Source organism: Chromobacterium sp. W521 (assembly GCF_052805975.1).
This window is the reverse complement of record NZ_JBRBAF010000004.1, coordinates 1-226,081: the sequence shown is the minus strand read 5'-3', so window position 1 is coordinate 226,081 and position 226,081 is coordinate 1. Positions and strand designations below refer to the sequence as shown.

Here is a 226,081-nt window from a genome sequence, read left to right as displayed (position 1 = left end):
GTGGCGATAGGCGAACTGGCGGTGGGGCGCTTCCGCATCAAGCAGATCAGCAGCAATGTGCGCATCAACCCGCGCGAACTGGAGCTGGACCAGATGTCGGCCGACATTTACGAAGGCCGCTTGCAGGGCGACGCCAGCCTCAGCCGCCGCGACGTGCCTCAGCTGAAAGTGAACCAGACCCTGCAAGGCATGAAGATCCGCCCGCTGCTGGTTGACTTGTTCAACTTCAGCCGCCTGGACGGCAAGGGCAACGGCAAAATAGATATCAACGCCGACGGCAAATCCTTCGCCCAGCTGCGCAACACTCTGAGCGGCAATGTGCAAATGAGCCTGAACAACGGCGCGCTGACAGGGATCGACTTGGTGGCCGCGCTGAAAAACCTGCCGGCCGAGCTGAAGGAATGGAACAGCGCCGCGCAGAACGACCAGAAAACCACCTTCTCCACACTGTCCAGCAGCTTCCGCCTGGACAAGGGCGTGGCGCGCAGCCAGGACCTGAAACTGGCTTCTCAGCTGATGAATGTGGGCGGCGGCGGCAAGATAGACCTGAAGCAGAGCATTGTCGACTACACCATGGACGTGCAGGCCAATCCGCTAGCCTTCGCCCGCCTCAAGGGCGTCAACGTGCCGTTGAAGATCACCGGCCCGCTGAACGCCCCGGTGTACGCGCTGGACTTCAACGCCATGGTCAAGGGCAAGAAAACCGAGGTGGAAAAACAGCAGGCACTGAAGCAGCAGTTGCAAAAGCAGATCACCACCATCCTGCCTTAGAGCTTGTTCTAAAGTCTGCTGCGCTTAGGCGGGATGGATAGATAAAGGGCGTTGTAACCCGCTTCGAAATGCTCATGTACCGTGTGTACACTCCGCTTTTTCAACCGTTTTCGCCTTGTCTCGCCCTAGCTCGCAAGATCGTAAACACGTTCTGAGAACCCGCATTAACACGAACGGCCCCCGCGACTCACGCCGCGGGGGCCGTTTCGGCTTTCTCTCGTCGGACCTTAGTCCCCCTGCAGAATCCGGTACTCTGCCAGCGCCAGTTGTTCCGGCGTGCCCAGCAACACCAGCGCGTCCCCCTGCTCCACCTCGAAGCTGTCGTCGAAATCGGTGCGCCGCACCCGCTGACGGCGAATCGCCTTCAATTCCACGCCTAAATCCTGCAGATGCAGATTGGCCAGCGGCTGGCCCACCGCCGCCGCCCCGGTGCAGACCTGAACACTCTGCAAGCGCGGCACCAGCGCCTCGTCCATGGCCTCGCCCTCGTCGCTGGCGCCGCGGAAAAAGCCTCGGAACAGACCGTAGCGCTCCTCGCGCACCGCGCGGATGCGACGCACCACCCGGCTCGGCGGCACGCCCACCACCAGCAAGGCCTGCGAGGCCAGCATCAAGCTGCCCTCCATCATCTCGGCCACCACCTCGTCGGCGCCGGCGTGGCGTAATTGATCCATATCGCTGTCGTCCACGGTGCGCACGATCACCGGCAGCCCCGGCCGCGCATGTTCGACCGAACTCAAAATACGCAAGGCCGCGTGAGTATCCGCAAAAGTCACCACCACCGCCTTGGCGCGCATCAGGCCGGCCGCCACCAAAACCTCGTGCTTGCCGGCGTCGCCGAACACCACCGGATCGCCGGCCTCACTGGCTTCGCGCACTCGCTCCGGATCCATGTCCAACGCGAAGAACGGAATGTCCTCCGCTTCCAACAGCCTCGCCAGCGCCTGACCGCTGCGGCCGTAGCCGCAGATCACCACATGGTCGTTCTTGGACATGCTCTCCACCAGCATATGGTGCAAGTCCAGCGCCTGGAACATCCAGTCCTGCTTGATCAGACGGCGGGTGATCTTGTCGCCGTACAGGATCAGGAAAGGCGCAATCAGCATTGAAATCAGAATCGCGGCGATAGCCGCCTGGGCGGTGCCGGCAGGCACCAAATGCAGGTTCAAGGCCAGCGCCAACAGTACAAAGCCGAATTCGCCGCCTTGCGCCAGGGCCAGGGCCGCCCGCATGGACTCATTGGACTTGTGGCGGAAACCGCGCGCCACGCCAAACACCACCGCCACCTTGATCGGCAGCAGCAGGGCCAACATCAGCAGCACTTCGCCGAAACGCTCGAACAACACCGTCAGTTCCAGCTTCATGCCGACGGTGACAAAGAAGAAACCCAACAGGATGTCTCGGAACGGCCGGATGTCCTCCTCCACCTGATAGCGGTATTCGGTTTCCGAAATCAACATGCCTGCCACGAAGGCGCCCAAGGCCAGCGACAGGCCGGACAGCTCGGTGAGCCAAGCCACGCCCAAGGTCACCAGCAACACGTTGATCATGAACAGCTCGCCCGAGCGCTGCCGCGCCACCAGGTGGAACCACGGCCGCAGCAGGCGCTGGCCGAAGAACAACAACAGGGCCAGCACCACCACTACCTTCAACGCCGCCAGACCCAGGTCCATCCACAAGGTGTCGCTGCCGCCGGCAAAGGCCGGGAACAGGATCAGCAAGGGCACCACCGCGATATCCTGGAACAGCAGCACGCCGATGGCCAACTGGCCGTGAGCCTGGTTCAACTCCAGCCGCTCGTTGAGCAGCTTGCTGACGATGGCGGTGGAAGACATCGCCAGCGCGCCGCCTACGGCGAAGCCGGTCAGCGGACTGCCGCTGATCCAGCCCACCGCCAAGCCCACCAGCAGCATGGTGGCCGCCACCTGGCCAAAGCCGACGCCGAACACCAGCTGCCGCATTGCGCGCAGCTTGGGCAGGGAAAACTCCAGGCCGATGGAAAACATCATGAAGACAATGCCGATCTCGCCGAGAAAGGCGGTTTCATCGCCTTGCGGGATCAAATTCATCACGCCGGGGCCCGCCAGGAAACCCACCACCAGATAACCGAGCATGGCCGGCACTTTCAGGCTGCGGCACAAAGTCACCGACAACACCGCGGCCAGCAAAACCAAGACGATAGGGGCAAGAGACGAATGCATCGCGCGGCGGAACTCCTGAGGCTGATGGGATGGAAGGCTGCAATTTTTAACACATGCCAAGCAAAAGATGCACCAGCCTGCGTTCAGCGATTATAACCTTTGATATACTTTCGAATTATGGAAAAAGTACAAGCTCCGTCCCGGCTCCAGTTGGCCCGGGAAGTCCTGCAGATAGAGTCGGAAGCCATCAGTGCGCTCTCGCGCAGCCTGAACGGCGACTTTCTCGCCGCCGTGGACCTGATCCTGTCCAGCACCGGCCGTCTGGCGGTCACCGGCATGGGCAAGTCCGGCCACGTGGCGCGCAAGATCGCCGCCACCTTGGCCAGCACCGGCACGCCGGCCTTTTTCGTCCACCCGGGCGAGGCCGCCCATGGCGACCTGGGCATGATCACCGCTCAAGACATTGTGCTGGCCTTGTCCAACTCCGGCGAAAGCGACGAGATCATCGCGCTGCTGCCTGCCTTGAAGCGCAAGGGCGTGCGCTTGATCTGCATGACCGGACGCGAAAGCTCCACCATGGCGCAGGAGGCCGACATCCATCTGGATGCCCGCGTGGAAAAGGAAGCCTGTCCGCTGGGGCTGGCGCCCACCACCAGCACCACGGTGCAGATGGCGCTGGGCGACGCGCTGGCGGTCACGCTGATGGACGCGCGCGGCTTTGGTCAAGGCGACTTCGCGCTATCGCATCCGGGCGGCAGCCTGGGCCGCAAGCTGCTGGTTCACGTTTCCGACATCATGCACAGCGGCGACGAATTGCCGCGGGTGGCGCCGGGCACCCCGCTGAAAGACGCCTTGCTGGAATTGTCGCGCAAGCGGCTTGGCATGCTGGCCGTCTGTTCCGCAGACAACGCCCTGCTGGGCGTCTACACCGACGGCGACCTGCGCCGCACGCTGGAACGTTCCGCCAATCTATACGATCTGACCATAGATCAGGTGATGAGCCCCTCGCCGCGCACCATAGGGCCGAAAAAACTGGCCACCGAGGCGGTGTTCCTGATGGAACAGAACAAGATCACCAGCCTGCTGGTCGTAGATGAAGACAACAAGCTGATAGGCGCGCTGCATCTGCACGACCTATTCAAAGCCGGCGTGATCTGAACGTCGGCATTAGCAAGGACAAGCATGCAAAGCATTTTCGAGCAGGCCCGCAAGGTCAAGCTGCTGATTATGGATGTGGACGGCGTGATGACCGACGGCCGCATCTACTACAACGCCCACGGCGAAGAAAGCAAATCGTTCAACGTACAAGACGGCCTGGGCCTGCGCCTGCTGCAATCCACCGGCGTCAAGCTGGCCATCATCTCCGGCCGCGCCGACCGCTGCGTAGAGCATCGCGCCCAGGCGCTGCAGATCGACCACTACTATGGCGGCGTGCACGATAAGAAGCTGGCCCTGGCCGAACTGCTGGCCTGCACAGGCCTGAGCGCCGAAGAATGCGCCTTCATCGGCGACGATCTGATCGACCTGCCCATCATCACCCGCGTCGGCCTGGCCGTCGCGGTGCCGGAAGCGCCGGCCCTGGTGCGTCAGCGCGCGCACTACGTCACCGGCTGCTCCGGCGGCAAAGGCGCGGTGCGCGAGCTGGCGGAACTGATCATGCAGGCCCAAGGCTCCTTCGATCAGATCCTGGCAAGGTATCTGGCATGATCCGCCTGCTGCGCTCCCACCGCCTGTTCCCGCTGCTGCTGGTGGGCCTGACCGGCCTCTTGACCGTGTGGCTGGACCAAGTCTCCCGCTGGGACAGCAACCGACGCGAACTGGACCCGGACAAGCCCGAATACGTGGCGGAACACCTGACCGCCACCCGCTTCGACGCCCAAGGCAAGCTCAATGAACGGCTGATCGCCACCCGCATGTGGCAGTACCCGGGCAAGGACGACGCATTCTTCGAGAACCCCGAGCTTTACCAGTACCAGCAAGGCGCGCTGCAATACCAGTTGATCGGCGACGTCGGCCGTTACAACAACAAGACTCAGCAGGCCTACTTTGACAAGAAGGCGACCATGATCCAGCCCGCCGCCTCGGACAAGCCGGAAACCAAGGTCGTCACCAGCGCCATGCACGTCGACACCGCCAAGAAAATCGCCCGCTCCGCCGCGCCCACCGTGTTCTATCACGGTAAATCGCACGGCAACTCCGTGGGCTTCGTCTATCAGCAACAGACAGGTTTGTTGAACCTGCTGTCTCACACCAAGATCATTTATGAAAAATAAGCTCCGTCTCCTGCTGGCCGGCCTGGCGCTGGCCACCGCTTCCGTCGCCCACGCCGAACAGGCCGACCGCACCAAGCCGATGGAAATCACCAGCGACAACGGTTGCAGCATGGACCAGATCAAAGGCGTGTCCACCTGCGAAGGCAATGTGGTGGTGATTCAGGGCACGCTGCGCCTGAACGCCGACAAAGTCGTCGCCACTCAGGACAAGCAAGGCCAACAGACCCTGGTGGCCACCGGCCGCATCGTCACCTTCCGCCAAAAAATGGACGGCAAGAACGAATGGGTGGAGGGCCAGTCCAGCCGCCTGGACTACAGCAGCGCCGCCAACCTCGCGGTGCTGACCGGCAACGCCCGGGTCAAGCGCGAAGGCGATCTGGTGGTGGGCAATGTGATCACCTACAACACCCAGAACGAAACCTACCAAGTGACCGGCGGCACCGCCACCGGCCCCAACAAGGGCCGCGTCACCGTGATCCTGCAGCCGAAAAACACCGCCTCGCAGCCGGCGGCGGCCAAACCCGCCAGCGGAGCCAGCAAATGACGCAAAGCGTGCTCAAGGTTGAGCGCCTGCGCAAGCGCTTCAAAAAACGCACCGTGGTCAAGGACGTGGCGCTGGAAATCGCCAGCGGCGAAGTGGTGGGCCTGCTCGGCCCCAACGGCGCCGGCAAGACCACCAGCTTCTACATGATCGTCGGCCTGATCGGCGCCGACGACGGCGAAATCCGCCTGGACGATCAGGTGATCACCCACTATCCCATCCACCAGCGCGCGCGCCTGGGCCTGGGCTACTTGCCGCAGGAAGCCTCCATTTTCCGCCGCATGACGGTGGAAGAGAACATCAGCGCCATCCTGGAAGTGTCCGGCCTCAAGGGCAAGGAACTGGAAAAAGAGCTGGACCTGCTGCTGGACGACCTCAACATCGGCCATCTGCGCGACAGCAGCGCGCTCTCGCTGTCCGGCGGCGAACGCCGCCGCGTCGAGATCGCCCGCGTGCTGGCCACCCGGCCGCGCTTCATCCTGCTGGACGAACCCTTCGCCGGCGTCGACCCGATCGCGGTGATCGACATCCAGAAAATCATCTCCTTCCTGAAGGAACGCGGCATCGGCGTGCTGATCACCGACCATAATGTCCGCGAAACCTTGCGAATCTGCGACCGCGCCTACATCATCAGCGAAGGCTCGGTGCTCGCCTCCGGCGAACCGGAAGAACTGGTCAACAACGAGAAGGTGCGCGAAGTCTACCTTGGCGAACACTTCCACCTGTAAGCGATGAAACAGACCCTTCAGCTCAAGGTATCGCAGCAGCTGACCCTGACGCCGCAGCTGCAGCAGTCGATCAAGCTGCTGCAGATGTCCACTCTCGACCTGCAGACCGAAGTCGAGCGCTTCTTGCTGGATAATCCCTTGCTTGAGCGCGGCGACGAAGCGCCGCAGGGCGAAGCGGCTGACGCCGCCGCCGGCCAGGAACAGGACGGCCCCGCGGAAACCCGCGACGAGGCCTCCGGCGACGACGGCGAGCGCGGCGCCGAGGCCGGCGAACTGAGCGACTGGGGCTGCGGCGGCCGTCGCGGCGACGGCGACGACGAACTGGACCCGATGCTGAACGTACCCTGTCCTGTCAGCCTGCGCGAGCACCTGCTGGCGCAACTGGGCGAAGTGGCGCTGCCCACGCGCGACCAGGCCATCGTTCAGTTGCTGATCGAAGAGCTGGACGACGACGGCTACCTGGGTCAAACGCTGGAAGACATCGCCAGCCACCTGCCGCTGGAACTGGAAATCGAAGCCGACGAACTGATGATAGGCCTGCGCCTGCTGCAACAGTTCGACCCGCCCGGCGTCGGCGCGCGCTCGCTGCCGGAAGCGCTGGCGCTGCAATTGCAGCGGCTGGATCCGGACGAGCCCCAGCGCGAGCTGGCGCTGGCCATCGTCCGCGACCACCTGACCTTGCTGGGCAACCGAGACTACACCCGGCTGAAAAAGCAGCTGAGCGTGGACGACGCCGCGCTGCGCGCCGCCCAGGCGCTGATAGCCCGCCTCAATCCCCGCCCCACCGCCGGTTTCGGCGCCAGCGACACCCAATACGTGATCCCCGACGTCTCGGTCAGAAAGCGCAAGGGCCGCTGGGTGGCCTCCCTGAACGGCGGCGCCGTGCCCAGGCTGCGCGTCAACCAGATGTACGCGCGGCTGCTGGCGGAAAACCGCGGCGGCAACGGCGAAATGTCCTCGCGTCTGCAAGAGGCGAAATGGCTGGTGAAGAACATCCAGCAGCGATTTGACACTATCCTGAAAGTGGCGGAAGCTATCGTTGAACGGCAGCAATCGTTCTTTGAACACGGCGAAGTGGCCATGCGCCCGTTAATCCTTCGCGACATCGCGGACGAGCTGGGTTTGCATGAATCCACGGTTTCCAGAGTGACCACCCAGAAATACCTGCTCTGCCCGCGCGGCCTGTTCGAGCTCAAGTATTTCTTCGGCAGCGCGCTGGAAACCGACAGCGGCGGCGAGTGCTCCGCCACCGCGATCAAGGCGCATATCCGCAGCCTGATAGACGCCGAATCGCCGAGCAAACCGCTGTCCGACAGCGCTCTGGTCGAAGCGCTGTCCAAACAGGGAATACAAGTTGCCAGACGCACGATAGCCAAGTATCGTGAAGCCATGCAGATACCGCCGGTCAACCAACGCAAGACGTTGTGAGCCAGGCGGCGGAATACAGCGATCCGGCCGACCCGACCGGACTGTCAACACCAGAAGGAGCTAGGGTATGAACCTCAAAGTAACTGGACTGCATCTGGAAGTAACTCCCGCCCTGCGCGAATACGTTGAAACCAAAATGGAGCGCGTTACTCGACATGTCGACCATGTGATCGACATTTCCGTTACTCTGTCTGTTGATAAACTGGTGCAAAAGGCTGAAGTCAACGTGCATCTGTCCGGCAAGGACATTCACGTGGAAGCCACCGAATCCGATATGTACGCCGCCATCGATCTATTGATCGACAAGCTGGACCGCCAAGTGCTGAAACACAAGGAAAAGCAGTCTGAACACCGTGCTCCGGCGCCTGAAGTCAGCCTGTAATCCCTTGAATTGGAAGGCGGGAGCCTGCGGGTTCCCGCTTTTCTTTGCACTTGCCCGTTTTCAGTACTATCAAGGCAACGTAGAATTGCCGGGTTTTTCTCAGCCGCATGCATAACCCAATATGAACCTCATCGGCAAAATCCTGACCCCCGAACACGTGTTGCTGGATCTCGACGTCGCCAGCAAGAAGCGCGTATTCGAGCAGGTCGGCCTCTTGGTTGAAAATACCCGGGGCATCGCGCGCAGCGAAATCTTCGATTGCCTGTTTGCCCGCGAAAAACTCGGCTCCACCGGCCTTGGCCAGGGAGTGGCGATTCCCCATGGCCGCGCGCGCGGCCTGAAGGAAGCGATGGGCGTGTTCATCCGCCTGAAAACGCCTATTCCTTTCGACGCCCCCGACGGCAAGCCGGTGCAGTGCCTGTTTGTGCTCTTGGTGCCGGAACAGGCCACGGACCTGCACTTGCAAGTGCTGTCCGAGCTGGCGCAATTGTTCTCCAGCCGCCAGATGCGCGAGCAGATGCTGGGCATCTCCATTCGCGACGAGCTTTACCAGCTGCTCAATAATTGGGTGCCCAATGCCTAGCATCAGTGTCCGCCGGCTGTACCAGGAAAACCAGCAGAAGCTCAACCTCACCTGGGTTGCGGGCACCGGCGGCGCCGACAATATGATAGGCAACGACGAACAGCGCCCGACTCAGGCGCTGGTCGGCCACCTCAACTTCATCCACCCCAACCGGGTCCAGGTGCTGGGCCTCGCCGAGGTGGACTATCTGAACCGGCTGGAGCAATCCGCCGCCAAGACCGCGCTGGATCAGTTGTTCCACAAAAGCATGTCGGTGGTGATGGTGGCCAACGATCAGCCCGTGCCCAAGCTGCTGCGCGACTACTGCCACACCCACAACGTCCCGTTGATGACCACCAAGCTGGAAAGCCCCTATCTGATGGATGTGCTGCGCATCTATCTGGCGCGGGCGCTGGCGGTGTCCACCGTGCTGCACGGCGTCTTCCTCGACGTGTTCGAGATCGGCGTGCTGATCATGGGCGATTCGGCCATGGGCAAGAGCGAGCTGGCGCTGGAACTGATTTCCCGCGGCCACGGCATGGTGGCAGACGACGCGGTGGAGCTGTACCGCATCGGTCCGGACACGCTGGAAGGCCGATGCCCACCCCTGCTGCGCGACTTCCTGGAAGTGCGCGGCCTGGGCATCCTCAACATCCGCACCATCTTCGGCGAAACCGCGGTGCGGCCCAAGAAGGTGCTGCGGCTGATCATTCATCTGGTCAAGGCCAATGATCAGGCGATGCAGGCGCTGGACCGCCTCAACATCCAGTCGGAAACCCAGGACATCATCGGCGTCACCATCCGCAAGGTCGTGCTGCCGGTGGCCGCCGGCCGCAACTTGGCGGTGCTGGTGGAGGCCGCGGTGCGCAACTACATTCTGCAGCTGCGCGGCATCGACAGCACGCGCGAGTTCATCGAACGCCACACCAACTTCCTCAGAGACCAGGAAAATGCGCCTGATATTGATTAGCGGCCTGTCCGGTTCCGGCAAGTCGGTGGCGCTGCGCGCCCTGGAAGACGCCGGCTTCTACTGCGTGGATAATCTGCCGGCCACCATGCTGCACGAGGCGATGTCGCTGTACGCCGACTACGGCTACGAGCAGATCGCCATCAGCGTGGACACCCGCTCCGGCCCGTCGCTGGGCGCCTTGCCGGCGGAAATGGAAAAACTGCGAGCCCAGCAGGTGGACGTGCGCCTGCTGTTCCTGGAAGCCACGCCCGCCACCCTGGTCAAGCGCTTCTCCGAAACCCGTCGCCGCCATCCGCTGTCCGGCACCGACGTCACGGTGGAGGAAAGCATTCTGCTGGAACAGGAAATGCTGGCCGAGATCATGGAGTTGGGCACCCGCATCGACACCAGCGAGCTATCCGCCAACGCGCTGCGCAGTTGGGTGCGCGAACTGGTGGACGCCGACAGCAGCCGGTTGACGCTGATCTTTGAATCCTTCGGCTTCAAGCACGGCCTGCCGCGGGACGCCGACTTCGTTTTCGACGTACGCTGCCTGCCCAACCCCTATTACGACCCGCAGCTGCGCCCCTTCACCGGCCGCGACCAACCCATCATCGACTTTTTCCAGCAAACGCCGGAAGTGCAGCAGATGGTGGACGACATCCAGCAACTGGTCAGCAAGTGGTTGCCCTGTTTCAGCATGGAAAACCGCAGTTATCTGACCGTCGCCGTCGGCTGTACCGGCGGCCAGCACCGCTCGGTCTACATCACGGAACAACTTGCCCGCCTTTTCGCCGCCGAACAGGTGCTGGTGCGCCATCGCCAGCTCTACCGCCAGAACTGAACGCGTTCGGGCCGCCCGCCTATAGGAGACTTTCATGCGCCCGATCAAAACCGTCACCGTCGCCCTGACCGGCGCCTCCGGCCTGCCTTACGGCCTGCGGCTGATCGATTGCCTGATCGCCGCCGGCGTCCGCGTCTGGGTGCTGTATTCGCAAGCCGCCCAGGTGGTGGCCAAACAGGAAATGGACTTGACCCTGCCCTCGCGCTCGGCCGAAGCCCAACAGTGGCTGATGCAACGCAGCGGCGCCCGCGACGGCCAGCTGGCGGTGTTTGGCCGCGAAGAATGGTTCGCGCCGGTGGCGTCCGGCTCCAACCCAGCCGACGCCATGGTGGTCTGCCCGTGCTCGATGGGCACGCTGGCCGCAATCGCCCAGGGCAGCAGCGACAACCTGATCGAGCGCGCCGCCGACGTCAGCATCAAGGAACAGCGCAAACTGGTGCTGGTGCCGCGCGAAGCGCCGTTCTCCGCCATTCACCTGGAAAACATGCTCAAGTTGGCCCGTCTTGGCGTTGTCATCCTGCCGCCGTCTCCGGGGTTCTATACTCATCCCAAGACCGTGGACGACATGATCGACTTCGTGGTGGCGCGAATTCTGGATCAGCTCCGCATCGACAATCAATTGACGCCGCGCTGGGGCGAGCCCGCCCCGGACAGCCCCGCGGCGCCCTAGCCAGCCGCCGCGCCGCTTGCGGCCCGGCCAACGAGGAGCATCGGGATGCCGACACAAGACCAAAGCATTCTCAGCCTGGACGCCTTGCGCCAATTGGAGCGCCAAGCCACCGACGCCGGCTACAACCTGATGCAGCGCGCGGCGATGGCTACCGCCGACTGGGTCAGCCACCACCTGCCCAGCACGTCCCGACTGCTGATCTGCGCCGGCCCCGGCAACAACGGAGGCGACGCTTTGTACGCGGCGCTGGAACTGATGCGCCGCCGCTTCCGCGTCGACGTGCTGGTGCCTACCCAGCCCACCAGCCCCGCCACCTCGGAAGCGTTGCATGAGCTGGAACAAGCGCAAGGCCATGTGCTGTTCGACCTGCCGCGCGACTACCGCGCGCCGCAGCTGGTCATCGATGGTCTGTTCGGCGTGGGCCTGAGCCGGGACTTCGACCTGGAATGGACCACCCTGATCGACCGCATCAACCAACTGGGCAGCCCCATCCTGGCGCTGGACTGCCCCAGCGGTCTGGACGCCTATACCGGCGTGCCCGCCAACACCGCGATCCAGGCCAGCCATACCCTGACCTTCCTATGCCAGAAACCCGGCCTGTTCAGCGCCTCTGGCGCCGACCTGGCCGGCAACGTGGAGCTGGACCTGCTGGACTGCCCGCCCAGGCTGATTCCCGCGGCGGACGGCAGCATTAACCAGCCGGACGTCCGCGCGCTGCTGCGGCCGCGCAACAGTCACAAGGGCCTGTTCGGCACCGTCTGCGTGATTGGCGGCGCGCCGGGCATGCTGGGCGCGGCGCTGCTGGCCGGACGCAGCGCGCTGGCTTGCGGCGCCGGCAAGGTCCATGTCTGCCCGCTGGACGACCGGCTGTCGGTGGATCCGGTGGTGCCGGAACTGATGATCTCCGCGCTGGACGAAGTCGCCGATCTGCCCGACGCGGACGTGCTCGCCGTCGGCCCCGGCCTCGGCCTGCAAGAGCTGGCCAGCCGCCTGCTGGACCAAGTCATCCAGCAGCCGCAGGCGCTGGTGCTGGACGCCGACGCGCTCAACCTGCTGGCCAACGACCACGCCGCCGCCGCGCTGATCGCCAAACGCCAAGCCGGCACCATCCTGACCCCGCACCCGGCGGAAGCCGCGCGCCTGCTGGGACAAAGCACCGAAACGGTGCAGAAGGACAGGCTGCTGGCGGCTCGCCGGCTGGCCAATCACTTCAACTGCGTGGTCGTGCTCAAGGGCGCCGGCAGCCTGATCGTCGGCCCGGACGGCTTCTATCACTTGAACACCAGCGGCGGCCCGGCGCTGGCGGTGGCAGGGCAGGGCGATGTCCTGACCGGCATCATCGCCGCGCTGCTGGCCCAACGCATGGAGCCTTTCGAAGCCGCCAGCCTGGCGGTGCACATCCACGGCCTGGCCGGCGATGATTTTGAAATGGAAACCGGCGGCCCCATCGGCCTGTCCGCTTCCGACACCGCCTGGCGCGCCAGCCTGATGCTGAACCGGCTGATCCAGGAACGGGCGCAGGAACAGGCAAGCTAAAACCCAGGCGAGCTCCCCGGTGAAAATCCATTTGCATTAGAATGGGTCATCGGCGCGCGGGCCGGCGGCATGGCCGTCCCGCGGCCCCTCATCCGTCACCCTGGGGATTACCTTGCAGTCACAATCCAAAGCTTACGCCTACGGGCTCGCCGCCGTCCTGGCCTGGTCCACGGTGGCCAGCGCCTTCAAGATCAGTCTCGCCCATCTCAGCCCCGCTCAATTGGTGCTCTACGCCAGCGCCGCCTCCCTGCTCTGCCTGCTTGGCTTGCTGGCCGTCCAGGGCCGGCTGCCGGAGCTGGCGCCGGCCTTGCGCCGCCATTGGCGCGCCTCTCTTATCTTCGGCGCGGTCAACCCGGCGCTGTACTATCTGATCCTGTTCCAGGCCTACGCGCTGCTGCCGGCGCAGGAAGCCCAGGCCATCAACTACACTTGGGCCTTGACCATGAGCCTGCTGGCGGTGCCGCTGCTCAAGCAGAAACTGCAGCGCCGCGACATCGCCGCCGCCTTGGTCTGCTACCTGGGCGTGCTGGTGATAGGCACCCGCGGCCAGGTGCTGGAACTGCGGTTTTCCGACTCGCTCGGCGTGGCGCTGGCGCTGGCCTCAACCCTGTTGTGGGCCGGTTACTGGATCTTCAACGCCCGCGACACGCGCGAACCGGTCATCGGCTTGACGCTCAATTTCGCCTTTTCGCTGCCGCTGAGCCTGGCTTGGTGCGCCTATACCGGGCAACTAGGCCCGGTAGCCTGGCAAGGCCTGGCCGGCGCCGCCTACGTCGGCGCCTTCGAAATGGGCTTCACCTTCGTCCTGTGGCTGACCGCGATGAAACTGACGCCAAGCACCGCCCGCATCGCCAACCTGATTTTCCTGTCGCCACTGCTGTCGCTGGCGCTAATCCATTTCCTGATCGGCGAAGCCATCCTGCCCTCCACTCTGGTCGGACTGGGCCTGATCCTGAGCGGACTGGCGCTGCAAAAGCTTGCCCCGCGCGCCAAGCCCCCCGCGACGCTGAGCGCCGACAGCGGCGGCTGACCGGACTCATCCGGATTTGGTATTCGCGCCAGAACTGCCTAGGATTCAGTGTGGGCACTTGGAACTGTGAACATAATGAAAAGCATAAAAACCAAATTGATGTTCTGGTTGATGGCCTGGATCACCGCCATTCTGGGGACGACAGGCCTGTTTTCCTATTTGCACAACCAAGAACGCAATGAGGCCGACTACCAATCCCAACGCGCCGCGGTCAAAGCCCGCTTGGCGATGTCGCTGCCGCACAGCGTCTGGCAGCTGGACGACGAGAACGTCAGGCTGACGCTGGACAGCGAGCTGAGCTGGCCCTCCATCATCGCCATCAGCGTCAAGGGGGAATCCGGGCTCAGCCTGGGCCGCAGCCATGATACCGACGGCAGCATCCGCGACATGCCGCCGTCGGAGGAGCCGCGTTCGGACGATATGCTGAACATCCCCATCATCTATCAGGGCAAGGAGCACTTGGGCAACGCCACTGTCTATCTGTCCCGCCAGGCTCTCGCCAAGCATCAGCGCGACCAACTGATCGAACTGTCCGCCCAGATCCTGCTGCTGGACGTGATGATTTTCATAATCATGTCCTTCAACCTGCAACGTTTCTTGTTCCAGCCGCTGGCGCGGCTGCAGCAGGCCTTGAATACCGCGATTCGAGCCCCGGACGCCAGCGGAGCCCAGGTCACCCACGTCGCCGACGACGAGATCGGCGGCATCGTCAACGGCTTCAACCGCATCGTGGCGCGCACCGCCGGCGATCTGGCCAAACGCACCGAGGCCGAAGCCGTGGCCCGCGCCGAACGCGACCGCGCCGAAGAGGCTTATCGCCAATTGATGGAAGCCCAGCAAACCCTGGTGGAAACCGAGAAGATGGCCTCGCTGGGCAGCCTGGTGGCTGGCGTCGCCCACGAGATCAACACCCCGGTGGGCATCACCCTGACCACGGCATCTCACCTGGGCACCGCCACCAGCCACATCATAGAAAAAGTGGACGGCGGCACCGTCAAGAAAAGCGACTTCCAAGCCTATCTGGACACCGCCAAGGAATGCAGCGATCTGATTCTGTCCAATGCCGAACGCGCGGCCAACCTGATACACAGCTTCAAACAGGTGGCGGTGGATCAGACAAGCGAAGCGCGGCGCAGCTTCCAACTGCAAGACTATCTGAATGAAGTGATCACCAGCTTGAAACCCCGCTTCAAGCACGCCAATACCACCATCAACGTGCAATGCGAGGAAGACATCCTGCTGGACAGCTACCCCGGTTCCTTCGCTCAGGTGGTCACCAACTTGATGGTCAACTCGCTGGTTCACGGCTTCGAAAACCGCAGCAGCGGCAAAATCAATATCGAGGCCCGGCGCGACAACCCTCATTACATCACGCTGACGCTTAGCGATGACGGCAAGGGCATCCCGCCGGAAAACCTGAGCCGTGTATTCGACCCCTTCTTCACCACCCGCCGCGGCAGCGGCGGCAGCGGCCTCGGGCTCAACATCGTCTACAACATCGTACGGCAACGCCTGGGCGGGTCGATCGAGGTGCACAGCGAAGTGAACAAAGGCACCACGTTCACCATCACCATGCCCTGCTCCGCCCCGGTCAATCAGAGCAAGGAGAACATAGCATGAGCGACATCACCAACCAGGAAGACGACTGGCTGCTGGACGATGACGCTCCAGCCGAATCCGCGCCCGCCGTGAGCGATGGCCGTCATCCATGGAAAATCCTGATCGTCGACGATGAAAAGGACGTGCACACCGCCACCCGCATCGCGCTGCGCAATATCCGCTACAAAGAACGCCCGCTGGAACTGCTCAGCGCCCACTCCGGCAAGGAAGCCTATGAAGTGGTGCGCCAGCATCCGGACATCGCGCTGATCATGCTGGACGTGGTGATGGAAAGCGAGGACGCCGGGCTGAAGCTGGTGCACCAGATCCGCCAGGACCTGAAAAACGGCCTGGTGCGCATCGTGCTGCGCACCGGCCAGCCTGGGCAGGCGCCCGAACAGGAAGTCATCCTCAACTACGACATCAACGACTACAAAACCAAGACCGAGCTGACGGTGCAAAAGCTGTTCACCACCATCATCTCCTCGCTGCGCGCCTACGAAAACCTGCTGTCGCTGGAGAAAAACCGCCAAGGCTTGTCCAAGATACTGGAAAGCGCCTCCGACCTGTACCAGTTGTATTCGCTGCGCGAGTTCGCCTCCGGCGTGCTGCGGCAGATCAGCGCGCTGCTGGACATCGGCAGCGACGGCATTCTGTGCGTGCGCAACGACAACAGCAACGGCCGGCCGGAACTGGAAATCCTGGCCGCCTCCGGCAACTATGAATCGTTGGGGCAAAGCGGCGACCTCAGCCCTTTCCCAGAGCTGGAACAGGTAATCCTGCGCTCCTTCGCTGAAAAGCGCAGCATCTACCAGCACCCTTACGACGTGCTCTACATCACCTCGCGCAACGGCCGCGAATTCATCATCCACTTCACCCCGCAATGGCCGCTTGAAGAGGTGGAGCGCGATCTGCTCGACGTATTCTGCCAGCGCATTTCCGCGGCCTACGACAACCTCTATCTCTACAGCCAGCTACGCAGCGCGCAGGAAGCCACGGTGGTGGCGCTGGCGGACTTGGCGGAATTCCGCGACAGCGACACCGGCAACCACGTATTGCGCGTGCAGAGGCTGACCGACGCCATCGCCGCGCAGATGCGCGACAACGGCGCCTATCCGGAACTGATGAGCAAGGAATTCATGGACATGGTGGGCATGGCCAGCATCTTGCACGATGTGGGCAAGGTGGGCACCCCGGACCACATCCTGTTCAAACCGGGCAAACTGGACCCGGACGAGCGGGTGATCATGGAACAGCACGCCACCATAGGCGCGCAGATACTGGCCAGGTCGGCCAGCATGGTGGAAGGCATGAGCTATCTGTCGCTGGGCTCGGAAATCGCCGGCGGCCACCACGAGCACTTCGACGGCAACGGCTACCCCAGAAAGCAAAAAGCCCACGAAATCCCACTGTCGGCGCGTATCGTCGCGGTGGTCGACGTATTCGACGCCCTGCTCAACAAGCGCCCCTACAAGGAACCGTGGACGCTGCGCGACACCATGGACTACATCTCAGGCCGCGCCGGCAGCCAGTTTGACCCGGAAGTGGTGCGCGCGCTGGAAACCCTGGTCAAAGAGCGCCGGCTGCAGGATTTGCCGGACGAGTGAGCGCGCCCCGGACGCGGCCGGAAACCAGAATAAAACAGGGCGAAAACAGCGCTTGCGCTGGTTTCGCCCTTCTTCTTCCGGCCCGCCGCCGGGGAAATTCAAACCGTGGCTCAGGCCACGTATAACAACACGCTGACAAACTGGCAGACGCTGCCGCCCAGCACAAACAAATGCCAGATGCCGTGGCCATGGCGTATTTTCTCGTCGTTGAGAAACCAATAAATACCCACGCTGTACAGAATCCCGCCCAAGGCCAGCCAAAACAGCCCGCCGCTGGGCAGCGATTCAATCAGAGGCGGCAACGCCACCAATACCAGCCAGCCCATCACCACGTAGAGAATCATCGACAGCAAACGGGTACGCCGCCCCAATGTCAGTTCCTGAATAATGCCGAACACGGCCAGGCCCCAGCTGACGCCAAACAGGCTCCAGCCCCAGGCGCCTCGCAGAGTGACCAGCGCAAACGGCGTGTAACTGCCCGCTATCAGCAGGTAGATCGCAGAATGGTCGCATTTCTGCAGCACCGCCTTGGCCCGTCCGCGAAAGCTGTGATACAGCGTGGATATCAGATACAGAGCCACCAAAGTGGCGCCGTACAGGCTGAAGCTGACCACTTTCCAGGGGTCGCCCTCGCGCGCGGCCATGGTCACCAGCACCACCAGCCCGGCAATGGCCAGCACGGTGCCGATCAAATGGGAAATCCCGTTGAAACGTTCCCCGTGATACATAGGTATTATCCTTGCGCCGGCATCGCTCCGGCTTGTCGTACAAAAACTTTTGGAGCCGCTCGCGGGCTCCGGGTTCAATTGTCCGCCTGTTGCCGCCGGCGCGCCAGCCCTTTCTCAAAGCTCAAAAGAAAAGCGGGCCGCAGGGCCCGCTTGTCCTTAAGGAGAACGCTGAACAGGTTCTCAAAGCCGGTTTACGATCTTGCGAAGCAAGACGAGACAAGGCGAAAACAGCTGAGAAAGCGAAATGCGCTCGTGGCACATGATCATTTCGAAGCCGTACTCGCCGCGCGAGGTCTCACGACGCGCAATGGATCGTAAGCGGCTTATCAGGCGCCCAGCGCCTTCAGCACTTCATCGCGCACGGTTTCCACCGCGCGGGTGCCGTCGATCTTGACGTATTTCGGCGCCTTGGCGTCGCCGCTGGCGGCGCGCTCGCCGTAGAAGCCCACCAGCACCGCGGTCTGTTCGTGGTAGACCGCCAGACGCTTTTTCACGGTGTCCTCGCGGTCGTCGTCGCGCTGAACCAGCTCTTCGCCGGTCACATCGTCCTTGCCCGCCACTTTCGGCGGGTTGAAGCGGATGTGATAGGTGCGGCCGGAGGGCAGATGCACGCGACGACCGGCCATGCGTTCGATGATGGCCGCGTCCGGCACATCGATCTCCACGACGTAATCGATATCCACGCCGGCGGCGATCATCGCCTCCGCTTGCGGGATCGTGCGCGGAAAACCATCAAACAGGAAGCCATTCGCGCAATCCGCGTCGGTAATGCGCTCCTTCACCAGGCCGATGATGATGTCGTCGCGCACCAGGCCGCCCGCGTCCATGATCGCCTTGGCTTCCAGGCCCAGCGGCGTGCCGGCCTTGACCGCGGCGCGCAGCATGTCGCCAGTGGAGATTTGCGGGATGCCGAATTTTTCCTTGATGAAATTGGCCTGGGTGCCTTTGCCGGCGCCAGGCGCCCCCAACAAGATCAGTCGCATGAAGATCGCTCCGTCAATTTGAATAAGATGATTTGATATCGAAATCCGGGCCGCGCCGAGGCGGCCCGGCTTATGGGTTCCGTCCGTCGCCCAGCAAGCGGCGCACGCGTTCCAGGTCCTCCGGCGTATCCACGCCGGCTGGCGGCGCGGACTCTACCACCGCCACCTTGATGGCGAAGCCGTGCCACAACACCCGCAACTGCTCCAGCGCTTCAAACCGCTCCAGCGGCGCCGGTTCCAAACGGTTATAGGTCTTCAGAAAACCCGCCTGATAGGCGTACATGCCGATATGCCGCAGCACTGGTAGGTCCACGGGCAACGCGCTCACATCTTGTGCAAAGGCGTCGCGGGCATAGGGAATCGGCGCGCGGCTGAAATACAGCGCGCGGCCGGCGTGGTCCAGCACCGTCTTGACCACGTTGGGATTGAACATGTCGGCGGCCTCGCGGAACGGATGCGCCAAAGTCGCCACCGGCGCGTCGCCGGCGGCCAAGAGTGCCGCCAGTTGGTCGATCAGTGCCGGGTTGATCAGCGGTTCGTCGCCTTGGACATTGACCACGATCTCATCGTCGGCCAAGTTCAGCGCCTGCGCCACTTCGGCCAACCGGTCGGTGCCGCTGGCGTGGTCGGCGCGCGTCATCAGCGCTTCAATGCCGTGAGCGCGGCAAGCGGACAGCACATCGTCGTGGTCGGTGGCCACGATCACCCGGCTTGCGCCGCTCTTGGCCGCCTGCTCGGCAACCCTCGCCACCATGGGTTTGCCGGCGATGTCGGCCAGCGGCTTGCCCGGCAAGCGGCTGGACGCCAAACGCGCGGGAATCACCACGCAAAAGCCGCGGCTCATTTTATCTCTTCTTCCGGCGCCAGCTCGCGGGCCTCGGCTTCCAGCATCATCGGAATGCCGTCCTTGATCGGGTAAGCCAGCCGGTCGCCCTTGCAGATCAGTTCCTGCTTGGCCTTGTCGAAAACCAGCGGTCCCTTGCACAGCGGGCATACCAGAATATCCAGGAATTTAGCGTCCATGTTTTATCTTCAGTCGATCCAGAATCCAAGCGCTCAGATCAGGCTCCAACTCCGCCTGAACCGGCAAAACCCATAGTCTAGCACGCTGCGCTGCATCATGAATCACCCGCCGCAGCTTGACCGCGTCCTTGCTGGTGACGATCACCGCGTCCATGCCGGCCGGCAGGTCGGCGGCTTCGAACTGATGATGATCTGGCCAGGCCAGACAAAGCTCCGGCCGCAAGCCCAAGCCGGCCAGCGTGTCGAAAAAGCGCTGCGGGTGGCCGATGCCTGCCATCGCCGCCAAGCGCAAGCCGGCGAAATCCGCCGCCGCTCGCGTCTCGTCGGGCGCATCCAGCCGCTGCAGGAGGGCCGGGCGCAGACGCATGGCAAAACAGCGCGGCCCGGCCGGCAGAGCCAGGCCGGCGGCTTCGCCGCCATTGACCACCACCGCATCCACCGACCCCAGCCGCGACCACGGTTCTCGCAAAGGCCCGGCCGGCAACAAGCGGCCGTTGCCCCCTCCGCGCGCGCCATCCAGCACCACAATCTCCAGATCGCGGCTTAGCCGATAATGCTGCAAGCCGTCGTCGGTCAATATCAGCTGCACATCAGGGTTCAGCGCCAGCAGATGGCAGCCGGCGGCGACGCGATCCCGCCCCACCACCACCGGCGCGCCGGCGGCGGCCAGCAGGAGCGGCTCGTCGCCCACCTCCTCCGGCGAACTATCCGGCCGCACCAGCGTGGGCTGGCGATGGCTGCCGCCGTAACCGCGGCTGATCACGCCCGCCTTGACGCCGCCTTGTTGCAAATCGCGCAACAAGGCCAAGGTCAGCGGCGTCTTGCCGACGCCGCCGACATTGATGTTGCCCACCACCACCACCGGCGCGTCCAAACGTTCGGCGCGCAGCCAGCCGCGGCGGTAAGCAAACCGCCTGGCCGCCGCCAACAGGGCAAACAGCCCTTCCAGCGGAGCCAGAAGGGCTGTCAGCCACCAACGCGGCCGATACCATTGCCGTTCTATCCAATGCATGCGGCTATTGCGAACGGGTGGCGAAGGTCAACTGGTTGAGTCCGGCCTCGCGCGCCGCCTCCATCACCGTCACCACGGATTGGTGCGTGGCCTTGGCGTCGGCGTTGACAATGACGATGACGTCGCTCTTGCCCGCCGCGTCGTCCTTCAATTTATTCAACAAAGCCGCCTTGTCGCCGGCGGCGAGTTTCGCTTCGCCCACCGCCATCTCTCCGTTGGCGGCTACCGCCACGGTGATTTCCGACGACTTGGTCTTGGCCTGCTCGCCCTGAGCGGCCGGCAGATTGATCTTGAGTTCGGCGAACTTGGAATAAGTGGTGGTGACCATCAGAAAGATCAGGATCACCAGCAGCACGTCGATCAGCGGAATAAAGTTGATCTCGGGCTCTTCGCGGCTGCGGCCTCGGCGGAAATTCATGCTCAACCCCCGTTTTTACGCTCGCCGTGCAGCACTTCCACCAGCTTCACCGCCTGCGACTCCATCTCCACCAACAGGCCATCCACCTTGGAGCGGAAATGACGATAGAACATCATGCTGGGAATGGCCACGATCAGGCCGAAGGCGGTGTTGTACAGCGCGATGGAAATGCCGTGCGCCAGCGCCTGCGGGTTGTTGCCGGCCGGCGACTGCGAACCGAAGATCTCAATCATGCCTATCACCGTGCCCAACAGGCCCAGCAGTGGCGCCATCGCGGCGATGGTGCCCAAGGTGGTCAGCAAGCGCTCCAACTGGTGCGCCACCACGCGGCCCTCGTCCTCGATGGCTTCCTTCATCACTTCGCGATTGCCGCCGACGTTGCGCAAACCGGCGCAAAACAGCCGGCCCAGCGGCGAATGCGCCTGCAGTTTGCGCAACAGCTCCTCGCTGGCGCCGGCGCGGCGGTATTCCTGCAAGGCCTGCCCCAGCAGGCCCTCGGGCGCCACGCTGCCCTTTCTCAGGCTGAACAACCGTTCAAAGATAATCGCCAGCGACACGACCGAGGCGGCGATGATGGTCCAGATCGGCCAGCCGGCCGCTTCAATGATTGACCACACGAGGGGGTTCTCCGAAAAACGATTGCAAACACTAGGGTCCGCCGCGCCGGCTCGACTCTAGCGAAACCCGGCGCGACAGACCCTGAACTTTAGCGGCATCCATGCAGATTCAGCAACCGGCGCCGCCGCGCGCGGCTATTGCAGCAACCGCAAACAGGCGCTTAGCGGCGAAAACTGCGCAGAGTTGTCAACAAAGCCGCCTAAACCCATCTTTTATAAAGACTTTCGAATACTCGCCTTATTTCGTCGGCGGCGCTCGAAACTCAACTTGACGAAAGCCGCGCCAGGCAAGGCTTTCAAGCAAATCTATCAATTTCGCGACCATGATTGGGCACTGCCGCTTTTTTAACCTTTGCCAGCAAAAGCCAAGCCCCGGCAAGCAATCCACACTGTTATCCACAAGGTTATTCAGCCGCCGCTGTGGATAATTGCCTCGCCTCAATCGCGCAAGGAAATCACGCGCCAGCCCTGCTGCTCCGCGTAAGCGCGCAAGGTGTCGTCCGGATCCACCGCCACGGGGTGGTCGACCAGCTTCAGCAAGGGCAGATCGTTGTGCGAATCGCTGTAGAAAAAGCTCTGGCCGTAGCTGTTCATGCTCAAGCCGCGCTCATCCAGCCACTGCTGCAAACGGGTGATCTTGCCCTCCTGGAAACTGGGCACGCCGCTAACGCGGCCGGTAAAGCGTCCATCCTCCTCTTCTTCCAGCTCGATGGCGATCAGGTGCTCCACGCCCAGCTCGCGGGCGATCGGCCCGGTGATAAAGCGGTTGGTGGCGGTGATGATGATGATCTCGTCGCCCTGAGCCGCGTGCGCCGCCAGCAAATCGCGCGCTTTGCGGGTAATGATGGGCTTGATGTGCTGCTCCAGGTAGTCCACGTGCAAGGCGTCCAGCTCTGCGCGGCTGAAGCGCTTCAAGGGCTCCAGCGCGAAAGCCAGATACTCGTGGATGTCCAGCGTGCCCTGCTGGTACTGCTGATAGAAATAATTGTTGCGCTCGTCGTAATGCGCTTGCTCCAGAATGCCGCGCTGGATCAGAAAACGCGGCCATTCGAAGTCGGAATCGCCCGCGATCAGGGTGTGGTCGAGGTCGAACAGCGCCAAGTTGCGCAATGCGGTGGTATTGGTCATGGTTCCGGGCTTGCGGTTTGCAAAACGTTTTTCACCAGCGGCACGGTGATCGGCCGCCTCATGGCCAGAGAGTAGCGGTCCAATATGTCAATCATGCCGATCAGGCTGGACAGGTCGCGCCGCCAATGCGTCAGCAAGTAGCGGTAGACATCGTCCGGGATCGACAACTGACGGCTGGCGGCGTGGCTGCGCAGCGCGGCCAGTTTGTCCTCGTCCGACAGCGCCTTGACCTCGAACACCAGGCCCCAGCCCAGCCTGGTGCGCAAATCGTCGCGCACCGCCAGGGCCATCGGCGGCTGGCGGCCCGCCATCAACAGCCGCGACTCGCCGCTTTCTTTCAGCGAGTTGTAGAAAGAAAACAGGGTAATCTGGTCGTCCGGCGCCAGGTCGTCGACGTGGTCGACGGCAATGAAGCTGGCCTCGCGAGCAAAGTCAGGCAGATGCTCGGTCTTGCCGTCCAGATAAATGGAGGCGCGCCCCAGCCGCTCGGCGTGGGCGATCCAGGCCTGCAGCAAATGCGTCTTGCCGCAACCGGGCTCGCCCCACAGATAGATGAAGCGCTCGCCGGCCTCGGCCGTCAGCGCTGTGATCACCTCGCGGTTGCGTTCGGCCAGGAAATTATCGAAGGCCGGCAAGGGGGTGGGCGTCAAATCAAGTATTAACTGGTCCAAGTGAAGGCGATCAAACTGGGTTTTGATGTCTATTTCGGATTTTACGCTGATAAAAGCGTGTGTTGAAATACGCACGCGCCAGAAAGCGGCATATCACCAAGGTGGCGGCCGCCATCGGCAAGGCCAGCAGCAGCCCGGCGAAGCCCAGCAACTGGCCAAACGCGAGCAAGGAAAAGATCACCGCCACCGGCGACAGACCGATGCGCTCGCCCACCAGCCAAGGGGTGATCAAAAAGCTTTCCAGCAACTGGCCCGCGCCGAACACGCCCAGCACCAGCAGCACATCGCCGGCGGAATCAAACTGCAGCGCGGCGGCCAGCCCAGCCAGAGCGAAGCCGAGAAAAGTGCCCAGATAAGGGATAAACACCAACAAACCGGCCACCACGCCGATGGCGATGCCGGACTCCAGCCCCAGCAAGGCCAGGCTGGAGGCGAAAATCAGCGCCATGATCAGCATCACCGACAGTTGCCCGCGCAGGAATTCGCCCAACACCCGGTCCAGTTCCCCCGCCAGGGACGCCACCTCGTCCGCCCAGCGCCGCGGCACCAGCGTGGCCAGCATCGCGGCCATCCGCGGCCCATCCTGCAGGAAATAAAACAGCAGCACCGGCAACAACAGCAAATTGAACAACAGGCCGGCCAGCATGAAGCCGCTCTGGGTCGCCCTCAGCGCCACCGTCGACAGCGCGCCCTTCAAAGCGCCGGCGTTGGCGGCCAGAACCCGCTTCCAGCCGTCGGCGTCCAGTTCCAGATGGATGGCGAACTCGGTACGCAGCCAGGGCAGCACCCGCCCCTGGGCGAAATCCGCCAAGACAGGCAAGCGGTCTATCAAGCCCTGGGTCTGCTTGAAGAGCATGGGCGCCACCACCAGCAACAGGGCGATGGTGGCGGCCATACCGGCCAACGTCAACAGGCCGGCGGCCAAGGGCCGCGGCAAGCCTTTTCCGGCCAGACGGCGCATTGCCGGATTGAGCACATAAGCCAGCACCGCGGCCACCGCGAACGGCGTCAGCGCGGCCGCCAACTGCTGCAACAGCCAGCCGGCGAACAGCAAGGCTGTTGCGCCGATGGCCCAGGGAATCAGACGGTTTTGGGAGCGTTTCATCTCGACTTCAGTTAAAATGTGCTGCTTTCGCGTCGGCGAAAGCTTGATGTAAAAATACTTCAAGTTTGCAGAAAGCGAGTTTACCTTGAACACCACTTCCCTCAGTTACCGTGATGCCGGCGTCGACATTGATGCCGGCGACGCGCTGGTCGAGAACATTAAGCCTTATGCCAAGCGCACCATGCGCCCGGAGGTCATCGGCGGCATCGGCGGTTTCGGCGCACTGGTGGAGATTTCCAAGAAATACAAGGAGCCGGTGCTGGTTTCCGGCACCGACGGCGTCGGCACCAAGCTGAAACTGGCCTTTGACTGGAATCGTCACGATACCGTGGGCATCGACCTGGTGGCAATGAGCGTCAACGATATCCTGGTGCAAGGGGCGGAACCGCTGTTCTTCCTCGACTACTTCGCCTGCGGCAAACTGGACGTCCCCCAAGCCACCGACGTGATCAAAGGCATCGCCGCCGGCTGCGAACAGGCCGGCTGCGCGCTGATCGGCGGCGAGACGGCCGAAATGCCCGGCATGTACCCAACCGGCGAATACGATCTGGCGGGCTTCGCCGTCGGCGTGGTGGAGAAGAGCGCCGTGATCAGCGGCCGCGACATCGCCCCAGGCGACGTTGTGCTGGGTCTGAAATCCAACGGTGTGCACTCCAACGGCTACTCGCTGGTGCGCAAGATCATCGAACGCGCTCAACCCGATCTGGACGCGCCGTTCGAGGACGGACGCAGCCTGCGCGACGCCATCATCGCCCCCACCCGCATCTATGTGAAGCCCTTGCTCAAGCTGATGCAGGCGCTGCCGGTCAAGGGCATGGCCCACATCACCGGCGGCGGCATCACGGAGAACACCCCGCGCGTGCTGCCGGAGCATGTCGTCGCGCAGATCGACGCCGCCGCCTGGCCGCAACCCAAGTTGTTCCAGTGGCTGCAGCAGGAGGGCAAGGTGGATAGCCAGGAAATGTACCGCACTTTCAACTGCGGCATCGGCATGGTGGTGATAGTGGCGGCGGAGCACGCCGACCAGGCCGCCGCGCTGCTGCAGGGCGAAGGCGAAACCGTGTACCGGATCGGCGCGGTGCGCGCCCGCAATGGTGACGAGCATCAAACCCAGATCGCCTAAAGCGCTGCGTTGGATGCTCCTGGCGCCGCTGGCCCTGCTGGCGGCGTTTGTCATTTATCGCGAGGCCGTCATCCTAGCCGATCTCGACCGCTGCCTGGACCAGGGCGGCAGCTGGCACGAACAGCAGTTGCGCTGCATCACCGATGCCGCCGACTGGGAACACTATCTGGCAACGTCTCCGTCGATTCCAACATGAAGAACATCGTCATCCTGATTTCCGGCCGCGGCTCTAATATGCAGGCCATCGTCGACGCCAATATCGCGGGCGCGCGCATCGCCGCGGTGATTTCCAATCGCCCGGACGCCGCCGGCCTCGCCTGGGCGGCCGAGCGCGGCATCGCCACCGCGGCGCTGGACCACAAAACCTTCGCCAGCCGCGAGGACTTCGACGCCGCGCTGGCGCAGCTGATAGACAGCCACCAGCCGGACCTCGTGGTGCTGGCCGGCTTCATGCGCATTCTCAGCGCCGGCTTCACCCGCCGCTACGAAGGCCGCATGCTGAACGTGCACCCGTCCTTGTTGCCGGCCTTCACCGGCCTAAACACCCACCAGCGCGCGCTGGAAATGGGATGCAAGGTAGCCGGCTGCACCGTGCACTTTGTCACCGCCGAACTGGACCACGGCCCCATCGTCGCCCAGGGCGTGGTGGAAGTGCTGGACAGCGACGACGCCGACACACTGGCCGAGCGCGTGCTGAAACTGGAACACCAACTCTACCCGGCCGCCGTGCGCCGCTTCGTCGCCGGCGAACTGAACATCGTCGCCGGGAAGACCTCCAGCCGCGCCTCCGTTGCCGGCAGCCTGATGGCGCCCGCGCCCTGAGTCCATGAAAAGCCGTCGTCTGATCCTGCTGGCCCTGGCCCTGTCGCTCGCCATTCACCTTGGCGTGCTGGGCTCCGGCCTGCTGCCGGAGGTGCGGCTGGAGCTGCCGCCGGATCAGGATTTGCGCGACATCAGCGTCAAGATGCAGGCGCTGGACGCCGACGAACCGGCAGCCAAGCCGGCACAACAAGGCGCTGTGGCCCAATTGCGGCCGGCCGCGCCCAAACCTGCGCCGGCCAAGCCCGCCGCCAAGAAGGCGGAAGCCTCGGCGCCGCAGGCGGCGTCGGAACCGGTTGTCGCTCAGGCCCAGCCAAGCAAGAACGCCAGCAGCGCGCCGGCGGCGGAGCCCAAACCCGACGCGTCCATGCCCAGCGCGGAGAACAAAATCGCCTCATCGGCGCCGGTCGCCGATAATATGGCAGCGAACGACAAGGACGAGGCCAGCGCGCCGACGGCCGAAGCCGCCGCCGACGATGGCTATCTCCACCCCAAGAGCAAGCTGCGCGGCTTCCCGCGTCAGGCCACGCTGGGCTACCAGGTGTTCTACGGCTCGGCGATGCTGGGCACCGGCACGCTGGACTGGAGCCGCGGAGACGGCGGCTACCGGCTGGATATCAACGCCGCCCCCTTTATCGGGCCCAAGCTGCGCTATCTTTCCGAAGGCCGTTTCAAGAGCAAGACCGGCTTGCTGCCGGACAGCCTTCAAGCCTGGCGCGGCGGTCAAGTCAAAGAGTCCGCGCATTTCGACTACAATGCGGGTCAGCTGCGCTACGGCGATCAAGGCGACAAACAGCTGGATCTGAAGCCCGGCGCGCAGGATGTGTTCAGCCTCGCTTTCCAGTTGGGGCTGAAAGGCGGCGAACTGGGGCCCGAACCCATCCAGATCACCACCGGCAAGAAAGTGTACGAATACCCGATGCACCCCAGCGGCGAGGCCGATTACGACACCGGCGCCGGCAAGATCCGGGTTATCGTGTTCCGCGCCCAAGGCGACGGCGATATCAACGAATTCTGGCTCGCGCCGGAATTCTCCAATCTGCCGGTGCGCATCCAGCGCATCGACAAGGATAAACGGATCGACCTCCGGGCCGTCCGCATCGACGTGAACGGCGCGCCGCAATGGAAGCTGCCGCCGCAACCCACGAGAAAACACAAGAATGACTATTAATCACCATCAACTGAAACATATCGAAACCGTCATCGGCCAGATGATCCGCTTCGACCGGCCGGCCGACGCGGTGCTGTCGGCTTATTTCCGCGAACACAGCAAGCTGGGCGCCAACGACCGCCACATCATCGCGGAAACCGCTTTCGGCGCGCTGCGCCGCCTGCTGCAATTGCGCGCGCTGATCGCGCCGGACAAGGCCACCCCGCGCCGGCTGGCCCTGGTGGCCCTGCTGAAAATCCACAAGCTCAACGTCAAGGAGCTGGGCGAGGCCGCCAGCGCCGGCGAAAAGGAATGGCTGGGCCAGATCAAGGGCAAAGTCCTGCCGGCCAGCCTGGAAGTGGACGCCGAGCTGCCGCAATGGGTGATTGAGCGCCTGGGCGAACAAACACCGGAACAGGTGATCGCGCTGGGCAAGGGCCTGGCGGAAGGCGCGCCGCTGGACCTGCGCGTCAACACCATGAAGATGAAGCGCGACGAATTGCTGGGCCGCTTGCAGGCGGACGGCCTCGAATGCGAGGCCACGCCCTACTCGCCGCTGGGCATTCGTCTGAAAACCAAGCCTTCGCTGGCCAAGCACGAGCTGTTCAAAGCCGGCGTGTTCGAGGTGCAGGATGAAGGCAGCCAGCTGCTGGGCCTGATCACCGGCGCGCGTCGCGGGGAAATGGTTGTCGACTTCTGCGCCGGCGCCGGCGGCAAGACCCTGCTGCTGGGTGCGCAGATGGCCTCCAGCGGCCGCTTGTACGCTTTCGACGTTTCGGAAAAACGGCTGGCCAAGCTCAAGCCGCGCCAAGCGCGTTCCGGCCTGTCCAATGTCCACCCGCAATTGCTGGCCTCGGAAAACGACACCAAGGTCAAACGCCTGGCGGGCAAGGCCGACCGCGTGCTGGTGGACGCGCCTTGCTCCGGCCTGGGCACCCTGCGCCGCAATCCGGACCTGAAATTCCGCCAAAGCCCGGACAGCGTGGCCGAACTGAACGCCAAGCAGGCCTCCATCCTGGCTTCCGCCTCCCGCCTGGTCCGCGCCGGCGGCCGCTTGGTCTACGCCACCTGCAGCTTGCTGCCGCAAGAAAACCAAGACATCGTCGCCGCCTTCCTGGCGGACCACCCCGATTTCAAACTGGTGAAAATGGACGAGGTGTTGGCGGAACAGAAGATCCCGCTACAAATGGGCGACTATCTGGAACTGAAACCGCAGTTGCACAATACCGACGGTTTCTTCGCCGCCGTACTGGAAAAAAACGCCTGAGCATGCCTCAACCCCGGCCGCTGATGCGCCCGGGGTTTGTCTTTCAACTCAATACGCCTTACCATTGAATATTAGAAAAAACTCACATATTCATCCGCAAAGGCCGGCTCCATGCCAGACTCCCCCACTGCCAGACAAGTCCGCAGCCGCGTCCAGCGCCGCCTGCGCTACCTCTACTTGTCCGCAGTCCTGTGGCGCCGCCACATCCCGATCTGGACCGCCGCCATTCTGATTGGCCTGATGGCCAGCGTTTTCGCCAACGGCAGCCATCTGTCGCACGCCATCTTCACCCGCATCTACGATAATTCGCCTTACTGGAGCCTGCTGATCACCCCGGCCGGCCTGGCGCTGGCCATCTGGCTGATGCGACATTACTTTCCCGGCTCCGCCGGCGGCGGCATCCCGCAATCCATCGCCGCGCTGGAAGGCGGCATGCAGGCGCTGCGCGAACGCATTCTGACCATACGCGCCGCGATCGGCAAAATGCTGCTGACCCTGATCGGCATCAGCTCCGGCGCCACTTTCGGCTACGAAGGCCCCATCGTGCAGGTGGGCGCGGCCATCAAATATTCGCTGAACCGCCACGCGGCGCTGCGTCATGAAGGCGCGGCGCGCAGCTTCATTCTGGCCGGCGGCGCCGCCGGCGTGGCCGCCGCCTTCAACGCGCCGCTGGCCGGCATCGTGTTCGCCATCGAGGAAATGGGCCGCACCTTCGACTTGCGCGCCAGTTCCACCATTTTGCTCTCGGTGATCGTGTCCGGTCTCACCGCCACCGCCATCCTCGGCAATTACAGCTATTTCGGCATGGTGTCGGTGAATATGGAGCTGGAGCAGTCCTGGCTCGCCATCCCGGTCTGCGGCATCATCGGTGGCCTGCTCGGCGGCGTCTGCTGCCGCATCATGCTGGCGCTGACCTTGCGCTTGCCCGGCCCGCTGCACGACTGGCGTCTGAAAAAACCGGTGGTGTTCGCCGCCGGCTGCGGCCTGGCCTTGGCGGTGATCGGCATCGCCAGCGACGGCATCACCTTCGGCACCGGGTATTTTCGCGCCCGCGAAATCATCGAGGGCAGCGGCGCCGGCATGCAGGGCTACGGCCTGCTCAAGCTGCTCAGCATGTTCATCAGCTTTATCAGCGCGGTGCCCGGCGGCATGTTCGCCCCATCGCTGGCGGTAGGCGCCGGCTTTGGCTTGAACATGGCCAATCTGCTGCCCTTCCTGCCGCAAACCTTGATCGTGCTCTTGGGCATGGTGGGTTTCTTCGCCGGCATGACCCGCGCGCCGATGACCGGCTTCATCATCGTGATGGAAATGACGGACTCCTCCGCCATGATCATCCCGTTGATGGCCACCGCCCTGCTGGCGTCCAATGTATCGCGGCTGATCACTCGCCGCGCGCTGTACGACGGACAGGTGCACATCTTCCTGCGGCAATGGCACGCGGGCCAGGCCGCATCCGCTGCGAAGCAAATTGACCCGCGGGCGACCGAAAAGTAAAATAACCTATTGAAACGCTCGGGTATTTCTCCGCACAAGCGGCGCCCGCAGCCACATTGACGATCCAAGCAAGGACCACTGAATGAGCGCGCAACAAACCATCCAGCAAACCGTGACCGACAACCCGGTGGTGCTGTTCATGAAGGGCTCGGCCCAATTCCCGCAATGCGGCTTTTCCTCCCGCGCGGTGCAAATTCTCAAAGCCTGTGGCCTTGAACAGTTCGCGACCGTAGACGTGCTTCAGGACGCCGACATCCGCCAGGGCATCAAGGATTTCTCCAACTGGCCCACCATTCCGCAACTGTATGTCAAAGGCGAATTCATCGGCGGCTCCGACATCATGTATGAAATGTTCCAGAACGGTGAATTGCAAGAGCTGCTGAAAGACCTGTAAGCACCTCTCCCAGGTCCCGGCCATGGCCGGGACCTTTGTTTTTGCAGCGGAATTTACCGTTTCGAAAACACCCGCCATGTCATACAATCAGGGTGACATCCGCTTGCCCAATCCAAACCGCCCCATGCCGACACATCAGGAAACCAAAGCCGTCCTCAGCCCCGCCAGCGCCATGCCCATCGAAGAGATCTGGCGCGCGCTGGTCAACGATCAGCTCATCCCCTGGTTCCAACCGATAGTCGAAATCTCCAGCCGGAAGGTGATCGCCGCCGAGGCGCTGGCGCGCTGGCAGCATCCGGCGCTTGGCGTGTTGTCGCCGGTCAGCTTCGTGCCGGCGATGGAAGAGCGCGGCATGATCCGCGAACTCACCGAGCTGATCCTGGAAAAATCGCTGTACGCCTGCAGCGATTGGCAGGAACGCGGCCATGACATTCCGGTCACCATCAACCTGACCTCGATGTCGCTGGACGACGACAGCCTGTGCGAGCAACTGCTGCAGAAAGTGCGCATTCTGGGCCTGGAGCCAGCCAAGCTGACCTTGGAGTTCTCCGAATCCACGTTGCGACAGCACTGGCAGAAAGCCGACGCGCAGCTGGCCCAGTTGCGCACCGCCGGCTTCGGCATCGGCATCGACGAATTCGGCATCGGCGTCACCCTGACCGATAAACTGCTGATCAGCCATTTCAGTCTGTTGAAAGTGGATCGCGCCTTCGTCCAAGGCGTCAGCTCCAACCAGCATCTGCAAGCCATCCTGCGCGAAGACATAAGCCTGGCCAAAGCGTCCGGGCTCACCACGGTGGCCATCGGCGTGGAGGACACCGCCGACCTGGCCACGCTGGCCGAACTAGGCTGCGACGCGGTGCAGGGCTATATCTGCAGCCCGCCGCGGGCCGCCACCGAATTCTTGCAGTGGATTTCGGAATGGGAAAAGGGGTAAAATACGGCCCCATACCAAATACCCCGCACCGGCAGCCCAAGACCTTCCAAGGCTGTCGGCTTCATATAATTAATACCAAGAGCTGCTTTTGGCGCGCCCGCGCCGAAAGCAGCTTTTTGCCAAGGTATGGGAACGTCTCATGAACATCACCGTCGTCCAGCATCCGCTGGTGCAACACAAACTCGGCCTGCTGCGCGAAGCCGACACCAGCACCATGAAATTCCGCCAGTTGACCCAAGAGCTGGCGCGCCTGCTCGCCTATGAAGCCACCCGCGACTTCGAACTGGAAAGCGTCACCATAGACGGCTGGTGCGGCAAGATCGACGTCCAGCAAATCAAGGGCAAGAAAGTTACCGTGGTGCCCATCCTGCGCGCCGGCATCGGCATGCTGGACGGCGTGCTCGACCTGGTGCCTTCCGCCAAGATCAGCGTGGTTGGACTGGCCCGCAACGAGGAAACGCTGGAGCCGGTGTCTTATTTCGAGAAGTTCGTCGGCAATCTGGACGAACGCATCGCCATCATCATCGATCCGATGCTGGCCACCGGCGGCTCGCTGGTCGCCACCATAGACCTGCTCAAGCGCAACGGCTGCAAACAGATCAAGGCCGTGGTGATGGTGGCCGCGCCCGAAGGCGTGAAGATCGTCAACGACGCCCATCCAGACGTGCAGATCTACGCCGCTTCCCTCGACAGCCACCTGAACGAGCACGGCTACATCATTCCCGGCCTGGGCGACGCCGGCGACAAGATCTTCGGCACCAAGCAAGCCTGATCATGAGCCATTCCAGCGCCGCTGCCCCGTTCCGGACGCGGCGTTTTTTTGCGCGCCTCATCCGGTCTCAGCCATGACAATACGCCCCGCGACCGCCAGCGACTTGCCCGCCATCTGCCGCCTTGCCGACGAAATCAATCTGCAGCACCATCTCGCGTTGCCGCACATTTTCGCCGACAACGGCGCCGCAGACCGCGACAGCGCGTTCTGGGCCGGTCAGCTGAACACGCCCAACGCCGCGCTGCTACTAGCGGAGGCCGATGGCGAGGTCACCGCCTTCGTCGCCTTGACCCTGCTGGACCTCACCCTCCCCTTCCTGCTGCCTCGACTCATTTGCCGCGTCGCCACGCTAGTGGTCACGGCGGAGCGGCGTGGGCAGGGCCAGGGCTCAGCCTTGCTGAACGCAGCCGAAGACTGGGCGCGGCGACATTCGGCCGACGAGATCCGGCTAGAGGTGAAGGATTTCAACCAAGCCGCGTTGAACTTCTACTTGCGCCGAGGCCTGGAACCGCAAGCGCGCATTCTCGGCAAACGGCTGCTTTAGGCCATGCCCCCCATTCAGACAGAGACGACCCCAGAGGCTAAAATCATGCTCCAACAAATCAAGCTGGCCGTGTCCGGCGCCCAGATCCTGTTCGTCGCCTTTGGCGCGCTGGTGCTGGTGCCGCTGCTGACCGGCCTCAATCCGGCGATGGCGCTGCTGGGGGCCGGCATCGGCACCCTGCTGTTCCAGTTGTACACCGGGCGCCAAGTGCCGATCTTCCTCGGCTCCTCCTTCGCCTTCATCGGCCCCATCATCTATTCGATGCACACCTGGGGCCAGGGCGCGACGCAGTTCGGCCTGTTCTGTGCCGGCTTCATGTACTTCCTGTTTTCCGCCGTGGTCCGCTGGCGCGGCATGGCCTTCGTCAACCGGCTGCTGCCCCCGGTGGTGATCGGCCCGGTAATCATGATCATCGGCCTGTCGGTGGCCACCGCGGCCTCCGGCATGGCGATGGGCCTCGCCGGCGGCAAGCAGGTCACGCCTTACGCGGTGTCCATGCTGCTGGCGGCGATCTCCCTGACCACCACCATCATCGTGTCCATCTTCGCGCGCGGCCTGTTCAAACTGGTGCCCATTCTGGCCGGCGTCATCGTCGGCTATATCGCCGCCGCGCTGTTTGGCGTGGTGGACTTCGCCAAACTGGCGGACGCGCCCTGGTTCGCGATGCCGGCCTTCCACAGCCCGGAAGTCAACTGGGCGGCCGCGCTGTTCATGCTTCCGGTGGCCATCGCCCCGGCGATTGAACATATCGGCGGCGTGATGGCGATAGGCGGCGTCACAGGCAAGGACTACACCCAATCGCCCGGCCTGCACCGCACCCTGTCCGGCGACGGCCTGGGTGTCTGCGTAGCCGGCCTGATCGGCGGCCCTCCGGTGACCACGTACGCCGAAGTCACCGGCGCGGTGATGATCACCCGCAACTTCAACCCGGTCACCATGACCTGGGCCGCGCTGTTCGCCATCGCCATGGCCTTCTTCGGCAAGTTCAACGCGCTATTGCAGTCCATCCCGCTGCCGGTGATGGGCGGCATCATGGTGCTCTTGTTCGGCACCATCGCCTCCATCGGCCTGAAAACCCTGATCGAGGCCAAGGTGGACCTGATGGAACCGCGCAATCTGGTGATCATCTCGGTGGTGCTCACCTCCGGCATCGGCGGCCTCAGCCTGAAGCTGGGCGATTTCGAGCTGGCCGGCGTTGGCCTTTGCTCGCTGCTGGCCATCGTGCTGAACTTGTTGCTGCCCAAGCAGGCCACCAGTCACGACGGCATCGTCGAGGGCCAGGACATCTAAGATGTCTGTTCATAATCTGCTGCGCTTCGTGAGGCGTGACACGGTGAGTACCGCTTCGAAATGCTCATGTACCACTCGACCATTCCGCTTTCTCAGCGGTTTTCGCCTTGTCTCGCTCTGGCTCGCCAGATTTTGAACTGGCTCTAAGAATCTGCCCGCGGCACGCATGACCAGCCGGCCTCCTCACGGACGCCGGCTTTTTCACGGCCGGAGTTCGCCCGCTTCCACCGCCTGCTCCAAACGCTGAATGAACCACTGCAACGCCTTGCCAGGCTGTGCCTGCTTCCAGGCAAAGCACATCTGGTGGTCCGGACTGTCCTCGGCCACTTCCTTGGCCACCAGATCACCGCTGGCCAGATAAGGCCCCACCATGGAGCGCGGCAGATAGCCGCTGCCCAGGCCGGCCAGGATCACATCCAGCTTGGCGAGGCTGCTGTGCACGGTCAGCACATCCTGACCATCGAGCAAACCTCCGGTGCGCGGCTGCAAGCGTCGTGAAGTGTCGCCTATCGCCACCGCGCGGTGCTGACGCAGCACATGCGGCGGCAGCGGCTTATCCTCCGCCGCCAGCGGATGACCGGCGGCCACCACCAGCACAAAATCGTAACTGCCTATGGTGCGGGTGAAATAGTCGCCGGGAGGCGGCATATTAGGCGCGCCTATCACCAGATCGGCGCGGTCGTCGTACAGGGCGTCCCAAGTGCCGCCAAAAATCTCGCTGCGGAAAATCAGTCGCGTGGCCGAAGCCAGTTGATCGAATTCCGCGATCAACGGGATTACCTGGCCAAAGTCCACCAGATCCCCGATCACGATGCGCAACTGATGCTCCCAGCCCTGGGCTTGCTTGCTAACCCTCAGCTCCAGCTGACGCGCCGCGTCCAGCAGATGGCGGCCGTCCTTGAGCAGACGCTCGCCGGCCGGCGTCAGCCGGGCGCGGTGTCCGCTGCGATCGTATATCTGCACGCCCAAACTCTGTTCCAGCTTCTGCACGGTGTAAGTCACCGCGGAAGGCACCCGGAACAAAGCGTCCGCTGCGGCGGCGAAGCTGCCGTGGTTGTCGATGGCGTCCAGCACCAGCAAAGCATCGAGTGATAGTTTCATATTCAAATTTACTGATGGTTCAGTGCAAATCATTCCGCTATCTGCGGCCAAAAAACATCCTTAATATTCAGTCACTAAGTCGCGCAGCCTGCCAGAGCGGGCAGCCTGACTCCTTAGCGGAACGCCGGATCGATTCTAGCATTTTGAACATCCAGGCTGCCGCCAAGCCACTTAATCACACAAGGATTTTGACCATGTTGAAGCAAACCGTTATCGCCGCCCTGTCCCTGATCGTTCTGTCCGGCGCCGCCGCAGCCGGCGGCGAAGGCGCCAGCAACGCCCGTGAAATGCGCGAGCGCATGCAAACCCAGATCGCCGCCAAGCAGGCGCAAACCCCGGCCCAGGCTCAGCAAGCCAAATAAGCGCGCACCCCACACTTTACAAGGAATTCCCCATGTTGAAACACACCGTTATCGCCGCCCTGTCTCTGATCGTTCTGTCCGGCGCCGCCACAGCCGGCGGCGAAGGCGCCAGCAACGCCCGCGAAATGCGCGAACGCATGCAAGCCCAGATCGCCGCCAAGCAAGCTCCGGCTCCGGCCCAGACCAGCCAGGCAGGCCGCTAATCCAGCTTTGTAAACGCGATCAAAGTTCATTAGCACACGATCACAATCGTTTACCGCACTGCGGCAAAGCCCGCCATAGAATGTCGACTCAAGCCCTGTCGCCGGACCCAAACAATCCGGCCGCGGCAAGATCGCAATGAAAGGAAATCACCATGAAGAAAACCGTACTCACCGCACTATCCCTGATCATCTTGTCCGGCGCAGCCATGGCCGGCGGTGAAGGCGCCAATAACGCCCGCGAAATGCGCGAGCGCATGGATGCCCAGATCGCAGCCAAGCAAGCCGCCGCTTCGCAGCAAACCCCAACAGCCGGTGCTCAGACCAACCAGTCCGCCAGCTAAGATGGCAAGCCGCCCCTCCCGCCCGCGCTCCGCGGCGGGAGGCCAAGCCCCCCGCGAAACGCGATTCACACTCGTTTGCAAATTGATCGCCGCCATGACCGGACAAAGTCCCGGCACTCACTAGAATTCAATGGCGATGCAGGCCGCTAGCACAGCGACAAGCCTCGCCAGGCCCTTAGCCGACCTCCGTCGACGCCCTGCGCCGAGCCGGTCGACCGGTCGATTTGCCATGAAAGGAAACATCATGCTGAAGAAAACCGTACTGACCACTCTGTCCCTTATCCTGCTGTCCAGCGCCGCGATGGCGGGCGAAGGGTTGTCCAATATGTGGGAAATGCGCGCGCGCATGGACGCGCAATTGCAAGGACAGCAGCAGCAAGCGCCGCAAGCGCAAGACGCCACAGGCAAGTAAACCGCGCGACACTCAGCCAGCGCCTGCCTACCGCAGGCGCTTTGTCATTCCAGCCCGCGCAGCCGTGCCATGATCAGCGTGTCCTCATAGCGTCCGGCGCGCAATTGCTCCTTGCGTCTGCGTCCCTCCAGCTCAAAGCCGAACTTGCGATACAACGCTATAGCCGGCTCATTGTCGTGCACCACGGCCAGTTCCACCCGCAGCAGCCCCAGCCAATTATCCGCTAGCCCAAGCACCGCCCTCAGCAATGCCGATCCCACGCCGCGACCGTGCCATTCCGGATGCACCACGATAAACAGGCTGGCCGTATGCCGGATGCGCGGGCGTTCACCACAAATCAGACCGGCATTGCCTATCACCCGGCCATCGCTGTTACAGGCCACCAGGGAATGCACATGTGGTTGCGCTTGCGCCAGCTTGCGCCGCCAGTCTTCAACCGATTGGTAAGGCAGCTGCAAGGTATTGGCCACCACCTCCTCGAACACCATCATCGCCGCCAAGGCCGGCGCATCCTCCGGCTCAACCTTCCTGATCAGTAAATCGTGCATAACATTCCCCCGAAGATTGCAATTCAGAAATCACCATCATGACTGGGAGAAGCTTGCAACGGCAAGAACAATGACAATCAGATGCCGTGATGGCGCATGTCCGGGCCAAAAGCGGTATCCTGAACACCGCGACCAAGACCAATAAGCAAAAGGAGAATAGGATGCTGATGCACAAGGAACAGGCCAGCCTGCTAGTGGTGGACATCCAGGAAAAGCTGGCGCCGGCGGTAGTGGACGCGGCCGGCATGGCGGCGCGCTGTCGCTGGCTGATAGGCGTGGCCGCCGATCACGGCCTGCCGGTAGTGTTTTCCGAGCAATACCCGCGCGGCCTGGGGCATACCCTGCCGGAACTGCTCGCCCAAGCGCCCGACTCGCAAGTGGTAGAGAAAACCCACTTCTCCTGCGTTGCGGCGAACTGTCTGCCGGAAACAGTCCTAGTCCGGCCTCAAACCATCGTTTGCGGCATGGAGGCCCACGTTTGCGTGCTGCAAACCGTGCTGGAACTGCTGGAACTGGATAAACAGGTCTTCGTGGTGGCGGACGCGGTATCCAGCCGCAAGGTGTCCGACATTGAGCTGGGTTTGCAGCGGATGCGAGACGCCGGCGCCGTCATCGTCAGCAAGGAAATGGTGTTGTTCGAATGCCTGCGCCAAGCCGGCGGAGAGCACTTCAAACGAATGAGCCAGCGTTACCTGGTGGGCGAGCAGCCATAACGCAAAAATGAAACGGGGCCGTCGGCTTCGCCGATCGACCCCGATCCAAGGCGGCTTTGCCGCTCTCTTATCCCCTTTGGAGACTGGCGCGAGACACCGGGCCATGCCCTGGCGTCACCAGATCGCTTTATATTTAGCAATTGCCGTGCCAAGTTAACAGTAACTGGCCAAGCCATTGATTAATTAATACCTTTGCAACACAAGACCGCTCAAAGCATGGTGTAATGAATGTCTGCGGACACAAGTTGCACCAAATAAAGGCAAAAACCCCAATAGATCGCACCAAAAAAGTGCAATGCGCGGCGACGGTCTGAACTTTCTCAACCTCTCCTACGCCTAATATCCGACTACACTCGGCGGTTTTGCATCCGGCCCAGATCTGCTCCACAGGCCACCTGCAACACCCCGCCACTCAACGGGCAGCCGCCGCAGCCCGCCACGATAACGACAATAGGAAAGCACATCATGCAAGCAAGCGTTTTCAAGGACATTCTCAACACCCTGCCCGCCGTCGACGATATCCGCGCCATCGTGCTGCTGGACGCCAGCGGCGAGCCGGTCGGCCGTTTGGAGAATCAGCCCGGCACCGCCGGTTCGGTACGCGTCTACCATGCCCTGATCAAGAACCACGGCCACATTGACCGCAAGGCCGCGCGCGAAGGGCTGGCGCTTTACGCTGAACATACGCCGGACGCCCGCGCCAATCCGGGCAAGCACCCCAATATCGACCGCCTGCTGTCCATCGCCGAGGCCGACGCCCCCGGCCTGCGCGCGCGCCTGGTACTGAATCAGGACGACTGAAACGCCCCGCGCGCCCAAACAAAAAGCCCGCTCGGATGAGCGGGCTTTTTCGTAAAGCGATTCCCGAAAGCGGAAATTAAGCTTCGGCAACAACCACGATCTTGATCGGGGTAACAACGTCGTGATGCAGAGCGATCTCGATGTCGTACTCACCGATGGCCTTGAACGGGCCGTTCGGCAGGCGAACTTCGAAACGCTTAACCGGCACGCCGAAGGCGGTCACGGCTTCAGCAACGTCGACGTTGGTCACGGAACCGAACAGACGACCGTCAACGCCGGCTTTCTGAGCGATGGTGACAACCGCTTCGTTCAGCTTCTCGGCGCGGACCTTGGCGTCAGCCAGGATCTCGGCTTGCTTGGCTTCCAGTTCGGCGCGGCGAGCGTCGAACTCTTTCAGGTTGGCTTCGGTAGCGCGCTTGGCTTTGCCTTGCGGAATCAGGAAGTTACGACCGTAACCATCCTTGACTTTAACCACATCACCCAGTTGACCCAGGTTGGCAACTTTTTCGAGCAGAATGATTTGCATCTTTTAAGTTCCTTTCCCGGCTTAGTGCTGGTCGGTGTACGGCAGGAAGGCCAGGAGGCGAGCACGCTTGATAGCAGTGGTCAGCTGACGCTGGTAGCGGGCCTTGGTGCCGGTGATGCGAGCCGGGATGATTTTGCCGTTTTCGGCGATGAAGTCTTTCAGGAGATCAACGGATTTGTAGTCGATTTCCTTGATGCCTTCTGCCGTGAAGCGGCAGAACTTCTTGCGCTTGAAGAGTTGACGAGCCATTTTGACTAACCTTTTACAAATTCAACATATTCGATATTGAGCACTAACCGCGGATTCCTGAGGCTGCGCTGGGACAGAAAGCCGGTGAGGTTCACCGTGTTTCCCGCCAGTTTCCCGGAAAACTTCCGGGCTTCTTCGCCTATCAGCACGGCCTGTATTTCGCAGGCTACATCCCGATCAAAACCGTGAGCTGTCTGTCTGGACTGATGCTTGAGCCACATTTCCAATACCGGCAAGCCGGCGGGGGTGTATCTCAGCGCATCCTCGCGGTCGACCGTGGCGGTCAGAGCCAGACGGTTCTGCAAGACCTCGCTCCTCGCCAATTAGGCGGAAGCTTCAGCCTCGGCTGCCGGCTGCTGGGCGTCCAGCAGGTTCTTGGCCTTTTCGTCCTTCATCATCGGGGACGCTTCGGTAACCGCGCGATCCAGCTTGATGGTCAGGTGACGCAGAACAGCGTCGTTGAACTTGAAGGCGTGTTCGATCTCGGCCAGGGTTTCGGACTGGCACTCTACGTTCATCAGAACGTAGTGAGCTTTGTGCAGCTTCTGGATCGGGTAAGCCAGTTGACGGCGGCCCCAGTCTTCCAGACGATGGATCTTGCCCTCAGCGGCCAGAACCATGCCCTTGTAGCGCTCGATCATGGCCGGAACCTGTTCGCTCTGGTCCGGGTGGACGATGAACACGATTTCGTAATGACGCATGTTAACTCCTTGTGGCTATTGAAGCCTTTTGCCATGCAGTTGCAAAAGGCAAGGGGTTGAAACCGCAGCATTCTACGCGCTTAGGCGGTGACAAGCAAATAAAATCAGTGCCTTCCGCGCCGCGTGGTATGCGTATGTGGCAAAAACGGCGGCCTGGCTTCTGCAAGAGCGCCGAGGGCGTGGACAAACGGATTCTCAGAGCCTGTTAAAAGGCTCGCGATCCAGGGCGAGGCAAGGCGAAAACGAGCGAAAAAGCCGAGTGTACGAGGGGTACATGAGCATTTTGAGCTTGTACTCACCGTGCAACGCTCCACGAAGCGCAGCAGACTTTGAACAAGCTCTCAGAGCTTTTTGTCACGCGAGATGTCCATCACCACCCCATTGCTCAAGGTCACGGTGGTGGTGTAGGGAACCTCGTCGTTGGCAAGCCAGGACAGCGTGCGGGTGCTGGTTTCCACCACCGCGTTGGCGTCCTTGGTTTTGACCGTCGGACCGTTGCTGCTGTAGTCGGGGGCGCCGGTCTGAGATACCAGCTCGGCCTCGGACATGCCCTTATGCAGCTTGATGTAGACCTCGAACGGGATCGGCCCCGCCGTGGCCAGCGCGGAAACGAGAGAAAGCAAAACAGCGAGCGGGGTTTTCATACGTACTCCTTTGCGACGGCGCGGTTCAGCGCACTTTTTTGACCACATCTATCAGTTCGGTCACCATGCCGGTGGCGTCGCCCTGATGCAGCGCGCGCGCCACGCAGCCTTTCATGTGATTTTCCAGCAGTTGCATGGACACCGCGTCCAACGCCGACTTCACCGCCGCCACTTGGGTCAGGATATCCACACAGTAGCGATCCGCCTCCACCATGCCGCTGATGCCGCGCACCTGGCCCTCGATGCGCGCCAGCCTCTTGATCAGCGCGCTCTTCCCCGGCTGCACCACGGTTTTATCGGAAAGCGGGGCCGCTGCGTCGCAACAGCCGTCCTGCGGTTTTTCTTGCGTCATGTCCATCCTAATCCAAGCGGGTTCAAAGCGAGCCCGGCCATGCTTAAAACAGGCCGGGCAACAATCATTGTGACGCAGTTGCGCACGGCCGCCTAGGCCTCTACTTTCAGCATGCCCATCATCCCGGCGTCCTCGTGTTCGAGGATGTGGCAGTGGAACATGCGCAGGCCTGGCATGTCCTGACGGAAACGCAGTCGCAGCGTCTCCCCGGCGGAGACATTGGCCACGTCGCGCCAGGCCAGGAAAGGTTCATCGCGCCAGACGCCGTCCTTGCGGCGCGCCAGCGCCTGGAACTGGGTGCCGTGAATGTGGAAGGGGTGGTCCATATCCGCTTGGTTCACGATCTCCCACTCTTCCACCAACCCCACCTTGCCCACAAAGTCAGCCCGTTCCATATCGAAGGTCTTGCCGTTGATCAGGAACATCGCGGCGGGATTGGCCATGTCCTCGGACAGTACCACTTTACGCCGCACCGCGGGCTCGCCCAAGAGCTTGATCTCTCGCAGTCTCGCCGGCAGCGGCGCCGTGGTTTCGGTCGCGGCTCCGCGACGCAGCTCCAGCAGCGTCAAGGTGTCTTCCTGCTCGGCCGACATCATCTTGCCGCGCCGATACGGCAGGGCCAACAGGCCGGCACCCTGGCCAGACGCGAAGCGTCCGGTCACCACTAATTCGGCGCGGCCGCCGGGCGGCAGCAACAGGCTGTCTATGCGGCGCGGCCGCTGCAGCAGGCCGCCGTCGCTGCCGACCAGTTCCAATTCGTGGCCGGGCAGGGCCAACTTGAGCACGCGCGCGCTGGTGGCGTTCCAGATCCGCCAGCGCTGACGCTCGCCCGCGCCCAGCGTCAAATGCGGTCTCCAAGCGCCGTTGACCAACACGAACTGGCCTTCGCGGCCATCCATGCGATCGGCTTCGCTGCTGGCCGCGATCTTGCCTTCGGCGTCCAACTTCAGGTCCGACAACACCAGCCGTTGCTCCGGCAGATGCGCCAGCGGATCGCTGCGGCTCTTGACCACAAACACGCCGGCCAGGCCCATATACACCTGCTCGGCGGTATGTCCGTGCGGATGCGGGTGATACCAATAGCTGCCGGCGCAGCCTTGCGGCAAGATGAAACGGTATTCGCGGCTTTGCCCAGCCGGGACCGGATCTTGTGGGTTGCCGTCCTGATCCGCGGGAATCGGCAGGCCATGCCAATGAATGGTGGTGGGCTGGGACAGGCGGTTTTCGAAATGCAACCGCACTTCGTCGCCTTCAAACACTTCTATCGTTGGTCCCGGCACCTGGCCGTTATAGCTCCAGAACACGGTGGCGGGCTTGCCCGGCAGCAGCGGCAGCGCTTGCGCGCCGGCGCTCAAAGCAGCTTGAAACACGCCGGGGTCCGCGCTCTGATTGCGCAGCAGCGGCAGGGCCGGCAAGGCAAGGCCCGCCGGCAGGCCAAGGCCGGCCGCGGCCGGCGCCGTCTCCGCTCCCATCGCGCCATGCCCCATCGCCGCATGATCGATGGCGGACGGCTGCGCCGCCCAGGCCTGCCGCAGCAGCGGAACCAAGGCCAACGCCGCGCCGGCGCCGATGAATCCACGTCTATCCATCACTGCATTCCTTTCTCAATAGGATACCCAGGTAAGGTATCAACAAGACTGTGGCGGCGCTAGATCGGTTCCAAATTCTGTCTACTTTTTTAGGACGGCATCTGATCACAGTCAAACCGAGCGCCCAAAGAAAAGCCCCCGCGTTGCGGGGGCCTGGTTTTTCGGGACAACCGGAATCAGTCGGCCTTGGCCTGGGCCAGCGTGCGCTGACGACGGCTTTCCGACAGCACCATGCCGGCGGATACCGACACGTTCAGGCTCTCCACGGTACCGAACATCGGAATGGACACCAGCACGTCGCAGTGTTCGCGGGTCAGCCTGCGCATGCCCTCGCCCTCCGAGCCCATCACCCAGGCCAGCGGGCCGGCGGCGTCGCAGTGATAGAGGTCGGTGTCCGCCTCCATGGTGGTGCCGGCAATCCAGATGCCGGCGTCTTTCAGGTCTCGCAAAGTGCGCGCCAGATTGGTGACCGTGATATAGGGAATCACTTCCGCCGCGCCGCACGCTACTTTGGACACAGTGGCGTTGAGGCCGGCGGAACGGTCCTTGGGCGCGATCACCGCGTGCGCGCCCATCGCGTCCGCCACCCTCAGGCAGGCGCCCAGATTGTGCGGATCAGTCACGCCGTCCAGAATCAGCAGCAAGGCCGGCTCGCTCAGATTGTCCAGCACGTCGTCCAGGTGCACGAAATTGCGGCTGGCGTCTATGGTGGCCGCCACGCCCTGGTGGCGGGCGTTGCCGGTCATGCTGTCCAAACGTTCCTTATCGACGATGTGCAGCTTGATGCCTTCCTCGGCGGCCTTGTCTATCACCGCCTTGGCGCGGGCGTCGTGGCGGCCGCCGGCCAGCCAGATTTCCAGCAGGCTCTTGGGGTTCTGCCACAAACGGGCATTGATGGCGTGAAAGCCGTGGATCAGGCGTTTGTTGCTCATGGCGATTCTCTAATGACAATCCCGCCATTTTAGAGCGCGCGGCGGTTCAGGGCAAAACCGGCTTGCTTTCAGCTGCCCAGCACGTCCACGCCGGACATCAGCTCCAGTTGCCGCTGCTCGCCCACGGCGACGATGCCGGCCAGCAAGGCAGGCAATTCTGCCGCCGGCACCGGGCGGCCGAAATGATAGCCCTGCAACAAGGCGCAACCCTTGCTGGTAAGGAATTGCGCCTGGCGCTCGCTCTCCACCCCCTCCGCCACCACCTGGAATTGCAGCTTGCGCGCCATCGCCAGGATGGCCTCGGCGATGGCGGCGTTGTCGCCGTCGTCCGGCAAGCCTTCGACGAAGGATTGGTCAATCTTCAAGGTGTCCAGCGGGAAACGCTTCAGATTGGACAATGAGGAATAACCCGTGCCGAAATCATCGATGGACAAGCCCACGCCCAAGGCCTTCAACTCGCCCAGTTGGCGCACCGCCTCCACCGGGTTGAGCATGATCATGCTTTCGGTGATTTCCAGCTCCAGCCGCACGGCGGACAGGCCCGCGGCCCTCAGCGCGTCCGCCACCTTGAACGGCAGCATCTGCTGTTCAAACTGGCGCGCGGACAGGTTTACCGCCAGCCGCGGCACCGACAAGCCCTGACGGTCCCAAGCCGCCAATTGGCGGCAGGCCTCCTGCAGCACCCAGTCTCCGATGGGCTTGATCAGGCCGGTTTCCTCGGCCAGCGGAATGAAGCGGCCCGGCGACACCAAACCCAGTTGGGGATGGCGCCAGCGGATCAGCGCCTCCGCGCCCAGCACCTGGCGGCTGACAGCATCCACCTGCGGCTGGTAGTGCAGCTCCAGTTCGCCCCGCTCCAAGGCCAGGCGCAAACCGTTCTCCAACAGCAGGCGTTCGAAGGTCTGGGTGTTCATTTCAGCGGCAAAGAACTGATAGGTGTTCTTGCCCGCCTCCTTGGCGCGGTACATCGCCACGTCCGCGTTCTTGAGCAGGGTCTGGGCGTCGGTGCCGTCGTTGGGGTAGACGCTGATGCCTATGCTGCCGGTAACGTAGACCTCGTGATTTTCCAGCCGCAGCGGCTGGCCCAGCGCCGCCAGCGTGTCCTCCGCGGCGGCCACCAAGGCGGCGGCGTCCTTGAACCCTGTCATCACCAGAGTAAACTCGTCGCCGCCCAGCCGCGCCAGCAGGCCGCGCGCGCCCACTGCCCGCTGCAAGCGCAATGCCGTCTCGCGCAACAATTCGTCGCCGGCCTGATGGCCAAAGGAGTCGTTGATCAGCTTGAAGCGGTCCAGATCGATGAACATCACCGCAAGCGAGCCGCTGACGCAATCCAGGCTGATGATGGCTTCATCCAGCCGCGCGGTCAGACTGCTGCGGTTGGGCAGTTGCGTCAGCGGATCGTGATTGGCCAGGAACTGCAAGCGTTCCTCGGATTGCTTGCGCAAGGTGATGTCGGAAAACACCGCCACATAATTGCTGAGCGCGCCGCCGGCGTCGCGCACCGCCGAAATCGCCAGCTCCGCCGGATACCACTCGCCGCTCTTGCGGCGGTCCAGCATCTCGCCCTGCCAATGGCCGCCGCCCGCCAGCGCTTCCAGCATCGCCTGCCGGCCCAACTGCTTCTGATCCCCAAAGATGCGCGACACCTTCCCCAGCGCCTCGGCCTCCGCGTAACCGGTAATCCGGCTGAAAGCGTGGTTGACCGCGATGATGCGCGCCTCGGCGTCCATCAGCAGAATGCCTTCCGCCGAGTTTTCAAACACCTTGGCAGCCAGCCGCAGATTGGCGTCCGCCGCCAGCCGTTCGGAAATATCCATCACCACGCCGATGATGGCTTTCTTGCCCTCGTAATCGAACAAGCGGCTGTGAATCTCCACATCCACCACCACGCCGTCCTTGCGCACCGCGCGGGTGCCGTATTGCAGCACCGCGATGTTCTCGCGGTAGCGCTTGACGATCTGCTGGCGGATGCGCGCCGCCTCGCCCGGCACCAGCAACAGATCCATCGCCATGCCTTCCAGCTCCTTGGGCTGATAACCCACAATGGCCGCCAGCTTGGGGTTGGCGTAGATCAGCTTCTCGTCCTGCAAGATGTAAATGCCCACCAGCGATTGCTCCACCAGCGCGCGGTAACGCTCCTCCGCCTCCCGCTTGGCCTTTTGTTCCTGGCGGGTCTGAGTGATGTCGGTGTCCACGCTGCCCACCCCGGCCGGGCGGCCATGAGCGTCGAACAGGGGAAACTTGGTGACCAGCAAATGGCTAAGCACCCCATTGAACAGGAAGCTCTCTTCAAACTGGCGCGGCTCCAGGCAGGACAGCACCACCGCGTCCTGCGCGCGGATTTGCGCGGCGTCCGCCGCGTCGAACAGCTCTTCCACCGTCAAGCCCTGCATGCCCTGCGGCGAGCGGCCCACCCGACGCGCATAAGCGGCGTTGGCCAGCAGAAAGCTGCCGTCCAGCCCCTTCAGCGACATCATATTGGGGCTGTTGTTGACCAGGGATTCCACCCTGGCGCGAAATTCACGCAGCGCGCTCTCGTTCTGGCGATGGCCATCGGCCAACACCGATACCAGCAGAGTCGCGCAACTCAAGGCCAAGGTCAGCGCCACCTCGCTGGCGCCGTTGAGCACGCTGGCGTGCATGGTCAACTCCGGCGCCAGCACGTACAGCGACAGCAGGCCGAGCACCCAGGCGCCAACCAGCGCCGCGCCGCGGAAACCCACGCGGAATGCCGCCCACAACATAAGAGGAAAGAACACCAGTTGGCAGGGCAGCGAATAAGCGAGGCTACTGCCCAGCAGGCTAAGCCACGCCACGTTGGCCAAAGCCAGGATCAGGCCGGTTTCCAACACCTGACGCCGCGTCGGCGTTGCGCCGGACGCATACAAGGCCGGCGGCACGCACAAGGACAGGGCCAGCCCGGACACGCCCCAAGCCTGCGCCGCCCACGACCACAAACCCTCCATGCCGAACCAGCGCCATCCGGCGCCGGCGGCCAAACCGGCCAGCAGCACCGACGGATAGCAGGCCAAGCGCAGCAGCAGCCGCAACAAGTCCGCCGGCTGACGCACCGCCAGCCCTCCGCGCAAGCCGGCCGCGTACAGACCGGGCGCCAACGCGTACAGGCTGATCAGCAGCAGTGCGGCCCATTGCGGTGACGACCATTGAGCGGCCAGGGCGGCGGCGGCCACCGGCCACCACCAGGACTGCCGCCAGCCGCGACGCAAAAGACGATAACTCCATACGCCGTGAGCCAGAAAGGCCGCCAGCGAAAACCCCAATACCGGCTCGCGCGGCCAGAATGCCGTGCACGCCAAAAACCCGAGAAACACCGCCGCGTCCCGGCAAGCCGATCCGACTGTCACACCACCCCGCCCCCGTTCGCGCCGGCGCTCTGCCGCGCGCCGCAATTAACTTTGCATTAAAAAATCAAATGCATATATGCCAAATGAAAAACAAAACCACCCGACTGACATACAATATATGCAATTGCCGGATGCAGCCAGACAATGCCGATGAAAATATTCACCCCGCCGAACACAAGCCGCGCCGACCTTGCGCAAGCCCAGCGAACGGCGCGCGGCGGACGGCTGCTATAATCCCGAAACCGCCAAGCCCGAAACCGCCAAAACTAGTGAAGCAGCATGTTGGATAATCTCCCGCGGATACCTCCCGCCAGTCAGAAAACTCGTCACGGACGCCTGCCCGCCGGGCTGGACGCCAACATCGTCGCCCGCCTCGCAGCCCAGCGGCGTCCGCTGCTCATCCTCGCCGCCGACGCGCAATCCGCCCAACGCCTGCAAGCCGAGGCCCCATTCTTTGCGCCCTCGCTGCGCGTGGCGCTGCTGCCGGACTGGGAAACCCTGCCCTACGACCACTTCTCCCCCCACGGCGAACTGGTCAGCGAACGGCTGGCCACCTTGTGGCAGATCCATCAGCGTGAATGCGATGTGATCATCGCCCCGGTCGGCACTGCGATGACACGGCTGGCGCCGATAAGCTATTTGCTGGGACGCACCTTTTTCCTGCAGGCCAAGCAGCGGCTGGACGTGGAACAGCTGCGCGCCAATATGGTCACCGCCGGCTACCACCACGTCACTCAGGTGATGGCCCCGGGAGAATTCTCCATCCGCGGCGGCTTGATCGATCTGTTCCCAATGGGTTCGGCGCTGCCTTACCGCATCGATCTGTTCGACGACGAAATCGACAGCCTGCGCACCTTCGATCCGGACAACCAGCGTACCCTGTACCCGGTACCGGAAATCCGGATGCTGCCGGCGCGCGAGTACCCGGCGGATGAAAGCGGCGTCACCGCCTTCCGCCAGCGCTACCGCGAACGCATCGAAGGCGACCCCAGCAAAAGCCGCATCTATAAAGACGTCTCTCAAGGCCTGTGGCCGGCCGGCATCGAATACTTCCTGCCGCTGTTCTTCGACGACACCGCCACTCTGTTCGACTACTTGGGCGACGACGCGCTGATTGTGTTGCACCATGATGTGCAACACGCCGCCAACGTCTTCTGGCAAGACGTGGAAAGCCGCTACGACATGGCGCGCGGCGATCTGGAACGCCCGGTACTGCCGCCGGCCGACATTTTCCTGCGTCCGGACGAACTGATGGCGCGGCTCAAACCCTACGCCCGCATCGAACTGGCCGGCGACGGCGAACTCGCGGAAGGCTGCGCTCCTCTGCCGGAGCTGGCGGTGGAACGCCGTGCCGAGCAGCCTCTGCATAAGTTGGACGCTTTCATCCGCAGCGGCCGTCAGCGTATCCTGATTACCGTGGAAAGCCTGGGCCGCCGCGAAACCGTCCACCAGTTCCTGCAAGAGCACGGCATTAAGCCGCGCCCGGTGGACGGCTGGGCCGAATTCATCGCCGGCGACATGCCGCTGGCGCTCTGCGTGGCACCGCTCTACACCGGTTTCGCCCTGCCCGGCGCCGGCATCGCCGTAGTCACCGAATCCGAGTTGTACCAGCATGTGGCGCGCAGCCACGCCCGCCGCAAAAGCGCGCGCGCCGGTTCCGACTCCATGCTGCGCGACCTGGCCGAAGTCAAGGCGGGGGATCCGGTGGTGCATGAGCAGCACGGCATCGGCCGCTACGTGGGCCTGGTGTCCATGGACCTGGGCGAAGGCGAAACCGAACTGATGCAACTGGAGTACGCGGATAGCGCCACCCTCTATGTGCCCGTCAGCCAACTGCACCTGATCTCCCGCTACGCGGGCGGCGCGGCGGACCAGATCCACCTGCACAAGCTGGGCAACCCGGCCTGGGAAAAAGCCAAGAAACGCGCCGCGGAAAAAGCCCGCGACACGGCCGCGGAACTGCTCAACCTTTACGCGCAACGCGCCGCGCGGGAAGGCCACAGCTTCAGCCTGTCCCATCAAGACTACGATGCCTTCGCCGCCGGTTTCGGCTTCGAAGAAACCCCGGACCAGGCCAGCGCCATCGAAGCCGTGGTTCAAGACATGTGCTCCGGCAAGCCGATGGACCGGCTGGTCTGCGGCGACGTCGGCTTCGGCAAGACCGAGGTGGCGCTGCGCGCCGCCTTCGTCGCTGTCCTTGGCGGCAAACAGGTGGCAGTGCTGGTGCCCACCACCCTGCTGGCGGAACAGCATTTCCAGAATTTCTCCGACCGCTTTGCCGACTGGCCGGTGAAAATCGCAGAACTCTCCCGCTTCCGCAGCGCCAAGGAAAGCAAGGCTTCGCTGGCCGGCCTGGCCGATGGCAGCGTCGACATCGTCATCGGCACCCACAAGCTGGTGCAGCCGGACATCCAGTTCAAGAATCTGGGCCTGGTCATCATCGACGAGGAGCACCGTTTCGGCGTGCGCCAGAAAGAACAGCTCAAACGGCTGCGCGCCAATGTGGACGTGCTGACGCTGACCGCGACGCCGATTCCGCGCACCCTGTCGATGGCGCTGGAAGGGCTGCGCGACTTCTCCGTCATCGCCACCGCCCCCAGCCGCCGGCTGGCGGTGAAAACCTTCGTCAGCCCGATGGCCAACGGCGTGATACGCGAAGCGGTGCTGCGCGAACTCAAACGCGGCGGCCAGGTGTTCTTCCTGCACAATGAGGTGGACACCATAGAAAACATGCGGGAAAAGCTGGCGGAACTGGTGCCGGAAGCTCGCATTGGCGTGGCCCACGGCCAATTGCGCGAGCGCGAGCTGGAACAAGTGATGCGCGACTTCCTGCAGCAGCGCTTCAATGTGCTGCTGTGCTCTACCATCATTGAAACCGGCATCGACATCCCCAACGCCAACACCATTCTGATCAATCGGGCCGACAAGTTCGGCCTGGCCCAACTGCACCAGCTGCGCGGCCGCGTCGGCCGCAGCCATCACCAGGCCTATGCCTATCTACTGACCCCGGAAGGCATCACCAAGGACGCGATGAAACGGTTGGAAGCCATTCAGATGTCCGAGGAGTTGGGCGCAGGCTTCTACTTGGCGATGCACGACCTGGAAATCCGCGGCGCCGGCGAGGTGCTGGGCGAAGGCCAATCCGGCGAAATGCAGGAAGTGGGTTTCTCTCTGTTCACCGAAATGCTCAAACAGGCGGTGCGCGACCTCAAAAAAGGACGCACTCCGGACCTGGACGCGCCACTGGGCGTCACCACTGAAATCAATATGCACAGCCCGGCGCTGCTGCCGGACGGTTATTGCCCCGACGTGCACGAACGGCTGGTGCTGTACAAGCGGCTGGCCACCTGCGAGAGCGAGCAGGAAATCGACGACATCCACGAAGAACTGATCGACCGCTTCGGCTTGCCGCCGCAAACCGTCAAGACCCTGATAGACAGCCACCGCCTGCGCCTGCTGGCCAAGCCGCTGGGCGTGCAAAAGCTGGACGCCAGCGAGGTGGCCATCCAGGTTCATTTCGTCAAGAACCCGCCGATAGACCCGATGAAGATCATCCAATTGCTGCAAACCAAGCGCAATTACCGGCTGGCGGGCCAGGACAAGCTGCGCGTGGAGGCCGATATCCAGGACGTGGCGCTGCGCGTGGTCAGGGTCAAGGAACTGCTGAAGGAGCTGAGCTCCTGAACATCTGTTTACGATCTGCTACGCGTCGGCGATACGGCGTTGCGGCGGATCGTGAACTAAGGCCCAAAAAGGAAAATTCCGAGCTCTGCCTAAACGCGGACAGGGAAATCCAAAAGCATAACCGGCCAACAAAGCCAACCCGCCGGCATCCGGTTCGGATGAAAGAAGAAAGCGCTTACTTGAGCAATATCAAGACAAACGAGGACAGCGACTCTGAGGGAAAAGGCCTTGTCCCTTGTTTTTACAGGAAAAACTATTGTCACAGGATTGAAACGGAAAACCCTGTGGATAACTTTGTTGATAAAACTGTGCAAATATGCTCTCAAGCCAAGCTCCAGGCCGTTTTTAGGCTTAGTCCGCCCTGGATAAGAAAACAATCAAGTTATTGATTTTATTGAATTTTTTAGAGATATCAAACGCTACACAAGCCAAGACTCAACTCGCTTTAGCTGAAAATATTTTCCACCCCCCGCTGTGGATCACTTGACAACCATGTTTTTTACCACACCCCAGAACGACGTCATCAGCGTCTCCTCCCTCAACCGCATGGCGCGCGATCTACTGGAAAGCGGACTGCCGCCAATGTGGATAGGCGGAGAGATTTCCAACCTCACCCTGGCCGCGTCCGGACACGCCTATTTCTCCTTGAAAGACGGCGGCGCCCAAGTGCGTTGCGTGATGTTTCGCGGCAAAGTGTCGCAACTGCCCTTCCGCCCGGCGGAAGGCATGCAGGTGGAGCTCAAGGGCACCGTCACCCTGTACGAGGCACGCGGTGATTTCCAGATCAACGTCGATCAGATGCGTTCCGCCGGCCTGGGCCGTTTGTACGAGGCTTTTGAAAAGCTCAAGGCCAAGCTGCAGGCGGAAGGCTTGTTCAACCCCGCGCACAAGCGCCCGCTGCCGCCGCACCCCGCCGCCATCGGCATCGTCACCTCGCCGGCCGCCGCCGCCTTGCGCGACGTGGTCAGCACCCTGCGCCGCCGCATGCCCGGCATCCCGGTCATTCTCTACCCGGCCCAAGTGCAGGGGGAAGGCTCCGCCCAGCAAGTGGCCGACGCCATCCGGCGCGCCGGCGAGCGGCGCGAAGTGGACGTGCTCATCGTTTGCCGCGGCGGCGGCAGCATCGAAGACCTGTGGTCGTTCAACGAAGAAATCGTCGCCCGCGCCGTGGCCGCCAGCCCCATTCCCACCGTCAGCGGCGTCGGCCACGAAACCGACTTCACCATCTGCGACTTCGTGGCCGACAAGCGAGCGCCCACGCCCACCGCCGCAGCGGAGCTGGTCTCCCCCAGCCGCGAGCACCTGAGTGCTCAGCTCGAAACCGCCAAGCGCGGGCTGGAGCGCGCGCTCGGCCGCTTGCTCACCGACAAGTCTCAGCAACTGGACTACCTTGCGCGCCGGCTAGCTCACCCGGGCGAAAAGCTGCAACGCCAGCGCGAGGCGCTCCAGCGTCAGCAAGAGCGGCTGCAACGCCGGCTGAGCGGTCTGTTTGAACAACGGCGCTGGGCGCTGCAACTGGCGGACAGCAAGTTGCAACGCCGTCGGCCGGACCTGGCGCATGCAGTCCAAGCCATGGACCGTTTGCAAACCCGGTTGCAACGCGCGCGCCAGGACCTGCTCAACCGGCAAACTCAGAAGCTGGACACCCTGGCCGCCACCCTGCTGGCGCTCAACCCTGAAGCGGTGCTGGCCCGCGGTTACGCCATCGTGCAAAAACAGGACGGCACCGCGGTCAAATCCCCGGAAGAGCTGCGCAACCGCGAGCGGGTTTCCCTGCGCCTGGCCGAAGGCAGCACCGAAGCGCTGATCGATCATCCGCAAGGCGCGCAGCCCAGCTTGTTCTGAGAACCTTTTCTAAGAGCCTGTTCACGATCTCGCGAGCAAGAGCGAGACAAGGCGAAAACAAGCGAAAAAGCGGAATGTACGAGTGGTACATGAGCATTTTGAGCTTGTACTCACCGTGCAACGCTTCACGACGCGCAGCAGGTCGTGAACAGGTTCTAAGACTCGCTCTTGCTAGCGAGACTTTGCACAGGCCCTAAGCCCTAGCGCCGTCAACGCGGCCAAAAGCGAATGGGGCAATGACCCCATTCGTGACCGCGCCGGTGCCGCTTAAAAATATCCCAGCGGCCGCTCAGCCAAGGCGAGCAGCACGTCTTCCCACAGTTCCGGCGCGCATCGCGCCATCCCCACCGCCTTGCCATGCGCTTGCAAAGACTGTGGCAGGGGCATGAAACCCAAACGCTGATAAAACCGCCATTCAATATCCGCGAACAACAAGAACACCTCTGCCCGGCAATGCCGCCGATATCCTGCGAGCAGGCCGTTCAAGGCCAGGCTGGCACAACCCTGGCCACGCCATTCAGGCCCCGTGGCCACCGACCCCAAACCCAATGTCACCCGTCCCGCCAGTCGCGGCAGCTGATAAGCAATCGCCGAACAGAGCAAGCCGCCGCCCGCGTCCGCCAACACATGCCAGCGGCCGCGCTGGTATTTGCGCGAATCGCGACACAAACGCAGGTAGTCGGCCTCGGAGCATCCCTCGCCCCAGGCATCCTTCCCCATCAGGTAAACCGCCTCCATCTCCGATATGGCGGCCGACCGCAAGGTCAAACCGTCGCGGCTCTGTGCCGGCAAGGCCGGCGCCGGGCATAGCCAGTCAAACGCCACCGCCCACCTCCCCATCTAAAAACCCACGAAGAATGACTTTGGGTTTTCATATCCGCCATATTTACGCCAACAAGCTTGAACTGTGCTAGCATCCGGCGCGGCAAAACGCCCATACGCGTCCCGCCCATCCATCTTGAGCCTGTTCTAAAGTCTCGCGAGCTAGGGCAAGACGAGGCGAAAACCAACGCCCCTTTTTATCCATCCCGCCGAAGCGCGGCTGACTTTGAACAGGCTCTTACCGCCGTCAGGGAAGCTTCATGTCGCCAGTACACAAATGGGAAATCACCGTCGCCGCCGGCGGCTATTACCCCGATCTCGCCCACAACTTCTTCGGCAACGACATCGATCTGGGCTATGAAAACGATCACATCGGCATGCAGTTCTACGCCTATTCCCGCCATATCGACGACCTGGACGATCCCGAGCACGTATCCCAACGTCTCTACAGCCTGCAGCTGCTGCTCAACGGCGCCCTGCGCGCCTCCACTGGCGATATCAACAGCATGCCGATCCAGTTTCTGGGTTTCAGCGCCTACGAGGACGGCGGCTTTCACTCCATCAGCGCTCAGCAGATAGAAGAAGACCCGTTCAGCCGCAACCCCAGAATCGACCAGGTCCACACCCGTTACGAAAACCCGCGCCAACGCTACCCGTCCTACCTTCTCTACCTATGCAAGCGCGATCCCGATCTACGCGACCTGCTATTCCTGCTGGGCCTGATATCCACCTGCACCACGCTGGAAAAAGTGCTGACCTGGGGCACCTTGTACAAGATACTGGACAGCGTCAAACACCATGCCAAGTCCATAGGCGCCGCCATTGACACCTTCGCCGACCCGGAGCAGCTCAGCTTGTTCACCGCCGCCTGCAACAACACCAGCATCCTCGGCATCTACGCCCGGCACGGCGCCTCGGAAAACCCGCCGCCCAAGCGCGTGATGACCGACATCACCGAAGCCAGCACGCTGATCGCCGGCATGACCGCGCGCTTTTGCCGCAGCTATATCGCGGCGAAACACCCATGAACCGGTTCACAATCGTTTATCAGTGCCTTGAAGCGCTGCGCAGAACATCTCGGGTCCGACACGCCCAGGGGCCAAATGTTGGCTAGCCAGAAACTTCGCTAGAGCGCCTTGTCCATCTCCCGGCAGTCCATTTCCACACCATCGGCCAGCGGCTGGCGCGCCGCCGCGCCCAGCCTATACCCCATGGCCAGGTAAAAGCCCAATGCGTTCAGCGATGCCTTGAGCGTGACGCGGGCACAGCCGGTTTCCCTCACCGTCTCTTCCGCCGCGCCCAGCAAGCATTGGCCCAAGCCCAGGCCGGTGCAGGCCGGGTCCACGTACAACGCCTGCAACAAACCCTGTTCCGGCGCGCAGATGGCAAAACCGCCCAAGCGCCCCTCGGCCGCAGCCAGCAGCACCCGACGTTCCGGAGTGGCAATCGTCTGCCGCATCCACGCGGCGCGCGCGGGACTGGGCGGCGGCGACCAGGCTGCGCGCACTGACGACGAGTAGAACGATGGCGCTATCGCCTGCACCGCGCGGAAATGTAGCCGGATCAAACCTTCGGCATCCTCCGCCAGCGCGGAACGGATTTGAAACAGCGACGGTGATTCGGAGTGAAGCAAGGACATGGCGATACCGGGAGCGAATGAGCGATGAACCTCACCCTAAGGCAAGCCGCCACATACGGCAACGCCACTTGCATTGTCTCCCCCTTGCCACCGGACGCTTGCGGCAATGACGTCTGCGTTTCTATGATTAGCCGGAGCAAGGACCCCATCCCCATCAAGGAGCCCGGACATGCAACAAGCGCACAGCGCTTTTGAACAACTGCTGGCGGCTTATGGCGCCGCGGTGTTCGCCAAGGATGCCGCGGCGTTCGCCGCCCTATACAGCGACGATGTGCATGTGTTCGATATATGGGAGCGGGATTCTCTGCGCGGCATCGCCGCCTGGCGCAGCATGGCCGAGCAGTGGTTTCAGTCACTGGGGGAGGACAGGGTTCAAGTCAGCGCGCAGGCAATCGAGTCCTGTGAAAACGCGGAACTGGCCATAGGCCACGCGCTGCTGACCTATACCGCCCTGTCGCCGACGGGGGAAACGCTCAGGTCGCTGAGCAACCGCATCAGCATGGGCTTGCGTCGCGAGCAGGGCCAGTGGAAGGTATTTCATGAACATAGCTCCTTGCCGGGGCGACAGGAATAAGCCCGCGGCCGCGCATGGCCGCCTTCTGCTCTTTAGCACAGGAGCCAAAACATTTTCCTGGTCTAGGTTTAGTGGGCGCCGGGCGCCACCTATTCAATACGAATAAGCGCCCTCGCATCCTCTATCACCGGTTTCATTAGCCAGGAGAAAATCATGGCGCCGTTTCCTACCAAAGTCAGTCAGGTCCGCATTTACCCCTATATCCCGAATTCGCTCATCGTCGTGCCCGCGGTGTTCACCGGCGGCGCGGGCACCTACTCGGTGGGCACCCTGGGAAGGAATGTGTTTTACAACCTCGATCTGACTTCGGGCGAGCCTCAGCACGGCGGCGTCCATTCGGGCAACCGCTACTACGCCATCTGCACCAATCCGGAAGGCAGCGAGTTCACCACCATGTGGCTGACTTGCCTCCAGGGCGGAGAAACGCCCAGATTCGGCCGCACCATCACCCATGGCCGCCCGCGGCCGCAGGTGCGCGACGACGCCGATCTCCATGAGGATATCGCTTACCAGATCCACCTGAACGACGTGTCGGTCAGCGCTTACATCCCGCCCAACGAGCCGCTATCGATTCCGCTGATTGAAAACGGCAAGGGCATCGCCACCTTTGCCGGCCTGCTGCCCGGCGGCACGTGGTCGGTGACCGTGGCAGGCGGGGAGCGGCCAAACCACCTGCAAGAAGGCATGACCGTCACCATCGCCGGCACCAATGTCGCCACCGGCAAGCCCTTCCACATTCCAGCGGTCTTCGAGACCAAGGAAACCGGCGATCCCGCCGAGTTCGTGGAATGGCGCGTGCTGCGGGAACTGTAAGCGGAACGGCCGGCTGTCCGCCGGCCGCCTTTGACGTCTCTTTGCGGACGGCAGCTTAAGCTGTCGTCCGCAACGGTTTCCAAAGCGCTTACTTGACTTGCAGCAGGTCCGCCAGATGGACGTCCACGCCGCCGGCCGCGCCCACCGCGTTGACGTGGTCGAAATAGTCGTACCAACCGCTGGCGCGAATGCCAGCCAGCATCGCCTCACAGGCCTCTTGATTCGGCAGGCTCCACACCCCCAGAAAACGATAGGGCGCAGCCTGATCGGCGTCGGCGGCGATCTGGCTTAAAGTCAGCAATTGAATGCCCAGGCCGGGCAGCGCCTCCATATTGGTTTTGATCTGGTCCAGAAAGTCGGTGCGATGCAAAAAACTCAAAGCCAGCCAAGCCGGCTTTGGACTGTACAGTTCTACCAGATAGTGCGCCATTGAGGATCTCCATGAGTATGAACAACCGAAGCCGCGTTCTGCGATTAAGCCCCGCTCAGCTTCGCATGTCATTGCGTCTTATTGCCAGCTGAAAAACTTTGATGTTATAAAAAGCATCCGACCGCTCCCATTAAATTTTCGGTGAGCGGCTCACAGCCACCGCGGCTACCGCCGCGTCAGCCATATCCCCAACAAGAGCATTCCGCGCGCCCTGTCTGCCTGGCAGCAGCCGAGCGTCAGCGGCATTGCCACCGCAGGACAAAGATTCATCATGCAGTGTAGACACGCCCTATTCCTGTCGCTGGCCGCCTTGAGCGCGAGCCTGACGGCGGCTCCCCTGCCTTCTTACGACTTCGCCTTGAAAGATCCGTGGGACGCTCGCGTCAAGCCGTCAATGAAGCCGACGGATAAAAAGAACAAGCCGCTCAAGTTCAAAAGCGCGGTGCAGTTGAAAGACCTGGACGCCGGCCCGGATTTTTCGGTCAAAGCGGATCTGAACACACCCAGCTTGCGGGAACGGATGCAAAGAGAGCAGATGCAGCATTGCATCGGCATCAACCCGCCTCCGGGCTGCCCCAGCGCCGGCTTCAACCCGCTGCCGCGTTGCTTCGGCCAGAGCAACTGCGAACAACACGCGCCCCCGCCGGCTTATCCGCTCAGCGGCCCCACCCGGCAGCAGCCGGGAGATTACTCGCTGCGCGGCAGCTGGCTGCCGCGTTGAGACGCAAAAAACCCGCTCCTTGCGAGCGGGTTTTTCATTGCGGCTGGAAACGGGCAAACGTCAGCGGGCGTTTTGCGCCAGCCGCGCCACTTCCTCGGCGCTGCGCTTGTGGTAGCCCAGCAGATAGTAGGCCACCACAAGGAAGGCCAGCCAACCCGGGCCAATAATCAAGGCGATGCGAGTGTCCGGGAAGTAAGCCATCAAGCCCACCACCAGGATCAAGAACCCCATGGCGATGTAAGAACCATACGGCCAGAACGGCATCTTGTAGGCCAGCGCCGCCAACTGCTCGCGGCTCAGAGTGCGGCGGAAGCGCAGCTGGGCCAGCAGAATGATCACCCAGGTCCAGATCGCCCCAAAGGTGGAAATCGCGGTCAGCCAGGTGAAAACCTCCTTGGGCGCCAGGTAGTTGAGCAGCACGCCCATCAGCAGCGCGAATACCGACATCAGCAACGCGAATACCGGCACGCCCTGGCGCGACACCTTGGCGAACACAGGCAGCGCCTGCTGTTGCTGAGCCAGGTTGTACAACATGCGGCCGGTGCTGAAAATCCCGCTATTGCACGAAGACAGCGCGGCGGTGAGCACCACGAAATTGATGATGCCGGCGGCGGCCGGGATGCCCAACTGCTCGAAAGTCAGCACGAAGGGGCTGCCGCGGGTACCCAGTTCATTCCACGGGTAAATGGCCAAAATGACAAACAGCGCGCCGATGTAGAAGATCAGAATGCGCCAGAACACCGAATCCACTGCGCGAGCCAGCGCTTTCTTGGGGTTTTTGGCTTCGCCGGCGGTCAGTCCCAGCATTTCCACGCCCAAATAAGCGAACATCACCATTTGCAGCGACATCAGCACGCCGCTGAAGCCGTTAGGCATGAAGCCGCCGTGACTCCACAGATTGGAGATGCCGGTGGCCACTCCGCCATGGCCCAGACCGAACACGATCATGCCCAGGCCGCCGATGATCATCAGCACAATGGTGACGATCTTGATCAGCGCGAACCAGAACTCGAATTCGCCATAGGCCTTGACCGCGATGAAGTTAACGCCGCCCATGGCCACCAGCGCGGCCAGAGCCCAATACCAGGCCGGAATGTCCGGGAACCAGATGCCCATGTAGACCCCGACGGCGGTGATTTCCGCCATGCAAGTCACCAGCCACAGGAACCAATAGTTCCAGCCGGTCAGGTAGCCGGCCAAGGGGCCGAGGTAATCCAGCGCGTAACGGCTGAACGACCCGGCCACCGGATTATGGATGGCCATTTCACCCAGCGCTCGCATGATCAGGAAGATGGCAAAGCCGCCTAGGGCGTAAGCCAGCATGATGGCGGGGCCGGCCATTTTGATAGCGGTGGCCGATCCCAGAAACAGGCCGACGCCAATGGTGGCGCCAAGAGCCATGAGGTTGATATGCCGCTCTTCCAGTCCCCTGTGCAGGGAGTCCTGAGCAGGTTGCATAGTTGCTCCTTTAACTGTCTTTGTATTGCGTAAGGGTTGTGGCCTTGGCGCTTATTAACCCGGTTACGATCTGCTGCCCTTCGGCGAGACCGCGTTGAAAACACCCTAAAAATGCTCATGTACCACGAGTACATTCCGCTTTTTCGGACGTTTTCGCCTTGTCTCGCTCTTGCTCGCGAGATCGTAAACACGTTCTTTAGAGCCAGCTCACGATCTCGCGAGAGCATTTCGAAGAGGCACTCACGGTGTAACGCTCCGCAACAGCCAGCAGGTCGTAAACAGGTTCAAAGGCAGCGCCGCCGCCGATGTTATGGCTTGGGATTGTCGTTGTGGCCCATAACACATGGGGCAGGAGATTACCTCAAGACCTTTGTCATGTCATGTTTCAGAATATAGCTACGCGCAAAAGGCATAAATACGGCGCTTAATGCCGGCTCTCCCGTATCCGTGCCAGCAGCCCCCAACGCCCTCCCCTCCGCCGATCTTGATCGGCGGCATCCCACAGTCCGGCCAAGGCCAACAGGTGCTATCAATAAAGCGTTGAATCGGTTTATCGAGCCGGGAGCATGCACCTATGCGGCACCACAGCATCAGCCTGAAGCTCAACCTGGCCTTCATGCTCATCATGTCCGCCCTGCTGGCGGCGTTCGGCGCGCTGGACTACTGGCGCACCCAACAGGAGTTGCACCAGACGCTGGACAGCGAAATCGCCGCGATCGGCGCACGGCTGGCGGCAAACCTGGCCGGGCCAATGTGGAATTTCGACAGCGCCCAAGGCTTGCGGGTACTGGAAGCGGAGATGGGAAAACGCGCCCTCCGCGGCGTTTTCGTCCGCGACGCCAACGGCGCGCCGTTCGCCGGCTACCGCCGCGAGGCCGACGGCTCGCTGCTTCGCGTCGGAAAGCCGGCCTCTGATGCGGATATGACCCGCGAACGCATCGTGGTCTTTCACGACGGCGCGACCGCGCGCACTGTCGGCAAACTAAGCCTGCAAGTGTCTACAGAAGAAATTCGCGAGAAACTGCACGCGGTGCTGTGGCGGGTATCGGCGGAAATCCTGCTGCTGGATCTCGTCACCGTCATGGTGCTGTCCCTGCTGGTGCGGCGCCTGCTGCATCAGCCCATCCGCGAAGTGAGCCAAGCCCTGCACGCCATCGCCGATGGCGATCTGACCGCGCCGCCGCGCTACACCAGCCAGGACGAGCTGGGCGACCTGGCAGAATCCACGCGCCGGCTGGTGGCTAAGCTGGCCGGCATTCTGGGGCATATCGACGCCTTCTCCTCTGACCTGGCCAACGCCGCGCGTCAGATCAGCCAGGCGGTGGACACGCTGAGCCAGCAAGCGGCAGAACAGGCCAACAACATCGACAAGAACAGCGCCAGTCTCGAACAGATCTCCGCCTTCGTGTGGAAGAACCGGGACGATGCCCGCACCACGGACCAGATGGCCAGCGACAGCAGCAGACACGCGTTGGCCGGCGGCCAAGCGGTGGACGAAACCATTGCCGCGATGTGGGACATCGCCAACAAAGTGCTAATCATCGACGATATCGCCTATCAAACCAATCTGCTGGCGCTGAACGCGGCGATAGAGGCCGCCCGCGCCGGCGAGCATGGCCGCGGCTTCGCGGTGGTGGCTGGGGAAGTGCGCAAACTGGCGGCGCGCAGCCAGCAGGCGGCCAAGGAAATCAGCCAGCTGACGCAAAGCAGCGTGCGCCGCGCCGAACACGCGGGCGAACTGTTCAACCAGATGTTGCCGGCGATACAAAGCACCGCCAGCTTCGTGCAGGAGATCAATCAATCTTCCAACCAGCAAGCGCTGCAGGTGGAACAGATCAATCAGGGGGTCAGCGAAATCAGCCGGTCGATGCAAGCCAACGCCGCGGCGTCGGAACAACTGACCGCCACCGCGCGCGGCATGAGCGAGCAGGCGGTGGAGTTGGCGCAGACCATAGGCTATTTCAAATACTGAGCCGGCCGTTGCGCAAAGAAAAAACCGCCGGGCTGACGCGCGGCGGCTTGACGGACGGCAGCGGGGCTCACACCGCCTTAAGCTTGCCCTTGGCCGGGCGCGCCTCGGGCTTGGCTTCCGCGCCCGCCTCTCGCTCCCAACTCTCCTTGTAGGCGCGGCCGTAATAGCTATCCAACAGCAGCTGTTTCAGTTCGCTGATCAGCGGGTAGCGCGGGTTGGCGCCAGTGCACTGGTCATCAAAAGCGGCCTCCGCCAGCAAGTCCACCTTGGCCAGGAAGTCCGCCTCGGCCACACCGGCGGCCTGAATGGACGCCGGAATGTCCAGCGTGCGCTTGAGCGCGTCCACCCATTCGATCAGCTTCTCCACCCGCTCGTGGTCGCGGCTGGCCTCCAGGCCCAGGTGGCGGGCGATTTCAGCATAGCGCGCCACACTCTTGGGCCGGTCGTACTGGCTGAAGGCGGTCTGCTTGGTGGGCACATCGGCGGCGTTGTAGCGAATCACATTGCTGATCAAGAGCGCGTTGGCCAGGCCGTGGGCCAGGCCGAATTCGGCGCCGATCTTGTGCGCCATCGAATGGCAAACGCCGAGGAAAGCGTTGGCGAAGGCGATGCCGGCGATGGTGGCGGCGTTGTGCACCTGCTCGCGCGCCTTGGGATCGCCCGCGCCGTTGCGATAGGCGGACGGCAGGTAATCCTTCAACAGCTTCAGCGCCTGCAAAGCCTGCGGGTCCGAATACTCGTTGGCCATCACCGAAACGTAGGCTTCCAGCGCATGAGTCACCGCGTCGATGCCGCCGAAGGCGGTCAGCGACTTGGGCATGTTCATCACCAGGTTGGCATCCACGATGGCCATGTTCGGCGTCAGTTCGTAGTCGGCGATCGGGTATTTGACCCCGGTGTTCTCATCGGTGACCACGGCGAACGGCGTCACTTCCGAACCGGTGCCAGAGGTGGTGGGCACCGCCACCAACTCCGCTTTGCGCCCCAGTTTAGGGAACTGGTAAATCCGTTTGCGGATGTCCATGAAGCGCAACGCCAAGTCTTCGAAATGCACTTCCGGATGCTCATACATCACCCACATGATCTTGGCCGCGTCCATCGGCGACCCGCCGCCCAAGGCCATGATCACGTCAGGCTTGAAAGCATGCGCCAGGTCCGCGCCCTTGCGCACCACCGCCAGCGTCGGATCGGCCGGCACCTCGAAGAACACCTCCACCTCCAAACCCATTTTCTTCAGCAGGCGGATAGGCTCGTCCACGAAACCATTGTCGAACAGATACTGGCCGGTGACGATCAGGCAGCGGCGTTTGCCGGACAGGTCTTCCAGCGCCACCGGCAGGCAGCCGCGGCGGAAATAAATGGACTTGGGCAGCTTATGCCACAGCATGTTTTCGGCCCTCTTGGCCACGGTCTTCTTGTTGATCAAGTGTTTGGGGCCTACGTTTTCCGAGATCGAATTGCCGCCCCAGGAGCCGCAGCCCAGGGTCAGCGAAGGCGCCAGGCTGAAGTTGTAAAGGTCGCCGATGCCGCCTTGCGACGACGGCGTGTTGATCAGGATGCGCGCGGTTTTCATCTTGTCGCCAAAGTAGCGGATGCGCTCCCCTTGCAAGTCCTGATCGGTATACAGCGCCGAGGTGTGGCCGATGCCGCCCATCGCCACCAGCGCCGCGGCCTTGTCGCAAGCGTCGATGAAGTCGCTGGCGCGGTACATCGCCAACGTCGGCGACAGTTTTTCATGGGCAAAGGCTTCGGCGGCGGATACATCGCTGACTTCGCCGATCAGCACCTTGGTGGCCGGCGGCGTTTCGATGCCGGCCATCGCGGCGATCTTGGCCGCGCTCTGGCCAACGATGGCGGCGTTGAGGCCGCCGTCTTGCAGAATCACTTTGCGCACCGCCTCCGCTTCGCGTTTGGACAGGATGTAGCCGCCGTGCTTGGCAAAGCGCTCGCGCACCGCCTCGTAGATTTCGTCGACAATGATGACGGACTGCTCCGACGCGCACACCACGCCGTTGTCGAAGGTCTTGGACATCAGGATGGAGGCGACGGCGCGCTTGATGTCGGCGGTTTCGTCTATCACCGCCGGAGTATTGCCGGCGCCCACGCCGATAGCCGGCTTGCCTGAGGAGTAAGCGGCGCGCACCATGCCCGGCCCGCCGGTGGCCAGAATCAAGTTGAGGTCAGGGTGGTGCATCAGCTGATTGGACAAGGCCACCGAAGGCTCGTCTATCCAGCCGATGATATCCGGCGGAGCGCCGGCCGCCACCGCCGCCTGCAACACCAAGCGCGCCGCTTCGCAAGTGGAGCGCTTGGCGCGCGGGTGCGGCGAGAAAATGATGCCGTTGCGCGTCTTCAAGGAAATCAAGGCCTTGAAAATGGCGGTGGAGGTGGGGTTGGTGGTGGGCACGATGCCACAGATCAGGCCGATCGGCTCGGCGATGGTGATGGTGCCGAAGGTGTCGTCCTCGGCCAGCACGCCGCAGGTTTTATCGTCCTTGTACTTGTTGTAGATGTATTCGGAGGCGAAGTGGTTTTTGATCACCTTGTCCTCCAACACGCCCATGCCGGTTTCCGCCACCGCCATCTTGGCCAGCGGTATCCGCGCGTCCGCGGCGGCCAGCGCCGCCGAGCGGAAGATGTGATCCACCTGCTCCTGGCTGAAGCCCGCAAACACGGCTTGTGCTTTTTTCACCCGCGCCACCAGCGCGTCCAGTTCCAGTTCATTGCTAACGGTCATTTCAAGTCTCCCAAACAGTTAAACCTGTTGCGGCGAGAGAATGACTAATTGGTGACAATTTATTTTCATTTATGAAAATACAATCTAGACAATATTATTGTCCATTCACCGCTCATTCTCATCGCTTAAAAACTTTTTTGTAGCAAGCGCATTACATCAATACGCTTTCAGCGCGGAAAAACCCTGTCGCTCGCAAACGCGAAACCGTAGCGGCGGCATCAATAAGCTCATGCTAAGCGAAAAAACGATATTCGTTTTTGCGCATTGCCAAACAAATACGAATTAAGCGGAGAAAAAATGTCTCAGTCGGAATCATGGAGGGAAATCAGCGCACGCCGGCTGTAATGACGGCGCTACCGCGCCCGCGCCGTGCAAATAAAATGGCCGCCTGACGGCGGCCATGACGGCGAAGCGAAAAAGCGGCGCGCCGCTATTTCATAAAGCTGTACTTAAAGAACTGGCCGGCGCGAGTCATTTCGCGGATCTTGGCCGGATCTGTCTCGCCGTTCAGGTTAGTGATCACCAGCTTGCCGTAGCCTTGCTTCAGATCGTTGCGGAAATCGTAGAACGCGCCCAGCACCGCCAGCTTGCCCCCCTCCACCTCCCCGGCGAAGGTCATGATCGCGGTTTCCACCTGGTTGTTAACGTTCAATAACGCGCCGTTGGTGGGGTCAATGCCCTTGGGAATATCGATGGTGGCCAACTCTTTGCGTATCGCCGGTTCCAGCCCGCCGTAGTCTCCGGAGGCGGCTTTGATCGCGCCGCAAGCGGCATGGCCGATGATGATCAGCAAGGGGGTATGCAAATGCCGCACCCCGTATTCGACCGAGCCCTCGGCGGTGGCCAATTGATTGCCGATGTCGCGCACCATGAACAGGTCGTTGACCGCATCGCCGTGGAAGGCGTTGGTTTGCACCCGTGAGTCCGAGCAGGTCACCACAGTGGCGCGCGGGCTCTGATGCTCGGCGAAGCGCTCGAAATAGGCCTTGTCATGCGACTTCATATAGCGGGCGTTGGCTTCGACGATGGCGTTCACCACGCTGCGCACCTGCTGGGCCTCGGAAGCCAGATGCGCGTCGCCGTGCTCGACCGGCACCGCCTTGCGCTTGGGCTTGGCCGCGCGGCGCTTTTTCACCGGCGCATGCACTTCCGGGCTGGGCTCGCTCAAATTCTTGGCCGTCGGCGGCGGCGCCATCTTCACCGCCGGCTCCATTTTTTCCGGCGGCTTGGATTCGGCCTGTTTGGCTTCAGCCGGCTTGGCTTCCGCGTGTTTCGCTTCGGGCTTGGCCTCCGCCTTGGCGGCCGGTTTGGCTTCGGTCTTATGTTCCGCCGCCGGCGCTGCCGGCTTGGCCGGTTCCGCCTTGTGGGCATCGGGCGCCGCCGCCTTCAACTTCAGCGGCAACTTGATCACCGTCTTGGGCTGAGACCCTTCGGCCGGCGCGGCCTCTTCCGCCCAAGCCTGAGCCGTCAACAACAGCAGACAAAGCGCCAGTTGGCGCTTGCGTCCAAGCATCCCCATGTACAACTCCTTATTGTCATCTTGGCGGTCATTATATTTATGCAATATCGGCCATGTTTGATAAAACTGAAAGACGATATTAATTGACCTGCAATTAACACATGATTATGACAAAAAGTTAATCAATAGATGCGCGGCATGCAAGCGGCGACGACAGCTCAGCTGCTTTGTATCCAATACTCAACAATACGCCCCTTCTCCACCCGATAGCAGGCGCTGCCGATTTGGCGAACCGGCTCGCCGCTCCCGGCCAGGTTCCGCCCAATCTGAGTCCAGCGCGCGTACGCCTTGTCTCCGTCCACCAGCAGTTCGTCCACCCGAAGTTCGAAAGCGCCGTAGTCGCGCAGGAACTCGCGCACGTGAGCCGCGTAATCCGCCGGGCTGCGCTCCAGCGTGTACGGCGACTCCGCCACCAGTTGATGCGCCAATACCTTAGCCGCCAGATAATCGCTCGCCGCATCCGGATTGCGTCCGGAACGCACCTCGTTCAAAAACCCCGTCACTATCGCTCTGGTATCCTGCATTTTCGTTTCTCCTCGATTCAACATCACGGTTAATGAAATACTCGTCGGTTCCGGGCGCAATCGACCGGATTGGCGCACTGCCGCCCCCCGCTCGACGCCGCGTACCTCACGCGCTCCAGCTCCTCGGTTTCGTCGCGAAGCGCACGCCGTGCGTGGGCCTGCATGCCCTGCCACCACAAGCGGCCCAGCCACCTCCAAAACCGGCTCCATCCCTCCTTGGCTCCCCATGTCATGATGCGCTCCAATTGTTCTGCTATTGATCACGCAAGCATGCTAATCTACATGCCCATACAATAAAATCCGTGAAATACCCACACACTGTTCTGAAATGAAAACAAACACCCCTCCCTCTCCAGATGCTCTGCTGGCTTTCGACGCGCTGGCCCGCCACGGCAGCTTCACCGCGGCGGCCGACGCGCTAGGGTGCGCCAAAAGCCGCGTCAGCCAATTGGTCAAACAACTGGAGCTGGAGCTGGGCACGGTGCTGGTGCTGCGCAATACCCGGCGCGTGGCGCTGACCGAGGCCGGCCAACGGCTGGCCATACACGCGCGCCAATTGCGCGAGATGCTGGACCGGGTGCGCGGCGACGTGGGCAATGTTCAGGATTGCGTGGAAGGGCCGCTGGTGATCAGCTCCGCCTCGGCCTTCGCCCAGTTCCTGCTGGTGCCCATCTTGTCGGAGCTCTCCAATCAGTACCCGGGGCTGGAGATGCAGTTGCAAGTGGAAAACCGGCTGCAAGACCCTGTGGCCGAAGGACTGGATTTTTGCGTGCGCACCCGTAATGTCTACGACGACGGACTGGTGGCCAAACCGCTGGGCTTCATGCGCGAAACCGTCTACGCCTCGCCCGGATACCTTGCGCAAGCCCCCAGGCTGGAACACCCGGAGGACTTGTGCCTGCACCGCGTGCTGTACGACTCCAGCAAGGCCCCCAGCGAAACAGTGGAATGGGCGCTGGAAAAAGACGGCGTCTATGTGCGCATGCCGGTACGGCCGGTGCTCAGTTGCAATCAGTATTCTCCGCTGGTTTCCGGCGCGGTGGCCGGCTGTGGCCTGGCGCTGCTGCCCCACTACGTGGCCAACAGCTTTCTCGCCACCGGCCAGTTGGTGCCGGTGCTGCCGGGCTGGAGCCACGACTGCTGGCCGGCTTTTCTGGTCTACCCTTACCGGCACCCGTTGCCGCGCAAGAACGAGGTGTTCATCCAACACGTGGTGCCGCGGCTGCGCGCGCTGCTGGCGGCGGAACCGCAAACGGCTTGATCCAGACCAAGACGCGCGGCGCCTCCTCTGGGCTATGCTGGCGCGCGACCCGGCGCTCGGGAAAAGCGCGGGCAAACGATTGGAAAGGGATTTATGCAACACAGCGATATTCTCATCGTCGGCGGCGGCATGGTGGGCTCGGCGCTTGCCGCCGCGCTGTCCGGCCACGGCCTGAACATTGCGGTGCTGGAGCAGACGCCGCCCGCCCCGTTCGACGCGACTCAGCCGCCGGATCTGCGGGTTTCGGCGATCAGCCCCGCATCGGCGCGTTTTCTGGCGGGCATCGGCGCCTGGGACGCGGTCCTGGAAATGCGCGCGGCCCCCTATCTGCGCATGCAGGTGTGGGAAGGCGAAGAAACCGACGGCACGCTGTTCACCGCCGAGGAGGCCGGCGAAGCGGCCCTCGGGCACATCGTGGAGAACCGAGTGGCGCAATTGGCCGCCACCCAAGCCCTGCTGGGAAAAGCGGACATCGACTATCTGGCGCCGGCCGCCATCCGCCGCATCGTCTACCAGCCCTTCGCCTCGCGCGTGGAACTGGAGGACGGCCGTCAGTTGAGCGCCCGCTTGCTGGTCGCCGCCGACGGCGCGCGCTCATCGGTGCGCGATGCCGCCGGGATCGGCGTCACCAGCTGGGATTATCCAATGCACGCGCTGGTGGCCTGCTGCGAGCAGGAACAAACACAGCAGGACATCACCTGGCAACGCTTCACCCCCACTGGCCCGCAAGCCTTTTTACCGCTGACCGGCCAATACGGATCCTTGGTCTGGTATCACCGCCCTCCGGAAGTCCAGCGTTTGCTGGCGCTGGACGAGGCGGAACTGGCCGCGGCCTTTCACGCTGCCTTTCCGCGCAAGCTGGGCAATATCCGCCGCATCGTGGCCAAGGGCAGCTTTGCGCTGACCCGCCGTCACGCGCAGCGCTATGTCAAGGACGGCGTGGCTCTGGTGGGCGACGCCGCCCACACCATCCACCCGCTGGCCGGCCAAGGCGTGAACCTGGGCTTCCAGGACGCGGCCAAACTGGCCGAGGTGATCCTTGAAGCCGCGGCCCAAGGCCGGGATTTTGCCGCCGTCGACGCGATGCAGCGCTACCAGCGCGCGCGCAAACCGGCCAATCTGGCCATGCAAACCGCGATGGACGCCTTCTGCTATGGTTTTGGCAACGACATTGCCCCGCTGCGGCTGGCGCGCAAGCTGGGGATGCGCCTGGCCAATCACGCCGGCCCGCTGAAGCGCGAAGCGATACGCTACGCGCTAGGGTTGAGGGGCGGCTGACGCCACACGCATTTCTCCTTGCTCGCCACGGCGTCATCGCGGTTTAGCGGCTATGCTGAAGCGTTCGGACTTCATCCGCGCCGGCACCGCTTTCACGGCTGGCCGGCCACCGTTCAAGGAGACTGCCCAATGAAACGCCTGCCCTTGCTAACCGCGCTGGTTTGCGCCTTAGGTTCGCTGTCCACGCCTGCCTTGCCCTTCTCTCCTCCACACGGCCCGCTGTTCAGCCAGGCAGGTGGCAGTGGACATGACGGAGGAGGAGGTTCCGGCGGCGGCGGACATGAAGGCGGAGGGGGCGGTTCCGGCGGAGGCGGACATGACGGCGGAGGCGGCGGTTCCAGCGGAGGAGGACATGACGGTGGCGGGGGCGGTTCCGGCGGCGGCGGGCATGACGGCGGAGGCGGAGGTTCCGGCGGAGGCGGACATGACGGCGGAGGCGGACATGACGGCGGAGGCGGCGGTTCCGGCGGAGGTGGACATGAAGGTGGCGGCCCAGGCTCCGGCGGCAATCACGAGGGAGGCCCGCAAGGCGGCCATGCTCCCGGCAATGCCGACGGCGGTCCGCAACATGGAGCCCCTCCCGGCGGAGCGCCTCATGGCGAACCTCCGGGAGATCGTCGCGCGGCGCCAGGCGCCGACGACGCGGCCGCTCAGAACAAGGGCCAGCAATAAGCCGGCGGATAGCACAAGGCCGCGCCTAAGGGCGCGGCCTTGTTTATGGTCCGGAGGCGATAGCTAACACCCTCTCAGACCGCCTCCACATTGTTATGAACCTCGCTATCGCGCAACACTACCTGCGCCCATACCGCGGCATCCATATAGTACTGGTTGACCAAATCGACGTCGAAATCCAACACCTTGGCCAGCGCCTCGATCTGTTCAGTGTCACCCTGCTCGCAAGCCAGCGCCATCGACAGGAAAGGCGCGAACATGCCGCGTTGTTCCACCACCGCCTCGCGCACAGGCGAGGCCAGCTCCAGCGGGTCCAGTACATCGGGGAAAGGCGCGCCCAGCAAAACGTCCAGCATGGAAAACATGCCGGTGAGGAATAGATGCTCGGCCTCCACACGGTTGCCGCGGTAGCTGCCCATGCGCTCCAGCAAGCGGGCGCGGATCAGTGATTTTTCCAGCAGCGACACCGCGGTGCCGTCGTCCTTGCGCGAGGTGAACAGCAGCATGGACAGCCACTTGAACAAGGTTTCCCGGCCCAGCAGCAGCAAGGTTTCCTCTATGGTCTGCACCTTGCGCGACAGGCCGTGCACCGGCGAATTCATGAAACGCAGCAATTTGAACAGCAACACGGAGTCCAGCTTGAACTGGGTTTCGATCTCGGCGGCCGCGGCATTGGCGCGCAACATGCGCATGATTTGCAGCACCCGGGTCTGGCTGGCATCCACCTTGCCGCCTTCCAGCGCGCGGACGGTGGCGATGAAAGGCCCGTGGAACAGGGCGAAGCGATTATGTCCCGGCCCGCGCAGACAGACATCCAGATCCTCCGCGGTGCCGACATTGCGCGCCATCCAGCGCACAGTGGGGTAACGCTTGGGCAATTGATCCAGAATCGGCTCCAACACCTTGGCCGATGGCGCGTCGAAATCCAGAATCATGAAGTCCATGCGGCTGAAAAGATCGTTCTGCAGATGGGCCGGCAAGCAGCCCGGATCATAGGCGGCCGGCTCCAGCGCGAAACGCATCGCTTTTTGCTTAAGCGCGTCCAGCCGCTTGATCATATCCTCGGACACCGAACCGGTCTGCGACGGCTCCAGCACGAAGATCACGCTGCTGGCCGGCATATTCGACAGCATCGGCTCGTCCAGGGTGTCGATGGAGATATGGACAAAGGCGCGGCGGAAGGCCAGCAAGCGGAAAATGTCCATATTCTGCAGGGTGCTGAGCATCAGCCTGTCAAACTCCTGCTGCTTGCCGGCTGCGATATTGCGCTTGCCCTGACGCACAAAGAAATCGTAAGCCACCACCCGCTGCAGCCTGTCCATCACCGGCTGATGCGAAACGAAGCCCAAAGTGGGCGGCAAATCCAGCGGCGGCGCGTTCTCCAACTGCCGGCTGGCCGGCGAGTCGTGAGCCAGCTCGGTGAACGGCGCGGGCACAGGCTGTTCGTCGCTCGTGGAGTCCGAAGATTTCTTCATACGGCCGGTCAGGCCGCTGATCAGATTTTTCAGCATGTTCCATCCTACCGGATATGCCGGCGTCGTCCCGGCTTACGGTTTACAGTCTAGCCGATTCGGCCGGCAATTCTGGGAGTATCTACCGAAACATCGCCGCATTGCGCGCGATGACGCAAAGCGTGGTCGATCAACACCAGCGCCAGCATCGCCTCTGCGATGGGGGTGGCTCGGATGCCGACGCAAGGATCGTGGCGGCCGTGGGTTTCCATGGTCAGCGGCTGGCCTTGCTTGTCTATCGAGCGGCGCGGCTGGGCGATGGAAGACGTCGGCTTAATGGCGATGGAAACCTCGATGTCCTGGCCGGTGGAGATCCCGCCAAGCACGCCGCCGGCGTGATTGCTGGCGAAGCCCTGTGGCGTCAGTTCGTCGCCGTGCTCGCTGCCGCGCTGGGTCACGCAGCCAAAGCCGGCGCCGATTTCCACGCCCTTGACCGCGTTAATGCTCATCATTGCGTGGGCGATGTCGGCGTCAAGACGGTCGAACACCGGCTCGCCCCAGCCCACCGGCACGTTCTCGGCCACCACCCGCAGCCGCGCGCCGATGGAGTCCAGACTCTTGCGCACGCTGTCCATATAGCTCTCCAGCTGCGGCACCACCTCGGGGTCTGCTGCAAAGAAGGGATTGCCGGACACATGCTCCCAGGCTTTGAAGGGAATGGCCACTTCCCCGATCTGAGTCATATGGCCGCGGATAACGATGCCGTAGCGTTCATGCAGCCATTTCTTGGCGATGGCGCCGGCGGCCACCCGCACCGCCGTTTCGCGGGCGGAAGAACGGCCGCCGCCGCGCGGGTCGCGGATGCCGTACTTATGCCAATAGCAATAATCCGCATGACCGGGACGGAAGGTGTCGGCGATATTTCCGTAGTCCTTGCTGCGCTGATCAGTATTGCGGATCAGCAGCGCGATCGGCGTGCCGGTGGTCTTGCCCTCGTACACGCCGGACAGGATTTCCACCGAGTCCGGCTCGCGGCGCTGGGTGACGTGACGGCTGGTGCCGGGCTTGCGCCGGTCCAGTTCCGCCTGGATGTCGGCTTCGTTGATCTCCAGCCCCGGCGGGCAGCCGTCCACCACGCAGCCAATGGCCGGGCCGTGGCTTTCGCCGAAGGAAGTCACCGTGAACAACAACCCCATGGTATTGCCTGACATCTTCACTGTCCTTTGTATGCGGAATCCTTGGCGAAGATTCTAGCACGACCCGCCAGGCTACCAGCCGGCCGCCGTCGCCATGCGGCGGCGAAACCAACCGGTGATGGACAAACGCTGCCGGCCGGCCGGCAACACTTCATGCCAGAAGCGGTCGGACAAAAACAGCGCCAGGGTGCCGGCTTCCGGCCGGACATCGACATGACGCTCGCCCTCCTCGTCCAGGTACAGGCGCATCTCGCCGCCGGCCTCGGCCGGCCAGTCATCGTTCAGATAAAGCACCGCCGTCAGCGCGCGCGCGTCGTCGTCGCGAAAGCGGTCCAGGTGTTTTTTATAGAAAGCGCCCTGCGGATACACGGCGAAGTGGGACTCCAAGTCTTCCAGGCCCATGTAAAACGCCTGGTTGACCGCCTGTCGGACGGCATCCAGCTTGGAGAAATACAAGGAGGCGGCGGAGTCCGCTTGCTCCGGCTCCAGCCACAGCACCGAATCCGAACGGATTTCACTGCGGCGGTTCTGCTGCGCGGCGCGCCCAACGGCGGCCTCATGGAATTTTCCCTGCTGCCAGTTGATCAGGCACTCCTCGCGCAGCAGGCGGATTTCTTCAACGGTGAACAGGCTGCGGTCCACGACCCAGCCCTGTTCGGCAAGGTTGTCGATAACGGGCCCTAGCAAATAGGGCGAAACTTCAAAGTCTTGTGTCATGGTTCATTCTCCCAGGCGCGATTTCTACCACAGCCGCGCGTCCAGGAAAATGTGATTTATCAGTAATTTTCGACGACCTCCTCATACCGCCCATGCAGCCATGCCAATACCAGCGGGAAATGGTCCCGGATGGCATCAGGATGAGTCAATAATGACACATGGTTGTAGTCGTGCAGGTGGCCGGCGCGCCGCGACAGCAGACGCAGCCGCGACAGATGCGGACCGGATTCATCGCGAAAACGGCGCACGTCTTCAGGATGGCCGCGACAGGGATCGTTGCCGGCGGCGAAATACAAGGCCGGCGGCAAGCGCGCGCTTTGGGCGGCGGCGCCGTAGTCGAAGCCGTCGTCGCTATCCACCCAGGGCTTGGGCTGCGCCCACAGCTTGCTTTGCAGATGACTCTTGTCGCTCTCATCGTCCGCCCCCAGCCGGATGCGCCGCGCCGGCAGGTAGCCGAACAGGCGTATCAACACACGCGAGGCGATATTCCACATGAAGTCCACCTCCACCAGCTTGTTCAGATTGCGCACCCTCACGCTGCGCTTGCTGCCGAAGTAGACCAGGCTGGCCACTTGCTCCGCCAGCTCGGGAAAACGGATCAGTGAGCTGGACATGTGCACCCCGCCCCAGGAATGCGCCATCCAATGCAACGGCGCGCCGTTCTTGAGTTCGCGAATGTGGCGATGCAGCGCCGGCAGATCCTCGCAAATGGTCTCGGTCTGCCCGTGGCGCGAAGCCCGGCTGATCTTGGGCAGGCTGCGGCCGCGGCCGCGCAGGTCGGCCACAAATACATCGCAGCCAGCCTCGGCCAAGTAATGGGCCAGCCCTCGACCGGACTCGCTGTAAAAAGTGCGGCCGTTGGCCATCACCCCGTGCAGCAGCAACACCGGCGGGCCGTCCTCCCGGCAATAAATGCGTTTCAGATACAGTTGCTCGTCGCCCACCGCGACAAAGTGGTCTTGCTGGCGCTTTTCCATGCGTTCTCCTCGTATCGGCGTCTGCTTCGTCGTCTGCGCGACGATTCAAACAAGCGCTTGATCATGACAAAAATGTCGTCAAAGAGAAAGCTCGCCACGCGTCACAACCGGTACTCCATCTCGCAAGCCAAGGTGAAAACGGCGGAGAAAGCGGAGCGTACACACGGAACATGAGCATTTCGAAAGGGCTTTCAGCGCCGTATCGCCGACGCGCAGCAGATCGTAAACAGGTTCTCAGATCTTCAAAGCCGCAGCCTGCCAGCACCCGATGCTCCGGGCCTGTCGCAAGGCCTCGCCGCGCAACGCCAGCCACCAGGCCAGCATGCACAAGCTCGCCATCACAGCGAACAACACCCCGCCGGACGCGCGGGCCAACATCCAGCCGGCCAACATCGGCCCCAACGCCCCGCCCAGGCTGGCCAGATTCTGCGCGCCGTAGTAGACGCCTTTGCAGTCCTCCGGCGCGATCGCGTCTATGTACAGGTATTCGGCCGGCACCAGCACGATCTCCCCCACGGTGAACACCAGCATCGCAGCGCACATGCCCAGCAGCCCGCCGGGCGCCCAGCCCAAGCCCAAAGTCCCCAGCCCCAGCAGGAGGAAGCCGGCGCCGATGGCTTTCATCAAACCGGAGCCCCCGATCCGCCGGCCCAGCGGATATTGCAGCAAAACCACGCCAACCGCGTTGCAGCTGATCAGCGCCGACATCCAACGCAACACCTCGGCCTCCGGCAGCGACTGCATCAGATACAGGGGCAGATAACTGGAAAAGCGGGCGTACACCAAGTTGGCCAAGGCACAGCTCAGGGTGAACAAGACCAGCACCCGGTCTTGCCGCAAACGGCCCAGCGTCGCCAGAAAGCCCGGAGCCGGCGCGCCGGCCTCCCGGCGAGGCGCACAGGAGCCGCGCGGGGTCGCCAGGCCTCCCGCCGCGGCCAACACGATCGCGCACCAGAACGGCCAGTCGCCTCCCCAGGCCAGCAGCAGGCTGCACAGCAGCGGCCCCAGCGCCCAGCCGACGTTGGCCAGGGTGTAGCGCAAGGAGAAAGCCTTGCCGCGCCGCTCCGGCGGCAGCAAATCGCTGATCAAGGCCTTGATAGCGATGCTGTGCACCGCCTGGCCTATCTCGCTGAGCGCCAGCGCCAACGCGCTCCACCACAACTGCTGGCTCAACGGCAGCACTAGATAATTCAGCGCGATCAACGCCACAGAGCCCAACAGCACCGGCCGCCGCGGCCAATGATCCAGCAAATGGCCGCCGTACAAGCCCATCAAGGCCGACAGCAGCAAGACTCCGCCCAGCAGCAAACCGGTCTGCTCGCCGTTCAAGCTCAGTTGCCGCCCCAGAGTCAGCACCAGCAAGGGCGCGATCACCGCCCGGCTCATCGTCAACAACCAGGAGCTGGCCAGCAAGCAACGCACCTGGATTTCTTTTTCGTCAATCATGCCAACGCCTATGCAAACAGGAAGTGCCCCCAGTATCCTGCTAAAAGCGGAACGCAAAAATGGATGAAAACAGAACAAATCGCTTCCGCTTTTAGCGGAGTCCTCAGCGGGAAGCAAACATGAAGCTGGAACAACAATATCAGGCGCTGCATCAGGCCTACGCCGACCGGCAGCCTGCGCAGCCCGCGCAGCCCGCGCAGCCGGGGCTGGCCGAACTGTGCGCGCTGTGGAAGTGCAGCGAGCGCAACGCCCGTTTGCAACTGGCCAAGATGCGCGCGCGCGGCTGGCTGTCCTGGGAGCCGGGCCGGGGACGCGGCCGCAAATCGCGGCTAAGCCTGCTCTGCCGGCCGGAGCAGTTGGAATGGGAGCGTCTGCAGCACCTGCTGCGCGACGGCAAACTGGAGCAGGCTTTCGCTCAATTGCCACCGCAGCGGCGTGAACAATTGCTGAGCGCGCTGCCACAATACCTGGGCAGCGCCGCGCAAGGCCGCTGCCTGCGCATCCCGATACCGCATGCGCCGTTGAGCCTGGACCCGATCACCGTCAGCGGCCGGCTTGAGTCCCATCTGGTCCGGCAGATTTTCGACCGGCTATGCCGCTTCGACCGCGCCTTGCAAAGCCTGCAGGGCGGCCTGGCTCACTACTGGGAAAGCGACGCCGAGGCCCGACGCTGGCGCTTCTGGCTGCGCCCCGGCCTGCAATTCCACGACGGCTCGCTCTTGCAAGCCGACGCCGTGGCCGCCAGCCTGTTGCGCCTGCGCGAACCGGACAACCCCTATCAGCGGCAATACCGCCACCTGAGCTCGGTCGAGGTCCACGACACGCTGTCCTTCAGCTGCCGCTTGGACGACGGCGATTTTCTCTGGCCGCAGCGGCTGGCCACCGCCAACAGTTCCATCGTCCCCTTGCGGCGCAATGCCGACTTCGACCGCCTCCCGATAGGCAGCGGGCCGTTCCGGGCGCTGCGTCACAGCGAGCAGCGTCTGAGCCTGGCCGCCTTCGCCAACCATTACCGCGAACGGGCGCTGCTGGACGAGATCGAACTGTGGTTCATTCCCTCCGGCAACGACGGCCAAGACTTCCACCTGCGTCTGGATTACGCCAACGACGACGCCAACGGCAGGCTGCAATCCGCTTGCACTTATTTACTGCTGAATCCGGCGCTGCCTGACAGCGAACGCGCACCGCTGATGCGCTGGCTGGCGGAGCCGGCGCTGGTCCAGGCCAACGACGCCCTGCAAACGCCGGCGCTAGGCCTGCTGCCAGGCTGGCGCCATCCCTTGCCGCAAGCAGAGCGCCGGCCTCGGCTCGACCGCACCCGGCTGCGCCTGTTCCATTACGACCTGCCCTGTTTCCCGCCGCTGGCCGCCGCTATCCGTCAACGCCTGGCCGGACTGGCCATTGAGTTGGAGATCCACGCCCTCAGCAGACGCGCTTTTTTTCACGACCAAGACTGGTGGCGGCAGGCCGATCTCATGCTGTGCAGCGAGGTACTGCACGACGATCGCGACTATAGCTGCCATGAGTGGCTGGGCACCCGGCAGCCGTTGCAGCGCGGCTTGAGCGCGGAGGCGCAGGCGCGGCTGAACGCGCAGTTGCGGGATATTCAGCGCCAAGCGGACAGCAGGCGGCGCATGGCCGGATACGCCGCCATCGGAGATTGGCTGTGCGCGGAAGGCTGGGTGCTGCCGCTGTCTCATGAGCGCCAGGGACATCAGGCCAGCCCGCAACTGGCCGGCCTGCAAATGAGTGAAAACGGCTGGACCGATTTCGCCGGCCTGTGGCTGCGGCCTGTCCAATCGGACTGGCCGGCATGAATCCCGATGAATTTTCCCTTCTTGGGGACTTGAGAATCCCAGCGACGTCCCTATATCGACAACAGGGCCCGTTTTACACCTAAACCATTGATCGAAAAGGAGAGTAAGATGAATATCCTGCCTTCCCGCGGCAATGTTAGCCTGTTTGACGAACTGTTCCGCGACTTCACCCCAGGCTTCTTCATCAAACCGCTGCACGGCGATCCGCTGCCCAGCCAGATCAAGATCGACGTGAAGGAGTCCGAAACCCAGTTCATCGTTCACGCGGATATTCCCGGCGTCAGCAAAGACGACATCCACGTGGAAGTGGACGGCCCGCTGGTTACCATTAAGGCGGAGGTGCGCCAGACGGACAGCGAGCGCAAGGACGAGCGCCAACTACGCACCGAGCGTTTTTACGGCGCGGTATCGCGCAGCTTCCAACTGCCGGCGGAAATCGAACGCAACGCGGCCAGCGCAAAATACGAAAACGGCGTGCTCAGCCTGACGCTGCCGAAGAAGCAAGGCAGCCAAGGCGGGCAGCGGCTGCGCATAGAATAAGCCTCGCGGCAAATACGCCTCGTCGGCCATGAAAAAAGCCCCGGTTTGAAACCGGGGCTTTGTTTTCAGCAGCGCGAGGCGGCTCAGGCTTCCAAAATCTTGGACACGATCTCGTACACGTCCTTGGACAGCGGCTGCCCGGCCAGACGCTGCAATTGCTCGCGCATCAGCGCCTGACGCGCAGGCTCCAGCTTTTTCAGCCGGCGGAAGGCGTTGACGATGCGGCTGGCCACTTGCGGATTGATCGCGTCCAGCGCCAGCACCTGATCGGCCAGGAAGCGGTAGCCGCTGCCGTCGGCGGCGTGGAACAAGGCCATATTGGCGCCAAAGGTGCCAATCAGCGCACGCGCCTTATTGGGGTTCTTCAAGGTGAAGGCAGGATGCTGCATCGCCGCCTGCACATGCTCCAGCGTGCCCGGCAGCTGGCTGCTGGCCACCAGCATGAAGAACTTGTCCATCACCAGGGCGTCACCCTGCCAGCGGGAGGCGAAAGCGGTGAAGCAATCGTCGCGTTCGGCGCCGTCGCGATCACGCAAGGCCAGCATCGCGCCCATCTGGTCGGTCATATTGTCCGCCTCCCGGCACTGCTTGGCGGCGGCTTCCGCCGGCCAGGCGTCGTCCAGGCGGTTCAACATGGCCAACGCGCGGTTTTTCAGATCGCGCTTGCCCGCGTCTTGCGGCTTGTAATCGCGGGTCTGGCTCAGCTCGTACGCCTCGCGCCACTCGCCGCGCAGCGCCTGCGCCAACTCGTCCAGCACGAAATCGCGTACCTGATGGATGCTTGCCGGATCGGCCTCCTCCACCATCTCCAGAATTTCCGCCTCGGAAGGCAGAGCCAGCATCAGAGCCTTGAACGCCGGATCGGCGACATGATCCTTAAGCACCGCGCGGAAAGCGGCGACAAAGGTCTCCGGCAGCTTCAGTTCGCCGCCGGCGGCCAGCGTCGCCAACAGCTGCTTGAACAGACGCTCGGCCAAGGTTTGACCGGCTTCCCAACGGCTGAAGCTGTCGCTGTCGTTGGCCATCAGGAAAGCCAGTTGGTCGTCGCGCCAATCGAAATCCAGCTTCACCGGCGCGGAGAAACCGCGCAGCAGCGAAGGCACCGGCTCGGCCGGCACGCCGACGAAGGTGAAGCTCTGCTCCGCCGCCTTGACGTCCAGCACGCGGGTGCCGCCCTGCGCTTCGGCTTCGCCCTCCAGCTGCAGCGGCAGGTCGGCGCCGTCGGCGCCCACCAGGCCCAAAGCCAGCGGGATGTGGAACGGCTGCTTCAGTTCTTGCCCCGGCGTGGGCGGGCAGGATTGACGCACATTCAACGTGTAGCTACGCGCCACGCTGTCGTAGCGGCCGCTGACGCTGAGCACCGGGGTGCCGGCCTGGCTGTACCACAAGCCGAACTGGCCCAGGTCCACGTCGTTGGCGTCGGCCATTGCCGCCCGGAAGTCGTCGCAGGTCACCGCCTGGCCGTCATGGCGCTTGAAATACAAGTCCATGCCCTTGCGGAAACCCGCTTCGCCCAGCAGAGTGTGATACATGCGCACCACTTCCGCGCCTTTTTCATACACCGTCATGGTGTAGAAATTGTTCATCTCGATATAGCTGTCCGGGCGGATGGGGTGGGATGTGGGGCCCGCGTCCTCGGGGAACTGGTGAGCCCGCAGGCCCTTGACGTCCTCGATGCGCTTGACCGCGCGGCTGCTCATGTCGGCGCCGAATTCCTGGTCGCGGAACACGGTCAGCCCTTCTTTCAGCGATAGCTGGAACCAGTCTCGGCAGGTCACGCGGTTGCCGGTCCAGTTGTGGAAGTATTCGTGGCCGATCACTCGCTCCACGCCTTGGAAGTCGGCGTCGGTGGCGGTGTCCTTGCGCGCCAGCACGTACTTGGTGTTGAAGACGTTGAGGCCCTTGTTCTCCATCGCCCCCATATTGAAGTCGCCGACGGCGACGATCATATAGATGTCCAGGTCGTATTCCAGGCCAAAGCGCTGCTCGTCCCACTTCATCGAGTGCTTCAGGGACTCCATCGCATGCTGGGTCTTGTCCTGATCGGCGGGTTCGGTCCAGATCTCCAGCGCCACTTCGCGGCCGCGCATGGTGACGAATTTGTCCTTCAGCGCCGTCAGTTTTCCGGCTACCAAGGCGAACAGATAAGACGGCTTCTTATACGGATCCACCCACTTCACCCAGTGGCGCTTTTTGTCCACCATGCCCTCGCCCACCTTGTTGCCGTTGGAGAGCAGCACCGGGAATTTGTGCTTGTCGGCCATGATGGTGGTGGTGAACTTGGCCATCACGTCGGGACGATCCAGATAATACGTGATCTTGCGGAAGCCCTCCGGTTCGCACTGGGTAAACAGATTGCCGTTGGACGCGTACAAACCCATCAGGCTGGTGTTGGCCGCCGGATCAATCTCGGTCTCCACTTCCAGGATGAAGCTGTCGGGCACGCCGCGCACGGTCAGTTGTTCGTCGGCCAGCGCGTAGCCGCTTTCGTCCAGACGCTCTCCGTCCAGCGTTACCGCCACCAGCGCGGCACTGCCGTCCAGCACCAGATCGTCCTGGCGCGCGGCCTTGTCATTACGGGTTACCACCAAGCGCGCGTGCACGCGGGTGGCGTCGTCTTCGATGTCGAAGCTCAGATCGACCCGGTCAATCAGAAAAGCGGGGGCTGCGTAGTCGTTGCGGTACTTGACTTGCGGCTGTTGAGCCATGTCTACGTCTCCTTCGATGCCGGCTGCGCCGGTCTTGGCTGGAGGGGAACGGCGCCTGGGAACGGCGCCGTCCCGATGAATGTTAGCGGCGCAGCCACCGGGCGCCGTCGTCCTGCAACAGCAACCGACAGGCGTCGGCAGGCGCGGCTTGCAGCTCCACTTGCGCGCTGATCAGTTCGTCGCGGCGGAACCAATGCAGTTTAAGCTTATCGCCCGGCTGATAACGCGCCAGCGCCTTGTCCAGATCCACCGCTTTGAGCTTGTCTATCGCCACGATCACGTCGCCCCCGGACAGGCCGGCGCGCTGCGCCACCCCGCCGTCGTAGACGTTGATCACGCGCACGCCCTGGGCCTCGGCCACCGCCTTGACGCCCAGGCTGGCCGGAGCCGGCTTGCCGTTCAACACCAGGCCGCCGCGATCGCCGGCGTTGGCGGCCGGCTCAAAGCGCAGTTCCACGCCCTGGGTAGCCAGCAGCTGGGCCAGCGGCAAGGGCTCGACGCCGCGCAATGCTTGATCGAAGAAGGCTTTGAGATCCAGGCCGGTAACGGCCTGCGCCTGTTTTTCCCACTCGTCCTCGGCCAAACCCTTGCCGTCGTCCAGCCACTTGCGCCACAGCGCCCGCATCACATCGTCCAGCGACTGACGGCCCTGGCTGTCGCGGCGTATGGTCAAGTCCAGCGCCAACGCGGCCAGCGCGCCCTTGGTGTAATAGCTGACGATGCTGTTGGGGCTGTTTTCGTCTTGCCGGTAATACTTGGTCCAGGCTTCGAAACTGGATTGCTCCAAGGTCTGCTTCAGGCGGCCGGCGCCGCGCTCCACGCCGCTGATGGTCTCCGCCAGCAGGCCCAGATAGCGCTTTTCATCGATCAGACCGCAGCGCACCAGGCTCAGGTCGTCGTAATAGGAAGTGATGCCCTCAAAGGCCCACAACAAACGGGTGTAGCCCTCCTGGTTCAGATCATAGGGCGTGAACGCCGCCGGCTTCATCCGCTTGACGTTCCAACTATGGAAGTATTCGTGGCTGATCAGACCCAACAGTTTCAGATAGCCGTCGCCGATCTCCTCAACGCCCTGTTGCGGCAAATCGTCGCGATTGGCCACCAGCGCGGTGGAAGCGCGATGCTCCAGACCGCCGTAGATGTCTTTGCCGACGAAAAGCATGAACACATAGCGTTCGAACGGAGCCGGCTCGCCAAACAATTTGATCTGGTATTCGCAAATTTTCTTGGTGTCGCGCGCCAAGCGCTTGAGGTCGGCGCGGAAACGACCGGAGACAACGAATTCGTGCGGTACGCCGCAGGCTTTGAAGCTGACTCGCTCGAAGGCGCCCAACTCCACAGGATGGTCGATCAACTCGTCGTAGGAAGCCGCCTGATAGCCGCCGAAGCCGGTTTTCTTGTCCGCGCCGCGCGCCGGCAGACTGGTCGCCACTTTCCAATCGGCGTAGGCCTTGCCTTCCGGCGGCAGGATCTCCACCGCGCAGGCCTCGTTTTCATAGCCGTCCACCGCCAGGAAAACGCTGCTGCCGTTATAGAAGCCGCGCTCCGCGTCCAGATACGCTCCGCGCACGGACAGATCAAACGCATAAACTTTATAGCGCAGAACCAGCACGCCCTTGACCGACGCGGCTTGCCAGCTGTTTTTTGTCAACTGGACCAGCTGCACCGCTTTTCCCGCGGATTCCGCGCGAATTTCCACAATATGCCTGGAGAACTCCCGGATCATGTAACTACCGGGAATCCAAGCCGGCAAGGAGAAAATCTGGCCGTTCTTTGCGGGTTTGGAAACGGTCAGGACGACCTCGAAAAGATGCGCCTCAGGGGCGCGGGGACATAGGGTGTAGCGGACGGAAACGGTCATGATCTGCCTGCAATCGTTGCAAAACCTTCTGATTTTAGCACTTGCCGCGGGTAAACGCTGCGTTTTATGACATCTTGATCCAGGTCAAGAAGGCTGGGCCGCCAGACAATACAATCTCGCCAGTAGCAACAGTATTTGCAAGAACTGTCACGCTCGCTTGAGACATAAATAAAGACAAATGGGAAAGCGACATCCCCGGCCGTCCAAACTGGCCCGATATGGGTAATTGATTTAGAATGCCGGGTTAACTAAATGGGGAAATTGCGCTGTCGCAATACGGGATGAACTGCTAATACAGACATCAGTACCGCTGCGATCTGGGTCAAGCGCTTGATTTTAATAAAAGTCGTTTTCCCTACGGCTTCGTCTGGATACAGTCACATCAGTACAGATTGGGACAGTCGCCCGGACTTCAAGCCGTCGATTAGATATGTCACGTTCTGAGTTAGCAACCTTGGAGAAAACCCTAAATGGAAACGCAATCCACTTATAACTATAAGGTGGTGCGCCAATTTGCCATCATGACCGTCGTGTGGGGCATTGTCGGCATGTTGGTGGGCGTCATCATTGCGGCCCAACTGGTCTGGCCCGATTTGAACTTCGGCCCCTGGTTCCACTTCGGCCGCCTGCGCCCGCTGCACACCAATGCGGTCATCTTCGCCTTCGGCGGCTGCGGTTTGTTCGCCACTTCCTACTACGTAGTGCAGCGTACCTGTAACGTCCGGCTGATCTCCGACAAGCTCGCCGCCTTCACCTTCTGGGGCTGGCAGCTGGTGATCGTGCTGGCCGCCATCACCTTGCCGCTGGGCCTGACCACCAGCAAGGAGTACGCCGAGCTGGAATGGCCGATCAAGCTCCTGATCGCGGTGATCTGGGTTGTTTACGCCATTGTTTTCTTCGGCACCATCGCCATCCGCAAGGTCAAGCACATCTACGTGGCCAACTGGTTCTACGGCGCCTTCATCCTGGCCGTGGCCCTGCTGCACATCGTCAACTCCGCCTTCGTGCCGGTGTCGCTGTGGAAATCCTACTCCGCCTACTCCGGCGCCGTGGACGCCATGGTGCAATGGTGGTACGGCCATAACGCCGTGGGCTTCTTCCTGACCGCCGCCTTCCTGGGCATGATGTACTACTTCATCCCGAAACAGGCTGGCCGTCCGGTTTACTCCTACCGCCTGTCCGTAGTGCACTTCTGGGCGCTGATCTTCACCTATATGTGGGCCGGCCCTCACCACCTGCACTACACCAGCCTGCCGGACTGGACCCAATCCGTAGGCATGGTGTTCTCCCTGGTGCTGCTGGCTCCGAGCTGGGGCGGCATGATCAACGGCATCATGACCCTGTCGGGCGCTTGGCATAAGCTGCGCACCGACCCGGTGCTGAAATTCCTGGTGGTATCGCTGTCCTTCTACGGCATGTCCACCTTCGAAGGCCCGATGATGTCGATCAAGACCGTCAACGCCTTGTCTCACTACACCGACTGGACCATCGGCCACGTGCACTCCGGCGCGCTGGGCTGGGTGGGCTTCATCACCATCGGTTCCATGTACTACCTGATTCCCCGCCTGTTCGGCCGCGAATCCATGTTCAGCCTGAAGCTGGTTGAAGCCCATTTCTGGCTCGCCACCGTCGGCGTGGTGCTGTACATCGCCGCATTGTGGATCTCCGGCGTGACCCAGGGCCTGATGTGGCGCGCGCTGAACCCGGACGGCACCCTGACCTACGCTTTCGTTGAGGCGGTCAAAGCCACCTATCCGTACCACTTCGTGCGTCTGCTTGGCGGCTTCCTGTACCTGCTCGGCATGTTCCTGATGGCCTACAACACCTTCCGCACCGTAACCGCGGGCCGTGCCGTAGACGCCAAGATTCCGGCCATCACCGCCCACGCTCATTGAGGCGCAAGGAAACATCATGGATAAGATACAAAAACTGATCGAAGAACACGTCGGCTATCTGATCGTGTTCACCCTGCTGGTCGTCAGCGTGGCCGGCCTGGTGGAAATCCTGCCGCTGGCCTTCCAGAAATCGACCACTCAGCCGGTGGCCGGCGTCAAGCCCTACACCGCCGTGCAGCTGGCTGGCCGCGACATCTACATCCGCGAAGGCTGCCACACCTGCCACACGCAGATGATCCGTCCGTTCCGCGCTGAAACCGAACGCTACGGCCATTACTCCGTGGCCGGCGAATCGGTTTACGACCACCCCTTCCTGTGGGGCTCCAAGCGCACCGGGCCGGACCTGGCCCGCGTAGGCGGCCGCTATTCCGACGAATGGCATCGCGTGCACCTGGTCAACCCGCGCGACGTGGTGCCTGAGTCCAATATGCCTGCCTTCCCGTGGCTGGCCAAGAATCTGGCCGACGCCGACAGCGTGCCGACCAAGATGAAGGCGCTGCGCCTGGTTGGCGTCCCATACACCGACAAAGACATCACCGAAGCCAAGGCTCAGGTGGAGGGCAAGTCGGAAATGGACGTGCTGGTCGCTTACCTGCAAGGCCTGGGCCTTGCCTTGAAGAACGTTCGTTAAGCCATGGACTGGGTAACCATCGGACGCTCGCTGTTCACGGTAGTGTGCTTTGCATTCTTCATCGTGGTGCTGGGCATCGCCTACAGCAAGCGCTCCAAGAACCGGTATGAGGACGCGGCCAACCTGCCCTTCCTCGACGACGACAAGGTGCAGGAAGCGGAACAAGACCAAGCTTCCAACGGAGCAAAAAAATGAGTGATTTCGTGAGCGAATTCTGGAACATCTGGATCACCGCGATCGTGCTGGGCGGCCTCGTATGGCTGACCTATCTGGTGTTTTCACAATCCAAGATCAAGGTGCAAAAGGGCGAACAGGTTGAGATCACCGGCCACGTGTGGGACGGCGACCTTTCCGAATACAACCACCCGCTGCCGCGCTGGTGGATGTTGATGTTCTACGTGACCCTGGCCTTCGCCGTGGTCTACCTGATTCTGTACCCTGGCCTGGGCACCTGGAAAGGCGTGTTTGGCTGGACTTCGGTAGACCAGTACAAGAAGGAGCGCGCGCAGGCGGAAGCCAAGTATCAGCCGCTGTACGACCAGTTCCTGAAACAGGACGTCAAGGCCGTAGCCGCCGATCCCAAAGCTCAGGAAATGGGCAAGCGCCTGTTCCAGACCTACTGCGTGCAGTGCCACGGCTCCGACGCCCGCGGCGCCAAGGGCTTCCCCAACCTGACCGACAGCAAGTGGCTGTGGGGCGGCGACGTCAAGGACATCCACGCCACCATCTCCGAAGGCCGCCACGGCCAGATGCCGGCCTGGGGCGCGGCGTTCGGCGAGGAAAAGGTCAAGGACGTCGCCAACTACGTGCTGTCGCTGTCCAAACGCAAGCATGACGCTGAACGCGCGGCTCGCGGCAAGGAAACCTTCGCCACGGTCTGTGTCGCCTGCCATGGCCCGGACGGCAAGGGCAACCAGCAGTTGGGCGCGCCCAACCTGACCGACAACAACTGGTTGTACGGCGGCAGCGAGAAAACCATCATCGAAACCATCACCAACGGCCGCAACAACCAGATGCCGGCCTGGAAAGACTTCCTGGGTGAAGGCAAAGTACACCTGTTGACCGCTTACGTCTGGGGCTTGTCCAACAACCCCAAAGCGCCGCAATAAACCGGTACTGATCTACTGCCCGCTCATGCGGGCAGTATTCTTTCGCGAGGATGTTATATGATTTCATATAACATCTCCGCTCCGATGCAGCCGCGCATTTCGCCAAGCCCATACCCCCATGGCCTTGGCCAAATCCGCAGAGAAGGAAACGCCCATGTCCGATTCGCTCAAGGAAATCCCGATCAAGGTAGAACCGCCGCGCCAAGCCGGCTCGCAGCCCGAGGCCACCGAGACCGTTTCTCTGTACGAGTCGCAAACCAAGATTTATCCGCGTGCCGTCAAAGGCCTGTTCAACAATCTGCGCGTGCTCTTCGTCGTCGGCACCCAGTTGGTTTTCCTGGGCTTGCCCTGGCTGAACTGGAACGGACGCCAGGCGCTGCATTTCGATCTGATCGAACGCAAGTTCTATCTGTTCGGCCTCACCATCTGGCCGCAGGACTTCGTCTATCTGGCCGCGCTGCTGATGTGCTGCGCCTTCGGCCTGTTCACTTGGACCACCATCGCCGGCCGGCTCTGGTGCGGCTACTCCTGTCCGCAGACGGTTTACACCGAAATCATGCTGTGGATAGAACAATGGGTGGAGGGCGACCGCGGCAAGCGCATCAAGCTGGACAAGGCGCCGATGAGCGCGCGCAAGTTCCGCCTCAAATTCACCAAGCACAGCCTGATGATCCTGTTCTCGCTGTGGACCGGCTTCACGCTGGTGGGCTACTTCACGCCGATCCGCGACCTGGTCGCCGCCGCGCCCCGCTTCGACTACGGGCCGTGGGAAACCTTCTGGATGTTCTTCTACGCCGGCTTCACCTATCTGCTGGCCGGCTTCATGCGCGAACAGGTCTGCAAATACATGTGCCCGTACGCGCGCTTCCAGAGCGTGATGTTCGACGCCGACACCCTGATCATTTCCTATGACGAGAAACGGGGCGAGCCGCGCGGGGCGCGCAAGAAAGGCAGCGATCCCAAGGAGCAAGGGCTGGGCGCCTGCATCAACTGCAGCATCTGCGTTCAAGTCTGTCCGGTGGGTATCGACATCCGCAACGGTCTGCAATACGAGTGCATCGGCTGCGCCGCCTGCATCGACGCCTGCGACGAAGTGATGGACAAAATGGCCTATCCGCGCGGCCTGATTCGCTACACCACGGAAAATGCGCTGGAAGGCAAATACCCTGAGAAAGCCATCGCCTCCCGGCTCAAGCGTCCTCGCGTGATACTGTATACGCTGGTGCTCGCCATCGTCATCGCCACCGCCATCGGCTCCATGTGGATGCGCAAGCCGTTCAAAGTGGATGTGATCCGCGATCGCGCCTCGCTGGTGCGTGAAACCGATGCCGGCTGGCTGGAAAACACCTATATCATTAAAATTATCAATACTACGGAACAGAATCAGCATTTCAGGATCACAGCATCGGGCTTGCCCGGCCTGAAAGTGCAGGCCGACCGCGGCGATATCGCCGTTGCCGCCACCGGCAACACCGACGTCACCGTCCACGTGCAGGCCGACCCGCAGTACGCGACCAAAGGCAGCCATGAAATCCGCTTCCTGATCCAGTCCATCAACCACCCTTCCCTGCAAGTGGAAGAGAAGTCCAGCTTCATCGGAGAGTAATACATGCAGCATACCGCCCCCGCTCCGCGCCCCTGGTACCGCGAACCCTGGCCCTGGATTCTGTTCGGCCTGCCGCTGGTGTCCGTCATCGTCGGCGTGATGTTCCTCGCCACCGCGATCCGCACCGACGACGGCCTGGTCACCGACGACTACTACAAGAAGGGCAAGGCCATCAATATGGAACTGCGCCGCGACAAGCAAGCCTTCAATATGGGCTTGAGCGCGCAGCTGATGGTGGGCACGGACCAGCGCACGCTGCGGCTGATCACCACCAGCAAGGTGCCGCTGCCCGCCGTCATCACCATGCGCATGGTTCACCCGGCGCAGGACGACTTCGACCAACAGGTGGAAATGCGCCAGGCCGGTCCCAACCTCTACCAGGCCGTGCTGCCGGCGGTGCCGGTCAAGGCCAATCATTGGTACATCCTGCTGGAAGACCAGGCCAAGCAATGGCGGCTGCAGGGCGAATGGAAACCCGCCGAAGGCCAGACCGTCTCCCTCGGCCATCAAAACCTGGAGCCGGCGGACTGATGATGAAGCGACTGACCCGCTCCCTATGCGCATTGGCTCTAGGCCTGGCCTTGAGCGCAGCCCACGCCGGCGGTTTCGTGCCAGCCTATCTGACCGGCAATATCGCGCCTCAACAGAGCGCCACGCTGTCCCAGGCCAAGGACGTGCTCGTCAAAGTGCGCCTATTGGATCAAAGCCGCCAAGACGCGCCGCCCCAACTGCTGGCGGAGCAGATCCTGGAAAAACCACGCAGCATTCCGGCGGACTTCTCCCTGTGTTACGACAAGCAGGCGATCAAACCCGATGGTCGCTATGTGGTGGAAGGCCAGATCTTTGTGAACGGCGAACTACGCTACAACAGTAGCCGCCAGACCGAGGTGCTGCGCGCCGGCGCCGACGAACATCCGCAACTGAGGCTGGACACCGTCGGCGGCAACTAAGCCGTCCGCCTCCCGGCCCTGCCTCTGGCAGGGCTTTTTCTTTGCCCCTCCTCCACCGCCCAGATGAGTGTTGCTGTTTTGCCTCAGAGTCGGCAAATCGAAACACAACCCGTTCCTCACGCCTCCATCCAGCTGCAAATACGCATAAACCCCTCTCCCAACGGGATTTTCGACAATAGCCCAAATACGAACCCTTACTGCATTCATGTCATTTTACTTACAAATAAATATGACAAATGAGGGCAGTTATTGACGCATTTACTCTATTAATTACGATTGTATGGCAGTAAAGATTAAAAAATTTTCACATACAAACATTTCCTAGTTATTATCAAAAATTGCCTACAAAATCCAAGGCAATTAAAAAATACAACAACACCTCACTCGACCTTGCTCGTTCAAGTGGTGTCACTCAAGTCACACAAGGAAATAATCTATGTCGACCACTTCGCATCCCAAAGGGCTCTACCTGCTTTTTGTGACCGAAATGTGGGAGCGCTTCAGCTATTACGGCATGCGCGCCATTTTCGTGCTGTTCATGATCAAGGCCCTGATGTTCGACAAGGCTCACGCCGCCGACATCTACGGCACTTATACCGGCCTGGTCTATCTGACTCCGCTGATAGGCGGCTATATCGCCGACCGCTACTGGGGCAACCGCCGTTCCATCCTGGTGGGCGGCGTATTGATGGCCATCGGCCAGTTCATGCTGTTCTTCTCCGGCTCTTTGCACGACAGCAATGTGCAAAGCGCCGCCTGGCTGCTGTACGGCGGCCTGGGCATGCTGATCGCCGGCAACGGCCTGTTCAAGCCGAATATTTCCTCGATGGTGGGCCAGCTCTATCCTGAGGGCGACAAACGCGTCGACTCCGCCTTCACCATCTTCTACATGGGCATCAACGCGGGCTCGCTGATCGCGCCCTTGGTGTGCGGCACCCTGGGCGACACCGGCCACCCCGCCGACTTCAAGTGGGGCTTCATGGCCGCCGGTTTCGGCATGCTGCTGAGCCTGGTGATCTTCTCGCTGTTCAAGAACAAATATCTGGTGACCCCGCAAGGCAAGCCCATCGGCATGGCGCCCAAGCGTCACCACGACAGCGGCGAGAAAGTCGTACACGCCCCGCTGACCCGCGTGGAGAAGGAGCGCCTGGCGGTGATCCTGCTTGTGTCCGCCTTCGTGATCTTCTTCTGGTCCGCCTTTGAGCAGGCAGGCGCCTCGCTGACCTTCTTCGCCGAAGAACAGACCAATCGCAATGTGCTCGGCTTCACCGTGCCGGCCTCCTACTTCCAGTCGATCAACCCGATCTCGGTCGTGATTTTCGCGCCCATCTTCGCCCTCATCTGGACCAAGCTGGGCCAGAACAACCGCGAGCCGAACTCGCCGGTTAAAATGGCGCTGGGCCTGTTCTTCCTTGCGCTGGGCTACTTGGTGATCGCCTTCGGCGTCGAAGGCCTGGAGCCGGGCGTCAAGGTCAGCATGCTGTGGCTGGTCAGCCTGTACGTGCTGCACACCTTCGGCGAGTTGTGCCTGTCCCCCATCGGCCTCTCGCTGGTGGTGAAACTCTCCCCGGCCCGCTTCACCGGCCTGATGATGGGCATCTGGTTCCTGTCCAACGCCGCGGCCAACAAGTTCGCCGGCACCTTGTCGGAGCTGTACCCGGATCCAAGCAAGCCGGTGCCGCACTTCCTCGGCTACGCCATCAACAATCTGCATGATTTCTTCATGCTGTTCGTGGCCATGGCCGGCGTCAGCTCGCTGGTGCTGTTCGCACTGTCGTACAAACTGAAGAAAATGATGCACGGCCTGCAATAAGCGCCGCGCGGCCCCGCAAGCCGGGGCACCAGCAAGATCCCAAAGCCGGCCTCCGCCGGCTTTTCGCTTATTCCGCCATCCACACAGGAGCGGGAAAAGGCTTTATCATACGGAGCTTCCGGCTCCTGACTCATACTCGCCGCCGCGCCCACGCGCGCCGACGGCACCGCATCCCGAATGAAACTATCGACCCTTCCCCGCTGGCAGCAATGTGGCATCGCCGTCTTGCTGCTGTTGCTGCTGCTCCGTCTCATCGGCCTGTGGACGATTCCGCTGACCGACACCACCGAGGCGCGCTACGGCGAGATCGCCCGCAAGATGCTGGAAACCGGCAACTGGGTAACACTGTGGCACGATTACGGCATCCCCTTCTGGGCCAAGCCGCCGCTTTCCAGCTGGCTGTCCGCCGCCGGCATGGCGCTGTTCGGCGTCAATGAAGCCGCGGCGCGGCTGCCTTCGCTGCTGTTGGCCATCGCCACCCTGGGACTCTGCGCTCACCTGATGCTGCGCCGCAGCGGCCGCGAAGCCGCCATGGCCGCCGCGCTGATCCTGGCCAGCAGCCTGCTCTTCCTCGGCGCCGCCGGCACGGTGATGACAGATCCGGCGCTGTTGTTCTGTGTAACGCTGAGCCAGGCCGCCTTCTGGCACGCTCTTGCACGGGGCAGCCGTGGCTGGGGCTATGTGTTCTTCGCCGGCCTGGGGCTGGGCTTGCTGGCCAAGGGGCCGCTGGCGGTAGTGCTGGTGGGCATGCCCATCTTCTTCTGGGTATTGCTGCGCAATCAGTGGCTGGCGCTGTGGCGCAAGCTGCCATGGATCCGCGGCACTCTGCTGATGTTCGCCATCGCCGCGCCTTGGTATGCGCTGGCGGAGCTGCGCACGCCTGGCTTCCTGGATTACTTCATCATGGGCGAGCATGTCAGCCGCTTCCTGGACTCCGGCTGGAAGGGCGACAAATACGGCTTCGCCCACGCCACCCCGCGCGGGATGATCTGGCTGTACACACTGGGGGCCATTTTCCCCTGGTCCGTCGCCATGCTGGCCTGGCTGGCGCGCCACGGCGCCAAGCTGCCTCGCCTTCGCCGCGACGACGACGGCTGGCTGCTCTATCTGGCCTTGTGGACACTGATGACGCTGCTGTTCTTCAGCCTGTCCGGCAACATCATCTTCCCCTACTCGCTGCCCATGCTGCCCGGCTGCGCGCTGCTGTTCGCCGAGCTGTGGCACCGCGCGCGCGGCGGCGACGCCAAGCGCAGCGCGCGCGGCGGCGACGCCAAGCGCAGCGCGCTGCCCGGGATAGCCGCGATCGGCGCACTGTTGATGCTGGCGCTGCTGGCCTTCAACCACTACGACGGCAACCGCTACCTGCGCACTCAAAAACAGGTGGTCGCGGCCTGGCAGGCACAACAGCCCAGCGCGGACAGCGCCCTGATTTATTGGAGTGGCCGCCGTGAATTTTCCGCGGAGTTCTACTCCCACGGCCGCGCGCGCACCACGCAGGACCCTCAGCAACTGCGCGCTTGGCTGGCCGGCAAGGCCGGCAGCTTCATCGTCTGCGATGTCAACGATCTCGAACGGCTGCCCGCCGACGTTCGCGCTCGTTTCACCGAGCGCGCCCGCTTCAACATCATGAGCGACACCATGCTGCTGCTGGCCGATACCGCGCCGGCGGCCCCGACCGAGGCCCATTAATATGAGCAACGCCTTCGTCCCGCCTTATCTGCTTGGCCTGCGCGCCAAAGAGCGCCCGGCCGATCCGCTGGTCAGCTGCGTGGTGCCCGCCTACAACGAATCCGCCAACATCGTGCCGATGCTGCAGACCCTGCATCAGTTGCTGAACGACGCCGGCTACCGCCACGAACTGGTGGTGGTGGACGACGGCAGCCGCGACGACACCGTGGAGCAGGTACTGACCCACGCCGCGGAACTGCCGGTGACGCTGATCCAGCTGTCCCGCAACTTCGGCAAGGAGATCGCGCTCACCGCCGGCGTCGACCATGTACAAGGCGACGTCGCCGTGCTGATCGACAGCGACTTCCAGCACCCGCCGGAGATGGTGCCGGTGTTTCTGGAGGAATGGCGCAAAGGCTACGACATGGTCTACAGCGTGCGCAGCAGCCGCGAAGACGAGCCGCTGGCCAAACGCCTGTTCACCCACGCCTTTTACCGCCTGGCCAACAGCGGCAGCCGCCATAAAATGCCGGCCGACACCCAAGACTTCCGCGTGCTGGACCGCTGCGTGGTGGAGGCCTTGCGCCAGATGCCGGAGCGCAACCGCTTCATGAAGGGTTTGTATCATTGGGTGGGCTTCACCCAACGTCCGATGCCGACTCAGACCCGGGAGCGCCGCGCCGGCCAAAGCAGCTTCAACTACCGCCGGCTGCTGGACTTGGGCATCACCGGCCTGACCGCCTTCTCCAATATGCCGCTGCGCATTTGGACCGTGATTGGCTGCCTGATTTCGCTATGCTCCATCGCTTACGCGGCCTGGGAACTGATTCATACCCTGCTGTTCGGCAATCCGGTCAGCGGCTGGCCAACCTTGGCGGTGGCCATCAGCTTCCTCGGCGGCGTGCAGCTGCTGTCCATCGGCATCCTCGGCGAATACGTCGGCCGCATTTTCGACGAGGTCAAACAACGCCCCACCTATCTGGTCAGCCGCATCAGCGGCCAGGGTGCGAGGGATGCGGGGAACTCCGCCGAATGAGCCGCGAATTGTTCTGGTTCGGCGTGGTCGGCGTTTCCGCCATGCTGGTGCACTTCGCCATGGTGGCTTGGGTGCTGGTGCCGCTCGGCATGGCGCCGCTGCTAGCCAATGTGCTGGGCTTCCTGATCGCTTTCCAGGTCAGCTACTGGGGTCACCGGCAGCAGACCTTCCAGGCTCGGCATATCCCCCATCGCCAGGCCTTGCCGCGCTTCTTCGGCGTTGCCTGCCTGAGCTTCATCGTCAACGAGGCGATGTACGGCCTGCTGCTGCGCTTCACGCCGCTGAATTATCGCGCCGCGCTTTTGCTGGTGCTGATCGTCGTGGCGGCGCTGACCTTCGCGCTCAGCAAGTTGTGGGCCTTCCGCGGCGCGGAGCCGATACAAAAACCACACATAAACCCTTAATTTCCAGCACAAACGGATATAAAACTTTATCCGCTTGCCCCGGTCACACCCCCATGACAAAACGACTGACACTCTGCGCCGACGACTTCGCACAGTCCGACGCCATCAGCGCCGGCATTCTGGAGCTGCTGGCCGCCGGCCGCCTGTCCGCCACCAGCGTGATGAGCCAGGCGCCCAGCTGGGCCAGCCACGCCTCCGATCTCAAAGCCTTCGACGGCAAAGCCGACATCGGCCTGCATTTCAACCTGAGCCATCCCTTTGGCGATCAGGCCCGTCCCTTATCGCACTGGCTGATGAAGAGCCAGTTGCGCCAGCTGTCGCGCCCAACGCTGCGCGATGCCGCCGCCATGCAAATCGATCTGTTCTGCCAACATTACGGCCGGCTGCCGGACTTCATCGACGGCCACCAGCATGTGCACGCGCTGCCGGTGGTTCGCGACGCCTTGTTTGAAGCCATTGTCCAACGCTGGCAGGGCCAGGCGCTGCCCTATTTGCGCGCGCCGGATCGTCTTGGCCACCCCGGCGACAACCGGCTCAAGGCGCTGGTGCTTCGCAGCGTCAGCACCGGTTTCGACGACGGCGCTCGCGAGCAGGGCTTCAGCACCACGCCTTGGTTTGGCGGCATGTACTCGCTGACGCCGCAAGCGGACTTCGCCGGGCTGATGCAGCAGTGGCTGGCTCGCAGCCCCGACCGGGGCCTGATCATGTGCCATCCCGGCCACTTGGCCGTGGATAAAGACGACCCGATTGCCGCGACGCGGGACAAGGAATTCCGCTTCCTCGCCAGCCAGGCCTTCGCCGATCTCTGCGGCCAGTACGGCGTGGAGTTGGCCCGTTTCGACAAGGCCGCTCCCACCACTACGCTGGCGGCCTGAGCAGGCCGCGGCCGGCCCTCACACTGCCGGCCAGTTCAAATCCCAGGGGGCGCCCAAGCCTTGCAACACCGCACCGCAGGCATCGGACAGGAAGGCTTCGCCCTGGCTCGGCGGACAGACAAAGCTGAATTGCTCTCCCTCCAGTTCGAAGCGCAAGGCGTAGGCGTGTAGATAACCCCTGTCCGCCGGCGCGCCGCCGTAGAGCAGATCGCCCAGGATAGGCGCCGATTGCGATTTCAAAGCCACTCTCAACTGATGGGTCTTGCCGCTGCGCGGCCGCAACAGGAATAAGCGCAGACCCGGCTGCAACGAATAGCTGAAGAACTGCGTCACCGCCGGGTTTTCCTGACTGCTCAGCAAACGCCAGGCGCCTCCGCGCCCCTTGCCCATGTCCCCCGCCACCTTGCCCTGTTTCTTGCTCGGCTTGCGGTCAGACAGCGCCAGATAATATTTCTCGATCTCTCTCCCGGCGAAGGCTTGGCCCAGCCGCGCCGCCGTCTCTGCCGAACGCGCCACCAGGATCAAGCCGGAAGTGATGCGGTCCAAGCGGTGCACCGGCCACAAAGCCTCGTCGCCCAGGCCGGCGCGCAAGGCCTCCATCAAGCCGGCCTCCTCGCCGTCTCGGTGAAAGCTGACGCCGGGCGCCTTGTCCACCAGGTAGAAGCGCGGCTCCGTGTGCAAGAGGGTGAAAGCCGCCTCAGGCATCGGCCCCGTCCTGGCTGGAGGCTTGGCGCATGCGCTGCTCGGTTTCCATCCGCATCTTCTTGCGGATTTCCGCATCGCGGAAACGGTGCTGCTGCTCCGCCGTTTCCAACGACAGCGGCGGCACCGGCACCGCTTTGCCGTTTTCAAACGCCACCATGGTGAAGTAGCAGCTATTGGTGTGGCGCACCGTGCGCTTCTGAATGTCTTCCGCCACCACCTTGATACCCACCTCCATCGAGGTGCGCCCCACGTGATTGACGCTGGCGAGAAAGGTCACCAGTTCGCCAACGTGAATGGCCTGCTTGAACAGCACCTGATCCACGGACAGCGTCACCACGTAACAGCCGGCGTAACGGCTGGCGCAGGCGTAAGCCACTTGGTCCAGCAGCTTCAACAACACTCCGCCGTGAACATTGCCGGAAAAATTGGCCATGTCCGGCGTCATCAACACCGACATCACCAGCTCGCGCTGACTCGCCTGCTCCACTTGCTGCGCCATGTTTCGCTCCCAAAAAATCCGAAACCGCCTATTGTGCCCCCATCCCTCCTTTTTAAACAGTTTTTGCCCATGCTGCTTGGTAAGACTTTTGATTTGGGCAAAGCCGGCCCATAGCGGCTAAACTGAGAAATATCAAGCTAAAACCGTGAATTCATGAGCCTTTCCGGAATATCCAGCTACGGCGGTTATGGCGGCTACGCATTACAGACCAGCCACGGCCCCAACTGCCAGTGCCCGGCTTGCCAGCAAAGCCTGGCAAGCGCCGCGGCGCCGGTGGGGACAGCCGCATCCGGAAACCGCGCCGGCAACGCCGATGCCGCTCCAGACCAACCGGATCAAGCCAAACCCAACGCCGCGCGCGGCATCGACGGCAAGCCGCTGGACGAGCAGCAGCAAAAACAAGTGGAAGCGCTGAAGGCCCGCGACAGCGATGTGCGCCAGCACGAACAAGCGCATCTGGCGGCCGGCGGCGCGCTGGCCGGCGGCGGCGCCACCTATAGCTATCAGCAAGGCCCGGACGGCAAGCAATATGCGATAGGCGGCGAAGTCGGCATCCGCCTGGCGCGGGGCAGCACCCCGCAAGAAACCATAAGCAATGCCCAGACCGTGCAGCGCGCCGCGCTGGCGCCGGCCGACCCCTCCGGCCAGGACCGCGCGGTGGCCGCCGCCGCCGCGCAGATGGAACAGCAGGCGCGCATTGAACTGATGCAGCAGCAAGCCGGCAAGCAGGGCTTGAGCCCGCTTCAAGCGCGGCAGAAAATCAACAGCCCCGAGCAACAAGGCCCGGGGCTGGGGTCCAACATCGATACCTACGCCTGAGAGCCTGTTTACGCTCGGCTACGCTGCGGCGGGATCGTCAGGCAAGGGCGTCGAAACCCGCTTCAAAATGCACATATACCGCATGTACATTCCGCTTCTTCAGCGGCAAGCCCTTGTCTCGTCCTAGCTCGCCAGATCGTAAACACGTTCCAGATTCAGGCGACATCCCACGCAATCTCCCTCACTCCGCCTTGCGCACGCCGCGCGCCAGCCGCAGACCGTTGGCGATCACCACCAGGCTGGTGCCCACATCGGCGAACACCGCCATCCACAAGCTGGCCATACCCAGCATCGCCAATACGAAGAACACCAGCTTGGTCAACAAGGCCACCGCGATGTTCGCTTTCAGCACCCGCGAAGTGCGCCGGGCGTGGCTGAGCAAATCAGCCAGCTTGGCCAGCTTGTCGTCCATCAAGGCCACGCCGGCGGTTTCCAGCGCGCTGTCGGAACCGGCCGCCCCCATGGCGATGCCCAGGTCGGCCCGGGCCAGCGCCGGCGCGTCGTTGACGCCGTCGCCCACCATCGCCACCATCTTGCCGGAGGCTTGCAAACGGACAATGCGCTCCAGCTTGTCTTCCGGCAACAAACCGCCGTGGGCTTCTACGATGCCGGTCTGCGCCGCCACCGCCTGCGCCACCTGCTGGTTGTCGCCGCTCAACATCACCGTCGCCACGCCCAACTTGGCCAATTGCCGCAGAGCCGCCGGCGCTTCCGGACGAATCCGGTCCGCCACCGCGATCACGCCTAGCGCCCGCTCGCCCTCCAGCAACACCAAGGCGCCCTGTCCCGCCAATTCCAAGCGCGACAGCTCGGCCTGCAAGGCATCGCTCAAAGCGCCCTGCTCCCGCGCCAGCCGGCTGCTGCCCAAAGCCAGCTTCCGGCCGTCCGCCAAGCCGCTGACGCCGCGCCCGGCCTGCTCGCTGACCTGTTCCGCCTCCGGCCAGGATAGGCCTCGCGCGTTCGCCGCCGCCAGCACCGCCTTGGCCAGCGGATGAGTGGAGTGCGCGTCCAGAGCCGCTGCCCAACGCAACAACTGATCCTGATCCGCCTCGGCCAGCGTCACCACGCCCGTCACTTGCGGCTCGCCCTCGGTCAGGGTGCCGGTCTTGTCGAAACACACCGCGTCTATCCTGGCCGCCATTTCCAGCGGCGCGCCGCCCTTGATCAGCAGGCCGTGCTTGGCGGCTGACGCCAAGGCGCTGACCACGGTCACCGGCGTGGCGATCACCAGCGCGCACGGGCAGGCGATCACCAGCATCACCAGCGCGTTATAGACCGCCTCGTTCCAGCTCAGCCACCCCAGCATAGGGGTAGCCACGGCAAACAGCAGCGCGGCCGCCAACACCACCGGGGTATAAACCTCGGCGAAGCGGTCGATGAAACGCTGCGTCGGCGCCTTGCTGGCCTGAGCATTGCGCACAGTGTCGATGATGCGCGCCAACACGCTGCCGTTGGCCCCCGCCGTGGTCAGCACTTCCACCACGCCGCTGCCGTTGATGCTGCCGGCGAAGACCGCTTCGCCCGGAGACTTGTCCACGGGCAGGCTCTCGCCGGTGATAGGCGCTTCGTTGAACGCGCTGTGGCCTTGTTCGATGCGGCCGTCCAGCGGCACTCGCTCGCCCGGACGCACCCGCACTCGGCTGCCCGGCGCCACGTCGGCGGCCGGGCGCTCCACCCATTCGCCGCCGCTCTGCACCCAGGCGGTTTCCGGCGCCAGCGACATCAAGGCTTTGACCGCTTCGCCGGCGCGCGCCAGCGACATCGCCTCCAGCCGCTCGGCGATGGCGAACAGGAACAACACCATCGCCGCCTCCGGCCATTGGCCGATCAGCATCGCGCCTATCACCGCCACCGACATCAGGAAATGGATGTTGAGCGTGCGGGTGGACAGCGCGATCCAGCCCTTTTTCAGCGTGGGCATGCCGCCCAGCAAGATGGAGGCCAAGGCCAGCGCCGCACTGCCCCAGCCCTGGTCCGCTCCGCTGAGCCAGGCCACGCCTTCCGAACCCGCCGCCGCCAGGCCGGATAGCGCCAGCAGCCAATTGCCCCGGCGCGAAGCCTTGGGCTGCTCCACCAGCGCCGAGGCGTCATTCAGCTCCACCGCCTTCATGCCCACCTTGGCGATGGCTTGTTTAACGCCCTCCAGATTGGGCAGGTCGTGACGCACCAGCAGCACCCGCTCGATAAAGTTGAACTCCAGCGCGGCCACCCCGGCCATGCCGCCCAAAGCCTTTTCAATCAGCTTGGCCTCGGTCGGGCAGTCCATCGCCTGGATATGCAAGCGCGCTTGCTGCCGGCCGCCCTCGCCCAGCGCCACCGCGCGCGGCGCTTCCGCGCCGTGATCATGGCCTGAGCAGGACTTGCCGGCATGATCGTGGCTGTGGCCATGCTCGTGGTCATGATCACGCGCCGGCATCGCCGCCTCTAATTTGTGGCCGCAGCAATCGTCCGCCTGGCGCGGATCTGGCTTGCCCTCTCCGCCCCGGCAAGAAGCATGGCCGGCATGCGGCGCACGCCGGCGTCGCTGTTTTTGCGCTGCTTGGAACATGGAGGCCTCCCTTGGTCGGATTGATATAGCCTCATTGCAAACCCTATAGTCGCTACAAGGTCAAGCTTTTTTGCTAAAATTCCATCATCCGGCGGAAAATCGCCGCCACCGCCCCATTGCCGGGCGTCTTGCGGGAGGACTGAGATGCTGATTGGAGAGCTGGCGCGCCAGACTGGCTGCGAAGTGGAAACCATACGTTATTACGAGCGTGAAGGCCTGCTGTCCGCGCCGCTGCGCAGCGCCTCCGGCTATCGCCGCTACAACGCCGAGCAATTGGGCGAACTGAATTTCATCCTGCACTGCCGTTCCTTGGGCATGTCGCTGGCCGACATCCGCCAGCTGGCCGCCTTCAAGGCCGACTCCTCGCTGGCCTGCGACGACATCAACCAACTGATAGACCGTCAGGTCAGCAAGGTCCATCAGCAAGTGGAAAGCTTGCGTCTGCTGGAACAACAGCTGCTGGCGCTGCGCGACCGCTGCCACGACCATCACACCGTGGCAGAATGCGGCATTCTGCAAACCCTGGTGGAAGCGTCCGAAGGCGAACCTTGTGTCTGTCACACGCCCTTCGGTCAGGACCCGCACCCTCACCCCCATTCCGTGGAGAAGCAATGACCCGTTTGTTCAAGCCCGCCACCGCCGCCGCGACTCTAGCCGCGCTGGCCCTGTCCGCCTGCACCACCAACCCTCAAACCGGCCAGACCGAAATCAGCAAGACCGCGCTCTACGGCCTGGGCGGCGCGGCGGCCTGCGGCCTGGTGGGCGCGCTGACCCATGGCGGCAAAGGCGCCCGCAATTCGGCGCTGGCCTGCGGCGCGATCGGCGCCGGCATCGGCGGCTATATGGATTACCAGGAAAAACAACTGCGCGAAAAGCTGAAGAACAGCCAGATCGCGGTCGAGCGCATTGGCGACCAGCTAAAACTCTCCCTGCCCGACAACATCACCTTCCCCACCAACGGCTATCAGTTGAACACCAGGGTGCAAAAGCCGCTGGGCGATATCGCCGGCGTGCTGGTGCAATTCCCCGACACCTCGATCACCGTGGCCGGCCACACCGACAGCACCGGCGCCGCCGCCTATAACCAGACGCTGTCGGAGAAACGCGCTCAGTCGGTGACCGAATACCTGCAGGGTCAGGGCGTCAACTCGGTGCGGGTGCGCACCATGGGCTACGGCGCGACCCAACCGGTGGCCAGCAACGCCAGCGAAAGCGGCAAAGCCAAAAACCGCCGCGTGGAGATCATGATCACGCCGCAGCAAATGGGTTGAACCCACGGCAGGCATCCAAGCCCGGCTCCGGCCGGGTTTTTTCACGCCCCAGGCGGCTGATGGGCAAAAAAAATGGGCCAACCCACTGGGTCGGCCCTAACAACGCTCGTTTGGGGAGATGAGGAGAAACCACCGCACGCCACCCCACGGGAATGCGGGTCACAACAAGTACACACACAAACTACAACAACAAACCTATCAGCGGCGCGGCGAACACCGTCGCCAAACCGCCCAGCATCATGGTCAGGCTGGCCACCACGCCTTCTTCCGCGCCCAGCTCGCTGGCCTTGGCGGTGCCGGCCGCGTGGGCGGCGGCGCCGAACAAGGCTCCGCGCGCCAGACTGGAGCGCAGCGGCATCCAAGCCAGCATCACTTCGCCCAACAACATGCCGCACACCCCGGTCATCACCACGAACACCGCCGTCAGGTCCGGCGAAGCGCCAATGCCGGAGGCCGTGGCCAAAGCGAACGGAGTGCTGATCGATCGCGGCGCCAGGCTGCGCTGCAACAAGTCGGACAAGCCCAGCAGTCGCGCCAGCCAGATCGAGCTGAACACCGCCACCGGCATGCCCACCAGCACGCCGCAGCTCAGCGACAACCAGTGCCGGCGTATCATCGCCCGATGCTCGTAGATCGGCACCGCGAAAGCCACCGTGGCCGGCCCCAGCATCCAGGTCAGCCAACGGGTGTCTTCGAAATACACCCGGTACGGCACCTTGGCCAAGACCACCAGCGCAATCACCAACAGCGGCACCGCCAGAATCGGGGCGCTCCACCAGCTGCGCTTTTTCAGATAAAACTTTTTGACCAGTCCGTACAAAACAACGGTAATCAGCAAACTGGCCAGTGCAATCTCATGCTCCATGCGTCTTCACCTGTTTCTGGCGGCCATGCCAGCGCAGGGCCACTTCCAAGCGATAACATTTATCCACCACCCAGGAGGTCGCCGCCATCACCAACAAGGTGGACAACACGATGACCGCCACAATCCGTAGCCCGGCGGCCATGATCACGTCCGGGTACTGGATCACCGCCACGACGGCGGGGATGAAGAACAACAACATTTCAGCCAACAACCAGCGGGCGCCGCTGCGGCACCAGGCCAGTGGCAACCAGCCCAGCCAGAGCGCCGCCAGCACCAGGAACATCCCTAGCACGCCGGCAGGCACCACTGGCAGGAAATGGCTGCTCAACTGACTGGCCGCGATCCACACCACGCTCAGCAAGGCCACCTGACCGATGGTCAGCGCCACTTGCTTGAATGCGGAAAGATTCGGATTTGCCATGATTGAGCCACTACACAACACAGGGAGTGGTTCGAGTATAGAGCGCCGCCATGCATTCAAAAAATGAATTAAAATTATTTCACGCATTCCAATCTGGAATGCATGATCCGGACAAGCACATATGGACATCCGCGCGCTGCGCTATTTCATCGAGGTGGTCAAACGCCAAAGCTTCACCAAGGCGGCCGAAGCCCTCTATGTGACTCAGCCCACCATCAGCAAGATGGTGCGCCAGCTGGAGGAGGAATTGGGCTGCCCGCTGATCCTGCGCGAGGGCCGCAGCTTCCGACTCACCGACGCCGGCCGTGCCACTTATGAGCGCGGCCTGGACGTGCTATCGGCGATGAACCAGTTGAAAACGGAGCTGTCCGACCTGTCTGCGCTCAAACGCGGCGAGCTGGTGGTCGGCCTGCCCCCCATGGTGGGCGTGGCCTTCTTCGCTCCGGTGGTCAGCAGCTTCCGCCAACGCTATCCGCAGATCGAACTGAAAATGGTGGAAGACGGCGCGCTGGCGATCGAGAGCAGCGTGCGCAGCGGCGAACTGGAAATCGGCGTGGCGGTGCTGCCGGTGGACAACCAGGCTTTCGATCAATTCGCCGTGGTGCGCGATCCGCTATGCCTCGTGGCGCCGGCCGGCTCGGAGTGGCGTGGGCAGAGCGTGGTGCGGCTGGAGCAGATCGCCAATCAGCCCTTTGTGCTCTACCCGCAGGACTTCACGCTGGCGCGCCGGGTCAGCGACGCCTTTCGCGAGCTGGGCCGCCCGCTGCATGTGGTGGGGCGCAGCGCGCATTGGGACTTCATCGTCGAACTGGTGTCGGCCCACATGGGCGTCACCCTGCTCCCGCGCTCCATCGTGGAACGGCTGGACCGCTCGGCCTACGATGTGATCCCGCTGGCCGAGCCCAAGCTGGTCTGGCACCTGGCGCTGATCTGGCAAAAGAACGGATACTTGTCACATGCGGCCCGCGCCTGGCTGGCGGTAACCCGCGATGTGCTGGGCGGTTTGGAATAACGCCGGTCAACCCAAGGAACACCGAATATGAAACGATATCTGAGCGTCGCCCTGTTCACCCTGCTGCTAAGCGGCTGCGCGGCCTTGAACTACCAGAAGCCCCAAGTCAGCATCGCCGACGTCAAACCAGGCAAGGCCACGCTGTTCGAACAAAGCTTCGAAGTCAGCCTGCGGGTCAGCAACCCCAACAATCTGGCCTTGAACGCCAAGGGCATGACCCTGGAACTGAACGTGGCGGGAGAGAAGCTGGCCACGGGAGTCAGCAATCAGGCCATCGCCGTACCTGCGCTGGGCGAAGGCGTGGTCACGCTGCAATTGCACACCTCGCTGGCCGGCTGGCTGAAGCAGATAGGCAAGGCGATGGAGGCCGGCAACGGCGGCAAGCTGGAATACCAACTGAATGGCACGCTGGAAGACTTGAACGGCATGGGCCGAGTGCCCTTCCGCAGCAAGGGCGAGTGGAAGCTGCCCGGTCAGTAAGAACCTATCCACGATCCGCTGCGCAAGCTCGCGAGATCGTGAGCTTGCTCCCAATACCCGCAGCCCCGCCTGCCGGCGGGGCTAGTGCTTAGAACCTGTTCAAAGTCGCGCGAGCACAGAGCGTGACAAGACGAAAACGAGCGAAAAAGCGGAATGGTCAAGTGGTACATGAACATTTTGAGCTCGTACTCACCGCGCAACGCTTCACGAAGCGCAGCGCGCTTTGACCAGATTCTTACTGCCGCGGCACCGCCACGCAGTTATTGCCGTCGAAGCTAACGGTTTCCACCAGTTGGCTCTTGGGATTGACCACGAAATTGGTGGTGCAGCTGTAATGGGTGGAACCACCGCCTATCATGCCGGTGTTGACCCACCGTCCCGGTGTTTCTATGGTCTTGGTCTGACCGTTCTCGTTGTAAGTCACCTTGGCGCCCGGTTCGTACACGCGGTTTTCACGCAACGGCTCACGCTGGGTGAATTCCTTGCTGTAGGTGTAGAGCATATTGCCGTTCGGCATCTTCAGGGTTTTCTGCGGTGCGCCCCACTCCGCCAACAATTGATTCACATCACGCCCCTGCCAGTAATACGCCTTCTGCGCATAGCCTTCCTGTGTCGGAAAGATGCCGCAGGCGGTCAACAGCAGCGTCGACATCATCATCAGTCTTTTCATCCGAAATCCTTCAATCGCCGTTCACTATCCATAGCATAATAAAACGCCGGCCCCTGAACGGAGTCGGCGCTGTGTGACTGACCACGCGGAAGCCCGAGAGTTTCCTGACGCGAACAATTCCTGACTTAGAACCTTTTCAAAGTCTCGCGAGCCAGAGCGAGACAAGGCGAACACAGCAGAGAAAGCGGAGTGCACACACGGTACATGAGCATTTCGAAGCTGCATTCACCGAGCCACGTTTCACGACGCGTAGCGGATCGTGAACAGGTTCTTACAGCCTGAAGCGATTGAAGGTACTCTGCATCCCGCGCGCCAGATCGTTCAAGGCGCTCAGCGTCTGCATTGCCGATTGCAGCGCGGCGTCGGAGTCGATGATCTGGTTGTTGATCGACTCGGTGCTCTGCGCCATCGCGGTGGTGGCGTTGTGCTGCTCGCTGGTGGACAGGGCCACATCGCCGATCTTGTCTATCACTTGCTGCATCGCGTCGCCAATCGCGGTCAACCGCGCGCGCGCCTGGCCGGTCAGATCGACGCTGGCGTCCACCGCGCCGACAGTGGTATTCATGTTCTGCACCGCCTTGCCGGTTTCGCCCAGGATGTTTTCCACCATCTGACTGATCTCCACCGTTGCCTGCCCCGTGCGCTCGGCCAGCTTGCGCACTTCGTCGGCCACCACGGCAAAGCCGCGGCCCTGCTCGCCGGCGCGCGCCGCCTCGATCGCCGCGTTCAAGGCCAACAGATTGGTCTGATCGGCAATGTCGCGGATTACATTGGTGATCTTGGAGATCTCCTGCGAGCGCTGTTCCAGCGAGGCCAGCAGGCTGGACAGTTCGCCCACCGATTCGCTGGTGCGCGACATCTCGCTGCTGATGCGCTGCATATCGTTGGCGCTCTCGCGCGAATGTTCGCCGGTATTGCGCGCCAGGCTGTCGGTTTCGCGGGTGGCGTCGGCGATGTGGGAGATGCTCACCGTCACTTCTTCGATCGCCGCCGCGTTGGAGCTGGAAATGTCCGCCAGCACGTGGGAATCATCGGCCAGGCGTTTCACCGCGCCGCTGACTTCGATCACGCCTTGGGTCAGTTGCCCGGCTTCGTCGCGCAGTTCGCGGAACATGCCGTTCAGACGTTGCACAAACTGGTTGAAGGCTTGCGCGGTCTGCGCCACTTCATCCTCGCCGGCCACTTCGATGCGGCGGGTCAGGTCGCCTTCGCCTTGCGAGATTTCGCGCATCGCGTCGCGGACCTGGAACAGGCCTTTGAGCAGGCGGCCCAGATAAGCGGAGCTGAAGGTCAGCATCACAACCAACACGATGGCGACGGCCCCGGCGATCAGCCAGATGATGCCGTTGACCTGGGAAGAGATCACCTCTTCATCCGCGGCCACGCCCATCACCCAGTCGGAGCCGGCGATCGGTCGCAAGGCCACCATATAAGCGCCGCCGTCTATATCCACGCTCTTGGCTTGATCGCTTTGCAGCAGGCTGGCGAAAGCGGCGTCGTCCAGCGCCGGAATCACGCTGCCGATGGGCTTGAGCTCATTGCCAGGCTTGGGGTAGGCGATGATCTTGCCCTGTTTGGTCAACAGAAAGGCATGGCCTTTACCGGCCAGCTTGATGTCCAGCACCGACTTGACCAGCTTGTCGATCAGAATATCGCCGCCCACCACGATGTCCTGGCCCTTGACCTTGTCGGCGATGGTGATCACCAGTTTGTCCTTGGTTTCCGGTTCGGAGTCCTTGTACGGGTCGGTGACGATCAGGCCGTCCTGAGCCTTGGATTGCTGGAACCACGGACGTTGCGCCGGCTGGTAGTCGGCGCTGGGCTTGGGACGACCCGGCACCGAGTATTTCATGTCGCCGGTCGCGCCGTTGCCGGCGTAAATCACGTTGAAGCCGCCGCCCTTGGCCAACTGCTGCAGATAGTAGCTGACCTGCGCGTCGTCGGCGTGGCTGAGGCTGGCGCTGATCAGATTCTTGCGAACCGACAGCCATTCGGACACGAAGCCGCCCTGTAGCTGGGCGACCTGGTTGATCTCCCGCTCAGCTTCTTGATAAGCGTGGGAGCGGATATTCAGGCAGGCGGTGATGGTGATGCTGAGCGTGGCGACCAGAATGGACACCGCTGTCAGCAGCGTGAGCTTGTGACGGATGGAGCGCATGATAAGCCGTTGCTGATAAAAGCGTTATTATCCGTCATACGAGATGTCATGCATTGTTAAAAATAACAATGTCTTTAAATATTTGCGCATGTTTTAAATCAAACAACTACATCAATCATGCATTTCAAATACTCGCAAGGCCTGCAAACCCTACCCTGCCCACGCTTGCGTCACAAAATGTCGACAATTTGCCCTAACCACGACAATTTCACCTCAATTTGAGCGATACTTGCGCCTGGACGCGGCCACCGCAATGGGCTGCGCCCGGTTATTAGACAGAAAGGGGCCAAAATGAGTAAAAGCGGCGAACGGTCGCAAACCTTTCAAAACATCATTGACGCCAGCCTGCAGCTGTTCAACCAGGAGGGCGAGCGCGTCATCACCACCAATCATATCGCCGAGCGGATGAATATCAGCACCGGCAAGTTGTACTATCACTTCCGCAATAAGGAAGAGATCATCAGCGAGCTATACCAGCGCTACGTCAAAGGCATGGCGGAGCAGCTGTCGGCCGCGCTCCGGCACAGCAACTCGATCGAGGCGATGGTGGGAGCGATGGAAAAAACGCTGCGGCACATTTGGAGCTTCCGCTTTCTGCCCAAAAGCATGCCCAGCCTGTACTACCTGCACCCGGAACTGGCGGAAAATCACCAGCAGTTGTCCCGTGGCCAGTTGGCTGGCAAGCTGGCCCAATTGTTCGCCCGCCTGCGCGAACAGGGCGTGCTGCTGGGCGACGACAAGCAACTGGCTCATCTGGTCCAGCACTTTCAGATGGTGCAGACTGGCTGGGTAACCACGCTCAAGCACTCCGCCACGCCCAGCGAGCTGGAGCGCATGGTAAAAGACGGCTGTCGCAGCCTGCTCTATCTGCTGACGCCTTACGTCGATCCGCGCTACCGGCCGCCGTTCGACCGCGTCTGCGCGCGCTACGCCTGAACGGCGACGCATAAAAAAACACCCCTGGCGAGCCAGGGGTGTTTTGCATGCGGCCTTAGAATCCATCCACGATCTCGCGAGCTAGAGCGAGACAAGGCGAAAGCGGCCAAGAAAGCGGAATGTACATCTGGTACATGAGCATTTCGCAGTCGCTTTCAACACCGTATCGCTGAAGCGCGGCAGATCGTGAACCGCTTCTTAGATCATGCCCTTGCTTTTCAGCAGTTCAAACATCGTCTTGCCGATTTCCGCCGGGCTGCGGGTGTAGGCGATGCCGGCCTTCTCGAAGGCCTTGAACTTCTCTTCCGCCGTGCCCTTGCCGCCGGAGATGATGGCGCCCGCATGGCCCATGCGCTTGCCCTTGGGAGCCGTCACGCCGGCGATGTAGCCGACCACCGGCTTGGTCACGTAGGACTTGGCGAACTCGGCCGCTTCTTCCTCGGCGGAACCGCCGATTTCGCCGATCATCACGATGGCGTCGGTGTCCGGATCATCCTGGAACAGTTTCAGCGCGTCGATGTGGCTGGTGCCCGGGATCGGGTCGCCGCCGATGCCGATGCAGGTGGACTGGCCCAGACCCAGCGCGGTGGTTTGCGCCACGGCTTCATAGGTCAGAGTGCCGGAACGGGACACGATGCCGATGCGGCCCGGGTTGTGAATGTGCCACGGCATGATGCCGATCTTGCACTCGCCCGGGGTGATGATGCCGGGGCAGTTCGGGCCGATCAGGCGGATGCCGGCTTCGTCCACGGCTTTCTTCACGTACAGCATGTCCAGGGTGGGCACGCCTTCGGTGATGCAGACGATCAGCTTCACGCCGCTGTCGATGGCTTCCAGGATGGAATCCTTGGCGAAGGCTGCGGGCACGTAGATCACCGAGGCGTCTGCCTGGGTCTGACGCACGGCGTCCTTCATGGTGTTGAACACCGGCAGGCCCAGATGCTCGGAACCGCCTTTGCCCGGGGTTACGCCGCCTACGACCTTGGTGCCCACTTTCAACGCCTGCTCGGCGTGGAAAGTGCCGTTCTTGCCGGTGAAGCCTTGCACCAGCACTTTGGTGTCTTTGTTTACCAATACGCTCATTTTGTATTCCTCAGCTCAGTGCGGGTCTCAGGCAGCGGCCTTGACGGCGGCGACAATCTTCTCGGCAGCGTCGTTCAGACCCTGGGCGGAAGTCAGTTTCAGACCGGAGTCGTCCAGGATCTTGGCGCCCAGCTCGGCGTTGTTGCCTTCCAGACGCACCACGACCGGCACGGTCACGTTCACTTCCTTCACCGCGGCGATGATGGCTTCGGCGATCATGTCGCAACGCACGATGCCGCCGAAGATGTTGATCAGCACGCCCTGCACCGAGGTGTCGGCCAGGATCAGCTTGAAGGCTTCGATCACGCGCTCTTTGGTGGCGCCGCCGCCCACGTCCAGGAAGTTGGCCGGTTGGCCGCCCTTCAGCTTGATGATGTCCATGGTGGCCATCGCCAGGCCGGCGCCATTCACCATGCAGCCGATATTGCCTTCCAGCGCCACGTAGTTCAGGTCAAACTCGGAAGCTTTCACTTCCCGTTCGTTTTCCTGGCTCTTGTCGCGTTGCGCCAGCAGTTCCGGGTGGCGGTACAGCGCGTTGGAGTCCAGGTTGATCTTGCCGTCCACGCAGGCCAGCTGGCCGTTTTCACGCAGTGCCAGCGGGTTCACTTCGAACAGGGCGAAGTCGTTTTCGACGAAGGCCTTGTAGGCGCCCAGCATCAGCTTGGTGAAGGCGGCAACTTGCTCGCCCTTCAGTTCCAGCGCGAAAGCGGCGTCGCGAGCCTGGAACGGCTGCATGCCCACCAAGGGATCGATCTCGATCTTGATGATCTTTTCCGGGGTTTCCTCGGCTACTTTCTCGATTTCCACGCCGCCTTCGGTGGACACCATGAACACCACGCGCTGGCTGCCGCGGTCAACCACGGCGCCCAGGTAGAGTTCGCGCTGCACCGGGTACATGTCTTCGCACACCAGCACGCTGTTCACCGGCTGGCCGGCGGCGTCGGTCTGGTAGGTCACCAGGTTCTTGCCGATCAGGCCCTTGGCCACTTCGGCGGCTTCTTCGCGGCTTTTCACCACTTTCACGCCACCGGCCTTGCCGCGGCCGCCGGCATGCACCTGAGCCTTGACGACGGCGAATTTGCCGCCCAGTTTATCGTAAGCGGCAGCGGCTTCTTCCGGCGTAGCGGCCAGAATGCCCTGTTGCACCGGCAGGCCGTATTTGGCCAGCAGCTCTTTCGCTTGGTATTCGTGCAGGTTCATCTATGGTTTCCTTTCGGAGAAATGGATGGCGGGCTGAAACCGACGCCCCTATTTCTTTGAGTCGCTTGTAAACCTTTAATGTATCTGGCGCGCGCCGTCACCCCCCAGGCTGACCGGCGTCGCCGCATACTCCGTCAACCGGCCCCCAAGGGAGCCGTTTTGCCGAGCCGTGCGCGATTGTACACGACCCGGCGAACGCTTAGCCGTGCAAGGCGCGCTTGTCCGCGGCCAGAGCGGCTTCGTGTATCACTTCGGACAAGGACGGGTGAGCGTGGACAATGCGCGCCAGGTCTTCGCTGGCGGCCTTGAACTCCATCGACACCACGCCTTCGCTGACCAGCTCGGACACCATCGGGCCTATCATGTGCAGGCCCAGGATGCGGTCGGTCTTGGCGCAGGCCAGGATCTTGACCGTGCCTTGCGCTTGGCCCAGGCCCAGCGCGCGGCCGTTGGCGCCGAAACCGGAAGTGCCCTTCTTGTACTCTACGCCCTCGGCCTTCAGTTGCTCCTCGGTCTTGCCAACCCAGGCGATCTCCGGAGAAGTGTAGATCACCCAAGGAATCACGCCGAAATCCACGTGCGGTTTCTGGCCGGCGATGCGCTCGGCCACGGCCACGCCCTCTTCCGAGGCCTTGTGCGCCAGCATCGGGCCGCGCACCACGTCGCCGATCGCCCATACATTAGGCAGATTGGTGTGGCAATGGTCGTCCACGGCCACGAAGCCGCGCTCGTCCAGTTGCAGGCCCACCGCGTCTGCGCCCAGGCCCTGGGTGTTGGGCACGCGGCCAATGGAGACAATCAGCTTGTCGAACTCGGCCTTGACCGCTTCGCCGTTCAGTTCGTAGTTGACGGTGACGCTCTTCTTGCCGGCCTTCACTTCGCCGATTTTGACGCCCAGCTTGATGTCCAGGCCGGTGTCCTTGGTCAGGGTCTTGAAAGCTTCTTTGGCGATCTGCTGGTCCGCGGCGGCGAGGAAGGTCGGCATCGCTTCCAGGATGGTCACTTCGGCACCCAAACGCTTCCAGACGGAGCCCATTTCCAGGCCGATCACGCCGGCGCCGATCACGCCCAGGCGCTTCGGCACATCCGTCAGGGCCAGCGCGCCCTCGTTGTCCAACACCAGCTTGTTGTCGGTGGCCAGGCCCGGCAGCGCGCGCGGGCTGGAACCAGTGGCCACGATCACATGGCCGGCTTCCAGGGTGTCCACCACCTTGCCACCGTCGCTGACCTCGATCACCCACTTATCGCCTTGACGGCCCTTGAAGCTGGCCAGGCCGTGGATGTTGGCGACCTTGTTCTTCTTGAACAGGAAGCTGATGCCCGCGGCGTTCTTGGTGATGATGTCGGTCTTGCGCGAAATCATCTGCGCCACGTCCATCTTGGCGCCGGAGACGCTGATGCCGTGCTTGGCGAAATCATGCTGCACCGCGTGGAAGTTTTCCGACGACTGCAGCAGCGCCTTGGACGGAATGCAACCGACGTTCAGGCAGGTGCCGCCCAGCGATGCCTTGCCTTCCGGGTTTTTGAACGCATCCACGCAGGCGGTGTTGAAACCCAGCTGGGCGGCGCGGATGGCGGCTACGTAACCGCCGGGGCCGCCGCCGATCACCACTACATCAAACGATTGGCTCATCTTGTTTTCCTTTGTCGGTGGCGGGCGCGCGGCCCGCCGGCTGCCTGGTCTACTTGCCGACCTTCAGCAGCAGAATGCCGAATGCGATCATGAACAGACAGAGAATGCTTTTGCCGATCAAGCTGTACAGGTCTTCGCGCACGCCGTTTTGGCGTTTTTTCCAGGTCAGCCAGCCTATGGCCACGCCGGCCAGGATGGCGGCAATTCCGTAAAACCAGTCGGGCAACTGCATTCAAGCTCCATTCATCGCAAGACAGGCCGGGAGCGCGCCCCCGGCCGAGGGTGATTACAAGTCGAGGATCAGGCGGGCCGGATCTTCAATCGCGTCCTTGATCGCCACCAGGCTCAGCACGGCTTCGCGGCCGTCGATGATGCGGTGGTCGTAGGATTGGGCAAGATACATCATCGGACGCACCACCACTTGACCGTTCTCAACCACGGCGCGCTCCTTGGTAGCGTGCATGCCCAGAATCGCGGACTGCGGCGGGTTGATGATGGGGGTGGACATCATCGAACCGAAGGTGCCGCCGTTGGAGATGGTGTAGGTGCCGCCGGTCAGTTCTTCCACGGTCAGCTTGCCTTCCTGGGCGCGCTTGCCGAAGTCGGCGATCTGCTTCTCGATGTCGGCCAGGCTCAACTGGTCGGCATTGCGGATCACCGGCACCACCAGGCCGCGCGGGCTGCCTACGGCCACGCCGATGTCGAAGTAGCCGTGATAGATGATGTTGTTGCCGTCCACCGAGGCGTTGACGATGGGGTATTTCTTCAGCGCGGCGACCACGGCCTTGACGAAGAAACCCATGAAGCCCAGCTTGATGCCGTGCTCCTTCTCGAAGCGGTCCTTGTACTTGGCGCGCAGGTCCATCACCGGCTTCATGTTCACTTCATTGAAGGTCGTGAGGATGGCGTTGGTCTGCTGCGACAGGATCAGGCGTTCAGCCACGCGCTGACGCAGACGGGACATCGGCACGCTCTGTTCCGGACGATCGGACAGGATGGCGGCGACGTTGACCGCGGCCGGGGTGGCGGACAGCGCGGCGCCGGCGGCGGCCGGAGCCAGCACCGGGCCGGCCTGGGCCGGAGCGGCTTGCTTGGCGGCCTGCACGTCTTCCTTCAACACGCGGCCGTCGCGGCCGGAGCCGGCCACCTTGGACAGGTCCACGCCGGTTTCCGCGGCCAGTTTGGCGGCGGACGGCATGGCGGCGGCGCCAGCCGGGGCGGCGGCGGGTGCCGGAGCAGCAGCCGGCGCGGCCGCGGCGGCCGGAGCCACATCGCCGGCCTTGGCGGCGGTGTCGATCTTGGCGATCAGTTGGCCGGACACCACGGTGGCGCCGTCTTCCACGATGATTTCAACGATCACGCCTGCCTGCGGCGCCGGCAGTTCCAGCACCACTTTGTCGGTTTCCAGATCGATCAGGTTCTCGTCGCGGCTGACGGCTTGGCCAACCTTCTTGTGCCAGCTCATCAGCGTGGCTTCGGATACGGACTCGGGCAGTTGCGGGACGGTGACTTCAATCAGCATGTTCTTCTCCATGTAGAGGCAGCCCTCCGGCTGCCTCGAACTCATTCAGTGGTTATTTGGCGACCGACATGGCTTCTTCAACGAAAGCCTTGAGTTGGGCGACGTGTTTGCTCATATAGCCTACGGCCGGGGAAGCGGACGACGGACGGCCGGCGAACGACAAGGACTGCTTGGCGCCCAGCAGGCCTTCCAGGCGGTGACGGATCTGGTACCACGCGCCCTGGTTGCGCGGCTCTTCCTGCACCCACATCACTTCGCGAGCCTGCGGGAAGCGCGCCAGCTCGGCGGCCACCTGCTCGGTCGGGAACGGGTAGAGCTGCTCGATGCGCACGATGGCGATATCTTCGTCCAGGCCGCGTTCCTTGCGGGCGGCGGCAAGGTCGTAATACACCTGGCCGGCGCACAGCAACACGCGCTTGACCTTCTTGGCGTCCTGCACCACCGAGTCGCCTATCACCGGGCGGAAGCTTCCGCTGGTGAACGCTTCGATCGGGCTCATCGAATCCTTGAAGCGCAGCAAGCGCTTGGACAGGAAGATGACCAGCGGCTTGCGGTACGGCCGCAGCACCTGGCGACGCAGCATGTGGAACATCTGCGAGGCTTCGGACGGCATCACCACCTGCATATTGTGCTCGGCGCACAGTTGCAGCCAACGCTCCAGGCGCGCGGACGAGTGCTCCGGGCCCTGGCCGTCGTAGCCGTGCGGCAGGATGGTGGTCAGGCCACACAGACGGCCCCACTTGGTCTCGCCGGAGGAAATGAACTGGTCGATGGCCACCTGGGCGCCGTTGGCGAAGTCGCCGAACTGAGCTTCCCAAATCACCAGCTGATCCGGAGCGGAACAGGCATAACCGTATTCATAGGCCAGCACCGCTTCTTCGTTCAGGATGGAGTCGATCACCAGGAAATCAGCCTGGTTGTCGGACATATTGCGCAGCGGCACATAGCTGCCCTGGTCCCAGCTCTCGCGGTTCTGGTCGTGCAGCACAGCGTGGCGGTGGCTGAAGGTGCCGCGGCCGGAGTCTTCGCCGGACAGGCGCACACCAAAACCGTTGGTCACCAGGCTGGCGTAAGCCAGGGTCTCGGCCATGCCCCAGTCCGCGTTCTGCTCGCCGGCGGCCATCGCCTTGCGCGCGGCCAGCACCTTCTGCACCGTCGGGTGCAGCTTGAAGCCCTCCGGCAGCGAGGTGAACTTGTCGGTCAGGCGCTGGATGTCGGCTTGCGGCAAGGAGGTGTCGGTCGGGTGCGCCCAGTGGGTGCCCAGGTACTGGCTGAAGTCCAGCGCGTGCTCGCGCTTGTAGTTGGTCAGCGCGGTCTGCTCTACGTGCTCGCCCTTGTCCAGCGCGTCGCGGTAGGCCTGGATTTGCGCGTCGGCTTCTTCCGCCTTCAGCACGCCTTCCTGCACCAGACGCTCGGCGTACATCGCGCGCACGCCCTGATGCTTGGCGATCTTCTTGTACATCATCGGCTGGGTCAGGAAGGGATCGTCGCCCTCGTTGTGGCCCAGTTTGCGGTAGCACACCAGATCGATGACCACGTCCTTCTTGAAGGTCATGCGGTAGTCCAGCGCGGCCTGCATCACATAGCAGACGGCTTCCGGATCATCGCCGTTGACGTGGAAGATCGGCGCTTCGATCATCTTGGCCACGTCGGTGCAGTACATCGTCGAACGGATATCGCGGGTGTCCGAGGTGGTGAAGCCCACCTGGTTGTTGATCACGATGTGGATGGTGCCGCCAGTGCCGTAGCCGCGGGTCTGCGACAGGTTGAAAGTGCCCTGGTTGACGCCCAGACCGCCAAAGGCGGAGTCGCCGTGAATCAATACCGGTACCGCGGTCTTGCGTTCCGTGTCCTTGCGGCGCTCTTGACGCGCGCGCACCGAGCCCTCCACCACCGGGTTGACGATCTCCAGGTGAGAAGGGTTGAAGGCCAGCGACACATGCATCGGGCCGTCGGCGGTCGGGATGTCCGACGAGAAGCCCATGTGGTACTTCACGTCGCCGGAAGCCATTTGCTGGGCGGCCTTGCCTTCGAACTCGGCGAACAGATCGCGCGGCAGCTTGCCCAGGGTGTTGACCAGCACGTTCAAACGGCCGCGGTGAGCCATGCCGATGATCAGTTCCTGCACGCCCTGGCCGGTGGCGTTCTGGATAAGATGGTCCAGCGCGGCGATAGCCGACTCGCCGCCTTCCAGCGAGAAGCGCTTCTGGCCGACGTATTTGGTGTGCAGATAGCGTTCCAGCGTCTCGGCGGCAGTGATCTGCTTCAGGATGCGCTGCTTCTTGGCCGCGTCGTAATGCGGCGTGGACAGGTCGCCCTCGAAGCGCTTTTGCACCCAATGCTTTTCATCCGACTTGGTGATGTGCATGTACTCGACGCCGATATTGCCGCAGTAGGTCTGCTTCAGACGCGCCAGAATGTCGGACAGCGGCATCTTCTGCGGGCCCACCAGCGAGCCGGCGTTGAATTGCACCGCCATATCGGCCCCGGTCAGTCCATGGGTAGCCGGATCCAGTTCGCGCACCAGTTCCTGATCCATGCGCTTGAGCGGATCCAGGTTGGCCTGGCGGCTGCCCAGCACGCGGTAGGCGGAAATCAGTTTCAGCACCCCCACCTGCTTTTGCATGGTGTCCCATTCAGCCCCGCTGCTGGCGCGCTGGCCGGCGGCCGGCTTCTTGGCCAGCTGAATGAAGGATTCCTGGATCGGCATGTGCGGCACATCGCGTTCGGCAGCGCCCGGCGCTTGCGCCAGCTTGTCGAAATAGTCGCGCCACTCATTCGGAACGGAATTGGCGTCAGCGAGGTACTGTTCGTACAGCTCCTCGATGAACGGTGCATTCCCACCGAACAGGTAAGAATGGCTGTACATGGATTGCATCATGGGGCTACCCTTTGTCGTTTCTGTTCGGAATCCGGCCAGCTACGCCCTGGCGCGAACTCCCTGTTGCAGCATGGGGAAAACGCTATCGGAAAAACTTTTTTGTTGTGCTTCCCATAACATTCTGACCCTGCCCCGGCCCGCCTTCGGGCCGGAAAAAAAGGCTGACTGAAGCCCTGCTCCAGCCAACCCTCGTTCCTGCTTACTTGCGTTTCTCCACCGGGGTGAAATCGCGGCGGGGCGCGCCGGTGTACAACTGGCGCGGACGGCCGATTTTCATCGCCGGGTCGGAAATCATTTCGCTCCAGTGAGCAATCCAGCCCACGGTGCGGGCCAGCGCGAAGATCGGAGTGAACATCGATACCGGGATGCCGATCGCCGACAGCACGATGCCGGAGTAGAAATCCACGTTCGGGTACAGCTTGCGCTCGATGAAATACGGATCGGACAGCGCGATCTTTTCCAGCTCCATCGCCAGCTTGAACTTGGGATCGTTGTGCAAGCCCAGCTCGTTCAGCACTTCGTCGCAGGTCTGCTTCATGATGGAGGCGCGCGGGTCCATGTTCTTGTACACGCGGTGGCCGAAGCCCATCAGTTTGTAGCGCTTGTCCTTCACGCCTTGCATGAAGTCGGCCACGTTTTCCACGCTGCCGATCTCGTCCAGCATCTTCAGCACGGCTTCGTTGGCGCCGCCGTGAGACGGGCCCCACAGGCAGGCGATGCCCGCGGCGATGCAGGCGAAGGGATTGGCCCCGGAGGAGCCGGCCAGACGCACGGTGGAGGTGGAAGCGTTCTGCTCATGGTCCGCGTGCAGAGTGAAGATGCGGTCCAGCGCGCGCGCCAGCACCGGGTTCACCTTGTACTCTTCGCACGGGGTGGAGAACATCATGTGCAGGAAGTTTTCCGCGTAGGTCAGGCCGTTTTTCGGGTAGGAGAACGGCAGGCCCTTGTTGTAGCGGTAAGCTTGTGCGGCGATGGTCGGCAGCTTGGCCACCAGGCGATGCGCGGAAATGCGGCGATGTTCCGGATTGGAGATGTCCAAGGAGTCATGGTAGAAGGCGGACAGCGCGCCCACCACGCCCACCATCACGGCCATCGGATGCGCGTCGCGGCGGAAGCCCTTGAACAGGCTCATCAGCTGATCATGCAGCATATTGTGGCGCATGATGCCGCGTTCGAATTCCTTGCGCTGCGCCGCGGTCGGCAGCTCGCCGTTCAACAGCAGGTAGCAGACTTCAAGATAATCGCTTTTCTCGGCGAGTTGCTCGATCGGGTAGCCGCGGTAATAGAGCTGTCCCAGATCGCCGTCGATGAAGGTGATGCCGGACTCGCAGCTGGCGGTGGCCAGGAAGCCCGGGTCGAACGTGAACATGCCGGTTTTGGAGAAGGTGCGGATGTCTACGACATCCGGCCCCAAAGTGCCGCTCTGGACCGGCAAATCCAGAGTTTCCTTACCCTCGTTGTATGTGAGCGTTACTTTGCGATTAGTTTCCACAGCAATACTCCCAGTCGGTTTATGGTCGTTGTAATTGGGGTGATGCATAGCCGTCAGAGCGAGCGGAGAATCGCCACGATGGCCATCTCTTCCGGATCGTCCAAATCGGCCTTGCCGCTGACGACATCCAGAAAATCGGTATCGGGCAAATCCAGCAACCGCCTATAAGCCTCAATCTCGGCCGGGGCCAACTGGTCGAAGGGGCCGGCGAAGAACTTCTCCAACACCAGATCCAGCTCCAGTAGCCCCCGCCGGGACCGCCAACGGATCCGCTTGAGTTCAATCGGATCGTAGGCGGTCATACTGCACGCTTGACCATCAGGTCCTTGATCTTGCCAATCGCCTTGGTCGGATTCAGGCCCTTGGGACACACGTCCACGCAGTTCATGATGGTGTGGCAACGGAACAAGCGGTACGGATCTTCCAGGTTGTCCAGACGCTCCTTGGTGGCTTCGTCGCGCGTGTCCGCGATGAAGCGGTAGGCGGCCAACAGACCGGCCGGGCCGACGAACTTGTCCGGGTTCCACCAGAAGGACGGGCAGGACGTCGAGCAGCAAGCGCACAGAATGCACTCGTACAGGCCGTCCAGTTCCTTGCGGTCTTCCGGCGACTGCTTGCGTTCGCGCTCCGGCGGCGGCGTGTCGTTGATCACGTAGGGCTTGATCGAGTGGTACTGCTTGAAGAACTGAGTCATGTCCACGATCAGATCGCGGATCACCGGCAGACCCGGCAGCGGACGCAGCTCGATCGGCTGTTTCAGGTCGCGGAAGTCGGTCAGGCAGGCCAGGCCGTTCTTGCCGTTGATGTTCATCGCGTCGGAACCGCAGACGCCTTCGCGACAGGAGCGACGGAAGCTCAGCGTGTCGTCCTTCACCTTCAGCTTCACCAGCGCATCCAGCAGCTTGTGCTCGGTGGAGCTCATCTCCACGCTGATGTCCTGCATGTACGGCTTGGCATCGGTTTCCGGGTTGTAGCGGTAGATGCGGAATTTGACGGTTTCGGTAGTCATCTTGATTGCACCCTTAGTAGGAGCGGGTCTTCAGCGCGATCGTATCGACCGACAGCGGCTTCAGGGTGACCGGCTTGTAGTCCAGACGGTTGGCTTCGCGATACCACAGGGTATGCTTCAGCCAGTTCTTGTCGTCGCGGCCGTTCGGGGTTTCCTCGGTGTCCTTGGCGTCGTCGCGCACATGGGCGCCGCGGCTCTCGGTGCGGGCATTGGCCGAGATCATCGTGGCCTTGGCCACTTCGATCAGGTTTTCCAGCTCCAGCGCCTCGATGCGGGCGGTATTGAAGACATTGGACTTGTCGGAAATCTCGGTGCGCTGCACCATCTTCTCCACTTCCAGAATCTTCTCCACGCCTTCGGCCAGCATGTCCTTGAAGCGGAACACGCCGCAGTGCGCCTGCATGGTGCGCTGCATGGCTTCACGCGCATCGTTGACCTGCACGCCGCCGGTCTGGGTGTTCAGACGCTCAACGCGGGCCAGCGAGCGCTCGACGTCCGCCAGCGCCAGCTCCGGCAGATCTTCCGGCTGCTGCTTGATGAACTCGATCATCGAATTGGCCGAGCTCTTGCCGAACACCAGCAAATCCAGCAACGAGTTGGTGCCCAGGCGGTTGGCGCCGTGCACCGACGCGCACGCGCATTCGCCCGCGGCATAGAAGCCCTGCACTTTTTCGCCATGCACCACCACTTCGCCGTGGTAGTTGGTGGGAATGCCGCCCATCTGGTAATGGCAGGTCGGCACCACCGGAATCGGGGCCTTGATCGGGTCCACGCCGGCGAACTTGATCGAGATCTCGCGGATGCCCGGCAGCTTGGACATGATCACTTCCGGATCCAGATGAGTGATGTCCAGCAGCACGTGATCCTTGTTCGGGCCACAGCCGCGGCCTTCGTTGATCTCGGTCACCATCGCGCGCGACACCACATCGCGGGACGCCAGATCCTTGGCGTTGGGCGCGTAGCGTTCCATGAAACGCTCGCCCTGCGCATTGCGCAGAATGCCGCCTTCGCCGCGCACGCCTTCGGTGATCAACACGCCCGCGCCAGCCACGCCGGTCGGATGGAACTGCCAGAACTCCATGTCTTCCAGCGGAATGCCTGCGCGAGCGGCCATGCCCAGGCCGTCGCCGGTATTGATGAAGGCGTTGGTGGACGAGGAGAAGATGCGGCCGGCGCCGCCGGTGGCGAACAGGGTGGCCTTGGCCTGGAACACGACGATTTCCGAAGTTTCCATTTCCATGGCGATCACGCCCTGGACATTGCCGTCGGCATCGCGGATCAGATCCAGCGCCATCCACTCAACGAAGAAGTGAGTGTTGGCGCGCACATTGCGCTGGTACAGCGCGTGCAGCATGGCGTGACCGGTCCGGTCGGCCGCGGCGCAAGCGCGACGCACCGGCTTCTCGCCGAAGTTCGACATATGGCCGCCGAACGGGCGCTGATAGATGGAACCGTCGGCGTTGCGGTCGAACGGCATGCCGAAGTGTTCCAGCTCCACCACCACCTTGGGCGCTTCGCGGCACATGAATTCGATGGCGTCCTGATCACCCAGCCAGTCCGACCCCTTGACGGTGTCGTACATATGCCAGTGCCAATGATCTTCCTCGGAATTGCCGAGCGAAGCGGACACGCCGCCCTGGGCGGCAACAGTGTGGGAGCGGGTCGGGAATACCTTGGACAGCACAGCTGTCTTCAGGCCGGCCTCGGACAATTGCAAGGCCGCGCGCATGCCTGCTCCGCCTGCCCCAACGATAACGGCGTCGAAATGACGAACAGGAATACCCATTACAGCCCCCAGACCACTTTAACGGAATAGATAAAACAGGAAACCAGCCAAACGATGGTGAACACGTGCAGCGCCAGGCGAACGCCCACCGGCTTCACATAGTCCATCCACAGATCGCGGATGCCCACCCATACGTGGAGGAACAGGGCGATCAAGCTCACCTGGGTCAGCAGTTGCACCCAGAACTGGCCGAAGAACGCCTTCCAACCTTCGTAGCCGGACGGCATGGTCAACAGGAACAAAGCCAAAGCCACGGTGTAGATCAACATGATCACCGCGGTGACGCGCTGCATGATCCAATCGCGCAGGCCATAGCCGGCGCCGACGACATTGCGGTTTACCATAGAGCAACTCCCAGAACCACGGTCAGCGCCAGGCTGACTGCCACAACGGTCTTGGCGGTGGCGCGGGCGGTCTGCAGTTCAAGACCTTTATGAATATCGAGGAAGAGGAAACGGATACCGGCACAGAAATGGTGCATATACGCCCACAACAGGCCGAGCAACACCAGCTTCATCAGCGGGTTGCCCACCACGGCGCGGTAGGTTTCGAACGATTCGGCAGAACTCAGCGAACCGTGCAACAGGTAAATCAACAGTGGGAGAGAAAAGAACAGCGCAACACCGCTGATCCGGTGCAAGATCGAGACGATGCCGGGAATCGGCAATCTGATCTTGGCCAGATCCAGGTGCTTTGGTCGTTGCTTCTGCATATGGCTTCCTTGGATGTTTTTAGAACCAAGAGGTTACACAACAGACGACCCGCTACGAGGCCGCCCGCCTGAAGGGCTCCGTTTTTGTTATGGCTGGATGCCCGTCATTACCGCTCATGCCGCACCAGGAATATCGCGGTGCAATATGACCCGGGGATTCTAGCAAAACTGGCTGGCCGCGGCCTGTCTTTCGCCGCCGGCCCAGCCGTCCACGTCACGTCAAAAGCCCGCCGCGTCAAGCCCGGCGGGCGGTATAAGCCCAGTTGTGCGTCAAACAGTAACGCTGCCGCCACTCCAGCGGCACGCCCTCCATCGAGCCTGAAATCCGTATCAGGCTCAAGGCCGGCGCCTCGGCCACCATGCCGGTGACGCCGAGCAACGCGCTTTCCTCGCGCGGCAGCATCAGCGCGCGGAACTGCTCGCACAATACCTTCAAACGGATGCCGAAGCGCTGCTGCAGCGCCTGATACACCCCGGACGAACCGCGCAGCCAGCGCGCGTCCAGCCCTTCAAACTCGTCGGCCGGCAAGAAGGCCTCATCCACCGCGACCGGGATGCCGTGCCAGCGCCACAACTGCCGAACTCTCAATAAAGGCGCAGCGCGCCGCAATTGCAATGCCGCGGCCATGTCATCGCTGGCGTTGCCTCGCGAAATACCGAGGAACTCCCTCGCCAGATCGTCCGGCTGCTCATTGAACAGCCCCGGCGTCAGCAGCAGGCCTTCGCCCCATTCGCTGGGCGCCGGCGCCACGAAAGTGCCCCTGCCCTGCGCGCGATACAAAAGACCGTCGGCCACCAGTTCGCTCAAAGCCTTGCGCACCGTGCCCTGGCTTGCGCCCAACTCTTCCGCCAAATCCCATTCGCTGGGCAAGGCATCGTTTTCCTGCCACTCGCCATCGCCGATCCGTCGCAGCAACTGCTGTTTGATCTGGCTGTACAGCGGCTGTCTACGCAGCGGTCGATCTGTCATGTTCTCTGTTGTATCACCAAACAAATCAAGCGTAAATACAAGTCTTATATAAGATACAAGACTTTGTCGCCCCTATCAGCTTTTCTGATGAGGATTCCACCCCCACATTGGCTATACTCCGTGTTACACTCAGCCGCACAAAAGCATTCAATGCTGCAGAGCAACATCTGCATATCGTCATTATCGGATACATCAAAGGAGAGTCCGCCAATGAAAGCTCCCGTTCGCGTCGCCGTCACCGGCGCAGCCGGCCAAATCGGCTACAGTCTGCTGTTCCGCATTGCCAGCGGCGAAATGCTCGGCAAGGATCAACCGGTCATCCTGCAACTGCTGGACCTGCCGCAAGCTCAAACCGCCCTCAAGGGCGTGATGATGGAACTGGAAGACTGTGCCTTCCCCCTGCTGGCCGGCATGGTCGCCACCGACGATCCGAACGTGGCCTTCAAGGACGTCAAGGTCGCGCTGCTGGTAGGCGCCCGCCCGCGCAGCAAGGGCATGGAGCGCAAGGATCTGCTGGAAGCCAACGGCGCCATCTTCACGGTGCAGGGCAAGGCGCTGAACGACCACGCCGCTCGCGACGTGAAAGTGCTGGTTGTGGGCAACCCGGCCAACACCAACGCCTGGATCGCGATGAAGTCCGCTCCGGATCTGAATCCGAAAAACTTCACCGCCATGTTGCGTCTTGACCACAACCGCGCGCTGTCCCAGATCGCCGCCAAAACCGGCAAGCCGGTGGCCGCCATCGAGAAACTGGCGGTATGGGGCAACCACTCGCCGACCATGTACGCCGACTACCGCTTCGCCAGCATCGCCGGTCAGCCGGTCAAGGCCATGATCAACGACGAAGCCTGGAACCGCGACGTATTCCTGCCCACCGTGGGCAAACGCGGCGCCGCCATCATTGAAGCGCGAGGCCTTTCCTCCGCTGCTTCCGCAGCCAATGCCGCCATCGACCACGTCCACGACTGGGTGCTGGGCAGCAACGGCAAGTGGGTGACCATGGGCATTCCGTCCGACGGCTCCTACGGCATCCCGGAAGGCGTGATGTACGGCTTCCCGGTTGTATGCGAAAATGGCGAATACAAGATTGTGCAAGGTCTGGAAATCGACGAGTTCAGCCGCGAGCGGATGAACTTCACCCTGGCCGAACTGGAAGAAGAGCGCGCCGCCATCGCTCACCTGTTTGGCTGATCCATCCCAAGTCTTTTCAGCAAAAGCGCACCTTACGGTGCGCTTTTTTGTCTTTGATCAAGACCCGATTTCCCGACTGCCTATATTTAACAGACTGCTATTTGGAGTTGAGCATGATTGAAGTCGAAGTACTGAACCAAATCGCGGCCAAGATCGACGACCTGGCCACCCGTGGCGCCGATATCCGGGGGTATCTTTGACTACGACGGTAAAAAAGACCGTCTGGAAGAAGTATCCCGCCTGACCGAAGACCCGGATATCTGGAACGACCCCAAGCGCGCTCAGGAACTGGGCCGCGAGCGCAAACAGCTGGAAGACGTGGTGCTGGTGATCGACGAGATCAGCGCCATGGTCAGCGACAGCGCCGAACTGTTCGAGATGGGCCGCGCCGAAAACGACGACGACACCATCCTGGCCGTACAGGCCGATCTGGACACCGCCGAAGCCAAGCTCGCGCAGCTGGAATTCCGCCGGATGTTCCACGACCCGATGGACCCGAACAACTGCTTCCTGGATATCCAGGCCGGCGCCGGCGGCACCGAGGCCCAGGACTGGGCCGGCATGCTGCTGCGCATGTATATCCGCTACGCCGAACGCAAGGGCTTCAGCGTGGAAGTGCTGGAAGAATCCGAAGGCGAAGTGGCCGGCATCACCAGCGCCACACTGAAGATCAGCGGTGAATACGCCTACGGCTTGCTGCGCTCCGAAGTCGGCGTGCACCGCCTGGTGCGAGTGTCCCCGTTTGACTCCAACGCGCGTCGCCACACTTCGTTCTCCTCCGTCTTCGTCTATCCGGAAGTGGACGACAGCTTCGAGATCGACATCAATCCGGCCGATTTGCGCGTCGACACCTACCGCGCCTCCGGCGCCGGCGGTCAGCACATCAACAAAACCGACTCCGCCGTGCGCATCACCCACAATCCCACCGGGATCGTGGTGCAGTGCCAGAACGACCGCTCCCAGCACCGCAACCGCGACGAAGCGATGCAAATGCTGCGCGCCAAGCTGTACGAACTGGAACTGAAAAAGCGCAACGAGGCCAAACAGGCGCTGGAAGACACCAAGACCGATGTGGGCTGGGGTCATCAGATCCGCTCCTACGTCTTCGACCAGTCCCGAATCAAGGACCTGCGCACCAGCTACGAAGTGGGCAATATCAAGGGCGTCATGGACGGCGACCTGGACGGCTTCATCGAGGCCAGCCTGAAACAAGGCGTCTGAGCCTAAACTCGCTTAACCCGGTCGCCGCCCCGCGGCGGCCAACAGCCATTGCATTGAATTACGGAGTGAACATGTCTGAACACGAGCAAACATCGCCTAGCCAGGACGAAAACCAGATCATGGCGGAACGCCGCCAAAAGCTGAAAAGCATCCGCGAACAGCGTATCGCCTTCCCCAACGACTTCAAGCGCAGCCACTTCGCGCAAGTCCTGCAGGACGCTCACGCAGGCAAGGAAAAAGAAGCGCTGGAAGCCGAAAAGATCGAGGTTGCCGTCGCCGGCCGCATGATGTTGAAACGTGTGATGGGCAAGGCCAGCTTCGCCACGCTGCAAGACGGCAGCGGCCGCATTCAGGCCTACATCTCCAATGACGGAGTGGGCGAAGAACTGCACGCCGAGTTCAAGCACTGGGACTTGGGCGATATCGTCGCCGTCAAAGGCACCCTGTTCAAGACCAAGACCGGCGAACTGACGGTACAAGCCAGCGAAGTGCGCCTGCTGTCCAAGAACATCCGCCCGCTGCCGGAGAAATTCCACGGCATCACCGATCAGGAAACCAAGTACCGTCAGCGCTACGCCGACCTGATCATGAACGAAGACAGCCGCCAGACCTTCATCAAGCGTTCCAAAATCATCCAGAAGGTTCGCGACGTGATGGTGGGCGAAGGCTATCTGGAAGTGGAAACCCCGATGATGCACCCGATCCCGGGCGGCGCCGCGGCCAAGCCTTTCGTCACCCACCACAATGCGCTGGACATGCCCTTGTACCTGCGCATCGCGCCTGAGCTGTATCTGAAGCGCCTGGTAGTGGGCGGCCTGGAACGCGTGTTCGAGATCAACCGCAACTTCCGCAACGAGGGGATGAGCACCCGCCATAACCCCGAGTTCACCATGATCGAGTTCTACGAGGCCTATAGCGATTATCAGCGCATGATGGAGATGACCGAGACCATCATCCGCGAATGCGCGCTGGTATCCTGCGGTTCCACCACCGTCAGCTACCAAGGCAAGGAAGTGGATCTGGGCAAACCGTTCGACCGCTTCACCATCGTCGGCGCGATCAAGCACTACAACCCGCAGTACACCGACGCTCAACTGGCCGACGCGGCCTGGGTGGCCAGCGAGATCAAGCGCCTGGGCGGCAAGCTTCCTCCCGCGCCGGGCTTGGGCAGCCTGCAATTGGCGCTGTTTGAGGAATGTGCCGAAAGCCTGTTGTGGAACCCGACCTTCATCATCGACTACCCGGTGGAAGTGTCCCCGCTGGCGCGCGGCTCCGACAGCAAGCCGGGCCTGACCGAGCGTTTCGAACTGTTCATCGTCGGCCGCGAACACGCCAACGGCTACTCCGAGTTGAACGACCCGGAAGACCAAGCCGCGCGCTTCCTGTCCCAAGTGGCGCAGAAGGATGCCGGCGACGACGAGGCAATGCACTACGACGCCGACTACATCCGCGCGATGGAATACGGTCTGCCGCCCACCGGCGGCTGCGGCATCGGCATCGACCGTCTGGTCATGCTGCTGACCGACGCGCCGTCCATCCGCGACGTCATTCTGTTCCCGCAGATGCGTCCGGAATAAGCGTCCCAAGCCTCCACATTTGGGCTGTAGGTCAGCAGAGTTAATGGGATTTTTTTGCAAAAAGTGAGAAATCCATATTACTCGGCTCTAAAAAGGCTCCGCCACTGTGCGGGGCTTTTTTACGTCCAATCGCAAGCTCTCTTCAAACCTATTGCTGATTTTATTGTTGCTGCTCTTCCTTGATCAGGACGAAACGCGTATTGGGTCGGGAAACGGTCTCGCAGCTAACCGCCGCGTCGACGGCGTCATTCTTGCCTCGGCAGCCGAACATGCGATAAGGGCGACGAACTTGGACGCCATGATGCGGACGGTGTGCCCTTGGGCTTGGGGAACAGGCGGCCCCTGTCGTGGGCTCCAGACCAGGCCTCCATGCCAATCAGGCAGAGTGGGGGCTGCGTCACGATGGCGAGCAGCTGATCGCACGCATCTTGGGTTTGGCCAGAGCATACCTCCCCGACCGACCAATTTCATGCGATACGAATAAATTCTTGGCGATGTCGATACCTAAAGTGATAATAGGCATGGACTTCTCCGCCGAGGCGGATGCGGCGTGGAAACTTCATCGTGGCGGCTTCCGCCGCGACCTTGCGACGGAAAAGTCCCTTTCATTGCTTAGAACCTGTTCACGATCTGCTGCGCTGCGGCGATACAGCGTTAAAAACAAGCTCAAAATGCTCATGTACCACTCGTACATTCCGCTTTTTCACTCGTTTTCGCCTTGTCTCGCTCTGGCTCGCGAGACCGTGAACAGGGTCTTAGAGCGGCTAACAAAAATCAGTTTTACGACTGATGAGACAAGGCGCGCCGACGCAGGCAGTACTTGAGTACGGCAAGTCGGCGCAACGCAGCATCAGAAATTTTGTTAGCCACTCTTAGAGCACATTTTTCATCAGCCATGTGGCTATAGCCCGCGAGCTAGAGTCGCGATGTAAAAATGTCGACAGCCACATCTTAATAAAGACAGGAGAAACGATGAGCAGAATCAAATCGACATCATCTGAGTTACAGTCATTTCGATGGCTGTTCATCATTTCGGCACTCTGGAACTTCGCAGGGGCCATCCCCGGACTGCTCGATAGCGCCGGCATGTTTGCGCGTGAATTTGGACGTGAATTGACTGATCCAGTGTTGGTCGCTGTCTATAGAGGAGCATGGGGCACTGCGCTCCTATATGGATTCGGATTTTTGATGGTCGCATCCAACCCCATACGCCACACCGGCATCGTGTTTATGGGCGGCATTGGTAAGGCTCTGTTTGCACTAAACCTCTTATACATGCTTCAAAATGGATGGACATCAGACTTCGCCATACTTGTGGTCATTGGTGACGCATTCTTTGTGGCAGCCTTTGTCATGTACTTCGCCAGGCTGAAGAAACTTGGCGAGTCAATCATTTAACGACATCCCATAAGCCGGCAGAGGAAGACCCCGGGACAACTCACGCCAAAACGGCCCACCCGCGGCCAAAAACTGGGGTAGATGGGCTGCTGATAGTCCATTGGCGCTATATCTGTAAGCGATTGATTTGCCGTAACCGACGACAAGATTTTCACGGAGAGCGCAAATTTTGTAGGGCCTTTTCATGTAGCCGGCGCACTCGCGGGCTTGGCACATGAGCACGGAGATGAAAAACCATTACAAATAAATGGCCATATTTTTCACGAACGCTGTAAACCAACAACACGGCCAAGCCGCTCGCCAGATGGTGCGCGGCTTTTTTTATCCCCGCCCCGTACTACTATGCCCCAGCCGGGAAGCTGGCCATCTTAGCCGCTTAAGAAGCTGTTTACTATCTGCTGCGCTGCAGCGACACGGCGTTAAAAACAAGCTCAAAATACTCATGTCCCCCTCCACCATTCCGCTGTTTCGCTCGTTTTCGCCTTGTCTCGCCCTGGCTCGCGAGACTTTGAACAGGCTCTAAGAAAACGGAATGTATCCACGGTACAGCCCTTATTGCAAAAGGAGTTTCAACTTCCATCGCCGCAGCGCGGCAAACCTTGAGCTATTGCCGCATCCCATATTCAAACAGGCAATGGCGGTGTCGCCTCTCTCAAGTTCCAAACTGTGCGTTTTGTTTGCAAAACCCTTTTTCGCCAACAATCCACATAATTCAGCGCTTGAAATTCGCGCATGCGCAATAGTGCTGGCCGATATTGGCAGTACAACACTCGCTTGTACTATAAAAGGACACTGCCATGAAACACTTGTTCGTATTCGCTGCGCTTAGCGCCTCCGCCTGGCTCAGCGCCGCGCCGGCCCAGGCCGGCGTATCCATCAGCGTCGGAGAACCCGGATTTTACGGTCAGTTGAATATCGGCGGCTTCCCGGCGCCGGAGCTGATCTCGCCACAGCCAGTGATCATTCAGCCTGTCCCGGTGGCCATCGCACCAATTTATTTGCGGGTGCCGCCAGGGCATGCCAAGCACTGGGGCCGCTACTGCGGCCGCTACAACGCCTGTGGCAGGCCGGTGTATTTTGTCCGCGATGAATGGTATCGCCAGGTCTACGTGCCGCATTACCACGAAGTCCACCGCGGCCACGAGCATGAACGCGATCAGGATCGGCAGAAGGATCGCGACCACCGTGACTGGCACGACGATCACGACCATGGCCACGACCATGAGCGGGACCGCCGCGACTGGCAACGAGACCGCTAACACTAAGCTCAACGCTGAACTGTCGCCATCACCTCAGCCGCGTAGCGCAAACCGCTGACAGCCTCCGGTGGGAATACCGCGTCGATTTCCGCCACTTCCGCTGGGCTCAACTCCAACGCCAAAGCGCCCAGGTTGTCATCCAGATTACGAATGCGGCGCGCGCCGGGGATGGCGACGATATGCTCGCCGTGCGCCAATACCCAGGCCAGCGCCAATTGCGCCGGACTGCAGCCCTTGGCCTCGGCCAGGGCCTTCACCCGCTCCACCAGCGCCAGATTGCGGCGGAAATTCTCGCCGAGAAAACGCGGACTGCTCCGCCTGTAGTCGTCTGCGTCAAAGTCGTCCGGGCTTCGAATCGCTCCGGTCAGGAATCCGCGGCCCAAGGGACTGTAGGCGACGAAACCGATGCCCAGCTCCCGGCACAGAGCCAGCGTTTGCTGCTCCGGGTCCCGCGTCCACAACGAATATTCGCTTTGCAGCGCTTGGATGGGATGAATGGCGTGCGCGCGGCGCAAGGTGTCCGGCGCGGCTTCGGACAAGCCCAGATAACGAACCTTGCCCGCGCTGACCAACTCCGCCATCGCGCCCACGGTTTCCTCGATCGGCACCTGTGGATCCACGCGATGCAGGTAGTAAAGGTCGATAACGTCGATCCCCAGCCGCTTGAGGCTGCCCTCGCAGCTGCTGCGCACATACTCCGGCCGGCCGTTGACGCCGCGCGCGGCGGGATTGGCCGCGTTCATCACGATGCCGAACTTGGTGGCCAACACAACCTCCTGGCGACGCGACTTCAATACTTGCACCAACAACGCCTCATTGCGATAGGGGCCGTACATATCGGCGGTGTCTAGCAAATTGACGCCGCGATCCAGCGCGTGATTCAGCGTGCGCAGCGATTCCGCGTCGTCATGCGCGCCGTAAAAAGCGCTCATGCCCATGCAACCCAAGCCCAGCACGGAAACGGAAGGACCATTACGGCCCAGGGTTCGTTGCTTCATGTCTGCCATCTTTCATGATCGGTTGAGATGCCTGAAGCATATGCGCTTGCCGCCACCGGAAAAATAGGCTTAATCTGCATGTATTACGTAGAAAAACTTCACAATGACGCAAAACTCCCTGCATGCGCTGCAAGCTTTCCGCTTGATAGCCCGGCACGGCAGCTTCACCCGCGCAGCCGCCCAGCAAGAAATCACGCCCTCGGCCCTCAGCCAGACTCTGCGTCAGTTGGAGGCCCAATTGGGCGTGCGCCTATTGAACCGCACCACCCGCAAGGTTGGGCTCACCGAGGCAGGCCAAGCGCTGCTGGCGCGGATAACGCCGCTGCTGGAACAGCTGGATAGCGCGCTGGACGACACCCGCCAGTGGCAAGGACAGGTCAGCGGCACGCTGAAGCTGACCTTGCCTCACACCGCCGCCAGCCTGCTGCTGTATCCGCTGTTGCCCGGCTTCATGCGCGCGCACCCGCAACTGCGGCTGGAGCTGGACGTGAACAATCAATTGGTGGATATCGTGGAACGGGGCCTGGATGCCGGCCTGCGCTTTGGCGAGAGCCTGCAACAAGACATGCAGGCGGTGGCGGTCAGCGCTCCGCTGCGCTTCTGCGTGGCGGCAAGCGCTGGCTACCTGCAGGCGCGCGGCGCGCCCGAGCATCCGTCCCAATTGCGACAGCATGATTGCCTGCGCTATCGCTTCGCCAGCAGCGGCCAGATCTACCGCTGGCAATTCGTCGACGCAGGGCGGCCATTCGAAGTCTCGGTGCAAGGCCCGCTAACCGCCAACGACACCGCGGCGGCGCTGCATGTCGCGCTGGGCGGGCTCGGTCTTGTTTATTTGCCGCAAGCGATGGCTGCGCCTCATCTGGCCGACGGCAGCCTGGTGAGCGTGCTGGAGGCTTGGATGCCGCCTGCGGAGGCCTTTTACCTGTACTACCCCCACCACCTGCATCAGCCGGCAAAACTGCGAGTGTTCATCGACTACTTGAGACAGGCCATGGCCAGCCCCACGACAGCCGCTCACTGACAGCCCGCCGGCATCACCCCTCCCGGCAACAATTGCGCCCCGCCGCCTTGGCCCGATACAAGGCGACATCCGCGCGCTGAAGCAAAGCCTCCACTTCCAGACCGGGCTGAACACAAACATGGCCTATGCTCAGCGTCAACGGCACCGGCTGTTGCTGCCACTGCAGATTGGCGCTGGCGAGCCGCTGCCGGACGCGCTCCGCCAGCGCAGCGGCCTTGGCATGGTCGGCGTCCGGGGCCAACAGCAGGAACTCCTCCCCGCCCCAGCGCGAACAGATCAAGTCCGGAAACGCCTCGCGCAACAAACGCGTCGCTTCCACCAGCACATAGTCGCCGCCGTCATGGCCAAAACGGTCGTTCACCAGCTTAAAGTGATCGATATCGCACAGCAGCACGGCGAACGGCCGACGCGTCTGCAGCCATTGGAGCCAGGCGGACTCCAACTGGCGCACCGCCTCGCGGCGATTGATCAATCCGGTGAGAAAGTCCGTGCGCGACAGACGAGCGTTATCGTCCATCATGCACTTGAGGTCGTCCACATCGCGAAAGGTGACGATGTGCCAGTTAGGCAGCAGGTCGGCGTGCAGTTGGGCGGTGACGATGAACCAACGCAGCCGGCCGTCGGCGCAGCACACATGCACCGTCATCTCCGCCAGGTTGCGGCCCAGTGCCAGACTGTCCTTCACCGCCTGCAACCAGCTTTGCTCCACCTCCAAGCGGTAGACCGGATCGGGATAAGCCAAGCGGAACCAGGCCTCCATGTCCGGCATCTGTTCCAGCGTGTAACCTATCTGTTGCAGGAACGCTCGGTTGAGATAGCGATGGATGCGCTGGCCGGGCTGGTCCAGCTTGGTGCCAGACTCAGAAATCAGGATGGGAATAGGCACGAAGTCCAGGCTGCGCGACAACACTTCCTTGCCGATATCTACCGCATCGTCGCCAATCTTGAAAGTCATCAGCGCACTCCCGCCCCAGCCTTAGGCCATCTCACTCCTGCGGCAACAGGCTGTCCTGAGCCAGCAGTTTGACAAACTCATCCGCCGGCAGCGGCCGGGCGATCAAGTAGCCTTGTACGTACTCGCAGCCCTCGCGTTGCAGGAAGTGCCATTGCTCTATCGTCTCCACCCCTTCCGCCACCACCTTCATATTCAGGTTCTTGGCCATATTGATGATGGCGCGGGCAATCGCGGTGTCGTCGGCGTCGTGCGGGATGTCGCGCACGAAGGAGCGGTCGATCTTCAATTTATCCGCTTTGAAGCGCTTCAGGTAGGACAGGCTGGAATAGCCGGTGCCGAAGTCGTCGATGGACAGCTTCAACCCCATATTCTTCATATTGTCGATGGCCTGGATGGTGGCCATCGCGTCCTCCATCACCACGCTCTCGGTCACCTCGATGTCCAGCGCATGGCCGGGCAGGCCGTTGGCGGCCAGCGCCGAGGTGATCTGCTCGGCCAGATCGGACTGGCGGAACTGCAAGGCGGACAGATTGATGGCCAGAGTCAATTCCGGCAGGCCCTGGCTGCGCCAAGCGGCCAACTGGCGCGTGGCCTCGCCTATCACCCAGTTGCCGATCTGAACGATGAAACCGCGTTCTTCCGCCACTTCAATAAAGCGCACCGGCCCCAGCACGCCCAGTGACGGATGATTCCAGCGGATCAAGGCCTCCGCGCCGATGATGCGGCCGCTGGCCATTTCCACCTGCGGCTGATAGTGCAGCACGAACTCCTCGCGCTCCAGCGCAAAACGCAGCTGGCTTTCGATCGCCAGGATTTCGCGAGCGCGGGCGTTGAGGTCGGCGGTGTAGAACTTGTAACTGTTGCGGCCAGAAGATTTAGCGTGGTACATCGCCGCGTCGGCGTTGCGCACCAAAGTTTCGTAGTCGCGGCCATCGTCCGGATAAACGCTGATGCCTATCGACGGCGTGATGGTGATCACATGGTTGTGCAGTTCTATCGAGGCGGAGAAAGCATCGCGGATGCGCTCCGCCGCCAGCGCCGCTTCGCCGGGATCTGAAATCACCGGCAGCAAGACGATGAATTCGTCGCCGCCCTGACGCGCCAGCATCTCTCCCGGCCCCAGCACGCCCTTGATGCGGTCCGCCGCCACTTGCAGCAGGGTGTCGCCGGCAGTATGGCCCAGCGATTCGTTCACGGTCTTGAAGCGGTCCAGGTCCAGCAGCAACAGCGCCAGCCGCTCGTTGTCGCGGCCGGCATTGTGGATCGCCAGCTCCACCCGGTCCTGCATGTGCACGCGGTTGGGCAGGCTGGTCAATACGTCGAAATGTGCGAGGAACTGAATACGCTCGTCAGCCGCCTTGCGTTCGGTCAGGTCGCTGAAGATCGCCACATAGTGGGTGATTTCGCCCAGGCTGTTGCGCACCGCGTTGATCGCCAGCCATTCCGGGAACACCTCGCCGTTCTTGCGCCGGTTCCACAGCTCGCCCTGCCAGGAGCCGTGGTCGGCGATGGACTGCCACATCTGCTCGTAGAACGGCTGGTCGTGGCGGCCGGAGGACAGCACGCTGGTCTTCTGGCCCAGCACTTCATGCTGGGTGTAGCCGGTGATTTCGGTGAAGGCGCGGTTGACGCTGCGGATGCGCTTGTCCGCGTCGGTGATCATGATGCCTTCCACGGTGTTCTCGAACACCTTGGCCGCCAGTTGCACCCTCTCCTCCGCCGCGCGTTTCTCGGAGATGTCTCGCACCATGCGCCATACCGCGTTGATGCGGCCGAAGGCGTCGCGCATCGCCACAGTCTTGACGCTGACCGGCACCGGATTGCCGAAGCGGTTGATATAGGTGGCCTCGAACTCGTCGCAATAACCGAAACGCAGCACCTTGTTGTCCAGATTGAAGCGCTCCAGCGCCTCGCTCTCCGGCCCCACCAAAGTCCAGAAATTCTGCAGCTTGAGCTGATCCAGGCTGTAGCACATCAGGTTGAGGAAGGCGGGGTTGGCGTCTATCACCTGGCCGTCCAGCGAGCTGATCACGATGCCATCGAGGTTGGACCAAAACAACTCGCGGTATTTGTTCTCGGAGCGGCGCAGCGCGTCCTCCACCTCGCGGCGTCGGGAAATATCCGCCTCCAGCGCCAGCGTCTTGGCGCGCAGCTCGTCCAGCAAGCGCTTAAGCTCGGCTCGAGTCCATTCCAAATGCTTTCCGAGATGGCCGATCTCATCGCGGCGCTGCCATTCGAACGGCCGGTCCAGCTTGAGCTCGGCCAGCAAACGCGCCTGCTCGGTCAGCGCCTTCATCGGGCTGAGGAAACGCGAATGCAAAATGCTCATGATCAGCAGAATGGACAACACCAGTTGCGCCGCCAGAATCATCAGGATGTTCTTGATCTGGTTATTAAGCGCGATGGCGAGATGCTCATTATCGAATTCCAGCGTCACCTGGCCGATTTCCTCGCCGCGATAAATCACTGGTTTTTCCACAAAGGACACGCTGCCGATACGACGCTCCGCGCGTACCGAGGACAGGAATATCTGATTGGACTGGGTATCTGTGACGCGGATGGAAACCACCCGCGCGTCTTCCATCACCGAAGCGATCAAGGGATTGCCTGCCTGGCGGCTCAGGTTCCACAGGGGCTCCTGCATGCCCAGGGCCACGATGTCCAGCAGGCGTTTTTGATCGGTTTCCAGCTGGGCGGTCAGCGCGTCCCTTTGAATATTGAAACTCAGATAACTGATGATGGACGCGGGAATCAGCAAGCCCAGCACTACGGCGATGAGAAAGACAGCCCTAAGGGAGAGGCCGGTACTGGCTGTGGATTTATCGTCAGCGTGGTGTGCCATGTTTGCGTTTATTATCGCTCGCCATTAGCCGCAGGCAATTGAGCCCATGCGTCAGTTGTTCATATTTTCAAAAGTATACACCGGATAATCCCGGCAAAATGCTGGAATATTCACTAGTCATCGCCTTGTCAAGCACGGATCCGGCAAGCCTTTCCCCGGCACGCTCCGACGCTTCCTCCCACCTTCCATCATTGCCTTGAATTTAGCCTCGGCCTACAATCCACGTCACTTCAAAATCGCGCCAGGATTGCCCCATGTCCCAGTCCCGTTATGACAAAGTTATCACCGCCCGCTGGATCATTACCGTAGAGGAAGACGGTGAAATCCTGGAAAACCACGCCATTGCTTTGAAGAATGGCAGGATTGCCGCGATTATTCCAGCCGACCAAGCCGGCGCGCTGGAGGCGGATCAACGCGTGGAATTGCCCAACCACGTACTGATGCCCGGCCTGATCAATCTTCACGGCCACTCCGCGATGACGCTCTTGCGCGGCCTGGCCGACGACAAAGCGCTGATGGATTGGCTGACCAACCATATCTGGCCGGCCGAAGGCAAACATGTCCGCGACGACTTCGTGTTTGACGGCGCGCTGCTGGCAATGGGGGAAATGATCCGCGGCGGCACCACCACCATCAACGACATGTATTTCTATCACGGCGCAATGGCTCGCGCCGGCCTGGCCTCCGGCATGCGCACCTTTGTGGGCTGTTCCATCCTGGAGTTCCCCACCAACTACGCCAGCAACGCCGACGACTACATCAGCAAATCGCTGGCCGAACGTCGCCAGTTCCTGGGCGAAGAACTGATCACCTTCACGCTGGCGCCGCACGCGCCTTATACGGTGTCGGACGACACCTTCGCCAAAGTGGTGACGCTGGCCGAGCAAGAAGACATGTTGATCCACTGCCACATCCACGAAACCGCGGACGAGGTGAACAACAGCGTCAAGGAACGCCATCAGCGCCCGCTGGCCCGCCTGCAACAATTGGGCTTGCTGTCCCCGCGTCTGATCGCCGCCCATATGGTGCATTTGAACGACGAGGAAATCGAAATCGCCGCCAAGCACGGTGTGTCGGTAGCGCACAATCCCTCGTCCAATATGAAACTGGCCTCCGGCATCGCCCCCATTCCCAAAATGCTGCAGGCAGGCATCGCCGTGGGCATAGGCACCGACGGCGCCGCCTCCAACAACAAGCTGGACATGCTGGCGGAAACCCGGCTGGCGGCGCTGCTGGCCAAAGTGGGCACCCTGGACCCCACCTCGGTGCCGGCCGCCGCGGCCATCCGCATGGCCACGCTCAACGGCGCTCGCGCGCTGGGCATCGCAGACAAGGTTGGCTCGATCAAGGCCGGCAAACAGGCCGACCTGATCGCCATCGACCTCTCCGCCATCGAAACCGCCCCGGCCTTCGATCCAATCTCCCATGTGGTCTACGCGGCCGGCCGCGAACAAGTCAGCCACGTCTGGGTCAAAGGTCAGGCCCTTTTGGAGCAACGCCAACTCAAGACCCTGGACGAAGCCGCGCTCAAGGCTCGCGCCGAAGACTGGCGTCATCGCATCCTGGCGAAATAATCATGATCAATGTAGACGAAACCGAAATCGACAAATTCAGCCAACTGGCGCACAAATGGTGGGACATGAGCGGCGAATTCAAGCCGCTGCATGAAATCAACCCGCTGCGCCTGGGCTTCATCGACGAACGCGCGGCCATTGCCGGCAAGCAAGTGCTGGACGTGGGTTGCGGCGGCGGCATCCTGGCGGAGAGCATGGCCGCCCGTGGCGCCGCCGTCACCGGCATAGACCTGGCCAAAAAGTCGCTGAAAGTGGCCCAACTACACAGCCTGGAGTCCGGCGTGGCGGTGGATTACCGCTGCGTGGCGATAGAGGAGCTGGCGGAGGAAGCCCCGGCAAGCTTCGACGTGGTCACCTGCATGGAAATGCTGGAGCACGTGCCGGACCCTCAAAGCGTGGTGCGCAGCTGCGCCAGCCTGGTCAAACCCGGCGGCTGGGTGTTCTTCTCCACGCTCAACCGCAATGCCAAATCCTACCTGCTGGCGGTGGTCGGCGCCGAATACGTGCTGAACATGCTGCCTCGCGGCACCCATGAGTACGCGCGCTTCCTCAAGCCCTCGGAGTTATCGCGCATGGCCCGCAACGCCGGTCTGGATATGGACGCGGTCCGCGGCATGAGCTACAACCCGCTGACCCGCATCTACTCGCTGGGCGAAGATACCGCCGTCAACTATCTGATGGCCTGCCGTCGCCCGGAATAAACGGCAAGAAAAAAGGCCTTCGCCAAAGGCGAAGGCCTGAATCACACTCCCGGTTCCACACCGGACACAACCCGCTAAAGTTCGCGAACGCCGCGCCGGCTTCAACGCCCTCGCGGGACGGCCCGCTTGCGGCGACATTCGGCTTGCGCCGCTTGTCGCCTGCTAGGCTGCTTTCCCCGCGCGGGCCGGCCGCCGGCCGAGTCCGCGAGACGGCGGAAATACCTCTCCGACGCCTCTCGCTTATTTTGATAGCCCCTCTCGTGTCAGCCATTTCAAACAAGCGTTTTAATCGTATGATTGATATGATGAATGCGCAAGCAAAACCTCAGTAATGCTTGTCTAGTGCGGCAAGTTGACAACAGTTGGCCTCAAAACCACTGATAATGTTTTGATAACAACAATCTGTCGGACAAACTACTGCCAGACAAACATTGCAGTTTGATTGCCCTCGCATATCAAACATAGGAAAATAATAATATTCTATTCCGGAGAGCAAGATGACGTTCAAAGCGAACGACTCACTGACCGAACAAATCGCCCAATACCTGGGCAAACAAATCATACAAGGCACGATGCAAGCAGGGGAGCGCATTCAGGAATTGCGCATTGCGTCGGAGCTGGAAGTCAGCCGCGGGTCCGTGCGCGAAGCTTTATTGATTTTGCAACGCCGCCATCTGGTGGAGATTTTCCCGCGCCGCGGCGCGGTGGTGTCCAGCATCACGGGTCAGGATGTGCGCCATTTCTTCGAACTGTGGTTTCTACTGCTGGATCAAGCCGTCTGTAACCTCGCCACCTCTTGGCAGAACGACGACCTGGCCCACTTCTTCGAAGTCACCACCCAGTTGGCCGAGTGCAACCGCAAAGACGATTTGCAAGGCTTTTACGAACACGGCGTCGATTTCCTCGACACCCTGTACCTCTATGCCGGCAACCGCTACTTGGAGCACACCCTGAAGGATTTGCTGCCGCTGACCCAGCGTTGTCTGTTCGCCATTTTGCGAGCCGGCAAGAGCCAAATGGAACAGACCCAACTCTTCCTGGAAAACCTGCTCAAGACCATCATTGCCCGCGACACCGCCAAATTACGCCAGATGGTGGCCGAATTCGGCCAACAATACAGCCAGCTGGCGCAGAGCGCAGCCGAGTCGCTAGCCGGACGCCATTGACGCCCACCGCCCGGCCAAGGCCCGGGCGGCGTCCAACACCAACTCCTTCCCTTCGTCCCTGCGTTTGCCTGCGCGCCAAGCCATTGTCACCTCCCACTGCCAGGCAGGTAGATCTGCAATTTTCAGCCGGCGCAAAACACCGTCGGCCAGATCAGACTGAATCGACAACTCCGGCATGAAGCAAAGAAAGCCGTGGCGCAAAGCCAGTTCCCTAGCCGCTGACGCCGGCTGCACCGCATGGATGGGCTGGGCGACGGTGCGAGCCAGACGCAGCCGTCGTATCAACTCGTCACACTCCACACCCCAGTACTGGGGCGCAATCCGGTAAGCCGCCGCCTCCTCCAGATACAGCGGCTGTTCGCGCTCCGCCAAGGGATGCCCGGCCGCTGCCACCGCCACGATGGGAGAGCGCCACAGCGTTTCCATCTGAATGCCCGCCATCGCCGGGCAACGCAGCACAAAACCCACCTGCACCAAACCGGACAACAGGTTCTGCATGATCTGCGATGAATGGTCGGTGTCGCAGCGGATTTCCAGCGGCGCTTCGGCCAGATCCAACAACAAGGGGCCAAAAACCGCCGATGTCAGCGATGGCAGACAAGAAAGCCGCAAACAGGGTAAGGCCGGCGTGCCCTGCAGGATTTCCCTCCCCTGCTCCAGAGCCGACACCGCCTGCTGTGCCGATGGCAAAAAGGCCAGGCAGGCCGCTGTGGGTTCCGCGCCACGCCGATGGCGATGAAACAGGCATACCCCCAGTTCCAACTCCAACGCTTGCACTCTCTGACTGACCTGTGGCTGCGACCAGCCACGCTTGGCGGCAGCCTGACTGAAGCTGCCCAACTCAGCGATATCCAGCAGCAGGCTCAAATCCGAGAGGACGATAGACATAAGAAAATCCAATATTAACTATTACAGATTAATCAGTTACAGAATATCAGGGGCACTCATAGAATGACATGAAAATAAGGAGATTTCATGGCACTGCTAAAGCGGGCCCGGACCTTGGGCAAAGCTTTCATCCTGGTGGACAACCTGATCGTGGTATTCGGTTTCTTCATGGTTTTTCCCTTGATCAGCCTTCATTTCGTCGATCAACTCGGCTGGACCGCCGCCGCGGTGGGCTTTGGATTGGGCCTGCGTCAATTCACCCAGCAGGGACTAGGCCTGTTCGGCGGATCCTTGGCTGACCGTTTCGGCGCCAAACCCCTGATTGTGGCCGGCATGCTGCTGCGCGCCGCCGGCTTCGCCGCCATGGCGCAGGCGGACTCGCCGTGGCAGCTCTGGCTGTCCTGCTTGCTCTCCGGCCTGGGCGGCACGCTGTTCGATCCGCCCCGCTCCGCGCTGGTGGCCAAATTGACAAGACCCCGCGAGCGCAATCGCTTTTATTCCCTGCTGATGATGCAGGACAGCGCCGGCGCAGTAGGCGGCGCCCTGTTCGGCTCCTGGCTGCTGCAGTTCGACTTCCGCTGGGTCTGTCTGGGCGGCGCTGCCGCGTTCTTGGCCGCGGCGGCGGCAAACGCCTGCCTGCTGCCGGATTATCGCGTGGCCGCGCGGCGCGCGCCGGCGCTGGCCTCTATCCGCACGGTGCTGAACGACCGCCGCTTTCTGAAACTGGTGCTCACGCTCAGCGGCTACTACCTGCTCAGCGTGCAGATCATGTTGCTGCTGCCCATCGCAATCAAGCAATTGACCGGCACCCCTCAGGCCGTCGGCTGGATGTACGGACTGGAAACCGCCTTGTCGCTCAGCCTGCTTTACCCGCTGGCGCGGCTGGGCGAACGCCATTTCCGCCTGGAAACCCGAGTACTGGCCGGCATTGCGCTGATGAGCCTCAGCCTGGCCTGCATGGCCGCGGTGCGGCAACCGCTGGCCGCCTTCGTCATCTTGGCGGTGTTCTTTCTCGGCACCCTCATCACCGAACCTGCGCGGGAAACCCTGGTCGCCAGCCTGGCTCGTCCGGAAGCCAGAGCAAGCTATATGGGCGCCAGCAGGCTGGGGCTGGCCTTGGGCGGCGGCGGAGGCTTTCTCGCCGGCGGCTGGCTGTACGACTTTGCTCAGAACCAGCATCAAGCCGGCCTGCCCTGGCTGCTGCTGGCCGCCGCGGGCGCGCTCACCTTTATCGCGCTGGCGCGCCAATTTGGCCCAGCCGCGCCAAGAGCGGCCAAAGCAGCGGTCTGACAACAACAAAAGCCCGCCGGATGGCGGGCTTTTCATCAATCAGCTGGGCTGTTTGCCTTACGGCAGACAGACAGTAAAACCAGTGTTACGCGTTCTGAATATTAGACGCTTGCTTGCCCTTCGGACCGGACACCACTTCAAAGCTTACACGCTGCCCTTCTTTCAGGGTTTTGAAGCCTTGCATGTTGATGGCCGAGAAGTGAGCGAACAAGTCTTCGCCGCCTTCATCCGGAGTAATGAAGCCAAAACCTTTAGCGTCATTGAACCACTTAACGGTACCTAATGCCATTCTTACTTCCTTGCAAAAAAAGGCTGGTGAAGCCGACCAACTTAGAGCTTAATAAGAGTTGTCTGGCTTGCCTAGCGCAAAAAAATGCCAAACAGTTAAGCCAAGCACCAGCTGCATTTCTACGCAACCCGCCGCTCATCGTCAAGTCGAAGAGGAAAAGTGCCAGTCCCCTTGAAAAAAACTCTCGGGGAACCCAAATTGAAGTAAGACGCAGATTCCACGAAAGCCGACATGTCTACGCAGTTCAAGGACGATGCCATACAAGAGGCGTCCCGGGTTAGGGAAAACCCACCCCCGATGTATAAGGTCTTGTTATTGAACGATGATTTCACCCCAATGGATTTTGTGATCCAGGTTCTCCAGCAGTTCTTCTACATGAACCGCGAAAAGGCCACTCACATCATGCTGCAAGTCCACACGCAAGGTCACGGCGTGTGTGGCGTTTATACCAAAGACGTGGCTGCAACAAAGGTCGAGCAGGTGTTGCAATATGCGAAAGCGCACCAGCATCCGCTCCAGTGCGTTATGGAGGAAAACTGATGATTGCCCAGGAGCTTGAAGTAAGCCTGCACATGGCGTTCATGGACGCAAGGCGCAAGCGCCACGAGTTCATCAGCGTGGAGCATCTGTTACTCGCGATGACCGACAACCCGTCGGCTGCCGAAGTACTGCGCGCATGTGGAGCCAATATCGACCAGCTGAAAAAACAGCTGGGCGATTTTATCGATGAGCACACCCCCACCGTGCCTGGAGAGGCGGAGGTGGAAACTCAACCCACACTCGGCTTCCAGCGCGTGATTCAGCGCGCCATCCTGCACGTGCAGTCTTCCGGCAAAAAAGAGGTGACCGGGGCTAACATTCTGGTGGCCATCTTTGGCGAGAAGGACTCCCACGCGGTGTACTACCTGCACCAGCAAGGCATTTCGCGGCTGGACGTGGTGAATTTCATTTCTCATGGAATCACCAAGCAGCGCTCGCAGCAGCAACCGCAAGAGCCGCGCGACAGCAGCGGCGAAGCGGAGAGCGAGGAACAGGCCACCGGTCCGGGCGGCGCCTTGGAAAACTACACGCAGAACCTCAACCAGCAGGCGCGCGAAGGCAAGATAGATCCGCTGATCGGCCGCGAATCCGAGTTGGAACGCACCGTTCAGATCCTGTGCCGCCGCCGCAAGAACAACCCGCTGCTGGTGGGCGAAGCCGGCGTGGGCAAAACCGCCATCGCCGAAGGCTTGGCGCGCCGCATCGTCAACGGCGAAGTGCCGGAGATTCTGGCCAAATCCACCGTTTACGCACTGGACATGGGCGCGCTGTTGGCCGGCACCAAATACCGCGGCGACTTCGAACAGCGGCTGAAGGCGGTGATCAAGCAACTGACCGAGGACAGCAACGCCATTCTGTTCATCGATGAGATTCATACCCTGATCGGTGCCGGCGCGGCCTCGGGCGGCACGCTGGACGCGTCCAATCTGCTCAAGCCCGCCCTCTCCAACGGCAGCCTGCGCTGCATCGGGGCGACCACCTACAACGAGTACCGCAGCATCTTCGAAAAGGACAACGCGCTGTCGCGCCGTTTCCAGAAGATCGACGTCAACGAACCGACGGTGGAACAGACCGTGGAAATCCTCAAGGGGCTGAAGTCGCGCTTCGAGGCTCACCACGGCGTCAAGTACACGCAATCCGCGCTATCCACCGCGGCAGAGCTGTCGGCGCGCTTCATCAACGATCGCCATCTGCCGGACAAAGCCATCGACGTGATAGACGAGGCCGGCGCCGCGCAGAAAATTCTGCCCAAGTCCAAGCAGAAAAAGGTCATCAACAAGACCGAGATCGAGGACATCGTCGCCAAGATCGCGCGCATTCCGCCCAAGACCGTATCGTCCGATGACAAGAACGTGCTGAAGAACCTTGAGCGCGATCTGAAAAACGTGGTGTTCGGGCAGGAGAAGGCCATCGAAGGACTGGCCAGCGCCATCAAGATGACGCGATCCGGCTTGGGCAATCCGCAAAAGCCAATCGGATCCTTCCTGTTCTCCGGCCCCACCGGTGTTGGCAAGACGGAGGTGGCGCGCCAGCTAGCCTATATTCTGGGCGTGGAGTTGATCCGCTTCGACATGTCCGAATACATGGAACGCCATGCGGTGTCCAGGCTGATCGGCGCACCTCCGGGCTATGTCGGGTTCGAACAGGGCGGCCAACTGACGGAAGCGATCAACAAGCATCCGTACGCGGTGGTGTTGCTGGATGAGATCGAAAAAGCACATCCTGACATCTACAACGTGCTGCTGCAGGTGATGGACCACGGCACGCTGACCGACAACAACGGCCGCAAGGCGGACTTCCGCAACGTGGTGATCATCATGACCACCAACGCAGGCGCCGAGTCTTTGTCCAAGCCCACTCTGGGCTTCACTCAGACCAAGGCGACCGGCGACGAGATGGGAGACATCAAGAAGCAGTTCAGTCCGGAATTCCGCAACCGTCTGGACGCCATCATCCCGTTCAAGATGCTGGACGAGCAGATCATCCTGCAAGTGGTGGACAAGTTCCTGATGCAGTTGGAACAGCAGCTGGCCGAGAAGCGGGTGGATATCCACTTCACCGACGAACTGCGCCGCTACCTGGCTAAGAACGGTTTCGATCCGCTGATGGGCGCCCGCCCGATGGCGCGTCTGATTCAAGACACGCTGCGCAAGGCGCTGGCAGACGAGTTGCTGTTCGGCCGGCTGGTCACCGGCGGTGAAGTCACCGTCACCGTGGTGGACGACAAGGTAGAGCTGCAATTCGACCACCAGGCTCTGACGCCCGAACCCGCCTGATTTTGCTTACGCAACACGCAACGCCCGCTAAAGCGGGCGTTTTTCTTTTCGTCTCAACCGCGCGGATGATGCTTGGCGTGCAGCTGTTTCAAGCGCTCCCGCGCCACATGGGTATAAATCTGCGTGGTGGATATGTCCGAATGCCCCAGCAAGAGCTGCACCACGCGCAAATCCGCGCCGTGATTGACCAGATGGGTCGCGAAAGCATGTCGCAACACATGCGGGCTCACTGCCGGCAAGCCCTGCCGCTTGGCGTACTGCGAAATCAAATGCCAAGCCATCTGCCTCGTCATGCCCGCCTTGCGCTGGGTCACGAACACGGTGTCGCAGACCGCTCCCGCCAACAAGAGCGGCCTCGCCTCTACCAAATAGCGCTGCAGCCACTCCTGAGCCAGTTCGCCCAAGGGCACCAATCTTTCCTTATTGCCCTTGCCCATGGTCTTGACCAAGCCGTCCAGCAAGTTCACCTGCTGCAGCGTCAGGCCTACTAGCTCGGACACGCGCAGGCCGCTGGCGTAAAGCAGCTCCAGCATCGCCCGGTCGCGCAGGCCCAAGGGCGTGGCCACATCGGGCGCCTCCAGCAAGGCTTCCACATGCCGCTCGGACAGAGACTTGGGCAAACGCGGCCCTTGCTTGGGCGCGCGTAAGCGGGCGCAAGGGTCGTCATCGCGCAAACCCGCCTGCGTCAGATATTGATAAAAGCGCTTCATCGCCGACACCATCCGCGCCCGGGTCGCCGGTTTCTCGCAATCCACCCCCAGCAATAACGCCTGCTCCAGCTGCTCGGGGCCAGCCTCCGTCAAACGCGCGCCGCTATCTCCTAGACGCGCGGCCAGCTTGCCAAGATCGCGTCGATACGCGGCCAGGGTGTTCTTGGACAAACCATCGCTCAGCCATAGCTGGTCCAAAAACGCATCGATGGCTTCCTCGGCCGCCTTCATCTCTTCGCTGCTCGCATCCATTTTGTCGTCGTCCGCTGAAGTGCGCGTCAAGCCGCCCGCGCGGAACACCCATGCCGAATAATCTTCAGTCTTTGTCCGACTCACCGGCAAAACATTCCCTCGCAAGTCCTACCTCTTCATCACGCGCGAGCCGGGCCTAGCGTAAAGATATCCAGAACGGCGCGCAAAACATCCGTCTTGCGCCTATCTTAGCGCTGCTCAACACCCAAACTCATGCGCCAGCAGCCACTGCTTGATGTCGACGGTTTCCCGGCCCAATGAGCGATTAAAGCCGCCCAGGCTATTGCGAGCCACCACGCGGTGGCAAGGCACGATGATGGGCACAGGATTGCGTCCGCAGGCATTGCCCACCGCCCGCGCCGACGAACCCAGCGCCGTGGCGATATCCTGATAGCGCCTCATCTGCCCGCAAGGAATCCTCTCTATCTCGCCCCAAACACGCAGTTGGTGTTCGCTGCCCTGCAAACGGTAGGGCAGGCTGAAGCCGAAACGCGGATCAACGAAATAAGCGCGCAGTTGCTCCGCCACCTCTTGTTCCAGGCTGCGCGGCATCGGCGCTCTGAGAGCTTGCCGCTCAGCCAAGAATTCCAGATTCACAAGCGCGCCGTCGAGACACAAAATGCCCAGCTGCCCGAACGGCGCGTCGATTACCGCGCTGTATTCTATTTTCCGCCTCCGACGCTCCGGCAATAAAAAAGCGCAAGGCATCGCCTTGCGCTTTGAACCGTCATCAAGCCTAAGCCTGACTCGACAAGGCTTAACCTTGCTTGCGAGCCGGCAGTTTTTCCTTGATGCGTGCGGATTTGCCGGTACGGCCGCGCAGGTAGTACAGCTTGGCGCGACGCACGTCGCCGCGGCGCTTCACTTCAACGGAAGCCACCAGCGGGGAGTAGGTTTGGAAAGTACGCTCTACGCCTTCGCCGGCGGACATCTTGCGCACGGTGAAAGCGCTGTTCAGGCCAGCGTTTTTCTTGGCGATAACCACGCCTTCGTAAGCCTGCAGACGTTCGCGGTTGCCTTCCTTAACCTTCACCTGAACGACGATGGTGTCGCCCGGTGCGAATTCCGGCAGGGTCTTGCCCAGGCGGGCGATTTCTTCTTGCTCGAGTTTCTGGATCAGATCCATGATTCACTCCTGGTTTTTCTGGAGATCTTGTTCCTGCTGGTACTCCGCCAGCAGCCGAGATTCCTGTTTTGTCAAAATACGGCCTTGCAGCAAATCCGGGCGACGTTGCATCGTCCTGCCCAGCGCCTGTTTCAGCCGCCATTTAGCGATCAGCGCATGATTACCGGACAACAACACATCCGGCACCCGCATGCCCTGATAGTCTTCGGGTCGGGTATAGTGCGGACAATCAAGAAGCCCGTCCACAAATGAATCTTCGTAAGCCGACTGCGCGTCGTTCAGGACACCTGGGAGCAAACGCACCACCGCATCCATCAACACCATGGCCGGCAGCTCGCCGCCGGACAAAACGTAGTCGCCGATGGAAATCTCCTCGTCGACTTCGCGCTGGATCAACCTTTCATCCACGCCCTCGTAGCGGCCGCACAGCAGGATCAAGCCCGCTCGCTGCGACAGCTCCGCCGCCTTCTCATGCGTAAGCGGACGGCCTTGGGGTGAAAGATAAATCACATGGCTGCGCTCGGCTCCGGCTTGCGCCTGCCTCGCCCTGGCCGCAGCGATCGACTGCGCCAATGGCTCAATCTGCATCACCATGCCGGGGCCGCCGCCATAAGGCCGGTCGTCAACCCGGCGGTAGTTGTCGTGCGTGAAATCGCGAGGATTCCAAGCCTGAAAACCCCAAATGCCCAAATCAAGCGCCCGCTGGCTAACGCCAAAGCGGGCGATGGAATCGAACATCTCCGGAAACAGCGTTACCGCGTCGATTTGCATCAGTAGTCCAGACCCCAGTCCACCTGGATCTTGCCTTCGGCAAGCTGGACTTCCAGCACATACTGATCCACAAAGGGAATCATGCGCTGAGCGTCCGCGCCCTGCACTACCAACAGATCATGGGCGCCGGTTTCCATCAATTCACTGACTTTGCCCAGCACTTCGCCTTGCTGATTGACGACTTCCAGGCCGATCAGATCAGCCCAGTAGTATTCGCCTTCTTCAGCGGCCGGCAACTCTGCGCGCGGCACAGCGATCTGCATGCCGCGCAAGGCTTCGGCCGCATCGCGGTCTTCCACGCCTTCCAGCTTGGCGGCAAGCGCCTTGGGCTGGAGAGCGCCATTTTCAAATGTGTACGGCTTCCAGTCGTTCTCCTTGCCCAGCCACCAGACCGGGTAGTCGAACAGACCGTCAGCGTATTCGGTGTCGGCCTGGACTTTTACCCAGCCCTTGACACCAAAGGCGCCACGCACAAACCCCATCACTACGAGATCTTCGCTGCGCATGCGCCTAGTCCGTCAGTTGATGTATCAACGAACGCTTAGGCAGCGGCCTTCTGCTCTTTCAGCAGCTTGGCAACGGCGTCGGAAACTTGAGCGCCAACGCCTACCCAGTGGTTCAGGCGGTCCATGGTGAAACGGACGCGCTCTTGCTTCTCGTTGGCAACCGGGTTGTAGAAGCCAACGCGCTCGATGAAGCGACCGTCACGACGGTTACGGGAATCGGTCACCACGATGTTGTAGAACGGACGGTTCTTGGCGCCGCCACGTGCCAGACGAATCACTACCATTGTCGATTGTCCTTGAATAAAAACGGTATGTAGAAAAGCCCACGATTTTAGGTCAGTTTTCCCTTATCTTGCAAGCGCTTAATGCAAGACGGCTGTCAAGCCCGCCGTTACAAGCTCTTGGACACCATGGTCAGGGCCCGGTCTTCCGGGTGAGGCTCAACGGAAAACCCCAGCTTGTGCATCAGTTTCAGCATGCCCTTGTTGCCGGCCAACACCTCGCCGCGCATCACTTTCAGGCCCTGCTCGCGCGCCGCGTCGAACAAGGCGCTCATCAATAAATAACCTATGCCCTTGCCCTGCCAACGGTCGGCCACTTCCAGCGCGAACTCACAGCCTTCGTTGTCCGGATCGGTGATGAAGCGGGCCACCGCCAGCATTTCCTCGCCGTCCTTGTGTTCCCGCGTCATCGCCAACGCCATTTCGCGGTCGTAATCCAGCTGGGTGAAACGCACCAACATGCTTTGCGACAATTGCTTGATGCTGGACAGGTAGCGGTTGTAGCGGCTTTCCTCGGACAGATTGCGCACAAACTCCTGTTGCATATCCGCATCTTCCGGCCGCACCGGCCGCACCATTACATTGGTGCCGTCGTTCAATTTGGCGCACACCACCATGTGGCTGGGATAAGGCATGATCGCCATATGGCCGTAGCGCTTCAAATCCGGCCGCCGCGGCCGCACGATGATGCGGGCGTCGAGCGCGATCACCCCCTGCTCGTCGGCCACCAACGGATTAATGTCCATTTCGCGCAGTTCCGGCAGTTCGCACACCATTTCCGACACATGCAGCAGCACATCCTCTAATTCGTCCTGATCCACCGCCGGCAGGTTCTTGAACGCCCCCAGCAACTGGCCGATGCGGGTATGGCGGATCATGCTGGCCACTAGATAACCGTTGAGCGGCGGCAGCGACAGCGCGCGGTCGTGCATCACCTCCACCGCGATGCCCCCGGCGCCGAAAGTGATCACTGGGCCGAAGGCCTCGTCGTGGGTAACGCCCACCATCACTTCGCGGGCGAAGCGGCGCTTGCGCATCGGCTGCACCGAGACCCCGTCAATGCGCGCCTCCGGTCTTGCCTGCCGCGTACGGCTGATGATGGCGTCGAATGCCTCGCGCAGCGTCGCCTCGTTGCTGATGTTCAGTTCCACTCCGCCAACGTCGGACTTATAAATAATGTCCGGCGAATCGATCTTCAGCACCACAGGGTAACCAATCTTGTCGGCCTGCTTGACCGCCTCGTTGGCGGTACGCGCCAGCCGGGTGGGATTGACCGGGATCTGAAAAGCGGCCAGCACTTCCTTTGACTCCCGTTCGGACAAGATATCCCGCCCATCCTTCAGCGCGGCGGCGATGACCTTGCGCGCCTTGGCCACATCCGGATCCGCGCGCTTGCCTTCCAGCGGCCCCGGGGTCTGCAACAGCAACTGCTGGTTGCGCTGGTAGGCCGCCAGATTGCGGAATACCTCAATGCCGTACTCCGGCGCGCGGAAATGCGCGCATTTGGCCTTGGAAAACAGTTCGCGGCTTTCCGACACCTTGGCGTCACCCAGCCAGGACAAAAACAGCGGCTTGCTGGATTCGCGTTGCAAGCCAATCATCAACTGCGCGGTTGTCAGGTGATCCGTGCCGGCCTGCGGAGTAAACACCACCATCACGCCGTCCACATTGGGATCGTCCAAACAGGCCTTCACCGCGGTGCGAAAACGCGAGGGACTGGCGTCGCCGATGATGTCCAGCGGATTGCCTCGCGACCAATTGCGCGGCAAGACGCCATTGAGCAGTTCCATGGTGGCGTCGGATAGCTTGGCCAGCTCCACCCGGTTGGAATAGGCGCTGTCCGCGGCCAGCACGCCGGGGCCGATGCCGTTGGTGACGATGGCCAACCGCTTGCCGCCCACCCGGTAGTTGGCGGCAAGCACTTTGGCGGCGGTGAACAACTGGGCAATGGTGTCCACGCGCAGCACGCCTGCACGTGCCAGCGCGGCGTCGAACACATCGCCGCTTTCCACCAGATTGCTTGAGTGTGTGACCCCGGTCACCGCGTCTTCGTAACGCCCGGATTTGATCACCACCACCGGCTTGGTCCGCGCCGCGGCGCGCAAGGCCGACATGAAACGGCGCGCGTCGTGAATGTGGTGGACATGCAACAGAATGCCCTGGGTGAAGTTGTCCGCCACCAGGTAATCCAGAATTTCGCCAAAGCCGACGTCCAAGGCGTTGCCCACCGAAATCACGCTGGAAAAACCGATGCCCTTGCTGTCCGCCCAGTCCAGCATCGCCGTGCACAACGCCGACGACTGCGATACCAGCGCCAGATTGCCCGGCCTCACCTTGCTGGTGTAATTGCTGGCATTGAAGCCCGCCACCGGCCGCATCAGGCCCAGCACGTTGGGCCCCAGGATGCGGATGCCGAAATGACGGCTGATCGACAGCGTCTCGTTGATGATCTCCCGCTCCAGCTGCTCGCTGTCCGCGAACTCCTTGGCCAGCAGCACCGCCTTGATGCCCTTCTTGCCGCAATCCTTCATGATCGCCGGCAAAGTCCGCGTGGCGGTCACCACCACCGCCAGGTCCACGGGCTCGCTGATCTGGCGCACCGAAGCCACCGCGGGCACCCCGGCCACCACCTTGTGGTTGAGGTTGACCGGAAACAGCTTGCCCTGGAAGTTGCCCGCCAGCAGATTGGCGAACACCGCCTGCCCGATCGAGCCCGGCGTGTCGCTGGCGCCGATCACGGCTACGCTGCGAGGCGAAAACAACGGTGTCAGGTAATGCGGCCTCATTGATGCTTATCCTCGGAAATAATGGTAACCGGCACGGTTTTCCCCGCCGGCGGCGGCAGGGGCCACTCCGGCTGCAAAGTCACATGATCGATGCCGAACTCGCGCGACAGCATGCGCTGACAGGCGGCCAGGATGCGCGGCCAATCCTGCGGCGCGCTCACCTGCAAATGCGCAGACAAGGCCACGCGGTCGGCAGCCATGGTCCAGATGTGCAGATCATGCACCGACCTCACCCCGGCGATGCCGCCCAAGGCGCGACCGATGCGGTTGAAATCCAGCTCCGCCGGCACCTCTTCCATCAACACCGCCAACGACTTGCGCAACAACCTCCAAGTCGACGACAGGATCAGGCAGGCCACCAGCATGGACAAGATCGGGTCCGCCGGCGTCCAGCCGGTCCAAAACACAATGGCCCCGGACGCGATCGCGGCCAGCGAGCCCAACAAATCTCCCATGACGTGCAGCAGCGCCGCCTTGCTGTTCAAACTGTGCGCGCCGTGGCTCAGAATCCACGCGGCCAGCACATTCACCATCAAGCCCACCACCGCGATGCCCATCACGCCCAGGCCGTTGACCGGATGCGGCTCCAGCAAACGCCGCACCGCCTCCACCGAAATGAAGACGATAACGCCGAACATGAACAAGCTGTTCAGAAACGCGCCGATCACCTCCGCGCGGCCATGGCCGAAGGAATGCGACTCGTCCGCCGGACGGCGGCCTATATGCGCAACCCACAAGGCCAGCAGCAGCGATATGGAGTCTGTCAGCATATGGCCGGCGTCGGACAGCAGGGCCAGGGACCCCGTCATCCAGCCGCCCACCGCCTCCACGCAGGCAAAACCTACCGTCAGCAGCGCCACCCAGCGCAAAGCGCGCATGCTGGCGGCGCGCGCCGCGGCCCCCGTCACCCCGCCATGGGGATGACGATGCGGGTGATTGTAATCGTGCTCGTCGTCGTGCTCGCCGCCCGCCGAGCCATCATCATGCAGACTGAACCTTGACGTCATATTGACCTCCGGCAAGCCGAATCCATCTCGCTCCACTCCGCCGCAAGCGGCCTAACAAGAATGGACTGGCGCGGACACTACAATATTGTTAATCTTTACTGTTTAGCAATAGCTCTTTACTGCACCGCACAAAGTCGCCCACGCTCTGGTTACATCAGAGGCCGAATGGCGGCGGGAGTCGATCCATCATGACGAAACGCGTCGTCACGCTTGCTCATTACTATACCCAGCCTGAAATCCAGCAAATGGCCGACAAGGTTGGCGACAGCCTGGAGCTTTCTTTGTACGCCAAGGAAGCCAATGCCGACATCATCGTTTTTGCCGGCGTGCGCTTCATGGCGGAAACCGCGAAAATTCTCAATCCCCAGGCGGAAGTGATTCTGCCCGACGCGGGCTCCACCTGCTCGTTGGTGACCCAGACCGACGTGGCCGCCTTGGCCAAATGGCGCAAGCAGCACCCGGATCACGTGCACGTGTCCTACATCAACTCCAGCGCCGAGCATAAAGCGCTGTCCGACTGGATCGTCACCAGCCGCAATGTCGACGACATCATTGCCCACCTGTACGCCGAAGGCAAAAAAGTCATCTTCTCGCCGGACCGCAATATGGGCGGCTACCTCAACTACCAGTACGACTACAACATGCCGCTGTGGTCGGCAGTGTGCGAAGTGCACGACAAATTCAACGAAGCGGCGCTGGACGAGGCCTTCGCGGTTGCCGGCTCGGAAAAATATCTGATCGCCCACCCGGAAAGCCCGCTGCCGGTGCTGAAGAAGGCCGACTACGTAGGCTCCACCTCCGGCATGCTCAACTGGGTCAAGCAATTCTCCGGCAGCTCCGACGCGGTGATCTTTGTCGCTACCGAAGACGGCATCCTCTACAACATGGGTCTGGCCCGCCCAGATCTGGACCTGCGCCAGGCGCCGATCTACGCCGGCTGCCAATGCAACTCCTGTCCGTACATGAAGATGAACACCATAGAAGCGGTGAAGCGCGCGCAACAGGGCGTGGGCTTGCGCATCGACTACCTCAGCCGGGAGCAAATGGACGCGGCGCGGCTGCCGATCGAGCGCATGTTGGAATTCAGCCAGCGTTATTACGCCTGAGCCGCCTTCCCCAACCCGCCCACCGGCGGGTTTTGTTTATCGGTCTTCCACGCCGGACTTTTCCGCGTCATCGTTGGAGCGATACAATCAGCCGGGCCACCTTTGCCGGCCAAAACAATAGAAAGACAGCATGAAGTTTCTCATCAGCAACGACGACGGTTATTTCGCTCCGGGACTGGCCATGCTGGCGCAAACCCTGTCCCGCCACGGCGAAGTCGTCATTGTCGCGCCGGAGCGGGACCGCAGCGGCGCCAGCAACTCCCTGACCCTGGATCGCCCCTTGACCGTGCGCAAGGCCGCCAACGGCTTTCACTACGTCAACGGCACCCCCACCGACTGCGTGCACCTCGCCGTAACCGGCATGCTGGACTTCAAACCTGACATGGTGTTCAGCGGCATCAACCACGGCCCCAATATGGGCGACGATACCTTGTACTCCGGCACCGTGGCCGCCGCCACCGAAGGCTTCATGCTGGGCATCCCCTCCATCGCAGTGTCGCTGGCGGGCTATAGCGGCCAGCACTTCGCCAGCGCCGGGCTGGTCGTCGATCAACTGGTGGAACGCTGCAAACGGACCCCGTTCCGCGAGCCCGTACTGCTCAACGTCAACGTGCCCGACATCGCCCCGGAAGCACTGGGTCAATTGACCGTCACCCGCCTGGGCCGCCGCCACTGCGCGCAGCCGGTGATCAAGTCTCAGAATCCGCGCGGCGAGACGATATACTGGGTAGGACCGGTCGGCAATGTGCAAGACGCCGGCGCGGGCACGGATTTCGGCGCGCTGGCCAACAACGATATTTCAGTGACGCCGCTCATGCTGGATTTAACCGCCTATGGCCAACTAGACGGAATCAAAACATGGCTACACCACAGCTGACGCCGGGCCAGCCGGCCTACGGCATGCTTTCCGACCGCACCCGACGCCGCATGGTCGAGCGATTGCGCCAAAACGGCGTGGCCGACGAACGCGTGCTGACCGCGATGTCGGACGTGCCGCGTCACCTGTTTGTAGACCAGGCGCTAGCCACCCGCGCCTATGACGACGTGTCGCTACCCATAGGCCACGGCCAGACGATATCCCAGCCCTTCACCGTGGCGCGGATGACGGAAATCCTGTTGAATGGCAAGAAGCCGGGCAAGGTTCTGGAGATCGGCACCGGCTGCGGCTACCAGACCGCCGTGCTGCTGAAGACCGGCGCCGAGGTCTACTCCATTGAACGCTTGGGCGCCATTCTTGACAAAGCCAGACGCAATTTGCGCGCCGCCAAGCTGGTGCACGCCCGCCTGGTTCATGGCGACGGCCACTTCGGCCTGGCCGAGGCAGCGCCCTTCGACGGCATCATCATGACCGCCGCCGCGCGCAACATCCCCCAGGCCCTGGTCGAACAGCTCAACGACGGCGGCCGCATGATCATGCCGATAGGCGAAGAGGAACAGTACTTGTGGCTGATAGAGAAAACCGCGCAAGGCCTGCAGAAAAGCCGGCTGGACCCGGTGAAATTCGTACCCTTGCTTGCCGGACGCAGTTAGAACTGCAAAAACACAACAGTTTCTTTGTCCGACAATTTATCAAATCACTTAAACAGACTATAAAAAACAAAAGTATGCTAAAAATGCATTGCAGCTATGCATATATATTCACGGCCTCGATCGGCATCGCCCTGAGCGGATGCAGCAGCATCGCCCAGCAGCCGGCCCCCGTGGAAAGCGCAACACCGGCAGCCGCTCGCAACGCGCCGCCTCCGGCGCCCGCCGCTACAAGCGGCAGCAATGCGGCGGTAACAACGCCGTATCAGGATAACGGAGGAGTGTCCGCCGCGCCGATAGGCTCCGTCTCAGCGGCGGGCGCGACAACAAGAGAAAAGACCCATGTGGTTCAGCCGGGGGAGAATCTGTTCCGCATCTCTCTGAACAACGGCCTGAAATACAAGGATGTCGCGGCCTGGAACAACCTGCCGGACAACAATATCAAAGTAGGACAAGTGCTGCGCTTGACCCCGCCTGGCGGAGACGCCTCCCCGGCGGCCAGCGCCGGCCAGCCGACGGCGGCCGGCGCGCCGGCCCAGTCAAGCGCTCCGGTGGAAAGCGCAACTGTCCAAGCTGGCGGTGTCAAGGCCTACCCCAAAGCCCTGAAACTGCCTTATAGCGCAGAAGCAGCAAAAACCTTGTCCGCCCAGAGCGAGGGCGGACCGGGCAACAACAAGAACGCTCAAGCCCCGATCAGCTCCGCCGGCTCGCCGGCGGCGGCAAGCGCTCCGGCCAAGGCCGAAGCCCCGGCGGCGACGCCGTCCAGCAAGCCCGAGGCCAGCAAGCCCGCGGCGAAAGCGGACGAAGACGCGGTGCCGTGGCTATGGCCTACCGAAGGCAAGATGATCCGGGGGTATTCCGATAGCAGCAAGGGCATAGACATCAGCGGTCGTAGCGGCCAGCCGGTGTTGGCGGCGGGAGACGGCAAAGTGGTGTACAGCGGCACGGGCCTGCGCGGCTACGGCAAGCTGATCATCATCAAGCACAATAAATCCTTCCTGTCGGCCTACGCCCACAATAGCCAGTTGCTCGTAAAGGAGGGCCAGTCTGTCAAGCGAGGGCAGAAGATTGCCGAAATGGGCAATTCCGACGCCGACCAAGTGAAACTGCACTTTGAAATCCGCCGCCTCGGTAAACCGGTGGATCCGATGCAGTACCTTGACCATAAGTCCTGACGGGCGGCCGGGGCCCCCGTCCAGGATCAGAAAGAGACGGGGGTAGAACATGAGTAGCGAACTCGACATTCTCGAAGAGCAAGAAATTCTCGACGAGGAAAGCAATGAGGAAGCCGTTGCTGAAGTGGAGGCAGAGGAAGTCGGCGAAGCGCAGCCGGTATACGAAGAAGTTGCCGACGTCACCCAAATCTACCTCAACGATATCGGCAACAACGCTCTGTTGACGCCGCAGGAAGAACTGGCTCTGGCCCGCCGCGTGGTGGCCGGCGAGTTCGAAGCGCGGCAAAAGATGATCGAACACAATCTGCGGCTGGTGGTGAACATCGCCAAGCATTACATCAACCGCGGCCTGGCGCTGCTGGATCTGATCGAGGAAGGCAATATCGGTCTGATGCACGCGCTGGAGAAGTTCGATCCGGAGCGCGGCTTCCGCTTCTCCACCTATGCCACCTGGTGGATTCGCCAGAGCATAGAACGCGCCATCATGAATCAATCTCGCACCATCCGCCTGCCGGTGCATGTGATCAAGGAGCTCAATGTTTATCTGCGCGCCTCGCGCCATCTGGAAAGCCAGATCGGCCGCGAGCCGACGCTGGATGAAATCGCCCATCTGGTGGGCAAGCCGGTGGACGATGTGCGCAAGGTGATGAACCTCAACGAGCGCATGGCCTCGCTGGACGCGCCGCTGGATATCGACCCGATGCTGTCAATCGGCGAGTCCATTCCGGACGAGCAGCATGACGAGCCGGAAATCCAGTTGCACAACAGCCAGTTGGAACACTTCGTCCATGAATGGCTGGGCCAACTGAACGAGAAGCAAAAACTGGTGATCGAGCGCCGCTACGGCCTCAACGGCTACGAAATCTGCACGCTGGAAGAGTTGGCCGCCGCACTGAGCCTGACCCGCGAACGCGTGCGCCAGATCCAGATTGAAGGCCTGGAACAACTACGCCGCATCCTGCGCCGCAAGGGCATCTCCAAGGACTTTCTGTTGTAGCTCGCGACAGCGTCAGTCGCCGCCAGCAGCCCCCGGTTTCCCGGGGGCTTCGTTATTTGCGCGCCAGACGAAAACGGCGGCAGCGGCGCAGCCAGTCCATATGCCGAGCGGCGTCTACGGCGCGCGAGCGGTAGCGCAAGGCCACGTAATCATGCACCAGCGCCTTCAGCTGTCGGTATTCCGCATCCGCCAAACCGGGCTTGGCGCGGCGCAGCAGCTCCAAAGGACCATCGCAAGAGCTGGCCTCAATCCGGCGCCGGCGCAGTTGCTCCAACAGCAGCCGCCATCCCCGCGCCATCGGCTCCTCCCGCCCGCGGCCCCGCCGCCACCACCAAGCCAAGGGCAGGCCCGCCAGCAAGACACCGACAAACAAAGCCTGCAACACGCTGGTCGCGCTCACGCTTTCCCCCAGCCCCAAGCGTTGAAACACGTTACGCTGCCGAGCGGCGTCATAGCCCACCACCCATTGCTGCCAGGCAAAGCCCGCCGCTTGCCAGTTTTGACGTAAATTACGCAACCAGGCCGGCGGCAACCCCGTCACCCCGCCTTCCTTCAACGCCGGCACAGCTTGTTCCGCGCCGTCCGCCAGACGCAGCGGCGCCACCGCGCCGGTGGGATCGACGCGCAGCCATTGTCGGCTCCCCGCCAGCCAAATCTCCACCCAAGCGTGAGCGTCGGACGACTTCACCTGCCAGAAACGCCCTACCGGATTGTATTCGCCGCCCTGATAACCGACGACAATCCGCGCCGGCATGCCGGCGGCGCGCGCCAGAAACGCCAATGCCGACGCGTAATGCTCGCAAAAACCTTGCCGGCTGGAAAACAGGAATTGATCGATCTCGTCTTGCTGGTCCAACAACGACGGATTCAGCGTATAGCGAAAGCCCTGGCTGCGAAACGCCTGCAAGGCGGCCGGCACGAAAGCGCCCTCTCCGCGCGCCGCCAACTCTCGCGCCCAAGCGCGAGCTCGGGAATTGCCGGGCGGCAAGCGCAGGTAAAACGCGCGCTCGGAGTCGGACAAAACCGCCTGGTAGCGCGCGCCCAGCCGACTGACGGCGTGAAACCGCTGCGTCCTGCTGTCCTTGCCGTCTCCGCGCAACACCATGCCGTATCGCAAACTCGACGCGCCTTCGCCCGGCTGCGGCACATCCAGCGCCGGCAAGCGTCCCTTGTCCGGCTCCAGCGTGATCGCGTACTCCACCGCCTCGCCGCCGCTGACGCTCTCCTCCGCCTCGCCGCGCGCCTCGCCGCCGCTCCAGCGGCTGCCGTCGAAACGATCCAGCAACAAGACCCGCCAGTACATCTGCGCCCGCTGCGGCGGCCGCTGCGGGAACACAACGGAAAACGCCGGCTCCCGGCTCAGAATCAGCTGACTGACGCTGCCCGGCGCCAAACTATCGCCCAGGCCGCTGACCGCCTGTCTGCCCGGTTCGCTGGGCATGCTCCACAGCGGCCCGGATAGCCGCGGCATGACTACGAACAAGACCAGCATCAAGGGCAGCGCCAGGCCTAGGGCCGACGCGGCCGAACGCAGGCTGCCTCGCCACGGCGCGCCCTCCAGCGCCGCCATCGCGCCGGTCAGCGCCAACAGGCTCAGAGCCAGCCAGACCGCCGCCACCGGCGACTGATCAAACAGCAAGGGCATGGCGGCCAGAAACACCCCCAGGGCGATCAACACCCGCCAATCCCGCAGTTGAGAGCACTCCTGCGCCTTGAAACCCAGCAGCAGCAGCAAAATACCAACGCCGCCCTCCCGCCCCACCAGGGTGCCGAGCGTGCGCCAGGATAGCCAGGCGGCCAAAAGCAGCGGCGGCAACAGCCACCAGAACGCAGGAGGCGCTCTGCGCCGGCAGACCAAGACCGCCTTGCCCAGCAATAAGGCAAAGGCCAAGGCGACCAGCCACAACGGCAGATGCAACCATAGCGGCGCGGCGCTCAGGGCCACCGCCGCCAGCGTCGGCCACACCCTGCCGCGATCAGGGACGCTCATCGCCGCGCTCCAGATACAAAGCCAGGGCCGTCAGCGCCAATAAACGCTGTTGCGGTTGCGGGCCCACGCTGCGTGTCGGCAGCTTCAGCACATAAGGTTGGCGCAGGCGCTCGCATTGCTCGACGCGCCAAGCCAAGCGCGACAGCTTGAGCTCCACGTCGCCGCCACGGCCGTAATCCTGCCAATCCAAAGCCAGCAAGCCGGCGCTCCCTTCCCCGGCAAATTGCTTGCTGACCAACGCGCCTCTGCGCGCCAGCACTTTCCAGGCAATGCGGCGCGGCGAATCCCCGACTCGATACGCGTCCAGATGAGAGAAGTCCTCTTCCTCGCCCGGCTGATCGCTGGGCTGATCGCCGCCACCCAGGCTGCGGCCGCGCTGGCCGTCCTGCAGAGGGGCGGGAAACAACAGCGCCTGAGCCCTCAGCCTGACCCAAGCGCTGGCGCGCACCAGGCCAAACGGCGCCTCGCTCCAGATCTGACAGGCCGGCAAAGCCATATAACCGCGCCGGCTGCCGCAGACGCTCAGTTCCACCTCGAACTCCGCGCCGCCGGGCAGCCGTTCAATCCGGGTCTCCACGCCATCCTCAAGCGCCAAGCTCAGTTGACGCTCGCCGTCGTCCTCATGCCGCAGCAACACGCGGAAACGCGCGGCATCGCCAGCGAAGACGGGCTCCGCGTCCAGCGCGCGCAGCTGCAGACCGGCCAATTGCCGGTAAGCCAGCAGCACCGCCACCAGCAGCAAGCCGGCCACCCAGAACGATAAGGCGTAGGCCAGGCTGACGTCGTAGTTCAATGCGCCTATCCACACCGCCAGCGCCACCAGGCCAAGCGTCAGGCCAAAACGGGTGGGCAACAGATAGATCCGGTTTTGTTCCAGCCGGCACTGCGGCTGCGGCTGCGCGCGGCGCAGCATCCATTGCCGCAAACGGCGGCGCGGATCAAGGGATGGGAACATGGGCGAGCAGGCCGCTGGCGGCGTCGCCGCCATTGCAGCCTAACAGGCGATGGCCGGCTACGCTGGGAAAAACCGCTTTTACGTCCTCCGGCAACACGTGATCGCGCCCTTCCAGCAAAGCCCAGGCGCGCGCCGCGGCCGCCAGCGCCAAACCCGCGCGCGGGCTCAGTCCCGAGGCGAAGCGGCTGTCCCGGCGCGTGGCCTCCACCAAAGCCAGCACATAGCCGGCCAAGGCCGGGCTCACGGTCAACTGCGCGGCCTGACGCTGCAGCGCGACCAAGTCGCCGGGACGCAAGGCCGGCACCAGTTGAGCCAGCAGTTGACGGCGGTCTTCGCCTTGCAGCAAGGCCAGTTCGGCCTCGCGCGGCGGATAGCCCAGCGAAATGCGCATCAGGAAGCGGTCCTGCTGCGACTCCGGCAAAGGGAAGGTGCCGGCTTGCTCCGCCGGGTTCTGAGTGGCAATGACGAAGAAGGGTTCGGGCAAGGGATAGGTGGCGCCGTCGACCGAAACCTGGCGCTCTTCCATCGCCTCCAGCAAGGCGGATTGCAACTTGGGCGACGCGCGATTGATCTCGTCGGCCAGCAGCACCTGGGAAAACACCGGCCCCTGATGGAAGTGGAAGGAGGCGGAATCTCGCTGGTAGATATTGACGCCCAGAATGTCCGAGGGCAGCAGATCGCTGGTGAACTGTACCCGACGGTACTCCAGGCCCAGCACCCCGGCCAGGCCGTGCGCCAGCGTGGTCTTGCCCACGCCGGGAACGTCCTCGATCAGCAAATGGCCGCGAGCGATCAAGCAGGTCAAGGCCAGGCGGATTGCCTGTGGCTTACCCAGGATCAGCTGATTCAGTTGACGATACGCAATGGAGAGAGATTGCATTTGCACCCGCTTACGCGCACTATTTATCGATATCACATATCCCGCGCCCATTGTACGCAACAAGGAATCGCACGTGTTGACCTGGCTGAAAAATCGCTTGCAACGCTCTGGGCTCACCGCCTACATCACCCACCCGGACTGTCTGCAGCACAATATGGGCGTGGGCCACCCGGAATGCCCGGAGCGCCTGATCGCCATCCGCGACCAGCTCATGGCCTCGCAGATACTGGACGGGCTGCAGGAAATCGAAGCGCCGGAGGTCACCGAACAACAACTGGCGCGCGTGCATCCTCCGCACTATCTCGAATATCTGGAGTCCTGCTCTCCCAGCATAGGCACTTTTCGCGTGGATCCGGACACCGCGATGTCCGCCGGCACGCTGCAAGCCGCCCGGCGCGCCGCCGGCGCCGTGGTCAAAGCGGTGGAACTAGTGGCCGAGGACAAAGCGCCCAACGCCTTCTGCGCGGTGCGCCCGCCCGGCCATCACGCCGAAAGCGGCAAGGCGATGGGTTTCTGCTTCTTCAACAATCTCGCGATCGGCGTCACCCACGCGCTGGCTCACTATCAATTCGAACGAGTGGCGGTGATAGACTTCGACGTCCATCACGGCAACGGCACCGAGGAAATCCTGCGCGATGACCCCAGAGTGCTGATGGTGTCCATCTTCCAGCATCCGTTCTACCCCTATTGCGGCGATGCGCCGCTGGGCCCGAACATGCACAACGTGCCGCTCAAGGCCGGGAGCGGCGGACGCGAATTCCGCGAAGCGGTGGAGACGGTGTGGCTGCCGATCTTGCACGACTTCCGGCCGCAGATCCTGTTCATCTCCGCCGGCTTCGACGCCCACCGCGAAGATGATATGGGCTCTCTGGGGCTGGTGGAGGCCGATTACGAGTGGGTGACCCGCCACCTGATGCAGATTGCCGATCTCTACGCCGACGGCCGCGTGGTATCGGTGCTGGAAGGCGGCTACGACCTGTCGGCGCTGGGCCGCAGCGTGGCCGCCCACCTGCGGGTGCTGTCCGACGGCTGATCCTGGCTGCTCAAAAACAAAAGGCCGTCGCAATTGACGGCCTTTATGTTTGGCGGAACACAGTTCAGGAGGAGCTCTTGTCGGTGCCCTTGCCGCCTATCTTGTCCTCTTGCCCCGTCAGGAGCTTGATCAGATTGGACTTATGGCGATGCACCACCAGAATGGCGATGATGATGCAGCTGCCGAAATAAACGCTTTGCGGCCCGACGATGAAGTAAGCGTATACCGGTGTAAGCACACAGGCGACGATGGCGGACAGCGAGGAGATTTTCAGCACGAAAGCGACAAACAACCAGGTGGCCAATGCCGCCAGCGCCAGCCACGGGCTAAAGCCCAGCAATACCCCCACCGCGGTGGCCACGCCCTTGCCCCCCTTGAAACCGAAGAACACCGGCCACATGTGGCCGATCAGCACCGCCAGCGCCGACATCGCGATAGCCTGCTCGCCCAGGCCGTATTGCGGGCCGAACCAGGCGGTCAACGCTACCGCCACCCAGCCCTTGACCCCGTCGCCGAGCAAGGTCAGCACCGCCGCCAGCTTTTTACCGCTGCGCAACACATTGGTGGCGCCCGGGTTGCCGGAGCCGTAACTGCGCGGGTCGGCCATGCCCATGGCCTTGCTGACAATCACCGCGAACGAGAGCGAGCCAATCAGATAAGCCGCAACAACAAAGGCAAAAGCTGTCGTGGTCATGGTGTATCCATTAGAATAGAAGGCTTCGGATTTTACGGTATCGGGCGGCAAACCCCAACTCCCAGACAAACTGATGGACATCATATTCCTGCGCGAAGTGCGCGCCGACACCATTATCGGTGTCTACGAATGGGAGCGGAAAGCCCCGCAAACCATTGAAATCGACCTGGAAATCGGCATTCCCAGCGAAGCGCCCTGTCACAGCGACAATATCGGCGACACCATACATTACGGTGTCGTGGTGGAGCGCTTGCGCAAGGCGCTGGCGGAGCAGCATTTCCTGCTGCTGGAAGCGCTGGCGGAGTACATCGCCAAGGTGATCCGCGAGGACTTCGGCGCGCCTTGGGCCAGGGTATCGGTTACCAAGCTGGGCATTCTGCCCGGCGTCAAACGCGTCGGCGTCCTGATCGAACGCGGCCACCGCCCGCGCTGAGTCCAGCCCCCGGGCATTGACGTCCGGGCCCCGGCGCTTGATGATGTTTAGGTCATCGCGCCGGAGCGCCCCATGCCTCGTCTATCCGTCCCGGAATTCCAAAGCCTGATCGATCAGGAACTGCCCTTGGTCCGCCTGTTCGGCATCCGGACCGAGTCCATTGCCGACGGCGGCGCGGTATTGCGCATGCACTTCAACCCGGACCTGATCCGGCCGGGCGGGACCATCGCCGGCCCCGCCCTGATGGCGCTGGCCGACGCCACGCTGTACGCCGTGGTGCTGGGGATGATAGGCAGGGTGGAGCTGGCCGTCACCACCAGCCTCAACATCAACTTCCTGCGTAAGCCGCCGCCGGCGGACGTGATTGCGGAAGGCCGCATCCTGAAACTGGGCAAACGGCTGGCGGTGGGAGAGGTCTTGCTGTTGTCGGCCGAGCTGGAAGAACCGGTGGCCCATGTCACCGGCACCTACTCGATTCCGCCGCTGTCAGGAAGCTGAGGCGGCTACGGGCCTCAGTCCGTGTTCACTTTCAAACGCAGGCCAAACTGCTTGGGCGTCAAACGCAAGGACAGCTGAGCTTGCTTGTTCAAGTCCAGCACCGGGGACAACGACAGACGGTTGCTGACCGCTTCGCGCTCAAAGCGCAGGCCGCCAATGGTGATGTCCTTGCCAGCGCTCCGGGGAGCGGATTTGCCTCCCTCGTCGGACGGCGAGGCGCAAGCCCAAGCTTGCGGCAGACACGCCTCAGCAACGCCCGCGCATCCCCACAAGCCCAGCCACAATATCAACAACTTGCACGCCATGCGCTCCATCTCCGCCAGATGAAATGCGAGAACCTCCTCTCATCATGGACACTGGCGCGCCGGCTGCAAGTTTTTTATTGATTGCGCATGAAATCGGCGGTGTTGTGGAAAGCCTCGATCAGCTTTTGTTTCAGCCAATCCTCGGCCACCAGTTCGTCCACCGCGCGGCTCATGCAGGACATCCACTGATCCCGCGCCGCCTCGTCCACCGCAAACGGCATATGGCGCATGCGCAGCCGCGGATGGCCAAAGGCTTCCATGTACAAGGAAGGCCCTCCCAGCCAGCCGGACAGGAACATGAACAGCTTCTGGCGCGAACCGCTCAGGTCCTGCGGGTGCATATCGCGCAGCGGCTTGACCGCCGGATCGCTATCCATGATGTCGTAAAAACGGTCAGTCAACCAACGCACCACGCCTTCGCCGCCCAACAATTGATAGGGCGTCATTTCCCGCACTTCATCGCTCACGCTTTATTCCCCGTCGTCGGCCGCACCAGCGCGGCCGCCGTTCTGGCCCGCTCGCGGGCCTGTTCCACCGTCTCCGCCGTAGCCAGAGCCACGCCCATGCGGCGCTTCAAATAACTTTCCGGCTTGCCGAATAAACGCAAGTCCGCCCCCGGCACTCGCAAGGCGGCATCCACGCCGTCAAAGGCGATGCCTGCCTCGTCCAGGCCGCCATATATCACCGCCGACGCGCCGGCGCTAAACAACGCGGCGTCCACCGGCAGGCCCAGAATGGCCCGCGCGTGCAGTTCGAATTCGGACCAGCGCTGAGTCGCCAGCGTCACCAAACCGGTGTCGTGCGGCCGCGGGCTCACTTCGGAGAACCATACCTGATCGCCCTTGATGAATAGCTCCACGCCAAACAAGCCTCGGCCGCCCAGCGCGTCGGTCACCGCCTTGGCCACCTCGCGCGCGCGCAATAAGGCCAACTCGCTCATAGGCTGTGGCTGCCAGCTTTCCACGTAATCGCCGCTGCGCTGCAAATGACCGACCGGCGCGCAGAAATGCGTGGCGATGCCGCCTGCCTCGTCCGTCGCGCGCACGGTCAACTGAGTGATTTCATAATCGAAATCGATGAAGCCCTCGACAATCACCCTGCCCTTGTCCACTCGGCCGCTGCTGGCGGCGTACTGCCAAGCCTTGGCCACGTCCTCCGGCCCGCGCAACAGGGATTGCCCCTTGCCGCTGGACGACATCACCGGCTTCACCAGGCAGGGGTAGCCGATACCGTCGTCTATCGCGGCTTGCAACTCTTCCAAACTGGACGCGAACGCGTACGGCGAGGTGGGCAGCCCCAGCTCCTCCGCCGCCAGTCTGCGTATTCCTTCACGATTCATCGTCAAGTGGGCGGCGCGCGCGGTGGGAATCACCTCGGCCAGGCCGTCCGCCTCAATGCGCAGCAGCTCGTCGGTGGCGATGGCCTCGATCTCCGGCACGATCAGATGCGGGCGCACTTGCTCCACCAGCCGGCGCAAGGCCGCGGCGTCCGACATGTCGATCACATGGCTGGCGTGGGCCACCTGCATCGCCGGCGCGCCGGCGTAACGATCCACGGCGACGGTTTCCACTCCCAGCCGCTGCAAGGCGATCACCACCTCCTTGCCCAGCTCCCCGCTGCCCAACAACATCACCCTGACGGCACTGCGACTTTGCGGCGTTCCGATACGCATGACGATCTTTCCTGGATATGAATGGCTTAGCCCGCCGGCGGCGGACGATGGGAATCCGAATCGGCGCGATTTTACCATGCGTCGGGCATCGACTCGCTTCAGTTGAGCCTATCGCTCAAGCACGGCAAAACTCAAAATCCAACGCTGGCGTTTCGCCGCTGATGATCTCGGCCAGCGCGCGCCCGGAGCCTGCGCCTTCGGTCCAACCCAAGGTGCCGTGGCCGGTATTCAGATACAAACGCCTCAAGCGGCTGGGGCCGATCAGCGGCACATTGCCCGGCGTGGCCGGCCGCAGGCCGCTCCAGAAACGGGCGCGCTCCCAATCACAAGCGTCGCCGAACAAGGCGCGGCCGCGTTGCAGCAACAAATCGCAACGCCGCGGCTCAAGGTGGGTGGAATAGCCGGACAGCTCTGCAGTGCCGGCGATGCGCAATTCGTTGCCCAGCCGCGACACCACCACCTTGTGGGCCTCGTCTGTAATGCTGGTCAACGGCGCGGCGGCCGCATCCAGAATCGGCAGAGTGGCGGAATAGCCCTTGGCCGGGTACACCGGCAGGCGCAAACCTGCCTGCGCCGCCAGCAATGGCGAATAAGAGCCCAGCGCCAAAACATAGGCGTCGGCCTCAATCCGCCCGTAAGCGCCGTCAGCGGCGGTAACGGACACTCCGCTCACCGCACCGTCGGCGCACTCCAGCGCATTGATCCGCGTCTGAAAGCGGAACTCCACGCCACGCAGCGCACAGGCCTGGGCCAGAGCGACGGTGAAGAGATGCACGTTGCCGGACTCGTCGTCCGGGCTCCAGCACGCGCCGCTCAGTTCGGGCTGAATGCGCGCCAAGGCCGGCTCCCGCTCCAACGCCTGCAGAGGCGTCAGCAGGCTTTTTTCCACACCCAGCGCGCGCATCCGTTCGCAGACGTTCCGGGCCTGCGCCAGTTCCGCCGGCGAAAACAGCAAAGTCAGAATGCCACGCTGCAACTGCTGGTAATCGATGCCCAGTTCCCGGCGCAAGCCGCGCAGCGTATCGCGGCTGTACAGGCCAAGCGCCACCATCTGGCGCATATTGCGCTCGCTGCGCCCCGGCATGCATTCACGCAGGAAATCCAAACCCCAGCGCCATTGCCTCGCATCCAGCCGGGGCCGGAACAACAGCGGCGCGTCGTCGCGCAACAGCCAACTCAATACCCGCCAAGGCGCGCGCGGATTAGCCCAAGGCTCGGACTGACTGACCGAAATCTGGCCGCCATTGGCGAAACTGGTTTCTCTCGCCGCGCCGCTGGCGCGGTCCACCACCACCACTTGGTGGCCCCTCTCCGCCAAAAACCAGGCGGTGGACACGCCGATGACGCCGGCGCCCAGGACAACTACTCTCATCGACTCTCCACAAAAGCCAATGGGCAAGACCCGCTTGCCCATTAGCCTTGCCAGCCGCAATCCGCTGTTAGAACCTGCTCATGGTCTGCTACGCGTCGGCGATACCGCGTTGAAACCAGCTTCGAATGCTCATGCGCCGCTTGCACATTCAGATTTCTCAGCCGTTTTCGCCTTGTCTCGCCCTTGCTCGCGAGACTTTGAAGCAGGTTCTTACGGCTTCTTCGCGTGCTCGTAAACCGTCTTGCCGCGCAGATGAAAATAATCCGACGCGAAATAGAAATTCTCGGAATGACCAACGAACAGCAGGCCGTCCGGCTTCAAAAGCGGCGCAAAGCGCTTTAGCACGCCGAACTGGGTGTCGCGATCAAAGTAAATCATGACGTTGCGGCAGAAAATGGCATCGAACTGACGTTTAACCGACCAGTTGCTCTCCACCAGGTTCAAACGCTGGAAGGTGATCATATTGCGCAGCTGGGCCTTGGCCTGGAAGCTGCCGTCCGGCTGCTTGTCGAAGTACTTCGCGGCGTAACCGGGCGGCAGGCGCGCCACTTTGTCGGCGGCGTAAATGCCCTTGCGCCCGGTTTCCAGCACGCTGGTGTCCAGGTCGGTGGCCAGCACGCTGATGCGCGCGCCCGGCACCGCCTCCAAGGCGGTGATCGCCAGCGAGTACGGCTCTTCCCCGGTGGACGACGCCGCGCACCAGATCGCCAGTTCTCCGCCTGCCGCCGCTTTCTTCTTCAGATGCTCGGCCAGCAGCGGGAAATGATGTTCTTCGCGGAAGAAGAAAGTCAGATTGGTGGTCAGCGCGTTGACGAACTGTTCAAACTCGCGCTTGCCGCTGATCGACTCCAGAAAATCGACGTAGGCGGCGAAGCCGGGAAGCTTCAGCTCGCGGATGCGACGCACCAGGCGGCCGTAAACCATGTCTTTCTTCGACGGGTTCAACGAAATGCCCGCTTCCTTGTAGATCAGTTTGCGAATGCGCTCGAAGTCGGCATCGCTAAACGCGAATTCACGCGTGAATTCGATCTTCGGCAAGACGACGGGTGGCAGCTTATTCATTTTGTTGTCCCCATAAAAAAGGCCCGGGCAATAGCCCGAGCCTGTATTCTACCGCGTCCGGATCACACCGAGAACGACGAACCACAACCGCAGGTGGTGGTAGCGTTCGGATTGCGGATCACGAACTGGGAGCCTTCCAGGCTTTCCTGGTAATCGATTTCAGCGCCGACCAGATACTGGTAGCTCATCGGATCCACCAGGAAGGTCACGCCTTGTCTCTCTATAGCGGTATCGTCTTCATTTGCGATTTCGTCAAATGTGAAACCGTACTGGAAGCCGGAGCAGCCGCCGCCGGTCACGAAGACGCGCAGTTTCAGATCGGGATTGCCTTCCTCGGCGATCAGCTCCTGCACCTTGGAACAAGCGCTTTGGCTGAAGTTGATCGGGGACGGCATTTCAGTTGCAGCATTAGTCATGTCAAACCTCGCAATTCAGTTCCGGGGCCTCGAGAAACCCGCCAACAGTCCACAGCGGCCTGGCTGCGCGCGCTGTGGTTTCTCAAACCCCTTCTCAAGCCGGCAGAGCGGCATTCACCCACTATTTTAGTCGGATATTGGGGCCGATGGCGAGTCTTCAAGCGAACTAGTTCTTTCCGCGCATGCGCGGGTGTCTCATGGCAGCAAGGGAACGATGTCCAACCCAGCCTGTTCCGGCAGCCCAAACATCAAGTTCATGTTCTGTACCGCCTGACCCGCCGCGCCCTTGACCAGATTGTCTATCACCGACAACACCACCACGGTGTCGCCGCCCTGCGGCCTGTGCGCGGCGATGCGGCACACATTGGCGCCTCGCACCGAGCGCGTCTCCGGATGACTGCCGGCCGGCAGCACGTCGACGAAGGCTTCGCCCTCGTAGCGGCGCTCGAAGAGCGCCTGCACATCAACGTCGGCCTTCAACCGCGCGTACAGCGTGGCGTGGATGCCGCGTATCATCGGCGTCAGGTGCGGCACAAAGGTTAGCCCCACAGGCTGAGCAGCCGCACGGCCCAGGCCCTGACGGATTTCAGGCAGATGGCGGTGACCTGCCACGCCGTAAGCCTTGAAAGAGTCTCCGGCCTCGGCCAGCAAGGCGCCCACTTCCGCCTTGCGCCCGGCGCCGGACACGCCGGACTTGCAGTCGGCGATCAGGCTGGACAGCTCCACCGCGCCGGCTTCGATCAAGGGCAGGAAGCCCAGCTGCACCGCGGTCGGATAGCAGCCCGGATTCGCCACCAGCCGCGCGCCGCGTATGGCCTCGCGGTTGATTTCCGGCAGCCCGTACACCGCTTCGGCCACCAGATCCGGCGAGCCGTGGCTCATGCCGTACCATTTTTCCCACTCGGCGACATCCTGGATCCGATAATCGGCGGCCAGGTCCACCACCCGCACGCCGGCGGCCAGCAGTTCGCGCGCCTCGTTCATCGCAATACCGTTGGGTGTGGCGAAAAACACCACATCGCAGTCCTGCAGCCGGGCTTCGTCGGGAGTGGAAAACGCCAGATCGACGCGACCTCGCAAGCTGGGAAACAAGTCGGCCACCTTCATGCCGGCCTCCTTGCGCGAGGTGACCGCGGTCACGCGCGCCGACGGATGGCCTGCCAGCAAGCGCAGCAATTCGACACCCGTGTAACCGGTGCCCCCGACGATTCCCACCTTGATCATGCCCATTCCTTTATATAAAACAGCGTCGCAAAAACGACAGTGTAGGCACTGCGATGCTGCCGTGCAATATGAAAGGGGAGAAGCGGGAAAACGACAGGCAAAGAAAAAACCGCCTGGCAAACGCAGGCGGTTTTCTTGAAAACAGAATTCGGCGAATTAACGCTTGGAGAACTGCTTGGCGCGGCGAGCTTTGCGCAGGCCGACTTTTTTACGCTCAACTTCACGAGCGTCGCGGGTCACGTAACCAGCAGCGGACAGAGCCGGCTTCAACGCGGTGTCGAAGTCGATCAGCGCGCGGGTGATGCCGTGACGGATCGCGCCGGCTTGGCCGGTTTCGCCGCCGCCGACAACATTCACCTTGATGTCGAAGGATTCGAGGTTTTCGGTCAGCGCCAGCGGCTGGCGGATTACCATGCGACCGGTTTCACGAGCGAAATATTCATCAACCGGCTTGCCGTTGACGATGATCTGGCCCGAGCCCTTTTGCATGAACACGCGAGCGACGGAGCTCTTGCGACGGCCGGTGCCGTAGTAGTATTTACCGTTCATTTCTACGCCTTAAAATCAGATTTCCAGCACTTTCGGCTGTTGAGCAGTGTGCGGATGCTCGGAACCGGAGTACACCTTGAGTTTCTTGATCATGGCGTAGCCCAGCGGACCCTTCGGCAGCATGCCTTTTACGGCTTTTTCCAGAACGCGCTCCGGGAACTTGTCTTGCAGTTCGGTGAAGCTGCGCTCGTAGATACCACCCGGGTAGCCGGAGTGACGGTAGTACTTCTTGTCTTGTGCCTTGGCACCGGTAACGCGCAGCTTCTCGACGTTGACCACGACGATGAAATCGCCGGTATCTACGTGCGGGGTGTATTCCGGCTTGTGTTTGCCACGCAGGCGACGGGCGATCTCAGCAGCGAGGCGGCCCAAAACCTTGTCGTTGGCATCGACCACAAACCAGTCGCGTTTAACCTCATGCGGCTTGGCAGAAAAGGTCTTCATGGAACTCTTCCATCGTAATTCTTGAAAGTTACGGATTCTATTACAGCCCCGATCCAGCTGTCAAACCCTTGTGAGACAACAGAAATCCGGCTACCGGGCGGCGATGCTCCCGCGGAGGGAAAAATGCGGTTGGAATGAAGGGTTTGGCGGAGGCGGGGCAAAAAAAAAAGCGCAACATCTAGCTTTGTTGCGCCAAGTTCCACCTAAAGAAGGAGGATGGAGGAGACAACACCAAAACGCACACTTTGCATGCCACGTCCTGATGCAGGTTTCATTATCTGCAGAGACTTGCTTCATTGCAAGGCTTTTTGTGCATCGCACTATAAAACGTGGCTTTTTACGTCACAAACACAAAAACCACTATTAAATCAATGACAAAATCACCACCGCACTGCAAGGCAAACTGGGAGCGGCCTTGTCTCTTATCTCGATTTTTGCCCTTCCAGACGCCAAAACGGGGCCTAAAGGCCCCGTTGCGCTGTCAGACAATCGGCAAACGCTTACAGCTTGATCGCCGCGGCCAGAGCCACTTCCATCATGTCGCGGAAGGTGGTTTGACGCTCTTCGGCGCTGGTGGCCTCGCCGGTGGGGATAATGTCGGACACCGTCAGAATGCCCACCGCGCGCGCGCCGTATTGCGCGGCCACGCTGTAGATGCCGGCCAGCTCCATTTCGATGACCTTGACCTGCATTTTGTCCAGCACTTCCAGCATATTGGGCTGCACGCCGTAGAACAGATCGGCGGAGAACACATTGCCCACCGTCACCGGCTTGCCCTGCTCCGCCGCGGTGTCCACCACGGCGCGCAGCAGGCCGTAATCGGCGATGGCGGCGTAGTCGTGATCGTTGAAGCGCATGCGGTTGACCTTGCTGTCGGTAGACGCGCCCATGGCGACGAAGAGCTCGCGCAATTTGATGTCAGGCGTCACCGCTCCGCAAGAGCCGATGCGGATGATGTTCTTGACGCCGTAGTCCTTGATCAGTTCGGTGGTGTAGATGCTGGCGGACGGAATGCCCATGCCGTGAGCCATCACCGACAGGCGTTTGCCCTGGTAGGTGCCGGTGTAGCCGAACACATTGCGCACCGTGGTTACCAGCTTGGCGTCTTCCAGAAAGGTTTCCGCGATCATCTTCGCGCGCAGCGGATCGCCCGGCATCAGCACGGTTTCGGCAAAATCGCCCGGTTGGGCGTTGATATGTGGGGTCGCCATCGTCTTTAGTCTCCAAATTCAAAAGAGCCTCGGCGCGTTAACGCCGAGGCGTATTGCATTCAGCCGCGTCTCACAGGAAGGACTGGCCGTAATCCATGGGGCTCAGGTCCAGGTGAGCCGCCACGGTCTGGCCGATGTCGGCAAAGGTGGCGCGTTCGCCCAGGGAGCCGGCCGGCACGTTCTTGCCGTAGCACAGCACCGGGATATGTTCGCGGGTATGGTCCGTGCCCTCCCAGGTGGGATCGCAGCCATGGTCCGCGGACAGGATCAGAATATCGTCGTCGCCAAGCGCCGCCATCACCTCAGGCAGACGCGCGTCGAACTCCTCCAGCGCGCGGGCGTAGCCGGCGGTGTCGCGGCGGTGGCCGTAACTGGAGTCGAAGTCGACGAAGTTGGCCATGATGATGGCCGGCCGCTCGCGGTGATCGCGCATCGCGCCCAGGGTGGCGTCCCACAATTGGTCAAAGCCGGTGGCCTTGTGCTTGTGGGTAATGCCGACATGGGCGTAGATGTCGGCGATCTTGCCGATGGACACCACGTCGCCGCCGGCCTTGGCCAGTTTTTCCAGCACAGTAGCCGCCGGCGGCTCCACTGCCAAGTCCTTGCGATTGCCGGTGCGCACAAACTGGCCTTTGCCTTCGCCGACGAAGGGACGGGCGATGACGCGGCCGATATTGTACGGCTCCAGCAGTTCGCGGGTGATCTTGCACAGCTGGTACAAACGCTCCAGGCCGAAGGTTTCTTCATGACAGGCGATCTGAAACACCGAATCCGCCGAGGTGTAGAAGATGGGCTTGCCGCTCTTCATATGCTCCTCGCCGAGCCGATCCAGAATCTCGGTACCGGAGGCGTGACAGTTGCCCAGATAGCCGGGCAGTTCCGCCTTGGCGACGATGGCGTCCAGCAGTTCTTGCGGGAAGCTGTTGTCGTGGTCGCTGAAATAGCCCCAGTCGAACAATACCGGCACGCCGGCGATTTCCCAGTGACCAGAGGGCGTGTCCTTGCCGCTGGACAGCTCGCGCGCGTAGCCGTAGGCCGCCACGGGCTCCGCCGGGTCCATGCCCTCCGGGAAATAGCCGGAGGACAAGCGGCAGGCGTGCCCAAGACCCATGCGGGATAGATTGGGCAGGGTCAGCGCGCCGTTGCGGCCGATGTTGGCGCGGCCGGCGGCCGCCTCCATGGCGATGTGGCCCAGCGTGTTGCTGCCGGCGTCGCCGAACTGCGGGGCGTCGGCGGCGGCGCCGATGCCCAGCGAATCCAGAATGAGAATGATGGCTCGTTTCATATTGCCGCTCCGGGATTACTGCTGGCGAATCTTCTGATAGACCAACGGCAACGCGGAAGGTGCCGCGTCCGCCAGTTGGATCGCCGCCTTGAGGCGGCGCTCCGCGTCGGCGAAGCTGTTTTCGTCTGCCGCGTGAATATAAGCCAGCGGCGCGCCGGCGTCGATGCGCTGCCCCAGCTCGACAAAGCGGGACAGGCCGACTCGGAAATCCAGCTCGTCGCTGGGCAGGCGGCGCCCGCCGCCCAGCGCGCACACCGCCATGCCGATGCCGCGGGTGTCCATGCCGCCGACGAAGCCGGCGCGCTCGGCCAGCACCGGGCGCACGATGGGAGCCGGCGCCATATGGGAATCATAGTTCTCCATGAAGTCGGCCGGGCCGCCCAGCGCGGCCACCATGCGGCCGAAGATCTCGGCGGCGCGGCCGGAATCCAGCGCGGTCTGCAGCTTGTCGCGCGCCTCGGCCTCGTCCTTGGCCAATTTCCCCACCACCAGCATCTCGGCGCACAGCGCCATGGTGACTTCATGCAGCCTCGGATTGCGCTCGTCGCCCTTCAGGTAACGCACCGCCTCGCGGGTTTCTATGCTATTGCCGGCGGTCCAGGCCAGCGGCTGGCTCATTTCGGTGATCAGCGCGCTGGTGGCCACGCCGGCGCCGTTGCCCACCTTGACGATGCGCTCCGCCAGTTCCACGGATTTCTCCATCGTCGGCATGAAAGCGCCGGTGCCTGCCTTCACGTCCATCACCAGGGCGTCCAGGCCGGCGGCCAGTTTTTTGGACAGAATCGACGCGGTGATCATCGCCACCGACTCCACCGTCGCAGTCACGTCGCGCACCGCGTAAACGCGGCGGTCGGCCGGTGCCAGGTCCGAAGTCTGGCCGATGATGGCCACGCCCACTTCCTTGACCACGCGGCGGAACTCGTCCGGGCTGGGGAAAGGATTGTAGCCGGGAATCGCCGACAGCTTGTCCAGCGTGCCGCCGGTATGGCCCAGGCCGCGGCCGGAAATCATGGGCACGAAGCCGCCGCAGGCGGCCACCATCGGCCCCAGCATCAGCGACACCACGTCGCCGACGCCGCCGGTGGAGTGCTTGTCCACCACAGGGCCGGGCAGATTAAGGTCGCTCCACTGCATGCGGCGGCCGGAGTCGCGCATCGCCAACGCCATATGCACGTTTTCTTCCAGGGCCATGCCGTTGAAGTACACCGCCATGGTCAGTGCGGAGATTTGACTATCGGCCACGCTGCCGTCGGTGATGCCGGCGACGAACTGTTGGATATCCTGTTGCGACAACGCCTGGCCGTCGCGTTTCTTGCGAATGATTTCCTGAGGCAAAAACATGGCATTCTCCCTGCCTTGCGCCTGCCGCGGCGCAGCGCGCCGCAAGCAATAAATAATGGCCGGGCCCCAACGCCACGGCCAAGGATTTAAGAACCTGTTTACGATCTGCTGCGCGTAGTGGGGCGCTACACGATGAGCATCCCTTCGAAATGCTCATGCACCACTTGACCATTCCGCTTTCTCAGCCGTTTTCACCTTGTCTCGCTCTTGCTCGCGAGATCGTAAACACGTTCCAAGAGCCACTGACAAAACCGCGTAGAGCACCTGAGGCAAGGCGCGCCGATAAGTCGGTGCAACGCGGCATCAGGGGATTTGTCAGCGGCGATGAAACGGCGAGCGATCAGTAGCCGCTGATCGGCTTGATCTCGCCCCCTTGAATTTCCGCCTGCAAATTGCCCAACAGGCCGGAGGCGCCGAAACGGAAGCGCTCCGCGCTCACCCATTCCGCGCCCAGCAGATGCTCGGCCAGGTCCAGATATTCCACCGCCTCGGCCGCGGTGCGCACGCCGCCGGCCGCCTTGAAGCCGCAAGCGCCGCCGGTTTCGCGGATGGCGGACAACATCACGCCGGCCGCTTCCAGCGTGGCGTTCACCGGCACCTTGCCGGTGGAGGTCTTGATGAAATCGGCGCCGGCCTGGATGGAAATCAGGCTGGCCTCGCGGATCAACGCCTCATCCTTGAGCTCGCCGCTTTCGATGATGACTTTCAAGGTCTTGCCGTCGCAAGCGTCCTTGCAGGCCGCCACCAGTTGCGCCCCCACCTCTCGGTTGCCGGCCATCAGCGCCCGGTAAGGGAATACCACGTCGACCTCGTCCGCGCCGTAGGCGATCGCGGCGCGGGTTTCCGCCACCGCAATGGCGATATCGTCGTCGCCGGCCGGGAAGTTGGTGACGGTGGCTACTTTCACCTCGGGGCAGCCCGCCTCGCGCAGGGTTTTCTTGGCGATGGGCACGAAGCGCGGATAGACGCAAACCGCGGCCACGGTTCCGGCTTCGCTCTTGGCCTTGCGGCACAGCGCGGCGACTTTGTCGTGAGTGTCGTCGTCGTTCAGCGTGGTGAGGTCCATCAGGGACAGAGCGCGGCGCGCCGCGGCGATCAATTCGGACATGGGCTAACAAACCTTTCAATGAGAAACGGCCAGCCGCACTCGCCAGCCGTTCCAAAGCTTCAGCGCCGCCGGTTGGCGGCGGCGCAAAAAAACCATTATGAAAATTTCTTCAAGTCAAAGCAATGCACAGCGTCAGGGAACTTGTGCCAACGCAAACTCGGCCGCGCCTTAGAACGTGTTTACGATCTCGCGAGCTAAGGCGAGACAAGGCGAAAACGGACGAAAAAGCGGAATGTACAAGTTGTACATGAGCATTTTGAGCACGGTTTCAACGCCGTATCGCCGACGCGCAGCAGATCGTAAACAGGTTCTTACAAACGCCGCGCCTCCTGCACCCCGCTCAACTCCATCATTCGCGACAGCACCCGGCTGATGTCCTGCACCTGGCGCACCTCCACGGTGAAGCGCATGCGGGCGCGGGTGTCGCGCGACAGGGTGTTGACGCCGATCAGGTTCAACTTCTCGCGCGACAGCACATCCGACAGGTCGCGCAGCAGGCCGGGGCGGTCCATTGCGATGATTTCAATGTCGATGGGGAACACGCTGCTGCGCTGATCGCCCCATTCCGCGGCGATCAGCCGCTCCGGCGCGGCCACCGACAGCTTCTTCAGAGTCAGGCAATTGGTACGGTGAATGGAAATGCCGCGCCCCTTGGTGACAAAGCCCATCACCCCGTCAGGCGGCGCCGGCTTGCAGCACTTGGCCAGCACCGTCATCAGATTGTCCACGCCCTCGATCAGCACGCCGCCGGCGTCGTGACCGCCTTTACTGGCCTTGACCAGGCTTTCCGGCGCCACGTCCGTCGGCGGTGGAGGCGCGAAGCTGACGATGGCGTTGGACACCACGCGCGTGGTCAGCTCGCCGTGGCCTAGCGCGCCGTACACTTCTTCCAGTTTGTCGTAGCCCAGCTTCTCCGCCAGCGCGCCCAGATTGGGTTGCATATGGCTGTGGCGTGCCAGCTCGCGCTCAAACAGCATCTTGCCGGTTTCGCGCACGGTGTCCGCGTTGAGCAGGCGGATGTGCTGGCGGATCTTGGAAATGGCGCGATGGCTCTTCACCCAGCCGTCGTGCAGCCAGTTCACCGACGGCCCGCCCTCCTTGGCCGTGAGAATTTCCACCCGCTGGCCGTTTTGCAGCGGCGTGGACAGGGGCACGATCTGCCCCTCCACCTTGGCCCCGCGGCAACGGTGACCCAGATTGGTGTGCACCGAATAGGCGAAGTCGATGGGGGTGGCGCCAAAGGGCAAGGCTATCACCCGGCCTTGCGGCGTCAACACATAGATGGTGTCGGCGAACAGCTCGGTCTTGAACGCCTCGGCCAGACCTTCGCGGTCAGACATCTCCTCGCGCCAGTCCAGCAATTGGCGCAGCCAGGAGATTTTCTCCTCGTAGGCGGCGTCGCCCTTGCCGCCCTCCTTATAGCGCCAGTGCGCGGCCACGCCGAACTCGGCGTGCTCGTGCATTTCGAAAGTGCGGATCTGCACCTCCACCGCCTTGTCCTCCGGACCGATCACCGCGGTGTGCAAGCTGCGGTAATTATTGGCCTTGGGGTGGGAGATGTAGTCGTCGAACTCGCCGGGAATCGGCTGCCAGGTCCCGTGAATAATGCCCAGCGCCGTGTAGCAGTCCGGCAGCCGCTCCACCAGAATACGCACCGCGCGGATGTCGTAAAGCTCGCAGAAATCCAGCTTTTTCTTCTTCATCTTTTTCCAGATGGAGAAGATGTGCTTGGGCCGGCCGGCCACCTCCGCCTTCACGCCGGCGTTCTTCAGTTCCGTGCGCAAGGTGTCCAGCAGCCGGTCGATATAATCGATGCGCTCCAGCCGGCGCTCGTCCAATAGTTTGGCGATGCGCTTATAGCTGTCCGGCTCGGTATGACGGAAGCCCAGGTCTTCCAGCTCCCACTTGATCTGCCACACCCCCAGGCGGTTGGCCAAGGGCGCGAACAGGTCCAGCGTTTCCGTGGCGATGCGGCGGCGCACCGTCTCATCGGCCACTTCCGCCAGGTAGTGCATGGTCTGGGTGCGCCAGGCCAGCTTGATCAGCACCACGCGGATGTCCGCCACCATGGCCAGCAGCATCTTGCGCATGGTTTCCGCCTGACGCGCGCGCTCCTCCGGCGTGGAGAGCTTGTCTATGCGCGCCAGCTCGGTGATGCGGCGCACGCCGTTGACCCCCTCCACCAACACCGCCACCGTCGGATTGAAGGTTTCGGAGAGCCAGGCCTGCCAGTCATCGCGGTAATCCGAAGCGGCGAACATCAAGGTGGCGACGATGGCGTCCGGCAACAGATTCAGATCCGCCACGATAGCGGCCGCGGCCACCGCGTGGTTGAACAAATCCTCGCCGGTCTGGGCCATGGTCTTGCCGCAGTACAGGGCGCGCGCCTCGTCAAAGGCGCGGGTGATCATCGCCTGCTCTTCGCCGCTCAGCGAAGAAGACAAGCCCTCCAGCCAGCGCTGCGGATTAGCCGCGTCTGCCAGGGTGTCAGCCATCGAACGAACTACGGAAACCATATCAACCCAGTAACTCAATCAAATCGTGTTTCGACAGCGCCCGGCTACTCGGCCAAGCGCAACAACAACCGGCGCACCGGCGCGGGCACACCGGCGTCCGGCGCTTCCGCCAACGGCAGCCACTGGCCGTTGTCTTCCATCGCCGCGCCGCCGTTCAAGCCATCCAGGCGCGCCGGCAACGGCGTAATGATCAAACGATAATGCGTGAATACATGTTCCAACTCCGGCCAGGCCGGCAACGCGTCGCCCTGCCCCGCGCGCTGCAGCCAGTCCTCGGCCTGCGTCGAGGTCTCGAACTCCGGCAACGACAACAGTCCGCCCCAAATGCCGGAAGGCGGCCGCCGCTGCAGCCACACCTTGTCCTCGTGCGTGGCCAGCAGCATCACCGTATGGCGCGTGGGCACCGCCTTTTTGGGCCGCGGCGTCGGCAGCTCTCCGGTGCGCCCCTCGCGCGCCGCCACGCAGCCGTCCACCATAGGACAGACGGTACAAGCCGGCTTGCCGCGGCTGCACACCGTGGCGCCCAAGTCCATCAAACCTTGAGTGTAGGCGCTCATCAGCGCCTCATCCTGCGGCAACAATGTTTCGGCCAAGCACCACAAGCGCTGCTCCACCGCCTTCTCGCCGGGGAAACCGGCAACGCCGAAACAGCGGGTCAGCACGCGCTTGACGTTGCCGTCTAGAATGGTTTCCCGCCGGCCGAAAGCAAAAGAAGCAATCGCCGCCGCGGTGGAACGCCCCACGCCGGGCAGACGCTCCAGTTGCTGGCGCTCGGCCGGGAAGCTGCCGCCAAACTCAGCCATCACCATCTGCGCCGCCTTGTGCAGATTGCGCGCCCGGCTGTAATAACCCAGGCCGCTCCACAGTGTCAGCACATCCTCCTGCGGCGCGGCGGCCAAAGCCGCCACGTCCGGAAAACGGGCGAGAAAGCGCGGGTAATATTCCAGCACGCTTTTGACCTGGGTCTGCTGCAGCATGATCTCGGACAGCCAAATCCGGTACGGGTCGCTGACTTGCCATGGCAAATCATGGCGTCCATGCATTTTTTGCCAGGCGGTCAGCCGCGCGGCGAATGAGCTGTGCAACATCATTTATCATCTTGAATCGAACCGGATATGGTAGCGGAAACCCTTGCAGTCACCAAGCAGCCTCCGGACAAATAAGTTAAAATCAAAGAATTGCTTAAAAGTCTGCTTACTCAAGGAAGTTCCATGTCCAGTTTCCGTTCCCGCCAGCGTGCCAATATGCGCCGCGATTTCAATAGCCGCGACAATGAGGCCAGTTCGCCGGCAGGCGGAGACAGCCCGGCCGGCAAAAGCCCCGTGATCCAGAAGAAAGCGCCTTCGGCTGACGCCTCGCCGCGCGCGCCCTATTCCGGCCCGCGCCCAGGCAATGCCAAGCCAAACTGGCAGGACCGCGGCGCAGGACAGGGACAAACCCCGCGAGACGGCGGCAAGCGCGGCCCCTACCAAGGACGCGACCAACAAGCCGGGCGCGACAAGCCGTATGGCAACGAACGCCGCCCGCAAGGCCAGCAGCGCTTTGAACGCAACGAAGGCCAAGATAATTTCAAGCAGGACCGCTTCAATAAAGAGCGCGGCAACAACTGGCAACAGCGCAGCTTCGCCCGTGACGGCGAAGAACGCCCGCAAGGCAGCGGCCCCAAGAAACCCTTCCATCACCGAGAAGACCGCGAGCCGCGCGATTACAGCCGCGACCGAGGCCCATCCGGCCGCAAACCGCTGAACGCCACGGCGGACGTGGAACAAGAACGCAAGCCTTACAGCCGCGACCGCGGCCCGTCCGGCCGCAAACCGCTGCATCTGGAACGGGACGGCGAACAAGGCGCGCCGCAAGGCAAGCCCCGCTGGCAACAGCCCGACGGCGAACGCCATGTGGATCAGCCGCGCAAGCCGTTCAATCCGTCCGCCGACCGTGAGCAGCGCTTCCGCCGGGACGACGCCGAACAGGCGCCGCGCAAGCCTTGGCAGGAACGCCAGCACAGCGAGCAGCGCGAAGATGGTCCGCGCAAGCTGTTCGGCAAATCTGCCAAGCACGACAACCACTTCCGCCGTGACGACGCCGAGCAAACACCACGCAAGCCATGGCAGGAACGTCAACATGGCGAGAGCCGCGACGATGCCCCGCGCAAACCGTGGCAAGAGCGCCAGCATAGCGACCGCCGCGACGACGCCCCGCGCAAGCCGTGGCAAGAGCGCCAACACGGCGACCGCGACAACCGTTTCCGCCGAGACGACGCCGAACAAGCGCCCCGCAAGCCGTGGCAGCAAAACGAACCCGCTGAACGCGGCGAGGACGGCCCGCGCAAGCTGTTCGGCAAATCCGCCGAACGCGACAACCGCTTCCGCCGCGACGACAGCGAACAAGCGCCGCGTCAGGACCGGCGGCAAAGCGAGCCGGCCGAACGCAGCGAAGGCGGCCCGCGCAAGCTGTTCAGCAAACCGTCCTATCGCGACAACGACGTCCGCCGCGACGACGCCGAACGCACCCCGCGCCAAAGCTGGCAGCAAGAAGAACGCCCGCGCCACGAGCGTCGCGAAGGCGAAACTCGCCAACAGTTCGGTAAACCCGGTGCCGGCCGCCTGAAGCCGCTGGGCGACCAACACCGCGTGGAAACCCGCGGCGAACACCGCTACGCCGAAGCACCGCGCCATGCGCCTTCCGAACGCCAAGCGCCTAGCCTGACCCAGGTGCGCGACAGCGTGCTGTCCCTGTTCGCCCCCTGCCCGCGCGGCCTGGAAGCCATCCTGGCCGACGAACTGCGCGGCCTGGGCGCGCGCGACATCGCCACCGCCGACGGCGGCGTGGCTTTCGCCGGCGACCGCGATCTACTGATGGCGGCCAACCTGCACAGCCGCACCGCCAGCCGCGTGCTGCTGCAACTGGCCCAAGGCGGCTACCGCAACGAGCAAGACATCTACCGCCTGGCGATGAACGTGGACTGGCCGCGCTGGTTCGACGTGTCCAACAGCATCAAGCTGAAGACCGACGCCATCCGCTGCCACTTCAAGAGCCTGGATTTCATCTCGCTGAAGGTGAAGGACGCGATCTGCGACCGCTTCCGCCAGGCGCAGCTGGGCCGGCCCAATGTCGACACCCGTCACCCGGACGTGCGCATCCATGTTTTCCTGACTGAAGACAGCGCCACCATCTACCTGGACACCAGCGGCGAACCGCTGTTCAAGCGCGGCTGGCGCCAGGAAACCGGCGACGCGCCGCTGCGTGAAAACCTGGCCGCCGGCATCCTGATGCTGACCGGCTACAACGGCAGCCAGCCGCTGCTGGACCCGATGTGCGGCAGCGGCACCTTCCTGGTGGAAGCCGCCGACATCGCGCTGAACCGCGCGCCGGGCCGCCAACGCAAATTCGCCTTCCAGAAACTGCGCGGCTTCGATTCCGCCAGCTGGGAAAAACTGCTGCTGGACGCCCTGCACGCCGAAAAGCCGCTGACCAAGCTGACGATCAACGGCTCCGACCGCGATCAGGCCATCATCAACGTCGCCAAGGACAACCTGGAGCGCGCCGGCCTCTCCGGCCTGGTGGAACTGAAGGCGATGGATGTGCTGGACGCTCGCCCCAACGGCGAAAACGGCATCCTGGTGGCCAACCCGCCCTACGGCGTGCGCATGGACGAACTGGACCAGCTGGCTGAATGGTATCCGCAACTGGGCGACTGGCTGAAGGCACACTTTGCCGGCTGGCACGCCAACCTGTTCAGCGGCGACCTGCGTCTGGCCAAACTGATCCACCTGTCGCCCAAGCGCCGCACCCCGTTGTACAACGGCTCGCTGCAATGCCGGTTGTTCGTCATCAATATGGTGGAAGGCAGCGCCCGCAAGGAAAAACCGGGCGAGCAGGCTGAAGCCATCGAGCAGGACGATCACGCCGCGGAATAACTCCGCGCGCGGACAGCAAAACGGCGAGCCATGGCTCGCCGTTTTTATGATGTATTGCTCCAGAATATAAGGTGCGGTCTTCAGGCCGTTTTGAGGCTCATGGCCTCAACCCGCTCCTCAATCGCCGCCTCCGCCGATTCGTTTAAACTTTCAGCGATCCCCCGAGCCGCCCTGGCCCGCGCCTCGGTTCCGGAGGCCCGGCTATGAATCCCTTCCCCAGCCTCATTGAACTAGACCGCCTGATCCAGCAGCCGCACGCGCAGAGCCTGCCACAAGACGCACTGCGCATCCTCGAACCCAGGCTAAAGCGGCTGGCGCATTGCTGCCAATCCATCCACGATATCTGTCACGCCACCTCGCTGAAGCTAGGTCCGATCCGCAACGCGCTGGCCGAGTTGCTGACGCTGCTGGACTAGTCCGAGATCGGGCATCTGGAGCGCGAGCAGGTATATTGTCTGCTCGAATCCTTTGCCCGGCGCTTGCAACAGGCTTATGAAGCGTTGCAGGAACTGAGCTTAGCCCGCCAACGGCCGCCAGCCGCGCCAGGCGGGCAGACGAGCCGGCAGGCCAAACGAATAAAACCGTCGCAATCCGGACTAACCCATTCGGCATCGCCATGAGATAATCCCGCCCGGACGCGCGCTTAAAAATCCAGAGCCTTACGCACAGGGCCTGCGCGCCATTGATACCACTCAACGCTGCAAGCACACACCATGCAAACCTCTTTCCTGTCCGCCACCATCCTGCTGATCCTGATCACCGATCCGCTGGGCAATATTCCACTGTTCATCGCCGCGCTCAAGCAGGTCAAGCCGGAACGCCGCCGCCGCGTGGTCTACCGCGAATGCCTGATCGCCTTCCTGGTGCTGTCCGCCTTCATGTTCTTTGGCCGCAATTTTCTGGACTTGATGCATCTGACCGATGATTCGATGCGGGTGGCCGGCGGCGTGATTCTGTTCCTGATCGCCATCAAGATGATCTTCCCCGGCGAGGGCAGCGTGTTCGGCGGCGACAAGATGCACGGCGAGCCCTTCATCGTGCCGATCGCCGTGCCGTTGATCGCCGGCCCCTCGGCGATGGCCACCGTGCTGCTGATGTCCACCCGCGAGCCGGAGCGGATGCTGGAATGGCTGGGCGCCTTGACCATCTGCATGCTGGTGACGCTGCTGGTGTTCCTGTTTTCCGGCAAGCTGCAAAAGCTGCTGGGCGAGCAGGCGATCACCGCGCTGGAGCGGTTGATGGGCCTGGTGCTGACCGCGATCTCGATTGAGATGCTATTGGGCGGCGTGGCGTCCTATATCAAACAATTCCACTGAGCTTAGCGCCCATATAGGTCAGCCTAGCGATAATGCTTGCGCAGCGCGTCGACCACGCCGTCGCGCTGCATACTGAGCAGCGTCTTGTTGAGTTTCTGCACGATGCGCTCATCCACCCCCAGGTTGCAGGCGAGGTACATCTGCACCGTGTTGAAGCTGAACAGCAGACGGATGGGCAGCCGGTTGGCGGCGGCGATGTAAGCGCCGCTGAACTCGCCGCTGGCCCAGAAATCGATATGGCCGGCCACCAGCTTCTTGGCATTCAAATCGTCCGCTCTCGCCAGCTCCAGTTTGAAGCCCAAGTCGGCCAGATACTGCGACGTGCCCGAACCTTTGTAGCTGCCTATGGTGTAGCCGCGCGCGTCCTCCAGCGTGGCCACCCCCGTGGGGCTGTGGGGGCCGGCGAACAGACTCCAGGAATTGCTGACCAGCGGCCCCACCCATTTGAACTGCCCCTCCCGGCTCGCCGTGCGCGAGGTCGAGTAAACGCAGCTATTGCTCTCCTGCTGCGCGATGGCGTAGGCGCGCAGCCAGGGCAGCAGTTCCATGCTGTACGGAATGCCGGCGCGCTGGAACAGTTCGCGCAGGATGTCGGTGGACAGGCCGCCGATCTTGCCCTCCTCCAGCGCGATGTTGAACGGCGGGTAGTCCTCGGTCAGCAAGCGGAGGCGAGGCGAGGCCGATTCCGCCATGACGCAGGCAGAGAGCGCGCCCAACAACAGGGCTAGGTAGACAAATGCGAGCTTCATGGCGACAAGCCTCCCGCTGGATTCTGACGATGCATCTTCCAAGCATAGAAGCTGACGGCTTGGATGGAGCCTTGCCTCCACCAAAACGACGCGGCCATGCCAACGCGCAGGCGTGATTTGGTTCGTGTTGGGGATATCCCGCATAGGGATATCGGCAATTCGTCGCCGCCCCTCCTCTTGCTAGCATCCGCAGTCATGGGCCATCAAGAGCCCGCTTTTGATTGCATAACAACTTCGGCCCCCCGCGCCGGAGTCAGACAACGCTACAGGGACCGCGATGCGAACCAAAACCCCTCTTTACCAGCGCCTCTATTTCCAGGTGCTGCTGGCCATTTTCCTCGGCGTGATGCTCGGCGCCTTCGTTCCCGACCTGGGCGCGAAGATGAAGCCGCTGGGCGACGCCTTCATCAAACTGATCAAGATGATGATCGCCCCCATCATCTTCGCCACAGTGGTGGTGGGCATCGCCAAGATGGGCGACATGAAGGAAGTGGGCCGCGTGGGCGTGAAAGCGCTGTTCTACTTTGAAGCCGTCACCACACTGGCGCTAGTGATCGGCCTGGTGGTGGTGAATGTGCTCAAGCCCGGCGCCGGCCTCAATGTGGACCCCAGCACGCTGGACGCGCACTCGGTGGCCAAGTACGCGGCCAACGCCAAGGAAATGAGCAGCATTGATTTCCTGATGCACATCATCCCGGATACGGTGGTGGGCGCGTTCGCCAATGGCGAAATCCTGCAGGTGCTGACCTTCTCGGTGCTGCTGGGCCTGGCGCTGACCAAGATGGGCGACAACGGCAAGACCATCGTCCACATCCTGGACGAGTTTTCCCACGCTCTGTTCGGCGTGATCAATATGCTGATGAAGCTGGCCCCCATCGGCGCCTTCGGCGCGATGGCCTTCACCATCGGCAAGTACGGCGTGGGTTCGCTCAAGCAGTTGGGCTTCCTGATGCTCTGTGTCTATCTCACCTGTTTCGCCTTCGTCTTCGTTGTGCTGGGCACCATCGCCAAACTCAACGGCTTCAGCCTGTGGCGCTTCCTGGTCTACATCAAGGAAGAACTGCTGCTGGTGCTGGGCACGTCTTCGTCGGAATCCGCGCTGCCGGGCATCATGAAGAAGCTGGAGAACCTGGGCTGCTCCAAACCGGTGGTGGGCATGGTGATTCCCACCGGCTACTCCTTCAATCTGGACGGCACCTCCATCTATCTGACCATGGCCGCCATCTTCATCGCCCAGGCCACCAATGTGGACCTGACGCTGGCGGAGGAGCTGGGCCTGCTGGGCGTGCTGCTGCTCACGTCCAAGGGCGCGGCCGCGGTGACCGGCGGCGGCTTCATCACCCTGGCCGCCACGCTGGCCACGCTGGGCGGCAAGCTGCCGGTGTCCGGCCTGGCGCTGCTGATCGGCATAGACCGCTTCATGTCCGAAGCCCGCGCCATCACCAATTTGATAGGCAATGGCGTGGCCACCATCGTGGTGGCGCGCTGGGAGAAGGCGCTGGACGAAGAACGCATGCGCCGCGTGCTGGCGGGCGAGCCGGTTCTGCCGGAGGAGCCGGCCGCCGCGCCGCTGCCCGCTCAGCTGGCCACCGCGAAAGCCGCCCAATCCTGAACTTTTGTTTTCCCAGCCCTTACAGCCTGCGTCCACGCGGGCTTTTTTTATGCTCATAGCAAAACGGCGGCTTGATTTTGCCGTCATGTGGTCCACGATAGAAGAATGGGCATAGGGAGACGAGAATGAGCGACTTCATGTTGCAATACGGCGATGAGTTGTTGCCGGTGGAGGGGGACTTCCCTGAAGTGGGCGCTTATCTACCCAGCTTCATGCTGGTGGGCGACGGCAAGCAGGACGTGTCGCTGGAAGGCTTGGGCGGCGTGCCCAAGCTGATTCTGACCTTGCTCTCGCTGGATGAATACGAGCATGGCGGCCAATATCTGCTGCAGGAGACGCGGCGCTTTCTGGAGCGCTGGCCGCAAATCAGCCTGGTGGTGATCACGGTGGATTCGCCGTCCTCTCTGGCCCGCGCCCGGCGCGAGCACGGCTTGCCCCACGTTACCCTGCTGTCCACGCTGCGCGGCCGCGATTTCCACAAACATTACGGGGTGTTGATCCGCGAATATCCGCTTAGCGGCTACACCGCGCCCGCTCTGCTGCTGGCCGACGGCAGCAACATCATTCATTACGCCGAGCGGCTGCGCAACACCCAGGATCTGTTCGACTTCGAAAGGATCAACCACTTGCTGCGCGAAGCCGAGGAACAGGCGCTGGAGGCGCAACAAGAATTGGAGCACGAGGAGCAGTTGAAGGACGAAGGCCCGTCACAGTAAGCCCCCAATAACAACACGGGCCCGGCCTGCTCATGCAGCGCCGGGCCCGTCGCATTGGCCAGGGGAAAGCGGCTTACGGCAAAACTTCCACCAGCTTGGCGTCCACCTTGGTCGAAGTCAGTTCCTTGTCCACTTCGCCGACGATGCGCAGCTTGCTGTTCTGGTCGAACTTTTTCGCCGGCAGGCGTTTCTGGCTTATCTTCACCGTCATCGAACCGGTGGCGTCGCGAAATTCATAACGCTTGTGGTCGATCTGGCGCACGATCTTGCCTTCCAGGGTAACCGGAGTGTCGTCGGCGGCTTTCTGCGCGGCGGCTACGGTAGTGACCGCGGCCGGCACGCCGGGGCCGGCGAATTCCGCCTGAGCGGCGAACGGCAGGGACAAGGCGGCGGCAGTGAGCAGAACGGTGATGGTTTTCATGTTGTGGCTCCTTAAGTGTTGGTTGACGGTGCCATTAAAACAGCGCCGGCTTAACGCAAACTTAAGCGTTCGCCCGGGCCCCCAACAAGCGGCGCGAAGAGTCCAGATCGGCCGCATAGCCATGCTGAGCATAGCTCGCCTGCTGACGGTAATGCGCTTGTTCGCTGGCGATTCGCTTGTCCACGCCCTTGAGCGCAAGCTGCAACTCCGCGTTCAATCTTAAGTCTTTATGCCCGAAGCTGGCCGGCAGCGGTTTGATCTCCGCGGCGATGGCATCGCGCAAAGCGCCCAAGTCCGCGTAGCTGCCGCGCTCCACGGCCTGGTTTGAGCAAGCCTTTAATACTTTGGCCAGCGCGCTGGCCTCCTTCGCCTGGGGCGCGTTCAGATAGCGCGGGATCAAGATATCCAGTGTCTGATGGGAAACCGGGAGAAATGGGAGTCGCATGGGTGCATCCTGATAAAGGTGATGAGTCGAATCGTTGATGCCGCCCAGCATATGCATCCGTTCCCGCGCCAGCTTGCAAGAAACGCCGGACAAAACAAAACCGCCCGGCAAGCGGGCGGTTTGAAAGCGGTGAAACAGGGATTAGCTGTTCAGTTCACGCGCCAGGTACAGCCAGGTCTCCACCACGGTGTCCGGGTTCAGGGACACGGTTTCGATGCCCTCTTCCACCAGCCACTTGGCGAAGTCCGGATGGTCGGACGGGCCTTGACCGCAAATGCCGATGTACTTTCCTTGCTTGCGGCAAGCCTGGATCGCCATGTGCAACATGGCTTTGACCGCTTCGTTGCGCTCATCGAAGGTGGAAGCGATCGGGCCGCCGGAGTCTCGGTCCACGCCCAGCGTCAGCTGGGTCATGTCGTTGGAGCCGATGGAGAAACCGTCGAAGTGCTGCAGGAACTTGTCCGCCAGCACGGCGTTGGTCGGCAGCTCACACATCATGATCAGGCGCAGGCCGTTTTCGCCGCGCTTGAGGCCGTTGGCCGCCAGGATCTCCACCACTTGCTCGGCTTCGAACAAGGTGCGCACAAAGGGAATCATCACTTCCACATTGGTCAGACCCATCACGTCGCGCACTTTCTTGATGGCGCGGCATTCCAGTTCAAAGCAATCGCGGAAGGATTCGGCCACGTAGCGCGCGGCGCCGCGGAAACCAATCATCGGGTTTTCTTCGTGCGGCTCGTACAGTTGACCGCCGATCAGGTTGGCGTACTCGTTCGACTTGAAGTCGGACATGCGCACGATGACCTTTTTCGGATAGAAGGCGGCGGCCAGAGTGGACACGCCTTCGGCGATCTTGTCGACGTAGAAGTCCACCGGGCTGGCGTAGCCGGCGATGCGGTCGCTGATGGTGGCTTTCAGATCCGCCGGCAGCTTATCGAACTCCAACAGCGCTTTCGGGTGGATGCCAATCTGACGGTTGATCACGAACTCCATGCGCGCCAGGCCCACGCCTTCGTTCGGCAGCTGCGCGAAGTCGAAAGCCAGTTCCGGGTTGCCGACGTTCATCATGATCTTGACCGGGGCCTTGGGCATCTTGTCCAGTTCCAGGTCGATCACTTCCACGTCCAGCAGGCCGTCATAGATGTTGCCGGTGTCGCCTTCGGCGCAGGAAACAGTGACCTGCATGCCTTCGGACAACACCTGGGTGGCGTCGCCGCAGCCCACCACGGCCGGGATGCCCAGCTCGCGCGCGATGATGGCCGCGTGGCAGGTACGGCCGCCGCGGTTGGTGACGATGGCGGCGGCGCGTTTCATCACCGGCTCCCAATCCGGATCGGTCATGTCGGTGACCAGCACGTCACCCGGCTTGACGCGGTCCATCTCGGACGCGTCCTTGATGGTGCGCACCACGCCCTGGCCGATCTTCTGGCCGATGGCGCGGCCTTCGCACAGCACTTGCGATTTGCTGTTCAGGCGATAGCGGCGCAAGGTGTCCTTGCGGTCTTCCTGCGACTTCACCGTTTCCGGGCGGGCCTGCAGGATGTAGAGCTTGCCGTCGTGGCCGTCGCGGCCCCACTCGATGTCCATCGGACGACCGTAGTGTTTCTCGATGATCAACGCGTATTCGGCCAGTTCGGCCACTTCGGCGTCGCTGATGGAGAATTGCTGACGCTCCGCCGGGGACACGTCCACGGTCTTCACCGAGCGGCCGGCTTGCGAGGCGTCGGTGAACTCCATCTTGATCAGCTTGGAGCCCATGGTTTTGCGCAGCACCGCCGGACGGCCGGCTTTCAGCGTCGGCTTGTGCACGTAGAACTCGTCAGGGTTCACCGCGCCTTGCACCACGGTTTCGCCCAGGCCGTAAGACGCGGTGATGAACACGACGTCTTCAAAACCGGATTCGGTGTCGATGGTGAACATCACGCCGGCCGCGCCACAGTCGGAACGCACCATGCGCTGCACGCCGGCGGACAGAGCCACTACGTCGTGCTCAAAGCCTTTGTGCACGCGGTAGGAAATGGCGCGGTCGTTGTAGAGGGAGGCGAAAACGTGTTTCATCGCATCCTTGACATTGTCAAGGCCGCGGATATTCAGGAAGGTTTCTTGCTGGCCTGCGAACGAGGCGTCGGGGAGGTCTTCGGCAGTGGCAGAGGAGCGGACGGCAACGGAAATATCGGCACCGCCGGCATCGGCCACCATCTTATCCCAGGCCTCTTTGATATCGGCGTCAAGCTTGGCGGGGAACGGGGTATCGATGATCCATTGCCGGATTTCCTTGCCGATTCGGGCCAGTTCGCTGACATCGTCGATGTCCAGATTGGCCAGTGCGGCGCTGATCTTGTCGGCCAGACCGTTGTGCTGCAAAAAATCCCGGTAAGCCTGCGCCGTGGTGGCAAAGCCGCCTGGGACGCGAACCCCGGAGCCGGCCAATTGGCTGATCATTTCACCAAGGGAGGCGTTCTTGCCGCCTACCTGCTCCACATCGGTCATGCGCAGTTTCTCGAACCAGATGACGTAGTTCTCAGCCATCACTTCACTTCCTGTGTTGGATTGGGACGATAGGGCCGCATTCTAGCCGAATTACGTGCCAGATGCGTAGCGTCTTTTGCAGCGCAACACGGGTTTTCGGCGGAACGAGGACAAGCATTGCAACAGAATCAATAAGTTGACAGACATTCCTGATGAAAATGATTGTCAAAACCGTGTAATTTACGCACTACACGGCTAAGCGGCGCTCCTAGCGGGTTTCGTCGCGGCCTTTCAGAGTATAGAATCCTTTGAACCCCGGGCGCGCCGCAAAGCGCGGCAGGCGCGGTTCCGGCCTTGTTCACTCGCAATACAGGTGTTTGCATGCCCCACCATCTCCGCTCCGCCTTCTTCGTTTCCGATCGCACCGGCATCACCGCCGAATCGCTGGGCCACACGCTGCTGACCCAGTTCGACACTGTGGAATTCAAGCGCGAGACCATTCCCTTTGTCGATACCGTGGAAAAGGCCGAAGCGCTGGCGGAGGTTATCCGCCAAGTGTCGGAAACGGATCACCTGAAGCCGCTGGTGTTCACCAGCATCATCAACCCGGACGTGCGCAGCGCGCTGCAGGTTGAGAACGCGGTGATGATAGATTTCTTCGACACCTTCATTGGCCAGCTGGAACAGGAAATCGGCCAGCGCGCCTCGCTGAGCGTGGGCAAGGCCCACGGCATGGTCAACGAGGAGAAGTACGATCACCGCATCGAAGCGGTCAACTTTTCGCTGAACCACGACGACGGCGTCAAACTGAAGGACTTGCATGAAGCGGACGTGATCCTGGTGGGCGTATCCCGCTCCGGCAAGACCCCGACCTGCCTGTATCTGGCGCTGCAATACGGCATCCGCGCCGCCAACTACCCGCTGACGCCGGAAGACCTGGGAAGCCCGACGCTGCCCAAGTTGCTGCTGCCGTTCAAGGACAAGATCTTCGGCCTGACCATCGACCCGGCGCGGCTGCACCATATCCGCTCCGAGCGCCGGCCGGACTCCAAATACGCCAGCATGGACAACTGCCGACGCGAGGTGAACGAGGCCGAGTCGATGTTCCGCCATCACGGCGTCCCCTTCATCAGCACCACTCACAAGTCCATTGAGGAAATCGCCTCCACCATCATGCACAAGGCGGCGCTGGGCCGGCGTTTCTAAGAACCCGTTCAAAATCTGCTGCGCTTCGGCGATACGGCGTTGAAAACATCCTAGAAATGCTCATGCACCACTTGACCATTCCGCTTGTTGGCTCGTTTTCGCCTTGTCTCGCCCTAGCTCGCGAGACTTTGAACAGGTTCTAAGACCCGCTAACAAAACTCCTGATCCTGCGTTGCGCCTCCTTGTCGTACCACTTGTACTGCCTGCGTCGGCGCGCCTTGGCTCAGGTTCTCTGCGAGGTTTTGTTAGCGGCTCTAAGCCTTGCCCGTATCCCATTGGAACCGGCCGGCGTCGCCCGGCCGTTTTCATGCCCACCGCCTAAGAAGCCCAACAACAATATCCATATAGCACTTTGTTTATTATCACTTTTTTACAATTTTGCCCGGAACATATAGCAAGCAGGCGCTCTCAAACAAGCATCTTGATCCCTTGAACCGGGCCCCCCGATGCATATCCTCTCCATCACCGCGCAACTCAAGGCCGCCGCCTCGCCGTTGAGACAAGTGAGCGCGATCGCCGCCAAGACTGACAGCCGCGCCGCCGCCAGCGACCCGCGCAAGGAAATGGCGGAGTTCGTCGCTCCTCACCCGCAATCCTCCACGACCAACAGGGATGCCGCTTCCCACGGTGAGTCTTTCGAACGGCTGTTGCGCCAAGCTCAGAGCGCGGCCCGAAACAAGAATGTTTCGCCCTATTCCGAAGACCTCATGCCGCCGGCCGGCAGCCTGCTGCATGTCCTGGCCTGAAAAGACGCTTGACGCTGCTTTGCTCGCCGTGCTCTGATAAAGCCCATGAACTACGCAACCGCATTCGCATCCTTTTTTTGGTGGTGGCGCCTGAACTAAGGCGGCACCGGCGTTTGCACACCCAAAACCCGGAAGCTGCCGATACGGCGGCATAGGGTTTCCAGCAGTACCTCTCCTCCCCCGGATCGGCAGTTTCCAGCAAGCTCACTGGAGACCAATATGAATCTGGACAACATCACAGCCAAAGACATCATCCTCACCGGCGACCGCACCACCGGACAACTGCATCTGGGCCACTACGTCGGCTCGCTGCGCAACCGCGTGATTTTGCAAGACCGTTGCCGTCAGTTCCTGCTGCTCGCCGACGCCCAGGCGCTGACCGACAATATGGGCAACTATCTGAAGGTACGCGACAATGTGCTGCAGGTGGCGCTGGATTACCTGGCGGTGGGCATAGACCCGGAAAAAAGCACCATCTTCATCCAGAGCCTGGTGCCGGAGCTGACCGAGCTGTCTTCCTACTATCTCAACCTGGTCACCGTGGCGCGGCTGGAGCGCAACCCCACCATCAAGGACGAGATCAAGCAGCGCGGCTACGAGCGCGACATCCCCGCCGGCTTCCTCACCTACCCGGCCGCCCAGGCCGCGGACATCACCGCCTTCAAGGCCAGCATCGTGCCGGTGGGCGAAGACCAGATTCCCATGATCGAGCAGACCAATGAGATCGTGCGCCGCTTCAACGCCAGCGTAGATCAAACGGTGCTGGTGGAAGCGCGCGCGGTGGTGCCGGAACACGGCTCCCGCCTGCCCGGCATCGACGGCAAGGCCAAGATGTCCAAATCCCTGGGCAACACCATTACTTTGTCGGCCACGCCTGACGAGATCCGCCAGGCGGTGAAGATGATGTACACCGACCCCAATCACCTGCGCGTCGCCGACCCGGGCCAGGTGGAAGGCAATGTGGTGTTCACCTATCTGGACGTATTCCATTCCGACCCCGCGCAAGTGGCGGAATGGAAGGATCATTACCGCCGCGGCGGCCTGGGCGACACCGTGATCAAGAAACAGCTGGAGGAATGCCTGCAGGCCTTGCTGGAACCAACCCGCACCCGCCGCGAACAGTACGCGCGCGATCCGGCCGCGGTGATGGAAATGCTGAAGACCGGCACCCAGCGCGCACGCGCGGTGGCGGCCGCCACGCTGGCCGAGGTTAAGGCGGCGATGGGCTTGAACTACTACTGAGAACCTGTTCATCGTCTGCCGCGCTTCAGCGATACGGCGTTGGGAACGACTCCGGCATGCCCATGCGCCACACAGCAGCCTCCGCCTTGTCTCGCCCTAGCTTGTTAGGCTATGAAACCGATTCCGAAAGGCTTTTTAATGGAACAGATCTACCAATGCCAAAACCTGGATGAGGTGCGGGGCCAGATCGACCACATCGACCGCGCTCTGGTGTCGCTAATCGCCGAGCGCGGCCTTTATGTGCGTCAGGCGGCGGCGTTCAAGCACAGCCGGGACGAAGTGGAAGGCGGCAAACGCGTCGATCAGGTGATGCGTCGCGTCGAGCGTCTGGCCGGCGAACTGGGGGCCGACGCGGCGCTGACCGCGGCGGTCTACCGCACGATGATAGAGTACTTCGTCGCCGATGAAATGGCGGCTTTCCGCGCCAAAGCGGCTGGCGATTGAGGCGAAGGCCGGCTTTCCCTACAATCGCTTCCATCCGCTGACCGTCGGCCGCCCTTCCCGGCCGGCGTCTTTCCCGCGGCTGGAGAACACGAATGAACAAGATAGCCCTGTTGCTGCTCGCCTGCCTGGCCGCGCCCGTGATGGCCGAAGAGGTGGGCGAGGTGTCCACCACCTTCAAACTGCTCAGCCCCAACGACAAGGTAGTGGTGGAAGCTTTTGACGACCCGGCGGTGCAAGGTGTGGCCTGCTATATCTCCCGCGCCAAGACCGGCGGCTACAAGGGCGCGCTGGGGCTGGCCAAGGACCCGTCGCGCTTCTCCGTGGCCTGCCGCCAAGTGGGCGCGATCAAGTTTTCGCGGCCGCTGCCCAAGCAGGAGCAGGTGTTCAAGGAAGGCGCGTCCTTCATCTTCAAGCATGTGCGCGTGGTGCGCATCGTCGACGCCAAGCGCAATACGCTGACCTACCTCAGTTACTCCGACAAGCTGATAGACGGCAGTCCGGACAACGCGCTGACCGCGGTGGCGGTGCTGGATCAGAAAATCCCGCTACAGCCCTGAAATAAAAGCGATTGATTATTAACGATTTCTTGACATGACGGGCATCAGCTAAACGGCAGCTCGACGCGCAGGCCGTCATAGCCCACCTCCACGCCGGGCGGACATTCGGCGCTGAGCGCGGCGAACTCCAGCCGATGGGTCATGTGGATCAGCACCGTGCGTGCAGCTCCGATGCGCTTGGCCCAGGCGAAGGATTGGCTCACACCCAGGTGGGACGGATAGGGGTCGTGGTTCAGGCAATCCAGGAACAAGACTTTCAGTCCTTGCAGCAAGGGCAGGCTGCTGTCCGGGATGTCCGACACGTCGGTCAACCAGGCCATGTCGCCGACGCGCCAGCCGAGGCAAGGCCAGGAGCCGTGTTCCAGCGGCACCGGCGTCAGCGTGACGCCGCCGCAGTCCACCGGCCCGTCCACTTGCTGTGGCAACAGCACCGGCTTGTCCCACATCTTGGACGGCGGCAGCAAGGCGTAGTCGAAACGACGCTTGATGTTGTCCAGGGTGAAGGCGTTGCCGTAGAGCGTGATCGGCCCCTTTTTCACATAACAAAAAGCGCGCAGATCGTCGATGCCGTTCAGGTGGTCGGCGTGCGGATGGGTATACAACACCGCGTCCACCCGGCTCAGCCCCTCGCGCAGCGCCTGCTGCCGCAGGTCCGGCCCGGTGTCGATCAACAGCCCCTGGCCGGCCACCTTAATGTAGGCGCTGGCGCGGGTGCGGCGATTGCGGGGATCCGGCGAGCGGCAGGTAGCGCAATCGCAGCCTATAGCCGGCGTGCCGGAACTGGAGCCGCAGCCCAGGATGGTGACTTCAAGCGAGCCCAATGACGTTTTCCAAGTAACAAGACATCAGCGGCAGCGCTCCGGGCGTTCCGCCTTCTCGCGCACCCAGCCGCCGTCGCAACGGACATTCCCGTCCGCGTCTTGCTGGCAGCTGCCGCGCGGCTGCTTGGCGCAATACGGATTGCCGTCCCGCGACAACAGACAGGCGCCGGGGCCGGCGTAGGTGACGCCATTGGCGCGCACCACCCCGCCGCCCGGATACGGCGAGCACAATACGTTGCCGAATTCATCAATCGCGCATTCGCCCTTGCCGCACATCGCCTGTCCGCGCTGCACCAGAGCGATGCCGCCGTCTTCGGAACAATAGCTGCGGCCGTTCAGATTGACGCAATTGGCCCAAGCCTGGGCCGACAACAGGACGGCCAGCAAGGCCAGCCCGGACAGCAAGATTCGCTTCATGCGCTTTCTCCGCTTCAACGACCGGCCTTGGAGAAGAGCCGGAAAAAATTATCGCTGGTGACGCGCGCCACCTCTTCCAGATCGATGCCGCGCAGTTCCGCGATATGCGCGGCCACATGGCGGACGTAGGCCGGTTCATTGACCTTGCCGCGATACGGCACCGGCGCCAGATAGGGCGAGTCGGTTTCGATCAACATCCGTTCCATCGGCACTTTCTGAGCCACCTCCTTGACCTGCGCCGCATTCTTGAAAGTCACCACGCCAGAGAAGGAAATGTAGAAGCCCAGCTCCAGCGCCGCCTGCGCCACCTCCCAGGTTTCGGTGAAGCAATGCATCACGCCGCCGCACACTTCAGCGTTCTCTTCACGCATCAGGCGGATAGTGTCCTCGGCGGATTCGCGGGTATGAATCACCAGCGGCAGGCCCACGCGCTTGGCGGCTCGGATATGAGTGCGGAAGCGTTGATGCTGCCAGTCCAGATCGCCCTTGCACCAGTGGTAGTCAAGGCCGGTTTCGCCGATGCCCACCACTCGCGGATGCGCGGCCAGCGCCACCAGCTCGTCCTCGCTGTATTCTTCCGCCTCCTGATCATCCGGATGCACGCCCACGGTGGCGTACAAATTGCCGTGGCTTTCCGCCAGCGCCAGCACTTGCGGATATTTGGGACGGCTGACGCCGATCACCAGCGCATGGCTCACCTGGTTGGCCTGCATATTGGCCAGCACTTCCGGCATGCGCGCGGCGAGGTCGGGAAAATTGATGTGGCAGTGGGAATCGATAAACATAGTTGCGTCAATCAGACTGCGGCGCGCGGATGCGCGTCGCGAAAACAATCACATGGTATGGGTGGGCCGGCTGGAGTTGAGCACACCGCTGAGCAGGGCCTCGATCTTGTCCTTGGCCTGCTTGCCGGTATCTCCAGCGACGAATTCGACGCCGACGCCCTGCACCCGGCTGTTGTTGGCGCCGGCCGGCGTCAGCCATACCACCTTGGCCTGCACCGCGATGCGCTGCGGGTCGTCCATCAAGGTCAGCAGCAAGAAGACTTCCTCGCCCAGCTTCATTTCCTTGTTGGTGGGAATGAAAATGCCGCCGTGGCGCACAAAGGGCATGTAAGCGGCGAACAGCGCGCTGCGCTCCTTGATGTGCAGGGACAGCACCCCGGGACGGTTGGGGTTGAGGTCCGGGCGAGTGGCGGAAGTGTCCATACTTGCTAACCCTCAGTGTCAGGCGGCCTTGCCGCTGGCGAATATCTTGAGATAGTCCATCAGCACCGCCTCCAATTGCAAGCGCGTGTTCAGCGTATGCTGGCCAAACGGCGCCAGTTGGTTGAGCGTTTGCTGACACGCCATCAATTGCGCGATGTCGGCGCGCGCCGACAGCTGCTGCAAGGCGCGCTCCTGATCTGGATAATAGCGGAGCAAACCGGCCAGTCTCAAACTCGCTAGATCATGCAGCCATTTCATCAGCCAGCCGATGGGCAGCAACAGCGGCAGTTTCTGTTTATCCACCGCCTCCGCCAGCTGCAGCACATTGGCGAAGCTGGGTTGGGCCAGTCCTTGAACAAACTGGCCACGCAGCTTGGCCAGCGCCGGATCGTGGTCGAACAGCGGCGCGCCGCCATTGTGGGCCAGCTCCAGTTCGGCGTCGGCCACGCCTTGCTCGCGCAGCCAGGCCAGCGCTTGCGCCTGGTCCGGCCGCGTCAGCGGAAATTGGCGGCAGCGGCTGCGTATTGTGGGCAGCAGGCGCTGGGGCGCATGCGCCACCAGCAGAAACAAGACCTCCGCCGGCGGTTCTTCCAGAATTTTGAGCAAGGCGTTGGCAGCGGCCGGATTCAGGCTTTCCGCCGGTTCCACCAGCACGATGCGCCGGCCGGCGCGATGCGCGCTCAGATGAGCGAAGTCGATCACCTCGCGCACCGCCTCGATTTTGATCACCGGCAGCTTGCGGCTGACCTTCTTGCCCTCCGCGCCCTCCTTGCCTTCTTCGTCCTCATCGCCCAGCGGCGACAAGCGGCGGAAGTCCGGATGAGTGCCGTGCAGATACCAACGACAGGCTTCGCATTCGCCGCAAGGACGGTGGCCGGCTTGGGGGCGTTCGCATAGCAAGGACTGGGCCAGATGTTCGGCGAACTCCAGTTTGCCGATGCCCGCCGCGCCGGTGAACAACCAGGCGTTGGGCAGGCGGTCGCGCTCGGCGTTCAGCCGCGCCCAGTCGCCTTGTTGCCAGGGCAGCAGCATCACGCGGCCTCCAGCAGTTGTTGCAAGCAGGCCGCGATATCCACCTGGATCTCGGCGATGGAACGGCTGGCATCCAGCACCGCGAAACGCGGCTGGCCGGCGGCGCGCCGCAGATAAGCTTCCCGCACGCGCACGTGGAAATCGGCTTTTTCCTGCTCAAAGCGATCCAGCTGCCGGGTCTTGGACATGCGCTCGGCCGCCACCTCCAGCGGCAAGTCGAACAGCAAGGTCAGATCCGGCTGCAAACCGTGCTGCACCCATTGCTCCAGTTCGGCGATGCGCTCGAAGGGCACGCCGCGGCCGCCGCCCTGGAAGGCGAAGGTGGAATCGGTGAAGCGGTCGGACACCAGCCACTGGCCGGCGGCGAGCGCGGGCTCGATCACGCTGTGCAGCAATTGCTGGCGCGAGGCGAACACCAGCAGGGTTTCCGCGTCCAGCGAGGCCTCGGTGTCCACCGCCAACAGCAGTTCGCGGATTTTTTCTCCCAGCGGAGTGCCGCCCGGCTCGCGGGTGAATACGGCGTCGACGCCGTGTTGCGCCAGCCAATCGCGGATAAAGGTCAGATGGGTGCTCTTCCCGGCGCCGTCTATGCCCTCCAGGCTGATGAAGCGGCCGCGTTGCTGCTCTAGCGCCATTACTGTCCTTTCTTCAAGATGTATTTGCGCACCGCCTGGTTGTGTTCGTCCAGCGTCGCGGAAAAATGCGAGGTGCCGTCGCCTCGGGCGACGAAATACAGGGCGTTGGTTGCGGCCGGATTCGCCGCCGCGTCCAGCGCCGCCTTGCCCGGCAAGGCGATGGGCGTCGGCGTCAGCCCGGCGCGGGTATACGTATTGTAAGGCGTGTCGCGGCGCAGATCAGCCTTGCCTATCTTGCCCTGATACAGGCTGCCCATGCCGTAGATCACCGATGGGTCGGTCTGCAGCCGCATGCCCTGCTTCAAACGGTTGACGAACACCCCGGCCACCATTGGACGGTCGGCGTCTTCGCCGGTTTCCTTTTCGATCAGGCTGGCCATGATCAGCAGTTCGTAAGGCGTGCGGTAAGGCAGCTCCGGCTTGCGCGCCGCCCAGGCCGCCTCCAACCGTTGCTGCATGGCGCTGAAAGCCTGCCGGTACAGTTCTGCGTCTTCTATGCCCGGGCTGAACAAATAGGTGCTGGGAAAGAACAGGCCTTCCGGCTTGGCGTCGCCAAAGCCGAGCCGCCGCATGATCTCCTCGTCGCTCCAGTCCTTGGCGGTGTGCTGGATATCCGGGTTGCGGTCTATCGCCTGACGGAACTGACGGAAGGTCCAGCCCTCGATCACCGTCAGGCTGGCCTCGTCAGGGTGGCCATCGGCCAAGCGGTTCAAGATGTCCAGCATCGATGCCTGGCCGTCGAAACGATACAGACCCGCCTTGATCTTGCGGTCCACGCCTTGCAGGCGGGCCAGGGCCACCATCACCTGGCGGCTGCGAACCACTCCCTCCTGTTCCAGCCCGCGCGCCACTTGACTCAGGGTGCGGTTGGGCCCCACGGTCAGCTTGTAACCGGCTTCCGGCAAACCAACCGGAATCAGAACCACCCAGGCCAGCCAGGCACAGCCCAGCGCGAGGCACAGCAACATCAGGCGAAACAGTGTTTTCATCATTTGACGGAAAGAATCAGGCAGCGCAGCGGAACGATCGCGCATGATACCAGACAAGCCGGCCTGACCGACATGTCAGGCCTTCCTCCCGCAATCAAGCAAAGTTTGCGCCAAATCAACTGTCCACCTTTCCATTTTGCATAGTTTTGCTCGCGTTCTATACCTGATTAAATGGACTGCTTAAATGATGCGAGTCTTTTCATGAAGCCATTCTTCAATCTGGGATGCGCATTGGTGGCCTGGACGGCGCTGGCCAGATTGGCGGCAGTCCGGCAGACCGACAGGGATTTATGGCGCCTGCCGATGGCAGCCTTCCGGCAAGGCCGGCATGCGCAGCAATTGACTTACCTGCAATCGCCCACGGCGCTGAACGACTACCACGCGCTGATCGTGGAACCGCTGTTGCTGCTGAACCGGCAACAGGACGGCGGCTGGCAGTTACTGCAAGCCGCGGAACAAGAAATCGTCAACCAGATCCTGCGCCGCCAAGTGGCCGCGCTGTTGCAAGCCTGGCCGATCGCGCTGACCGACGTCGCCACCCCAGGCGTGCTGCGCTTGCGCATCGCGGTGGCGGCGCGCCAGTCTCGGATCGCCCAAGACAGCCAACCGTTGAGCAGCAGTCACGTGGCCCTGCAGCTGCCTTGCATGGCTTCCAATATAGAACCGTATCTGCAACTGGTGTCCTCGGTGTCTCAATTGGAAGACGCGATGGGACGAGGCGTGGTCGCCGGCGGCGTCACCATGCAGTCACAGGCAGAAGCCGAAGCCAGCGACGAGGACGATGGCTGGCGGCAATTGCTGATCCAGGATTGGTCCCCGTTGCTGCGCCAGCAATTGACGCCGACAGCGCGGCACGGCGCGGCCTCGCCTGCGCAATAAACCGCATGAAGATAGTCTGCCTCGTCACAAAGTCGCAACAATATCGATGGAACGCCGCTGGGCGGCCGCAGTCCATCTCCCACGTAATCCCCATTGAGCCCGCACGATGAAACCCTTCTTTAAACTCGCCTGCGCGCTGATGGCTTCCGCCTTGCTGGCCAATATCGGTCACGCCGGGGACAAGCCGGAGAATCTGGTCCTGCTGCCCAGCGAAGCCTTCCACCCCAGCCCGGATCATGCCGGCCAGGTGCTCTACCTGCAGCCCGGCGTTGATCTGAAACGCTATCACGGCATCCTGATCGAACCGCTGATCTTTCTGGGCCGCCAAGCGGACGGCCAATGGCAGGCCACGGCGGCGGATGAGCATAACCGGCTCGACGCCTGCTACCGCAACAGCCTGGCCCGGGCGCTATGCCTCGAGGGGCTGCCGGTGGCCGACGCGGCCGGACCGGGCATCGCCCGGCTGCGCGTGGCGGTGGGCGACATGCTGAGGGAACTGGCCGGACCGGATGCGCGGCGGCCATTGCAGGCCTCACTCAATCTGGCCCGCTTCGCCGACGACATCGACCCCTACCTCGCCCAAGTCTCCACCATAGGCCAGCTGGAGGACTCGGAGTCCGGATTGCTGCTGGCCGGCGGCGTCAACCTGCTGGGAAAAGAATTAAATCCGGACGACGCGCAACCATCCAACGCGGAGTGGCTGCAACAGCGCGTCGACCTTTGGAGCCGCCATCACGCGCGGCAGATGGCCCAACACTTGGCGGCGGCTACACCGTTTGGGGAGTAGGCTAGCGCCCGGGCTGGCGGCATAATGGTCGCCTCATACCCTGTCAGGAAGCAGACCATGCCGCGCAAAGTCTTGAGCTTGTTGCTGTTGCTGTCCCCGCTGTTCGCCGCCGCCGACACCGTCACCGTGGCGGTCGCCAGCAATTTCCAGCAGACGCTGGACAAGGTCGCGGTGGAGTTCAAGGCAGCCAGCGGCCACGACATCAAGGCTAGCGGCGGCGCTTCCGGCAAGCTGGCCGCGCAGATCCGCCAGGGCGCGCCGTTTGACGTGTTCCTGTCCGCGGACGACGAACGCCCTGCCGAATTGCTGCGCGACAAGATAGGCAAACCCGACAGCCGCTTCACCTACGCCATCGGCAAACTCGCGTTGTGGAGCAAGCAGCGCGACGACGCGGGCGAAGCCGCGCTGCGCGGCGGCAACTTCAACAAACTGGCCATCGCCAACCCGGCGGCCGCGCCCTACGGCCGCGCCGCGATGGAAACCCTGACCGCGCTGAAGCTCGCCGACGCGCTCAAGCCCAAGTTCGTCACCGGCGACAATATCAGCCAGACCATGCAGTTCGCCCAAGTCGGCGGAGCCGACTTCGCCTTCGTCGCGTACGCGCAATTGTTGGAGCAAGGCATCTCCAAGCACTACTGGCTGGTGCCCGCCAAGCTGCATCAGCCCATCCGCCAGGACGCGCTGCTCGTGCGCGACACCCCGGCGGCCAGGGCCTTTCTCGCCTTCCTCAAGGGCGACAAGGCGCGCGCGCTGATCAAGAAAGCGGGCTACGACTTCGCGCAATGACGGCTTCCGAATGGGCGGCCATCGCCCTCACGCTGCGGCTGGCCGCCATCAGCACCCTGATCCTGCTCGTGCTGTGCGTGCCGCTGGGCTGGTGGCTGTCGCGCACGCGTTCCCGCCTCAAACCGGTGATAGAGGCCGGCGCAACCTTGCCGCTGGTGCTGCCGCCCACGGTGTTGGGCTTCTATCTACTGGTGGCCTTCGGCCCGCATGGTCCCATCGGCCAGCTGACCGCCTGGCTGGGCTGGCCCGGCCTCGCCTTCACCTTTCAGGGGCTGATCATCGCCTCGGTGCTGTATTCCCTGCCCTTCGTGCTGCAGCCGCTCATCGTCAGCTTCAACGCGGTGCGGCGCGAGGAAATCGAAACCGCGATGATGCTGGGCGCCAACCGCTGGCAGCGGCTGACCCGCGTCATTCTGCCCAGCTGCCGTTCCGGCGTGCTCGCCGCCGCCAGCATGGGCTTCGCCCACACCGTGGGCGAGTTCGGGGTGGTGCTGATGATAGGCGGCAATATCGAAGGGGAAACCCGGGTCATTTCCATCGCGCTGTACAACCATGTGGAGCAGGCGGACTACGCCAGCGCGCACCGTCTGGGGCTATTGCTGGTCTTGTTCGCCTTCTCCACCCTGGCCCTGGTTTATCGTCTCAACGCGCGTCAGCGCCGCTACGACTGAGAACCTGTTCGCGCTTTGACCCGTTGTCGATTTTGCTAACGATACTGATATCTATTGATGCAAGCCGTTACATGACGTCAACAAAATGCAGTGTTCATGCGCTATAACTTGGAGTATCGTTTTTCTCGCCCGTCATGGGACCGACAACCCGCCCTACTAAGGATGAATCATGCGCAAATACCTGATGATCGCTGTTCTGGCCCTGACTTCCGCCAACCTGGCGCTGGCTGACGCCGCCTGCGACGCCAAAGCCGCCGAGAAAAAACTGGCCGGCGCCGCCAAGAGCAGCTTCCTGAAGAAATGCGAGAAAGACGGCGCCGCCGCCAACGCCCAAAAAAGCTGTGACGCCAAAGCCGCCGAGAAGAAACTGGCCGGCGCGGCCAAGGCCAGCTTCGTGAAGAAATGCGTGAAGGACGCGGCCCCGGCCAAGTAAGTCTCCTTCCCGGCGGCCTGTCCGCCGGGACAGCCCGCTCACCGGCAAATCCCTGATTCTTCACCTACACTGAGAGGTGGCAACAGGGATTCTGCGGGTGAGCCATGGCAAACAATATCCTCGGAAATTACAATCCGCTGTTATCGCTTTTCGGCAATAACAATCAACTCTTGAGCGGTTTATTGGGCTCGTCGCCCATTGTCCCGCTCATCCGCAGCGGCAACAGCTCGCAAAGCGCCGGCACCGATCCCAATGTGGTGCTGATTTCCGGGCTGGGCCAATTGCTGTCCAGCCTGAATATCTTCCAGGACAGCCTGCAGCAGATTTATTCCCCATACGCGGTCAACAATTCCATCAGCGGCAGCAGCAGCAACCCGTCGGTGGCCCGCGTTTCCACCGCCGCCGGCGCGCAAAACGGCAATTACAGCGTATCGATCTCGCAGCTGGCGCAGGCGCACAGCGCAGTCACCGCCTTTAGCTTGCCGGACACCAGCAGCACCGCGGTGGGCAGCGGCACCCTGACCATCAAGACCGGCAGCTACGCCTACACCTCGCCCACCTCGGCCACCAGCTTCACTCCCAGCGGCAGTTCGGCCACGCTGTCCATCAACAACGGCACGCTGTCCAGCATCGCCACCGCCATCAACGGCTCCGGCGTCGGCATGGTGGCCAATATCGTGCAGAACGCCTCCGGCAATTATCAGTTGCAGATCAGCGCCGCCCAGACCGGCGCCAGCAACAACTTTCAGATCCTGGTCAGCGACAACGACGGCAACAATACAGACCAAAACGGCCTGTCCCGTCTCGCTTTCGACCAAACCCAGGCGGTGAGCAGCGGCCAGAACCTGACCCAGACCCAGGCCGCGCAAAACGCCAACTACCTGATCAACGGCGCCTCCGGCTCCAACGCCGGCAACAGCGGCATCTCCTTGGGCTCCTCGGTGTCGATGGACTTGCTGTCCACCGGCAGCACCAATATTTCAGTCAAGCTGGACCTGAACGGCCTCAACGGACAGGCGCAATCCCTGGCCGACGCTTTCAACACCCTGCAAGGCAGCCTGAACGCGCTGCTGGTCAGCGGCGGCCTGCTCAGTCGCGACCCTATCGCCAAACAATTGGCCAGCAGCATGAACCAGCAGGCCAGCGCCAGTTACAGCAACGGCAGCTCGCTGCTGGTCAAGCTGAACCAGATCGGCCTCAACTTCCAGTATCCGCAACAGTTCGGCCAGATGGGCAGCCTCAGCCTGAGCAACAACAGCCTGCAAAGCGCTTACAGCAGCGACTCCCAAGGCGTGGCCAACCTGCTCTACACCGCCGCCAGGGCATTGAACTGGCTGGCCAATAGCTACGCTTCCTACGGCAACGGCACCATCCCGCAAACCCTGACTGCCTTGCAGAAAATGCAATTCAGCCAACAAATACGACAATCCGCCACTCCGGCTTCCAACACCATTCCCGCCAATCTCTCCTCCTTGACGGTCAATCAGTCCGGCTCCATCCAACTGAGCGCGCAACAGATCAGCGCGCTGTCGCTGTACGCGATGGTCTACTCTCTGGGCGCGCCCTATGCGGTCAGTGCCCAGATTCTGAACAACGGCCTGGGCCTGTCCAACAACAATAGCGGCAACGGCATCTCCACTTATGCTTAAGTGATATTTGCTATTTGTTTTCCACTTAGCATTGTCGGTGCCGTATTGTCCCGTTAAAATTCATCGGATGATTGGATGAATCAGGAGCAAGTCATGTCGGCGCTTCCCTATAAACGCTCGCTGGTCGACATTGCGGTGGAGAACATCGCCAAGCGGCTGGCGGACGGCGATTGGCCGTTAGGCGCGCGCATTCCCACCGAGCCGGAACTGGCGGAACAGTTGGGCGTCAGCCGAAACACGGTGCGCGAAGCCGTGCGGGTGCTGCTCTACGCCGGCTTGCTGGAAGTGCGCCAGGGCGACGGCAGTTATGTGCGCGCCACGGTCAACCCCGGCGACGCCATGCGCGCCATCAGCCGCGCCAGCCTGCGCGAACATCTGGAAGTGCGCTGCATGCTGGAGGAAAACGCTGCGCGGCTGGCCGCCAGCCGCTGCCCGGAAGCGGATCTCAGCGCGATAGCGGACGCGCTCGCGCGGCGTGGAGAACGGCTGCGGCAGGAGCCTCTGGAAAACTTCATCGAACGAGATCTTGAATTTCATCTCGCCGTCGCCAACGCCAGCGGCAACCAGGCACTGGCGGAACTCTACGCTTATTTTTCGCGCGCGGTGCGCCAACACGTGCAGCAATCCATCCTCGATGAGGCCCTGCCGGACCCTGACCTCGCCGCCCACCACGCCATTTACGAAGCCATCCGGCTGCGCCGGCCGGACGAGGCCGCGCGCGCCGCCGCCGCCATCACCCGACCCCTGCTGGAGGCGCTGGACCGTTTGCTCAATCGCTCCGCCGCGGCTTGAGCCAGATTCGAGTCGGCCCCCTGGCGCGGGGAGCCCGCTCCGACAACAACAAAAGCGCAGAAGGAAAACCCATGTCCACCCCCAAATCCGTGCCGGATCATTTGCCGGTCGAAGACACGCTGATCGACGCCGAGATAGACGACGCCGGCGTGCAAAGCCAACGTCCCGCGCTGCACCGTCCCTGGCTGTTGCTGCTGGGCCTGATCCTGGTCGGCGTCAACCTGCGGCCGGCGCTGTCCAGCCTGTCCCCAGTGCTGCGCGACGTCGCCGCCAGCCGCGGGCTCAGCGGCCTGATGGCCGGCCTGCTCACCACGCTGCCGGTCGCCTGTCTCGGCCTGTTCGGCCCCTTGGCGCCGCGGCTGGCCCGCCTCTGGGGCAGCGAAAAAACCATCGCGCTCATCCTGGTGACGCTGGCGCTGGGCATTTTGCTGCGCACTCAGTTCGGTCAATTCGGCCTGTTCGCCGGTTCGGCCTTGGCCGGCGCCAGCATCGGCGTCATCGGCGTATTGCTGCCCGGCATTGTCAAACGCGACTTCCCCGCTCAGGTCAGCCTGATGACCGGGGTCTACACCATGGCGCTGTGCCTGGGCGCGGCGCTGGCCGCCGGTCTCACCGTGCCGGCCATGCGCTGGATGGGCGACAGCTGGCAAGGCGCGTTGGCGATCTGGGCCAGCCCGGCGCTGCTGGCCTTGCTGGTGTGGTGGCCGCAAACGCGGATCCGGCAGGCGTCCCATCACGGTCAATGGCTGGTGCGCGGCTTGCTGCGCGATCCCTTGGCCTGGCAAGTCACCTTGTTCATGGGTTTGCAGTCGTCGATGGCCTACATCGTGTTCGGCTGGCTGCCGTCCATCCTGATAGACCGCGGCGAGACCGCGCTGCACGCCGGCCTGCTGCTGTCCATTTCCATCATGGTGCAGGTGGTGTCCTCGCTGCTGGTGCCGGCGCTGGGACAGCGCTGTCGCGACCAGCGCCCGCCGATCGCCGTCACCGTGGCGCTGGTGATCAGCGGCCTGCTCGGCATGCTGTTCGCGCCGACAGACAGCCTGCTGTTCTGGGCGGTGCTGCTGGGTCTGGGCCAAGGCGGCCTGTTCAGCATGGCGTTGAGCCTGCTGGCGTTGCGCTCGCCGGATCCCCATGTGGCCGCTCATCTGTCCGGCATGGCCCAGGGCGTCGGCTATGCGCTGGCTTCTCTCGGTCCGCTCAGCGTAGGCCTGATCCGCGACCAGACCCACAGCTTGTGGCCGCTGGGTCTGTTGTTCACGCTCATCTCCGCCGCCACCTTCGCCATGGGCATGTTGGCTGGGCGCAAGCGTCTGGTGCAGGTGGAGTCGCGTCCGCTCTAAGAGCTTGTTCAAAGTCTGCTGCGCTTCGTGGAGCGTTGCACGGTGAGTACAAGCTCAAAATGCTCATGTACGCCATGTACATTCGGCGTTCTCAGCCGTTTTCGCCTTGTTTCGCCCTTGTTCGCGAGATCGTAAACAGGTTCTAAGCCATCCGCGGACCAAACAAAACCCCGGGCAAGCCCGGGGTTTTGTTTGACGGTGAAACGGCTCAGCCTTTGGGCCGTCCGACGATGCCGTAACGCAGCCACAAATCCGGCAGGCTCTCCTTCCCCAGCGGAATCGCCGCCTTGCCCAGCGCCAGCCTGTCCGGCAACGAGGCCATGTCGCCGTCCCAGCCCGGCGCCCCTTCTTCCAGCACCGCGGCCAGGTCGCGGTCATCCACCGCCGCCAGCTCGCCGCCGATCTCGATCAACAACATGCCTTCCGGCGTCAGCCAGGCGGAGCGCGCAGGCACGTCGTCGTCGTACGGCAGCGTGCTCCAACCCGACGGAGTGCGCCGCGCCACCAGCGGCGCGGCGTCCAGCGTCACATAGACTTTTTGCGGCCCGTTCTGCACATAACAGCGCCCCAGACCGTCGCGGCTGTAGTTGCGGCCAAAAAACTCGGTCATCGCCTCATGCTGCAAGCGCTCGTCCTTGATCCACCACTGGCCGCGCGCGTCCAGCCGCAACCAGCCAAACACGGCGGGCACGTTCGGCCACTTGGCCATTGCCGCCTGTACTATCGCATCCATCATGCGTCTCCTTGCGGGTTTCGCCCCGCTTGACTCTCAGCTTTGACCACCAAACTCAAATCGCTCTCAACACCGCCATCGGCGAAGTCCGGGTCACTCTCCCGACGAGCGGCCAACCGGCCACCACCACCACCAGCGCGCCACAGGCGATGCCGGCGGGCAACAGCCACGGATTGAACACCAAGGGCAGGTTGAACAATTTGACCGAAGCCAAAGCGCCGATGCCCATCGCGCCCAATGCCGCCAATAAACCGGAAAACGCGCCCAGCCAGGCCAGTTCCGCCAGCACCACGCTGCGCACCTGCCGCCGCGACGCCCCCAGCGCCCGCATCAGGCCGACATCGAACAGCCTCTCGTCGCGAGTGGCCGCCAGCGACGCCCACAACACCAGCACGCCGGCGGCCAAGGCCAGGCCGAACATGGCCTCGATGCCGCGCGACAGCTTGTCCATCATCGCCCTCACCTCGGTCAGGATCGCCCCGACGTCGATCACGGTCAGATTGGGAAACTCGCCCACCAGGCGATTGACGAAATCCTCGTCCGCCGCCTCCAGCCGGAAGCTGGTGATCCAACTGGCCGGCTGCTGACTGAACTGACCGGGCGTGCCGATCACGAAGAAATTGACGCGGAAGCTGTCCCACGGCACTTCGCGCAAACTGGTGACCTTGGCGCGGTAAGCGGTGCCGGCCAGATCGAAAACCAGCGTATCGCCCAGCTTGATGCCCAAAGTGCCGGCCAGTTCCCGTTCCACCGAGAACTGCGGCGGAATCCGTTTCTGAACTGGCCACCACTGGCCCGCCGTCAGCTTGTTGCCCGGCGGCAACTCATCGCGCCAAGAGAGGTTGAACTCCCGCTCGGCCAAGCGCCGCGCGCGTTCGTCCTCATACGCGGATGGCCGCACCGGGCGCTCGTTGATCGCGATCAGCCGCGCCCGCACCATGGGCGCCAATTCAGGCGCCGCGCGTCCCTCCGCGGCGAAGGCGTTGCGCACGCCGTCGAGCTGGTGGCGCTGAATATTGATGACGAATTTATTCGGCGCGTCCGCCGGCACGCTGCGTTGCCAGGCGCTGATCAGGTCGTCGCGCACAATGGTCAGCGTCAGCAAGGCCATCAGGCCCACCGACAAGGACACGATCTGGATCACCGCCAGCCAGTGACGGCGGGCGATATTGGCGATGCCGAAGCGCCAGCCCACGCGGCGTCCGCGCGGCAGCCGCCGCATCAGATAGACCACGCCCAGCGCCAGCGCGCCCACCGCGGCGAAGAAACCCAGCATGCCGGCCAGCAGCCAGCCGGCCACAGCCAGGTCGCCAACTTGCCAGGCGGCCAGGCCCAGCAGCGCCACCAGGGCCAGCAAGGGCGCCAGCAGACCCTGACGCGTCGGCGTCAATTCATCGCGCAGCACCGCCGCCGGCGGCACGTCGCGTATGCCCATCAAGGGCGGCAGAGCCAGGCCGGCCAGCAACACCAGCGAGGCCAACGGCCCCACCAGCCAGGTCAGCCAGCCCGGATCCGGCAGAATCTCGCCGACATAACCGCTGGCCAGCCGCATCAGCGCCAGCTGCACGCCGAAGCCGCCGGCGGTGCCCAAAGCGCCGGCCAGCAGACCCAACAATAGAAACAGGCTGACGAACAAGCCCCACACCTCGCCCGCCGTCAGACCCAGGCAGCGCAACACCGCCACCTGCTGCCAATGGCGCGCCAGGTAACGGCGAACCACCAGCGCCACCGCTGACGCGGCCAGCGCCACGGTCAGCATCGCGGTCAGGCCGAGAAAGCGCCGCGCGCGCTCCAGCGCTGTGCGCACCTCCGGCCTCGCCTCCTCGACGTTTTCCAGCCGCGCGTCTTTGGGCTTGGCCTTGTCCAGCCACTGGCGGAAATCGGCGATGCCGCGATCGTCGCCGGCGAACATCAAGCGCCAGCGCGCGCGGCTGCCTTCCTGGATCAGGCCGGTGGCGGCGAGGTCGGCGCGGTTGAACATCAGCCGCGGCACGAAGTTGTACAAATCCATCGCGCCGTCCGGCTCGCGGATGATTTCGCCGGCCAGCCGCAGTTGCGCGCCTCCCACGCCCAGGGTGTCGCCCAGCTTCAGCTTCAAGCGCCGCATCAGCCTGGCGTCGGCCCAGGCAGTGCCCGCGGCCGGTCGCAAGCTGCCGCTGGCGATGCGGCCGTCGGCCAGCCTCACGCTGACTTCGCCGCGCAGGGGATAGTTGTCGCTGACCGATTTATACGTGGCCAAAGCCGCCTGGCCGCCGGAAAACACCATGGAAGGAAAGCTGATGTTGTCGGCCAGCCGCAGGCCCCGCTTCTCCGCCTCGCGGCGGATAGGCTCCGGCGCCGGCTGATTGCCGTTGAGCACCAAGTCCGCGGCCAGCAGCTGCGTGGCCTGGGTGGTCAGCGCGCGCTCTACGCGGTCGGAGAAAAAGGCCACGCTGCTCATCGCCATCACCGCCACCACCAGGGCCAGGGCCAGGATGGTGAGCTCGCCGGACACCAGTTCGCGGCGGATGAAGCGCAACACCAAGGTTAAGCGGCCGGCGAGAGTCATGAGCGCGCCCCGTTGAGCTTGCCTTCCACCAGCCGGTAGATAGCGTCGCAGCGGCTGGCCAGCTCGGTGTCGTGGGTGACCAGCACCAGAGCGGTGCCCTGCTCGGCGTTGAGCTGGAACAGCAGATCGATGATCTGGCGGCCGCTGTGCGGGTCCAGATTGCCGGTGGGCTCGTCGGCGAACAACAGCCCGGGGTGAATGACAAAAGCGCGCGCCAAGGCGACCCGTTGCTGCTCGCCGCCGGACAGGTGGCGCGGATAATGGCCCAGCCTATGGCTGAGGCCGACGCGGTCCAGCATCTGGCGCGCCGCTTCGCGCGCGTCGGCGCGGCCGGCCAGCTCCAGCGGCAGCATCACGTTTTCCTGCGCGGTCAGTTGCGGCATCAGCTGGAAATTCTGGAACACGAACCCCACCTTGTCTCTGCGCAGCAGCGCGCGCGCGTCTTCGCTCAAGCCGGACAAGGCTTGGCCGAACAAGGACACCTCGCCGCCGGACGGATGATCCAGACCCGCCAACAGGGACAACAGGGTAGACTTGCCGGAACCGGAAGCGCCGACGATGGCCACGCTCTCGCCCGGATACAGGGTTAGCGTGGCGCTGCGCAGGATGTTCAGCGGCTCGCCGTGGAAATGCACCTGCTTGGCCAGCTCGCTGGCCGCCAACACCGCCTGAGTTTCAATTGGATTCATTTATGCGCTCGATACTAAGCAAAGTTCTACTTTCCGCCGGCCTGTGCCTGCTGATGTTGCCGGCGTCCGCCGCCACGATATTGGTCTTCGGAGACAGCCTGTCCGCCGGTTACGGCCTGTCTCCCGGCCAGGGCTGGGTCAGTCTGCTCGCCAAGGAGATGGGGGCGAAGCACCGCATCGTCAATGCCAGCATCTCAGGCGAAACCACCGCCGGCGGCCTGGCCAGGTTGCCAGACGCGCTGGCGCGCCATCGTCCGGACATCGTGGTGCTGGAGCTGGGCGCCAACGACGGGCTGCGCGGCCTGCCGCTGGAGCAGATGCGCGGCAACCTGTCCAAGATGATCGCCTTGGCCAAACAAAGCAAGGCCAAGGTAGTGCTGGTGGGCATGGCCCTGCCCCCGAACTATGGCCCGCAATATGGCGCCGAGTTCCGCAAAGCCTACGCCGACTTGGCCAAACGCGAGCGCCTCGCCTTCGTGCCCTTGCTGGTGGCCGGCTTCGAGGCTGATTTGTCCCAATTCCAACCGGACGGGCTGCACCCTGTCGCCGCCGCCCAGCCCGCGATGATGCGCACGGTCAAGGCCAAGCTGCCGCTGAGCTGAAACCCCTCCCGCGCGGCGGTTTTCCTTTGCGTCGGGACATTTGCGGCGGTGACTGTCTTAGAGCCTGTTCACGATCTCGCGAGCAAGAGCGAGACAAGGCGAAAACGAGCGAAAAAGCGGAATGTACGAGTGGTACATGAGCATTTTGAGCTTGTACTCACCGTGCAACGCTTCACGACGCGCAGCAGATCGTGAACAGGTTCTAACCCCGCTCCGGCTCAGCGTCCCACACGCACACCCGGTTGCGACCGGATGCTTTGGCCCGGTACAAGGCGGCGTCCGCCTGCAGCAAAGCCTGCTGGCTGCCGTTCAGCGGCGGCTGGCCCGCCACGCCGATGGACACCGTCTGCGCGTAGCCGTCGGGCAATCCGTCCAGTTGAGCTTGGGCCAGGCGCAGCCTGACCTCCTCCATCTTCTCCGCCAGCCTCTCAGGCGCCAAGCCAGGGGCCAGCACCACAAACTCCTCTCCGCCATAGCGCGCCAGCGTCATCCAGCCCTCCAGACAGGAGGCAATGAGCTGCGCCGCCTGCTGCAACACCTGGTCGCCCACCAAATGGCCAAAGCGGTCGTTCACTTGCTTGAACTCGTCCAGATCCAACATCGCCAGGCTCCAGACCGCCTCGTTGGACTGATCCAGTTCCGCCATCCGGCAACGCAAGGCCCGTTGATTCAAGCAGCCGGTCAACACGTCGGAGTCCGCCAGCAGATTCATCTGCTCAGCCGCCTGCTGCAACATCTGCCTGCGCTGCTCCAACAGTTCCCGCTTGGCCGCGCTTTCCGCGTACAGCGCTTGCAGGCAGCGCAGCACCACCGCATTGCGCTCGCGCAGTCTCACGGTGTCGCGCAGCAGGGGATTGAAGCTGGACAGGAATTCCCACTGCACCAGGATGAAGATCACCGCGCCCACCAGCAAAGCGCTGTACAGCAAAGTGCCCTCGCAGTGGAAACGATACAGCGGGTATATCCAGTAACCGACGAAAAACGTCAGGTGCAGATCGCGGCACGGGGCCAGCAGCAGGCAGACCGCGGCAAAGCCGCCGGCTAGCCACAGCACCACCACGATGCGGTAAGGCCCCTCCGTCTGGGGAAACATGAACCACATCATCATGCTCCACACCAGCGCGCTGAACAGCATCAACTGCCGCAGCGCCTGATAATGCCGGAACACTTGGTCCTGACTATGCGCGTCACGGCGAAAACGATAAACCAGGCGCGCGAACAGCAACTGCATCAGCAGGAACATCCCCACCCAGCTCAAGATGCGCCAGCCGGGCGCATGCCCGAACATCAGCAGACCAAACAGCGGGATGGCAATGAAAGACTGCAGAATCGAGAGCTGGAGCATGGAAACGAACTGACGCACCAATTCCGCCTCCAACTGCGGATGAGGCGCTTGCCAGGGAAACGGCATCAGAATGCCTAGTCTCCGCCTCACGCCTCGCCCTCTCTCGCCAGGCAGACGCGGTCGCGCCCCAGCGCCTTGGCTTGATACAGCGCCTTGTCCGCCTGTTGCAGCAGACTCAGCGGGTCTACGCCCCGCCGCCAGGCGGCCACGCCGCAGGACAAGGTCACGGGCAAGTCGCCGGTCAGACGCCGCCAGTCCCAGCCGCCCACCTTGCCGCGCAGCGCTTCCATGCGCCGGTTCAACTCGGAGCCGCTGCAGGCAGGCGCCAGCAGCAGGAACTCCTCCCCGCCGTAACGGCCGAACAGCTCGCCGTCCACCAGCGCCTGCTGCGCCAGCGCGCACAGCTGTTGCAACACCTCGTCGCCGCGCGCATGGCCGCAACTGTCGTTGATGCGCTTGAAATGGTCCAGATCGATGATGGCGATGGCGAAAGGCGCGCCCTGGGTTTCCGAATGTTCCAGCAAGCGCTCCATTTCCCGCATCAAGGAGCGCATGTTCAGCACGCCGGTCAAGGGATCGCGCGAGGCCAGCTCGCTGATGCGCTCCACCGCTCCGTCCAGTTCTATGTTTTTCTGCTCCAGCATCGCGTTGTAACTATCCAACTGCGCCTGCTCCAACGTCAACTCTCGCATCAGGCTGGCGTTTTCTGCGCGCTGTCCCATGGATTCCAGCGCAAAGCGATGCAACAAAGAGGTGAACAGCGTCAGCGACAGGCAATAGACGAGGCCGGAAGCGCCCACCCAGCGCAGCACCGGCTCCGGAGAGAGGAACAGACGCAGCAACAGCAAGCCCCAGAGCGGACCGACGAAACCATAAAACAGCTCACGGCGCGCCGACAGCATCGCGCCTTGCACCGCGCTGACCGCAATGCCCCACAGCACCACAATCAGACTATATGTCAGATCGTCTCCAGGCATCAGAATCCAGGCCGCGGCGCCCCAGCCCGAGCCCGCGGCGACGATCTGCGCTGAAAAGCGCCGGTACAAGGCGGCGATCTGCCAATCGTCGTGTTCGGGGCAGCGGCTGGCGCGCCAAGTGGTGCCCCACAGGCTCAGCAGCAGCAGGCTGAAAAGCAGCAGCCACAGCAAGGCGGCCGCAAGCGGCGCCCTCCCCCATTCCAGGCCGGTCAGCAAGGCAGCGCCCAACAAGGCGTGCGGCACGGACAGGTGAGTGGAGCGCATCACATGCAGCATGGTGTAGCTGTCCAGCTGGCTGATCGGCAGAGACATGGCTCGGGCCTGTCATTATCTTGGTAGCTTATTGTTAGTTATAGCGAGCAATGCGCCAAGTCGGCCAAGGCCGCGCAATAAAAAGCCCCGCGGGCCAAGGCGCGCGGGGCAGGGTTGGACGCAATCCGTTTACGACGGATTACAGGTCCTTGGCGTTTTCAGCCAGGTAGGAAGCCACGCCTTCAGCGCTCGGCTTCATGCCTTTCTTACCCTTGTTCCAACCCGCCGGGCATACTTCGCCGTGCTCTTCGGTGAACTGCAGCGCGTCAACCATGCGCAGCATTTCGTCGACGTTGCGGCCCAGCGGCAGGTTGTTCACCACTTGGTGCTGCACCACGCCGGAGCGGTCGATCAGGAAAGAGCCGCGGAAAGCGACGCCGCCATCGGCTTCAACGTCGAAAGCCTTGCACAGTTCGTGCTGGATATCGGCCACCAGGGTGTAGCCAACCTGGCCGATGCCGCCCTTTTCCACCGGGGTGTTGCGCCATGCGGCGTGGGTGAACTGGCTGTCGATGGACACGCCGATCACTTCCACGTTCTTGGCTTTGAAGTCGGCCAGACGGTGGTCGAAAGCGATCAGTTCGGACGGGCACACGAAGGTGAAGTCCAGCGGGTAGAAGAATACTACCGCGTATTTGCCGGCGGTAGCTTGCTTGAAGGAGTAGTTGTCAACGATCTGACCATCGCCCAGCACGGCGGAGAAGGTTTTCGCGCCATCGAAGAAGGGGGCTTGTTTGCCAACGAGTACGGCCATTGCGGATCTCCTTAAAGGTCTTGGTATGACTGCGCTTCCCTGATCGGGCGTCGGGAAACGCGGCGGAATGCGAGGCTTTATAAATCAGGCCCGCCAACATCGGCAAATTGTAAATCCATATCGTTGCGATAAAGTTTTGCAATGCCGGCCCGGCAGGCGCTCGCGTCAAGTATGAGGCTGCTGTTAGATTGGGCCAAAAGCGCAAGGTTCAAGCCAAGGCCGTCAAGAGCCTCAGAATGAAAAACGGCCGCTGCTTGCGCAACGGCCGTTATCGTCGGATCAAACCGGCATCAAGCGGACGGCTCGGCCTTCTGGCGCAGACGCAGATTCAGTTCGCGCAGTTGCTTGTCGTCCACCGCGTTGGGCGCGTTGGTCAGCAGGCACTGAGCGCGCTGGGTTTTCGGGAAGGCGATCACGTCGCGGATGGACTCCGCGCCGCACATCAGCGTCACCAGGCGATCCAGACCGAAAGCCAGGCCGCCATGCGGCGGCGCGCCGAACTTCAGGTTGTCCAACAGGAAGCCGAACTTGTTCTGCTGCTCTTCCGGGCTGATTTTCAGCGCGCCAAACACTTTTTCCTGGATGTCGGCGCGATGGATACGGATGGAGCCGCCGCCGATTTCCCAGCCGTTCAGCACCATGTCGTAGGCGCGCGCCAGGCAGGCGCCCGGATCGGTGGCCATCAGGTCCTCGTGGCCCGGCTTCGGGCTGGTGAACGGATGGTGGCAAGCGGTCCAGCGATCGTCGTCCTCGTCGTGCTCGAACATCGGGAAGTCCACCACCCACAGCGGACGCCATTCCTTGACGAAGTAGCCGTTGGCCAGGCCGTGTTCGTGGCCGATCTTGATGCGCAGCGCGCCGATGGCCTCGTTCACCACCTTGGCCTTGTCCGCGCCGAAGAAGATGATGTCGCCGTTTTGCGCGCCGGTGCGCTCGATGATGGCTTTCAGGCCGCCCTCGGACAGGAACTTGACGATGGGCGACTGCAGGCCTTCTTCCGTCGGCTTGCTGGCGTCGTTGACCTTGATGTAGGCCAGGCCCTTGGCGCCGTAGATGCCGACGAACTGGGTGTAGTCGTCGATTTCCTTGCGGCTGAGGCCGGAACCGCCCGGCACGCGCAGGGCCACCACGCGGCCGCCCGCCATGTCGGCCGCGCCGCGGAACACCTTGAACTCTTCCGACTTCATCACATCGGTCAGTTCGGTGAATTTCAGATCCACGCGCATGTCCGGCTTGTCGGAGCCGTAGTAGAACATCGCGTCGGCGTAAGTCATGCGCGGGAACTGCGGCAGCTCCACGCCCAGCACGTCGCGGAAGATCTCCTTGGTCATGCCCTCGGTGATGTCCATGATCTCATCCTCGTTCAGGAACGAGGTCTCGATATCGATCTGGGTGAATTCCGGCTGACGGTCGGCGCGCAGATCTTCGTCTCGGAAGCACTTGGTGATCTGGTAGTAGCGGTCAAAGCCGGCCACCATCAGCAATTGCTTGAACAGCTGCGGCGATTGCGGCAACGCGAAGAATTCGCCCGGATGCACGCGGGACGGCACCAGGTAATCGCGCGCGCCTTCCGGCGTGGAGCGGGTCAGCATCGGGGTTTCGATATCGATGAAGCCCTGCTTGTCCAGATGGTTGCGCACGCCCATCGCCACCTTGTAGCGCAAGCGCAGGTTTTTCTGCATCGCCGGGCGGCGCAGATCAATCACGCGGTTGGTCAGGCGCACGTTCTCGGACAGGTTTTCGTCGTCGATCTGGAACGGCGGCGTGGCGGCGGCGTTGAGGATTTCGATTTCCTTGGCCAGGATTTCGATCTCGCCGGAAATCATCTTGCTGTTGGCGGTGCCCGCCGGACGCTCGCGCACGATGCCGGTGATGGACAGCACGTATTCGCCGCGGCTGCTGTCGGCCAGCTGGAACGCTTCCGGGGTGTCCGGATCAATCACCACCTGCACCAGGCCTTCGCGGTCGCGCAGGTCGATGAAGATCACGCCGCCATGGTCGCGGCGGCGGTGAGCCCAGCCCTTCACGGTGACGGTCTGGCCGAGGTATTTCTTGTCAATAAGTCCGCAATAGTCGGTACGCATTTGGGTAAACCCTTTTATTCAAATTCGTTGAGGCTTCCCCGCCCGGGGGAAAGAAAGGCGTTAAGGGCTAGACAGGGTGTCGGTCTAGCCCTGCCGATTATGTTCGTCGTTCAGGCGCGGACGCTGGGCGGCCGGCGGCGGATTCGGCGCCACCATGCCCATGGAGATCGCGTATTTCAACGCTTCGTCCACGCTCATGTTCAAGTTGCGGGTGTCCTTCTTGGCCACCATCACGAAATAACCCGAGGTCGGGTTGGGGATGGTGGGCACATAGACCCCGATGAACTCGTCGTCGGACAAGGATTCGGACACGACATCAGGCAGCGGGCCGGTTTGAAACGCCACCGTCCACATGCCGGAATGAGGAAACTGGACCAGCAGCGCCTTTTTGAAGGCCTGGCCGGAATCGGACAGCAAGGTGTCGCTGACTTGCTTGACGCTGTTGTAAATGCTCTTCACCACCGGAATGCGGGACAGCAGCGCGTCCCACATATCCAGCACGCGCTGGCCCAGCACATTGGCGGCCAACATGCCGGTGCCCAAAAGAATCATCACCGACAGCACCACGCCCAGGCCCGGCAGATGGAAGCCGAGCAAGGCCTCCGGCTGCCATTCCTGCGGCAGCAGGTTCAGCGTCTGGTCCAGCGAAGTGACGATCAGGTTCAACACCCACAGCGTCACGGCCAGGGGCAACCACACCAGCAAGCCGGTGACCAGATAGCCCTTTAGCGTCATTTTGATTTGCGGCGTCATTGGGGTTTACGCGCACCCACAGCCAGTGCCGCAACTATGCCCGCCGCCGCTGTCCGAAGACGCGCTGTCGGAGGATGCGGAGGATGAGCCGCCGGATGCGCCGCCCTTGAAGTCCGTGGCGTACCAGCCGGAACCTTTCAACTGGAAGCCGGCCGCGGACAGCTGCTTGCGATACTCGGCGCTGCCGCAGGCAGGGCATTGAGCGATCGGCTCGTCGCTGAGTTTTTGCAGGTGCTCTTTGGCGACGCCGCAGGCGCCGCAACGGTATTCGTAGATTGGCATAGCTTTGCTTCCCCACCAGTAATCATGATGGCATAATAAACCGAACTCATGCTGCACTGCACTATCCGAGCGAGAACTTCCGCTCGGCATGCCTAGTCGGACAGATGCGGACGAAGCGCCTCGAGATCAAGCCTTCGTTCCCGCCAAATCGTCGATTATATCCGACTGAATCGTCAATACAAAAATCCCTTTGCTTCATTAGCCCGCAATACTGCCCTGCAACCCTGCAAATCCCGGAGGTCACATGGTTTACCAAGAGGGTCAGATGGAAAGCATTCGCAACATTCTTGCCGGCAAGAAAGGCCTGATCGTCGGCATCGCCAATGAGAACAGCATCGCCTACGGCTGCGCCAGCGTATTGCGCGACCTTGGCGCGGAGTTCGCCGTTACCTACCTGAACCAGAAAGCGGAAAAATACGTGCGTCCGCTGGCCGACCAACTGGGCTCGCCGCTGGTGCTGCCGCTGGACGTGGAGCAGCCCGGGCAGATGGAAGCGGTGTTCGAGGCGATCCGCCAGCAATGGGGCAAACTGGATTTTGTCATTCACTCCATCGCCTTCTGCCCCATGGACGACCTGCACGGCCGCGTCACCGACTGCTCGCTCGCCGGTTTCCAGCAGGCGATGCGCGTGTCCTGCTATTCCTTCATCGAAATGGCCCGCTTGGCAGAACCCTTGATGATTCAGGGCGGCAGCCTGATCACCATGAGCTATTACGGCGCGGACAAGGTGGTGGAGAACTACAACATCATGGGCCCGGTCAAGGCGGCGCTGGAAAGCGTATCGCGCTACCTGGCCAGCGAACTGGGCGCCAAGAACATCCGCGTGCACGCGGTGTCTCCCGGCCCGCTGCGCACTCGCGCCGCCTCCGGCATCGCCCATTTCGATCAATTGATCGAGGACGCCATCGCGCGAGCGCCGCAGAACCGCCTGGTGGAAATCGAAGACGTGGGCACCACCTGCGCCTTCCTCATCTCCGAAGCCGCCCGCGGCCTGACCGGTCAGACCATCTATGTCGATGGCGGCCATCACATCAAGGCCTGAGGGAGCACGCCATGACTCGCGACGAACATGCTTTTTCCGACATCCTCCAACAGGCCGTCGGCCTGGGCCCGCTGCCGATGGCCGTGGCCCACCCCTGCAGTCGCGAAGCGCTGCTGGGCGCGGTGGAGGCAGCCGACCACGGCATCGCCACTCCCATTCTGGTCGCCCCCGCCGCCAGGCTGGCCAAGTTGGCCGACGAACTGGAAGTGGACCTGAAGCGCTTTGAGCTGGTCGACGTGCCGCACAGCCATGCCGCCGCCGAACAGGCGGTGACCCTGGTGCGCGAAGGCTACGCCGATATTCTGATGAAGGGCAGCCTGCACACCGACGAATTCATGGGCGAAGCGCTGGCGCGCGGCACCGGCATCCGTACCGACCGCCGCATCAGCCACGTTTGGATCATGAAGGTGGAAACCTATCCGCGTTATCTGTTCATCACCGACGCCGCGATCAATATCGAGCCCGACCTGCTGACCAAGCGCGACATCTGTCAGAACGCCATCGACCTGACCCAGGCGCTGGGCATTTCCCAGCCCAAGGTGGCCATCCTGGCGGCGGTGGAAACCATCAATCCGGCGATGCGCTCCACACTGGACGCCGCCGCGCTGTGCAAGATGGCGGATCGCGGCCAGATCACCGGCGCCATCCTCGACGGCCCGCTGGCCTTCGACAACGCCATCTCGCGCGAAGCCGCCGACAGCAAAGGCATCGTCTCGCCAGTGGCCGGCGACCCGGACATCCTGCTGGTGCCGGACCTGGAAGCCGGCAATATGCTGGGCAAGCAGCTGACCTATCTCGCCGCCGCTGCTTCCGCCGGCATCGTGATGGGCGCGCGCGCGCCCATCGTGCTGACCAGCCGCGCCGACGACGCCACCGGCCGCCTCGCCTCCGCCGCGGTGGCCAACCTGCTGGCGCACAAACGCCGGCAAAGCGGGCCCCGCTCATGAGCCGGGTACTGCTCGCCGTTAACGCCGGTTCCTCCACGCTTAAATTCCGCGCCTTCACCCCGGATGGACGCCAGTTGCTGGCGCGCGGCATGGTGGACCACTTTGGCCAGACCAAGCCGGAACTGCAATTGCTGGACGGCAAGGGCCAGACGCTGAGCCGCCACGCGCTGGACGACGGCAGCCGGGGCAGCGCCATCGCCGCGGTGATCAACAGCCTGGCCGATCAGCAGCTGGAGCCGCTGGCCGTGGTGCACCGGGTGGTGCACGGCGGCGGCCGCTTCACCGCCGCGCTGCGGCTGGACGCCGACATTCGCGCTCAGCTGGAGGACTATGTGGCGCTGGCGCCGCTGCATCAGCCGGTCAGCCTGTCCGTGATCGCCGCCTTCGAGGAGTACGACACCCGTTTGCCGCAGTTCGCCTGCTTCGACACCGCCTTCCACGCTCAGCAGCCGGAAGTGGCCACCCGCTTCGGCATCGCCCGCCACTGGCACGACGACGGCGTTCGCCGCTACGGCTTCCACGGCCTGTCCTACGCCGCAATCGCCCGGCGGCTGCCGGAACTGGGCCTGGACCGCGCCAAGGTGGTGGTCTGCCACCTGGGCAGCGGCGCCAGCGCCTGCGCGCTGGACGCCGGCCGCAGCATGGCCTCCAGCATGGGCTTCTCCGCGGTGGACGGACTGATGATGGGCAGCCGTCCCGGCTACATCGACCCTGAAGTCATCCTCTACTGGCAGGAACAGGCCGGCATGAGCGTGGCCGATGTGCGGCGCGAGCTGTATAAGAACTCCGGCCTGCTAGGGGTCTCCGGTCTCTCGTCCGATATGCGCGAACTGCTGGCCAGCGATTTGCCGGCGGCGCGCGAAGCCATCGAGCTGTTCTGCTATCGGGTGGCGCGCGAGGTGGCCAGCCTGGCCGCGGCGATGAAGGGCCTGGATGCGCTGGTATTCACCGCCGGCGTGGGCGAGCACTCGCCGGAGGTGCGCGGCCGAGTGCTGCAACAGCTGGCCTGGCTGGGCTTTGAAGCCGACCAGGCTGCCAACCTGGCCCAGGCCAGGCGGCTGACCACCGCCGCCAGCGCGCGCGCCGCCTATGTGCTGCCCACCGACGAGGAGGGCGAGATGGCGCGCCAAGCGGCCGCGCTGCTGCAATAAGCGCAGGGCCCGCCCATGGGCGGGCCCGCTGCCAGCCTGCTCACATTCTTTCCAGCAGCCGCGCAGCGGACTCCAGCCCCGGACAGCTCGCGAGGCTCACTCCAGCCAATCGCTCATCGTCAGGCCAATGCCCAGCGCGCGAGTGCGCACGTTGTAGTCGATCAGGCTTTCGCCGTAACCGTCGAAAGCCTGCACATAACCCCGCAACTTGCCCTTCACCGGGAAACTCCAGTCCAATTGCAGGCCGTGCTTGCCGCTGTCGAAATTAGGCCGCCACAAGGCGCTGAAAGTCTGGCCGCGATATTGGTAGATCGCCTGCAGATCGCCGTGCCCCATGTATTTCACGATATCCGGGTTGTCGTCCTTGTCGCCGGACTCCGGCAGCCGCGCCCACCAGCGTCCTTGCAAGGTAAACGGACCGTTGTCCAGCGCCGCCATCGCGTACACCCGGTTCCAGCTGCGCGACAAGGGATTGGCTCGGCCGTTGGATTGATGCAACAAACCCAGGCCGCCCATGCGCAGCCGGGTGTCGCCCCAGGCCCAGGCGGACGGCAACGGGAAGGTCAGGATCAGCTCCGGTTCGTAGTCGGTGCCGCGGAACGGCGCGGAATGCGCCTGGTTGTAGATTTGCCAATGCGATTGCTGGGTGTAGGCGAACCACAGGTTCAGCGGGGTATCGAACATGTCTTCCCACACCTTGGTCTTGAACGACAGCTGGAACTTGGCCTCGGTCTTGTCCAGATCCCCGCCCGGCGTCTGACTGGGCGAACGGGTTGGCGATTGCGGCTCGTTGTTGGGCCTGGCCATCTGCCAGACCGGCAGATAGTAATTGGGGCGGTACAAGCGGAAACCGAATGTGTCTCCACGGGAGCGGCCGTCCAAGTCCCACGCTTCTGCCAACCGGCTGGGCGCCGGCGCCGCGTCCGGCGGAACGCCGCCGGCCGAAACCTGCCGCTCCTGAGACGGAACGGCGGGGGAAGGCAAGGCCGCCGCCGCGGGCTGGCCGGCGGCTAGTCCGTCATAGCAGGCCAAACGCAGCTTGGCGTCCGCCAGGCGGCCGCACTCGGCCAGTTGCTGCGGCAGCTCCGCCGCCAAGGTCTGCGCCGCGCACAAAGCCAGCGCACATGCCGTCCATCCAGACATAGCCATGCCTCCCCCAGGGAAATCAATGCGCCAGACACACAAAAGGCTCCGCGATGCGGAGCCTTTGCGTATTCTTCAGCTCTGGGCTGTGATCAGGCCATGGCCTTGATCTGAGCCGACAGACGGCTCTTGTGACGAGCGGCCTTGTTCTTGTGGAACACGCCCTTGTCAGCAATGCGGTCAATCACTTTTTCGGAAGTGTGGAACACTACCTTGGCAGCGGCTTTATCGCCGGCTTCAACTGCCTTGAGCACTTTCTTAACTGCAGTACGGAATGCAGTACGCAGGCTGGCGTTGTGCGCGCGCTGCTTAAGGGCTGTGCGTGCACGCTTGCGAGCTTGTGCGCTGTTAGCCATGAATCTTTCTCCTGATGAGCGGAATCTGAAACCCGCGATTCTAAGCCCTAAACTCAGGTTTTGCAACAATAAACCTGGCGGCGTACACTAGCGGGCCTGCTCAACGCTAGATAAACCACCCGCAACATGAATCTGCTCAAGGCTCTGGCTGCTGTCAGCAGCATGACCATGGTGTCCCGCATCCTGGGCCTGGTCCGCGACACCATCATCGCTCGCGTTTTCGGGGCCGGCATGGCCGCCGACGCCTTCAACGCCGCCTTCAAGATTCCCAACATGCTGCGCCGCCTGTTCGCCGAAGGCGCGTTTTCGCAAGCTTTCGTGCCCATTCTGGGCGAATACAAGAACCAGCGCAGCGAAGAGGAAACCCGCGAATTCGTCGCCAAAATCACCGGCGTGCTAGGTTCGGTGCTGCTGCTGGTCACCGCCGTCGGCATGCTGGCCGCGCCTCTGATCATGTGGATATCCGCGCCCGGCTTTTACCGCGAGCCGGCCAAAGCGGCTCTGTTCGCCGACATCCTGCGCGTGTCCTTCCCTTATATTTTCTTCATTTCGCTGTCGTCCATGACCGGCAGCGTGCTCAACAGCTGGGGCAAGTTCTCGATTCCTGCCTTCACGCCCACCTTTCTCAACCTCAGCTTCATCGTGTTCGCGCTGTTCTTCAGCAGCCACTTTGATCCGCCCATCATGGCGCTGGCCTGGGCGGTGTTTGTCGGCGGCCTGGTGCAACTGGTGTGGCAGCTGCCCTTCCTGAAACAGATAGGCATGCTGGCGCGCCCGGTGTTCGCCTTCCGCGACCCGGCGGTCTGGCGCGTGATCAAACAGATGGGGCCGGCCATTTTCGGCGTGTCGGTGGCGCAGATCTCGCTGCTGATCAACTCCACCTTCGCCTCCTTTCTGCCCACCGGCAGCGTGTCCTGGATGTATTACGCGGACCGGCTGATGGAGTTTCCCTCCGGCGTGCTGGGCGTGGCGCTGGGCACCATCCTGCTGCCCTCTCTATCCAAACACGCGGCCACCCGCTCCGACGGCGAGTTCAGCGTGCTCTTGGACTGGGGCATCCGCCTGTCGTTGCTGCTGGCGGTGCCGGCCACGGTGGGCCTGGGCCTGCTGTCCGGCCCGCTGCTGGCCACGCTGTTCACCTACGGCAAATTCACCGCCCACGACGCGCTGATGTCGCAGCAGGCTGTGATCGCCTACTCCTTCGGCCTGCTCGGCCTGATTCTGGTCAAAGTGCTGGCGCCCGGCTTCTACGCGCGCCAGGACATCAAAACCCCGGTGCGCATCGCCCTGATCACCCTGTGCCTGACCCAAGTGATGAACCTGGCCTTCGTGTTCCCGCTCAAGCACGCCGGCCTGGCGCTGTCCATCGGTCTCGCCTCCTGCCTCAACGCCGGCCTGCTGCTGCGCGCGCTGCTCAAACGCGGCATCTACCAGCCCTCCGCCGGCTGGGGCGGCTTCCTCTGCAAAATGGCCGTGGCCATCGCCGCCATGGCCGCCGCCTTGCTGGCGCTGCAATGGCTGCTGCCCGTCCACTGGCACGGCCCAGCCTGGCAGCGCGTGGCCTGGCTCAGCCTGCTGGTGACGGCCGGCGCGGTCGTCTATTTCGCCGCGCTGTTCGCGCTCGGCTTCCGCCCGCGCGACTTCATGCGCCGCGAACGCTAAACATGAGCAGCCTGCCGCGCACGCCCTCCCTGACGCCGGCCGACCGCCAGGCCGCGGGCGTGCTGCTGGTCAGTTGCCTGTGCCTGACCCTGCTCTACTACCCCGCCAACCGCTACTGGATGCTGGACTGGCTGCAGCAATCGTGGCCGGCGCTGGGCCTGTCCTTCCGCCAGCAGGTGGTGCACAACCCGGACACCGATCTCTACCGCGCCGCCTATTGGGCGCTGGCCAGCATCGCCAGCTACTGCCTGCTGCCGCTGCTGGCCATCCGCCTGCTGGACCGCCGCCCGCTGGCCGACTTCGGCCTGGCCTGGCTGGACCGCGCCGCCTTGAAAACCGACCTGAAGCTGTTTCCGCTGTTCTACGCGGTGATGCTGCCCCTGGTGTGGTGGGCGTCGGGACAGCCGGGCTTTTTGAAGATCTACCCTTTTTTCCGGCTTAGCGCAGGCGAAAGCCTGTGGCCGCACTGGCTGCTGTGGGAGCTGTTGTACTTCGCCCAGTTCGCCGCGCTGGAATTCTTCTTTCGCGGCTATATGGTGCATGGGCTCAAGCCCAGGCTGGGCGTCAGCGCCGTCTTCGTGATGGTGCTGCCCTACTGCATGATCCATTTTGAAAAACCGCTGCTGGAAAGCCTGGCCGCCATTGTCGCCGGCGTCGCGCTGGGCGCGCTCAGCTATCGCTACCGCTCCATCTGGCTGGGCATCGCCTTGCATTGCAGCGTGGCGCTGACCATGGATGTGATGGCGCTGTGGCGCAAAGGCCTGCTTTAAAAAGCGGGGCACGCTCAGCGACGCCGCTTTGAAAACCGATATAATTCAAGCCATGAACACTCAAGCCATGTCCCCGGAGCAATCGCCTCTGGGCAAAACCGTCAGCTACCAGGACCATTACGCCCCCGACCTGCTGTTTCCGATCCCCCGCCAAGTCAAGCGCGATGAAATCGGCGTGGACGCCGCCGCGCTGCCATTTGCCGGCGTGGACATCTGGACCGGTTTCGAGCTGTCCTGGCTCAATGCACGCGGCAAGCCGCAGGTGGGCATCGCCACCTTCCGCATCCCCGCCGACAGCCCCAACCTGATCGAATCCAAATCGTTCAAGCTTTATCTGAACAGCTACAACCAGACCCGGATGGCCGGCCTGGACGCGCTGCGCCGCCAACTGGCCGACGACCTATCCGCCGCCGCCGGCAAGGCGATAGGCGTCGACATCATGCTGCCGCAAGAGTTTGGCGGCGAAACCATCGCCGAACTGGCCGGCGACTGCATCGACGATCTGGACATCGAGGTGGATAACTACGCGCCCTGCCCGCAGATCCTGCGCGCCGACGCCGACGATGTCGTCAGCGAAACCCTGTGCAGCCATCTGCTGAAATCCAACTGCCTGGTCACCGGCCAACCGGACTGGGGCAGCGTGCAGATCCGCTACACCGGCCCACGACTGGACCGCGAGGCGCTGCTGCGCTACCTGATAGGCTTCCGCCAGCACAACGAATTCCACGAGCAATGCGTGGAACGCATCTTTACCGATCTGCTGCGCGCCTGCGCGCCCAGCCGGCTCACCGTCTACGCGCGCTACACCCGCCGCGGCGGGCTGGACATCAACCCCTTCCGCAGCAATTGCGGCGAGATGCCGGTGGGGAATACCCGCACCGCGAGGCAATAAGGTTGTTCTAAGAACCAGTTCAAAGTCTGCTGCGCTTCGTGGAGCGTTGCACGGTGAGTACAAGATCAAAATGCTCATGCACCACGTGTACATTCCGCTTTTTCGCTCGTTTTCGCCTTGTCTCACCCTTGCTCGCGAGACTTTGAACAGGCTCTGAGCGGGAAAAGCAAACAGGCCGGCATTTGCCGGCCTGTTTGTCGTATTGGAAACGATGATCAATGGTTCAAGGGTAGAACCAATACAAGCTATACCCCATCGCATGCACCTTGCCCGCATCCAAGCGCATGGTCACCTTGACCTCGCTGTTGGCGTTGAAATGACCCAGCTTGAAATCGTCGGGCTTCAAATACTCCTTGGGCGCGAACACTTTGCGGATCAGCACTTGGTCGTCCGAATCCTTCAAGGTCACTTCCAGCATCGGATAGGCCTGGGAGTAAGTGGCGTGGTTCTTCAGCGTGGCGGATAACTGGATCAGATTGGGGAAATCCGGGACGAAGGCCAATTCCGACCACTCGGTGCGCACGCGGGCGATGTCGGTGGGCCAAGGCACCGCGCAGCCTACGGCGCCGCACAGGCTTTCCAGCGTCGGACGCAGCTCCGGCACTTCCGCCGCGATCCGGGTGCGGTTGAAATACACCAATTGGCCGGCCAACACCAGCACGCCTATCACCGAGGCGAGGACGGCCAGGAAGGTTAGCGCCGGATGGCGTCGACGCGGCGACTCGTCCGGCTCGTCTTCACGGTGGCTAGACAGCGGCTCGACGCGCGCTTCCTGCATCGGTCTGGCGGGGGGCTCTTCAAACTTGGGCTCAGCAATCGCTGCCGGCGCGGGTTCCGCTTCCGGTTCCGGCGCGGGGCGACGACGGTTGCCGAACACTTCCGGCGCGGGCTCCGCGGCGGCAGGCGGCTCGGCGTCAAACGGGTTGCCCAGCGGCGCGCTGACATGGCGATTCTGCATCGCCTCCGCCAAAGCGCGCTGGAACTCCTCGACGTCGGCGCGGGCGGCCGGGGCCTCCTCCGCCATCGGCGGGGGCATCAGCAATTCGTCCGGCGGGGCTTCCGCCGCGCTGGCGCCCGGATCGAAATCCGGCACTTCCAGCTCGAAATCGTCCAGCGCCTCGCGAGGCTGGGCAGCCGGCTGCGGAACGGCCGGCTGCGGCGCCACGGCGCGCGGGGGCTCCGCCGGCGGCGCTTCCGCCGCGACGAAGTGCTCGGTGGCGTTGAACACATGCGAACAGCGCCCGCAGCGCACCAAGCCATTGGCGGCCGCTAATTGGGCATCATTGACCTTGAAGCGTGTCTGGCAATTGGGGCACTGTGTCGTATATGTCATACCGTGGGACGTCGGGTTCCTGTCAGTCTGGTCCATCCTTCGTCGAACACCGGAGCGTCCATCTGGAACCATTGTTCGTAGATGGCCGACAATTCTTCGGCTTGTTCGGCGAGAATGCCTGAAAGCACGATTCTACCACCGGTTTTGACGTGGCTCGCCAGCAACTGGCCCAACATGCGCAGCGGATTGGCCAGAATATTGGCCAGTACCACGTCGTAGACCGCTTCCGGGTTCTGGTCCGGCAGGCGGAAATCCGCCTTGACCTGGTTCTGCTCGGCGTTGTCCTGGCTGGCCCGCACCGCCTGCGGGTCGATATCCACACCCAAGGCCGAGACCGCGCCCAACTTCAGCGCGGCGATGGCGAGGATGCCCGAGCCGCAACCGTAGTCCAGCACGCTTTCTCCGCCTTGCAGATGCGCGTCCAGCCACTGCAGACACAAGCGCGTGGTGGGATGGCTGCCGGTGCCGAAAGCCAGGCCCGGGTCCAGTTGCAGGTTGACGGCGTTCGGCGCCGGCGGTTCGTGCCAGGTCGGCGTGATCCACAGCCGGTCCGAAATCCGGATCGGATCAAACTGCGACTGGGTCAGACGCACCCAATCCTGCTCTTCCACCCGCTCCACGTTGTAGCTGGGCAGGTTCAGGCCGCAGGCGTTGGCGGCGGCGGCGATCAGCAGGGCCACGTCGGCCGCTTCATCAAACAAGGTGATGATGCGGCTGCGGCTCCACAGCTTGTCCACCGGCTCGCCGGGCTCGCCGAAAATGGGCTCTTCGCGCTCGGTGCCGGCAAAAGCGTCCTCGATCGCGGTGGACAGCGCGCCGGCGTCCATCAACGCGTCGGCCAGACGCTCGGCAACGGTTGACTCGGCGTCAATGGTGGCTTGCAGCCAGGCCATTACGCGCCCCCCTTTTTCTGCTGCGACAAACGCTGCTCCAGATAGTGAATGCACGTGCCGCCGCGTTGGAAGGCCGCGTCCATGAACAGTTCCTGATGCAGCGGAATGTTGGTCTTGATGCCGGAAATGGAGATTTCCGACAGCGCTACCCGCATCCGCGCCATCGCCTGCTCGCGGGTATCGCCGAAGGCGATCAGCTTGCCCACCATGGAATCGTAATGCGAAGGCACGGTGTAGCCCTGGTAAATATGCGAATCGATGCGAATGCCCGGGCCGCCGGCCGGATGGTAGCTTTCGATCTTGCCCGGGGACGGCACGAAGGTGAACGGGTCCTCGGCGTTGATCCGGCACTCCATCGCATGGCCGCGCAACACCACGTCTTTCTGTTTGTAGCGCAGTTTCTCGCCGGCGGCGATGCGGATCTGCTCTTGCACGATGTCGATGCCGGTAATCATCTCGGTCACCGGGTGCTCAACCTGCACGCGGGTATTCATCTCGATGAAGTAGAACTCGCCTCGCTCGAACAGAAATTCGAACGTGCCGGCGCCGCGGTAGCCGATGCGTCGGCAGGCTTCGGCGCAGGCTTCGCCTATCTTCTGGCGCTGCTTGTCGGTGATGCCCGGCGCCGGCGCTTCCTCGATGATCTTCTGGTGGCGGCGCTGCATCGAGCAGTCGCGCTCGCCCAGATAGATGGCGTTGCCGTATTCGTCCGCCAGAATCTGGATTTCGATGTGGCGCGGCTCTTCCAGGAATTTTTCCATGTAGACGGTGGGGTTGCCGAAAGCCGCGCCGGCTTCGGTGCGGGTCATCTGCACCGAATTGATCAGCGCGCCTTCGGTATGCACCACGCGCATGCCGCGACCGCCGCCGCCGCCGGCGGCCTTGATGATCACCGGGAAACCGATTTTCTTGGCGATCTTGACGATTTCGGCCGGATCGTCCGGCAAGGCGCCGTCGGAGCCCGGCACGCAGGGCACGCCGGCCTCTATCATCGCGTTCTTGGCGGACACCTTGTCGCCCATCTGGCGGATGGTGTCCGGACGCGGGCCGATGAACACGAAGCCGGACTGCTCGACGCGCTCGGCGAAGTCGGCGTTTTCCGACAGAAAACCGTAACCCGGATGGATGGCCTGGGAGTCGGTCACTTCGGCGGCGGCGATCAGGGCCGGCACGTTCAGGTAACTCTTGCCGCTAGGCGCCGGGCCGATGCAAACCGACTCGTCGGCCAGCTTCACGTACTTGGCTTCGCGGTCGGCCTCGGAATGCACCACCACGGTCTTGATGCCCATTTCGCGGCAGGCGCGCTGGATACGCAGGGCAATCTCGCCCCGGTTGGCAATCAGAATTTTTTCAAACATGGAATTCTCCGCTGGCGGGGGGGGGGGGGGGGGGGGGGGGGGGGGGGGGGGGGGGGGGG

General features: G+C 62.4%; 221 protein-coding genes and 1 pseudogene (1 of these 222 cut by a window edge). 108 read left to right on the top strand and 114 right to left on the bottom strand.

All coding sequences use genetic code 11. From position 1 onward, the window contains the following. Positions 1-771, top strand: partial view of an AsmA family protein gene (locus tag ACUXV1_RS07600; protein WP_203389598.1) — the 3' end only. It extends 1,380 nt beyond the left edge of the window; only the last 771 of its 2,151 coding nucleotides appear in the window; its start codon lies off the left edge, out of view; the stop codon is at positions 769-771. Between the two features lie 227 nt (positions 772-998). On the opposite strand, the gene ACUXV1_RS07595 is transcribed toward ACUXV1_RS07600, so the two are convergent. Then, positions 999-2,972 (bottom strand): cation:proton antiporter domain-containing protein, encoded by a 1,974-nt coding sequence (locus ACUXV1_RS07595; protein ID WP_043632496.1) that lies wholly within the window; start codon positions 2,970-2,972, stop codon positions 999-1,001. A gap of 117 nt (positions 2,973-3,089) precedes the next feature. Between ACUXV1_RS07595 and ACUXV1_RS07590 the strand changes: the two genes are divergently transcribed. From ACUXV1_RS07590 to ACUXV1_RS07520, 15 genes are all read left to right on the top strand, one after another. Beyond that, on the top strand, positions 3,090-4,070 hold the full coding sequence (locus tag ACUXV1_RS07590; protein ID WP_043632493.1) for a KpsF/GutQ family sugar-phosphate isomerase: 981 nt from the start codon (positions 3,090-3,092) through the stop codon (positions 4,068-4,070). A 24-nt stretch (positions 4,071-4,094) separates the two neighbouring features. Next, a complete protein-coding gene (locus ACUXV1_RS07585; RefSeq protein WP_043632491.1) occupies positions 4,095-4,619 on the top strand; it encodes a KdsC family phosphatase in 525 nt (174 codons plus the stop codon). Further along, a complete protein-coding gene (lptC, locus tag ACUXV1_RS07580; protein WP_446014849.1) occupies positions 4,616-5,185 on the top strand; it encodes an LPS export ABC transporter periplasmic protein LptC in 570 nt (189 codons plus the stop codon). The genes ACUXV1_RS07585 and lptC overlap by 4 nt, the downstream gene beginning before the upstream one ends. Further along, positions 5,175-5,729, top strand: coding sequence for a lipopolysaccharide transport periplasmic protein LptA (gene lptA, locus ACUXV1_RS07575; RefSeq protein WP_446014848.1), 555 nt, complete (start codon positions 5,175-5,177; stop codon positions 5,727-5,729). The genes lptC and lptA overlap by 11 nt, the downstream gene beginning before the upstream one ends. Next, a complete protein-coding gene (gene lptB, locus ACUXV1_RS07570; RefSeq protein ID WP_019104257.1) occupies positions 5,726-6,454 on the top strand; it encodes an LPS export ABC transporter ATP-binding protein in 729 nt (242 codons plus the stop codon). Before lptA ends, lptB begins: the two co-directional genes overlap by 4 nt. Positions 6,455-6,457: 3 nt before the next feature. Further along, positions 6,458-7,882 carry an RNA polymerase factor sigma-54 gene (locus tag ACUXV1_RS07565; RefSeq protein WP_446014846.1) on the top strand — a complete coding sequence of 475 codons (1,425 nt, stop codon included), beginning with the start codon at positions 6,458-6,460 and terminating at the stop codon, positions 7,880-7,882. Between the two features lie 67 nt (positions 7,883-7,949). Beyond that, positions 7,950-8,264, top strand: coding sequence for a ribosome hibernation-promoting factor, HPF/YfiA family (gene hpf, locus ACUXV1_RS07560; protein ID WP_043632486.1), 315 nt, complete (start codon positions 7,950-7,952; stop codon positions 8,262-8,264). Between the two features lie 121 nt (positions 8,265-8,385). Next, complete coding sequence (gene ptsN / locus ACUXV1_RS07555) at positions 8,386-8,847, top strand: PTS IIA-like nitrogen regulatory protein PtsN (protein WP_043632481.1); 462 nt, start codon at positions 8,386-8,388, stop codon at positions 8,845-8,847. Beyond that, a complete protein-coding gene (gene hprK / locus ACUXV1_RS07550) occupies positions 8,840-9,796 on the top strand; it encodes an HPr(Ser) kinase/phosphatase (protein WP_019104261.1) in 957 nt (318 codons plus the stop codon). The genes ptsN and hprK overlap by 8 nt, the downstream gene beginning before the upstream one ends. Further along, the gene (rapZ, locus tag ACUXV1_RS07545) at positions 9,777-10,619 is read left to right on the top strand and encodes an RNase adapter RapZ (RefSeq protein ID WP_043632479.1); all 843 of its coding nucleotides are present in this window, start codon (positions 9,777-9,779) and stop codon (positions 10,617-10,619) included. The genes hprK and rapZ overlap by 20 nt, the downstream gene beginning before the upstream one ends. 34 nt (positions 10,620-10,653) lie before the next feature. Continuing rightward, entirely contained in the window at positions 10,654-11,289 is a 636-nt protein-coding gene (locus ACUXV1_RS07540) for a flavin prenyltransferase UbiX (protein ID WP_194426925.1), read from the top strand. 45 nt (positions 11,290-11,334) lie between these two features. After that, positions 11,335-12,825 (top strand): NAD(P)H-hydrate dehydratase, encoded by a 1,491-nt coding sequence (locus ACUXV1_RS07535; protein ID WP_446014844.1) that lies wholly within the window; start codon positions 11,335-11,337, stop codon positions 12,823-12,825. Between the two features lie 112 nt (positions 12,826-12,937). Beyond that, positions 12,938-13,855, top strand: coding sequence for a DMT family transporter (locus ACUXV1_RS07530; RefSeq protein WP_161523219.1), 918 nt, complete (start codon positions 12,938-12,940; stop codon positions 13,853-13,855). A 75-nt stretch (positions 13,856-13,930) separates the two neighbouring features. Further along, positions 13,931-15,475: a sensor histidine kinase gene (locus ACUXV1_RS07525; protein ID WP_446014842.1), complete on the top strand. Its 1,545-nt coding sequence runs from the start codon at positions 13,931-13,933 to the stop codon at positions 15,473-15,475. Further along, a complete protein-coding gene (locus ACUXV1_RS07520; RefSeq protein ID WP_446014841.1) occupies positions 15,472-17,061 on the top strand; it encodes a DUF3369 domain-containing protein in 1,590 nt (529 codons plus the stop codon). Before ACUXV1_RS07525 ends, ACUXV1_RS07520 begins: the two co-directional genes overlap by 4 nt. A 110-nt stretch (positions 17,062-17,171) precedes the next feature. Here the strand turns inward: ACUXV1_RS07520 and trhA are convergent, their stop codons facing one another. From trhA to ACUXV1_RS07470, 10 genes are all read right to left on the bottom strand, one after another. Further along, complete coding sequence (gene trhA / locus ACUXV1_RS07515) at positions 17,172-17,789, bottom strand: PAQR family membrane homeostasis protein TrhA (protein ID WP_043632465.1); 618 nt, start codon at positions 17,787-17,789, stop codon at positions 17,172-17,174. A 326-nt stretch (positions 17,790-18,115) separates the two neighbouring features. Next, the gene (gene adk / locus ACUXV1_RS07510) at positions 18,116-18,772 is read right to left on the bottom strand and encodes an adenylate kinase (protein ID WP_194426928.1); all 657 of its coding nucleotides are present in this window, start codon (positions 18,770-18,772) and stop codon (positions 18,116-18,118) included. A gap of 70 nt (positions 18,773-18,842) precedes the next feature. Beyond that, positions 18,843-19,616 (bottom strand): 3-deoxy-manno-octulosonate cytidylyltransferase, encoded by a 774-nt coding sequence (kdsB, locus tag ACUXV1_RS07505; RefSeq protein WP_043632458.1) that lies wholly within the window; start codon positions 19,614-19,616, stop codon positions 18,843-18,845. Further along, positions 19,613-19,795 carry a Trm112 family protein gene (locus ACUXV1_RS07500; RefSeq protein ID WP_043591984.1) on the bottom strand — a complete coding sequence of 61 codons (183 nt, stop codon included), beginning with the start codon at positions 19,793-19,795 and terminating at the stop codon, positions 19,613-19,615. The genes kdsB and ACUXV1_RS07500 overlap by 4 nt, the downstream gene beginning before the upstream one ends. Beyond that, entirely contained in the window at positions 19,785-20,807 is a 1,023-nt protein-coding gene (gene lpxK / locus ACUXV1_RS07495; protein ID WP_446014838.1) for a tetraacyldisaccharide 4'-kinase, read from the bottom strand. Before lpxK ends, ACUXV1_RS07500 begins: the two co-directional genes overlap by 11 nt. Before the next feature lie 4 nt (positions 20,808-20,811). Beyond that, positions 20,812-21,225: an ExbD/TolR family protein gene (locus ACUXV1_RS07490; RefSeq protein ID WP_043591986.1), complete on the bottom strand. Its 414-nt coding sequence runs from the start codon at positions 21,223-21,225 to the stop codon at positions 20,812-20,814. A 2-nt stretch (positions 21,226-21,227) separates the two neighbouring features. Next, entirely contained in the window at positions 21,228-21,842 is a 615-nt protein-coding gene (locus ACUXV1_RS07485; RefSeq protein ID WP_043632452.1) for a MotA/TolQ/ExbB proton channel family protein, read from the bottom strand. 438 nt (positions 21,843-22,280) lie between these two features. Then, positions 22,281-22,970, bottom strand: coding sequence for a histidinol-phosphatase (locus ACUXV1_RS07480; RefSeq protein ID WP_446014837.1), 690 nt, complete (start codon positions 22,968-22,970; stop codon positions 22,281-22,283). Continuing rightward, positions 22,967-23,641 (bottom strand): DnaA regulatory inactivator Hda, encoded by a 675-nt coding sequence (gene hda, locus ACUXV1_RS07475; RefSeq protein WP_043591991.1) that lies wholly within the window; start codon positions 23,639-23,641, stop codon positions 22,967-22,969. Before hda ends, ACUXV1_RS07480 begins: the two co-directional genes overlap by 4 nt. A gap of 10 nt (positions 23,642-23,651) precedes the next feature. Then, the gene (locus ACUXV1_RS07470; RefSeq protein WP_114152557.1) at positions 23,652-24,746 is read right to left on the bottom strand and encodes an AI-2E family transporter; all 1,095 of its coding nucleotides are present in this window, start codon (positions 24,744-24,746) and stop codon (positions 23,652-23,654) included. A gap of 85 nt (positions 24,747-24,831) precedes the next feature. On the opposite strand from ACUXV1_RS07470, the gene purM reads away from it, so the two are divergent. The 11 genes from purM to ACUXV1_RS07415 all read left to right on the top strand — a co-directional run bounded on the left by purM (position 24,832) and on the right by ACUXV1_RS07415 (position 34,536). Then, a complete protein-coding gene (gene purM, locus ACUXV1_RS07465) occupies positions 24,832-25,869 on the top strand; it encodes a phosphoribosylformylglycinamidine cyclo-ligase (protein ID WP_019100718.1) in 1,038 nt (345 codons plus the stop codon). Beyond that, complete coding sequence (locus ACUXV1_RS07460) at positions 25,838-26,065, top strand: hypothetical protein (RefSeq protein WP_446014927.1); 228 nt, start codon at positions 25,838-25,840, stop codon at positions 26,063-26,065. Before purM ends, ACUXV1_RS07460 begins: the two co-directional genes overlap by 32 nt. Next, positions 26,062-26,691 (top strand): phosphoribosylglycinamide formyltransferase, encoded by a 630-nt coding sequence (purN, locus tag ACUXV1_RS07455; protein WP_019100720.1) that lies wholly within the window; start codon positions 26,062-26,064, stop codon positions 26,689-26,691. The genes ACUXV1_RS07460 and purN overlap by 4 nt, the downstream gene beginning before the upstream one ends. 4 nt (positions 26,692-26,695) lie before the next feature. After that, positions 26,696-27,859 (top strand): DUF3108 domain-containing protein, encoded by a 1,164-nt coding sequence (locus ACUXV1_RS07450; RefSeq protein WP_446014835.1) that lies wholly within the window; start codon positions 26,696-26,698, stop codon positions 27,857-27,859. Next, a complete protein-coding gene (locus ACUXV1_RS07445) occupies positions 27,855-29,105 on the top strand; it encodes an RsmB/NOP family class I SAM-dependent RNA methyltransferase (protein ID WP_043632836.1) in 1,251 nt (416 codons plus the stop codon). Before ACUXV1_RS07450 ends, ACUXV1_RS07445 begins: the two co-directional genes overlap by 5 nt. A gap of 111 nt (positions 29,106-29,216) precedes the next feature. After that, on the top strand, positions 29,217-30,599 hold the full coding sequence (locus tag ACUXV1_RS07440; protein ID WP_446014833.1) for a chloride channel protein: 1,383 nt from the start codon (positions 29,217-29,219) through the stop codon (positions 30,597-30,599). An 82-nt stretch (positions 30,600-30,681) separates the two neighbouring features. Beyond that, on the top strand, positions 30,682-30,993 hold the full coding sequence (gene grxD / locus ACUXV1_RS07435; RefSeq protein WP_043592002.1) for a Grx4 family monothiol glutaredoxin: 312 nt from the start codon (positions 30,682-30,684) through the stop codon (positions 30,991-30,993). Between the two features lie 76 nt (positions 30,994-31,069). Next, entirely contained in the window at positions 31,070-31,930 is an 861-nt protein-coding gene (locus ACUXV1_RS07430) for an EAL domain-containing protein (RefSeq protein WP_446014831.1), read from the top strand. Positions 31,931-32,069: 139 nt separating this feature from the next. Beyond that, complete coding sequence (gene upp / locus ACUXV1_RS07425) at positions 32,070-32,702, top strand: uracil phosphoribosyltransferase (protein WP_019100726.1); 633 nt, start codon at positions 32,070-32,072, stop codon at positions 32,700-32,702. A 73-nt stretch (positions 32,703-32,775) separates the two neighbouring features. Next, on the top strand, positions 32,776-33,246 hold the full coding sequence (locus tag ACUXV1_RS07420) for an N-acetyltransferase family protein (RefSeq protein WP_446014829.1): 471 nt from the start codon (positions 32,776-32,778) through the stop codon (positions 33,244-33,246). A 45-nt stretch (positions 33,247-33,291) separates the two neighbouring features. Next, positions 33,292-34,536 carry a uracil-xanthine permease family protein gene (locus tag ACUXV1_RS07415; RefSeq protein ID WP_043592009.1) on the top strand — a complete coding sequence of 415 codons (1,245 nt, stop codon included), beginning with the start codon at positions 33,292-33,294 and terminating at the stop codon, positions 34,534-34,536. Between the two features lie 201 nt (positions 34,537-34,737). On the opposite strand, the gene ACUXV1_RS07410 is transcribed toward ACUXV1_RS07415, so the two are convergent. Beyond that, positions 34,738-35,637, bottom strand: a complete 900-nt coding sequence (locus ACUXV1_RS07410; RefSeq protein ID WP_039754100.1) for a LysR family transcriptional regulator — start codon at positions 35,635-35,637, stop codon at positions 34,738-34,740. Between the two features lie 194 nt (positions 35,638-35,831). On the opposite strand from ACUXV1_RS07410, the gene ACUXV1_RS07405 reads away from it, so the two are divergent. The 4 genes from ACUXV1_RS07405 (at position 35,832) to ACUXV1_RS07390 (ending at position 36,955) form a co-directional block, all read left to right on the top strand. Continuing rightward, complete coding sequence (locus ACUXV1_RS07405) at positions 35,832-35,999, top strand: hypothetical protein (RefSeq protein WP_019100730.1); 168 nt, start codon at positions 35,832-35,834, stop codon at positions 35,997-35,999. A gap of 32 nt (positions 36,000-36,031) precedes the next feature. Next, complete coding sequence (locus ACUXV1_RS07400) at positions 36,032-36,202, top strand: hypothetical protein (protein WP_174243633.1); 171 nt, start codon at positions 36,032-36,034, stop codon at positions 36,200-36,202. Between the two features lie 152 nt (positions 36,203-36,354). Next, positions 36,355-36,543, top strand: a complete 189-nt coding sequence (locus ACUXV1_RS07395; protein ID WP_081554316.1) for a hypothetical protein — start codon at positions 36,355-36,357, stop codon at positions 36,541-36,543. Between the two features lie 244 nt (positions 36,544-36,787). Next, positions 36,788-36,955, top strand: a complete 168-nt coding sequence (locus ACUXV1_RS07390) for a hypothetical protein (RefSeq protein ID WP_179140688.1) — start codon at positions 36,788-36,790, stop codon at positions 36,953-36,955. Between the two features lie 44 nt (positions 36,956-36,999). Here the strand turns inward: ACUXV1_RS07390 and ACUXV1_RS07385 are convergent, their stop codons facing one another. After that, positions 37,000-37,503: a GNAT family N-acetyltransferase gene (locus ACUXV1_RS07385; protein ID WP_161523215.1), complete on the bottom strand. Its 504-nt coding sequence runs from the start codon at positions 37,501-37,503 to the stop codon at positions 37,000-37,002. Between the two features lie 161 nt (positions 37,504-37,664). Here ACUXV1_RS07385 and ACUXV1_RS07380 point away from each other — a divergent pair, with 161 nt between their 5' ends. Next, on the top strand, positions 37,665-38,216 hold the full coding sequence (locus ACUXV1_RS07380; protein WP_114152575.1) for a hydrolase: 552 nt from the start codon (positions 37,665-37,667) through the stop codon (positions 38,214-38,216). Between the two features lie 465 nt (positions 38,217-38,681). Further along, positions 38,682-39,017 (top strand): DUF2322 family protein, encoded by a 336-nt coding sequence (locus ACUXV1_RS07375; RefSeq protein ID WP_043632431.1) that lies wholly within the window; start codon positions 38,682-38,684, stop codon positions 39,015-39,017. A 76-nt stretch (positions 39,018-39,093) separates the two neighbouring features. Here ACUXV1_RS07375 and rplI read toward each other — a convergent pair whose 3' ends face one another. The 9 genes from rplI to ACUXV1_RS07330 all read right to left on the bottom strand — a co-directional run bounded on the left by rplI (position 39,094) and on the right by ACUXV1_RS07330 (position 47,342). Further along, the gene (rplI, locus tag ACUXV1_RS07370; RefSeq protein ID WP_043592018.1) at positions 39,094-39,543 is read right to left on the bottom strand and encodes a 50S ribosomal protein L9; all 450 of its coding nucleotides are present in this window, start codon (positions 39,541-39,543) and stop codon (positions 39,094-39,096) included. Positions 39,544-39,564: 21 nt separating this feature from the next. After that, positions 39,565-39,792, bottom strand: a complete 228-nt coding sequence (gene rpsR, locus ACUXV1_RS07365) for a 30S ribosomal protein S18 (protein WP_043592020.1) — start codon at positions 39,790-39,792, stop codon at positions 39,565-39,567. Positions 39,793-39,797: 5 nt separating this feature from the next. Beyond that, on the bottom strand, positions 39,798-40,097 hold the full coding sequence (gene priB, locus ACUXV1_RS07360; protein WP_019103684.1) for a primosomal replication protein N: 300 nt from the start codon (positions 40,095-40,097) through the stop codon (positions 39,798-39,800). Between the two features lie 18 nt (positions 40,098-40,115). After that, positions 40,116-40,493 (bottom strand): 30S ribosomal protein S6, encoded by a 378-nt coding sequence (gene rpsF / locus ACUXV1_RS07355; RefSeq protein WP_043592023.1) that lies wholly within the window; start codon positions 40,491-40,493, stop codon positions 40,116-40,118. 341 nt (positions 40,494-40,834) lie between these two features. Then, on the bottom strand, positions 40,835-41,137 hold the full coding sequence (locus ACUXV1_RS07350; RefSeq protein WP_194426936.1) for a hypothetical protein: 303 nt from the start codon (positions 41,135-41,137) through the stop codon (positions 40,835-40,837). Between the two features lie 25 nt (positions 41,138-41,162). Further along, positions 41,163-41,489: a metal-sensitive transcriptional regulator gene (locus ACUXV1_RS07345; protein ID WP_043632821.1), complete on the bottom strand. Its 327-nt coding sequence runs from the start codon at positions 41,487-41,489 to the stop codon at positions 41,163-41,165. Between the two features lie 92 nt (positions 41,490-41,581). Further along, positions 41,582-43,078, bottom strand: a complete 1,497-nt coding sequence (locus ACUXV1_RS07340) for a multicopper oxidase family protein (RefSeq protein ID WP_446014822.1) — start codon at positions 43,076-43,078, stop codon at positions 41,582-41,584. A gap of 176 nt (positions 43,079-43,254) precedes the next feature. Then, positions 43,255-44,010, bottom strand: coding sequence for a 23S rRNA (guanosine(2251)-2'-O)-methyltransferase RlmB (rlmB, locus tag ACUXV1_RS07335; RefSeq protein ID WP_019103594.1), 756 nt, complete (start codon positions 44,008-44,010; stop codon positions 43,255-43,257). Between the two features lie 68 nt (positions 44,011-44,078). Beyond that, the gene (locus ACUXV1_RS07330; protein WP_446014820.1) at positions 44,079-47,342 is read right to left on the bottom strand and encodes a sensor domain-containing protein; all 3,264 of its coding nucleotides are present in this window, start codon (positions 47,340-47,342) and stop codon (positions 44,079-44,081) included. A gap of 312 nt (positions 47,343-47,654) precedes the next feature. Here ACUXV1_RS07330 and mfd point away from each other — a divergent pair, with 312 nt between their 5' ends. Both mfd and xseA read left to right on the top strand, forming a co-directional pair. Continuing rightward, positions 47,655-51,059 carry a transcription-repair coupling factor gene (gene mfd / locus ACUXV1_RS07325; protein ID WP_114152548.1) on the top strand — a complete coding sequence of 1,135 codons (3,405 nt, stop codon included), beginning with the start codon at positions 47,655-47,657 and terminating at the stop codon, positions 51,057-51,059. A 492-nt stretch (positions 51,060-51,551) separates the two neighbouring features. Next, positions 51,552-52,904 carry an exodeoxyribonuclease VII large subunit gene (gene xseA / locus ACUXV1_RS07320; protein WP_114152547.1) on the top strand — a complete coding sequence of 451 codons (1,353 nt, stop codon included), beginning with the start codon at positions 51,552-51,554 and terminating at the stop codon, positions 52,902-52,904. 267 nt (positions 52,905-53,171) lie between these two features. Here xseA and ACUXV1_RS07315 read toward each other — a convergent pair whose 3' ends face one another. Continuing rightward, positions 53,172-53,744 carry a GNAT family N-acetyltransferase gene (locus ACUXV1_RS07315; RefSeq protein ID WP_052370287.1) on the bottom strand — a complete coding sequence of 191 codons (573 nt, stop codon included), beginning with the start codon at positions 53,742-53,744 and terminating at the stop codon, positions 53,172-53,174. Positions 53,745-53,986: 242 nt separating this feature from the next. Between ACUXV1_RS07315 and ACUXV1_RS07310 the strand changes: the two genes are divergently transcribed. Next, on the top strand, positions 53,987-54,754 hold the full coding sequence (locus ACUXV1_RS07310) for a hypothetical protein (protein ID WP_043632415.1): 768 nt from the start codon (positions 53,987-53,989) through the stop codon (positions 54,752-54,754). 98 nt (positions 54,755-54,852) lie between these two features. On the opposite strand, the gene ACUXV1_RS07305 is transcribed toward ACUXV1_RS07310, so the two are convergent. Next, a complete protein-coding gene (locus tag ACUXV1_RS07305) occupies positions 54,853-55,365 on the bottom strand; it encodes a GNAT family N-acetyltransferase (RefSeq protein WP_052370286.1) in 513 nt (170 codons plus the stop codon). Positions 55,366-55,534: 169 nt separating this feature from the next. Between ACUXV1_RS07305 and ACUXV1_RS07300 the strand changes: the two genes are divergently transcribed. Beyond that, positions 55,535-55,939 carry a YybH family protein gene (locus ACUXV1_RS07300; protein ID WP_043632405.1) on the top strand — a complete coding sequence of 135 codons (405 nt, stop codon included), beginning with the start codon at positions 55,535-55,537 and terminating at the stop codon, positions 55,937-55,939. A 153-nt stretch (positions 55,940-56,092) separates the two neighbouring features. Continuing rightward, positions 56,093-56,752, top strand: coding sequence for a hypothetical protein (locus ACUXV1_RS07295; RefSeq protein WP_203389582.1), 660 nt, complete (start codon positions 56,093-56,095; stop codon positions 56,750-56,752). A gap of 88 nt (positions 56,753-56,840) precedes the next feature. On the opposite strand, the gene ACUXV1_RS07290 is transcribed toward ACUXV1_RS07295, so the two are convergent. Then, positions 56,841-57,182: a DUF6616 family protein gene (locus tag ACUXV1_RS07290; RefSeq protein WP_043632398.1), complete on the bottom strand. Its 342-nt coding sequence runs from the start codon at positions 57,180-57,182 to the stop codon at positions 56,841-56,843. Positions 57,183-57,453: 271 nt separating this feature from the next. On the opposite strand from ACUXV1_RS07290, the gene ACUXV1_RS07285 reads away from it, so the two are divergent. Continuing rightward, complete coding sequence (locus ACUXV1_RS07285; protein ID WP_162787844.1) at positions 57,454-57,903, top strand: hypothetical protein; 450 nt, start codon at positions 57,454-57,456, stop codon at positions 57,901-57,903. 60 nt (positions 57,904-57,963) lie between these two features. Here ACUXV1_RS07285 and ACUXV1_RS07280 read toward each other — a convergent pair whose 3' ends face one another. After that, a complete protein-coding gene (locus ACUXV1_RS07280; RefSeq protein ID WP_043592678.1) occupies positions 57,964-59,361 on the bottom strand; it encodes an amino acid permease in 1,398 nt (465 codons plus the stop codon). 574 nt (positions 59,362-59,935) lie between these two features. Here ACUXV1_RS07280 and ACUXV1_RS07275 point away from each other — a divergent pair. Then, positions 59,936-61,333, top strand: coding sequence for a methyl-accepting chemotaxis protein (locus ACUXV1_RS07275; RefSeq protein WP_052370285.1), 1,398 nt, complete (start codon positions 59,936-59,938; stop codon positions 61,331-61,333). 67 nt (positions 61,334-61,400) lie between these two features. Here ACUXV1_RS07275 and adhE read toward each other — a convergent pair whose 3' ends face one another. The 3 genes from adhE to ACUXV1_RS07260 all read right to left on the bottom strand — a co-directional run bounded on the left by adhE (position 61,401) and on the right by ACUXV1_RS07260 (position 66,113). Beyond that, complete coding sequence (gene adhE, locus ACUXV1_RS07270; protein WP_019102664.1) at positions 61,401-64,070, bottom strand: bifunctional acetaldehyde-CoA/alcohol dehydrogenase; 2,670 nt, start codon at positions 64,068-64,070, stop codon at positions 61,401-61,403. A 430-nt stretch (positions 64,071-64,500) separates the two neighbouring features. Then, positions 64,501-65,589 carry a carbonic anhydrase gene (locus ACUXV1_RS07265; protein ID WP_019102665.1) on the bottom strand — a complete coding sequence of 363 codons (1,089 nt, stop codon included), beginning with the start codon at positions 65,587-65,589 and terminating at the stop codon, positions 64,501-64,503. Positions 65,590-65,747: 158 nt separating this feature from the next. Then, the gene (locus tag ACUXV1_RS07260) at positions 65,748-66,113 is read right to left on the bottom strand and encodes an ester cyclase (RefSeq protein ID WP_019102666.1); all 366 of its coding nucleotides are present in this window, start codon (positions 66,111-66,113) and stop codon (positions 65,748-65,750) included. Between the two features lie 328 nt (positions 66,114-66,441). Here ACUXV1_RS07260 and ACUXV1_RS07255 point away from each other — a divergent pair, with 328 nt between their 5' ends. From ACUXV1_RS07255 to ACUXV1_RS07245, 3 genes are all read left to right on the top strand, one after another. Next, on the top strand, positions 66,442-67,374 hold the full coding sequence (locus ACUXV1_RS07255) for a LysR family transcriptional regulator (protein WP_446014818.1): 933 nt from the start codon (positions 66,442-66,444) through the stop codon (positions 67,372-67,374). Positions 67,375-67,467: 93 nt separating this feature from the next. Then, positions 67,468-68,652 (top strand): FAD-dependent monooxygenase, encoded by a 1,185-nt coding sequence (locus tag ACUXV1_RS07250; protein ID WP_446014817.1) that lies wholly within the window; start codon positions 67,468-67,470, stop codon positions 68,650-68,652. A 247-nt stretch (positions 68,653-68,899) separates the two neighbouring features. Beyond that, the gene (locus ACUXV1_RS07245; protein ID WP_446014815.1) at positions 68,900-69,391 is read left to right on the top strand and encodes a hypothetical protein; all 492 of its coding nucleotides are present in this window, start codon (positions 68,900-68,902) and stop codon (positions 69,389-69,391) included. Between the two features lie 7 nt (positions 69,392-69,398). On the opposite strand, the gene ACUXV1_RS07240 is transcribed toward ACUXV1_RS07245, so the two are convergent. The 5 genes from ACUXV1_RS07240 to ACUXV1_RS07220 all read right to left on the bottom strand — a co-directional run bounded on the left by ACUXV1_RS07240 (position 69,399) and on the right by ACUXV1_RS07220 (position 75,111). Then, positions 69,399-70,835 carry an EAL and HDOD domain-containing protein gene (locus ACUXV1_RS07240; RefSeq protein WP_043592691.1) on the bottom strand — a complete coding sequence of 479 codons (1,437 nt, stop codon included), beginning with the start codon at positions 70,833-70,835 and terminating at the stop codon, positions 69,399-69,401. Positions 70,836-70,885: 50 nt separating this feature from the next. After that, positions 70,886-71,986: a chorismate synthase gene (gene aroC / locus ACUXV1_RS07235; RefSeq protein WP_039755621.1), complete on the bottom strand. Its 1,101-nt coding sequence runs from the start codon at positions 71,984-71,986 to the stop codon at positions 70,886-70,888. Positions 71,987-72,043: 57 nt separating this feature from the next. After that, positions 72,044-72,688, bottom strand: a complete 645-nt coding sequence (locus tag ACUXV1_RS07230; protein ID WP_052052151.1) for a 2OG-Fe(II) oxygenase — start codon at positions 72,686-72,688, stop codon at positions 72,044-72,046. A 59-nt stretch (positions 72,689-72,747) separates the two neighbouring features. Then, on the bottom strand, positions 72,748-73,665 hold the full coding sequence (locus ACUXV1_RS07225; protein WP_043592695.1) for an alpha/beta fold hydrolase: 918 nt from the start codon (positions 73,663-73,665) through the stop codon (positions 72,748-72,750). Between the two features lie 234 nt (positions 73,666-73,899). Then, complete coding sequence (locus ACUXV1_RS07220; protein ID WP_043632385.1) at positions 73,900-75,111, bottom strand: MFS transporter; 1,212 nt, start codon at positions 75,109-75,111, stop codon at positions 73,900-73,902. A gap of 119 nt (positions 75,112-75,230) precedes the next feature. On the opposite strand from ACUXV1_RS07220, the gene ACUXV1_RS07215 reads away from it, so the two are divergent. Together ACUXV1_RS07215 and ACUXV1_RS07210 are read left to right on the top strand one after the other, a co-directional pair. After that, positions 75,231-76,928 carry an ABC transporter substrate-binding protein gene (locus ACUXV1_RS07215; protein WP_446014813.1) on the top strand — a complete coding sequence of 566 codons (1,698 nt, stop codon included), beginning with the start codon at positions 75,231-75,233 and terminating at the stop codon, positions 76,926-76,928. Positions 76,929-77,036: 108 nt separating this feature from the next. Further along, positions 77,037-77,468: an Hsp20/alpha crystallin family protein gene (locus ACUXV1_RS07210; RefSeq protein WP_019102677.1), complete on the top strand. Its 432-nt coding sequence runs from the start codon at positions 77,037-77,039 to the stop codon at positions 77,466-77,468. Between the two features lie 83 nt (positions 77,469-77,551). Here ACUXV1_RS07210 and pepN read toward each other — a convergent pair whose 3' ends face one another. Then, entirely contained in the window at positions 77,552-80,176 is a 2,625-nt protein-coding gene (pepN, locus tag ACUXV1_RS07205) for an aminopeptidase N (protein WP_043632378.1), read from the bottom strand. Between the two features lie 82 nt (positions 80,177-80,258). Then, a complete protein-coding gene (locus ACUXV1_RS07200; protein ID WP_446014812.1) occupies positions 80,259-82,037 on the bottom strand; it encodes a M61 family metallopeptidase in 1,779 nt (592 codons plus the stop codon). A 470-nt stretch (positions 82,038-82,507) separates the two neighbouring features. On the opposite strand from ACUXV1_RS07200, the gene ccoN reads away from it, so the two are divergent. The 12 genes from ccoN to ACUXV1_RS07140 all read left to right on the top strand — a co-directional run bounded on the left by ccoN (position 82,508) and on the right by ACUXV1_RS07140 (position 94,024). After that, positions 82,508-83,932, top strand: coding sequence for a cytochrome-c oxidase, cbb3-type subunit I (gene ccoN, locus ACUXV1_RS07195; protein ID WP_019102680.1), 1,425 nt, complete (start codon positions 82,508-82,510; stop codon positions 83,930-83,932). 16 nt (positions 83,933-83,948) lie between these two features. Beyond that, on the top strand, positions 83,949-84,563 hold the full coding sequence (gene ccoO / locus ACUXV1_RS07190; protein WP_043632373.1) for a cytochrome-c oxidase, cbb3-type subunit II: 615 nt from the start codon (positions 83,949-83,951) through the stop codon (positions 84,561-84,563). Between the two features lie 3 nt (positions 84,564-84,566). Then, a complete protein-coding gene (locus ACUXV1_RS07185) occupies positions 84,567-84,758 on the top strand; it encodes a cbb3-type cytochrome oxidase subunit 3 (protein ID WP_019102682.1) in 192 nt (63 codons plus the stop codon). Continuing rightward, positions 84,755-85,672, top strand: coding sequence for a cytochrome-c oxidase, cbb3-type subunit III (gene ccoP / locus ACUXV1_RS07180; protein ID WP_114152222.1), 918 nt, complete (start codon positions 84,755-84,757; stop codon positions 85,670-85,672). The genes ACUXV1_RS07185 and ccoP overlap by 4 nt, the downstream gene beginning before the upstream one ends. A gap of 154 nt (positions 85,673-85,826) precedes the next feature. Next, a complete protein-coding gene (ccoG, locus tag ACUXV1_RS07175; protein WP_081554336.1) occupies positions 85,827-87,278 on the top strand; it encodes a cytochrome c oxidase accessory protein CcoG in 1,452 nt (483 codons plus the stop codon). A gap of 3 nt (positions 87,279-87,281) precedes the next feature. Then, positions 87,282-87,809, top strand: a complete 528-nt coding sequence (locus ACUXV1_RS07170; protein ID WP_019102685.1) for a FixH family protein — start codon at positions 87,282-87,284, stop codon at positions 87,807-87,809. Further along, positions 87,809-88,228: a YbaY family lipoprotein gene (locus ACUXV1_RS07165; RefSeq protein WP_019102686.1), complete on the top strand. Its 420-nt coding sequence runs from the start codon at positions 87,809-87,811 to the stop codon at positions 88,226-88,228. Before ACUXV1_RS07170 ends, ACUXV1_RS07165 begins: the two co-directional genes overlap by 1 nt. Positions 88,229-88,664: 436 nt before the next feature. Beyond that, positions 88,665-90,041, top strand: a complete 1,377-nt coding sequence (locus ACUXV1_RS07160) for a peptide MFS transporter (protein WP_019102795.1) — start codon at positions 88,665-88,667, stop codon at positions 90,039-90,041. 177 nt (positions 90,042-90,218) lie between these two features. Continuing rightward, on the top strand, positions 90,219-91,730 hold the full coding sequence (locus ACUXV1_RS07155; protein WP_446014810.1) for an ArnT family glycosyltransferase: 1,512 nt from the start codon (positions 90,219-90,221) through the stop codon (positions 91,728-91,730). A gap of 1 nt (position 91,731) precedes the next feature. Beyond that, complete coding sequence (locus ACUXV1_RS07150; RefSeq protein WP_114152219.1) at positions 91,732-92,745, top strand: glycosyltransferase family 2 protein; 1,014 nt, start codon at positions 91,732-91,734, stop codon at positions 92,743-92,745. Further along, positions 92,742-93,149, top strand: a complete 408-nt coding sequence (locus ACUXV1_RS07145; RefSeq protein ID WP_043632356.1) for a GtrA family protein — start codon at positions 92,742-92,744, stop codon at positions 93,147-93,149. The genes ACUXV1_RS07150 and ACUXV1_RS07145 overlap by 4 nt, the downstream gene beginning before the upstream one ends. Before the next feature lie 53 nt (positions 93,150-93,202). Then, positions 93,203-94,024, top strand: coding sequence for a ChbG/HpnK family deacetylase (locus ACUXV1_RS07140; RefSeq protein WP_203389574.1), 822 nt, complete (start codon positions 93,203-93,205; stop codon positions 94,022-94,024). Between the two features lie 18 nt (positions 94,025-94,042). Here ACUXV1_RS07140 and ACUXV1_RS07135 read toward each other — a convergent pair whose 3' ends face one another. Together ACUXV1_RS07135 and ACUXV1_RS07130 are read right to left on the bottom strand one after the other, a co-directional pair. After that, positions 94,043-94,729, bottom strand: a complete 687-nt coding sequence (locus ACUXV1_RS07135) for a TIGR01621 family pseudouridine synthase (protein WP_446014809.1) — start codon at positions 94,727-94,729, stop codon at positions 94,043-94,045. Beyond that, positions 94,722-95,228 (bottom strand): acyl-CoA thioesterase, encoded by a 507-nt coding sequence (locus tag ACUXV1_RS07130; RefSeq protein WP_019103425.1) that lies wholly within the window; start codon positions 95,226-95,228, stop codon positions 94,722-94,724. The genes ACUXV1_RS07135 and ACUXV1_RS07130 overlap by 8 nt, the downstream gene beginning before the upstream one ends. Before the next feature lie 153 nt (positions 95,229-95,381). Between ACUXV1_RS07130 and ACUXV1_RS07125 the strand changes: the two genes are divergently transcribed. Continuing rightward, entirely contained in the window at positions 95,382-96,047 is a 666-nt protein-coding gene (locus ACUXV1_RS07125) for a putative metalloprotease CJM1_0395 family protein (RefSeq protein WP_019103424.1), read from the top strand. A gap of 181 nt (positions 96,048-96,228) precedes the next feature. On the opposite strand, the gene ACUXV1_RS07120 is transcribed toward ACUXV1_RS07125, so the two are convergent. Then, positions 96,229-98,595: a heavy metal translocating P-type ATPase gene (locus tag ACUXV1_RS07120; protein ID WP_446014808.1), complete on the bottom strand. Its 2,367-nt coding sequence runs from the start codon at positions 98,593-98,595 to the stop codon at positions 96,229-96,231. Between the two features lie 144 nt (positions 98,596-98,739). Between ACUXV1_RS07120 and ACUXV1_RS07115 the strand changes: the two genes are divergently transcribed. Both ACUXV1_RS07115 and ACUXV1_RS07110 read left to right on the top strand, forming a co-directional pair. Further along, positions 98,740-99,210, top strand: coding sequence for a Cd(II)/Pb(II)-responsive transcriptional regulator (locus ACUXV1_RS07115; protein WP_019103421.1), 471 nt, complete (start codon positions 98,740-98,742; stop codon positions 99,208-99,210). Beyond that, a complete protein-coding gene (locus ACUXV1_RS07110) occupies positions 99,207-99,866 on the top strand; it encodes an OmpA family protein (protein ID WP_446014807.1) in 660 nt (219 codons plus the stop codon). Before ACUXV1_RS07115 ends, ACUXV1_RS07110 begins: the two co-directional genes overlap by 4 nt. Positions 99,867-100,047: 181 nt before the next feature. Here the strand turns inward: ACUXV1_RS07110 and ACUXV1_RS07105 are convergent, their stop codons facing one another. Both ACUXV1_RS07105 and ACUXV1_RS07100 read right to left on the bottom strand, forming a co-directional pair. Then, positions 100,048-100,731: an LrgB family protein gene (locus tag ACUXV1_RS07105; RefSeq protein WP_052370280.1), complete on the bottom strand. Its 684-nt coding sequence runs from the start codon at positions 100,729-100,731 to the stop codon at positions 100,048-100,050. Then, positions 100,721-101,152: a CidA/LrgA family protein gene (locus tag ACUXV1_RS07100; RefSeq protein ID WP_043632339.1), complete on the bottom strand. Its 432-nt coding sequence runs from the start codon at positions 101,150-101,152 to the stop codon at positions 100,721-100,723. The genes ACUXV1_RS07105 and ACUXV1_RS07100 overlap by 11 nt, the downstream gene beginning before the upstream one ends. 121 nt (positions 101,153-101,273) lie before the next feature. Between ACUXV1_RS07100 and ACUXV1_RS07095 the strand changes: the two genes are divergently transcribed. Both ACUXV1_RS07095 and ACUXV1_RS07090 read left to right on the top strand, forming a co-directional pair. Next, positions 101,274-102,164, top strand: a complete 891-nt coding sequence (locus ACUXV1_RS07095) for a LysR family transcriptional regulator (RefSeq protein WP_081554345.1) — start codon at positions 101,274-101,276, stop codon at positions 102,162-102,164. 27 nt (positions 102,165-102,191) lie between these two features. Then, positions 102,192-102,644: an LEA type 2 family protein gene (locus ACUXV1_RS07090; RefSeq protein ID WP_446014804.1), complete on the top strand. Its 453-nt coding sequence runs from the start codon at positions 102,192-102,194 to the stop codon at positions 102,642-102,644. Between the two features lie 235 nt (positions 102,645-102,879). Here the strand turns inward: ACUXV1_RS07090 and ACUXV1_RS07085 are convergent, their stop codons facing one another. Continuing rightward, on the bottom strand, positions 102,880-103,314 hold the full coding sequence (locus ACUXV1_RS07085) for a hypothetical protein (RefSeq protein WP_081554346.1): 435 nt from the start codon (positions 103,312-103,314) through the stop codon (positions 102,880-102,882). A gap of 271 nt (positions 103,315-103,585) precedes the next feature. After that, positions 103,586-105,472 carry a methyl-accepting chemotaxis protein gene (locus ACUXV1_RS07080; protein ID WP_081554347.1) on the bottom strand — a complete coding sequence of 629 codons (1,887 nt, stop codon included), beginning with the start codon at positions 105,470-105,472 and terminating at the stop codon, positions 103,586-103,588. Between the two features lie 291 nt (positions 105,473-105,763). Here ACUXV1_RS07080 and ACUXV1_RS07075 point away from each other — a divergent pair, with 291 nt between their 5' ends. After that, complete coding sequence (locus tag ACUXV1_RS07075) at positions 105,764-106,408, top strand: TetR/AcrR family transcriptional regulator (RefSeq protein WP_019100709.1); 645 nt, start codon at positions 105,764-105,766, stop codon at positions 106,406-106,408. Positions 106,409-106,606: 198 nt separating this feature from the next. Here ACUXV1_RS07075 and sucD read toward each other — a convergent pair whose 3' ends face one another. The 13 genes from sucD to ACUXV1_RS07010 form a co-directional block, all read right to left on the bottom strand. After that, the gene (sucD, locus tag ACUXV1_RS07070; RefSeq protein ID WP_043592732.1) at positions 106,607-107,491 is read right to left on the bottom strand and encodes a succinate--CoA ligase subunit alpha; all 885 of its coding nucleotides are present in this window, start codon (positions 107,489-107,491) and stop codon (positions 106,607-106,609) included. Between the two features lie 27 nt (positions 107,492-107,518). Then, entirely contained in the window at positions 107,519-108,691 is a 1,173-nt protein-coding gene (gene sucC / locus ACUXV1_RS07065) for an ADP-forming succinate--CoA ligase subunit beta (RefSeq protein WP_019103254.1), read from the bottom strand. Between the two features lie 199 nt (positions 108,692-108,890). After that, on the bottom strand, positions 108,891-110,324 hold the full coding sequence (gene lpdA / locus ACUXV1_RS07060) for a dihydrolipoyl dehydrogenase (protein ID WP_081554349.1): 1,434 nt from the start codon (positions 110,322-110,324) through the stop codon (positions 108,891-108,893). Between the two features lie 49 nt (positions 110,325-110,373). Continuing rightward, a complete protein-coding gene (locus ACUXV1_RS07055; protein ID WP_019103256.1) occupies positions 110,374-110,556 on the bottom strand; it encodes a hypothetical protein in 183 nt (60 codons plus the stop codon). Between the two features lie 54 nt (positions 110,557-110,610). Continuing rightward, positions 110,611-111,846 carry a 2-oxoglutarate dehydrogenase complex dihydrolipoyllysine-residue succinyltransferase gene (odhB, locus tag ACUXV1_RS07050; RefSeq protein WP_043632325.1) on the bottom strand — a complete coding sequence of 412 codons (1,236 nt, stop codon included), beginning with the start codon at positions 111,844-111,846 and terminating at the stop codon, positions 110,611-110,613. Between the two features lie 52 nt (positions 111,847-111,898). Beyond that, complete coding sequence (locus tag ACUXV1_RS07045; protein WP_043632322.1) at positions 111,899-114,727, bottom strand: 2-oxoglutarate dehydrogenase E1 component; 2,829 nt, start codon at positions 114,725-114,727, stop codon at positions 111,899-111,901. Between the two features lie 199 nt (positions 114,728-114,926). Further along, positions 114,927-116,219 (bottom strand): citrate synthase, encoded by a 1,293-nt coding sequence (gene gltA, locus ACUXV1_RS07040; RefSeq protein WP_039756047.1) that lies wholly within the window; start codon positions 116,217-116,219, stop codon positions 114,927-114,929. A gap of 53 nt (positions 116,220-116,272) precedes the next feature. Further along, a complete protein-coding gene (locus ACUXV1_RS07035) occupies positions 116,273-116,521 on the bottom strand; it encodes an FAD assembly factor SdhE (protein ID WP_019103260.1) in 249 nt (82 codons plus the stop codon). Then, a complete protein-coding gene (locus ACUXV1_RS07030; protein WP_019103261.1) occupies positions 116,518-117,228 on the bottom strand; it encodes a succinate dehydrogenase iron-sulfur subunit in 711 nt (236 codons plus the stop codon). The genes ACUXV1_RS07035 and ACUXV1_RS07030 overlap by 4 nt, the downstream gene beginning before the upstream one ends. Positions 117,229-117,241: 13 nt before the next feature. Next, positions 117,242-119,014 (bottom strand): succinate dehydrogenase flavoprotein subunit, encoded by a 1,773-nt coding sequence (sdhA, locus tag ACUXV1_RS07025; RefSeq protein WP_043632319.1) that lies wholly within the window; start codon positions 119,012-119,014, stop codon positions 117,242-117,244. Further along, positions 119,014-119,358, bottom strand: coding sequence for a succinate dehydrogenase, hydrophobic membrane anchor protein (gene sdhD / locus ACUXV1_RS07020; RefSeq protein WP_043592734.1), 345 nt, complete (start codon positions 119,356-119,358; stop codon positions 119,014-119,016). Before sdhD ends, sdhA begins: the two co-directional genes overlap by 1 nt. Next, positions 119,352-119,726, bottom strand: coding sequence for a succinate dehydrogenase, cytochrome b556 subunit (sdhC, locus tag ACUXV1_RS07015; protein ID WP_019103264.1), 375 nt, complete (start codon positions 119,724-119,726; stop codon positions 119,352-119,354). The genes sdhD and sdhC overlap by 7 nt, the downstream gene beginning before the upstream one ends. A gap of 235 nt (positions 119,727-119,961) precedes the next feature. Beyond that, positions 119,962-120,696, bottom strand: coding sequence for a GntR family transcriptional regulator (locus tag ACUXV1_RS07010; RefSeq protein WP_446014801.1), 735 nt, complete (start codon positions 120,694-120,696; stop codon positions 119,962-119,964). Positions 120,697-120,906: 210 nt separating this feature from the next. On the opposite strand from ACUXV1_RS07010, the gene ACUXV1_RS07005 reads away from it, so the two are divergent. From ACUXV1_RS07005 to lysS, 3 genes are all read left to right on the top strand, one after another. Further along, on the top strand, positions 120,907-121,887 hold the full coding sequence (locus tag ACUXV1_RS07005) for a malate dehydrogenase (protein ID WP_019103266.1): 981 nt from the start codon (positions 120,907-120,909) through the stop codon (positions 121,885-121,887). 116 nt (positions 121,888-122,003) lie between these two features. After that, a protein-coding gene (gene prfB / locus ACUXV1_RS07000) for a peptide chain release factor 2 (protein WP_114152232.1) occupies positions 122,004-123,108 on the top strand; the annotation gives its coding sequence in 2 pieces (ribosomal slippage) (positions 122,004-122,084 and positions 122,086-123,108; 1,104 coding nt in all). Positions 123,109-123,179: 71 nt separating this feature from the next. Further along, the gene (gene lysS / locus ACUXV1_RS06995; RefSeq protein ID WP_081554352.1) at positions 123,180-124,685 is read left to right on the top strand and encodes a lysine--tRNA ligase; all 1,506 of its coding nucleotides are present in this window, start codon (positions 123,180-123,182) and stop codon (positions 124,683-124,685) included. Between the two features lie 163 nt (positions 124,686-124,848). Here lysS and ACUXV1_RS06990 read toward each other — a convergent pair. Beyond that, positions 124,849-125,074, bottom strand: a pseudogene (locus ACUXV1_RS06990) (IS110 family transposase); the annotation flags it as partial. Positions 125,075-125,657: 583 nt separating this feature from the next. On the opposite strand from ACUXV1_RS06990, the gene ACUXV1_RS06985 reads away from it, so the two are divergent. After that, positions 125,658-126,083: a hypothetical protein gene (locus ACUXV1_RS06985; RefSeq protein WP_114151981.1), complete on the top strand. Its 426-nt coding sequence runs from the start codon at positions 125,658-125,660 to the stop codon at positions 126,081-126,083. Positions 126,084-126,880: 797 nt separating this feature from the next. After that, on the top strand, positions 126,881-127,342 hold the full coding sequence (locus ACUXV1_RS06980) for a hypothetical protein (RefSeq protein ID WP_446014800.1): 462 nt from the start codon (positions 126,881-126,883) through the stop codon (positions 127,340-127,342). Positions 127,343-127,350: 8 nt separating this feature from the next. Here ACUXV1_RS06980 and ACUXV1_RS06975 read toward each other — a convergent pair whose 3' ends face one another. Continuing rightward, positions 127,351-128,340 carry an aldo/keto reductase gene (locus tag ACUXV1_RS06975; protein ID WP_446014799.1) on the bottom strand — a complete coding sequence of 330 codons (990 nt, stop codon included), beginning with the start codon at positions 128,338-128,340 and terminating at the stop codon, positions 127,351-127,353. A gap of 103 nt (positions 128,341-128,443) precedes the next feature. Here ACUXV1_RS06975 and ACUXV1_RS06970 point away from each other — a divergent pair, with 103 nt between their 5' ends. Beyond that, positions 128,444-129,361, top strand: coding sequence for a LysR family transcriptional regulator (locus ACUXV1_RS06970; protein WP_446014798.1), 918 nt, complete (start codon positions 128,444-128,446; stop codon positions 129,359-129,361). 13 nt (positions 129,362-129,374) lie between these two features. Here the strand turns inward: ACUXV1_RS06970 and ACUXV1_RS06965 are convergent, their stop codons facing one another. Both ACUXV1_RS06965 and ACUXV1_RS06960 read right to left on the bottom strand, forming a co-directional pair. After that, a complete protein-coding gene (locus ACUXV1_RS06965) occupies positions 129,375-130,316 on the bottom strand; it encodes a sensor domain-containing diguanylate cyclase (protein WP_052370278.1) in 942 nt (313 codons plus the stop codon). A gap of 31 nt (positions 130,317-130,347) precedes the next feature. After that, on the bottom strand, positions 130,348-133,158 hold the full coding sequence (locus tag ACUXV1_RS06960) for a bifunctional diguanylate cyclase/phosphodiesterase (protein WP_043632279.1): 2,811 nt from the start codon (positions 133,156-133,158) through the stop codon (positions 130,348-130,350). 254 nt (positions 133,159-133,412) lie between these two features. Between ACUXV1_RS06960 and ACUXV1_RS06955 the strand changes: the two genes are divergently transcribed. The 3 genes from ACUXV1_RS06955 (at position 133,413) to ACUXV1_RS06945 (ending at position 136,599) form a co-directional block, all read left to right on the top strand. Continuing rightward, positions 133,413-134,732 (top strand): TRZ/ATZ family hydrolase, encoded by a 1,320-nt coding sequence (locus ACUXV1_RS06955; protein WP_081554359.1) that lies wholly within the window; start codon positions 133,413-133,415, stop codon positions 134,730-134,732. A gap of 2 nt (positions 134,733-134,734) precedes the next feature. After that, positions 134,735-135,433, top strand: coding sequence for a bifunctional 2-polyprenyl-6-hydroxyphenol methylase/3-demethylubiquinol 3-O-methyltransferase UbiG (ubiG, locus tag ACUXV1_RS06950; RefSeq protein WP_446014796.1), 699 nt, complete (start codon positions 134,735-134,737; stop codon positions 135,431-135,433). 497 nt (positions 135,434-135,930) lie between these two features. Further along, positions 135,931-136,599, top strand: coding sequence for a GntR family transcriptional regulator (locus ACUXV1_RS06945; RefSeq protein WP_019101268.1), 669 nt, complete (start codon positions 135,931-135,933; stop codon positions 136,597-136,599). Here the strand turns inward: ACUXV1_RS06945 and ACUXV1_RS06940 are convergent. After that, positions 136,582-137,487: a LysR family transcriptional regulator gene (locus ACUXV1_RS06940; protein ID WP_043632267.1), complete on the bottom strand. Its 906-nt coding sequence runs from the start codon at positions 137,485-137,487 to the stop codon at positions 136,582-136,584. The genes ACUXV1_RS06945 and ACUXV1_RS06940 overlap by 18 nt on opposite strands. Before the next feature lie 87 nt (positions 137,488-137,574). Here ACUXV1_RS06940 and mdtH point away from each other — a divergent pair, with 87 nt between their 5' ends. Continuing rightward, a complete protein-coding gene (gene mdtH, locus ACUXV1_RS06935) occupies positions 137,575-138,777 on the top strand; it encodes a multidrug efflux MFS transporter MdtH (protein WP_446014795.1) in 1,203 nt (400 codons plus the stop codon). 85 nt (positions 138,778-138,862) lie between these two features. Here mdtH and ACUXV1_RS06930 read toward each other — a convergent pair whose 3' ends face one another. Next, entirely contained in the window at positions 138,863-139,066 is a 204-nt protein-coding gene (locus ACUXV1_RS06930) for a cold-shock protein (RefSeq protein ID WP_019101271.1), read from the bottom strand. A 231-nt stretch (positions 139,067-139,297) separates the two neighbouring features. Between ACUXV1_RS06930 and clpS the strand changes: the two genes are divergently transcribed. Beyond that, on the top strand, positions 139,298-139,606 hold the full coding sequence (clpS, locus tag ACUXV1_RS06925) for an ATP-dependent Clp protease adapter ClpS (protein ID WP_019101854.1): 309 nt from the start codon (positions 139,298-139,300) through the stop codon (positions 139,604-139,606). Next, a complete protein-coding gene (clpA, locus tag ACUXV1_RS06920; protein WP_043632262.1) occupies positions 139,606-141,882 on the top strand; it encodes an ATP-dependent Clp protease ATP-binding subunit ClpA in 2,277 nt (758 codons plus the stop codon). The genes clpS and clpA overlap by 1 nt, the downstream gene beginning before the upstream one ends. Before the next feature lie 53 nt (positions 141,883-141,935). Here clpA and xerD read toward each other — a convergent pair whose 3' ends face one another. From xerD to ACUXV1_RS06880, 8 genes are all read right to left on the bottom strand, one after another. Continuing rightward, complete coding sequence (xerD, locus tag ACUXV1_RS06915) at positions 141,936-142,844, bottom strand: site-specific tyrosine recombinase XerD (RefSeq protein ID WP_446014794.1); 909 nt, start codon at positions 142,842-142,844, stop codon at positions 141,936-141,938. A 198-nt stretch (positions 142,845-143,042) separates the two neighbouring features. After that, positions 143,043-143,396 (bottom strand): methylated-DNA--[protein]-cysteine S-methyltransferase, encoded by a 354-nt coding sequence (locus ACUXV1_RS06910; protein ID WP_446014792.1) that lies wholly within the window; start codon positions 143,394-143,396, stop codon positions 143,043-143,045. A gap of 205 nt (positions 143,397-143,601) precedes the next feature. Continuing rightward, on the bottom strand, positions 143,602-143,970 hold the full coding sequence (gene rplS, locus ACUXV1_RS06905) for a 50S ribosomal protein L19 (protein WP_019102875.1): 369 nt from the start codon (positions 143,968-143,970) through the stop codon (positions 143,602-143,604). A 3-nt stretch (positions 143,971-143,973) separates the two neighbouring features. Then, positions 143,974-144,741, bottom strand: a complete 768-nt coding sequence (trmD, locus tag ACUXV1_RS06900; RefSeq protein WP_019102876.1) for a tRNA (guanosine(37)-N1)-methyltransferase TrmD — start codon at positions 144,739-144,741, stop codon at positions 143,974-143,976. After that, positions 144,741-145,247, bottom strand: coding sequence for a ribosome maturation factor RimM (gene rimM / locus ACUXV1_RS06895; RefSeq protein ID WP_114151988.1), 507 nt, complete (start codon positions 145,245-145,247; stop codon positions 144,741-144,743). The genes trmD and rimM overlap by 1 nt, the downstream gene beginning before the upstream one ends. Positions 145,248-145,282: 35 nt before the next feature. Continuing rightward, complete coding sequence (rpsP, locus tag ACUXV1_RS06890; protein WP_019102878.1) at positions 145,283-145,531, bottom strand: 30S ribosomal protein S16; 249 nt, start codon at positions 145,529-145,531, stop codon at positions 145,283-145,285. Positions 145,532-145,638: 107 nt separating this feature from the next. After that, complete coding sequence (locus ACUXV1_RS06885) at positions 145,639-148,314, bottom strand: bifunctional acetate--CoA ligase family protein/GNAT family N-acetyltransferase (RefSeq protein ID WP_019102879.1); 2,676 nt, start codon at positions 148,312-148,314, stop codon at positions 145,639-145,641. Continuing rightward, positions 148,311-149,321 carry a cation diffusion facilitator family transporter gene (locus ACUXV1_RS06880; protein WP_446014790.1) on the bottom strand — a complete coding sequence of 337 codons (1,011 nt, stop codon included), beginning with the start codon at positions 149,319-149,321 and terminating at the stop codon, positions 148,311-148,313. The genes ACUXV1_RS06885 and ACUXV1_RS06880 overlap by 4 nt, the downstream gene beginning before the upstream one ends. A 188-nt stretch (positions 149,322-149,509) precedes the next feature. On the opposite strand from ACUXV1_RS06880, the gene nadA reads away from it, so the two are divergent. From nadA to rpoS, 5 genes are all read left to right on the top strand, one after another. Then, positions 149,510-150,427 carry a quinolinate synthase NadA gene (nadA, locus tag ACUXV1_RS06875; RefSeq protein ID WP_446014788.1) on the top strand — a complete coding sequence of 306 codons (918 nt, stop codon included), beginning with the start codon at positions 149,510-149,512 and terminating at the stop codon, positions 150,425-150,427. Between the two features lie 130 nt (positions 150,428-150,557). Then, the gene (gene surE / locus ACUXV1_RS06870) at positions 150,558-151,304 is read left to right on the top strand and encodes a 5'/3'-nucleotidase SurE (RefSeq protein ID WP_019102882.1); all 747 of its coding nucleotides are present in this window, start codon (positions 150,558-150,560) and stop codon (positions 151,302-151,304) included. After that, positions 151,286-151,957 (top strand): protein-L-isoaspartate(D-aspartate) O-methyltransferase, encoded by a 672-nt coding sequence (locus tag ACUXV1_RS06865; RefSeq protein ID WP_043632250.1) that lies wholly within the window; start codon positions 151,286-151,288, stop codon positions 151,955-151,957. Before surE ends, ACUXV1_RS06865 begins: the two co-directional genes overlap by 19 nt. 170 nt (positions 151,958-152,127) lie before the next feature. Continuing rightward, entirely contained in the window at positions 152,128-153,129 is a 1,002-nt protein-coding gene (locus ACUXV1_RS06860; RefSeq protein WP_446014787.1) for a peptidoglycan DD-metalloendopeptidase family protein, read from the top strand. A gap of 49 nt (positions 153,130-153,178) precedes the next feature. Next, positions 153,179-154,126, top strand: coding sequence for an RNA polymerase sigma factor RpoS (gene rpoS, locus ACUXV1_RS06855; RefSeq protein ID WP_019102885.1), 948 nt, complete (start codon positions 153,179-153,181; stop codon positions 154,124-154,126). A gap of 52 nt (positions 154,127-154,178) precedes the next feature. Here rpoS and ACUXV1_RS06850 read toward each other — a convergent pair whose 3' ends face one another. From ACUXV1_RS06850 to ACUXV1_RS06840, 3 genes are read right to left on the bottom strand one after another with little or no spacing between them, the layout of a single operon-like run. Continuing rightward, on the bottom strand, positions 154,179-156,116 hold the full coding sequence (locus ACUXV1_RS06850; protein WP_446014785.1) for a transglutaminase family protein: 1,938 nt from the start codon (positions 156,114-156,116) through the stop codon (positions 154,179-154,181). Continuing rightward, positions 156,103-157,071 (bottom strand): DUF58 domain-containing protein, encoded by a 969-nt coding sequence (locus tag ACUXV1_RS06845; RefSeq protein WP_446014783.1) that lies wholly within the window; start codon positions 157,069-157,071, stop codon positions 156,103-156,105. Before ACUXV1_RS06845 ends, ACUXV1_RS06850 begins: the two co-directional genes overlap by 14 nt. Further along, the gene (locus ACUXV1_RS06840; protein WP_446014782.1) at positions 157,055-157,951 is read right to left on the bottom strand and encodes an AAA family ATPase; all 897 of its coding nucleotides are present in this window, start codon (positions 157,949-157,951) and stop codon (positions 157,055-157,057) included. The genes ACUXV1_RS06845 and ACUXV1_RS06840 overlap by 17 nt, the downstream gene beginning before the upstream one ends. Positions 157,952-158,024: 73 nt before the next feature. On the opposite strand from ACUXV1_RS06840, the gene ACUXV1_RS06835 reads away from it, so the two are divergent. After that, positions 158,025-158,984 (top strand): histone deacetylase family protein, encoded by a 960-nt coding sequence (locus ACUXV1_RS06835; RefSeq protein ID WP_244269578.1) that lies wholly within the window; start codon positions 158,025-158,027, stop codon positions 158,982-158,984. A 64-nt stretch (positions 158,985-159,048) separates the two neighbouring features. Here ACUXV1_RS06835 and plsY read toward each other — a convergent pair whose 3' ends face one another. Beyond that, positions 159,049-159,678: a glycerol-3-phosphate 1-O-acyltransferase PlsY gene (gene plsY, locus ACUXV1_RS06830; RefSeq protein ID WP_019102890.1), complete on the bottom strand. Its 630-nt coding sequence runs from the start codon at positions 159,676-159,678 to the stop codon at positions 159,049-159,051. A 73-nt stretch (positions 159,679-159,751) separates the two neighbouring features. Here plsY and ACUXV1_RS06825 point away from each other — a divergent pair, with 73 nt between their 5' ends. Both ACUXV1_RS06825 and ACUXV1_RS06820 read left to right on the top strand, forming a co-directional pair. Continuing rightward, positions 159,752-160,111: a dihydroneopterin aldolase gene (locus tag ACUXV1_RS06825; RefSeq protein WP_019102891.1), complete on the top strand. Its 360-nt coding sequence runs from the start codon at positions 159,752-159,754 to the stop codon at positions 160,109-160,111. Between the two features lie 72 nt (positions 160,112-160,183). Then, on the top strand, positions 160,184-160,609 hold the full coding sequence (locus ACUXV1_RS06820; protein WP_081554369.1) for a PaaI family thioesterase: 426 nt from the start codon (positions 160,184-160,186) through the stop codon (positions 160,607-160,609). Between the two features lie 14 nt (positions 160,610-160,623). Here the strand turns inward: ACUXV1_RS06820 and ACUXV1_RS06815 are convergent, their stop codons facing one another. From ACUXV1_RS06815 to mutY, 15 genes are all read right to left on the bottom strand, one after another. Then, the gene (locus tag ACUXV1_RS06815; RefSeq protein ID WP_152596948.1) at positions 160,624-160,914 is read right to left on the bottom strand and encodes a hypothetical protein; all 291 of its coding nucleotides are present in this window, start codon (positions 160,912-160,914) and stop codon (positions 160,624-160,626) included. A 74-nt stretch (positions 160,915-160,988) separates the two neighbouring features. After that, positions 160,989-161,381, bottom strand: a complete 393-nt coding sequence (locus ACUXV1_RS06810) for a group II truncated hemoglobin (protein WP_231138240.1) — start codon at positions 161,379-161,381, stop codon at positions 160,989-160,991. Next, positions 161,378-162,586 (bottom strand): formate-dependent phosphoribosylglycinamide formyltransferase, encoded by a 1,209-nt coding sequence (purT, locus tag ACUXV1_RS06805; protein ID WP_114151993.1) that lies wholly within the window; start codon positions 162,584-162,586, stop codon positions 161,378-161,380. Before purT ends, ACUXV1_RS06810 begins: the two co-directional genes overlap by 4 nt. A gap of 115 nt (positions 162,587-162,701) precedes the next feature. After that, positions 162,702-163,958: a D-amino acid dehydrogenase gene (locus tag ACUXV1_RS06800; protein WP_043632230.1), complete on the bottom strand. Its 1,257-nt coding sequence runs from the start codon at positions 163,956-163,958 to the stop codon at positions 162,702-162,704. A 210-nt stretch (positions 163,959-164,168) separates the two neighbouring features. Continuing rightward, positions 164,169-165,020 carry a CheR family methyltransferase gene (locus ACUXV1_RS06795; protein ID WP_043632226.1) on the bottom strand — a complete coding sequence of 284 codons (852 nt, stop codon included), beginning with the start codon at positions 165,018-165,020 and terminating at the stop codon, positions 164,169-164,171. Between the two features lie 62 nt (positions 165,021-165,082). Continuing rightward, on the bottom strand, positions 165,083-165,415 hold the full coding sequence (gene erpA, locus ACUXV1_RS06790; RefSeq protein WP_019102898.1) for an iron-sulfur cluster insertion protein ErpA: 333 nt from the start codon (positions 165,413-165,415) through the stop codon (positions 165,083-165,085). 216 nt (positions 165,416-165,631) lie between these two features. Next, on the bottom strand, positions 165,632-166,660 hold the full coding sequence (gene argC / locus ACUXV1_RS06785) for an N-acetyl-gamma-glutamyl-phosphate reductase (protein ID WP_446014781.1): 1,029 nt from the start codon (positions 166,658-166,660) through the stop codon (positions 165,632-165,634). A gap of 156 nt (positions 166,661-166,816) precedes the next feature. Beyond that, entirely contained in the window at positions 166,817-167,209 is a 393-nt protein-coding gene (rpsI, locus tag ACUXV1_RS06780; protein ID WP_019102900.1) for a 30S ribosomal protein S9, read from the bottom strand. A 15-nt stretch (positions 167,210-167,224) separates the two neighbouring features. Then, a complete protein-coding gene (gene rplM, locus ACUXV1_RS06775) occupies positions 167,225-167,653 on the bottom strand; it encodes a 50S ribosomal protein L13 (RefSeq protein WP_019102901.1) in 429 nt (142 codons plus the stop codon). Positions 167,654-168,153: 500 nt separating this feature from the next. After that, the gene (gene deoD / locus ACUXV1_RS06770) at positions 168,154-168,864 is read right to left on the bottom strand and encodes a purine-nucleoside phosphorylase (RefSeq protein ID WP_043632219.1); all 711 of its coding nucleotides are present in this window, start codon (positions 168,862-168,864) and stop codon (positions 168,154-168,156) included. A 70-nt stretch (positions 168,865-168,934) separates the two neighbouring features. Next, positions 168,935-170,149: a phosphopentomutase gene (locus tag ACUXV1_RS06765; protein WP_446014780.1), complete on the bottom strand. Its 1,215-nt coding sequence runs from the start codon at positions 170,147-170,149 to the stop codon at positions 168,935-168,937. Positions 170,150-170,164: 15 nt separating this feature from the next. Then, positions 170,165-171,490, bottom strand: coding sequence for a thymidine phosphorylase (deoA, locus tag ACUXV1_RS06760; protein ID WP_043632212.1), 1,326 nt, complete (start codon positions 171,488-171,490; stop codon positions 170,165-170,167). Between the two features lie 340 nt (positions 171,491-171,830). Continuing rightward, positions 171,831-172,598 carry a deoxyribose-phosphate aldolase gene (gene deoC / locus ACUXV1_RS06755; protein ID WP_043632209.1) on the bottom strand — a complete coding sequence of 256 codons (768 nt, stop codon included), beginning with the start codon at positions 172,596-172,598 and terminating at the stop codon, positions 171,831-171,833. Between the two features lie 311 nt (positions 172,599-172,909). Next, entirely contained in the window at positions 172,910-175,114 is a 2,205-nt protein-coding gene (locus ACUXV1_RS06750; protein WP_043592768.1) for a RelA/SpoT family protein, read from the bottom strand. Between the two features lie 44 nt (positions 175,115-175,158). Beyond that, positions 175,159-176,199, bottom strand: a complete 1,041-nt coding sequence (gene mutY, locus ACUXV1_RS06745; protein WP_081554397.1) for an A/G-specific adenine glycosylase — start codon at positions 176,197-176,199, stop codon at positions 175,159-175,161. Between the two features lie 126 nt (positions 176,200-176,325). Here mutY and ACUXV1_RS06740 point away from each other — a divergent pair, with 126 nt between their 5' ends. From ACUXV1_RS06740 to ACUXV1_RS06730, 3 genes are all read left to right on the top strand, one after another. Continuing rightward, complete coding sequence (locus ACUXV1_RS06740; RefSeq protein WP_446014779.1) at positions 176,326-179,031, top strand: THUMP domain-containing protein; 2,706 nt, start codon at positions 176,326-176,328, stop codon at positions 179,029-179,031. 203 nt (positions 179,032-179,234) lie between these two features. Next, entirely contained in the window at positions 179,235-179,447 is a 213-nt protein-coding gene (locus tag ACUXV1_RS06735; protein ID WP_446014777.1) for a hypothetical protein, read from the top strand. A gap of 297 nt (positions 179,448-179,744) precedes the next feature. Beyond that, positions 179,745-180,347, top strand: a complete 603-nt coding sequence (locus tag ACUXV1_RS06730) for a MarC family protein (protein ID WP_446014775.1) — start codon at positions 179,745-179,747, stop codon at positions 180,345-180,347. A 23-nt stretch (positions 180,348-180,370) separates the two neighbouring features. Here the strand turns inward: ACUXV1_RS06730 and ACUXV1_RS06725 are convergent, their stop codons facing one another. Continuing rightward, on the bottom strand, positions 180,371-181,096 hold the full coding sequence (locus ACUXV1_RS06725) for a substrate-binding periplasmic protein (protein ID WP_446014774.1): 726 nt from the start codon (positions 181,094-181,096) through the stop codon (positions 180,371-180,373). Between the two features lie 277 nt (positions 181,097-181,373). On the opposite strand from ACUXV1_RS06725, the gene ACUXV1_RS06720 reads away from it, so the two are divergent. Both ACUXV1_RS06720 and ACUXV1_RS06715 read left to right on the top strand, forming a co-directional pair. Beyond that, positions 181,374-182,708: a dicarboxylate/amino acid:cation symporter gene (locus ACUXV1_RS06720; protein ID WP_081554376.1), complete on the top strand. Its 1,335-nt coding sequence runs from the start codon at positions 181,374-181,376 to the stop codon at positions 182,706-182,708. Between the two features lie 125 nt (positions 182,709-182,833). Next, positions 182,834-183,424 carry a thiol peroxidase gene (locus ACUXV1_RS06715; RefSeq protein WP_081554377.1) on the top strand — a complete coding sequence of 197 codons (591 nt, stop codon included), beginning with the start codon at positions 182,834-182,836 and terminating at the stop codon, positions 183,422-183,424. Positions 183,425-183,497: 73 nt separating this feature from the next. On the opposite strand, the gene ACUXV1_RS06710 is transcribed toward ACUXV1_RS06715, so the two are convergent. The 3 genes from ACUXV1_RS06710 to ppsA form a co-directional block, all read right to left on the bottom strand. Next, complete coding sequence (locus ACUXV1_RS06710; RefSeq protein WP_019100345.1) at positions 183,498-183,845, bottom strand: NirD/YgiW/YdeI family stress tolerance protein; 348 nt, start codon at positions 183,843-183,845, stop codon at positions 183,498-183,500. A gap of 61 nt (positions 183,846-183,906) precedes the next feature. Next, positions 183,907-184,341: a hypothetical protein gene (locus ACUXV1_RS06705; protein WP_446014772.1), complete on the bottom strand. Its 435-nt coding sequence runs from the start codon at positions 184,339-184,341 to the stop codon at positions 183,907-183,909. Positions 184,342-184,431: 90 nt separating this feature from the next. Beyond that, positions 184,432-186,819 (bottom strand): phosphoenolpyruvate synthase, encoded by a 2,388-nt coding sequence (ppsA, locus tag ACUXV1_RS06700; protein ID WP_043632200.1) that lies wholly within the window; start codon positions 186,817-186,819, stop codon positions 184,432-184,434. 321 nt (positions 186,820-187,140) lie between these two features. Here ppsA and ppsR point away from each other — a divergent pair, with 321 nt between their 5' ends. From ppsR to ACUXV1_RS06675, 5 genes are all read left to right on the top strand, one after another. Beyond that, positions 187,141-187,965, top strand: coding sequence for a posphoenolpyruvate synthetase regulatory kinase/phosphorylase PpsR (ppsR, locus tag ACUXV1_RS06695; RefSeq protein ID WP_043592814.1), 825 nt, complete (start codon positions 187,141-187,143; stop codon positions 187,963-187,965). A gap of 446 nt (positions 187,966-188,411) precedes the next feature. Beyond that, positions 188,412-188,711, top strand: a complete 300-nt coding sequence (locus ACUXV1_RS06690; RefSeq protein ID WP_446014770.1) for a hypothetical protein — start codon at positions 188,412-188,414, stop codon at positions 188,709-188,711. A gap of 219 nt (positions 188,712-188,930) precedes the next feature. After that, the gene (gene trpS / locus ACUXV1_RS06685; RefSeq protein WP_081555455.1) at positions 188,931-189,953 is read left to right on the top strand and encodes a tryptophan--tRNA ligase; all 1,023 of its coding nucleotides are present in this window, start codon (positions 188,931-188,933) and stop codon (positions 189,951-189,953) included. 138 nt (positions 189,954-190,091) lie between these two features. Then, the gene (locus ACUXV1_RS06680) at positions 190,092-190,397 is read left to right on the top strand and encodes a chorismate mutase (protein ID WP_446014769.1); all 306 of its coding nucleotides are present in this window, start codon (positions 190,092-190,094) and stop codon (positions 190,395-190,397) included. Between the two features lie 92 nt (positions 190,398-190,489). Then, positions 190,490-190,954 carry a CreA family protein gene (locus tag ACUXV1_RS06675; RefSeq protein ID WP_019101875.1) on the top strand — a complete coding sequence of 155 codons (465 nt, stop codon included), beginning with the start codon at positions 190,490-190,492 and terminating at the stop codon, positions 190,952-190,954. Positions 190,955-190,998: 44 nt separating this feature from the next. Here the strand turns inward: ACUXV1_RS06675 and ACUXV1_RS06670 are convergent, their stop codons facing one another. Genes ACUXV1_RS06670 through mltG form a run of 7 tightly spaced genes read right to left on the bottom strand, consistent with a single transcriptional unit; the run spans position 190,999 to position 196,059 of the window. Next, the gene (locus ACUXV1_RS06670; protein ID WP_081544258.1) at positions 190,999-191,775 is read right to left on the bottom strand and encodes an MBL fold metallo-hydrolase; all 777 of its coding nucleotides are present in this window, start codon (positions 191,773-191,775) and stop codon (positions 190,999-191,001) included. 24 nt (positions 191,776-191,799) lie between these two features. Beyond that, positions 191,800-192,192 carry a hypothetical protein gene (locus ACUXV1_RS06665; protein WP_043592816.1) on the bottom strand — a complete coding sequence of 131 codons (393 nt, stop codon included), beginning with the start codon at positions 192,190-192,192 and terminating at the stop codon, positions 191,800-191,802. Positions 192,193-192,206: 14 nt separating this feature from the next. Beyond that, on the bottom strand, positions 192,207-192,977 hold the full coding sequence (locus tag ACUXV1_RS06660; protein WP_446014767.1) for a TatD family hydrolase: 771 nt from the start codon (positions 192,975-192,977) through the stop codon (positions 192,207-192,209). A gap of 48 nt (positions 192,978-193,025) precedes the next feature. Beyond that, positions 193,026-193,400, bottom strand: coding sequence for a PilZ domain-containing protein (locus ACUXV1_RS06655; protein WP_043632172.1), 375 nt, complete (start codon positions 193,398-193,400; stop codon positions 193,026-193,028). A gap of 18 nt (positions 193,401-193,418) precedes the next feature. After that, complete coding sequence (locus ACUXV1_RS06650) at positions 193,419-194,432, bottom strand: DNA polymerase III subunit delta' (protein WP_081555457.1); 1,014 nt, start codon at positions 194,430-194,432, stop codon at positions 193,419-193,421. Next, a complete protein-coding gene (gene tmk / locus ACUXV1_RS06645) occupies positions 194,432-195,067 on the bottom strand; it encodes a dTMP kinase (protein ID WP_446014766.1) in 636 nt (211 codons plus the stop codon). The genes ACUXV1_RS06650 and tmk overlap by 1 nt, the downstream gene beginning before the upstream one ends. Beyond that, a complete protein-coding gene (gene mltG / locus ACUXV1_RS06640; RefSeq protein WP_039755172.1) occupies positions 195,067-196,059 on the bottom strand; it encodes an endolytic transglycosylase MltG in 993 nt (330 codons plus the stop codon). The genes tmk and mltG overlap by 1 nt, the downstream gene beginning before the upstream one ends. Before the next feature lie 198 nt (positions 196,060-196,257). Between mltG and ACUXV1_RS06635 the strand changes: the two genes are divergently transcribed. The 8 genes from ACUXV1_RS06635 (at position 196,258) to ACUXV1_RS06600 (ending at position 203,396) form a co-directional block, all read left to right on the top strand. Beyond that, positions 196,258-196,935: a DUF3313 family protein gene (locus ACUXV1_RS06635; RefSeq protein ID WP_043592821.1), complete on the top strand. Its 678-nt coding sequence runs from the start codon at positions 196,258-196,260 to the stop codon at positions 196,933-196,935. Between the two features lie 106 nt (positions 196,936-197,041). Continuing rightward, complete coding sequence (locus tag ACUXV1_RS06630; protein WP_019101884.1) at positions 197,042-197,722, top strand: DUF3313 family protein; 681 nt, start codon at positions 197,042-197,044, stop codon at positions 197,720-197,722. 57 nt (positions 197,723-197,779) lie between these two features. Next, positions 197,780-198,508, top strand: coding sequence for a molybdate ABC transporter substrate-binding protein (modA, locus tag ACUXV1_RS06625; RefSeq protein ID WP_043632156.1), 729 nt, complete (start codon positions 197,780-197,782; stop codon positions 198,506-198,508). Next, positions 198,505-199,179: a molybdate ABC transporter permease subunit gene (gene modB / locus ACUXV1_RS06620; protein WP_043632153.1), complete on the top strand. Its 675-nt coding sequence runs from the start codon at positions 198,505-198,507 to the stop codon at positions 199,177-199,179. The genes modA and modB overlap by 4 nt, the downstream gene beginning before the upstream one ends. Before the next feature lie 169 nt (positions 199,180-199,348). Next, on the top strand, positions 199,349-199,612 hold the full coding sequence (locus ACUXV1_RS06615) for a hypothetical protein (RefSeq protein WP_019101887.1): 264 nt from the start codon (positions 199,349-199,351) through the stop codon (positions 199,610-199,612). 170 nt (positions 199,613-199,782) lie between these two features. Continuing rightward, on the top strand, positions 199,783-201,261 hold the full coding sequence (fliD, locus tag ACUXV1_RS06610; protein WP_446014764.1) for a flagellar filament capping protein FliD: 1,479 nt from the start codon (positions 199,783-199,785) through the stop codon (positions 201,259-201,261). Between the two features lie 93 nt (positions 201,262-201,354). Further along, positions 201,355-202,053 carry a FadR/GntR family transcriptional regulator gene (locus ACUXV1_RS06605; protein WP_446014763.1) on the top strand — a complete coding sequence of 233 codons (699 nt, stop codon included), beginning with the start codon at positions 201,355-201,357 and terminating at the stop codon, positions 202,051-202,053. Positions 202,054-202,124: 71 nt separating this feature from the next. Beyond that, positions 202,125-203,396, top strand: a complete 1,272-nt coding sequence (locus tag ACUXV1_RS06600; protein WP_019101890.1) for a CynX/NimT family MFS transporter — start codon at positions 202,125-202,127, stop codon at positions 203,394-203,396. Positions 203,397-203,604: 208 nt separating this feature from the next. Here ACUXV1_RS06600 and ACUXV1_RS06595 read toward each other — a convergent pair whose 3' ends face one another. The 3 genes from ACUXV1_RS06595 to ACUXV1_RS06585 are packed head-to-tail and all read right to left on the bottom strand — an operon-like array spanning position 203,605 to position 207,366. Next, positions 203,605-204,129: a DUF2946 family protein gene (locus ACUXV1_RS06595; protein ID WP_043592832.1), complete on the bottom strand. Its 525-nt coding sequence runs from the start codon at positions 204,127-204,129 to the stop codon at positions 203,605-203,607. A gap of 55 nt (positions 204,130-204,184) precedes the next feature. Continuing rightward, entirely contained in the window at positions 204,185-206,677 is a 2,493-nt protein-coding gene (locus tag ACUXV1_RS06590; RefSeq protein ID WP_446014761.1) for an ABC transporter permease, read from the bottom strand. Further along, on the bottom strand, positions 206,674-207,366 hold the full coding sequence (locus ACUXV1_RS06585; RefSeq protein WP_019101893.1) for an ABC transporter ATP-binding protein: 693 nt from the start codon (positions 207,364-207,366) through the stop codon (positions 206,674-206,676). Before ACUXV1_RS06585 ends, ACUXV1_RS06590 begins: the two co-directional genes overlap by 4 nt. A gap of 2 nt (positions 207,367-207,368) precedes the next feature. Here ACUXV1_RS06585 and ACUXV1_RS06580 point away from each other — a divergent pair, with 2 nt between their 5' ends. Next, a complete protein-coding gene (locus ACUXV1_RS06580) occupies positions 207,369-207,968 on the top strand; it encodes an arylesterase (RefSeq protein ID WP_039755170.1) in 600 nt (199 codons plus the stop codon). A gap of 202 nt (positions 207,969-208,170) precedes the next feature. On the opposite strand, the gene ACUXV1_RS06575 is transcribed toward ACUXV1_RS06580, so the two are convergent. From ACUXV1_RS06575 to ACUXV1_RS06550, 6 genes are all read right to left on the bottom strand, one after another. Then, on the bottom strand, positions 208,171-209,379 hold the full coding sequence (locus ACUXV1_RS06575) for a GGDEF domain-containing protein (RefSeq protein WP_446014760.1): 1,209 nt from the start codon (positions 209,377-209,379) through the stop codon (positions 208,171-208,173). A 20-nt stretch (positions 209,380-209,399) separates the two neighbouring features. Beyond that, entirely contained in the window at positions 209,400-210,602 is a 1,203-nt protein-coding gene (locus ACUXV1_RS06570; RefSeq protein WP_446014758.1) for a GGDEF domain-containing protein, read from the bottom strand. Between the two features lie 139 nt (positions 210,603-210,741). Continuing rightward, positions 210,742-211,356, bottom strand: coding sequence for a peroxiredoxin (locus tag ACUXV1_RS06565; protein WP_019103359.1), 615 nt, complete (start codon positions 211,354-211,356; stop codon positions 210,742-210,744). A 290-nt stretch (positions 211,357-211,646) separates the two neighbouring features. Beyond that, a complete protein-coding gene (gene aspS, locus ACUXV1_RS06560) occupies positions 211,647-213,440 on the bottom strand; it encodes an aspartate--tRNA ligase (RefSeq protein WP_043632136.1) in 1,794 nt (597 codons plus the stop codon). Positions 213,441-213,524: 84 nt separating this feature from the next. After that, on the bottom strand, positions 213,525-214,193 hold the full coding sequence (locus ACUXV1_RS06555; RefSeq protein ID WP_043632133.1) for a DUF502 domain-containing protein: 669 nt from the start codon (positions 214,191-214,193) through the stop codon (positions 213,525-213,527). Between the two features lie 6 nt (positions 214,194-214,199). Then, positions 214,200-214,475, bottom strand: a complete 276-nt coding sequence (locus tag ACUXV1_RS06550; protein WP_114153413.1) for an FmdB family zinc ribbon protein — start codon at positions 214,473-214,475, stop codon at positions 214,200-214,202. A 265-nt stretch (positions 214,476-214,740) separates the two neighbouring features. On the opposite strand from ACUXV1_RS06550, the gene fabI reads away from it, so the two are divergent. Genes fabI through ACUXV1_RS06535 form a run of 3 tightly spaced genes read left to right on the top strand, consistent with a single transcriptional unit; the run spans position 214,741 to position 217,615 of the window. Then, a complete protein-coding gene (gene fabI, locus ACUXV1_RS06545; RefSeq protein ID WP_043632752.1) occupies positions 214,741-215,517 on the top strand; it encodes an enoyl-ACP reductase FabI in 777 nt (258 codons plus the stop codon). A gap of 11 nt (positions 215,518-215,528) precedes the next feature. After that, positions 215,529-216,464, top strand: a complete 936-nt coding sequence (locus ACUXV1_RS06540) for a phosphate acetyltransferase (protein WP_043632128.1) — start codon at positions 215,529-215,531, stop codon at positions 216,462-216,464. Continuing rightward, the gene (locus ACUXV1_RS06535) at positions 216,461-217,615 is read left to right on the top strand and encodes an acetate/propionate family kinase (RefSeq protein ID WP_446014755.1); all 1,155 of its coding nucleotides are present in this window, start codon (positions 216,461-216,463) and stop codon (positions 217,613-217,615) included. Before ACUXV1_RS06540 ends, ACUXV1_RS06535 begins: the two co-directional genes overlap by 4 nt. A 96-nt stretch (positions 217,616-217,711) precedes the next feature. Here ACUXV1_RS06535 and ACUXV1_RS06530 read toward each other — a convergent pair whose 3' ends face one another. Continuing rightward, on the bottom strand, positions 217,712-218,758 hold the full coding sequence (locus tag ACUXV1_RS06530) for a phospholipase A (RefSeq protein ID WP_446020059.1): 1,047 nt from the start codon (positions 218,756-218,758) through the stop codon (positions 217,712-217,714). Between the two features lie 92 nt (positions 218,759-218,850). Continuing rightward, positions 218,851-219,114 (bottom strand): 30S ribosomal protein S20, encoded by a 264-nt coding sequence (gene rpsT / locus ACUXV1_RS06525; RefSeq protein WP_039756090.1) that lies wholly within the window; start codon positions 219,112-219,114, stop codon positions 218,851-218,853. A gap of 126 nt (positions 219,115-219,240) precedes the next feature. Between rpsT and murJ the strand changes: the two genes are divergently transcribed. The 3 genes from murJ to queF are packed head-to-tail and all read left to right on the top strand — an operon-like array spanning position 219,241 to position 222,438. Continuing rightward, on the top strand, positions 219,241-220,776 hold the full coding sequence (gene murJ / locus ACUXV1_RS06520; protein WP_446014752.1) for a murein biosynthesis integral membrane protein MurJ: 1,536 nt from the start codon (positions 219,241-219,243) through the stop codon (positions 220,774-220,776). Positions 220,777-220,778: 2 nt separating this feature from the next. Next, positions 220,779-221,546, top strand: coding sequence for a CPBP family intramembrane glutamic endopeptidase (locus tag ACUXV1_RS06515; protein ID WP_446014750.1), 768 nt, complete (start codon positions 220,779-220,781; stop codon positions 221,544-221,546). 52 nt (positions 221,547-221,598) lie between these two features. Continuing rightward, on the top strand, positions 221,599-222,438 hold the full coding sequence (gene queF, locus ACUXV1_RS06510) for an NADPH-dependent 7-cyano-7-deazaguanine reductase QueF (protein ID WP_446014749.1): 840 nt from the start codon (positions 221,599-221,601) through the stop codon (positions 222,436-222,438). Between the two features lie 223 nt (positions 222,439-222,661). Here queF and ACUXV1_RS06505 read toward each other — a convergent pair whose 3' ends face one another. Genes ACUXV1_RS06505 through accC form a run of 3 tightly spaced genes read right to left on the bottom strand, consistent with a single transcriptional unit; the run spans position 222,662 to position 226,022 of the window. Beyond that, positions 222,662-223,771, bottom strand: coding sequence for a DUF3426 domain-containing protein (locus ACUXV1_RS06505; protein ID WP_446014747.1), 1,110 nt, complete (start codon positions 223,769-223,771; stop codon positions 222,662-222,664). Further along, the gene (gene prmA, locus ACUXV1_RS06500; RefSeq protein WP_446014746.1) at positions 223,768-224,664 is read right to left on the bottom strand and encodes a 50S ribosomal protein L11 methyltransferase; all 897 of its coding nucleotides are present in this window, start codon (positions 224,662-224,664) and stop codon (positions 223,768-223,770) included. Before prmA ends, ACUXV1_RS06505 begins: the two co-directional genes overlap by 4 nt. Further along, complete coding sequence (gene accC / locus ACUXV1_RS06495; protein WP_043592857.1) at positions 224,664-226,022, bottom strand: acetyl-CoA carboxylase biotin carboxylase subunit; 1,359 nt, start codon at positions 226,020-226,022, stop codon at positions 224,664-224,666. Before accC ends, prmA begins: the two co-directional genes overlap by 1 nt. Between the last annotated feature and the right edge of the window lie 59 nt (positions 226,023-226,081).

Coding starts and splice junctions, on each gene's coding strand:
- ACUXV1_RS07595 (WP_043632496.1), bottom strand. CDS start 2,972: ATGCATTCGTCTCTTGCCCCTATCGTCTTGGTTTTGCTGGCCGCGGTG.
- ACUXV1_RS07590 (WP_043632493.1), top strand. CDS start 3,090: ATGGAAAAAGTACAAGCTCCGTCCCGGCTCCAGTTGGCCCGGGAAGTC.
- ACUXV1_RS07585 (WP_043632491.1), top strand. CDS start 4,095: ATGCAAAGCATTTTCGAGCAGGCCCGCAAGGTCAAGCTGCTGATTATG.
- lptC (WP_446014849.1), top strand. CDS start 4,616: ATGATCCGCCTGCTGCGCTCCCACCGCCTGTTCCCGCTGCTGCTGGTG.
- lptA (WP_446014848.1), top strand. CDS start 5,175: ATGAAAAATAAGCTCCGTCTCCTGCTGGCCGGCCTGGCGCTGGCCACC.
- lptB (WP_019104257.1), top strand. CDS start 5,726: ATGACGCAAAGCGTGCTCAAGGTTGAGCGCCTGCGCAAGCGCTTCAAA.
- ACUXV1_RS07565 (WP_446014846.1), top strand. CDS start 6,458: ATGAAACAGACCCTTCAGCTCAAGGTATCGCAGCAGCTGACCCTGACG.
- hpf (WP_043632486.1), top strand. CDS start 7,950: ATGAACCTCAAAGTAACTGGACTGCATCTGGAAGTAACTCCCGCCCTG.
- ptsN (WP_043632481.1), top strand. CDS start 8,386: ATGAACCTCATCGGCAAAATCCTGACCCCCGAACACGTGTTGCTGGAT.
- hprK (WP_019104261.1), top strand. CDS start 8,840: ATGCCTAGCATCAGTGTCCGCCGGCTGTACCAGGAAAACCAGCAGAAG.
- rapZ (WP_043632479.1), top strand. CDS start 9,777: ATGCGCCTGATATTGATTAGCGGCCTGTCCGGTTCCGGCAAGTCGGTG.
- ACUXV1_RS07540 (WP_194426925.1), top strand. CDS start 10,654: ATGCGCCCGATCAAAACCGTCACCGTCGCCCTGACCGGCGCCTCCGGC.
- ACUXV1_RS07535 (WP_446014844.1), top strand. CDS start 11,335: ATGCCGACACAAGACCAAAGCATTCTCAGCCTGGACGCCTTGCGCCAA.
- ACUXV1_RS07525 (WP_446014842.1), top strand. CDS start 13,931: ATGAAAAGCATAAAAACCAAATTGATGTTCTGGTTGATGGCCTGGATC.
- ACUXV1_RS07520 (WP_446014841.1), top strand. CDS start 15,472: ATGAGCGACATCACCAACCAGGAAGACGACTGGCTGCTGGACGATGAC.
- trhA (WP_043632465.1), bottom strand. CDS start 17,789: ATGTATCACGGGGAACGTTTCAACGGGATTTCCCATTTGATCGGCACC.
- adk (WP_194426928.1), bottom strand. CDS start 18,772: ATGCGACTGATCTTGTTGGGGGCGCCTGGCGCCGGCAAAGGCACCCAG.
- kdsB (WP_043632458.1), bottom strand. CDS start 19,616: ATGAGCCGCGGCTTTTGCGTGGTGATTCCCGCGCGTTTGGCGTCCAGC.
- ACUXV1_RS07500 (WP_043591984.1), bottom strand. CDS start 19,795: ATGGACGCTAAATTCCTGGATATTCTGGTATGCCCGCTGTGCAAGGGA.
- lpxK (WP_446014838.1), bottom strand. CDS start 20,807: ATGCATTGGATAGAACGGCAATGGTATCGGCCGCGTTGGTGGCTGACA.
- ACUXV1_RS07490 (WP_043591986.1), bottom strand. CDS start 21,225: ATGAATTTCCGCCGAGGCCGCAGCCGCGAAGAGCCCGAGATCAACTTT.
- ACUXV1_RS07480 (WP_446014837.1), bottom strand. CDS start 22,970: ATGACCAATACCACCGCATTGCGCAACTTGGCGCTGTTCGACCTCGAC.
- ACUXV1_RS07470 (WP_114152557.1), bottom strand. CDS start 24,746: ATGAAACGCTCCCAAAACCGTCTGATTCCCTGGGCCATCGGCGCAACA.
- ACUXV1_RS07460 (WP_446014927.1), top strand. CDS start 25,838: ATGGTGACGAGCATCAAACCCAGATCGCCTAAAGCGCTGCGTTGGATG.
- purN (WP_019100720.1), top strand. CDS start 26,062: ATGAAGAACATCGTCATCCTGATTTCCGGCCGCGGCTCTAATATGCAG.
- ACUXV1_RS07450 (WP_446014835.1), top strand. CDS start 26,696: ATGAAAAGCCGTCGTCTGATCCTGCTGGCCCTGGCCCTGTCGCTCGCC.
- ACUXV1_RS07440 (WP_446014833.1), top strand. CDS start 29,217: ATGCCAGACTCCCCCACTGCCAGACAAGTCCGCAGCCGCGTCCAGCGC.
- grxD (WP_043592002.1), top strand. CDS start 30,682: ATGAGCGCGCAACAAACCATCCAGCAAACCGTGACCGACAACCCGGTG.
- ACUXV1_RS07430 (WP_446014831.1), top strand. CDS start 31,070: ATGTCATACAATCAGGGTGACATCCGCTTGCCCAATCCAAACCGCCCC.
- upp (WP_019100726.1), top strand. CDS start 32,070: ATGAACATCACCGTCGTCCAGCATCCGCTGGTGCAACACAAACTCGGC.
- ACUXV1_RS07420 (WP_446014829.1), top strand. CDS start 32,776: ATGACAATACGCCCCGCGACCGCCAGCGACTTGCCCGCCATCTGCCGC.
- ACUXV1_RS07415 (WP_043592009.1), top strand. CDS start 33,292: ATGCTCCAACAAATCAAGCTGGCCGTGTCCGGCGCCCAGATCCTGTTC.
- ACUXV1_RS07410 (WP_039754100.1), bottom strand. CDS start 35,637: ATGAAACTATCACTCGATGCTTTGCTGGTGCTGGACGCCATCGACAAC.
- ACUXV1_RS07405 (WP_019100730.1), top strand. CDS start 35,832: ATGTTGAAGCAAACCGTTATCGCCGCCCTGTCCCTGATCGTTCTGTCC.
- ACUXV1_RS07400 (WP_174243633.1), top strand. CDS start 36,032: ATGTTGAAACACACCGTTATCGCCGCCCTGTCTCTGATCGTTCTGTCC.
- ACUXV1_RS07395 (WP_081554316.1), top strand. CDS start 36,355: ATGAAGAAAACCGTACTCACCGCACTATCCCTGATCATCTTGTCCGGC.
- ACUXV1_RS07390 (WP_179140688.1), top strand. CDS start 36,788: ATGCTGAAGAAAACCGTACTGACCACTCTGTCCCTTATCCTGCTGTCC.
- ACUXV1_RS07385 (WP_161523215.1), bottom strand. CDS start 37,503: ATGCACGATTTACTGATCAGGAAGGTTGAGCCGGAGGATGCGCCGGCC.
- ACUXV1_RS07380 (WP_114152575.1), top strand. CDS start 37,665: ATGCTGATGCACAAGGAACAGGCCAGCCTGCTAGTGGTGGACATCCAG.
- ACUXV1_RS07375 (WP_043632431.1), top strand. CDS start 38,682: ATGCAAGCAAGCGTTTTCAAGGACATTCTCAACACCCTGCCCGCCGTC.
- rplI (WP_043592018.1), bottom strand. CDS start 39,543: ATGCAAATCATTCTGCTCGAAAAAGTTGCCAACCTGGGTCAACTGGGT.
- rpsR (WP_043592020.1), bottom strand. CDS start 39,792: ATGGCTCGTCAACTCTTCAAGCGCAAGAAGTTCTGCCGCTTCACGGCA.
- rpsF (WP_043592023.1), bottom strand. CDS start 40,493: ATGCGTCATTACGAAATCGTGTTCATCGTCCACCCGGACCAGAGCGAA.
- ACUXV1_RS07350 (WP_194426936.1), bottom strand. CDS start 41,137: ATGAAAACCCCGCTCGCTGTTTTGCTTTCTCTCGTTTCCGCGCTGGCC.
- ACUXV1_RS07345 (WP_043632821.1), bottom strand. CDS start 41,489: ATGACGCAAGAAAAACCGCAGGACGGCTGTTGCGACGCAGCGGCCCCG.
- ACUXV1_RS07340 (WP_446014822.1), bottom strand. CDS start 43,078: ATGGATAGACGTGGATTCATCGGCGCCGGCGCGGCGTTGGCCTTGGTT.
- rlmB (WP_019103594.1), bottom strand. CDS start 44,010: ATGAGCAACAAACGCCTGATCCACGGCTTTCACGCCATCAATGCCCGT.
- mfd (WP_114152548.1), top strand. CDS start 47,655: ATGTTGGATAATCTCCCGCGGATACCTCCCGCCAGTCAGAAAACTCGT.
- xseA (WP_114152547.1), top strand. CDS start 51,552: ATGTTTTTTACCACACCCCAGAACGACGTCATCAGCGTCTCCTCCCTC.
- ACUXV1_RS07315 (WP_052370287.1), bottom strand. CDS start 53,744: ATGGGGAGGTGGGCGGTGGCGTTTGACTGGCTATGCCCGGCGCCGGCC.
- ACUXV1_RS07310 (WP_043632415.1), top strand. CDS start 53,987: ATGTCGCCAGTACACAAATGGGAAATCACCGTCGCCGCCGGCGGCTAT.
- ACUXV1_RS07305 (WP_052370286.1), bottom strand. CDS start 55,365: ATGTCCTTGCTTCACTCCGAATCACCGTCGCTGTTTCAAATCCGTTCC.
- ACUXV1_RS07300 (WP_043632405.1), top strand. CDS start 55,535: ATGCAACAAGCGCACAGCGCTTTTGAACAACTGCTGGCGGCTTATGGC.
- ACUXV1_RS07295 (WP_203389582.1), top strand. CDS start 56,093: ATGGCGCCGTTTCCTACCAAAGTCAGTCAGGTCCGCATTTACCCCTAT.
- ACUXV1_RS07290 (WP_043632398.1), bottom strand. CDS start 57,182: ATGGCGCACTATCTGGTAGAACTGTACAGTCCAAAGCCGGCTTGGCTG.
- ACUXV1_RS07285 (WP_162787844.1), top strand. CDS start 57,454: ATGCAGTGTAGACACGCCCTATTCCTGTCGCTGGCCGCCTTGAGCGCG.
- ACUXV1_RS07280 (WP_043592678.1), bottom strand. CDS start 59,361: ATGCAACCTGCTCAGGACTCCCTGCACAGGGGACTGGAAGAGCGGCAT.
- ACUXV1_RS07275 (WP_052370285.1), top strand. CDS start 59,936: ATGCGGCACCACAGCATCAGCCTGAAGCTCAACCTGGCCTTCATGCTC.
- adhE (WP_019102664.1), bottom strand. CDS start 64,070: ATGACCGTTAGCAATGAACTGGAACTGGACGCGCTGGTGGCGCGGGTG.
- ACUXV1_RS07265 (WP_019102665.1), bottom strand. CDS start 65,589: ATGGGGATGCTTGGACGCAAGCGCCAACTGGCGCTTTGTCTGCTGTTG.
- ACUXV1_RS07260 (WP_019102666.1), bottom strand. CDS start 66,113: ATGCAGGATACCAGAGCGATAGTGACGGGGTTTTTGAACGAGGTGCGT.
- ACUXV1_RS07255 (WP_446014818.1), top strand. CDS start 66,442: ATGAAAACAAACACCCCTCCCTCTCCAGATGCTCTGCTGGCTTTCGAC.
- ACUXV1_RS07250 (WP_446014817.1), top strand. CDS start 67,468: ATGCAACACAGCGATATTCTCATCGTCGGCGGCGGCATGGTGGGCTCG.
- ACUXV1_RS07245 (WP_446014815.1), top strand. CDS start 68,900: ATGACGGAGGAGGAGGTTCCGGCGGCGGCGGACATGAAGGCGGAGGGG.
- ACUXV1_RS07240 (WP_043592691.1), bottom strand. CDS start 70,835: ATGCTGAAAAATCTGATCAGCGGCCTGACCGGCCGTATGAAGAAATCT.
- aroC (WP_039755621.1), bottom strand. CDS start 71,986: ATGTCAGGCAATACCATGGGGTTGTTGTTCACGGTGACTTCCTTCGGC.
- ACUXV1_RS07230 (WP_052052151.1), bottom strand. CDS start 72,688: ATGACACAAGACTTTGAAGTTTCGCCCTATTTGCTAGGGCCCGTTATC.
- ACUXV1_RS07225 (WP_043592695.1), bottom strand. CDS start 73,665: ATGGAAAAGCGCCAGCAAGACCACTTTGTCGCGGTGGGCGACGAGCAA.
- ACUXV1_RS07220 (WP_043632385.1), bottom strand. CDS start 75,111: ATGATTGACGAAAAAGAAATCCAGGTGCGTTGCTTGCTGGCCAGCTCC.
- ACUXV1_RS07215 (WP_446014813.1), top strand. CDS start 75,231: ATGAAGCTGGAACAACAATATCAGGCGCTGCATCAGGCCTACGCCGAC.
- ACUXV1_RS07210 (WP_019102677.1), top strand. CDS start 77,037: ATGAATATCCTGCCTTCCCGCGGCAATGTTAGCCTGTTTGACGAACTG.
- pepN (WP_043632378.1), bottom strand. CDS start 80,176: ATGGCTCAACAGCCGCAAGTCAAGTACCGCAACGACTACGCAGCCCCC.
- ACUXV1_RS07200 (WP_446014812.1), bottom strand. CDS start 82,037: ATGACCGTTTCCGTCCGCTACACCCTATGTCCCCGCGCCCCTGAGGCG.
- ccoN (WP_019102680.1), top strand. CDS start 82,508: ATGGAAACGCAATCCACTTATAACTATAAGGTGGTGCGCCAATTTGCC.
- ccoO (WP_043632373.1), top strand. CDS start 83,949: ATGGATAAGATACAAAAACTGATCGAAGAACACGTCGGCTATCTGATC.
- ACUXV1_RS07185 (WP_019102682.1), top strand. CDS start 84,567: ATGGACTGGGTAACCATCGGACGCTCGCTGTTCACGGTAGTGTGCTTT.
- ccoP (WP_114152222.1), top strand. CDS start 84,755: ATGAGTGATTTCGTGAGCGAATTCTGGAACATCTGGATCACCGCGATC.
- ccoG (WP_081554336.1), top strand. CDS start 85,827: ATGTCCGATTCGCTCAAGGAAATCCCGATCAAGGTAGAACCGCCGCGC.
- ACUXV1_RS07170 (WP_019102685.1), top strand. CDS start 87,282: ATGCAGCATACCGCCCCCGCTCCGCGCCCCTGGTACCGCGAACCCTGG.
- ACUXV1_RS07165 (WP_019102686.1), top strand. CDS start 87,809: ATGATGAAGCGACTGACCCGCTCCCTATGCGCATTGGCTCTAGGCCTG.
- ACUXV1_RS07160 (WP_019102795.1), top strand. CDS start 88,665: ATGTCGACCACTTCGCATCCCAAAGGGCTCTACCTGCTTTTTGTGACC.
- ACUXV1_RS07155 (WP_446014810.1), top strand. CDS start 90,219: ATGAAACTATCGACCCTTCCCCGCTGGCAGCAATGTGGCATCGCCGTC.
- ACUXV1_RS07150 (WP_114152219.1), top strand. CDS start 91,732: ATGAGCAACGCCTTCGTCCCGCCTTATCTGCTTGGCCTGCGCGCCAAA.
- ACUXV1_RS07145 (WP_043632356.1), top strand. CDS start 92,742: ATGAGCCGCGAATTGTTCTGGTTCGGCGTGGTCGGCGTTTCCGCCATG.
- ACUXV1_RS07140 (WP_203389574.1), top strand. CDS start 93,203: ATGACAAAACGACTGACACTCTGCGCCGACGACTTCGCACAGTCCGAC.
- ACUXV1_RS07135 (WP_446014809.1), bottom strand. CDS start 94,729: ATGCCTGAGGCGGCTTTCACCCTCTTGCACACGGAGCCGCGCTTCTAC.
- ACUXV1_RS07130 (WP_019103425.1), bottom strand. CDS start 95,228: ATGGCGCAGCAAGTGGAGCAGGCGAGTCAGCGCGAGCTGGTGATGTCG.
- ACUXV1_RS07125 (WP_019103424.1), top strand. CDS start 95,382: ATGAGCCTTTCCGGAATATCCAGCTACGGCGGTTATGGCGGCTACGCA.
- ACUXV1_RS07120 (WP_446014808.1), bottom strand. CDS start 98,595: ATGTTCCAAGCAGCGCAAAAACAGCGACGCCGGCGTGCGCCGCATGCC.
- ACUXV1_RS07115 (WP_019103421.1), top strand. CDS start 98,740: ATGCTGATTGGAGAGCTGGCGCGCCAGACTGGCTGCGAAGTGGAAACC.
- ACUXV1_RS07110 (WP_446014807.1), top strand. CDS start 99,207: ATGACCCGTTTGTTCAAGCCCGCCACCGCCGCCGCGACTCTAGCCGCG.
- ACUXV1_RS07105 (WP_052370280.1), bottom strand. CDS start 100,731: ATGGAGCATGAGATTGCACTGGCCAGTTTGCTGATTACCGTTGTTTTG.
- ACUXV1_RS07100 (WP_043632339.1), bottom strand. CDS start 101,152: ATGGCAAATCCGAATCTTTCCGCATTCAAGCAAGTGGCGCTGACCATC.
- ACUXV1_RS07095 (WP_081554345.1), top strand. CDS start 101,274: ATGGACATCCGCGCGCTGCGCTATTTCATCGAGGTGGTCAAACGCCAA.
- ACUXV1_RS07090 (WP_446014804.1), top strand. CDS start 102,192: ATGAAACGATATCTGAGCGTCGCCCTGTTCACCCTGCTGCTAAGCGGC.
- ACUXV1_RS07085 (WP_081554346.1), bottom strand. CDS start 103,314: ATGAAAAGACTGATGATGATGTCGACGCTGCTGTTGACCGCCTGCGGC.
- ACUXV1_RS07080 (WP_081554347.1), bottom strand. CDS start 105,472: ATGCGCTCCATCCGTCACAAGCTCACGCTGCTGACAGCGGTGTCCATT.
- ACUXV1_RS07075 (WP_019100709.1), top strand. CDS start 105,764: ATGAGTAAAAGCGGCGAACGGTCGCAAACCTTTCAAAACATCATTGAC.
- sucD (WP_043592732.1), bottom strand. CDS start 107,491: ATGAGCGTATTGGTAAACAAAGACACCAAAGTGCTGGTGCAAGGCTTC.
- sucC (WP_019103254.1), bottom strand. CDS start 108,691: ATGAACCTGCACGAATACCAAGCGAAAGAGCTGCTGGCCAAATACGGC.
- lpdA (WP_081554349.1), bottom strand. CDS start 110,324: ATGAGCCAATCGTTTGATGTAGTGGTGATCGGCGGCGGCCCCGGCGGT.
- ACUXV1_RS07055 (WP_019103256.1), bottom strand. CDS start 110,556: ATGCAGTTGCCCGACTGGTTTTACGGAATTGCCGCCATCCTGGCCGGC.
- odhB (WP_043632325.1), bottom strand. CDS start 111,846: ATGCTGATTGAAGTCACCGTCCCGCAACTGCCCGAGTCCGTATCCGAA.
- ACUXV1_RS07045 (WP_043632322.1), bottom strand. CDS start 114,727: ATGATGCAATCCATGTACAGCCATTCTTACCTGTTCGGTGGGAATGCA.
- ACUXV1_RS07035 (WP_019103260.1), bottom strand. CDS start 116,521: ATGACCGCCTACGATCCGATTGAACTCAAGCGGATCCGTTGGCGGTCC.
- ACUXV1_RS07030 (WP_019103261.1), bottom strand. CDS start 117,228: ATGACTACCGAAACCGTCAAATTCCGCATCTACCGCTACAACCCGGAA.
- sdhA (WP_043632319.1), bottom strand. CDS start 119,014: ATGGGTATTCCTGTTCGTCATTTCGACGCCGTTATCGTTGGGGCAGGC.
- sdhD (WP_043592734.1), bottom strand. CDS start 119,358: ATGGTAAACCGCAATGTCGTCGGCGCCGGCTATGGCCTGCGCGATTGG.
- sdhC (WP_019103264.1), bottom strand. CDS start 119,726: ATGCAGAAGCAACGACCAAAGCACCTGGATCTGGCCAAGATCAGATTG.
- ACUXV1_RS07010 (WP_446014801.1), bottom strand. CDS start 120,696: ATGACAGATCGACCGCTGCGTAGACAGCCGCTGTACAGCCAGATCAAA.
- ACUXV1_RS07005 (WP_019103266.1), top strand. CDS start 120,907: ATGAAAGCTCCCGTTCGCGTCGCCGTCACCGGCGCAGCCGGCCAAATC.
- lysS (WP_081554352.1), top strand. CDS start 123,180: ATGTCTGAACACGAGCAAACATCGCCTAGCCAGGACGAAAACCAGATC.
- ACUXV1_RS06985 (WP_114151981.1), top strand. CDS start 125,658: ATGAGCAGAATCAAATCGACATCATCTGAGTTACAGTCATTTCGATGG.
- ACUXV1_RS06980 (WP_446014800.1), top strand. CDS start 126,881: ATGAAACACTTGTTCGTATTCGCTGCGCTTAGCGCCTCCGCCTGGCTC.
- ACUXV1_RS06975 (WP_446014799.1), bottom strand. CDS start 128,340: ATGAAGCAACGAACCCTGGGCCGTAATGGTCCTTCCGTTTCCGTGCTG.
- ACUXV1_RS06970 (WP_446014798.1), top strand. CDS start 128,444: ATGACGCAAAACTCCCTGCATGCGCTGCAAGCTTTCCGCTTGATAGCC.
- ACUXV1_RS06965 (WP_052370278.1), bottom strand. CDS start 130,316: ATGACTTTCAAGATTGGCGACGATGCGGTAGATATCGGCAAGGAAGTG.
- ACUXV1_RS06960 (WP_043632279.1), bottom strand. CDS start 133,158: ATGGCACACCACGCTGACGATAAATCCACAGCCAGTACCGGCCTCTCC.
- ACUXV1_RS06955 (WP_081554359.1), top strand. CDS start 133,413: ATGTCCCAGTCCCGTTATGACAAAGTTATCACCGCCCGCTGGATCATT.
- ubiG (WP_446014796.1), top strand. CDS start 134,735: ATGATCAATGTAGACGAAACCGAAATCGACAAATTCAGCCAACTGGCG.
- ACUXV1_RS06945 (WP_019101268.1), top strand. CDS start 135,931: ATGACGTTCAAAGCGAACGACTCACTGACCGAACAAATCGCCCAATAC.
- ACUXV1_RS06940 (WP_043632267.1), bottom strand. CDS start 137,487: ATGTCTATCGTCCTCTCGGATTTGAGCCTGCTGCTGGATATCGCTGAG.
- mdtH (WP_446014795.1), top strand. CDS start 137,575: ATGGCACTGCTAAAGCGGGCCCGGACCTTGGGCAAAGCTTTCATCCTG.
- ACUXV1_RS06930 (WP_019101271.1), bottom strand. CDS start 139,066: ATGGCATTAGGTACCGTTAAGTGGTTCAATGACGCTAAAGGTTTTGGC.
- clpS (WP_019101854.1), top strand. CDS start 139,298: ATGTCTACGCAGTTCAAGGACGATGCCATACAAGAGGCGTCCCGGGTT.
- clpA (WP_043632262.1), top strand. CDS start 139,606: ATGATTGCCCAGGAGCTTGAAGTAAGCCTGCACATGGCGTTCATGGAC.
- xerD (WP_446014794.1), bottom strand. CDS start 142,844: ATGGATGCGAGCAGCGAAGAGATGAAGGCGGCCGAGGAAGCCATCGAT.
- ACUXV1_RS06910 (WP_446014792.1), bottom strand. CDS start 143,396: ATGCCGCGCAGCCTGGAACAAGAGGTGGCGGAGCAACTGCGCGCTTAT.
- rplS (WP_019102875.1), bottom strand. CDS start 143,970: ATGGATCTGATCCAGAAACTCGAGCAAGAAGAAATCGCCCGCCTGGGC.
- trmD (WP_019102876.1), bottom strand. CDS start 144,741: ATGCAAATCGACGCGGTAACGCTGTTTCCGGAGATGTTCGATTCCATC.
- rimM (WP_114151988.1), bottom strand. CDS start 145,247: ATGCGCAGCGAAGATCTCGTAGTGATGGGGTTTGTGCGTGGCGCCTTT.
- rpsP (WP_019102878.1), bottom strand. CDS start 145,531: ATGGTAGTGATTCGTCTGGCACGTGGCGGCGCCAAGAACCGTCCGTTC.
- ACUXV1_RS06885 (WP_019102879.1), bottom strand. CDS start 148,314: ATGAGGCCGCATTACCTGACACCGTTGTTTTCGCCTCGCAGCGTAGCC.
- ACUXV1_RS06880 (WP_446014790.1), bottom strand. CDS start 149,321: ATGACGTCAAGGTTCAGTCTGCATGATGATGGCTCGGCGGGCGGCGAG.
- nadA (WP_446014788.1), top strand. CDS start 149,510: ATGACGAAACGCGTCGTCACGCTTGCTCATTACTATACCCAGCCTGAA.
- surE (WP_019102882.1), top strand. CDS start 150,558: ATGAAGTTTCTCATCAGCAACGACGACGGTTATTTCGCTCCGGGACTG.
- ACUXV1_RS06865 (WP_043632250.1), top strand. CDS start 151,286: ATGGCTACACCACAGCTGACGCCGGGCCAGCCGGCCTACGGCATGCTT.
- rpoS (WP_019102885.1), top strand. CDS start 153,179: ATGAGTAGCGAACTCGACATTCTCGAAGAGCAAGAAATTCTCGACGAG.
- ACUXV1_RS06850 (WP_446014785.1), bottom strand. CDS start 156,116: ATGAGCGTCCCTGATCGCGGCAGGGTGTGGCCGACGCTGGCGGCGGTG.
- ACUXV1_RS06845 (WP_446014783.1), bottom strand. CDS start 157,071: ATGTTCCCATCCCTTGATCCGCGCCGCCGTTTGCGGCAATGGATGCTG.
- ACUXV1_RS06840 (WP_446014782.1), bottom strand. CDS start 157,951: ATGCAATCTCTCTCCATTGCGTATCGTCAACTGAATCAGCTGATCCTG.
- plsY (WP_019102890.1), bottom strand. CDS start 159,678: ATGACCACGACAGCTTTTGCCTTTGTTGTTGCGGCTTATCTGATTGGC.
- ACUXV1_RS06825 (WP_019102891.1), top strand. CDS start 159,752: ATGGACATCATATTCCTGCGCGAAGTGCGCGCCGACACCATTATCGGT.
- ACUXV1_RS06820 (WP_081554369.1), top strand. CDS start 160,184: ATGCCTCGTCTATCCGTCCCGGAATTCCAAAGCCTGATCGATCAGGAA.
- ACUXV1_RS06815 (WP_152596948.1), bottom strand. CDS start 160,914: ATGGCGTGCAAGTTGTTGATATTGTGGCTGGGCTTGTGGGGATGCGCG.
- purT (WP_114151993.1), bottom strand. CDS start 162,586: ATGCGTATCGGAACGCCGCAAAGTCGCAGTGCCGTCAGGGTGATGTTG.
- ACUXV1_RS06800 (WP_043632230.1), bottom strand. CDS start 163,958: ATGAGAGTAGTTGTCCTGGGCGCCGGCGTCATCGGCGTGTCCACCGCC.
- ACUXV1_RS06795 (WP_043632226.1), bottom strand. CDS start 165,020: ATGAATAAGCTGCCACCCGTCGTCTTGCCGAAGATCGAATTCACGCGT.
- erpA (WP_019102898.1), bottom strand. CDS start 165,415: ATGCCGTCCCCGATCAACTTCAGCCAAAGCGCTTGTTCCAAGGTGCAG.
- argC (WP_446014781.1), bottom strand. CDS start 166,660: ATGATCAAGGTGGGAATCGTCGGGGGCACCGGTTACACGGGTGTCGAA.
- rpsI (WP_019102900.1), bottom strand. CDS start 167,209: ATGAACGGTAAATACTACTACGGCACCGGCCGTCGCAAGAGCTCCGTC.
- rplM (WP_019102901.1), bottom strand. CDS start 167,653: ATGAAGACCTTTTCTGCCAAGCCGCATGAGGTTAAACGCGACTGGTTT.
- deoD (WP_043632219.1), bottom strand. CDS start 168,864: ATGGCGACCCCACATATCAACGCCCAACCGGGCGATTTTGCCGAAACC.
- ACUXV1_RS06765 (WP_446014780.1), bottom strand. CDS start 170,149: ATGAAACGAGCCATCATTCTCATTCTGGATTCGCTGGGCATCGGCGCC.
- deoA (WP_043632212.1), bottom strand. CDS start 171,490: ATGTTTTTGCCTCAGGAAATCATTCGCAAGAAACGCGACGGCCAGGCG.
- deoC (WP_043632209.1), bottom strand. CDS start 172,598: ATGTCCGAATTGATCGCCGCGGCGCGCCGCGCTCTGTCCCTGATGGAC.
- ACUXV1_RS06750 (WP_043592768.1), bottom strand. CDS start 175,114: ATGGTTTCCGTAGTTCGTTCGATGGCTGACACCCTGGCAGACGCGGCT.
- ACUXV1_RS06740 (WP_446014779.1), top strand. CDS start 176,326: ATGTCCAGTTTCCGTTCCCGCCAGCGTGCCAATATGCGCCGCGATTTC.
- ACUXV1_RS06735 (WP_446014777.1), top strand. CDS start 179,235: ATGAATCCCTTCCCCAGCCTCATTGAACTAGACCGCCTGATCCAGCAG.
- ACUXV1_RS06730 (WP_446014775.1), top strand. CDS start 179,745: ATGCAAACCTCTTTCCTGTCCGCCACCATCCTGCTGATCCTGATCACC.
- ACUXV1_RS06725 (WP_446014774.1), bottom strand. CDS start 181,096: ATGAAGCTCGCATTTGTCTACCTAGCCCTGTTGTTGGGCGCGCTCTCT.
- ACUXV1_RS06720 (WP_081554376.1), top strand. CDS start 181,374: ATGCGAACCAAAACCCCTCTTTACCAGCGCCTCTATTTCCAGGTGCTG.
- ACUXV1_RS06715 (WP_081554377.1), top strand. CDS start 182,834: ATGAGCGACTTCATGTTGCAATACGGCGATGAGTTGTTGCCGGTGGAG.
- ACUXV1_RS06710 (WP_019100345.1), bottom strand. CDS start 183,845: ATGAAAACCATCACCGTTCTGCTCACTGCCGCCGCCTTGTCCCTGCCG.
- ACUXV1_RS06705 (WP_446014772.1), bottom strand. CDS start 184,341: ATGCTGGGCGGCATCAACGATTCGACTCATCACCTTTATCAGGATGCA.
- ppsA (WP_043632200.1), bottom strand. CDS start 186,819: ATGGCTGAGAACTACGTCATCTGGTTCGAGAAACTGCGCATGACCGAT.
- ppsR (WP_043592814.1), top strand. CDS start 187,141: ATGCCCCACCATCTCCGCTCCGCCTTCTTCGTTTCCGATCGCACCGGC.
- ACUXV1_RS06690 (WP_446014770.1), top strand. CDS start 188,412: ATGCATATCCTCTCCATCACCGCGCAACTCAAGGCCGCCGCCTCGCCG.
- trpS (WP_081555455.1), top strand. CDS start 188,931: ATGAATCTGGACAACATCACAGCCAAAGACATCATCCTCACCGGCGAC.
- ACUXV1_RS06680 (WP_446014769.1), top strand. CDS start 190,092: ATGGAACAGATCTACCAATGCCAAAACCTGGATGAGGTGCGGGGCCAG.
- ACUXV1_RS06675 (WP_019101875.1), top strand. CDS start 190,490: ATGAACAAGATAGCCCTGTTGCTGCTCGCCTGCCTGGCCGCGCCCGTG.
- ACUXV1_RS06665 (WP_043592816.1), bottom strand. CDS start 192,192: ATGAAGCGAATCTTGCTGTCCGGGCTGGCCTTGCTGGCCGTCCTGTTG.
- ACUXV1_RS06660 (WP_446014767.1), bottom strand. CDS start 192,977: ATGTTTATCGATTCCCACTGCCACATCAATTTTCCCGACCTCGCCGCG.
- ACUXV1_RS06655 (WP_043632172.1), bottom strand. CDS start 193,400: ATGGACACTTCCGCCACTCGCCCGGACCTCAACCCCAACCGTCCCGGG.
- ACUXV1_RS06650 (WP_081555457.1), bottom strand. CDS start 194,432: ATGCTGCTGCCCTGGCAACAAGGCGACTGGGCGCGGCTGAACGCCGAG.
- tmk (WP_446014766.1), bottom strand. CDS start 195,067: ATGGCGCTAGAGCAGCAACGCGGCCGCTTCATCAGCCTGGAGGGCATA.
- mltG (WP_039755172.1), bottom strand. CDS start 196,059: ATGATGAAAACACTGTTTCGCCTGATGTTGCTGTGCCTCGCGCTGGGC.
- ACUXV1_RS06635 (WP_043592821.1), top strand. CDS start 196,258: ATGAAGCCATTCTTCAATCTGGGATGCGCATTGGTGGCCTGGACGGCG.
- ACUXV1_RS06630 (WP_019101884.1), top strand. CDS start 197,042: ATGAAACCCTTCTTTAAACTCGCCTGCGCGCTGATGGCTTCCGCCTTG.
- modA (WP_043632156.1), top strand. CDS start 197,780: ATGCCGCGCAAAGTCTTGAGCTTGTTGCTGTTGCTGTCCCCGCTGTTC.
- modB (WP_043632153.1), top strand. CDS start 198,505: ATGACGGCTTCCGAATGGGCGGCCATCGCCCTCACGCTGCGGCTGGCC.
- ACUXV1_RS06615 (WP_019101887.1), top strand. CDS start 199,349: ATGCGCAAATACCTGATGATCGCTGTTCTGGCCCTGACTTCCGCCAAC.
- ACUXV1_RS06605 (WP_446014763.1), top strand. CDS start 201,355: ATGTCGGCGCTTCCCTATAAACGCTCGCTGGTCGACATTGCGGTGGAG.
- ACUXV1_RS06600 (WP_019101890.1), top strand. CDS start 202,125: ATGTCCACCCCCAAATCCGTGCCGGATCATTTGCCGGTCGAAGACACG.
- ACUXV1_RS06595 (WP_043592832.1), bottom strand. CDS start 204,129: ATGGATGCGATAGTACAGGCGGCAATGGCCAAGTGGCCGAACGTGCCC.
- ACUXV1_RS06590 (WP_446014761.1), bottom strand. CDS start 206,677: ATGACTCTCGCCGGCCGCTTAACCTTGGTGTTGCGCTTCATCCGCCGC.
- ACUXV1_RS06585 (WP_019101893.1), bottom strand. CDS start 207,366: ATGAATCCAATTGAAACTCAGGCGGTGTTGGCGGCCAGCGAGCTGGCC.
- ACUXV1_RS06580 (WP_039755170.1), top strand. CDS start 207,369: ATGCGCTCGATACTAAGCAAAGTTCTACTTTCCGCCGGCCTGTGCCTG.
- ACUXV1_RS06575 (WP_446014760.1), bottom strand. CDS start 209,379: ATGCCGTTTCCCTGGCAAGCGCCTCATCCGCAGTTGGAGGCGGAATTG.
- ACUXV1_RS06570 (WP_446014758.1), bottom strand. CDS start 210,602: ATGTCTCTGCCGATCAGCCAGCTGGACAGCTACACCATGCTGCATGTG.
- ACUXV1_RS06565 (WP_019103359.1), bottom strand. CDS start 211,356: ATGGCCGTACTCGTTGGCAAACAAGCCCCCTTCTTCGATGGCGCGAAA.
- aspS (WP_043632136.1), bottom strand. CDS start 213,440: ATGCGTACCGACTATTGCGGACTTATTGACAAGAAATACCTCGGCCAG.
- ACUXV1_RS06555 (WP_043632133.1), bottom strand. CDS start 214,193: ATGACGCCGCAAATCAAAATGACGCTAAAGGGCTATCTGGTCACCGGC.
- ACUXV1_RS06550 (WP_114153413.1), bottom strand. CDS start 214,475: ATGCCAATCTACGAATACCGTTGCGGCGCCTGCGGCGTCGCCAAAGAG.
- fabI (WP_043632752.1), top strand. CDS start 214,741: ATGGAAAGCATTCGCAACATTCTTGCCGGCAAGAAAGGCCTGATCGTC.
- ACUXV1_RS06540 (WP_043632128.1), top strand. CDS start 215,529: ATGACTCGCGACGAACATGCTTTTTCCGACATCCTCCAACAGGCCGTC.
- ACUXV1_RS06535 (WP_446014755.1), top strand. CDS start 216,461: ATGAGCCGGGTACTGCTCGCCGTTAACGCCGGTTCCTCCACGCTTAAA.
- ACUXV1_RS06530 (WP_446020059.1), bottom strand. CDS start 218,758: ATGTCTGGATGGACGGCATGTGCGCTGGCTTTGTGCGCGGCGCAGACC.
- rpsT (WP_039756090.1), bottom strand. CDS start 219,114: ATGGCTAACAGCGCACAAGCTCGCAAGCGTGCACGCACAGCCCTTAAG.
- murJ (WP_446014752.1), top strand. CDS start 219,241: ATGAATCTGCTCAAGGCTCTGGCTGCTGTCAGCAGCATGACCATGGTG.
- ACUXV1_RS06515 (WP_446014750.1), top strand. CDS start 220,779: ATGAGCAGCCTGCCGCGCACGCCCTCCCTGACGCCGGCCGACCGCCAG.
- queF (WP_446014749.1), top strand. CDS start 221,599: ATGAACACTCAAGCCATGTCCCCGGAGCAATCGCCTCTGGGCAAAACC.
- ACUXV1_RS06505 (WP_446014747.1), bottom strand. CDS start 223,771: ATGACATATACGACACAGTGCCCCAATTGCCAGACACGCTTCAAGGTC.
- prmA (WP_446014746.1), bottom strand. CDS start 224,664: ATGGCCTGGCTGCAAGCCACCATTGACGCCGAGTCAACCGTTGCCGAG.
- accC (WP_043592857.1), bottom strand. CDS start 226,022: ATGTTTGAAAAAATTCTGATTGCCAACCGGGGCGAGATTGCCCTGCGT.